Below are 223,968 nucleotides of genomic sequence, written 5' to 3'. Positions count from 1 at the left end.
ACCGGCGCGGGGGAGGCGATGGCGACGTCGGGTAACGTGGCACCTGCACGTGCGGCGCGTGGGGCGGCGCGATGTGAAGGCATACGTCCACGTTAGGCACTGCCGTTCATTCAGTAAATTCGAATGAATCAACCGATGTGATAGGCGCAGGCTATTTCGCGTCTCGCCCTCAGCGCTTGCCGAACAGCCCGCCACCGAGCTTGAGCAGATCGCCGACGCCCAGCTGGCCGTCGCCGTCCTGGTCCAGCACGGAGGTCAGCAGGCCACCGCTGTTGGCGCTCTGCGCTTCCTGGCCGAGGGCCTGGCTGAGCTGACCTGGGCTGGCGTTGCCGCCGCTGGCGAAGCGCTGGGCCAGATAGGACATGACGATGGGGGCGAGGATGGCGAGCAGCTGGCTGGTCTTGCTGCTGTCCAGCCCGGTGGCCTGGCTCAGACCCTGGGTGGCGCGGTCGGTATTGCCACCGAAGACGTGGCCAAGGATGCCGGCGCCGTTGGTCGCATTGCCGCCGCCACCGCCGAGCACGCTGCCTAGCAGCCCGCCCAGATCGAAGCCGCCGCCGCTGGCCGGCGCGTGGTCGCGCTGCAGGGCGCCGAGCAGGGCCTGCGCGCCCTGGGGTTCCTGGGCATTGCGGCCCATCGCGCCCAGCAAGAGGGGCAGCGCCGCCCCGATGGCGCCACTGGCCTGGTTCTGATCGATGCCCAACTGCTGGGATACCTGCTGCAGGCCTTGGCCCTGCTGCAGTTGCTGGAACAGGGACGCGGCAAGCGATTCGGTATTCACGGCGGACTCCAGGGCAGGGATGGGTACCGCCCGAGCATAGCGCCGCGTTCACTACGGGAATGCGAAGAATTCACGCGGGCCCGCGCGCGCACCCGACCAACGGTCGGGTGCTACCGGCTCTGCGGGGAGCCGGCCAGCGGCCGGCACTACCGGATCGTCAGAGCAGTGTCTTCAACCGGTACAGCGCTTCCAGTGCCTGCTTCGGGGTCAGCTCGTCCGGATCGATCGCGGCCAGCGCGTCCTGGGCAGCGGTGTTGGGCGCGTTGAACAGCCCGAACTGCTGCGGTGCATCCAGCGCCTGCGCGTCCACCACGGCGGACTGCGTCTCGTGGCTGCGCTGCTCCAGCTCGGCCAAGCGACGTCGCGCCTGGGCGACGGTCGATTTCGGCAGGCCAGCCAGTGCGGCCACCTGCAGGCCGAAGCTGCGGTTGGCCGGGCCATCCTTCACGGCGTGCATGAACACCAGCGCGTCGCCGTGCTCCACCGCATCCAGGTGCACGTTGGCGATGCTGCTGGCGCCGCCTTGGTGCTGTTCGTCGGCCAGGGCGGTCAGTTCGAAATAGTGCGTGGCGAACAGCGTGTAGCAGCGGTTCTGGTAAGCCAGATGGCGTGCGACCGCATCAGCCAGCGCCAGGCCGTCGTACGTGGACGTGCCGCGGCCGATCTCGTCCATCAGCACCAGCGACTGTGCGCTGGCGTGGTGCAGGATGTAGCTGGTCTCGGCCATCTCGACCATGAAGGTCGATTGCCCGCGGGCCAGATCGTCGCCGGCGCCGATGCGGGTCAGGATGCGGTCGATCGGGCCGATCACCGCGCGGCTGGCCGGCACGAAGCTGCCGATGTGGGCCAGCAGCACGATCAGTGCGTTCTGGCGCATGTAGGTGGATTTACCGCCCATGTTCGGGCCGGTGATCACCAGCATGCGGCGGTCCGGATGCAGGTCCAGGTCGTTCGGTTCAAACGGCTGCTCGCGTACTGCTTCGACCACCGGATGGCGCCCGCGCTCGATCTTCAGGCAGGGCGCGGTCTCCAGTTCCGGGCGCGCCCAGTCCAGCGCCTGCGCACGCTCGGCGAAACCGGCCAGCACGTCCAGTTCGCTCAATGCCGCCGCGCACTGCTTGAGCGGCTCCAGCCCGCTGGCGAGGATGTCCAGCAACTGCTCGTACAGGAACTTCTCGCGGCTCAGCGAGCGCTCGCGCGCGGACAGCACCTTGTCCTCGAAGGACTTCAGTTCCTCGGTGATGTAACGCTCGGCATTGGTCAGCGTCTGGCGGCGCGTGTAATGCACCGGTGCCTTCTCCGACTGGCCCTTGCTGATTTCGATGTAGTAGCCGTGCACGCGGTTGTAGCCGACCTTGAGCGTGGCGATGCCGCTGCTGATGCGCTCGCGCTGTTCCAGGTCGATCAGGAACTGGTCCGCATGCGTGGAGAGGCGGCGCAGCTCATCGAGCTCGGCGTCGTAGCCTTCGGCGATGACGCCGCCATCGCTGAGCTTCAGCGGCGGGGTCGGGGCGATCGCGCTGGCCAGCAGGTGCGCGCATTCGTCATGCGAGCCCAGCGCATCGTGCAGGGCGATCAGGCGCGGCGAGTCCAGCGGGGCGAGCACCGCGCGCACGTCCGGCAGCAGGCCCAGGCCATCACGCAACGTGGAGAAATCGCGCGGGCGCGCCGAGCGCAGGGCCACGCGGGTAAGAATGCGTTCCAGATCGCCCAGGGCGCGGAAGGCATCGCGTACGTCGCTGTCGGCGCCGCGGTCGATCAGCGTGGCGACCGCATCGTGGCGATGCACCAGCACCTCGCGCATGCGCAACGGGCGGTGCAGCCAGCGCCGCAGCAGGCGACCGCCCATCGGTGTCACCGTGGTGTCAAGGACACCGAGCAGGGTGTTGCGGGTATCGCCATCGACGCGCGTATCCAGCTCCAGATGGCGGCGCGTGGCCGCGTTCATGGCGATGGCTTCGCTCGCGGTTTCGGTGGCGATCGCAGTCAGGTGCGGCAGGCGCTGTTTCTGGGTTTCTTCGACATAGCCGAGCAGGGCACCGGCGGCGGCGGTGGCGCGCGGCTTGTCGTCGATGCCGAACCCGGTCAGGTCGTGCAGCTTGAAGAAATTCAGCAGCTGGCGGCGGCCGCTGTCGGCATCGAACAACCAGGGCGCACGGCGCCGGATGCCGCTGCGGTACTGCAGGAAGGCCGGCCAGTTTTCTTCATCGGGCACCAGCAGCTCGGCCGGTTCCAAACGCGCGAGCTCGGCTTCCAGCGCATCGTCCGAATCGACTTCGTTGACCAAAAAGCGGCCGCCGGCCAGATCGGCCCAGGCCAGGCCGTAGCCGTGCTTGCCGCGCGACAGCGCCATCAGCAGCGTATCGCGGCGCTCGTCCAGCAGCGCTTCATCGGTCACGGTGCCGGGGGTGACGATGCGCACCACCTTGCGTTCCACCAGGCCCTTGGCCAGCGCCGGGTCGCCGATCTGCTCGCAGATCGCCACCGACTCGCCCAGGGCGACCAGACGCGCCAGATAGCCTTCGTAGGCGTGGACCGGGACGCCGGCCATCGGGATCGGCGCGCCCCCGGAGCTGCCGCGCTGGGTCAGGGTGATGTCCAGCAGCCGCGCCGCCTTGCGGGCGTCGTCGTAGAACAGCTCATAGAAGTCGCCCATCCGGAAGAAGAGCAGCAGGTCCGGGTAATCGGACTTGGCGGCGAAGAACTGCTTCATGAGTGGCGTATGCTCTGACGAGACCGTTGATTTTTTGGATTGTTCTTTTTTATCAGTCATTTAGAGCGTATTCGCACGAGACGGAAGTGGTGGTGAGTAGGTGCTAGTGGAAGGGTTTGGAGGCTATTGTAGTAGCCAAAGGTAGCCAAATCCCTGCAGGGGCCGATTCATGCCAGAATTTGGCTACCCGGCACCGGGCAGCGTGCCGCGACATTCACCCAAAGGACAGTGGTCGCCATGGCATTCCGACTGAAGCTCACCCCTGAACAGCTGAGACAGCTTCGCAGCACCCTGCGCCCGAAGCTAGACAAGAGCGGTGCGGTCGTCACCAACGCCAAGGGGTATGCGGTGCTCGAGCCCAACCCCGACGGCAAGCAATGGCGGTTCCTCGATGGATCCCCAGGCGCGCCCATTGGGTTTGGGGTGTTCGTGGGCAAGCTCAAATCCACTTATGAAGTTCAGCGCAAGATCGGTGGCAAGGTCATGCGAATCAGCGTGGGGGACACCAGCGAACTGGCCCTCAAGGACGCCCACGACCTGGCCGGGGTGAAGGTGGCCGGGGCCAAGAAGGAGGGGCAGCACCCCAAGGCACTGGCGGAGAAGGAACTGTCGATCCAAGCCACCAAGGCGCTGACCGTTAACCAAGCGATCCAGCTCTACCACGACATGCTGGCCCGCCGGACCCGTCCGGCGACCGCGGGCACCCTCAAGACGTTGACCAATTCCATGGCCCGTTTGGAGCGGCCGGAGGTGGGCATCGGCCACACCCCGATCATGGAACTGGACGAAGACAAGGTCAGCAAAGCCTTCGAGGCCACCCGCCTGTCGGCCGCCTTGCATTCCAACCGGTTGTCCCAGGCCATCAAGGACGTCATGGCGCGGACCGGGCGGGTGGAGCTCACCGACGAAGAGCTGGCCAGGGTGGGCGTTGACAGTGAGGCCATGCGCACCCGCATCCGGGCGGCGGGGGTGTCGGCGGCCGAACAGACCTTCTCCACCGCGTTTCGGGCGATCAACTACGCGGTGGACAAAGAGGCCCGCGCTGCCAAGAAGGCCGAGCGCAAGGCGGTGCTGTTCGGAAACGACTTTGGCGTGCTGTGGGAGGAGGGGCGGATGCGCGACGCCGCGGGCCTTCACGTCTACTACGAGAAGGCCCGCGTCCGAAACCCGCTCGGGAGCGAAGACAACACGCTGGGTCGGGCCATCGACTACCTGTGGAGCCGGCGAGAAGCCCAGCGGGGGCAGAACGAAAGCGGGGTTTACTACCTGCTCACCACCTTGTTCCTGGGCGCGCGGCGCAACGAGACGGCGAAGCTGGCGTGGTTCGACCGGCTCACCCCGGTCGAACGGGAAACCCAGTCCTGGGTGTGGCTGGATGAGATGGACCCCAAGGCCCGGCGAGAGGGGCGCGTGTCGGTGAACCCGCTCACCAAGAAACCTGGCCCGCAGGTTTATTTTGCAAAAACGAAGAACAAGCGCGACCACAGCATGCCGTTGGGCCCGTTCTCGCTCCAGCTCATCAAGCGTCGGTTTGATCAACGCCTGCCGGTCGACGAACCTCGGGGGCGGTGGGTGTATCCGGCGCGCAGCTCGCGGGCGGCAGAAGGGCACTACAAAGACAGCAAGGCCATCATGAAAGGCTTGGGGGAAAAGCTGTCGGTGGAATTTGGGCCCACCCCGCACGACCTGCGGCGGACCTTGGGGCGCTATGCAACGCGCGTTGGGATCTCCAACCGCATCACCAGCCGGCTGTTCAATCACCTTCCGCAAAAGAAGGACGGCGAGGACGAGGGTTCCAAGTCCTCGGTGCGCTACCAGGAACCGGAATGGTTTGAACTCCAGGATGCACTGCAGCGGGTGGAGCAGTTGATGGCGTCGAGTTCGCCCGCGTTCTACAACATGCTCAAACCGGTGGACTGGCCGCTGCTCCCTCCGCGCAACGACACGGCTACTCCGCAACAATAGCCACCGATAGAATGGGGCCATGGATGGCTCTTTCCCCTTACAACGTGATCCCGATCTCGCCTCGCCGGTCACCGACGCCAATAAATGGCGCCAGGAGATTGCCGAGGCCAAACAAGGGTTGCGAGCCAAGATCAGCACCAAAGCGGCTGCGCACTACGTCGGCGTGCACCACACAACCTTGAGGGAGTGGGTGCGCGAAGGCCAAGGGCCCCAGCCCATGCAGAACCCGGCAAAGGCCGGCACGATGGCTCGAAACCAGCACCTGGGTTTCAGCTTGGACGCGCTGGACGCGTTCTTGGCCAGCCGCAGCGGTGAACCCATCACGCGCGGCAAACGCACCGACGCGGACGACGTGGTCCGCAAAGCCGAACGCATCGAAGCCTTGATCGCGCTGAAAGAGGCTGAGGACCGGTTGGCCAAGGCCCGGGCCCGGGCGCGGCGGTTGGGCGTGGTGGCTTACGCCTCGCTGGCCGACGTGCTGGAGATCCAGCCTTGGGTCACCCTGGGTGGGCGCATCGCAGGCCACGCATGGGCGGTGGACGACACCACGTTCAACGCCGCCGATGAGGACCAGTGGGAAGGAACCTTGGAAGAAGCGTTGGCCCAGCCTTGGGCAAGCACGGAGGCACGTCAGGCTTACCAGGATGCGTTTGTGGCCGTGCTCACCAGCACACAGCACCTGATCGAGGCCGCACGGTCGCGGCAGCTTGCCAATGATCTGGAAGAGCGGTGGGACAGCGCGAACCACGAGCCAAAGCCCGTGCGGCCGTTCGAAAAAACAAGGGGGCGGCTTTGAGCCCGCGCGATCCGGACATTCTGGGCGGGCGTCCTGGCCGGCCACCGAAGGATCCCAAGTCCTTGGCGTTGACAGCGGCTGAAGATAAAGAGTTGTCCAAGGCAAAGTCGGGCAAGCTGGAATGGGTCGGCCCTGGCGTGGCTGCCTACATGCTGGGCATCTCGAAGGACGCGCTGAAGAAGCGCCGGCAACGAAACGAAGGGCTGATCCCGGAATACAGGCCCGTCAAAAGCAACCGCCAAGGGGCGCAATACCGGTGGTCATCGGTGGAGCGTTGCGGCGGTGCCGAACGCATGACCCGGTCCACGTTGCCGCTGGTTCAAGCCGTGGAGCCTTACGCCGGTGCCGAATGCATTCCGCCCAACGTCTTGGCGCAACGCCTCGACGACGTCGTGGCCTTGCTGAAGAAGCTCGGCGTTGAAGGCCTGAAAAAGGACCTTGCCTGGGCTTACAACGACGCCGATCGCCTGGTGGGGTTTGCTTCGCTTCATCCACAACTGCCCGCGCGTGCGCTCACGCTGCTTGAAGCGCTGGACGCCCCGTGGGTGAGCAGCGAAGCGCGTCAGCCCTTCCACGACTGGGCCATGGGCGTGCTCCACTCCGCCGCCGAGAGCGCCGCGAAAGCCGCCGACTAAACCCCATTCCCGACTTTTTGTCGGGAAACGCATGAGTAAGGCGCACCAACGCTTCTAGGCCGTTGTCGGGACAGTTGTCCCGATAAAGCGGCGTTTTCGCATGGGTGGCCTACAGGGCCAGAACTGCAATCTCGTGTCCGTTCCGATTGGGAACGATATGCGAATACAGCAATGAAGAAATTCACTTTCGAGGTGGTCAAGGCTGCAGAAGTCTTGATGATTGGCGAGATCAGTGTCGAGTCCGAAGACGAAGCTGGTGCGAAGGATCTCGTTCTTGAGTCGGATTGGGAAAATAAGGTGTTTTGGGACTTCGGACCCGGCATGCATTTCGTGGGTGATCTTGATGAAGACGACCTCGAACTGCTGCGCATGGAAGAGATGGTGGATGGGGAGGGGGTCGCATGAGCGCGACGGCCAACACTCGTCCGCAGAAGCTTCAGCAATCTGGCCATGGCTCAAAAAAGCGTTTGAGCCCTGCACGCGTGATGTGCATCGACGCGAGGAGGCGCGCGTGAGCACGTCGCAATAGCAGACCACGGGGCATCCCTCTTCTCGGGGCCGTTCGAGCCCAACTCCCAAAACCCAATCCTTCGACGCGGCCATCCGGCCGTGTTGGCGGAGCTTTGCCTGGAGATTTCTCATGCAACCCAAAACCAATGTTGTGCCGTTCAAGACTGCCAACCGCCCCAACCGCCTCGCAGCGGCTAAACCCACTCGGCTCACCTCCGTTTGCTACAAGGCCAGCGACAAGGCCCACACGAGCGTCGATTGGTATACCCCGCCTGCCATCGTCAGGGCGCTGGGGGGAAGGCGGGGCTTTGACCTCGATCCTTGCACGCCCGAAGACCCGTCGCGGCTGCCGGCGCCCACGGCCCGCCGAATGATCCCGCCGAGCCAGGACGGCCTGCTCACGCCTTGGCCCCCGCAAGCGTTCGTGTGGACGAACCCGCCCTACGGCAAGGGGATGGAGAAGTGGCTGAGCAAGCTGGCAAACCACCCCGGCGGCGGTATCGCCCTGGTGCCGGTCAACATGGAGACGGGATGGATGCACGACTGCGTGCTTTCCCACCCCAACGCGACGGCGATCCTGTTCACCCGTGGGAGGCTGAGGTTTGTGCGTCCCGACGGAACCACCGGCGCGGCAGCGCCGTCGGGATCGTTGGTGGTGGCTTACGGCAAGCGCGCGGCCGGTCACCTTCAGCAAGCGCAGGCAAGCGGTGTGCTGCGCGGGAAGTTCTTTGCCATCCAGCGCGTGGCGCAGGTGGCCACTGCGAACCAGGGGAGCTCCAATGGCTGATCACTGGAGCGTTGTTGTCTTGGGCCGCGCGACGGCCGAATTGGAAATCCGAATCGACGCGGACTCAGAGGCGGCAGCCTTGGAGATTCTGAACTCGATGGGAGTGGCTGACATTCATGCCGGTGGTTGGCGTACCGAGTTGGAGGAGGTCTACGGATTTGTGGAGGTCATCAGCCCCGATGGTTCCGATCGCGAAGATCTCAACTGGCCGTGTCCACCCATGCGCCACCACCTCAACTATTAGGAGAAGCCGATGGGAACTTACGAATTCGTCGTCCGGGGTGACTACTTGGTGAGCAAGGTGATTGAGGTCTCCGCCCAGACCCAGTCCGAGGCAATGGAGGCATTCGCGCGACTGTCCTTGGCGGAGTTGGATGCCATCGATTGGCACCATGGCGCCCTTACGATTGATGAAGAGGTGGTGGTGACGGAGGTGGAAACCGGGAGGGAGTTTCAGCATCCGTTCTTGACCGATTGCAAGCGCGAGCAACTGGAGTGCTTGGCCGAAGATGATTAGGAACTTCCGGCTGCTGGTCTTCCATTAGCCAGCAGCGATCGAAGGCCAGCAGGAAGACCAGCAGTGCAAGGTCGTTGAATCCCAAGGGATTTCTGCGACTAAAAAGTGCGCTGCTGGCTTGCTGGCTTTCGATTCAACTCCCCTGTGCAAATGCGTCCAAAGAGCACGGAAAGCGTTGGTATCTCAAATTTCAAAACCGATTCTTTTTTGACCCAGCAGACCAGTGGAACGGTTTTCTATGAATGCAAAGCTTTTGGAATCAAGGGTTTGTAGCTGCTGGTCTTCCTGCTGGTCTTCTCTTTCTGCTGGCTAATGGAAGACCAGCAGGGAAGGGAAAGCCAGCAGAACAGGGCTTCCGGAAAAAGTGCGAGAGATTCCGCAGTTTTCGTGTTTAGTCAAAAACCGTGGGTTGCGGAAAGCTCCTGGAGTGGTTGAGTGGAAGTGTCCCCCATGTGGGACACACCAAACCTTTCACCTTCGGAGTTGCCACCGTGAACGCCGCCACCCATCCCTCATCGCCGCCGACTTACAGCATCCGCGCCAGCGTGAAAAAGCACGTTCGGATCAAACGCCCCTTGGCGGAACGCCTTCGTCTCGCCGCGGCCGAAAACGAGATGACAGAGAGCGAGTTCATTCGCCGCGCCTTGGAAACCGCTCTCCCACGCGCTGCCTGAGCAAGCCTGTCCCCCCACAACGACAAACCCCCACCGGCCAGGGCGAGGGTTTGAGAGGAGCCAACAACAATGTCTACAACAAATGTGTCCCCAAAAGGGAAGGCTGTCAACCCGACGACGGAAGAGCCGAGCAACATCGTGCCATTCGAAGCGTCGCGTTTCCTGGGTGCGGAAGCCTCCGCGCGCAAGATCAACCTGGAGGCAGAGGAGCACAAGCAAATCTACCGCCACTCGGTTGATCGAGAGGGCCAGCGCAAGCCGCCCTCGCTCCCCATCCTGTTTGCCCGCCGCACCACCGAATGCGTCGACCGCTTGTGGGCGTGCCAAGCCACCAGCGGCACCGGCGAGATCGTACACCATTGGAACGGTACCTATTGGCAAGCGATCAGCGACGCGGAAGGTGTGGGTGTGGCATCCGATTGGATCGACCGCAACGCCGACTTCGCGGGCAGCCCCAAGCTCGCTAAGGACTGCTGGGACATGGCTTCCCTTCGGCTGCGCCAGAAAAACCCCATGCCGACCCAAGCCAAGCGGGCCATCGTGCCGGTGGCAGACGGCTACGTGGAAATCCTTCCCACCGGTTTCCATGTGCTAGCCCCTGATCCCGCCTTGGGCATGACCCACGCGGTCAGGGTGGCCTGTGGTGGCAGGCAGGGCCACGCATACAAGCCCCAGCCCTTGCCGGCGGACTCGCGCTTCGCCAAGTTCCTCCGCCAAGCCCACGACGACCCGCGCGTCATCGACCTGCTCCAGGAGCAGTGCGGCATGACCCTGTTGCCGGGCGTTTACAGCCAGGCCGCCTGGTGGCACGGCGTCGCAGGCTCCGGCAAATCCACCTTGGCGGAAATCGTGGAAGCCATGCACCGCCAGGTGGCCCGCTGCAACCTTGAAACCTTGGGCGACCGCTTCAGCTTGGAACCCATGATCGGCGCCAGCCTGATCCTGGTGGACGAAGTGGAGTGCGAGAAGTGGGCCGAAGGTCGGTTCAAGACGATGGTCTCCGGCAATGGCATTGGCATCGACCGCAAGAACCAGAAGCAGCTGGCGAGCTACCATTCCACGGCCAAGTGGATCATCACGTCCAACTCGGCGCCCTTCATCCGCGACAAGAGCAACGGGGTGTGGCGCCGCCTCACCGTCGTGCATTGGAAGAAAGCAGTGCCGGTGAACCAGCACGACCCTGATCTGGTCAAGAACATCCTGGGAGAGGAAGGCCAGCTTGTGCTGGACTGGATGCTCGAAGGCGCCCGACGCATCGTGGCCCGTGGTAGGGCGTTGTCCGACGCAGACGCCGACATGCCCGAAGCCGTGCGCGCGGCGAAGCTGGCCGCCCGCCATGGCAGCGACCAGGTCATGGCTTGGGCTCAGGCCGAGCGCGTGGTGCGTGTTGAGACGGATGAGTGCACGCTTTCCATGCGGCAGGTCTACGAGAACTACAAAAACTGGGGCTACCGACAAGGGCTGGCGGACATCGATCTCCTCACCGGTCGCCAGTTCTGGCGAGGCTTGAAAGAGATGGGCCTGGACGACGGCGCTCGCTCGAACCGCCGCATCAACGGCAAACAGGAAGAATGCGTGCGCCTGCGAATCAATGGAGCAGCCACCGTAGGCGAGGCCTGTAGCGATGTGCCGTTGAGGTCATCGGCGACCGTGACAGCACTGCCCGTGGCGCAGGAGCGCTCTCAGTCTTTGGAGCCTTGGGAAACCGATGTAGCGCCCTCCCTCGAACAGCAAGGGGCTCGGCAGGAAGAGATGGAGCGTCGATTCGACCGCTTGAGCGCTCAGCAGCAGGCGGCTGAGATGGGAGCTCTCCATGCCGATGCGTTGAGGGAGGAGGCAGGGCGCGCCAGAGCCCAGGCAATCCAACTCCAGCTGCAGGAACGTATCAATGAACTGGAGATTCGTGCGCTGTTCGGTGAGCCGTTGGCGGGCCGAGAAAGCAGCGAAACCCAAGGTGGTGGAAAGGTGGGAGATGGGGATGCGCGCCAACGGCGGTCGTAAAGGCGGGGCCAAATCCGCGTTCCCATCTTCCGTATCAGCTCGAGCCAATGGATTGGTCGGTGACGCTAACGGTCCAGCCCGGGCTTGCCAAATCCTTATCCCGTCGCATGCTGAAGCCATGACTCCTTCCGACGCCTTCGTAGACGACAGCATGGGCCGCCAAGACGCTTTGGCGGCCTCCCCCCGTTTCACCGTGCAACGAACGCCGGATGGCGTCCGTGTGCAGCTCCAGGAGGGCGACGGAGAACCTGGCGCCGGTTTGACCATCGACCGGGCCTTGGCGTTGCTGGAGAACCTATTGGAGCAGGGACGCGCCGTCACCATTCGCGATTGAAGTTTCCAGCCTAACCCCCTTGGCGTTGCCGACAGGCGCCTTTCCTTGCCTTCCAGGAGAGCCTGCCCGTGTCCGATGCCACCCCCAACGAAAGCTTCCTTCAGCGCCATTCCCGCGACGTCGTCGAACGCCTGATCCGCCAAATGGAGGAGGGCACCGGTCCCTTCCTCAAACGCTGGGACGCCCGCGTGGACCTCGGGTTGCCCATGAACCCCACGACGGGCAAGAGCTACCGGGGCGGAAACCTTCTCCACCTGTGGGCCCTGCAGAGCGCTTGGGACTGCCAGGACAACCGGTGGATGACTTACAAGCAAGCTGCGGCCGTGGGCGCTCAGGTTCGCAAAGGCGAGAAAGCCAGCGTCATCGAATACTGGGATTGGTCACCGGTGGAGGAGGCCAAGAAGAGCGGGGACCCCGAGCTCATCGCCAAGGCCCACCCCAAGGTCTTCTTCCCCCGGGTGTTCAACGCGATGCAGATCGATGGGTTGCCGGCACTGATGCTGCCAGCCCCGCGCCCAGAGCCCGACGTCCATCAGGCCTGCGAAGCGGTGCTCAAGGAGAGCGGGGCCGAGATCCACCACGACGGGGGCAACCAGGCGTTCTACCGGCCGATGACGGACAGCATCCACTTGCCCCAGCGCAACAGCTTCCACTCGGCCAGCGGCTACTACGCCACCGCGTTGCACGAACTGGGCCACTGGACGGGCTTTCCCACCCGCCTCAACCGCGATCAGAAGGGGGCTTTTGGGAGCATCGACTACGCCAAAGAGGAACTGGTCGCGGAGGTGTCATCCATGCTGATGGGCGAACGCCTGGGCATTGGCCACGATCCCACCCAGCACGCGGCTTACGTGAAGTCCTGGATCCAAATTCTCCGGGACGATCCCCGGGAGCTCTTTCGAGCCGCTGCGGCGGCCGAGCGGGTGGTGGAGTTCCTGAAGGTGCCCGAGTTGGTTCGCGAGCCGCTCCCGAAGGTTGAGCAGGAGCGGCAGCCTGTGGCGGCCAATCAGCAGGAGCTTGAAAAACCTAAGGGCACGAAGGCCCGCACGAAAGCGCGTGAGAAGGCCAGGCAGAGGAGCCACGTGATGGTGGCCTGATACCCATTGCGCGTTTGCGAATCTGCGCTATGAGTGGATAGAACAACTCGTACTGGAGGTGACATGAACATTGCGCAAAGATTGAAAGAATTCGTGCGACTGACCCAAGAGGGGCCAGTCCTCTCAGGCCTCGCGCAGCTCATAGGGAGGTCAGCCGATACGGCCAATTCGGACCAGGAAGCGATGGGCATTGCGGACCTTGGCCCGGTGCCAAATCGTGAGGGCACACGTGATCTCCAACATGGCGTTCCGCTGCATGATCAGGTCGAAGCGGTGCCTGTCGTGCGACTTCATGCCGATACGTTCAATTCGGGCCAGGACGCGATGGGCATTGCAGACCCGGACCCGGCGCCAAACCGTGAGAGCACTCGTGACCTTCAAGGTGCTGTTCCGCCGCGTGAGCGGATGGAAGCGGCGCCTGTCGCGCTACTTCATGCCGGCGCGGTTGATTCGGACCAAGAAGCAATGGGAATTGCGGACCCAGACCAGGTCCCAAATCGCGAGAGCATTGTAGACCTTCAAGCTGCTGTTCCGCTGCATGAGCGGGTCGTAGCGGAGCCGGTCACGCTATTTCATGCCGCGACGTCCGAGGCGGTTGCCGCAGCACTGGCGCGAGGCGAGAGTGTAAGCGACACCGATGAGCAAGGCCGCACTGCTCTTCACCATGCTAGAAATGGGGAGGTGGTGCGGGCATTGGTGGAGGCAGGGGCCGATCTTGAAGCAAGGGATCTGGAAGGGAACATTCCTGCTCACACCGCGCACGATGATGCGATGGAGGAGCTGATCGCGGGTGTGGGTAGGAGCATCATCCAAGAAGGCGTTAAAAACAACCGTGGCGAGTGCGCATGGGATACCCGAGACTACTTTGAGGGGCGTCGCCGTGAGCAGGCCTACTACGAGCAGTTGGAAGAAGAGGAGGCAGCGAAACGAGCGGAGAGCGATAGGAGTGAACAAGCCTTCGTATTTAAGGTCGTTGCTCTCATTGAGGCCGGCGACTCGAAGGCGCTTCTTGAGCTGGTGGAGGACCCCGACACAGCGCTGGTCAGTAGGAGCCGTTCTTACAACATCGATGGTGACGAAGGATGGGCCTACAACGAGTATGCCGGCTACAGCGTCCTTCATGAGGCTGCGAGCGTTGGGAATGCCCAGCTGTGCCGCGAGTTAGTTTTCGCTGGGGCCGATTGGAACAAGAAGTGCTATTTGGTAGGCGAATCGGGCTTCGATGACTACGTCAACGGCTTTCGAGACGAGGGCCTGAAGCCCGTCGACTTTGCGGGGAACAAGGAAACGCGCACCTTCCTGGAAAATGCGGCGCATGAATTGCGTGCTCATAACCTTTCCAAGCGATTGGAGGAGATTTATCCCTCCGCCGACTCCTGGAAGCCACCTGCAGGAGGCTTTGCCGCCGAGGCTCAGCGGCAAGCGACTGCCGCCTTGAGGGCAAATGGGCAGGACACCCAAGTTCAAGAGGCACCGCGCATGCGGGCCCGGCTCTGAACCTATGGAAAGGCAGCTAAAACCGCCTTTCCTTTTTCCGCCCCCCTTGCGCATTTCCAGAATCGATCTATGCATAGGTGAACCTACTCACGAAATGGAGGTGCACCTTGAAACCCATCGTTCTGGCGCTTGCATTGGCGTTGGTCGCTCCGGCCGCCTCTGCCGCCGATTCCACCTCCGCCCGCCGTTACGGCTCGTCCGAAGCCCTGTCCGTCCAAGACGCCCGACTGGGCGAGGTCCTGATGGTCCGCACGGTTCAACTGAAGTCCGACCAGCGTCTGAACGCCGGCTCCGCCATCGGGGCGGCCGTTGGTTATGGGGCTGCTAACCAGGTCAAGAACCGGGACTACCGCAATGCAGCCCGGGTGGCCGGTGGCGTCATCGGTGCGGTTGCCGGAACCGCGGTTCAAAAGGGCCTCAGCGGCCGGCGTGCGGTGGAGATCTACGTGCGCGATCTGTCCGATCGCCGCCAGCGCATCCTCGCGGTGGTCCAAGACGCCGACGTGGACGTGCGCGAAGGTGATCGGGTCTTCTTGGTGGGGAAGGGTAAGAAGACCCGGGTGGTGCCGCTTGATGCTTCGCCGGTGCGCATTGGCGATTATTCCCGGGCGGTGCCGCTTGATGCTTCGCCGGTGCTCCTTGGCGACTATTCGTGCGGAAGCCCTTGTGCCATTGGCATCAATGCCCGGTCGGACAACAACAGCGCTCGCGTGCGCGTGGGGCCGTAAGGATGCACGAAAGCGAACACCTTGGTGGAGGCGTGTATTGCGAAGGCACGGCTTGCGGGCTTGTGGTTGGGCTCATGAAGCGGCCATCCGTTGCCCACCGCCGCTCTGAGGTCGCCCGGATGTTCCGAGAGGGACACCGCCGGGCCGTCATCGCCCAAGCCCTGGGCGTTCCATCGCCCGTGGTGAGCGCCGATCTGGCCCACCTGGGGTTGCGTCAGAAGCCCCGGCGCCCACTGGCTGACCAACACGCCCTGGTGGTGCGCCTCCTGGAGCAGGGGAGCAACGGCCCTGCAATTGCCAAGCGCCTCGGCGTGACCCGACAGGCAGTCCACGCTTACCTGCAGGCCCATGGCCTGCTCCGAACCCAGAGGAGGATCCCATGACCGTTTTTCTGGTGGTCGTGCTGTTTGAGCTCGCCATGTTTGCGATCACCTTCGGAATCGCGTGGCTGTGCGCCTCCAAAGCCCGCAGCGCACGCAGGGGCTGGGAGGCGTTCCAAGCCGGCCGACAGGACGCCCCATCCGTGGCTGCGTTGTTGTGGCGCCTGGCCCTGTTCTACGCGTGCTTGGCGTTGCTGGCCTACCAACTTCAGCACGTGGTGACCGGGGTCTGGTTGGATCCTTCCAACCCATACCTGCCATCCTCGCTGGCTCTTGTCGTCTATTCGATCACGTGTGGGCTGCTTCACGGCAGCGGGCTGGCGCGGAGGCGGGCATGAGAAGCAGCCATGGCCGGGTGCGCCCAGACCCCGTCGACGCCCGCCCTCGCGACGACGGGCTGTTCCAGGGCGAAGGCACGGGCGAAGAAGCTCATCAAGAACGTGACTCATTGCTTCAAGCGCTTTACACCGAATCGCTCCATGCCCGCGGGGACGTGGACGCGATTGATCGCTTGCTCGACGCCCACCGAGAGGCGTTTGGGGATCCCGATCAAGTCGCCTATGCCCGTCAGCGAGACGGACGCCATGATCGGGCGTTGCCATTGCCGAGCGGTGGCCTGCCGTTTGGGCCGTCCATGGAGCGCTACCTGGAGGAGCATCGGTCATGGAACCCGCCGACCGCCAAAGAGGTCGCCATCGCACGTTCCAGGGGCCCTTCCTTGGTGCTAGAAGGGAAGGCGTGGCGTGCTGCAGACGACGTTGCCGAGGTTGCCGTGGAGGCGCCCAAGGACGCCCCACGGCAGCGGATGCGATGACCGCCCTATGGGGCTTGAAGCGGTGTCTTGCCCAAGCCTTTGGCGGTGCGCTTGTTATGCAGGAAACACGCGAAGAAAACTGTGTGTGTTCTTTCCAATGGCAGGATTCGGTAGGACCTTCTCTCCACCCAAAATCTTGCGGGCGATCTTCAGCGACGCGTCGTTGCCTTCGTCAACCACCGCCTCAATGACGTATCCACTCTTAAGCTTGCCCTGCATGCCGTTGGTGAACTCCATCAATGACTTCAACGCCACGGCGATGCCAAAGCCTTGCCCTCTGTAGCTTTCAAGAACCGCCCAGTCCATTTGAAACACCGGCGTGTTTGCTTCGACGCGATCGAGCAGCATGACGCAGCGGGCGATAACTTCGTTCTCGACGGTGGGGCTGATCATGACGTAAGTCAGCCTCATCATTCCAGCAGGTTGATCAGCGTGCGCAAAGATGTCTTCGTGAACCCGCCCGCGCTGGAAATCGATGTCCCCGTTCTTGGCGGCGATGGCCACCTGCCGAAGGCCTTCTTCCGCCAGCTCCGCCCCGGTCATAGGCTTGCTTGCCTGCTTTTTGAACTTGCCGAACATTCCTGTGTCCCCTGTTTGCGGTCCTTGATCACTCAATGTATCGGATCGTTTGCATCCAGGCACGTGTTTGACCACTGATTGCTCTCCTTGATTGCAATCCCCAACCGGACAGTGGCCTCTTCGACGGGGATCCTGGCTCCGCTGACGCAGCCGCAAGGGCAGGCCTCCTCCACGGTGTTCCGGCCCTTTGCTGCGCGCCTGGCAGTGCTCTCTCCCGGGTGCGGATTCGTCCAACGCTTCGCCCACCGGTCCCCACGAGGCGCATCCCGCGCCGGTGGAGAAAGCAAATGAAGCGAGCCAACGACATTCGGGCCCAATATCAGCTGGCCATGGACGAAGAGGGCATCCTCCTGGCCGCCTCGCACATCCTGGAGCGTCGCCTCCACCGCCAAGGGGCCATCACCGACCCTGCCAGCGCCAGTAGCTACCTCACCGCCCGCTGCGCGCACCTGGATCACGAAGTGTTTGGCACGGTGTTTCTAGACACCCGCCACCGCATCCTTGCCACCGAGCACCTCTTTCAAGGCACCATCGACGGGTGCGAAGTCCATCCCCGCATCGTCGCCAAGAAAGCGCTGGACCACAGCGCCGCCGCGGTCATCTTCTTTCACAACCACCCCAGCGGAAACCCCGAGCCCAGCGCGGCCGACCGCGCCATCACCGACCGCCTCAAGCAGGCCCTTGCCCTTCTCGACATCCGAGTGCTGGATCACCTGGTGATCGCGGGCACCTCGCACGTGTCGATGGCCTCACGGGGGTGGGTGTGACCACCCCCGTGGGAGAAAAAGCCTGTGCCGGAAGCCGCCGCCGGCCGCTGCGCGCCGGCATCTGAAATAGCATCCGCATGGATGAAAAGCACCAACGCCTTCGGCGCGATAAGTGATGTTAGGAAAAACTGCGGCCTTAGCTCCGCAGTTTTTGCTTTTAGTCAAAGTTTTGTCCGCTACAGCCGTGGACAAATTTTCAGGGCGATCTACCTTGAATTCAGTGGTAGGCACTGCCGCCGACCAAGACAAGAGGTGTCAAATGAGCGGAACCTTCACAGTCCACGAAACCAAGATCATCGCGTTGGGATTGAATCCCGGCTTGATTGAAGATTATGCAGCGGTCTCCTTGGAGCCCGTGAGCTTTGAAGAAGAGGACAGCCTAGGCTGGGCGACCACTTGGACCGCGGTTCATGCCGTCGAGCTCCACAACGGCGGGAAGGTCTACGTTAACGGCCGATCCTTCCACGTCACCCAAGCCAAGCCCGGTTACAAGCACTTGCTCAAGTGCTGGCGAGAAGAGCAGGGGCGGCGCGCGGACTTGCCTTATTGGGAGGCTCGGGATGGGCACTGACCTTGGCTCCTTTTCTCACCCAGGCCAAAGATGCGCCGGTTGTGATGGGTGACTCGATCCCCCGGATGAACGGACATTGGGGGGAGGGAGAGCTCGGAAAGAGTGAGAGGGCAACCGTGCTTCACGGCATCCATTTCATCAGTCCCTCGGTGGGTGGCCCGCTGTTCAATACGGTGTGGCTTCCCACGCTGGCCGACTTGCGGGCGCTGCTCGCTGACGCCGATCTCTGCAAAGCAGCCGAAACCGAGGTGGGCGCGTTCATTGACACGCGCGTTGATCCGTTGCCTCCTGAGCTCGATGAGGCCATTTACCAGCGATCGATAAGGCAGATTTCCAGCCTGCCGGATAACTATGGGATCGGCGTGGGCGTTTTTGTGACTGACGCGTTTGCGTTCGTCCTTCAGCGCATGATTCAGGAGGCAATGGCTCAGCACCGGGCGCGTGAGCTGGATCGGGTATGGGAACAGTCAGCCACCGGTGGCAAGCGCCCCAGGCTCTAACGGCTGGCTGGGTGGCCCCCTTGCGCGTTTTCAGATTCGAGGTATCGGTAAGGGGATGGCCCATTAAGGGTTACTCATCCCCACTCAATCCCTCTCAAGGAGACGATACCCATGACACGCAAGACCTTCCTTCGCGCCCTGCTGCCCGTCGCCCTGGCTTCGCTGGCCCTGCCTGCGTTCGCCGCCGACACCACCGCAGACCTGACTATTCAGGGCACCCTGACCAACACCTGCAACTTGTCCGTTTCTCCGGTCACGGACATGGATTGGTCGGGCACTTCTGACAACTCCACCCGAACCTCTGCGTTGAGCATCGTGTGCAACCAGGGAACCACTTACTCCATTTCCCCAGGACAGGGACAGAACTTCGGAGCGTTGGCGGGTTACGAGACCTACCGCGCCGTGAGCAACGGTTCGGGTGCCTTCATTCCGTATGGGTTGTTCAAGGACATTCCCGGCACCCAGGCATGGGGCGATGATGCCGATGCGTTCGCGGGCACGGGTAACGGTGCTGTGCAAACCCACGAATTCGCGTTGAAGTTCTTCGCCCTCAAGCAGGCCGTGGGTGGCAACTACACCGATACGGTCACCGTCACCGCCACTTACAACTGATTACAACTGATCCCCATCGGTTGTCCCGAAGCCCCCGGTTCGCGCTGGGGGCTTTTTGTTGTCGAAAAGATGAGTAGGTATGGGTTGACGTAATAGCATTCTGATCTAGCTTGAAAGGAGACCCCCAAAGGAGATCCCATGACCCATTCCCAACGCTCCCTGGCCGCGGTCGCTGCGTCCTTGCTGTCCTTTTCGGTGTCCGCCGGTTCCATCTCCGTGGGCCCCACCACCCTGATGGCCGATACCTCGGCCAAGCACGTCGCCGTGACGCTGCACAACAGCGGCGACGCGTCGGTGCGTTACCAGGTGAAAGCCGTGGGGTGGGATCAGGCCACAGGGCAGAACGTGTTTTCACCCACCACGGAGATCGTGGGGGCGCCCACCTTTGTGAACGTCCCGCCCCAATCCAAGCGCACCGTTCGGTTGATGCGGGTGGGCGCGCTGGGCGAGCGGCGCTACTACCGCGTGCTGCTGATGCAGCTCAAAGACCCCAACGCCCAGGGCGTCCAGTTGCTGGTCAACCAGGACTTGCCCGTGGCCTTTGAAGCCGCCAACGCGCCCGTCCCCAAGGTGACCGTCCAAGCGGTGCCCAATGGATACCGCTTGACGAATCACGGCCAGACCGCCGCCCGCGTTTCGTCCATCGGCCCGGCCGGTGGCAAGCCGTGGCGCGAGGGTGCATTGGGCTGGACGCTGCCGGGGGCTTCGATGACCTACGAGACCCAACCCGGCCAGCGCGCTGAAAACCTTTCAATCACCGTCAACGGCCAGCCCGTCACCGTCCCTGTGGGGCGGTGATCCATGCGTGGCCGGGCCCTGGCCTTGGTGTTGCTGGCTGCATCGTCGGCCAGCGCAGCGGTGCCCGACGGCGTGGCGCCCGCGTTCCTGGTGCCGGTCATCGGCGGCAAGGCCAAGGCGGAACCGCTCACGTTCTGGCAGCAAGGCGGTCAGTGGTTCGCCGAGCCGGCCACGTGGCGCGAGGTCGGGCTCCAACTTCCCCCGGGTCAAACGGAGCCGATGAGCGCCCAAGCGTTGGGTGTGGGCTTTGTTGTGGACGAGGCCACCGCGACGGTCGCCCTGGATCTGCCGGCCGATCGGCTCAAGGCCCAACGCGTGGCCCGTGATCGCACCGAGCGCGGACCCATCGCGCCGCCCGCTCCTGGGGTGCTGGTGAACTACAGCGTGGCCGGCATGGTGTCCGAGCAACAGCAGGCGTTCTCGCTGGGCCACGAGGTCCGCAAGGCGGGGCGTTGGGGCGTGATCAGCACCAGCGGGCAGGTCAACACCGACACGGCCGGCACCGGCTACGTTCGCGGCGTGACGCGCTGGCAGAAAGATGATCCCAACCGCTTGGTGACCTACCAAGCCGGCGATGTGTTCGCTGGTCCGTCCTCCTCGCCGGTCAACCTGGGCGGGGTGCGCGTGGCCAAGGACCCGCGGGCGTTGGACCCGTTGACGCCCACGTATCCGGTCCCGATGCTCGGCGGCGTGGCGCTCGATCCGGCCACGGTCGAGGTCTTGGCCAACCGCGCCCGCGTGCTGCAAGGCCGGGTGGGGAAAGGGCCGTTCACCGCCGATGGCAGCGCCTTGGGCACCGGAGCACAGCAAACCCAAGTGGTCGTGCGAGACCCTTACGGCCGCGAAACGGTGGTGAGCGATCAGCGCTTCTACGTCGCCCCCACGTTGCTCCGCAAAGGGCTCACCACTTGGGAGGTCGCGGCCGGCCGGGTGCGGCAAGGGGAGAGCGATTACGGGACGTTGGGCGCGACCGGGTCGGTGGCTTGGGGCCTCAACGACCGGTGGACCCTGCGCGGCACCGCCCAAACCTCAACGGACGGGAAGGCCAACGTGGCGTTGGGGGCCACGACGGTGCTCGGCACCTATGGCACGCTGGACATGGAACTAGGCACCTCCACGCGAGGCGGCCAACGGCAGGCCGTGGCCTACGACTACCGCGGCCCGAGGTTTGGCGTGCGCCTGGAGCACGAGCGCCAGCAGGACTATTGGCGCCTGCGCGCCCCCGGTGCGGTGGAGGTGGAGCAGCGCACCCGGGGTTCGGTGTTCTGGCGGCCCACGCCCCAGTGGTCCCTTCGGGCCAGCTATTCGGACGTGCGCACGCCACGCTTTCGCACCGCTTACGCCGACGCCGGGCTGACCTGGCGTGGCAACGGGCACACCGTGGCCGTCTCCGCCTTGCGCGATCTGGAGCGCAAGGAAACCCGGGTGGAGGTGGGCTACAGCTACGATTTCGGCCGGGGCAAGGGCGTGAGCGTTAGGGCCCGGCAAGCCCCGGATGCCACGGCCTGGGCCGTCCAAGGACGCGCCCGCCCCACGGTCTTTGGAACCCCGGTGGGCTTGTCCTTGTCGGTAGACGAGGGAGCGGCTGGCCAGACGGCCCGGGCCAACGCCAACTGGACCACCCGGGCAGGGTGGGCTCAGATCAACGCCGAGCACGGGCCCAGCGGCACCTGGACTTCCGGTTCGATGGCCGGTGCCGTTCACCTGGACCGCCAGGGCGTGACGTTCCTGGGTCCGGCCGAATCCTTCGCCGTGGTGGACGTGCCCGGCCAAGCCAGGGTGCCGGTGAGGGTGGGCGGCCGATTGGTGGGGAAGACCAACGCCCAGGGCCGCCTGGTGGTGGGCGAGGTGACACCAATGGTGCCCACCGAGGTCCGCGTAGACGATCGGGCGCTGCCACTGGGCACCCAGTTGGCCGAGATCGAGCAAACCGCCACCGCTGGCCGCCAAGCCGGCATGCACCTCACCTTCCCGGTCCTGACCGAGACCGCACGCACCTTCCGCCTCACGGGCCCGGCCATCGAAGCGGGCACGGTGGCCAAGACGGCGACCGAGACCACCCAGGTGGGCTACGACGGCGTGCTCTACCTGGAGCAGCCGCGCCCCAGCCAGACGGTGGACGTGGAAGGGGTCTGCAAGGCCCAGCTGCCTGCGGACCTTGGGGCTGCGCAAACGGTGGCTGAGGTGGCTTGCCGGTGAGTGGGAAAAGCGCTGTCTGCGCAGTGCGAGTTGGATGGCACAGATGGTCCCCTAGCGCCTTCGTTGCAGCTCAACGGTTTGCGGGTCCTACATCCATGCGCGGAGGGGCTAACTTGCTGATTGTATTGGTCGAGGCGAAAATGGCGAAGGGGATGAGTTGCGACCTTTCGGAGGCGCAACGGCTGTGCGGCGGCGCAGCCCATGAGACGGAGTTCGGGTATGTTCCGAAGCGTCGTCCTAGGGCTTTTTCAGCGCATAGGCTTCCCATGGCCCTAAGGGGCCATTTTTGCGGCTGGTCCGCGATCGAAGAACACAAGGTAATCAGATGAAATACGAAGAGCTGTCCAGGGCAGCGCTCATCAAGCTGCTGCAAGAGCACGATGCCGAACGCGCTGAAGCAGGGAGAGATGGCATCGTCTTGAACTACAGTGGGCGCACAGCTCCTTGGCAGATCGTTCGTCAGGTCAAGCCTCGGATGTTTGACTTCAACAAGCGCGCTTCCGTGGGCAGCGCTGAGGAGGAGTGCGTTAACGAACTCTGGGATGGCGAGAATCTCGCCACCATGGTCACGCTTTACAAGTATCGTGGCCAAGTAGATCTGGTGCTGACGGACCCGCCATACAACACCGGCGAGGACTTCCGTTACAACGACAAGTGGGACAAAGATCCCAACGACCCGGATATGGGCGATTTGGTGGCCAAAGACGATGGTTCGCGCCACAGCAAGTGGCTGCGATTCATGACGCCTCGTCTTTGGATGATGCGAGAAATGCTCAAGCCTGGTGGCGTCATCGCCATCTGTATCGATCATCGAGAACTCTACAGGCTGGGGATGCTGATGGATGAGATTTTCCACGAGGAGAATCGCATTGGCATCATCAATTGGCAGAAGAGCTACTCTCCAAAGAATAATGTTGGCAAGAAGTCCCATGTGTCCACTTCCACAGAATATGTGTTGGTGTATGCCAAGGATATTGATCGCGCCAAGACCACCTTGATGGAGCGCAGCGAATCAATGAACTCGCGCTATGGTTCCCCCGACGGGGACCCCGAGTTGTGGACACCTGGTGACCTGACGGGGCGTGGAGCGGACACTCACTGGGGGCAGGTGTATGCAGTTCAATCGCCTTTTACAGGCGAATTGATGTCTCCATCGGAGGGGCGGTGCTGGGCGCTCGAAAGGTCGAAGCTTAAGGCGCTGCTTGAGCAATGGGGTTGTGAATACCGGAACGAGGACCAACACGATGGCCGAGCTCCAGCTCTGGTCATCAAGGGGTCTTTGAGCGCAGCAAAGAAAGCCGCTGAAAAAGTGCTCAAGGCTGGGAACTGGCCCCGCGGATATTGGCGCGACCAAGGAAAGGGCCATTTCCGTGCGAAGGTCTACCTCAATGAGGTCAAGAAGGGCGTTGTGCCAATGACCTACTGGGCAGATGAGTCATTCGACTCCATCGATGATCTGGGTAGCACGTCTTGGGATCATGAGCAGAGCGGGCATAGCCAGAGCGGGCTGAAGGAGCTCGGTGCTGTCGTTGGGAAAGATCACGGATTCACGACCGTAAAGCCGCTCAAACTGTTCAAAAAAATTATTCAAATCTGGTGTCGAAAGGATGGAATCGTATTGGATCCGTTCGCTGGGTCCGGGACAACGGGGCACGCGGTTTTGGAGCTGAATAAAGAGGTGGCTGCCACTCGTCGCTTCATCATGATTGAGCAGGGGAACGACGAGAAAGGGGATCACTACGCCAAGACCTTGACGGCTGACCGCATTAAGCGCGCCATCACGGGGAAGTGGAAGTCAGGTGAGCGGGAGGGCTTGGGCGGAGGCTTTCGATACTTCTCTCTCAAACGAGAGAAAGTGGATGCCAACGCAGTGAATGCTCTCGCTCGCGAAGAGATGATGGACCTGCTGTTGGTCAGCTACTGGGATCGCAATGACAAGGCCAAGTCCTATCTTCGGAGATTGGCTGCCGGGGATCATAAGCACCTGTTTGCTGTGAACAGCCGCAACGAGGGCTTCTTCTTGGTGTGGAGCGCTCCTGACCAACCTTCGGCGCTGACGCGGGCCGTATTCAAGGAAATCGCGCAGGAAGCAAAGGGAGCTGGCTTGGCGGGGCGTTATCACGTCTACGCTGCACTGGCGCCTTACACCGGCAGCGACATTGAGTTCTATCAAATTCCGGACAAGGTGTTGGAGCACATTGGCTTCAACGCCCGTGCAGACGCTTACAACAACGATGGTGGCATGGATGCAGATTGAGCTCAAACCCTTCCAGGTGCGTGCAGCCCAGCAGATCGCTGGGCGATACGCTTTTTTTGCTGGACACCCCTACAGGCCGACCTACAAGGGCAAGCTCCCGCGTCCGTTTTATCAGGCGCTGTCCGCCATCACGGGCGCCGGTAAAACACCGGTGCTGGCCGAGGCCGTCACGTTGATGCGCATGCACATGGCCGTTGAGCCCATCGTGTTCTGGATGAGCAAAGCCAAGTCGGTTGTCCAGCAGACCTATACAAATTTTTCCGGTGGCGGAAAGTATGCCGAGATCGTTGACGATTTCCGTGTCATCCGGGCGGCGCAACTGGAACCCAACCTGATCTCGGATGGGAGCTCCCCCCTCATCGTGATGGCCACGACCGGGCTCTTTAACAACAAAGAGCAAGCCGACGGCGCGCTGAACATCTACAAGAAGGATCAAGACCTGTTCGGTGACCAATCGCCCTGGGAGCGATTGATCGCCCGTGACGCCGGTGGGGTTCGGCGGCCGTTGATCGTCGTCTACGATGAAGGCCACAACCTGTCCGAACAGCAGACCCAGATCTTGGCCGAGCTGGAGCCGGAGGCCTACCTCTTGGCCAGCGCGACGCTCAAGCTTCCCGCGAATTTTGCCAAAACGGTGCTTGCGCCCCAGGAAAGCTGGGTCGATGAGGCGGGCGAGGATGAAGCCAGTCTTGAGCGTTTTGCGCTGTTGGCAGCGGTTGACGGGAAGGGCGCTGCCGACGCCACTGCATTTGCCATCACCGCGGTGGACAGCAACGCGGTCATCAAGGCTGAGCTGATCAAGACTTCCATTCAGTTCGACGGCACCACTGCGCCGATGGAACGTTGCTTGGACGATCTCCACGATCGGCTTCAGTTGATTGAGCAAGAAATTCAGGGCCGGGCGCTGGGGTTCACACCGAAGGCCATCTATGTGTGCAAGACCAACATCACCGACGACGGTGATAAGGACGATCACACCAAGCCCTTTGAACACCGCAATGCGCCGCCGATCCGCATCTGGCGCTATCTGGTTGAGCAGAAAAAGGTGGACCCGGCCAAGGTGGCCATTTACGCCGACCTGAAATTTGCCGATGGCAACAAGCCCGACGCAGTGAATTTGTTCTCGAAGGGCGAGAGCGATTTTGACGAATTTCAGGCCGGCGACTTTCAGCACATCATTTTCAACCAAGGCTTGCAGGAAGGGTGGGACGATCCCGCTTGCTACCTTGGCTACATCGATAAGTCGATGGGTTCTCAGATCAAGGTTGAGCAGATCATTGGCCGCGTTCTACGCCAATACGACGCCAAGCATTACGATTCACCGTTGCTCAACAGCGCCCATTTCTTCTTGCGTGTGGACAAGAAGAACGTGTTCACCGAATCGATCGAGGCCGTGCGGGCCAAGCTCCAAGAATCTGGAGCAGCCATTGAGATCGTTCATACCTATGGCGGTGGGGATGGCGGTTCAGAAGATCTCGCCCCCAAAGAGGGGGTTTCAGTGCTCCTTCACCAGGTCCATGCGGACGCCGACGACGCAGTGGGTGCCATTGCCCAGTTGGTAGCGCAGTTCCCCACCTTCAAGGAAGGAGAGATCGATACTCAGGGCGACGCGCACAGCAAGACCGAGACGGTGGACATCTCTGACTTGGCTAAGGAAATCGGCCACGACTGGACGGTCAGTGGGCACGCGAACCGGGTGCGCCTGCGTTGGCTGGTGAGCAACGCCATCCGTGGGCGCTCTAGGGCCGCATTGGCCGTGGTAGACCTAAAGGCTTCCAAGTTTGACGTGAGGGTGGAAGCCGGTAGCAACGCCGCAGCTGCAGCTGACACCCTGGCTAGGGAGATCGTGTCCACCTACTACCAGCTGACCTCGCTGGTGTATGAATCTGAGCTGGAGTTCACGTTCTCGACCATGCGCGTGCCGAAGAAGGCGCAGGCCTTCGAGAACGGCCTCTATCCGCGATACGCAGGCCTCAACAAGTTTGAAGCCCCGTTCGCCGCCGCCTTGGACAAGGCCGGACACACATGGCACCGGAACCCGAGCAATGGGGGCTTCCGTATTCCGCTGTTGTCGGAGGGGGACAGTGCCTCCTTCTCACCGGACTTCCTAGTCTGGAAGGGCAAGTATGTGTTCTGCCTGGACACCAAGGGCTCGCACCTGCTCACCGATGCCGTGGCTCGCAAGCTGTTCGATATCCAAGATGAGGGGGCGACCAAACTGTTGACCCGCTTTATTTCCGAGGGCAAGCAAACCGCGATCGGTGGCAAGGCAACAAAGGATGGCTACACCGTATGGAAGATGAAGAACGGGTCGCCCACTCCGATCCATGTGTCTAATCTCGATCAAGCCGTGAAGGAATGTTTGAAGGCTTGACAGACTGACTCTAGACATCTCCCGTGGCTAGGGAATGCTGTCTCACATTGGAGAATGCTGGATGAGTGAAGCGGATCTCGTATGCGAAAGCGTCGAGTGGGTGAGGTGCGAACTGCGTGACCTCATGGGTAAGCAAAAGAAGGAACGTCCGTGGCTAAAGTGCCCCAATGAGCGGGAGTGGGCCATTGCCAAGCTCTGGGACCCGGACATGTCTGACACGGAGTGGGCATACGTTCTTAAGCTCCTGCGCCCGATCATTGCCGAACGACAGCGCCGGCGCATCTTGGAGGTGATCGGCGGTGCCGCAGCGAATCCAAAAAAGAAGCCTCGTCGGAAAATGTAGACCCTGCATGCGGCCGTTGTTTCCTGCTCCGGCGATCTGAAAGATGAAGATGGCAGCCAAATTCAACCAAATTCTCATCGTGGATTCCCTCCCGGAAGGCCAACTCAACACCGCAGCCCGCCTGTTCGCGGATGCCCAAGACTGGGCGCGGGTGATCGGCGACGTTCCTCACATCGCCAGCGTTCGTGTTCCTTCCAGCGGGGCTTTTCTCGATCTGTTGGCCCAGCTTGCTCAGCAAGCATCCAGGGAGCCCTACGTGCCGTTGCTTCACATCGAGTGCCACGGTGGAGAGGGCGGGCTGGAGTTCGCTGACGGGTCTTGGTTGACGTGGGATGACATGAAGCCGGCGTTCGTAAACCTCAACGTGGCCACGCGCTTGAACCTCATCACGGTGGTGGCCGCATGCCATGGGGGCGCCATCGCCAATTTTGTTCGTGCTGAGCATCGGGCGCCGTTCTGGGCATTCTTGGCCCCCAAACGGCAGCTATCGGCAGGAGATCTGGAAACAGCGCTGTCTGCGTTCTATCAAGCCCTGCTGATGACCCGGTCCTCGGAGCGGGCCATGAGTGCCCTTCGGGCAACGCAAGCTGGCGACGAGTTCTGGCAGTTGAGCGCGCAGACCATCTACCGCTTGATTGTCGAAGGCTACGCGGAACACCACCTTACGGACGAGGCCGTGGGACAGCAGGCCGAGCGTCTCCGGGCCCACGCTGCGGAACATGGCGCTGTTTGGACGCAGGCGCAAATCGAGGCCATGATCCGTGACCCAGGAATCTTTGAAGGGTTTCGCCGGGAGTTCTTCATGATCGACCTGTATCCGGAACACGAAGAGCGTTTCCCGCCCGTCGCGCTCTAGTCATCCCCTCGATTCTCCAGTGCCTACGTCCGTCCCCCGGAGGCGGCATATCCCTTCACGGGCCCTATCCCGATCCGAGCGTTCCATGGTTCAGCAGGTGAAGCAGGCACTCGGCCACGTCCAGTGCGGCGGCGGCCCACTCGTCATCATCGCCCAAATGCGGCTCCTCCTTGCCCCCGTGGAAGAGGTTGTTGCGCACGCGGCGTGCGGCTTCGACCAATGCACTGGCATTGGATTGCTGAAGGGGCAGGCGCTGAAAGACGGCGCGGTTGAGGCCGTTGACCACCGCCACCTCTTGGACCATCGGGCGATCACGTGGAGGTGTGAGGATTTGCTCGTGCGTGCTGTCCGACACCTGATCGAAGAAGAGTGAATCTTCCAGCCGTGACACCGCTTCATCCACCGCGGGCCAGTTCACCTGGGCCATTCGGTAGGGACCGGCGCGAAGAAAGCCTGGATCGTTCTTGAGGCGAAACTCCAACTGCGCGAACGCCCGCAGCAGGTCGAACGCGAGGGGATCAGAGACGGGCATGGGCGCCTTCAAGGTCGGTGGAGGACGTGGGCTTTTGAATCTGTCGGCCAGAGGCCGCAGATTCTGAGTTTAGCCGTCCCGAAGCACTGGACACCGCGCCGCTCTCTGTTTGCATGGGGGAGAAGGAATACAAACGTATTCCATGGGAGATGGGTATGGGATTCGAAGGAAGCGGGCTTCTTTCTCGAAAGGACGTCCTCCTCTACACCCTAACGGCCCCTATCTGGCTTCCTCGAAATTGGGTTGTGGGCAAGGTCCGGCGATGGCGGGACGACTTGCGGACGCCGCCGATCATTAGGTTGCTTGAAAGCTGGGAACGCGAACCTGCTCTGGATGCCTTGAGGCATTTGATCGCAGAAGGCGCCGACGTGAACGCTCGGCGCAAGGAAGATCAGGAGACTCCGCTGCTCATGGCTGCGAGGCGTGGATGGGTCGAGGCCTGCCGCGTGCTGTGTGCAGCGGGGGCTGATCCGAATTCTCAACGGCACGATGGGTGGGGGGCTCTCTACTCGGCTGATCTCTACAGACATGTTCCATTGCTCACTGTGTTGCTCGAAGCTGGGGCAGACCCGGATGCCTTGGCAAGCACTGGGTCGCCAGAGATCAGAAATGGCATCGACGAATGGAAGGCGAAGCGGGCCGCCGCACATTTAAAAGTATCCCTCCCTGGCACTGAGGAGCCCGTTCGGACGAGCAAGCCGCGGCTATGAGGCTGATCCCATGAACCTGCAACTCACATGCATCTGCCGGGAGGACGTGTTCGCCGATGGGTTTTCCTTCGCAGAACTGCTGGACGCGCCCTTGGCTGCGTTGCGCTGGGGTGGTGCGTGGTTGACCCAGTTGAAGCCCGGTGGGCCGGTGACCGAGGACGCCATGCGGCGCTTTGCTATGGGCCAGGAGCTCGATGGGCAACAGCGGTTGTGGGAAGGCGAAGACCACCACACCTGTGCGGCGGGCTACCGAGTCTCGTTGCGCCTGCCCAAAGGGTTCGCGGCGTTACTGGACACCGACGGCGAGGAGAGGGCACGGCTACAGGCTGCCCACCGCCACGCCGTTGACCATGCGCTGTCGTCCCTGCCGTTCCAGCGTGATCACCGGGTGCTCTTCGTTGCATCCGATCGGTTGGAGGATGACTGGACGCACCACTGGTTGTTCGCCATCGCATGCGCACCGAACGGAAAGTGGGAACGGCTTGCGCTGAGCTTGCGGTTGGCGGCCAGCGAGGACGCTTACACCCACGCCATGGGTGCCTTCATGGAAGCGTTGCTGGAGACCAAACGATTGGAGCGCTTCTTCCGCCCAGCCCCCGTGGGCCGACCGAGGCAGAGGCTGTGACGCTGACGTCCAAGCCTCCCTTGACGGCCGTGCTGCCGAAAGTGTCCCTTTCTTCAACCTTGCGCCAGGCATTGGCCGCACGCGCTAGAGCAGCCGGGGTGAGCGAGAGCGAAGCCGTGCGCCAATGGCTCACCGCCTACCTGGCGCGCCCCCAGCTGCTGCGCTCTCCCGTTGCCGGCCCCAGGGACGACCGCCTGCCGCCTATCCGGGCTTCCCGAGACCTGGCCGACCGCGTCCGCCGCGAGGCGCAGCGGCAGCACGTGAGCGTGGCGGAACTCATCCGTCGGGTGGTTGCGTTCCACGCGTTCTGAGGCGCAACTTGGCCACGCTCGGCGGGTGCCACTTGCCCTTCGCCAAGCGTTTCTGCACGAACGCGCGGTAAGCCTCGGGGGAGGGCGGCGATTTGCGTTTGTGCCGGCGTGTGTTGCAGAGCCAGCAGGCGGCAGCGATGTTGCCTACCACGTCCTTGCCGCCTTCTTGTTGGGCGACCAGGTGCTCGGCGGTGCAACGGAGCGGCGTGGCCGTTTTGGCGCGCAGGCCGAACGGCTTTAGTTCATCGGGAGAGGCGTTCCACATCGGCACGCTGCAATAGCAGCACCGGCCCTTCTGGGCGAGGAAAGCCTCGGTTCTCAACCGTTGGAGTTTGGGCATGCTTAGATCTCAAAAGACAGGAAAAACCATCCCGTCGTCGCTTGTGCGATCGAATCGGGACCTGTTGCCTTGAGCTAAGCAGGCAATACGCCGGGGGCATTTCCCCTCGCGGCAAGGGAGTTATCGCGCCCCAGGCTGGTGGGTGTCAAGATGGGGCCCATTCGGGTGGCCATGCCCGGAGCGATGGGCTATAACCGTTGGATTCCCGACCGGAGTGCTCCTTTGGCCCTGACTACCCTGAAATCCCTTAACGCCGAAATCAAACAGCTCGAAGCCCAGAAGAAGCTGGTGGAGAAGCGCGACGGCGAGGTGCCCAAAGCCCTGGCGGTCCTGCAGAAGTATGCGAAGGTCCTCAGTCCGGCCCAGCGGCGGCAGGTGGCCAAGCTCATCGGGGAAACGATCGACGCCAAGCCGGCGCGTGCCGCCAAGGCTGCCCCGGGACCCCGAAAGGGCCGCAAGCTTGGCAAGGTGGCGCCGAAGTATCGCCTCCCAACCGGTGAGACGTGGGCCGGTCGGGGTTTGGCCCCCAAGGTCTTCACCGCGTGGGCCAAGTCCACCGAGGGCAAGGCGTGGGCTCAGGCCAACCCCGGAGCGAAGTTCCCGTCGGCTGATGGGACGGTGAAGAAAGCTCCCGCCAGGGTGGCCAAGAAGACGGGCAAGCCGGTGAAGAAGGCCGCCCAGAAGGCCGTCAAGAAACTTGCGAAGAATGCCGTCGCCAAGAAGGCCAGCAAGAAGGCCTGATCATGCGCGGCCTGTTCCCCAAGAAGAAGAGCCGGCTCTCGCCCCAAGGCAAAGCCATTGCGGCCGCCCACGTGCTGCTGGACAGTGCCGAGGGCCGATTGGACGAGAAGGCCGCCGGCAGGCGCTTGCGCGAGGAAGTGGGCCTTCAATGGTCCTACCTGACCTGCATCCAATGCCTGTCAGGGCAAGAAGCCTTGGCGGCCATTGAATCGCTGCCCAAAGGGTGGCAGGACAACGGGCGCACCCAGGTGCACCTGTTGGGGGCTGCCGTCATGGCGGCGCACACGGGAGCCAACCTGCGTTCGGACGGCAGCTCGCTATGCGCCAGCTACTTGCGATCGCCACACGACTTTCACGCCACTGTCACGCGGTTGTGGTGATCTCACCCCAAGCGAACAGGAGATTGCTGAGCGCCAATGGCCCGGGCGCCTTGACTTGCTGCCAACCCGCGGGCCTGTAGGATCCCATCATGGAGCTACTTTTGCCTCTTGCTATGGTTATCTTGGCCTGCGCAACTGGTCTGGCGCTGCTCCAACTTGTAATCGCGCTCTTCAAGGCGCTGTCCTGCCGGGAATGGTTGCGCCGCAGGAGAGCGAAATGATACGTTCGTTTCGCCACGCCTGCCAGAGGACTCGCGCTTGGCACAGCCCCACAGCGACATCGATTTGGGCCGGAGTCCGCTATTCGTTGACGGGCGACACCGGCTATTTCAGGTCGCACGTGGATGGCGTTTGTCTCGCGTGCACCGGGGGGGGATGAATCGGCGGAGCAATGAGCGCTTCGGCTGAGCCTGGCGGGCCGCCAAAGGATTTAAGCCCTACACAGCCCGCTCGGTTTGTTTCGCTTACAGATCGGCCGTTTGTGGTGCGGTGAGCCCATCTACCCGGACGGCCGAAATGAAGGGCGGCGCGCAGGCGTTGCCCTCACCTCTGCCGCTGTCGGATACTGATCCTGTCCATCGTTCGTAGCTCGCAATTCGCGCCGCCCACGGAGCCACAAGAGGGGCGAATCGATCAATCAGGCCAACAACGAGCAGCCCGATGATACGTAGCAAGCTTGCTCACAAACGCGTTCTCGCCGAGGGCGGACCGATTCTGGTGTGGTTGACCTCGTTTAAAGATCATTACGTATTTACCGCCAGTGGCATCGGATTGTCTGGAAAATACGGTGTGGCGCTACGGCAGGACACGAAAGCAAGTCGGAGAGCCCTCGAAGCGCGCTTTGCGGGGTCGAAGTTTCACGAAGTGTTCGTGAGCGATGTGCCAGCTTCGGTGATCAGTGTCAACCGGTCTCTGACGTCGGCTGGGCCGCGAGACGGGATATTCTTCCTCTGCAACACAGAGGTCGTCCAAGCCGCGGTTCTCGCGCACCTCGGGGCCGTGATCCCTAGCGAGGTCATCGCTCTTGCAGCCAACTTGAGTCGGGGACGGGGCTAGCCATGGTGCACTCTTAAAGGTTCAGGAATAGCGCAACTGAAAACTGAAATTCAAGCTGGCCTGCGTTTTGTACACAGCTGATCCACGTTGGCCGGCTTGCACTGGTGCCGAGTGAAAGGTAGCCCGTAATGTCTAAGTGTGCGGTGGTGTTCGTAAGCGCGGCTGTGGAAGAGATCGGTGAGGAGCGCTTGCCCGAAGTCATGCGTGCAGGCCGAGAGTTCAATGCCAAGTGCGGCTCGCGTGCAGTTGTATGCTTCGACGGCAGCAGGTTTTTAACATATTTGGAAGGCACAGCGAGTGCGGTGGCTGCGAGCTCCGTTTACACCCAGTCCTTCACCCTGCATACCGAAATCGTTGAGCTGGCGCGGGGATCCATCCAGCAGTTGCGGTTCCCTGCGCATGCATTGCTCTTCCTGCGGATTTCAGAAGCCGAGCTCAAAGCACTGATGAGGTCGAACTGGGTGAATTTCTCCCAACGCTTCGGAGGGAAATTCATCCCAGAAACGGGGATGGAGCGGCTTGCCGCATTGGTCGGCAATCGTCTCGATGACGTTCCGCAGTGATGGGTAACGGATTTCCTCTGTAGGCCGCCCGATTCACGTTGCACAGTGGAAGCAGGGGAGTCATGAATTTGAGGCATTCGACAGGGGCATGCCATGCGGTTGGAATTTACTCACAGCCACATCTACCCAGGGGCCACCGCGTCCCTGACAGGCGAGCAGGCTGAACTGGGCGAGAGAGCCACCTGCTTGGTCGAGCTCAGTGACGGCGTGGTCCTCTCGACCAGCTGTCTGATTCAAGGGGGGGAGATCATGCTATTCATGCCGGACTACCTGACCGCCCGTGGGGCAAAGATTCCGGCGAAGGACTGGGTGCTGCGGAAGGATCTGGAAACAGGCGCCTGGAAGGCAAAATCAAAGGTTGCCGTGTAGCACTTGTTGCTCTTCCCGACCCGTCAGGTTGTTGGGTCTGAAGCAATCTTAGGAGCGTGTCATGCCAAACCGTGCGGTGGTTTTTGTGAGTGAGGCCAGCCCCTACCTTAGCCTTGGGCGGCTGGTTGAGTTGATAGCCGACGCGGAGCGGTTCAACAGACAGGCCGGCGTGACCGGGGTGACCTTGTACGACGGGGCCCGGTTCCTGTCCTACCTGGAGGGTCCACCGGATGGCCTTCGCGTTGCCTACGCCAGGGCATCCGAAGCGCGCAGCCACCTGAACTTCATCGAGTTGGCACGCGGGCGTGTCTCGCAACGTCGGCTGCCGCGGTGGCCTATGCGGCTGTTTTTGGCCAAGGAGGGCCAGCTGCAGAGCATCGCGATGGCAGACTGGGCCAGCTTCTCTCAGCGGGGCGATGCGGACGCAATGAATGCAACGGCGATGGATCTCCTTGTGCGCTTCACGGGAGGGCCGTCTGCCTCAGTCTACGTGGGGCCCCTCTCGAAACCACTCAGCGAAGGGGAGGCGAAATGAACATCGTGGCGACTGGTCTGTCACCCGGCGGAAGGATGCTGGGAGCTCCTCTCGCGCTCCCGATGAAGCGTTGGCAAAGCTGAGCAGATTCCGTCTGCCGAAAGCAGAAGTCGTCCCAACTAGCTTGAACCAGCTGCTGACCGTGTGGAAAATTTGACCCGACCTTGTGGAACGGCAATCCACATGAACGTTCTCTTCGTGGACATTGAAACCTCCATCTGTGAGGTGGTTGGAGTCGAACTAAGAGAGCTCGGCTATGACGTCGAATGCTTGGAATTCAGCTCAGGAGCCTTGCGCGCAGCGCAAGCGGGGCACGTCGACGTCGTCATTCTGGATGTGCCCGCCAGCCCTGACGCCCGGCGCAGTGCATACAAGTTGGCAGACGAACTTCGGCGCGATGGCATCGCTGTCTTCTTTACCTCCACGCTTCATCCGAACGATGTGATCAGCCGGCACCGGGATCGGGGTGTTTTGTCCAAGCCCTACGGCGTCAAACAGATCGCTTCCTGGATCGAGGCGCTTGGCAAAGATTGCAGAGGCGAACCGGCAGGCGCGCACGTGCGCTAGCTGACTGGCAACATGCATCCGCCCTTTGGAGTGCATTGGACCGCAAGCCTTCCTCTTTACAGTGGATACGCTGGAAGCGAACGTCGCTGCTGCCCATCAATGCGCGCTACTTGCATCATCAGAAGCACTGTCGTTCAGCACCGTCACTTTCAAGACGGCGACCAGATCGTTGTCCTGCAGACAGCGTTCAAGAACTGGCTCCTGAATACGTCGTTCGCCATTGGATTTCCCGACTCCAGCAATCGGCCGCTTTCTGATCGAGCGGAGCAGGCCAAGCGCGCTGTTGGCCACGGCGAGCGAGATCAAAGGCCACAGTTACCAGGAGGCCTTCGTCAGGTCTCCTTTCGCCGCGCTTATCTCCATTCATAGCGCGTTGAGTGCTTCAAGCCACGGCGACGCCGTGTTCTTCCTGTGCGCCGAAGAAGCCACGTCGGAAGCATCTCCAAAAAACTGATGCTGGCATTCGCCATAACGACCAGCATGACCTTGGCGTTGGGCATCTTCACTATTGTCCGCGCGTCACATTCGAAGCAGGAGTTGTCCAGGATTGAGTCCGTCTGGGCGCCTGGCAGCTATGCCATCGGAGAGATGCGTGCGCAGTTCGGCGATCTCCGCATCTACGAAACCTCCCAGGTCAGCGAAGCCACTTCCGCTGAGGCCGTCAAGCAATACGAACAGCGGATCGTGGCGGGCAAGGCCAAGATCAACGAGCTGGTGAAGCAATACCTGCGGTCCTTCGCCGATGGCGAAGATGCCGCGTTGTTCAAGCCGGTCAGCGCTGCGTTGAGCGATTACTTTGTCATCCACGATCAGCTTCACGCTGCGCTCCTCGCTGGCGATGCCGAGGCCGCGCAGACGATCTCGGTGACAGAATCCAGGGCAAAGCGCGTGGCGCTGTTCGACGCCATGGAGAAAGTCAGCGAATACAACCTTCGCGGCATGAAGGCTGAACTCGCAACCAACGCAGCAAGCCTCAACAACCTGATGTCGATCACAGGCTTGGTCTTGGCGGTGCTGTACTTGGTCGCAAGCGTGCTGGGGTGGGCGATCAGCCGTTCGGTCACCCGGCCCATTGGTGAGGCGTTGCCCGCTATCCGCAGCGTGGCCAATGGCGACCTCAACGTGCGAACCGACTACCAGAGCCGCGATGAGGCGCGCCAGATGCTGCTCTCCCTCCGTCAAATGGTTGCCACCTTGGAGCGTTTTTCGAACGACACCAAGGTCATGGTCAAGCTTCACGAGGCCGAAGACATCTCGCACCGGATTCCGGAGGACCTGCCCGGTGTCTACGGCGAGCTGGCCAAGGGCATGAACACAATGGTGTTCGAGCACCTTGAGGCCATCCTGGATGCCATCCAAGTGCTCAACGAGTATGCGGCCGGTGACCTGCGGCGTGACGCGCGACGCCTGCCCGGCTCCCGGGCGTGCTCCACGAATCGATGGACGCTGCCAAAGCAAGTCTGCTGGCGATCAACACGGAGATCAAGCGGTTGGCAGTGTCGGCTGCCGACGGCGACTTCTCCGCCCGCGGTAACACGTCTGCGTTCCAGCACGACTTTGAATTGATGGTTTCGGACCTCAACCGTCTGATGGAGACAGCTGACCACAGCCTCAGCGCCGTCTCCACCTTGCTTCAGGCCATTGCCTCTGGCGACTTGACCCACCGCATGGAAGGCGACTTCCGCGGCGTCTTTGCGACGATGAGCGAAGACGCTAACGCGACCGTGGCTCAGCTGACCGATATCGTCTCCCGCATCCAGCAGGCATCCACGGCAATCAATACCGCGTCGACGGAAATTGCCGCGGGCAATGGCGACTTGTCGCGACGCACCGAACAACAAGCGGCCAACTTGGAAGAGACGGCGGCGTCCATGGAGGAGCTTACCTCCACCGTGCGCCAAAACGCCGAGCATGCACGCCAGGCCAGCGAGTTGGCCAGAGTGGGGCCTCGCGCGTGGCCGGGCAGGGCGGTGGAGTGGTCGGGAAAGTAGTGGAGACGATGGGGGGTATCGAAGCCTCGTCGCGCCGCATCGGGGACATCATCTCCGTGATCGATGGCATTGCTTTCCAGACCAACATCCTCGCACTCAATGCGGCCGTGGAGGCGGCTCGAGCCGGGGACCAGGGTCGAGGGTTCGCCGTGGTGGCCTCCGAGGTGCGCACGTTGGCACAGTGCTCTGCCTCTGCAGCCAAGGAGATCAAGGGGCTAATCGAGGACTCTGTGGCCAAGGTCGCTCAAGGATCGGCGCTGGTTGACCAGGCTGGCCAGACGATGTCTGAGATTGTCAGCTCGGTTGAGCGCGTGTCCAACGTCATTGGTGAGATATCTGCCGCCTCTCAGGAGCAGGCGTCGGGCATCGAGCAAGTGAACCAGGCTGTTTCTCAGATGGACGAAACGACCCAGCAGAACGCCGCGTTGGTGGAAGAAGCGACCGCCGCTGCCCGATCCATGGAAGACCAGTCGGTACAGCTGGCAACCGCCGTCGCGGTCTTCAAGGTGAATGAACGCGCGCAGGGAAAGACGCCAGCCACGGCCAGTGCAAGCTTGACCAAGCCAGGTGCTGTGGACGGCTCCCGCCTTTCTCAAACCGCCTACGCGGGCAAGCCAACCCCGCCGAAGGCATTGCCAGCTCGTCCCGCACGGCAGGTATCTGCGGACGCAGCGCACTGGCAGGAGTTCTAACCGCCCTTCCAAGGCCAGTGCGAACGCATGGTCGCTCGCAGGGCATGGTTGACCGAAGTTGCCGCTGAAGTCACCGTGGGTGAGGCCGCCTGGATGGCGGCCTCAGACCCGCAAGCGCGCCGAAAGCTCGGCGCCTTGCGCCGTGAGGCGGCGAGGCGGCAATGGCATTGGCCGAGGTTACGGCCGCCCGATGGCCGCTCCGCTTTGGCAGTTCAGCGGCTCGGAGACGGGGGAATGCCAGCCAATGGTTCCCTCAGGATGCCCAGCCATGGCTCGACGATCTCCTCGAACGCGAAGACATGGTCCCGGTGCTGGTCCATCCCTTGGAGGTAGTGCCGAATGCTGCGCTCAAACTCGTCTGCGACGTTGGCGTTGCCGGCGTTCGTGCGAAGCAGGAGCACTGTGGCCGCTTCCAGCGCCGCAACACGTATATGCATGCGATTCATTGCTTCTTGAAGACGCAAAAATGCGTCCCTGACCTCGTCGTTCACCAAGCCCTCCGCGAGCAGGCACATCAACACAGAAGAGGATCAGTGGCTGCTGCTTGAGCCCGGGATCGTCAGGCGAGCACGGTTGGCGGCGATCAAAAGGGCATTGCCAGTTCGCTCCGCTTGCGTCGGAGTCATCGTCGAGCCGCACATGGTCGAGTCACCGGCCGCGTTGCGAACTTGGTAAAGCCCGAGTGCAACCACTGCTGTTTCGGCGTCAATGCCGACTTCAAACCTGTCCAGTGGGAACCACGTTGCTCCGTCGAATTTCTCCATCGAGCGCCTCATGCACGGAATCGCGGTGTCAGCCAGAGATTACCGCAAAGCGTGGAACTTGGAACGCGCGCGAATCGGTTGCAACTGAAAGCGGCAGCACCGTGCAGCATTGGGCAATCAACCTGAATCGATCTCCAGCCGTTGCTGAATGGATAGGGCACGACCAGGGTCAATGACGGCGACGCGTTTGCCGTTTCCCAGCTGCACGCCCTGCGGGCAGAGCTCAGCGAATCGGTCGCTGTGAGCGGCAGGCTCGGCACGCCAGGCAGACAGGCTCTCGATGACCAAGACTTCGTCCACTGCAAGGGCGAACAGCTGAACCGCGGATTGAACCAACAGCATTGCTGGACAACCCGTCCCGACTGCATCGCCTCCGGTGATCAAGCCCAGATCAACCACAGGGACGTCTTGCCCTCTGATCGAGACTACAAACTGGCGGTCCCGGGTTCGGGTCAGCGTCTCTGGTCCGCGTATTTCCACGGCCGACTCGACATCCACACCGAACAAATCGCAGCCCACACGCACAATCACCAGCTCCAGCAATGGCTCTGATGAGGCCTGCAGAAATGGATCATAAGGCAGGGGAACGGTCATGGTTTCTGTGGGCAAAGACCAAAGGGCGATCGCATCATGCCCTTAATGTGTCCACCGTGGCAATTCATGCCCTAAGAAATCCGAGGCGTTCAGATTGGCAGGCCAAGGGCCTCACTCTGACAAGACCTGCCCGTCGTCCGAAGACGATGGGTTAGCGGTGGCTGTAGCGTTCGTGCCGGCCATTCGCTTCATGAACTCTTCCAACCTCATCCGGCTCACCGCTTGGTGGTTCTGGCAGTGTGGGCACACCATCACACCGGCGCCTTCCAAGTCCGTCAGGCCCTCGCCCGGTGCTAGCAGCGAGGTGAGACCACAGCTGCTACAAGTGGCCTCAACAGCATGCAGACGCGCCAGAGCGCCGTCGGAGGTCAGTTCTCCATTGACAAAGCGAAGCAAAATAAAAGCCGGTATTAGCCACGGGTAGGGTCCTGAAATAGGCCAGAGGCAGTCAGCGGCCTCAGCGATCTCGCAGACTTCCTGAAAGCGATACGCACGCTGCAGGATCCTTCCGCGTGCTTCCATCCGGGACGGTTCGTCGGCTGGAAGACCGAGTATCAAACTCCCTCGGGTCAGGGCGCAAGGAGCTCGGCCAACTCAATGGCGCTGATGGGTCTGGAAAGCGCGAAACCTTGAATTTCGTCACACCCAAGGCCTTGGAGCTTGGCGACCTGACCGTTCGTCTCGGCTCCTTCAGCGACGGTCGAGTAGCCCAGATCATGGGCCAGACCGACGATCGCTTGGACCTTGAGCAATGCGCGTTGGTCTTCGGAAATATCGTCTATCAGCGACTTGTCGAGCTTGAGCGTGTGAATGGGCAACTCGGTCAGGTACCCGAAATTGCTGTAGCCGCTGCCGAAGTCATCCACCCCGAGCCGAATGCCTGACGAGGCCATCCGCTTGAGTTGCTCGCCCGGCAGCGAGTTGACCCGCAGCCATTCTCCCTCGGTGATCTCGACCTCCACGTCCTGGCAATCCAACCCCTGCGCGTGGATTTTGGCCACGAGTTCATCGGCCATTCCTTGCCGCGCGACATTCCGAGCGGAGAGGTTGATGGAAAGGCTCAACGCAAGGCCAGCACGCTTCCATTGCGCCAATTGTGCCAATCCTAGGCGCAAGCGAGCGGCCCCTGGGGGCATTTGTGGCCGCGGCCACCCAGTCGCGTTACTCAATCTCCCCCGATTGGCAGCAGGAGCAGATTTATCGCCAAGGGGACATGGCCGAGCTCAAGGCCACTGGGGGCAACTGGCGTCAACAGCTGATCCACCCCGAGGACAGGCCCGCGGTGGAATTGGCCATTGCTCATGCCGCGGAGTTGGCGTCGCCGTTGGAGGTAGAACACCGCGCCTTGTTGCCAGACGGCTCCGTCCGCTGGATACAGTTGCGGGCAGTCCCGTTGATGGACAGCGAAGGCAACGTGAGCGAGTGGTTCGGTGCAGCCTCCGGCATCACCGATCGCCGCGTGGCTCAAGAGCGTTTGCAGCAGTTGACCGCAACGCTTGAAGAGCGGGTGCAGGCCGGCACTGACGAACTGATGGCGATGGAGGAACGGCTGAGACAGGGCCAGAAGATGGAGTCCCCCGGCCAACTGGCCAGCGGCATTGCCCACGACTTCAACAACATGCTCACCGGGGTCTCCATGGGCTTGGAGCTGTTGGAGATGCGCGTTGGCCAAGGCCGTTTGGAGGACCTGGGTCGCTACGTGGAGATGGCTCGAACGGGGGCCGACCGAGCTGCAGCGTTAACCCAACGACTGTTGGCGTTCTTTCGCCGGCAGACGTTGGCACCGTCGGCCATCCACGTGTCGGCCATGGTGAACAGGACGCTCCACATCCTGGCCCGCTCCATCGGGCCCTCCATTGAGATCGAGACGCGGTCGGATCAAGTGGAGGACGTCGTGCGGGTGGATGCTCCGCAGCTGGAAAACGCCCTTCTCAACCTTTGCATCAACGAGCGCGATGCGACGCCGGATGGAGGGCGCATCTCGATTGAGGCCGAGCTCTCACACGTCGATGGCGGACTGGCGGAGCGTTTGGTGCTGACGCCTGGACCCTATGTTCGCTTGTCGGTCCGAGACACGGGAACCGGCATGGACGCGAGCGTTGTTGAAAAGGTGTTCGAGCCCTTCTTCACGACCAAGCCGATCGGGTAGGGCACGGGGTGGGGCTTGCCGATCTACGTATTCACGCGCCAATCCGGCGGTCAGGTGGCGGTTGACTCCATCCCTGGGGTGGGAACCACGATGCACCTTTATTTGCCGCAAAGCACGGCTGATACCGATGACCGAATCCAGGAAACGCCCGCGCTTCCCCCAGCCACGTCGCCTGGTCGCTCGGTCCTTCTGGTAGAAGACGAGACCGCCATGCGCACGCTGGTGAAAGAGGTGCTGAGCAGTTTGGGCCACCGCGTGAAGGCGGCTGCAAACGGCAGCGACGCCCTCACTGTGCATGCCAGCGAAAAGCACTTTGATTTGCTGATTACGGACGTGGGCCTGACGGGCTCGCTCAATGGGCGGCAGGTGGCGGACGCGGGCCGGCAGCGCCGTCCGACACGCCGGTGTTATTCATCACCGGCTATGCAGCAAGCGTCGCGGTAGGAGCCGGCCAGCTTGAGTCTGGCATGGAGATACTCACCAAGCCGTTCGCCGCGGGGGAGTTGGAAAGAAGAGTGACCGAGTTGTTGCTGGAAGCCGTCAAAGCGTCGAACGAACCGTTCCCAGCAACTCCAGCAGCGTGAAAGCTCCTTGAGCAGCATAACGTCGTTTTCGAGGAAGTGTGGGTCTGCGCCGGGAACGCCCCCGTGACCGGTGACCAGCAGGACCGTCACGGAAGGGTGGCGTGCCATGGCGTGCTTGGCGAGATCGTGCCCGTTCATCCCCGGCAGGCCCACGTCGGAGATGAGGAGATCGAAGGCGGGTTGCTGCGCCAAGCGCTCCACAGCCGCTTCAGCGTCTCCGACCGCAGTGATGTCATAGCCGCTGTCTTTGAGAACGTCCTGCATCGATTCGCGGATGGCGACGTCGTGCTCTACAAGAAGGATGCGAGGGTACGAGAGGCAGTCATAGCAAACCTGGTTGATCAAAAATTCGAGGAATCATGCAGGACTGGGAGTAAAGCGCTGGTGCATCCCTGTGATGACGGCAATCACGGGAAGGCGAGGGCGCCGTCGCGCCTTGACGCGGTTTTGCCGCGAGGGCTGGATACTCAATCCCCACCCCTCCCGCCTGGACACTCCCACTATGGCCCGATCCGCCCCCGATTTGCCGGCAGCGTCGCCCCACGCCCTTCGCGTCGAAATCATGCCGCTGGAGTGCGGTGATACCGCGGTGATCGTCGAATTTGAATCCGAACCGCCCGCGTCGTGGCGAGCTCTTCTGACGAAGAAGTTGGCAGACGTGGAGGGGCTTGAGCTGGTATCCGCCCAGTTTGAGGGGCGGGTTCTCTACGTGCTGGGTGCGGAGGGGGGTAGGGGAGGAAGCGTCCACAGGGTGAGTCAATTGTTGCGGTCTCTTCCCGGACGTCCTGGGGGCTCAAACCTGCTGGATGAGCCTGTGAGCCGGGGCGTCCCGGGGCCGGAGCAGGCTCTAGCGACGCACGCCTGAGCGCGTTGTTCAAAAGACGAGTTAAACGCCCGGCCGGAAGATAGGCCGAGCTCGGTTCGATCGCGCTAGCATCGCAGATTGATCACGCAAGGCAGCTATGTACGTTGAGGTATACCACCGGGTGGGATTTTGGGCCGGGATCACCGGGGCGGAAGGTTGGCGCTGGCGGCTGGTGGCGCCACGCGGGCATGTTTTGATGGCTCCCCGGGAGACGTTCGCCAGTCGGCAGGCGTGCTTGGCGGCCTTGGCTCTGCTGCAGATCGGGCCCATTTCAGCGGTGGAGTCGGCCGGAGATGCCCCGAACGCGGTGGGCGCGGCCCCCTCACTATGTCCCGCCCTTTCAACGCCATGACGGCCACCCCAGGTTGGGCAGGTCACGGTCACATCGCCGGCATCCAATGAGGACTGGGTCTGATCCATCGGGGGGCATTTCGCTTGAGTGTGACTCCCCGCGTCGCAGGAAGGCGATCAGTTGAGGCCAGCGGCGTTCGCGTGCACACTGCTTTTGAACAGTCAGGGTTCGAGGGCCATGGGTACTTCCAAGCCGGGCAAAGATTTAGAACGGGTCACCTTGTCGGTGGGAGAGCACGTTTACACCTCCGAGATCTGGCGGCTCAGTGAAAGCCGTTGGGTTCTTCTCGCTGTCGAGGTCCACGGCGTGGGAGGGCGCTCGGATTTGAGCATCAAAGCGTCGTCGTGCCTCCATGCGTTGGACGCGGGAGAGCGGATTGCGTCTGAGATTCTCAACAACCCCTATGGCTGAATTGGCGTTGGAAGGTTCAATCGACGGAATGGATCCCAAGGACGGCAGATGAGCATTTTGAACGTGTTGCTGAGTGCCGATCACTTGGCTGTGACCGTCGATACCCTTGCGCAAGATGCTCAAACCGGGGTGCACTCAGAGGGCGCCAAGTTGCTTCTGCTGCCTCAGCACAACGCCGTCTTGGCCACGCGTGGGTCGGCCCAGTTCTTCCTAAGAATCTACGAGCTCTGTCTCCAAGCCAGTTTTCGAGCAGACTTCACGATAGAGCGGCTGTCCGGCGAGCTTGGCGGCGTGATTGATCGCCTCTGGCCAAACTACGTGAGCGCGGCGGCAGCCGCTGGCATACCCATCAGCGCTATGCACACCGAGTTGGTTTTGGGCGGCTGGTCGGCGCACGCCCAGCGCATGGTTGCCACCGCTTATGCAAAGTCCGAAGATGGCCGTCCCGCCGTGGTCCAAGCGCTGGTGGGAGGCTTGGCGTCGCCAGGAGAGCCCTTGCGGAATCAGCCAGCAGGCATGGGACGGGCGGAGTTGATGGCAGCAGGACGCTTGCAAGCCGCTTACCTCAACGGCGACAGCGAGCGGCCATTAGCGGGCGGTCGTCTGTTGGCAGCAATTCTCTCAAAGGGCCAAGCAACCGTTCTCGATCTGGGAGGTCTCTAGGGGGCAGGGCAAAGCGTCGATTTGCTCGGCCACGGACCTCAGTCCATGACGCAAGCCAAGCAGAAAGTCCGCATTGGAGCGTTGGCTGGGGAGGCACATGGATGTCGACGATCATGGGCATCAGGTGGGCCCATGCAAGGCGCACCGCGGTGGGATTGGCAGAACTGGCCACCAAAGCCCTGACCGCATACTCCAAGGCATTGGTTTCGCCCTCAGCGTTGGGCAGGCGCCTCTCGCACTCGCTCAGGCGGAGCTCCAACTTGACCAACGCCTCCGTCTCAGCCTTGTGCATACCCCTCCTCCATTGGCTGGCCACCGAATCGCGGTCTGGCAGCAGGGTGGCCCCAAGCTCAAGCGTTGGAAACCGGTGAGCGTTCCGCTTGACTGCACCGTCAATCGGCCCTTTCGGGCCAGCACACAGCGGTCCACTCTTCAATCAAGACTCGCCATGCGCGGGTGGTTAGGTTGGGGGCAAAGCTTTTCCAACCTCGCGCGTGCCACCGCCTAGCGGTTGTCACAGAGCGGGCAAGTGAGCACGGCGGCGCCGTCCAAGTCCAGCAGGCCATGCCCTGGAACCAATCGCAGTTGGCGGCCGCATTCCAGACAAGCGCAACTGATCCGCGTGACCTGCAAGAGCGAGCCGTCGGCCCGCCGCACACCCTCAACCTGATCGATGAAGAAACGTCCAATGTTGGGCATGAAGATGAACAAAAAGCTGAACAGAGCGGAATGCATATGATGCACCGCGACAACCCCACCGGAACCAGATGAGACAATTGGATTCTGAAGAATTCATCTACGGGGTCGTCCGCGCAGTCCGCACGCCAGATACCGCTGTCCGATCCCTCTATTGCCGTCGCAGGAGCATGATAAAGAGGCGGGCTGCACGGCGACAGCCTTAGGCACAGGGAAGTAACCGAGCGGCGCTGTTGGAAAGCGCTGAGCCAGTTCGTTAACCAGCAAAAGGCCAGACCGGCGGCCAGTCGGTTGCGGACCACTGCTGAGGGTGTGTGTCGCGCGTTGCCCTAAAGAGGCCGCCTGCTAGGGGGGCCGATCACGACGATGCCCTGAACTGCCGGGGCGTCACCTAGGGGAGGGGGAGTCACCCCGTTGGGTTCGGCGGCGCCAACTGGGGTCAGCGCCATAGCGGAGATTTTCACGATTGTCGCGTCCATCGGACGCACGGACATCTTGCTAGGGCGAACGTCAAGCGCCAGTGAACGCGCTCGGGTCGACCCGTGCGCGAGGGCTACCCAACTTGGATGGCGGCAAGCGCGTCTTTGGTTGAGAGAGGGCAGCCATAGTGCCACCCTTGGCCAATAGCCTCTGGAGCAATCCGGTAGAGCAGCAAATCTTGCGCCTCTGATTCGACGCCTTCTGCGATGACATCCAGCCCAAGCTCACGTGCGATGCGATACATCCCTGGCAAAACGGGCCGCAGGGGGGAGTCCTCGTTGATAGCGGCCACGAACATGCGATCGATCTTGATTCCTCGAAACGGCGATTGGGCGAGGCGGGAGAAGTTGGCGCTGCCGGTCCCGAAGTCGTCGATCAAGAACCGGTATCCCAGAACTGAGAGGGCCTGCATGTTGCTCTTTGCGGCAGCGGACACGAGTTCTTCCCGCTCGGTGATCTCGATGCGAATTTGCTCTGGCAACACGCCAAAATCGTTGGTGACGCTGCCGATGTAGCGAACGACGCACTCTTGGGCCATGTCCACGGGCTCGGCATTGATGCTTACGTAGAGGTTCCTATGCTCCCTCAGCGCGGGGGCGAGATCATTCATGGCACGGGCCAGCACGTATCGAAAAAGATCAGGACTCAGGCCGAATCGGTGGGCGATGGGCACGAAGATGGCCGGCGGGATTTCATCGTCTCCCGGCGGGCGCCAGCGGCTGAGCGCTTCAAATCCCACGAGCTCCCGCGTGCCAATTCGACGCAGTGGCTGGTAGGCCAGTTCGATCTCGCTGCGCTTCAGTGCAAGCACCAACCGTTGCTGGATGGTTTGCCGAGCCGTGATTTGGTGTTTGATCAGCAAGAACGCGAGCAAAAGCCCTACCGAGGCACCCGCTGACAGGATGGTGGTGAGCAACGCCGAGGGCAGTTCGGACACCACGTGCCTAGGGCTGGTAACGAACGCGCAAACGTCGGCCACCCGGCTGCAATGTTGAGCTTGGACGAGAGACGGGGTGCCGACGCGGCTGGTCGGGGACAAGGTGCGGAATGTAAACGATCGGTCCTTCGTTTCGATGCTGATGGAGATGCTGCGCGCAGGGTCCAAGCTCTCGAAGGCAGACGGGGAGGACACGGTGAATGTGTCGCCTTGGGCGATCAGATTGGACCCGGTGTAGGGGGAGCCAACGAGATCCGATGCGTGCCAAAGCCGGACAGCGCCGCTGGAGAAGCGTGGGGCGGGGAGGGTGTAGGGGCGCGAGCGCCCCCAGAGAGCGCTGCAGACAAGGCGTCCGTCTCGGATGCGACCGATGTCGTTCATGTAGCTGGAGCGGAACGCGATCTCTTTCAGTGAGTCAATGTCGGTGGCGGAGCAAGGCGGCTGTCCAATGCGAGAGGCTTGTTCGGCCGCGACGCGCCTTGCAAGGGATAAAGCCTCCGAGCGCGTCACCGCGGCTTCCGCCACTGCCTCCGCCCCTTCCTTGTCACGCACGTAGAGGATGGCTTGGGCGACCGCGAGCATCGCCAAGACGCACGCCGCCGTGGCTCCTATTACGGTCAAGACGTAGCGAAGCCGATTTTCTCGAACGCTCAAAGCAACCCCCGATCTGAAACGCGCCATCGCTTCGCTTGGCTTCTCGCCTCATTTACCTTGTTACAGGTTTATCGGCAAGCTTTCCATGAACTTCAGCCCCAGCTCCACTGGCTTGCAAGCCTTGATCGAACAACCATGCATCTGCGTCTGAACTGTACAGCAGCAGGCCGTGAGCCCGGCGATCGCCAGCATGGCCACCCAGGACCTGCTGGTGGCAGCGCAGCTCCAGGCTCGATACCTCAACGCCAGCATGGGGCGGACCGTCGCCGGCGGACGGTTGCTATTGGGCTTTTTGAAGCCTGGCCAGGCGGTGGTCAAAGACTTGGGCCCGATTTAGCCCTGCCAATTTGGTCACTCGGACCGTTCAACGCAATGCCCCAGTCGAGCGCCGGCTGACGGGCAAGTGCAGCCGCGCCTGCAGCGTGATTGGGCTTTTCTCCCAATTTTTAGCTTTAGTCAAAATAACCCCCTTGTGGGTTTCGCGTGCCGGTGTATCCCAAACGTATGGCGTTCGCGATGCGTGCGTCTGACACCGACCAACGAAACGAAAGGGGGGAAGATGTTCATTGGATTCAGACTGACGACGCGGCTTGTCGTCAACGCCGTGGTTGTCCTGGTGCTGGCGCGATTGCTTTTCATGGGCATGGACGGCTTGGACCGGTTTTCCGATACGTGGAACCGCACCTTTGGGGCGAGCATGCCCAACGCCAGCGGGTTGCGCGGCGCCGTCAACGGCGCACGCCAAGTGTTCCCGTCTGGGCTGGACGAGTATGCGCGCCAAGCCGAACGGGACGCGGCCCAAAGCACCTCGCTCAAGGACGTGTTTGCCAGCGTGTTCGGACGCGTGAAAAACGAGGAGGTCATGTTGCCCTCCACCATCAATTCCGCTGGAGGGGAGGGCTCGATCTATGACCGCTACGACCATTGACTTTGAGTGGCTGTCCATCCTCTCCGGGTGGTCCTTGCTCAACGACAGCGCGGCCTTGCTGCGCACCCCGGGCCAGCGCTGGGCGGGCTTGGAGGGATTGCTCGTCGGCTACGGCCTCATCGCTGGACAGTGGTTCGTCCTGGCCACCATGGCAGGGGCGCTGGCATGACCACCGTGGGCGCGGTGTTGGCCGCCGTCCTGGCTGCAGCGTTCCTGGCCACCGTGTTGGGCCTGGCTGGCATCTTCTGGGTCAATGCACGGCACGCCAGCGGGGCGCTTCGTGTGCGTTACCGCTTGCGTGCCCAAATCCTGGCTGGGCTAGTGCTGGCGTGGGTGCTCACCCTGGCGAGGCTGTCCACGTGAGCCGGCCACCTTACGTGCAGATGGCCGTTCGCGTGCCACAGGAGCTGAAAGACCGGCTGGAACAGGCGGCAGCCCGGGAGGGGCTGCATGTCAGCGAGATGGTTCGCTTGTTGCTTTGTGAGGGATTGGCGCGCCGTGCGGCGATCAACGGGCAGGGGTCTTCACGATCCGGTGGTTTCGCAGCGGCCGAATAAAGTTGGCCGGTGTGGACTTGTCCAACGGTTGGGCGCGCACTTGGTATTGCCCGCTCTCGCACAAGCGCAACAGCTCAGCTTCGTCGTGGATCTCGCGCTGGCCATCCTTGGTGTTGCCCATTTTGGCCACCCGGAACGCCACGTTTCCCGTGTCTCGGTCCCTCATCCGCACCGGGACGATCACCCTCCCATCGTGGCGAACCAGGTGGAAGGCTCGGGCAAAACGGTCGCCGTTGGACGCCCTAGCTGGTGAAATCGGGTCAGGCGGCGTGGCACGCTGGATCGGTGCCGGTGCCGGTGCCGGTGCCGGTGCCGGGCGAGGCGGAGCTGAGAGGGGCTGCGCTGGGGCCTTGTGACCCAACGCTTGGCGCGCCAGCTGCTTCTTGCGGCCCGGTTCGGTGGCGGTGTCACCGTCGATCCAGGCTTGAAAGGTCCCGTTGGCCGGGCTGGGGTGCGACGCAAACACCCATGTCCGGCGTTGGGCGCTGAAGGCTACCTCGTTGATTTCTCGGAAGTCGTTGAATTGCTGGCGCATGAGCGCCTTGACCCCCTTCATGTAGGCATCGGTGGTCCCCAACAAGACCACGCGCTCCACACTGTCAGGCAACGGGTCCAGGTGGCGTGCCACGCATGTTTTCATGGCTTCCAAAGGCAACGACGAACGAATGGCCTTGGGCATGATGGTGCCACTGCTGACCAGCTTGCCGTTGTCCATCACCGACAACCCGCAGCGCACCAAGGAGGCGGCGCCCATGTGGCGGCTTTCGGCGGTCAGGGCGTCGTTGATCGTTTGCCCACCCAGATCGATCCCAAGCTCGTGCAACACGGCTGCGAGGCGAGGGCGCATAGCACCCGCGAATGCGACCCCATCGAAGCTCCCGTGTTGGGCGGCGGCAATTTGGGTGGCCCCCTTGGAAAACCCCAGGACCAAGGTTTTAGGGACGCTGGTTCCCCAGTAGCCGGGATTGGCACGGAGGTGCCAGCCTCCCTCTACACGCACATCAAGTCCTGGTGCATGGCATGCGCGGCACGCCTGCCAGCCGTGGTGAGTTGTCATGGGGCCTCCGCATGATCCTTGAAGGCCCATACAGTTAAAGCACGTGCGAGCGGTATGCAAGAGCTTTCTGTCGGCTAAATGTGGCGGAAAAATGGGATGGCATGGGATGGCGTGCAATAGCTGCATGGCAGCACGGTGTGGAGTAGCCTGACACCATCATACGAAGGTCAATGGCATGGATGATCCGGCTGAGTTGAACATGGAAGCGTGGCCGGCTGAGGTGGCCTTCGTGCCCTACGTCGGCCGCGGCTACTGGAAGGGAGTTGAAGGGCGCCGCGTCTTGCTACTGGGCGAGTCCCACTACCGGGAGGCTGGGTGGACCGACGATCCCGTCGTCACTCGTCCTTTCACCCGTGAAACGTTTGGCGACATGCAGACTTGCAACAGGAAAGGCGGTGGCAAGTTCTTTGATGAGCTGGATCGCCTGCTGACTGATCAAAGCAGCCCAAATGTTGTGGATGCCGCCCACGCCTGGCAGCACGTTGCATTTTGCAACTTGTCCCAGCGCTTTGCCGGCACGAGAGCTGGACACCGTCCGTCAGGAACCGACTTCAGTCAAGGCGGGAAGTGGTTAGTAGAGGTGATCCTCCCTCTGCTCCGGCCAGAGGTGATCCTGGTGCTCGGCCGCACCGCTTGGCGAATGTTCGATCACGGGAAGCGGTCGGACCAGCCTACCTTCCATGCTCGCCATGCGAACTCAGAGGGCAGGAGGCGGCGCTATCTGGAGGAGCGCCACGTATGGTCTCTCGATTATGGCAACGGGGGGCGTGGATGACTTGGGTCTACCATCCATCTTGGAACGTAGATTGCTGGGAAGATCGTGCCGCAGCTCTGAGGCATCTTTTGAAATACGCGAATGAAGGGCAAAGGATATGACGCACAATTCGTTGAAGGATGCGATCCGCGATGCGCTGGAGCCGCGTGCTGCCACGCGGCAGCCCACGGCGTTGGACATCGCACAGGAGGCCAGAGAGGCCAAGGCCAGCCTGGAATCGAACATGTCCTGCATGGCCCGCATCACTGTTCCCGCCGGCAGCGAGCGCCACCGGGTGACCTTCCAGCTGTTGAGGGCCTCGATGGACTACGGGCGTGCGTTGCTGTTCCTCCTGGAAACCCATCCCATCGATCTTCCAGCGGTGGCCTTGGCAATGCACCGCTCCCAGATTGAGCAATTCCTGCGGGCGGTGTTTGTCCAGTTCCTTGCCGACGACGAACAGCTGGAGGACTTTCTCCAGGAAGATCGCGGCCCCCGAAAGAAGAACGAGAAAGGAAAGTGGGTGACTATTGCCCTCAAAGACCTGGCCGCGGACGTGGAGCAGGCCATTGCACGCATCGGGCAGGACGATGAGCCTCAGAAGCTGGCTCGGACGGTGACCAATTCGTGGGACCCTCTTTGCGGACTGGTCCATGGCGGGAAGGCCATTCGGGTGATGTATCAAGATCCCAATGGGAAGATCGGGGCGCACGTGCCGGCAGCCATTCTTTTTCAGACCACCGTCAACGCGGTGGCCACCACCAACTTGTGCGTCATTGCAGCACTGACAGCGGTTGGGGTTGGGGCCTTTGAGGAAAGCCCCGTTGTTGAGCAGTGCGCCAGCGGGATGTTGCACTACATGCAACGGAGGAAAGCTCGCATGGAAGAGCTGGCCTGGCCGCCTTAAAGGATCGGACGCGCATTGTCGCGCGGCTCTCTATCCCCACCAACGATCGCTGGCGGGGAGAGTTGCAATCGGAGGTCTGCGAATCCTCGGTTTAGGCGGCGTGCCTTCTGACCAAGGGATTCCCAGGTTGAGTCTGCTGCGTCGGACGGAGGCTTTTCGTTGAGGACAAGCTGGGCCGATGCCTTGAATCTCTCAAGGAGTGCTGCTTCATGCCCCGGTGGGTCCAGTGCAGCGCGGCTGCTGGCCTCCGCTGCGTTGAGCTCCAGCATGTTCAGTTCGATCAGCGTCGTCATGGCAACAGGGGACCGGGTGGGCTCCGTCCGCTTGCCGCGCCAAAGGTTGGTGATCCATGTCCACATGGGGTCGATTCGTCCTTGTTCGCCGATGCCCTAGTCCTTGGTGGGCGACAACACTTTTTCGATGAGTGCGTTGCGCTTCTTCGCCGACAGCTCACCCAAAACGCCCAGCAGTTCGGCAAACCGTTCCTGCTGAGCCGCGCTCTGCTCGCCCAAAGCCAAGATCGCATCGGCCATCGCTGGGCTGGTCGCCAAAAGATAGGCTGGGGGCACCTCCAAGGCCTGGGCCAGCTCGAAGAGGGCTTCCAGGCTGATCGACATGCCCTCGGATTCATACCGAGAGATGCGGGCCGACGCTGCGTCCTTGTCCATCCCCATCCGCACTCCGACCTCGCGTTGGCTAAGGCCCCGCAGGACGCGGGCTTGGCGCAAACGCGCGGCCACCACGGCTCGGGGAGCGGGCGGGGCAGAGGTCACTGGCTGAACGGATGCAATGCAGGCATGCGGACAGGATGACCCAGAGGCTACGCCCCGGGTAGACTCTACGTGGCACGTAAGTTGGCTGCAAGGTCCCAAATCAATCGGTGGGAACAGGGGGTTCCATGAAGGGAGTTAGAAGGGCCGTGCTGACCGGGGCGTTTGCCCTGACTGCGGCGGCTGGAGCGCAGGCGCAATCGGGGGCCGGATCGGATCTGCTTCGCCAGATCGGCCGAGCCATCCAAGGCTCGCCCAAGGTGGTCGGCGATAGGACGCGGAGCCCTTACCTCGAGCCGGCCGGGACTTACTGGGATCTGGACCAGGATGGCTTGGAAGGGATTCAGCACCTGCGGGCCGGGGTGACGGCTGTCGGGGGTGGGGGCGTGGACACCTGCGACATGCAGTTGCTCGCCATGGCCCATTCGACCTATCGCATCGACGCCGACAAACGCCAATGGTGCCTGAGGCAGTGGTGGCTGATGGACACGAAGGCCCAGGGCGCCAACGGCGTCTCGGGCAATGATCCGGCCGCCATCGAGCGCCGTTATGGGCCGGCTTTCGACGCGCGCCTGCAGCGCTTCAAGGGCATCCGGCGGTTCGCCCTTCGTCCCACGTTCCAAGCCCTGGGCGATGTCACCTATCGGGCCGACCGTGGCGTGCTGGAAGGGTTCATCCCGATGCCTCAGGTGTCCGCGGCGGGACAAAGCGTCACCGGCAAGGGCTTTGTGCCGTGGGTTCACCGCACCTCCACGGGGGTGTCCAGCCCACCCAACGCCGGCCGCTTCCACCTGCTGGTCCGAATGGACACCCAAGAGGCCGCCAATCTCGCACGACAAGGTCGCAGCTACCGAGACGATCTGGTGGTGTTCTCCGTCAACCGGGTCTGGGTGGACGGCACGGTGCCAAAAATGGACGTGACAATAGAGAGGGTTCGGCTCGGATACCGCGACGAAACCATCGACGTTGATTTAACCCATACGCAAGGAGCTCCGGCATGAAAGCAACCCTCGTTTCCCTCGCCCTGATCACCGCAGGGTTGGCCGCCTGCAGCAGCAAGGCGGATTTTCCCACCATCGAACAAGTCGCCCACGCTTACGAGGCGCATGCCAACGCCAACCTTTCCAGCGAAATGGGCCAACGAATCGAGGTTCGGGGTTGGAAAGACCTCACCGCGGATTGCACCTCCAGTAGTCCCCAGCGGGCCACGTGCGTGACCGGTGGAACGCTGGACGTGGTCGGGTTCCAGGGCGGGCAGCAGTTGAAGCCCGATCCCGTTCCCGTGCCGTCGGCTTACGACTTCGTCTTTGAGAAGCAGCCCACCGGCTGGGTGCCGGTCGGAGCCCAGAAGAAGGGCTGACCTTGCCAAGGCGCGGAATCGCGCTATGCATTGAGGGAACACCACTTCAAGGAGGTCCCATGTCTTACAACGCTCACCACACCCCCGGCGGTCACATGCAGTGGGGCTTGCTGGCACCGGCCACCGTCATCCTCGGTGGTGCAGGCCTGCTGTTTCTTGCCGGGGCCCAAGAGATCGGCCAGAACGTGGGCTACGGCTGGCAGGCCGGCCTGGCAGTCGCTGGTGGGACAGCCATGCTGCTCTTGCTGCTCCTGCTCTACGTGTTGAACTGGCGCGCGGCCCGCGTGCGCGCGGCAAGGGCCAGCGGGCTCCCGGTTTCGCCGGGTAAAGGTGGCTTTGGAAAGGGAGCCCTGGTGGGCTTGCTCTTCGTCGTTGCCCTGCAGCTGGCCAGCGTTGCCGTGGGCCTGCTCTACCCGGGGTTGGAGGAGGGTGAGCGAAACTTCTTCACCTCTGTGCCCCCGATGGTTCTGACGGCGCTTATGCCCGTGGCGCTGATCGTGGGTGGCATCGCAGGCAAGCTCTGGCGCTCCACCAGCCTGTAAGATCAATCCATGTTCTTTGGGGTCCCCGCGAGGGGGCCTTTTTTTTGTGCCAGGAAAAGCTCAGTGCCATCGCCGGTCGCTTCGCGCCGGCTTCTGTAAAAGCGGCGATGGGAAAAGAGCAGATGACGCCTTCGGCGCGAGAAGTGATGTTAGGAATAACTGCGGCCTTAGCTCCGCAGTTTTTGCTTTTAGTCAAGATTTTGTCCGCTACAGTCGTGGACAAAACTCCAGGGCGATCTACCTTGAATTCGTGGATGGGCAATTGCGCCTTCCGAAAACCATCAAGGAAATCGACATGAAAATTCATCACCTCGTCAGCGACGGAAACCAAGCGGTCGCCATCACGCAATCGGCATCGAGTGGTGGTGGTTACGCGCACCCGGTGAAGCTCTCCGCCATTCGCTTCAACGTGCAAGACGCTGAAGCGGCGCTTGGCGAGCTCAACAGGTCTGGCCACCGTCATGAGAAGGCGTTCGAAGTGATCGAGCGTTGGGACGTCGATGCTCGCAACCAGGGGCCAAAGTCCAAGTTCGGTCGAACCCTTGCCGCCCTTGTGGACGAAGCGCAGGGTCACTTGAAGGGGCCGGTGATCTACGAAGCCAAAAGCATGGAGGAGGGCACCGCGCGTGCGCTCAACGCCGCAGCGAAGCAAGCCAGGCTTTCGCAGGTCCTTCCTGCTGCAGGTGCTCCGAGCATGATCATCGGTGGGCAGGTGTGGAACCCACGCCGGGAGTCGCAGAGCGAAGCTCCGGCGGCTGTTCTCGAAGCTCCCCGTCAGCGCGTGCGCCTGTAACCGCCGATCACCCACCAGCAAAAATCAGGAGATTCGACATGAACGTTCAAATTGCGGAAGCCATGAACAAAGCCAAAGACGACGCGGACCGCTACGGAATCCTTGCAGGGTTCGCCTCCTGCAACCGGGCCCTGCTTGAGAAGGGGGCCGCGCAAGAACTGGTGGACGCCTTGTATTTCGCCGGCGCTGCGATCAACCGTTGGCGTGCCATCGCGGTGGTCCGAGAGGCGGCTGCCAAGCCGTTGGACGCGGCGTCCTAAGTCGGAGCGCGCTGTGCTTCAACCTGTCCCTTCCCCAAAACTTGTCACCCTTCCGTCCTCCCGGGGCTACTCCCGTGATCTGGAGCGCTTGCAGGCGGCCGCCGCGCGCGTGCAGGTCACGCGAAACGAAGCCGTGCGCCAAGTGCTCGCCATGTATGCCGCCAAACCTTACCCACTGAGCATGCGTCGGCTGGGTGGGGAACGGGACGTGCGGCTGGCCTACCTTCCGCTGCAGCGCAGCGTCTTGGAGGCGGTGGAGCAGGGCGCGGTGAACGCGGGGATTTCCACCGCAGAAGCGGTGCGCCAGATCATCCGAGACTACGTCCAAGGACATCTCATTCGGAACCAGGTTCGGGGCAGCCGCCATGGCTGACCGCCGCCCACCACCGCCAGGAAGTCCGAGCGCTGAACTGATTCACGCGTGCGTCGAGGGAAGCCTTTTCGGCGCTCTACAGGCCCTGCGGCAGGGCGCCAACCCCAACGCGTGGCGCCTCAACGAAGGCCCAGCGCTTCATGCCGCACTTGCCTGGCCCCGCATCGTCGAAGCCCTCCTGCAAGCCGGGGCGCACCCTCAAGAAAGGAACCACTGGTGCGAGCGCCCGCTGGAAAAGCTGGCGGCGGACTACCAGCTGAGCGACGACCCCGACGAGCGCAGCGGACTTGAACAGACGGCGTTGGTGCTGTTGCGGTTGGGGGGCAACCCTCACCGGGGAAGCCCGTTCTGGAACACGCCATCGCTGAAGGCGGCGATGCCGCACGTGGTGGCCACGGTGGAAGCCGAACAACGCGCGGTCCACCTGGAGCAGGCATGGGCTGCCCGGGAAAGTGTCAGTGCAAAGCGGGCAAGGCTGTAGAGCCAAGGGCCCAACGCCGCCACCGGTCGCTGCGCGCCGGTTTCTGTAAAAGCAGGGGCGGAAAAGAGCAGGTGACGCCTTCGGCGCGAGAAGCGATGTTAGGAACAACTGCGGCCTTAGCTCCGCAGTTTTTGCTTTTAGTCAAGATTTTGTCCACTACACCCGTGGACAAATTTCCAGGGCGATCTACCTTGGGGTCAGGAAGAGCGCAACGCTTTTCCCACCGACTGGAACCGCCGACATGACCCTTTCTCTTCTCGCCATCGCTGCCCCCATCGCCCTTCCTTTCAGCCTTTGGTTGGCCCAGCGCCTTGAACGCTGCATCGATCGTGCCCTTTGGGCGCACTGAGGGAAACGCCATGACCACGCGTGCCGCCCGCCACCGCTATTACGCATACGAGCGCCGCGATGGCTCTGTGTGTTACCTGCCAAAGCTGTTACACGAGGGGATTCAGCGTTACCCACGAACGATTGCGCACTACCACCTGGTGCAGTGGCTGGGAGTGTCCAAGTTGCTCAGCAAAGACGAATACAAGCAAATGGCGTGGCTGGGTTCACAGCGGGGCACGCTCCGAAACACCCATGATTCAACGCAGGCTCGTCTCACCGGCTGACATTCTGGTAGGGAAAAATGGATTCATGACCCACGCTGCTGCTCCATCCACCGTTCAAGCCCCGGCCTACGGCCTGCTGCTCGGCCACACCGAGTGCCATTTCTGCCACGCGCCGACGCCCACCGCCGCGATCTGGGTGCCCTCGTTCGAGGAGCACGACGACGAGGACCTGGTGGATCAGGGGGAGGGTGCCGTGTTGCGCTACATCGAGCGTTTGGACGAGAACACTGCCGCTTTCGTGGCGGGCCACGCGCCTTGGCTTCGCTTCGATACGCCCCGGACGTCAGGGCAAACCTACTTGGCCCACCATTGCACCACCTGCGGGGCCCTGCAGGGCGATCACTTCGTGTTCTCGCCGGATGGCCCGTATTGGCCCCAAGACGACGTCCAACTTGCGTCTCTTCGCTTCATCCGAGGTTGGGGCCCGCTCACCGCTCAAGCCTCCGCGGGGCAGAGTGCCTGGATGGACCGGGTGGCTCTGATCTGCACCCAGGGCTGACGGCATCTCCAGTTCCGACCGTGTGTCGGTGTGCCGAACGCGGCACGCTCTCAAAGCTTTGTGCGCTGCGCGCGGCCCCATCGCCCAGCTTCTCCGGTCAAGGGACATTCCAGGGCCCGTGTCCTCGCTTCGCTGCGGGCCGCGCCAGCCCTTCCATTTCCTCCCCTGACCGCGCCGAGCGGTGGGGCGGTGGGTTTTCCATTCCAGGACATCCGGACCGGATGCCCTGGACCGGGCCATTACTCACCAGCGAGGTGCCTCCATGTTTGACGAATTCGACCTTATCCATTCCTACACCCGCGCCCAGGCGATCGAGGACGGCGTCCTGGTGGACGTGTCCGACGTGGCCAAAGAAGCCGTTTTCAAGTTGCCCGTGGCCATCACCCACGCTGCGTGGGCACGCTACGTCGAAGTGCCCAGAGGGTTGGAACTGCGCGGCCAGTCGGTGGACGGCCGGCTCTGGGATGTGCTTTTCATGCTCCACGTGGCCATCAAGCGGCAACAGGGCGAGGGTTCGGAGATCCACTATCAGCTCCACGTGGCTCTGCCCGATGCCGGCGACTGGTTGTCGAACGAAGCCCACCCGGAGGCCGGGTCTGGCCTGACGCGGTCGACCCATCGCCTTGTCACCTTGAAAGCACTGTGTGGGCCCGGGGACGCCCTGGAGCCGGTGGTCACCATCATGCTGCCCGACGAGGATTGAGAAAGGGGGGCCGGGAAACCGGCCCTCATCGTTTTCCCGTGCTGGTCCCGCCGCTACCATGGCGGGACGACAAGGGAGGGGTAGGGATGGAAAAGTTCGATTGGTCGAAGGTGGAGTTTGCACGCACACCCTGGCGCAGCCGGGTTATCCCTGACGCGCTGCCCATCCTCATCCGGTGGGCGCAGGAGGGCGAAGCTCATTCCTACAGCGACCTGGCCCAAGAGCTGCACGACACCTTCGGGCACGAGATCAAACCCCGCAAAGACCTCTACGGCACCGTCGCCGGGGGAGTGGCCCAGGCCCTGCAGTGGCTCAGCGAGCAGTGGAAGGAGCCCATCCCACCCCTCCATGCAATCGTCGTCAACAAGAACACGAAACACCCTGGCGAGGGTGCCATAACGATTTCGCCGGCCTACTTCGCGGGCAAGAAGTTGGACACCGAGGAAGAGCGCCGCGCGCACTTGCGAGAGGCGATGGAAGACGTTTTCACCTATCCCAATTGGGACCGGGTCGCCCGCGCTCTGGGAGCCACCATGCTGACCCCGTCCGCCGGGGCGGTTGAAGAGGTGGCAGCGGATGCGCCTCTTCCCCTTCCTAAAGTCCAGGAGGGTGGCAGGCCAGAAAGCGATGAGCACAAAGCGTTGAAGGCGTGGGTGGCCAGCCATCCCGAAGAGTTCGTGGACTTTGGGAGCTTCCCCACGGGGAGCAACGAGAAGTTGTTGAGCTCGGGTGACCGACTGGACGCGCATTTCGATAACGGAAGACATCGCCTGGCGGTGGAAGTTAAAACCAGCAAGTGCTCGGAGGACGAGCTCCAGCGCGGCGTCTACCAAGCGGTGAAATACCGCGCCGTTCTCCGGGCCGAGCAGAAGGCGATCCGCCACGTGCCCAACGGGGAGGCGGTGCTGGTGTGCACGCGCGCTCCGAACGCGGAAACCCGTGCGCTCATCAAGCGGCTGCAGGTGCGGTTCCAGCAGGTGCCGCTGGAGGCGGAGCAAGAATGAAGCCTGAGGAACTGGAACAACGTATTCGCCAAATCGATGGATTCGTTCGGGTGCTCACGCAGGAGTGCCACATCCTCGACGAGCGCCGGCACATTTTGTCCCCACTCATTCAAGACCCCGCGATCCAGGCAGGGCTCAAAGCCAAGCTGGACAAGACGCCGGGTGCCAATGCTTGGAACCACCTGGCGCCGCTTCTTGGACAAGACCTGGTGCGCGATCAGTCACGGCTTTTTCTGGATAACGATTCGCGGTCCGGTAGCCTGACCAACCTCTGGCGAAAGCTTCAAGCAGATCCCGCGATCAAGGAGCACTACCGGGAGCGCTACGGTCGCATCTTCGATCACTTCCACGACGAACCGATCAGTGACCTGCCGCCCGAAAGCTCGGCTGTTTTCCAGGAGAAGTTCAGACAGAGCGATCGGGACGAGAACTACTCGCGCTTCGATAGTGGCTGGGAAAAGGTCTCCGCTGCTATGGCGCTCTTGATGGCCGACCCAGTGGCTGAGAAGATCAAAACGCTCCGGGACAAGCACCACGCCCACCTGGAAATGCGCAAGCTGGACGAGGAGCCTGGCGCGTTTGACATCAACACGCTTGGGTTGACCTTCAATGAGGTCTTGGCTTTTGGCGATCGCTGTCAGGCCATCGTGGCAGAGCTGGGGCTGCTGCTGACCGGGACCAGCTGGGATCCACAGCAATACGCATCGGTTCACGAAGCCCAGGGCAAGGCGATGTGGAAAACCTTGGCTGGGGTTTGACTTCGAGGCACAACAGCGAAGAGCCCAGAAGCCGCCGCAGGTGGCCAAGCCACCTGCCTTCTGAAAAGCACGCTTGGTGCGAGGGCATTGCCTCCGGTCGGTTTTGGAAATCCGAAGCTTTGCCACTTCGAACGTGAGGGATGCCCTCCGCCTTCTTTGCCGTCAGGGGCACTTGAATTCAAAGCCCACCCAGTCGCTCGCTCCCAGGTCTTGCCAGTAGAACCGCGCGCCTGGACCCACGACGCTGCACGAGCAAGCCGCAGGCCAAACCGCGGTGCCAGGGTGGTTGACGAAGCCGTAACCTGGCATCGGAGTTAAGTTGGCGCGCAGCGCGTAGACACAGGCTTCCAAAGCCGGTGTTGGGCGGGTCACGCCAGGTGGCTCTGGCGTAAACGTGGGGGTGTCGTTCGTTTCGTATTGCCAAGTGCATGCCAACGAGGTGGCTTGAAGCTCGGCCAGGGTCCGGGGAGCGTTGCAGAAGATCGCCCAGCCGTAGTGCCCTCCGTCTCCCCACGAATGCCAAGATCGCCCGGTGTATTCGGGAAACGTCGGAGGTGGTGCGTTGGGGGTGCATGTATTGGCCTCGTTGCGACGAACCCCAGTCTCCGCCCAATTTGTCCAAGTGGTGAACGTCGGGCTGGGCAGCGACCACGTGGTGGCTGGGCAGCTGTATGTCCCAGTCCTCGTCCGCCGCTGCTCGGCCTGCCACGTGTGCGATCCATTTTGGCCCGCCGGGCAAGCGGCCGCCGTGGTGACCCACTGGGTTTCGGCTTGTGGGAAAGGCGCTGGGCACGCCGCGCAGGTGGTGTTGGCCTGCGTCCAGGCGTCCCACGAACCGGTGCCCGTGCATGAGAAGGTCCGCCGCTGGCCGATCGAGCCAAACTGACCTGCAGGGCATCCCACGTTGCGGGTCTCGGGAGCAGGGCACGGCGTGCAGGTGCTGTTGGTCGTGGTCCAACTGCCGGCCGTCGTGGAGCCAGCCCACGCCTCGTAAACGCTCGGATCGGTTCCGCAGTGGTGACGGCGGTTCTGGAACACCTGGCCCACTTGGCCCAATGGGCAGTTGATGGTTCGGTTCTCGCTCCACTCCTGACACGGCGGCACCGTGCTTGTCGGCGGCGGCGTGACCGGCGGTGACGTGGGCGGGGCCGGAGGCGTCACGCTCACCGGAGGAGCGGGCGGAGTGACTGGTGGGGGCGTCATGGGAGGAACGCTTGGTGGCGGGGCGGTTGGGGGCGACACCGGCGGGGAAGGCGCGACCGGTCCCACGGGTCCTACGGGGCTTCCCACGGGTGGAGAAACGGGAGGCGTGACCGAGGGGGTGACGGGGGGCAACACCAGCGGCGATCCGGTCCACTCGCCTCCCAACAATCCGCTGTGGTAAACGAACACGACGCGTGATTTGTCCGCACACGTGCTACCCAGCAACCCCACGTCGAGCTGGCCGCCGGTGTTTCGAATCACCGACACGTCCGACACCTGCGCGTCCCACACCCCGCCCGCGTTGGCCGCGACCAGGTCCACGCACGCTTGGCGAGGAAGGCCGGCGTAGCTGACGGAGAACGAATCCCCGAAGCGTTCGACGGTGTAGGACTGGACGTTCACTGCGCCGCCCCACGCGTTGGTCAAGACGCTTTCCCCGACGCCGAGTTGGGATTCGGGGGCCAGGCCATCGACCACCACGGCGGTGGTGCTCACCCCGCGGAACGTTCCCACCACCCCAAAGCTGCTCTCGATACGACGGGACAGCTCGCGCAGGTTGCGCGTCTCGCTGGCCACCTTGGCCTTTGCATCGACCTGGCCAAAGAACAGGAACATCGCGCCCGTGGCGGCGGTCACGGTCCCTAGTGCAAGCAAGGCCTCGGTGAGGGTGAAGCCCAGCGCGCAGCGCACGCCTTTGGAAAGGCGGGTGAGGGTGGGCGAACAGCGGGGGCGGGTCGTGTGCGTCATGCATTCAGCATGCGATGCACCTTGGATTCCGCAAGCCCCTGTTTTTAGTCAAAAAAAGTTGGATTTTTCATCTTGACATTGCGTGGTGGTCTGGTTGCATGGGGTTAAGGGAGTGGGGCGACCTACTCACGAAGACCGCTTTAAATAACCCAAGAGACCGTCGCCATGATTGAAAGCCCCACCCGCTCGGCCCGCCCCATCGCTGGCCTTCCTTTCGCGCACATCCCTCCCACGGTTCCCGCGTTCCTGCCCGAAGGCAAGCTTCGCCGGCAAGCCCGCCTGGCGCGCGAGCAACGCCACTTCGAGCGCCAGCTGCGCAAGGAGCTGAAATGGAAATGACCACCGACCGGCGTGCTCAGCGGCTTCTGGATGCCATCGAGCACCGCAACACACAGGCTTTGAAGAGAACCATTGCGGCCATCCGCGAGGCACGTCTGAAGGCGTGGAGGGGCCTGACGGCTTTCCCGTCCTTGGACCACCCGGTGGGGCCCAACGGAATCACCGCTTTCCACGTCGCTTGCATGGCGTGGCACGTGAACCAGGATGACCCGGCCAAGCGGCAGTGCTACGACAAGATGGCCGGATTGCTGGCCGAAGCAGGGGCGGACGTGTTCGCGGAGTTCGGTCCGGCAAAACAACGCTGGACGATCATCGAAGCACTGCATGGCGCTGCGCCACCGTCTGTCAAAGCATGGATGGCCTCTCAGCCGTTCGATCTGCATTGCTCGGCGTCAAACACCGCCCACACGCTGCGGTGGGACTGCCGTCGTCCAGCCGCCTTGTCGGAAGGATAGAAAAGAATCCAAGGGCTGAACGGCCCGAAAGGGTTGCAAAAACATACACTTGCGCAATGGCAGCGTCGGGTTAGATTCGATAGGAACCCCTATCTACTCACGAAAGGATGTCCTATGCGACTGTGCAACTTCTCACTCAAGGGTGGCGTCGGCCGCACGACGCTGGCCCTGAATCTAGCCGGGTGCTATGCCCGTGACCCCAGCCTGCGTGTGTTGGTCAACGACCGGGACCCCCAAGGCGGAGCCTGTGCGTTTGCCTCACTGTCGGACGAAACACCGTTCAGTGTCGGGCGCTCGCGCTCCCCTGGCTTCGACGTGGAGATCACCGACACTCCACCACGCCTGCCGGACAACGAAGTGATCCCCGAGGCTGATCTCTACCTGGTGCCCACGTTGCTCGATGGGGCCAGCTTTCTCATCTTCCTGCGAACCGTGGATGTTCTTGAAAAGAAGGGAAAGCGTTACCTGCCCATCGCCAACCGGGCCAACGAGAAGCGGGCAGCCCATCGCCGCCGCCTGGAGCACCCCAAGATGTCGGGCGCCGTCCTGGTGCGGGACCGAGCGTTGTTTGCGGACTGCTACGAGGAGGGAAAGACCGTGTTCGACGCCAACGGCCGCTGGGCCCGGGTGGCCCAGGAGGAGATTCACGCCCTGGCTGTCCGGGTGCGCGATACCTTGGCCGCTGGTGCAGGCCGGAGGGCTGCGGCATGATGGAGCTTCCCTTGGTTTCCCTCCCAGACCTACCCATGGCCACTCGCAAAGCTCCTGCCAAGAAGGCTGCCACGAAGAAGGCCGTCAAGCGCACCTTGGATGACGTCAAAGACGTGACCCATGCCAAGCCCCGCAGGGCCAGCAAAGCGGCAAGCCTTCCGATCGCCCGCATCCCCGAGCACCTGTTGCTGGGGCCGGGCGACTACCCGGAGCGCAAGTCCTATTTTGACTACGACGACAGCCAGAAGGCGGGAAGCGTGGGAGGCAAGCGGGTTCACATGGTCATGCCCCGATCGGTCACCCTGCACGACTACCGCCGTAGGGAGGACGGGCTGCGCCACCACCGGGCCATGGTGACGATCCCGCCAAAGCTCCGCGAGAACATCGCCAAGCTGTTCGGCTTTGACGATTCGGAGGACGCCGGCAGCGAAGTCGCGTTGACCACCGCGATGGTGGCGCTGGCAGACTACGCGGCGGCCTCGCTCATTAAGGACAAGACGCTGTTGATCGTGAGCTCGCCCGAGGACGAACACGCGGAGGACCGCAAGGCCGCCAGGGTGGCGGTGCGGAATCTGGGGATGAGCAAGAACGGAAAGATCTACTGACCCTCACAAACAGGGGAACGAAGAAAGCGGCCATAGCCGCTTTCTTGTAGCTGTGGATCATCCCGTGGGTAGAGCAAAAGCAGCTAAAAAAGCGTCCCCTGGCGGGAGCAGGCATACGCCTACGGCGCGAAGAACCGTTGATTGAACTTCCGGATCCACGCGGAGGGCGTTTCTATCATGAGCAATGGTTCGATTTGTCCGATCAGCCGGAGTTTTGGGTCGGCTCATTGGGGAAGGCTGGCAACCTCCAGTTCGGACGATTCATTGCCCGCCAGTCGCCGCCGCAGGGCCTCTTTGGACATCTTGGGCGGAGCGTCCAGCGAGAGCTCCTTTCCGTCCAGCGAACGGTAGAACGGATCGTCCACCCCCGCGCTGACGTAAACGACCAGGTCCGGCCCGATGGTTAACAGGCCTGCATCGAACAACGCGTGGATGTCCTTCCGTAGCAGTAAGCCATTGCTCAAAGCATTGGTGGCTGCCCCGTTGTAGGGGACGATGTGAGCGGCGTCGATGACGCTTGCCAAGGCGGTCCCGGTGACCATGCACACGGCTCCGTAGTGAGCGACTAGGCGTTTACGAAACTCGGCTTGGCCCTCTCGGATCACCCGAAGGACTTGTTCCACCCGCTTGCCCTCGGCCACGACGGCTTCCGCCGCCGGGGGCAGTGCCTGTTCCACTGCCAACCGCCCGCTCTCTTCCAGCACTCCCAGGAGTGCTTGGATGGCGTCGTATCCAAGCAGCTCTGCCGCCGGGCGCAGCTGTGGGTCAATGCCGGATCGGTGTCGGATGTGGGTCAACAGGAGGGCGGCGTCTTCGAGGTAAGTGAGCTTCTCTCGGCGCATGCTCCAAAGCTGGTTCAGTTCGTCCAAGCCCCAGGTGTTCAGCGCCAACTGGACCTCACCGCTGCTCATCCGGCGGGCGAGGTTGCCCTTGGCTAGGTTCTGCCGGACCAAGTATTCCTTAAGCTCGGGCGGATCGGTCAGCTCATCGTCATCGATGGCAAACAGGCTTCTGTAGGTCCGCGTGGCGGCTTGGCTCTTCTCTTCGTGGCGTCGTCGTTGTTTCTCCGCCCGCCACTTGGCGATGCGTTCCTTTTCGCTTTCCATGCCGGATGGTGTTCGAAGTTGGGTGCGAAGCTAATGGTAGTGGATCACGGCCGCTGAGAGCGGCCTTGCACTTTCCGCTGGCGGGCCTCCAACCACGACGACGCTAGATCGTCCACATCGGCCTGCATGGCTGCCCGCTCCCCGGGCAACCATGCCCTCAGCGTCCCACTTGCCACGCCCGCGTCTCGCTTCGCCAAACGCCGCCTTGCTTCCAACCACTGGGCCTTCGTTTCCCCCTCACGTGTGGCTTGACGCTGGGTCCGCATGCGAACCGCGTTGGGCCTGTCGCTGTAAGCCGGGATGTGGTCTTTGGCCTGGCTAGGCCACGGTGCTTCGTGCGTGCCCTGTCGCCGCAGTCGGATCTGGCGCAGGCTTGGATACCGGGCCATCCACCGGTTCTCAAAGGAGCGGTCGGGAGGGAGAGCAGTCCCCAAAGGCAGGGGAATGACCAACGCGTGGAGGGCGATCAGCTGCCACACCGCCGCTTGAAAAACATCCTCGGTTAACCGGAAGGCCACCACGTCGGGGTGTTCCAGCCATTGGCCTTGGTGCATATTGCGCAAGAGCGCGGCCAAGTCGTTTCGCGTCAGATGGGCACGGTGGGCCAGTGGCCACCCCACTATCCAGCCGTCCGAATGCCTCTGGGCGTGAACGACGAACCGGGGGTGTATCCAGCGCTCTTGGAGCTGGGCAAGGACGGTGGCTGGCTTGGCAAAGCGCCCCACCTCGACCAGGTGGTTGTCGGAGCGCTGGAGGACAAACAGCCGGTCGGCCAGCAGGGCGTCCAAGGGTTCTGGTGGCAGCCGCTGGCTCAACTCGGGCCAGGCCAACAGGTCACGGGTGCCCCGCTCGGTGATGCAGCGCTTGCAAGCCATGCGCAGGTTCTCGGTGTCCCTTGGGCCGGCTAGGCTCAACGGAACGAGGGGTGAGAGCCCCCACGAATGGCTACGGTCCAAGTCCAAGGGGGCGGTGCAGAAAGCGCACACAGGGCTTTCGGAACGGCGGGCCACGTCCAGCGCCCAGCGTGGGGTGGCAGGCGCACGGACGGCATGGAAGGCCAGCACGCGACGGGCAAACGCGTCCAGGTCAGCGGTGTTCATGAGAGCACTCCTGAAACGACAGCAGGTGGATCATTCATGGGCCAATGGCGGTGAATGGAGGCCATGGCGCGCACCCTCGTTTGACTAAAACGAATTGGTGCGAGGGATTTGCGGGTTCCTTCCAGTGGTTCTTTGGCTGCCCACGGAAGATTCGGAAAGCACGGTGTCGGTGCATCCAATGGCACTGCACACGTTTGACTAAAACCAACGTGGCTTGGGTGTCGTGGGGCGGTGCAGCGGGTGGGCGAGGGCAACCTGTCCTGGGGATCCGGGGCAATGCGAAACGGTGGGCTGAAAAACTTTGCACGGATTCCCGGGGTGGGGCATCGGTGGGCGTGAGGGGTGGAAGAGCGGGAGCGTTGCGTGGGCATGGCGTGGGCGGCGGTCCTGTGGGGCGAGGGGCGTAGACCACCAATAGCGCACCTGGGGCAACACGCAAGGGGCCGCCGAAAAGCAACTGCAAGAGCTCAGCGTGGGTGGAAGCAGTGTCGGCAGTGGCAGAGAAGCAGGAGCCCGGACGGTTCCCTAGAGTCGTCATACACATGACGCACTGAAGTGGGAGTGCGTTTTTCGCCCAAGAATCGCTGTAACGCCAGCCGAAACCTCAATGCAATCAAGGCCTGACCATGTCACCACCGAATGGAGACAGTGTCAGTGCTTGTTAGCTCGTTTGGCCCATGTTTTTCAGGCTCCTGACGTGGGGCCTTGCCAACTCCGAGATTCGCGGTATCGGTGGAGTAATCCCGAAACGGAGTTACTCGACCGATGGCGTTCGTTCGTCAAAACGTAAACCTCGACCCTCGGCAACTGAAACTTGCTCAGCGGCTCGCCCGTGAATCGGGCAGCGCGTTCAGCGCCTACGTGCGAGAGGCGCTGGAGCGACACAACACCGCCACGTCAGTGGTGAGCGTGTTGGAGAACGCCAACGCTCAGCTGGAGCGCCTCATCGACGATCTGCGGGAAGAGAACGCGCTGTTCCGGAGTGCGCTCCAAGAAGACCTGCGGCGGTTGCGAGACGAAACGAAGGCGGAGCAGGACAGCGCCATTCAGCGCTACGAAGAAGCGCTTCGCAAGGTCGTGACGGCGGCCCTCTCGCAACCCTCTCCAAAAGGTCCTGGTGCGGCCAAGGTGCCCGCAACCGGACCCATGACTGCTCCACGCACCTAACTTTCCCCCACAGCAGGAGATCCATCCCATGAAACGTTTTTCCCTTCCTCTCACTCTCTGCCTGGCGGCGTTCATGCCGCTTCAGGTTTCCGCCCAGGCCGCCCCTGATGCGGTCCATGCCGCGGAGGACGATGGCAAGCCCAAGGCCGACAAGAAGCGTCTGTTCAAAGCCGGTGGCATCGGTTGCGTGGCCGGCGGAGCCATCGCCTTGCTCACGGGCAAGAAAGACAAGGCCTTGGGCGCTTGCGCCGCCGGTGCTGCCGTGGGTGCTTCGGCGTCTTACGTGACGCAGCAGCGGGAGCACGCCGAGCAGGCCGCCGACGCCGCCCGTGCGGCTGGCATGAAGGCCGAAGTGGTCACCAAGACCGAAACCGTGGAAGGCAAGCAGGAAGCCGTCCTAGATTCGTTGCGTTTGAACTACAACCCCGCCGACATGAAGCGGTTGGACAGCGACACCCGGGCCTTCCTCGACAAGTTCGCGGGTCTGTTGAACAAGTCCAGCAACGGGTTGACGGTGGTGTTCCAAGGCGCCGACAAGGCCGCCTGCCAGGTGCCCATCGTTGAGCTGGCCAAGCGTGGCGCGCTGTCCAAGGTCACGGTGGACGACCGCTGCGGCAGCGGTGAGCCCGTGATCGTCGTTACCCCGGTGCCTGACGTCCGGTGATCTCAGTGCCCGGGTGTCGATCGATGCTCGGGCTTCCTTCCCCCTTCCGAGGAGCCCACATGACCCCAGAAGAAAAGAACCAAAGAATCCTTCAGCGCAAGCGCAAGGAACTGCTTGAGCGTGCCAAGGCAACCCCAACCGCTTCGCCCACGCAGGAAGAGCGGCTGGTTTCCGATGGCGTGAAAGAAAACCTGAAAGCTGCCGGTCACTGGGCCGGGGTGATCAGCAAGCGCACTGCCGAGTTGACCCAGAAGGGCGTTGTTGCCGCTGCAGAGAAGGCGAAGCAAGCCAAGGCGCAACTGGACGCAAAGCGCACCCGAGAAGCCCAGGAACATAGTGCTGTCGAAGAGAAGCCTCAAGACGCTCCGCTCACCGTGGAGCAGGAAATGTTGGTCAGGCAACTGACGTCCGATGCAGCTGCACCGGTTCTCGTAGGAGCGGGTGATAAGGGAATGTGCACCGTTTGGGAACTGGTTGATGAATTTGGAGAGCCTGGCGCACAGGTTGCAGATGGACTGGGCGGTGCGAACAATCTCGTGCCAGACCCTGGAGCTGTTACCTCGTTAACGAAATTAGAGCTCGGCAGTGAGCAGTTTCTGTTTGGTGAGACAGGGGCTGGCATGACCAGCAACGACCTGCTCGCTTCTGGCGGGGTCGTATCCGATGGAATGGATGGACTTCGTGGGGCTGCGAAAGAAGCGCTGGATGCGAATTCGACCATTCATGTGCCAGCGGCACTTGCTGGTGAAGGTGCGGCACCCTTGGCCGACCTGTCTCAGCAGGACGTGGTGGATACCCTGTCCGTTTCTGCGGTGCCTGAAGGGTCCAGCCAGCCGCCACATGCCGCGTCAGTAGAGCAGCCGGTAACTCCAATCCAACCCAGCCCCCGCTCTCGTTTGCCTTGGGTCTTGGCCGGTGTGGTGGCGGTAGCATTGGTCGCGGGGGCGATCTACTTCTTGCTTGGGAAGAACAACCAGGTGCCTCCAAGCACACCCGCTCCCGCGTCGCCGGTGGCCACTCCAGCCGCTCCCGAGCAGTTGCCGGAGGTGGTGGAAGTCCCCGTGGTCGCGCCCGCTCCAGCAGTGCTTTCAGAACAGGCCAAGCCAGAAGCCACGATCGAGAGACCCGCACCTGTCGCCGCTCCCCCGGTAACGACGACAGCGCCGATTGCGTCCCAGCCAATGCCTTCGCCGAAACGTGCGACCGCCCCGTTGCCGAAGAAGGCCCCCGCACCAGCCGCCGAGCCGAGGCACGACTGGCAGCAAGAAGCCAACGCAGACCTGGACGCCTGGGCGAAGAAGTCGGGGATCGATTGATCCCCCTTGCGCATCTGCGGATTCGATCTAGAAAGAAGTGACCTACTCATGAATAAGGGGGAGACATGTTTAAGTGGTTTTTCACGCAATATCGGGAACCCGGAAAACTTCACTTCGGCTCAAAGTGGCTGAACCTGCACGGGCGCTTGTTCCTCGGCAGCCCTGAATCGTTTGGCATGGGCCACCTGAGCGAAGGCGTCCGCCGCACCTTCTACTACTTGCGCGCCGATCGCAGGCCTCCGGTCAGAGACGACGCCGCGTATGACGCATGGACCAAGGATCGGCTCTACGCGAGCAAGGTTGAGCAGGTCGCAGAGCGCTGGGTGGCCAAAGCGGGCTTTCTGGCGTGCGCGCCGCTTTGCTTGGTGCTTGCCGTCTTGGCGCATTGGCTTCGTTGATCTGACAGGGGAGGGAGACAGAGATGGCAGCAATCAGTTTGTTCAACGTGCTTGACTGGACGAGCGGCCTGGGGCGCAAGTTCCGCCGGAAGAGCGGCGAGCCTTCGAACGTGAAGGAAGAAATCATCGTCAAATCCGCCGAGGAGTATGAAAACCTGGTGGGGCGCTTTGACGTGACTGATCGCGTCCGTAGTCGAGAGCTCGATGTGCCAGAGGCTGACCGGGATTTCGCGCTGGAGTGCGGCGCCGTCTGGGACGAGAAAGCCCAGGTGTTCAAGGTGCCCGACGGACGCAGCGAGGACGAATTCCAGGAGTGGTGGCCCAAGGTTCCGGAAGATTTGCGGGACACCCAATCGCGGATCATCACGACGAAGCTTGGACGGCGTGCCGAGGGCTTCCTGCAGGGCAACGACATGGGGCAGGGCGGCGACAGCCTGGCCACTCCCTTGATGTATCTCGCCTTCCCCGTGATCGGCGTTCTGGCAACCTTCCTGGTGAGCCTCATCGGCTGGGCAGGCTGGGCCGCTCTACTGCTGACCATTCCATACTTCATCGCCCTCAAGCAAGGCGAGGGCATGAAGGAGGCCCTGAAAGCCCTGGTGCTGCTGCAATGGGTTCCGATGGCGCTTCAGTTCGTGGTCGGCGACAGCGATGGCAGCACCGAGGTGGCAATGCAAGCCGGCGGCATGGCTGTGTATGCCCAGATGGCTAAGACCTACCTGTGGTGGGCCTTTGGCTTGGTGGGCATCCTGTTTGTGGTTTGCTTTGTGTCGGCGGCCTCGCACCCGCACCGGGGCGTCATTGGCGGGACAGCCGCGCGCTTCATTCAAGCGATGAAGTGGGTGGGGCTCATCTTTGCCACACTGGTGGTCGCCAAGGTCCTGCCATTTGGCTTGGGCGAGGCGGCGCCTTACGTGCTGGCATGCATGTATGCGATGCAATACGCCGAAGGCAACTTTGTCCAAAACGCCGCCCGGCTTTACCTGCAGAACAACGACAACAACCTGGCCACCCAGGGGGCGCTGATCAACGCGCACGTCAAGGCGCGTGAACAGCAAGCTGAGGCGGCACTGCGGGACAAGACCCCGCTGATCACCATTGGGCGCGCCACGGGACACCTTTCCGACAAGGGCTATGGCTACTCGCCCGACCTGGGCACCGTGATGATGTTCTCGTGGAGGGATTGTCAGCAGGGCCTGCTCGTATTTGGAGCCATTGGATCTGGCAAATCCTTCGCTGCGCTGAGACCCATCGCTCGTCGGTTCCGTAGAGCCGCGTTGGCGATGGCATGTGTGGCGCCAGGCCACGCAGATGCAAGGGATCGCTTGAAGCAGCAGAAGCTTGCCGGCGGTGGCGCGCTCATCGCCGACGGCAAAGACGGGGCGATCATCTCGGACTTGGAAGGATTGTTCGATATCGTCGTCAAACCCGGCATGCGGGTGGCGCCATACGAAGGGTTGGCGCCGGATCAGATCGTGCGGGCATTGCGCGGTGCAGCCGGTGGGCGAGTGGACGAGAAATCCAAGCTTTGGACGGACGGCGGTGACGCGTTTCTCTACCACACCGGCATCATCCTTCGTGCGCTCGTGGATCACGAGATGGCTTACAGGTCTTGGTGCTCGGCCAAGCTGGAAGGGCTGGAGCGTGCACAGTTGGATGCGGAGCTTGAGCTGGTCAAACAGCGCAAGCTGGGCGAGGACGTGGCCGAGACTGAGGCGTTGATCGAGCGGATCGCCGAGCAGATCGCCATCCATCGAATCCCGGTGAGCGATGACAGGCAATGGCATTACACGCCATTCCACCACATCAAGTTGTTGTCCATTGTGGAACACGTGATTCCCGCCAGCCCAGCGCCTCGTGCCAATCCGAGGCTGATGGAGGTGGTGAAATATTTGGGCCTGGAAGAGGCGGACACGAGCCATGACGAAGAGGGGCGGCTGGCCTATGCGGCTTACCTGCAGCAGCACCGCCTTCGTCAGGACAACGCTCCCGAAACCATCCACCCAGACCTCTTCCGTCCCATGTCTCAGCTGCAGAGCTCGCTGAACTGGGCGCTGAAGGAGGTTCCCGATATGCATCCGGAACAGAGGCAGTCGTTCACGCTCAACTCACGAGGGCTGCTGGAGAAGCTCTTGCGAGGCGAAAAGCTGCGTGACAGCAAAACGGACATGCCTTGGCATTCGATCGAGAAGGGCGAGGTGGACGTGTCCGATGCGCTCTATGGAGCCATGGTAGGCCTCTTCTTGCCGCCGACGCAGTTCGGTGAGGCAGGTGAAATGATGATGCGCCTGCTCAAGCAGCGGGTCATGAACGGAATCAAGGCGCGTGGTGCATTCGGCGACAAGTGGCGCGAAGCGTTGCCTGGGCAAACTGAAGTGATGTTGATGATGGACGAGGCCCACCTGCTGTTGACGGCCGATGACATCAACCTGTTCTCCGTTTCGCGCTCGCTGGGGTTGATGCCCGTGCTTGCAACGCAAGGGTTTGAAAGCTTGGTCAACGCCTTTGGTTCGGTCAACGAGGCGGATCTCATGGCCAATACGATGCAGTCGGTGATCGCGCTGAAGTGCTCGCACAACACCCACGAATACCTGGAAAAGCGGTTCGGACAGGCAACGTTGACCACGTTCAAACAGCGCACCCGGGGCATCGACTACCAAGGCGGCATGAACAATTGGCGCCACTCCGTGCTCAACGACCCGGACCATGCCTACGCGTCCGCCTACGACAAGATGCGCATGGAAGGGGCCGGGCGGTTGACGGCCTCGCGCATCGACGCCGTGACGGGCCGCCGCTGGCGGATTGGATCGGAGGACACGCTGGGCCAAGACGAGATCGCGCGCGACATTGACATGCCCACCGGGGGCAAGCGCGAGGTGCAGCCGCTCTTCCTGCAGGAAGAATACTCCGCCCTTCTTGAGCCCCGTGGTCACGCCATCGTGGCGCTGAACCGTGCCGGCATCAAGCGAATCGACTTGGCGGAGCTGCTGCCCGATGCGGATTGATGCGGATAGGCAAGGGGGCTCGCCCCCCCTTGCCAAACCCACGGATTGATCAACGATGAACCCATTCACCCCAGCGGAGGAAACAAACATGAGCGACACCCTTTCCCAACCCATCGAAGAAATGACCGAGCTGCGAGCACTCCAGGCGCAGCGCAACGAGCGGCTTCTGGGCGATCGCCCACCGCCCCAGAAGGACAGCGCGGCACGGGCGGACTTCGAGCAGAACGTGGTCCAAGACCAAGACGCCATCGAGCAACGCCGACAGCGCGTTCTGGAGTGGGCAGAGAAGGCCTCGCCCGATCAGATCGCCGCGCTCCAGGCAAAGATCCAGGAGGCCGACAAAGCCGTTCGTGATGCAAAGCCGGACGACAAGCACGAGCAGGTGGTTCATGCGACCGTTGCGCAGTGGCGGCAGCAACGCGGGGCCCAGCGGGAGGAGACCCCTCCCATGTTGACCCGTGAGCAGCGGATGGAGAACGGACCTGGGCGCCTGGGATACGCCGATTACGCCCGCAGTTCGTTGAAGGAGGCGGCTTTCATGAAGGACTACGCTGCCAATTACGATTGGGAGAAGCACCAGAAGCAGGCCCAACCGAACGTCTTCCGACAGTAATTTTTCACCGATGTTCAAATCTGCCCGGTTCTTCGCAGAATCGGGCATTTTTGCGTCTTGACGTCCAGTTTGATGGTGCTTTACTGGTTTTGTAAAGAGTAGGTAGACCTACTCATAAAACCAAAAGGAAAGCCACCATGTCCACGTTGTTCAATGCCCTCAAAGACTTCGCTTTCGAAAACGCGGTTCCACTGCTGACCAGCTTGTTCCTGCTGACCGCGGCCTTCGCAGCGGCTGTTCTCGTCTACCCCCCGGCCGTTCCGGTTCTGCTCAAAGTGGTGGCCATGGCGGTGGCGGGCTTTGTGACCATCGGGGTGGTGGTCCAGAGTTCCTTCCGGTGAGCAGCCGGCGCTGGCTCAAGCTGCGTGCAAGGTGCAGGAAGCGTTGGCGCCGGTTTGACTGGGATGGGTTTGATTTCTGGTTCTACCCCGCGCTGATTTTCTACATGTTGGGTTGGATCGTCTTTGGCCCACCCGACAGCGTTTAGCGTTCGGGTCAGTAGTCCGGTAACGAAGCCGGGGCAGTCTGTAAAACTGCTGGTTCACTCCCCTGCAGGTTCAAGTCCTTCCTGACCCACCATTTCTGCGTGTTGGCTTGACGGCCAGCGATTCAACGCTACAACCATGGAGATGGACACTCAAGAATCCCTGTTGCGCCTTTTGCGTCCCCTGGACCTCCAACGAGCGGAGGCCTTGGCGGCCGCGCTCGCTCGCGAAGCCGGCGCATCCAAAGGCCTTCACGATTCGCAAGTGTTGGCGCGCGCCCACGCCCTGAGCGTTGCCCCTGTTGAGGGTCGGTTGGGCGGTCTGGTTTGGCAGGTGCGCCAGCGGGAGCACGATGATGTGCCCCAAGTGGACCTGCGCTGGGGCTTGCATCGCCTGGGGTTCGACGCGCCCACGCGGGCCTCCACCCGGGACCTGGTGCGTGCTTACGGGAGGCGCTTGGCAGACCGTGACGAGCCGATGGTATACAGCACCTTGGCAGAGAGGGTGGCTGGGTTGTCCATGGCAGAGCACGTCTCGCTCTTCCAAGGCATGGCGATGGCGGTGGAGGAAGCGCGGGCACGGAAGTCCGATGCAAACCGGTTGCGGGAGAACGCACCGTGGCAGGGCTGGCTCGTGGGGGCGTCCCGGGCGGGCCACGAAGCAGCACTGCTGGCCTGCATCGGCATGGGCGCGGACGCCCGGTTGCCCGATGTGAGCGGCAACACGCCCCTGCACCACGCGGCCCGGTTTGGTCACGCCTCGCTGGTCACGCCTCTGGTTGAAGCGGGCTCCGACGTGGCGGCCCTCAACGCCCACGGGTGGGCACCGCTCCACCTTGCCGCCCTTCACAAGCACGCCCGGGCCTGCCTCCACCTGATGGCCCACGGCGCCAATCCAGAGCAGCCAGGGTGGCGAGGGCGGACCCCGACGCGCATGCACCGACATGAGCAAACCCAAGCCCTTTGATGCCCTGGGCGACGTGCCCGGCAGCGTTGCGCCTTCCCAGCCGGTCCGATACTGGCACCGCGCCGTTCTTGCCTGTGCATTCGTCTTTGGCTTGGTCTACGTGGGGAGCATGGGCGTTGCCTGGCTCATCCCGAATCCCGATGGCTCGCTCATCCGTTTCGCCGATGCCGTGAAAGGCGGTCTGGTCACCGCCTATCACTTCCTGACCGTCGGCATCTCGGCTCGCGCTCCGGCACGGGAGTTCATCGAACTGGTGGCCTATCACCACCCAGTGGCGACGTGGACCCGCATCGGGGCGTCGCTTCTGCTGGCGGCGGGCCTTGGCCTTCGCATGTTCCTCAAGGCAGCTGAGCCAGTGAGCAACACCTGGCACCTGGCCGGACCGCGGCTATTGGAAGGAAAGGAGGCCGTGGACGAAGCCCGGCGCCGCTCGGTAACTCCTAAAGACGCCGAGGCGGATCCCTTCGCCCTGTCCCTCCATCCGGATCTGTTGTTGCCAAAAAAGCATTGGGCGCGCCATGTCCTGATCACCGGCTCGGTGGGTTCGGGCAAGAGCGTCATCCTCAAGCACATCCTGGAACAACTGACGCGAAAGAGGGACGCAAAGCTGTTCCTTTACGACATCAAGGGTGATTTCACGTCGATTTTCAAAAGGCCCATCATCGTGTCGCCCTTCGATGCGCGCTCCCACGTGTGGGACGTCGCCGCCGACGTGCGGACCCCGACCCAGGCGGCGGCGTTCGCCGCCTCTCTCATCCCAGAGGGCGACGGGAACGCCAAATTTTGGAGCATGGCCGCCCAGGACCTGTTGATCGGGTGCGTGCGCGAACTCCAGAACACCCGGCCTGGCCAGTGGGGGTGGCCCGATCTGGCGGCCTTGGTGCGCCGCCCGGCTGCAGAGATGGCCGCAGGCATGCGCCCGCATTACCCCCGCGGCGCCGCACTGGTGCGTGATCCGGAGAGCCAAACCACGTCCAGCGTGCTGTCTTCCCTCGGGGGCTTCACCCGCCTCATCGACGACCTGGCCACCGCATGGCCCAAGGTTGGCAAGCGCCGTTTCTCGATGACCGAGTGGATACGGGACGACTACACCGGGCGCAAGCAGGTCATCGTTCAATCCGGACCCGACCCAACCCTGACGAAGGCCTACATCGCCGCCATGATCAACGTGGCCGTGCCAGATCTCATTGGGCCAGGTTTGCCGGACAACGAGGGCGGGCGTGGGCTCTACTTCGTGTTCGACGAGCTGACCAGCGCCGGGCGCTTGAACATCGATCCCTTGTTGGCGTTGGGACGCAGCAAAGGCGTGGTGGCCATCATGGCGGTCCAGGATCACTCCCAGATTGAGTTGGTTTATGGGGACAAGACCGCCCAGGCCTTCTCATCGCTGGTGGGCACCCACGTGGTGTGCCAAGTGCAGATGGGGGCGACCCGGGACAAGCTGGCCAGCCAGCTCGGCAAGCGGAGAATCGCCTGGCGTGGGCACGAAGACAAGGCCCAGATTCACGAAGAGAGCCGCGCGTTGGTTTCCAGCGGTGAGCTCACCGACCGGTTGGGTTTCCGCAAAGGCAATCGCTACGGTTCCGAGAAGTGGGGCATCGAGGCGATCGTCCAAATGGGCGGGGACGTGCTGTTGCTGACGTGGCCCGGCAGGAGCCATCCAACGGTTCGCGAAGGGCAGGTGGCCGCCGCGTGGACCACCAAGCCGGCCGGTGTGGTGGGAGAAGCTGAATTGCCCCCTTTGACCGGTGACGCGTTGGCCTTCCCAACCACCGCAGAAGGCATCGACACGGTCCAGCGGGTGCTGACCATGACACCCGAGGAAATCGACGCGCTTTTCAAGCGGTGATCGGCCTTGCCAACTCTCCGTTTTCTGGGACCTTGGATCCATCAACGTTCCAGGAGGTCCCCGTGATCAATTGCACCCGCATCGATGCCCGCGGCCACAACAAGCGCAACGGCAACATGTTCGACTACATGCTGGCCACCGAGCGCCTGTCCATCGATAGCGCCGTGGCTTACTACGCCGGCAGCGGTCCTGATCCGCGGCAGACGCTCAATTGGGGCGGCAAGCTCGCCGCCGAACTCGACCTGGAAGATCAACCGGTCACCCGAAGGGTGATGGAGTTGCTGGGCAAGGGCTTTTCACCCACCGGAAGGCCGTTGTGCAAAAACGCGGGAGAGGAGCCCCAATTGGTCATCAAGACGGATCGCATGGGCAACGTGCGACTGGACGACGATGGCAAGCCAATGGAGAAGTGGGAGGGCGGCCATCGGGTCGGGTTTGATCTGACCATCTCCGCCCCGGGGGACGTGAGCGTGGCGTTTGCGCTGGCGGATGATCGCGAGAAGCTGGCCATCCTGGAGGCCCACCGCCAGGCCTGCTCCGTGGCCATGCGCTACATCGAAAGCAAAGTGGAGACCCGGCGCGGACAAGGAGGCGTAGACGTTATAGGCACGGCGGGATTGGTATGGACAGCCGCCGATCATGTCAGCAACCGGAACGTGGAACCCGACCTGCACACCCATCACCTGGTCTACGGGATCTCGATGGGCGAGGACGGTCAGTGGGGCACGTTCGATGCCATCGAGATCTACCGCCACCGTCACGCCGCGGATCACCTTTACAAAGTGGAGCTCTACGCCGCGATGAAAGCGCTGGGCTATGGGATTCAGCGGGAGCGCGAGGTGGACGTGATGGGGCGCGAGACCGGCCAGATTCTCACGACGATTGCCGGCATCGACCGGGAGCTGGTGCTTCAGACGAAGACCCGCCGCCAAGAAATCCTGGACTACGTCAAGGAACACCCCAACGCCAGCCACGACGAGGCCTGCAAGGCCACCCGCAAAAAAAAGGAAGAACCGCCCTTCGAGCAGGTGGTCAAGGACTGGCAGCAAACCTTCGCCAACATCGCTAAAGAGCACCCGGAGCTGGTTCCCACCACCCAGTCGCTCAAGCAGACGAAAGGCCAACACCTGGACCCGCATACGTTTGACGAGGTTTTGCAGCGCATGCACGAAAACGAGGCGATGTTCTGCGAGCATGACCTGGTCCGGGAGTTGGGGATGGAGTTCGCAGGACAAAAAAATTCAGAAGAAATCCTCAGGATGGTGAATGAGTTCACCGAGCAGGACGATCTGGTGCGCGTGAAAGCCGAATACCTCCACGAAGACGACCGGGGCGTTCGGTTGGCGCGCAAGCACCGGGAGGATCGCTTCTGCGCCACCTGGATGGTCGAATGGGAGGCCGAGATCATCCGCCGCTCGAAGGAGCGGGAGAACGAGACGGATCTCAAGCTGTTCCGCTCCACAGTAGACCGGGTGATCGCCGCGTATGAGAAGCGAAAGGGGTTCACCCTCACAGAGGAGCAGAACGCCGCCATCGGTCACCTCACCCACGGCACGGCCGGCGTGGGGGTCATGTCGGGGTTGGCCGGCACCGGCAAGACCACCGTGGCCGAGGTTTACAAGCAGTGCTTCGAAGCCGAAGGAAAGCAGTTGATGGGCTTGGCCGTGTCGGGTAAAGCCGCGGCCAAGCTGGAAGAAGAGTCCGGCATGCCCTGCATGTCGGTTGCAAAGTTCTTTTCCCAGCTCCGGCAGGGCAAGGCTGCACTGACGAAGAACGTTGTGGTGGTGCTCGATGAAGCCGGGATGATTGCCACCGGCGATACCTTGAAGTTGATGACCTACTGCCAAGGGGTGGGCGCCAAGCTGATCTTGCAAGGGGACAGTGACCAGCTTCAGCCCATCGCCGCGGGCAACGGCTTTGAACTGGCGAAGATGGCCCTAGGCGACACGAAGCTGACCGAGATCCGCCGGCAGAAGAACGCCGGTGACCTGATCACTGCCAACAGCTTCTACGAGCGGGACCAGTAGGGGAAGGTCAAGGACATGCGCCGCGGGCACCGCAGCCGCCGAGGCACCTTTGATATGGGCACAGAAATCCTGAACAACCTCAAGCAGCGCAACTGCATCGACGACTTCGGAACGGAAAGACAGGCCATCAAGGCGCTGGTGGACGATTACCTGAAAGACGAAACGCCGATGGACGAGAAGCTGGTCTTGGCCCACACGCGCTCTGAAGTCAAAGCCCTCACCACGGGCATCCGAAAGGGGCTCCAGGAGCAAGGCGTGCTGGACAGAGAGGAATTCACCTTCCGCTCGATCGTGAAAGGGCAGTGGGAGGATCTGACGCTCTCACGCCGCGACCGTGTGATGTTCACGGCGACCAACAACGACTTGGGTGTCATCAACGGCACCGAGGGCACGGTGGAGAGCATTCGAAAGGACAAGTCCGGCGGCTACGACGTGGTGGTGCGCATCCAGGGCTCGAATCCGAAGGAGAATGGGCGCATCGTGCAATTCAACACGAGCGAGCACAACGCCTTGGCCCACCGGTATGCCATGACCGTCCACAAGGCGCAAGGACAAGGGAAATCCGAGGTTTACCACTTGGCCACGAACATGGGCATGCTCGACCAGCAGTCGGCCTTGGTGGCGTTCACCCGCCTCACCAAGGGCAGCTACCGCATGTATACGACGGACGACGTGATGGAGCGCATGGCCGAACGCTTGGGCACCGAGCGACACAAAGAAATGGCGCTGAGCGTCGGCTTGTCCGAGACCCAGGCTGCTCCGGTGCGCAACCTGGTCCAGGACGTGGAAGAGCTGCTGGCAGGATTGAAACCGCAACCCCGGGTGCCAATCACAAACGCGGAGTTGCGCGAGATGAGGCTTACCCGGTGACGCATCGGGCCAGCGCCAACACGCTGATCACCACCGCTGCCCATGGCCACCACCCCACGCGTTCGGAGGGGGCTTTCACCGGTGTTCCCAGCTGCCACCGCCGTTGGTGGGCCAACCCGCGCACGTGGGCCGTGGCCCGCCGGTGGGGGTTGACCACGATCCCCGGTGGCTTGGCGTAGATGCGCCACCCCTCCCGGGAGGCCCTCACCCGCCACGCCTGCTCATACACTTCGGCTTCCGCCCTGGTGGCGGTCACCACTTCCAGCGCATGGAACCGGAAGGGACGGTGCCAGCCGCCTTTGGGGGAGCGGTGCTGCTTCTCCCGCTGCTGCGGGTTCGAGCTTTGGCCAACGTAGCATCCCCCGTCGTCGAACAACAGGGCGTAAAGGGTGCGGGGCAGGGCGTGATACTTCTCGCTGCGTCCCAGGTTGTGGTGCTGGGTCATGGTCTCTCCGTGAGTAAGACGACCCACTCACGAATAGATCAGAATTTGAAGTTGGCAAGCCTGCTGCGAAGGACGTGAGAGGCCACACGTCGCTTGCGTGTAATCTCTTCGCAGTTCATGGCGAGCATGGGGCGGGCGAGTGACCTTTAAGTTCCCGGTTGGACCTTCCAAGGGACGTTGCAACATATGCGGGCAGGAAACCGACCTGACCGAAAACCACGTGCCGCCCAAGGCGTGGGCTCAAGGCATCGCTCTGAGGGTGTCCAGCGTCGCCGATGCAATCAGTGGAGAGAAGAAGCCGCGGTCGCACAAGATGCCCAATGGTGTTTGCTTCAGGAGTATCTGCAGGACCTGCAACGGCTCGGTGCTTTCTCGATACGACAAGGCGCTTGTATCGATGAGTCGACAGGTGACGGAGATCTTGCGTGATCGAAGCAAGGTCACCTACTACCAGAGCATCCGCATCCAGCCGCAGCTTGTGGCAAGGGGAGTTCTGGGCCACATGTCATCGGTGGGCTTGAATCGCTACGACGAACGCCACAGCCAGCATCTGTTCGATGACCGGTCAGATCTTCTACGCCAGGTTCGGCTTCACTACTGGGTGTATCCCTACAGCGGTCGAACGGTTCTTCGCGACTTCGGGCTGGGCATCTTGGGCGGGAAAGGCAGTTCGGCGATCTATGTCCTGAAGGCCTATCCGCTGGCCTTTGCAATGGTCTGGAACAGGGACTTTCAGTTCGAGGACTGGCAGCCGCAGAGCTTTGACCCGTTCGCTGGGTTCGAACCAGACCAAGAGGCCAACCTTCCGCTGGAGTTCGTGGGCCTGCCAGGACAGGTTTGGCCAGAGCACGTCCAGGGGAATACGTTCGCGGTCCTTCATTCCGATGGCGCGTTTGTGGCAACGGAGAAAGGACGGGGCTAGGTTTGGGCGGTTTCGGCTCTTCCGGAGCGGAGGCGCTGCGGATAGCAGCAGCGTTCCAAAGAAAAAGCCCGGGCTGGGCCCGGGCTTTTCATATCGGTCAACGGGGAGCGTGGCTCAACGCGCGTTCACCGGGTGTGCGGTGGGCAGCTGGCTAGCCGCTACCGCAATGGTCGTCTGATACACCACTTCGTGTGCCACGCCGATAGCGACACCAAGCGGATGCTTCTTCAAGCGATAAATCGTGCTCTTAAAGCGTTCAATTGTCTTTCTTACAACATTCTTCTTTTTCATTTTTGGTTCCTTGTAATTGTTTTTATCAACACATTTGACTTCTTCCTTTGCCTTTAGGTTAACCACCCATCGTCTGAGGGCTTTCAGAGCGATGGCAAACGACGTTACGACCATTGCGACAACCCAGGACTCGCACCCGGAACTGTCCACAAATTCGGATGAGGCGATTATACGGCGAAAGAGGAAGCTTTTCAACGAAAACAATTGTATTTGAATTGTTTTTGTGCTTGGAGTTCGCGAACAAGGGCCCCGAAGGGCTAGCTGCCCTCGTTGGATGCTCACCGGGGCCGTCCTGGATGCCCAATCTAAAGGGCTGGATTGGGATAGCATTCCAACGTTTGTTAACTTTTACCTAGATCCGCGCTACGTTCTGGGATCATGAGAAGCCCACGACCCTGCTGCCCAAATGCCGAGTGCGCCTACCACCAGGTGCCGCCGGCGGGGTTTTACCGGAAGCGTGGTTACTACAGGCCGCGGCACAACCGCCAACCCGTGCCTCGTTACGAGTGCCGAGGATGTGGGGCGTGGTTTTCTTCTTCGCAGGCCAAGCCCACGCGGGGCCAGCACCGGCCGGAGTTGAATCGAAAGGTCCTGGAGCTGGCCGTGTCAGGCGTAACCATGCGTCGGATGGCTGAGGTGCTGGGGTGCAGCCAAAGCACGGTGGAACGCAAGGTGGCCCATTTGGCCGCCCAGGCCAAAGCCCATCACACAAAGCACCTGACCACTCTAAGCACTCGTTACGCCATGTTCGATGAGCTGGAGACCTTCATTCATGCCCGCTGGAAGCAGGTTTCCGTGTCGGTGGTGGTTCGCGTCAAGACGGGAGAGGTGCTGGCGTTCGGGGTGGCTCGTAAGCCTTCCAGCATGCGGCAAGGCATTGAAGGCAATCGCTGGGTCATCAATGACCGCCCCCAGGTGATTCCCCGAGTGCTCTCCGAAGCGGCCATTGGAATGAAGGCTGGCGCGACGCTGGCCAGCGATGGGGATGCCAATTATGGAAAGTGGGTAGCGCAAACGCTGCCAGGGATCACCCACGCCAAGCTCCGGTCTCCGACCGTGCCCGAATACGACCCCTTGTTCGCCATCAACTTGGCGTTCGCGAAAATGCGCAATGACCTGGCCCGATTGGGGCGGAAGACCTGGACGACCACCAAGACCCTTAAGGGGCTGGAGAATCACTTGTGGTTGTGGGTGGCTTGGACGAATGATTATCAACTTCGCTGATAAGGGCAACTCTTTCTACCCATCGCCCAAACTTCGTGTCTTTGTTTGCCTTCCACATAATTGCGCAAAAAAATATGAGAACAAATCCAAGGCATGCGATTAAGAAAGAGCTCAAAGCCTGCCCCCAGAAGGCCCCACGAAAAGAGAGCCTTTTTCGCAATGCGGAGAAGTGACCATTGTTCTCATCCTGCGCCTCAGCGATCACCTCCCTAACTGCGCTCGCAAAATCCTTAATACACAGGTCTTCGATTCGCGTTTCGATATGTTTTTCGATTCTTTTGTCAATCGAAAGGTCGGCAGCAATTTTGAGTGCGTCATCCGCAGTGTATCCGGCATCAAGCAAATCAGACATCAGCTTATCAGCATACTGTTCTTTAATTGCCCAGCGCAGAAGATCCTCTGTTTCAGAGGAAAGCTTTGTCCTTCGTCCCTGCTTGATACGACCCATCCATCAGTCCCCGTGATGGATGGGCCCGTTCTGGTCAATTTTGGGCTTGATGCCCAGCCTCTTGGCAGACTTCAAAGCCGCATCCAGCAACTCATCAACCACCGACTTTTCAGTCATGTCTGGAACGTCTTGCTTCCACATCTTCAAAGAAAAATCTTGGCAAATGTCTCGATGGATACGCTCATTCGCGTTAGCAGTGGCAAAATTTTTCATTTCAGTTCCCCTGATATGCCAGCTGTCGGTCTGGCTTCTGTGTGGGGTCCACGATTTCAGGTTGCCTGCGTGGTCAGTCGAGTCAAGTGGGGAAATCGCGCGCAATTCAGGATCTGAGGCCGTGAGGCCACAGTTTCGGCATTTGCTTGTTAGGCAATGCCAGATCTTTCGAAACATTTGGGGCATCGTTTGTCTCCGGGTTGGGTAGCTGTGTGCGCACTAAACAAGGGCAGCTAGCCCGAAGGGCCCTTGCCGAGACACGATCACCTCCTTTTCGCTGCTGACATTCGTTACCAACCGATGGCCCAGGCTGCGCCCACGGCCGTGTCCTGTCCGCTGCGGGAAACCCCGATCGAGAAAGCCGATGGGGATCCGCGTGGGGTGGTCACGTCCCGGGTGTAGCCAATGGAAATGGCGGCTTGGCCGCTGCAGCCACCGACACCTACGGCCAAGCGGTTGCGGTTCTCACCGTGGATCGCCGACGTTGAGGTGGCCATTTGGGCGTTTGCTTGGGCCATGGCGCACACACCGCTCACCCGTTTGTCGAGCTGGCGGAAACGGCGGTCCGTCAGGTTCCAGCGGTCGTCTTGCTGCCGCTGGTAGTCCCACAATTGGCCACCGTTGATCGCGTCCGTGGACCCAGGAGCGATCGCCCCTGCAGCCACCCCAGTTACCCGCTGGTTGCCGGCGTTGATCCCGGATCGGGTGACCGATGGGCCGCCTTGGACAGTGAAGCCGTCGCTGTTGTGGATGGCCTTGGCCACTTGGACCGAGCCCTGCTCGGAAAGCTCAATGGTGTCTTTCAAGGCAACGGTTTGGGTGCCGTCCCCGTTGTCCGTGACCTCGATGTTGGCCCCGGCCACCGCAGAGCTGCCACCGCCATCCTTGCCGTCCTCTCCATCTTGTCCAGCCGGACCTTGGGGGCCTGCTGGCCCTGGTGTTCCGCTTTGTCCGTCCGATCCTGCCGGGCCTGGCTCGCCTTTATCTCCCTTCAGCGACGCCAACCATTCGCGCTCATTGCCCTGGTAGCCATTGTTCACGGCCACTTGGTAGGCACTGGCACCATCGGAGCCTGCTGGACCTTGGCCGCCGCCGGGGTTGTTCTCAATGGTGTGAAGTCGTCCGTCGATGTCGTAGAGCGCGTCAGCAACCGTGTGGTAAGTGTTGCCGCTCTGCATAACATACGTCGGAGCGATGAATTGTCCATTGACGTAACGTGCACCGGCCCCCAGTGCACCAGCCATAGGATTTAATTGCCCGACTGTCGCAGCGTCTGTGTCGTAGAGGCCGTCGGCCACGTTGGACACACGGCGCTTAAGCGTAGCGTTACCCACGGAGACGGTGTTGGCTTCGCGGCCGCAGTCGCTGGTAGCGCCGAGGGCTACGCAGCCATCAGCGTCGGCGTTGGTGAAGGCTCCCAGCGCGGTTGTCGCGGTCTTGGCCCCCAAATGATTGGAATTGAGAGCTCGGCCGCCATCGCCCACTACCACAGTGCCTGCGCCAGTAGCTCGAATGTTCTTGCCCACGCCAACCCCTCCTTCATTGCTATTGGAGGGGTTGCCGTTGACTTGGCTGTTGCTGCCAATGATGGTTGCGTTGTCTCCGTTGCTGTTGTGGCCAACGACGACCGTGCCGCTCACCGCGCCAGCAGGCGCGAACGCGTCGTTTCCAATAACAATGACGCCGCCGGCGAGGGCTCGAACCCGAGTTCCGAAGCCAATCGAACCAGTTCCAACGACACTGTCCGCTCCCACTGCGATGCAGTCGCCGAATGCTGCATTGGGACTTCCAGCGAGGGAGCCCTTTCCCACTGCGACGCAATTGTTGTAGGCGGTCGAGTCGTCACCGACGGAGGTGCCTTCAGAGTCTGTGGCAGTGGCGTTGTTGCCAACTTGGGTTTGAGCATTTGCTAGACCCGCTACAAGGACTGCCAACCAAGCGCAGTGGATGAGGGAGCGTTTCATGGGGTGGCCTCCTGGGTCTGAAATGAGTGAGCGTGTGCACTCACGAATAGATCAGATCCTGGAATGCGCAAGCCCCCCCAACGAAACTTCCCGGCGCAACGGCAGGAGGGGCCGTTGCGCCAGGAAGCGGTGGGGCCGACTTTTCCCCACCCCTGTTCTTCTACGACAGGGAAAAAATTCCGCAAGCCCCCTTGCGCGTTTTCGATTCTCCGCTTGCATGGGTGTATCGCTCATGTGAGTAAGGAGGCCTACTCATGTTTCAACGCTTGTTGCTCGCGCTCGCATTGGCCAGCGCCCCCATCTTGGTCCACGCTCACGCGCCAGCCGCAGATTCCGCCGAGGTCCACGGGAAGAAGCCAGGGTTTTTCAAACGCCTGTTCCACCGTCACAAAGACGCCCCGCAGTGGGACGGTGTCCAGCCCGAGCTTCGCTCAACACTGGAACGGATCGCTTTGCAAATGAAGGGCGAGGGCTACGACCTGCGCCTGATGGAGGGCTACCGCTCTGAACAGCGCCAGGCCGCGTTGCTCGCCAGCCAGAAGGGCGTGACCCAGGTGGGGCCAGGCAGCAGCTGCCACAACCACGGCTGGGCGGCGGATATGGTCATCTACAAGCGTGGGCGCCCTTCTTGGGACCTGAGGGACGAGCAGGTGCGGCAGGGCTACCAACGCTTCGGTGAACTGGCCCAGCAGGCGGGATTGAGGTGGGGTGGGGCTTGGAAGAGCTTCCAGGACATGCCCCACGTCGAGATGCGCAGCGAGTGCCTGGTGGCGATCCGGTCCTACCGCGCCGGCCAGCCCATGTTGGTGGCCGAGGTGGTGCCCGAACCGGTGGTCCCCTTGGCGCCGATGTGGCCCGGGCTGATGCCGCTGGCGATCACGCCGGCCACGCCCTGCGAAGGCTGGATGTGCGCCCGGCGGTGGGACTGGAACCTGTCCGTGGCGAGCGCTCCGATGGGGGGATTGGTGGGCGTGCAAAGCACGCGGTCGGAAGCGTCGTTTCAGTGCCCGGCAAGCGACATTTTTTTGGGCCGTCATAGCGCATGAGTGGCTTCCTCCGCTCATGGCTCCGAGGCTGCCGCAGTCGGCGTTAGGGGCTGCGCAAAAAGTCCTTCAATAGGGGGTTGAGCAGGTCGCCAAGGGGTAGCCAAATCCGCGAACGATCCGATGAGGCTCTGGCAATCTGTTGTAAATCAATAAATTGATTCTGCCAATGAGTCGCACGCCGCTACTGCTTCATGAGCGGGGTGTGCTCTGGCGCGCTTCCGGATTTCTGCTGCTTCTCGATTTTTGACATATCAATCAATGCTTTAAGTAATCTGTGTGGCGACGACTGTGGACGAGTAGGGACATCTATTCCCGTCTTTGGACAGTCACCTTTAGCGCCAAAGTAGCGCCCTAGGATAACGTCCAGCGAAACAGGGTCCACCCGGAGCTACACGATGGAAAACAAGGCCTCTCGACGTCTGGCGCTTACGGCGACCATGGTCAAAGAGCAGCTGTCCTTCACGCGCGTGCCGGAGGTCAACGCCGAGGGCAAGATCGTCAAGTTTGCCCCGAATACGGATCAGAAGCGCTATGTGGTGTTCGATAGCCACCGAGACGCGCCGGTTGGCTTTGGGGTGGCGGTGAACAAAACCGGGATGAGCTACATCTTGCAGCGCCGCATTGGTGCCCGTGTGCTCAAAGCGACACTGGGGAATTGCCGGGACATCACCCTTGCCAAGGCCCGTGAAGACGCCAAGGTTGCTCTGGCTTCCATGCAAGCCAGTGGGAAGACGCCCGCCCAGGCCAGGCAAATCGACAAGGACGAGATCCGGGTAAGCCTGATGACGGTTGAGGCGTGCTTTGCGCTCTATCGCCGTCATTTGATTGAGCGTGCAAGGCCTGCCAAGGACAGCAGCCTCGGGGGCTGGAATACGCCGAGAAGCGGCTTGGCCGGGCTGAGGTGGATCTATTGGGTCTGCCTATCGGTGACTTGGTCAACGAACAGCGGATCCTGGATGCGTTTGACGAAATCGCCAAGGGCAAGCGCCATCTGGCCGAGGGGACCAAGCGGGCGAATGCCACAACCACGGCGTTTGATAAGCCAACCGTCACCACCGCAGAACTGACTTTCCGTTGGGCCAGTCGCGCGGTGGGCTACTGCATGGATCGGGAAAAGCGCATTGCCGCCAACGCGGGCCGGTCGCCTTCGTTGCAGATCAATCCGTTTACGGTGCTTCACCAAGAAGGCCGCTACCGAACGCGCGAGCAGTTGGAGGCGGACTATGAAGCAAGCCAAGCCCGTAACCCGATGCAGCTTCGCGACGGTTCACTGGGTCGCTTCTTGGCGGCGCTTTGGGAGCGGCGAAAGGTTGATAACTACCGCACGGCGTGTGACTACCTGCTTTTGACGCTCCTCTGGGGAACCAGGCGGGGTGAGGCAGCCCCGTTGAAATGGCGCCTGAATCGCCCAGGGTTTTCTAGACAGTCGTCAGCCGTTTAGTGCGTACTGCTTCTCGAACTCTACCGGGGACAGCCCGTCGTTGGAACTGTGCCGCCGTTTTGGGTTGTAGAACATCTCGATGTACTGGAAGACGTCGGCCCGTGCCTCGTCGTGATTGCTGTAGATCCTCCGCTTAATACGCTCCCGCTTCAGTAGCTGGAAGAAGCTCTCCATCGCTGCGTTGTCATGGCAGTTTCCTCGTCGACTCATGCTGCACACGATGTCGTGCTCGCGCAGGAAGCTCTGCCAGTCTTCGCTGGTGAACTGGGTTCCCTGGTCGGAGTGAAGCAGAAGCCCGGGGCTTGGCTTGCGCCGCCACACTGCAGCCAATAGCGCCTGCAAAACCAGGTCCGTATGTTGAGTTGGTCGGGTTGCCCATCCAACGACCTGACGCGAAAACAGATCAAGCACTACCGCCAAGTACAGGAAGCCGTCGTACGTGCGGATGTAGGTGATGTCCGTGACCCACGCGCGATTTGGCTCACTGACTTTGAAGCCGCGAGCCAGAACGTTCTTGGCGACTGATCCAACAGGGCCGCTCAATGGGCGTGGTCGCCGACCGTAGCCGACCATTGCCCGCAGCCCCTCGCTCTTCATCAAGCGTGCCACGCGATGACGACTACACGTCTCGCCAAGCTCGCGCAGATCTGTGGTCACTTTGCGGTGGCCATACACAGAGCCGCTTTCCAGCCAGCTGTGCTTGATTAGGCCGAGCAACCGCTGATCGTCCTTGTCGCGAGCGCTTGCCGGCTCTTTTAGCCAGGCGTAGTAGCCACTGCGATGGACGCCAAGCATCCGACACATCGCCGCGAGGCCGAACTCATCTGCGTGTTGCTTCATGAAGGCGTACTTTGCTCTTACCCCTTTGCAAAGTACGCGGCGGCTTTTTTTAGGATGTCTCGCTCTTCAGTGACCCTGCGTAGCTCAGCCTTGAGGCGGCGCACTTCCGCGTTCTGGTCCTGCTCGACACGCCGGCCAACATCGCCTTTGCCTTGTTGCCGCTTCCAGCCGTAAAGACTATGGATCGACACGCCCAGTCGCTCGGCAACCTCCGCTACCGGACGGCCGTACTCAACGATCTGTCGGACCGCCTCGATCTTGAACTCATCGGTGTACCGCTTCGTGCTCATAACCACCTCCGCCTAAGCCATAGTTTATGGCTGCGAGGTGTCTACGGAACCCTGGGCGATTCACCATCGGATCGATAAGCGAGATCTTTCGATTAGCTCTTGGGTGGATTTGGAGGCCGGGTGGGTGTCTTTTGCCAATACGAAAAACGGCTCTACCCATACGCTCCCGCTTGCGCCGGGCGCTAAGCGGATTTTGACCCTGCGCGAGGAGGCGTCTCGGAAGAGCCAGTCTCCTTGGGTTTTTCCGGCTCGGAGCAGCAGGGCGGTGCAAGGCCACTATTTGGACAGTAAGGCAATCTTGCAGGGCTTGAAGAAAGCTGGCGAGATCGAGGCGCTTAGGACCCACGACCTGCGTCGGACCTTTGCTACAGTGGCCGAGGAAGTGGCTTCGTATGCGGTCGTGAAACGGCTTCTCAATCACCGCAACAGCCGAGACGTTACCGGCCGCTACACTAAAGTGGACGATGCGCGGCTGCTGGAAGAGATGACGCGAATTGAGCGAGTTATGCTCGCCTCGGATCCGCTGCTGTTGACCGTTCTGACCTAAGTCGTTTGGCTGCCAATAACAAGGAGGATTACATGGGCATCAAGTATGTGCTCGCGAAGCTGGAAGATGTCACCAGCATCTCGGAAGGTCCAGCCGAGCAGAAGGGAGATGAGGAATTTGCCGAACTCCAAGTGACATGGGATTACGGCACCGAGCAGGGCGACGACTGTAGCTTTGAATTCGTCGAAGCAAGGAGAGGGGAGCTTGTCTGGCTGACGTCTGCTCAGGTCAAAGAATCAAAGAGGCTTGATCCATTTGATGCTGTGACGAAAAAGGCCTGGGATACCCTGTCGCGGAAATACGAAAAAGAAGCTGAGGTAACGACCTATCACTCTAGCTCGAGCGATGGGAGCTTCGTCGTTAGGCGTGTCAGCTTCTTCCTTAACGGGAAATGGATTGAACCCAAGACTCACTTTGTCGTGATGCCTCGTCAAGGAGGCCGGATCTTTGGCGTTTATGGTAGTGCAACGAAAGCACTGGGCGTGGCTCAGGTCAGGATGAGGGCTAACGCAGAGTTTGAGGCAGCCAACAAAGATAGAGCCAACGACATTAAGCCGGGTAGTCCTTAAAGGTTGTCAGGCAGCGTTTGGCCGGGTGGCTGGCTGGGTAAAGCCGAGGTGACATCTTGATCTTTCCACATCGTTGAATAGCCCGGTTCCCAATGGCGCCGATGTGAGCGCCAGTGCTCAATGCACAGTTCAGTGGCAAGGTCTGCCTCGCGGCGGGCGTCTCTTGCTGGCAAGCGAGTGAGTGCGGCAATGTATGCACTGTTCCAAAATTCTTCGATATTCATAGGTAGTTGGGAAATTGAAGTCTTCCTTGTCTAAGGCAAAGCGCGCACCTGTCAAGTGTGAATGCTTGGCAGGAGTAGAGGCCCCGATGAATGACAGCAGTGACATCCCATTCCGATTGACCCAAGTTGCGCAAAAGCGCCTGACCGCTGATCAGCTCGCGGAAGTGCGCCGCCGTTTGGAAGAGCGCCCCGAAGACGCCGACTTCAATGCTGTAGAAGCGGCGATCTATGTGGGCAGAAGCACCAAGACCTTGAAGCGCGCGATCGATGCAGGTGTGGGACCGGCCCGGGCGAAGAACCCTGATGTCAGCGGTCTCTACGCCACTAATCGCCATACGCGCTACCGCAAGGGCGACCTCGATGCGTGGCGGTCGAGCCTGATTGGCTTTGCGGTCGAGTTCAAGCGATTCGACGACCTGACCTTTGACGCGCCTTGGATCGTCACAAGCGCGGGAAAGATCTGGGGACACATCTTGGATGCCGAGAGCATTGATGCCGTCTTGCGTGCGCTGAGCGACGACGAGGTTGTCTTCGCCACTCTCAATGAGGCGCTGAGAGAGGCGTGGTCGGACATGTCTGCGCGTCGGGCCTACGAGGCGGTCTTTGATGACCTTGTGGGGCATGAACGTGCTGCCATTAAAGCGGCAGGTGAGCGTGACGCCCTTCATTCGGAGTTTGGCATGTAACCGAAAATTAGCCAGGGACAGTGATTGTGCCTGGCTTCAATCGCGGGTGACTGCTTATGCCCGCACCGCAGTAAATGGAACTTACAGGGGGTTGTGGTGACGATTTTGAACGAGATCTTTGAATGGTCTAAGGGCCTGCCACCTTGGCAAAGTGATGCCATCTCTCGACTGCTAGCAAAAAATGCTCTCGATGAACAAGACGAGGCGGACCTGCTGGCGCTGCTGAAATCTGCGAACGGCATTGCCGATCCGAAGGGGCGGGTAGCCAAGCCGCTTGCGGCGGGACAAGTCCCACTGCCACCTGCGGGTGGGAGCACCATCGTGCTGCAAGCCGTGAAGGATTTGCAGCACGTCAATGCTATCGCGCCGCACCAAAGCCTGGGGATGGGTGCAACTGGCTTAACAATCATCTACGGCAGTAACGGGTCGGGGAAGTCTGGTTACTCGCGAGTTCTCAAGCGCGCATGTCGTGCTCGTGATCAACAAGAGGACATTCATCCAGACGCCAACCTCGCTGCTTCCAAGTCCACCACGCCGCAGGCGACCTTTGTCGTGTCGCAAAACGGTGTGGTCAGCGAGCTTACTTGGCAGCAGGGCGTCACACCGCCAGAGGAGCTTTCATCCATTGCGGTTTTTGACGCGCGCTGCGCTAAGGCATATCTCGACCAAGAGGGAGACTTTGCCTATGTGCCTTACGGCTTAGAAGTGTTCGCAGCGCTCGCAACGCTATGTCAGCGTCTGGAGGCCAAGGTTTCGGACGAACTTCTCAGGGCACAGGTCGACACTACAGCTTTCGCGCCTCTCCTCGGTGAGACGCAAGTTGGGAAACAAATTGCTGTGTTGTCTGCCAAGACCAAGCCTGAGGTGATCGAAAGCTTGGCGACCTTGAGCGAGAAAGAGCTTGCGCGGCACGCCGAAGTGGAAGCCAGTCTGAAGGAAGGCAACCCCAAAGAGAAGGCACAACAAGTTCGTCTTCGGGCCCAGCGGTTTAGTGCACTTGCAGCGAAGGTGGCAGTCGAAGAGGAGCGCCTGAGCGAAGCGGCGGTGACGGTCGTCCATCAAGCAGCTGATGCCTATCGCAATGCGCAGGTCGCAGCCAAGATCGCCGCTCAGTTGCATACAGAGGGCGGCAAACTCTTGCCAGGCACCGGTGGCGAGGTGTGGCGAGATCTCTATGAGGCGGCAAAGAAGTTTGCCGTCAGTGCGTATCCGGACAAGAGCTTCGATGAACTCTCGTCGGATGACGCTTGCTTGCTTTGCCAGCAGCCACTGCAAGCGGGCGCCGAGCGAATGCGGCGCTTCGAGGCCTTTGTAGAGGCTGAGGCAGAGAAGGCGCGCGATGCCAGGCGAGAGGATTTTCGTGCGGTCTTTGTGCCGATGACGAAGGAGGTCGTCGCCCTCGGGTTGGATGAGGCCATTCGGGTCGAGCTTCGCGCGGAAAACGAGCAGCTGGCCAGCGACGTGGAGGCGTATGAAGAGGCGTTGATTGCGCGCCAGAAATCCGTCAAAGATGCTGCCACTGCCGATGATTGGAGTGTGGTGATCAATGCCGGGGGGAGTCCGAAAGCAGCACTTTCGCTTCTTGCTGAGCAATTGCACAGCGCAGCCAAAGCGCTTGATGACGCTTCGGATGAAAAGGCGCGCAATGCTTTGCAGAGCGAGTTCAATGAGCTCAAGGCCCGCATGCAGTTGGCGGTGGTCAAAGACTCGGTGCTTAGCGCCATTAACAAATTTTCAGTGCAATCCAAACTGAAAGGCTGCCTGCCCCATCTCCGGACGCGGTCGATCTCCACCAAGGCTACCGAGGTTGCCGCACAGGTGGTCTCGAAGGAACTGGGTGAAGCGCTCAATCGTGAGTTCAAGTCACTCGGGGTCTCTTCACTGAGCGTGTCTTCGCAGAGTCGATCCGCTCGTGGAAAGACGCTCCACCGACTTCGTCTAGAGTTGCCTCAGTCATTGTCACCCTCTGAGATCCTCAGTGAAGGTGAGCAGCGCGCCATCGCTATCGGTTCGTTCCTGGCCGAGGTTTCACTGAGTGGCCAAACGGGAGCAATTATATTCGACGACCCGGTTTGCTCTTTAGATCACCGTCGTCGTGAGCGCGTTGCCAAGCGTCTTGTTGAAGAGGCAGAAAAGCGGCAGGTGATCATCTTTACGCACGACATCTATTTTTTGAACCTACTGACTGAAGCTGCCGTGCGCGCGGGCAGGCCCGTCGTGACCCAAAGCTTGGTTCGTCAGGCTCAAGGTTACGGCGTTGCAAGTCCCAATCTTCCATTCGAAGGATTGAGCAGTTCAAAGCGTGTGGGGTTCCTCAAAACCGTTCACGTTGAAGCAGCGAAGGCGCACAAGCTTGGGGAGGAGCAGAAACACTACGACCTCACCGTAGGGGCTTACTCCAACTTGCGCTTGGCTTGGGAGCGAGCAGTGGAGGAGGTGCTGCTCCGAAACGTCGTTCTCCGGTTCCGCAAGGGCGTGGAGACGCAGCGTCTATCAGGTGTAACGGTGACGGATGCTGATTACGCGCGCATCGAAGCAGGTATGGCTAAGTGCTCTAACTACGCGCACGACAAGGCCCAGTTCGGTGGGATCGCGGTTCCTGAGCCGGACGAGCTCATGGAAGACATCGCTGACTTCGATGCCTTCATCAAGGAGGTGAATGCGCGCTCGGAGAAGACGGTGGCATCGCGAAAGAAGGGGGCACCGGCAGCAGCAGCCCCCGCATGAGCTGCTGATAGAAGGCTGTGGTGCTCCTCTTAGGAGGGGCGCCACGGTCAAAGATGGTGTCTTAATCTGGCTGGCACGACCGGGATGACTTGCGCCCACATCCTTAGTCTCGCTCGCGCCGCATTCCGAGCTTTGGATGTTCATCGGGCGACGAACAGAACGAGGGGGCGACCAGCCCGGATCCGGCTTGACTGATCGTAGATCTGCCTTAGCTTCAACCTCTTTGAGGAGCTGAGCGCAGTGAAAGAGCGGGAGAAGTTAGAAGCAGCGGTGAAGGCTGGTGACGTGTCGCGTGTATTAAAGATCGTGGCTGCGTCTCCGATCAATTCTCGGCTGGCTTGGGAGGCCGTTCAAGAAGCCGTTGAAGCGAACAACGAAGACATCATTGATGCACTGCTACCGTCGCTTCTGCCGACGCAAAGTGCCTTCCCGCTCGCCGTTGCGGCCTCAGGAGGGCAGGTGTCAATCCTGCGCAAGTTGATCCCGGTGTCTAACCCCAGGGCCGACGAGTCGTTGGCGCTATCTTGGGCTGCACGAAGTGGATCTGTTGAAGCCGTAGAAGCACTTCTTCCTTTCACTGATCCCTTGGCAAGCGACTCAAACGCATTAGTTCACGCTGCAAGGGAGGGTCATGCAGAGATCGTTGCGCTTCTCATTCCGCTGAGCGATCCCAAGGCGAATGGCAACCGTGCACTCTGGGAGGCTGCAACCCACGGACACCTCAACATCGTGAAGCTCCTTCTTCCCGTCTCGTCGGCCATCGTTTGCGCGATGAGTATCCTGCCCGATGCAGCTGCGCGCGGCGCGACGGATTTCATCAAAATCTTGCTCAAGGCCAAGCTGCCCGATGCGGGCGATACCTATGCAACGGGATTGGATGCAGCGGCGACGAACGGGCATCTGGACACGGTCAATGTTCTGATCCCTGCGATCATCAAAGCCGGCGCACCACGCGGGTTTGGCAACAAGGCCATCTATGAGGCGGCGAGAGCTGGGCACACGAGCATCGTTGAGCGTCTGATTGGGGTGGTGAGTCAGTCGGCGTGTTCCCACGCTCTAGCGGCAGCCATCGAGGGAGGCAAGCGGGAAACTGCGATTGCACTGTTGGACAACGCCGATCACATTGAGACCGAGCGATCGCTCTACGGAATTGAACGAAAGTCGTGTCTTGCTGAGCTCATCGCTGAGCGTCAGGCCTCCCAAGCGCGGAAGCACCTAGACGATCATACGAGCGTTCCCGCATTGAAGCGGCATCGGCCTGCGCGGATCTAGGATCTCACCATGATTGCATGCCCGTGCTGGCTAGGTTTCCATGGCGCGGTGTTTGGCGCCTCGATGGTCCACTGCCCACGCCAATCCCGGTCGTCTCCTTCTGGTCAGCTACTCGTGCGTATGTCAGCGATGGGGTGGGGTTTGTTCTTTGCGTGCGCTGGCAGGGGAGACGCTCTACCGTGAGTGGCATTGCCTACCCCGCGTTTCGCCATCTTCCCGCTAGGCCCTCCAGCATGTGTCGACGAGGACGAGTGACGTTGGAAGTCAGAGCTTTTGGAGGCGCCAGATAAATCTGCCAGCCATTGCTTAGGCCGTCACAGGTCTGGTAGTTCGCTCTCAGACAGTGCTGAGGCAAAACTGGCGCAAGTGCGCTCACTTGCCAGTAAGTGGCGCTTTCCCTGATCGGATCTCATACCCAGTGCGTTCGAGCGTGCGAACCAAGTCAAGATCTTGGTCATAGATGGCAACCAGCGCCTCAGATGAGGCGATGATCTTGCCGCTGACCTCCTTCCTTCCATCTCGCCAGAGCTCAGCAGAAGGAAGCTTGGCGCCGTCCTCACTCTTGATCGCTTTGCGCTCTTTCAAAGCTTGATGATGCCCGGCCCGTTCACCAAGCCACCCAGGGATGAGGGCGAGAAGTGTGCCGATCAAAGTCATCGTTAGCGCCACATAGAGCACGGCGGCGGATCCCACCATCGCTTTGACCGGCTCGCGGACCCAGAATGGTCGTGCTGCAAACCAATCGTGAAAAGCTGTGCGTTGAACGGTGGGTAGGTTTGCGACAAAGATGGCTATGGTCATGCCACAGAACGCGTAGAAGACAAGGAGCCAAGGGATATCAGAGATCAGCTGGCTGCCTTGGAGCACGATGGCGTAATAGCCCCGAACGACCTTCCAATCCGCTGTTTGCGGGAACAAGCCCTCCTGCACGCCCCAGTCATTGAGGTAAGTGCTGTATGCCACATGGCCGCAGCCATGAAGAACAAATCCAAGCAGCGTGGCCAATGCCACCAAGCCGCCGGCGATGGTGGCCAGTGTCATCAATGCGCTGGGGCCTGGCTTCTCAGTGGGGGCAGATGGCTGAGCGGTAGGTGTCGCGGTAGTTTTCATTGGCATCCTTCCATGGAATAGGGAAACAGCAGTAGGGAGGTTCACAGCGTGTCGCTTCCAATTAAACATGGAGCGCTGATCAGCACCACATCCTAATGCGAGCAACTATGGGTTGGTGTTGCGCTCAACATAGCCAATGTTAAGGGAATCTCCAATGACCTCGATGGTGAGGTCCTCCAGCGAGGCTATGTCGATGACGCGAGCGCTTTGCTCGGGATGTCGCGGACCAACGTTCAAGACGATGGCTCCTGCGGCAAGGCCAGCCTCGATCCCAGCACGAGCGTCTTCAATGACCACACAGTCCTTGGCGTCGAGTCCGAGCCGCTTTGCGCCGAGTTGATAGCAAAACGGGTTGGGCTTGCCAGGATTGGCATCCTCAGCGAAGACCGCTGTCGTCGGCAGTTGGAGCCCTGCTGCGTTCATTCGATTTCGCGCAAGCTTTTGGCCGGCCGAGGTCACCAAGGCGACTTGATGCGGTGGAAGCGAGCGGAGCAGTGCAGCAGCGCCAGGCGTAGCGACGATGCCTTCGACGTGTTCTTCCTCATAGCGCTCCAACATCTTGGCTTCTTGCCGCGCCGCGTCGGTGTCGCCCAGGTAGTGCCTGACAAGATCAATGGTCTGCATGCCATGAGCCCTTGCCCTTACTTCCTCATAGTCCAAGCCGTGCTTGGTCGAGAACAAGCCAAGGACGTGCTCGACAAGGACCAGCGAGTCGATGAGCGTTCCGTCCATGTCTAGGAGGAGGGCTTTGCAGTGCAGGGTTGGCATAAAACGATCCAGGAATCGGGGGCGTTAGGATAAGTGCTGACAGGCCTCCCGGTTAGCGCTTACCTGGCTGCGCCTGACCTTTGGTGACGAGCAAGCAAGGGAAGCGCTGGTTCCCGTGGGGCCTGCGGTATTGGGGGGGAGACGGAACCAAGTCCCCGGTTCTGCCATGTCAACGGCTGGGCATCCTTGAAAGCGAAGGTTGAACTGGCGTTAGGGCCGGGCCTTCATGGGGGAGGGGATGCATGGGGGTTGCCGGGGAGGCGCTTCCTTTGCGGCAGGGCGCTTTCAGAAAAACCCTACGGCGCGTGGCGCTGTTGGCCTACAGACACGAGGTCATCAGGGTATGAACGTAGGCGACCGTTTGCCTACAACGAGGTGCTTGAATGAACGTGCAAATTCTCGCTGTCCATGGACAGGGGGACTACCAGACTGAGTATGTGACGCTGCGTGTGCTCGATGACTGTGACCTGGGCAAATATCAGCTCTGTGACAGCACTTACACCGCCGAGAATACCGTTTCGAACCGGCTTCGCCATGTCTATTGGTTCCCGGATAAGCAAGTCGTCAAGGGTGATCTGATTGCGCTTTGGACTAAGCCCGGTAAGGAAACCACGGGAAAGACCCGAGACGGGCATACCATTCACCACTTCTACTGGGATCTGAAAACGGCCGTGTGGAACAACGACGGCGATGCGGCCGTTCTTCAGCGCTTGGCCAATTGGTCGCTCTTTCCCGCCAAGCGCTAAGGCATCGAGAACCCGCGCCGAGTGTCGCGCGGGATTCTTGATCAGTTAGGCTGGGTGGCCGGACTTGGGGCAAGTAAGGGCTGATCAAAAAGAGGGCGTCTGCCGCGCGGCCACTTCGTCGGCCAGGTCAAGCTGAGCCTGGTTACCGTCACGCTCCTTTCCACTCAATCCAAGGCGGCTTACCCTAACTTAGCCAAGGCACGGTGCAGGGCGGTCAACGTGGGGCGTCGGCGAGCCGCCTCAGCTCGGGGCGGGGTCCTGCGCTGTCTATCAGACGCCCATAAAAAACCCCGGAACAAGTCCGGGGCGAGTGTTCTGGGCATAGTGCGAAAGGACGTGAGCATTTCTGCTCAGTGGAAGCTCCCGCCAACCCTTGAAATAAAGCCTACCAGCGGAGGCCCTGTATGTCAACATACATCTTTGCAAACCAACCATGGAAGGCTGGGAAATGCCCAGAACACTGACACTTAATCCCGATGTTCTTAACAATTTGTTCACATCGGAGCGACTCAACAGCTACACGGCTGTTTTCGCCCCAAGGGACGAATTCGAACTCGTTGGTGCTTATTTGTGGAACTCGCGCGTTTGCGGTGCGTTGCACCCTATCCTGGGAGCGGCGGAAATTACGCTACGCAACTCCATCGATGGAGCCGTCAGCAGTGGCCCACTAGGGCGATTTTGGTGGAGCTCTTCGAAGCTGCAATGGAAGTCGCGTGGTCAAGGGCTTATCCCTTATCCCGTGGCTAAGCTGCGCGAGAATTTCTCAAAAGCTTCTTCTCAGGTCATCCGCGAGAAGAAGGAGCGATATCAGATCAGGGGACACATTAAGCCCACCCATCACGAGATCATCTCTAAGACGGATTTCTCAACTTGGGAGTTCGCATTGGACGGAGAGTTCATGGGGCGCGGCTTGCTTTGGAACCTCTATCTTTCCTCAGTGTTTAGTGGGGATTGGGGCGGGCGGCGTCCAAGTGTATTGCTGACGCACGCTCGCAACCTTGTCAACGCTGTGCGCCACTTTAGAAATCGTGTTTCCCACCATGAGCCGGTATGGAAGGGAGCTGGCATTGCAAATCCAGAAGATGCGACGCGACATTTGGCGCGCAAGCTTTTGCAGGTGGTCCAGCTCATTGAGCTGATCGAACCCGTCCAGGTGCAGATTTTGCGGAAGAACGGATTGCTTGGCGAGGCGGAGCGCGCTTGTTCGGCGTCTGAGCTCCGGCGCTACCAGCTCATGACTCGAGAGCGCACGATCACATCCAGGCGCGGTCTAGCCCTCGTGATGAAGCAATGCGAGTCGTCAAACGCCTCCTTCTATGTGAGACGCAGTGTCAGTTCTTCGCGTTTCTTGCTTACCCCTGTGACCTAGCATGGGGTGGGGGCGTCCTGGGCGAAACGGCCGCTCTGGTGGCCCGCTGCAACCGGTGACCTAACGCATGCTAGCGGGGAAATGGTGTCAATTCGTTCGGTAAGACGGGGAGGCGCTGGGGAAGTCTTTTCCAGTGCCTATGCGCAGCGGTGGCTTCCCAGGCAAGCTCAGGCTCGCCTTCTGCGGACCATTGTGGCGGGCTTGAGGCTGCGCTGGACTAAAATTGTGGCGTAACTGGGGCCTTGCGGTCGCCTACAGGCGCTGATACGGGGCGACCGCTAAGTCGATAACTCAAAGGCTGTGTTTTGGATCGTCAAGTCAAGCAAGTAGAGCCTAAGCTGGAAGGTGTTGAAGGGGCACCTTTTAGCGCGTTCCAGCAATTCAAGAATATTGTCGTGCTCGGAGATCCAGGAGCCGGGAAGAGTGAGCTCTTCCGCTCGCAAGCCGTGGAGACGGGCGGAGTATTCCTCACAGTCCGGGAGCTGCTCAATACGCCTATTGATGACCTTCCATCTGATCAAATGCTTTGGATTGACGCGCTAGATGAGACGCAGGGAGGGCGTGGAGACCGATCACCCGTTGACGAGCTCACGCGGAAGTTGGCTGAGATATCGCCCTGCGGAGTGCGCTTGTCCTGTCGCGCGGCAGATTGGTTGCAGACCACCGACCTAGAAGCGTTGAAGCCTTACCTCCGAAAAGGTGGGGCGACAGTCGTGGTGCAGTTGCTAGCGCTCAACAGGTCCGAGCAAGCTCAGATCCTTACAAGCAAGGGCTTTGCGAACCCAGGCAGTTTTCTCGATGAAGCTGAGCGTCGAGAGCACGGCGAACTCCTTGGGAATGCGCAGACGTTGCTTATGCTCGCAGCTGTCTCAGGTCAGGGCGATTGGCCCGCCACTCGCACCGAGCTATTTCGACAAGCCGCGTTGGCGTTGCTGGATGAGGCCAACGAACAACACGCTGATCGCGATCAGGGCGTTGCTCATATTCCTGGGACTCAGCTACTCGATGCGGCAGGTGCACTCTGTGCAATGCGTTTGACTTCTAACTGCTCGGGGCTTACTTGGAAAGCAAGGTCTGTTGGGAAGGATATTCCGAGCTACAAGGAGCTAACGCTAGCGCCGCAAGGTCATCTTTTGGCCTGCCTCAAAAGACGGGTGTTTGTGGCGACCGGCGTGGACAGGGTGGACTACGTTCATCGCACCGTTGCCGAATACTTGGCAGCGCGATGGATTGCTGATCGTGTCCAGTCAGGACTGCCCATCGGCCGTGTATTGGCTCTGATGGGTGTTCAGGAGCGTCCACCGACAGCGCTTAGAGGACTGGTTGCCTGGCTTACGTCTCAACTCCCCGACCCATCCCCCATGCTCCATTTGGACTTGGTTGGACTGCTGATGTATGGAGACTTGTCTACATGGTCCTCTTTCATGAAGATGCGCCTGCTCAACGCGTTGATTACCGAGAGCAGGAACAATCCCCTTTTCTTCCGCGAGATGCACCTGCCCACCGGTGCCCATGCGCTGGCCGACCCGGCGTTGCTGGCCATCTATCAAGAGTTGTTGGCTAGCCCAAGTGCTGAAGTCTCTGCCAAGCTGCTGGCCATTGTGGTCCAGAAGTCGGGGAGGATGACGCTTGGGATTGAGGGCGCGTTGGAACGCCTCATCTTAGATGAGACGCAGGTAATTGTGCTCCGTATGGAAGCGATCCACGCGTTGCTAGAGGGCAGCTCAGCGCACCGACAATTGCTCGTCGCTGCCTACCAGCGACTGGGAACAAGCGCTGATGACACGCAGCTTCGCTTTCTTCTGGTGCGGGCTCTCTATGACAGCGGCTTGGGCAAGGAGGAAATTGTTGTCCTCCTCCTACATTTTCTCCGCATGAACGAGCGCATCCCCATCGGAGCAAGTTGGGGGTTGACGGATGTTGTGACGCCAGTTGATGCCGCCGAAATCCTTCGCTCAGTCGATCTGCCAGTGCCAAGTGGGCCGCTGCTGGTCGGGCCCAATACGAGGGAGTTTGCGCGTATTTATGGCGAGCTCTTTGCCAAGGCGCTGGCTGTTGAAAGCGCGGGGCGCCTGATCTTCGATTGGTATCTGATCTACTGCCATTATCTGAGCGGTGAAAATCCGGGCAAGTCGCTGCTTCTTGCACTCTCAGGAGGTGAGGGCCAAGATTTAAAGCTGCTTCGGAGCGTGTTGCGGCACATCGATTTCGGTGTTGGTGTCAATCTGCCGTGGGATCGTTTTATGCGCCTGTTCGGTTCCGTCCTGGATCCGCAAGTGGTGCTTGATGAGATGGAGTCTGCTCTGCTGCAAAGTTGCGATCCGCGTCGTGGCCAGATCTACGCAGTGTGCCTTCGGCAGGCCATACGGGGTGATGTGTCACCTTATCCTGTTTTTTGGCGTCTCTACGCGCTGGCAGACAATGACGTAGAGCTAAGCGAAATCAGGTCGTTCCATTCAGTTGCCTACCTGGAAGTGGCGCCCGTCCTGGACATTGAAGAGCTGCACAGGCAAGACAGCGAAGCCGAGGCTGAGCGGTGGTTGCGCGAGCTCGGTGCTGAGTTCACAGCTAGGCGGGAGGAAGTTGTCGCGGGCAAGGCGGCCGCTTTCCTGGATAGCTTGGCAAGAGTCTATTTCGGCCAATGGCTGCCCATTCGATTCGCCGCATCGCTTACGCCGCTCGCCCGGCTGGAACAAGTTTTGGGTGCGAACGATGCTCTGACAACCTTGCGTGGCTTCGAGGTATTGCTCTCCAGCGGCGAGCTACCAAGCATTGGCGCGCTGCTTTCAAAGCGACGACGTCAAGAGGAATTTCGCTGGACAGCACTGTTGGCAGCACTTGATGATCATTGGCGCAGTAACGCTCGGATCGCTGATCTTCCGGAGGCCGTTTTGTCTGCGGGGTTGGCGGTTGCTTTGCTTTGTCCGGTGTATGTCGAAGTAGATTCGCATCCCCGCGTTCTGGAGCACGTCTGGTTTAGCCCGCTCTTAGAAGCCAAGCCCAAGCTCGCCATCCAGACATATGAGACTGTTCTTGCTGCTGAGCTCGCGCTTGGTGGTCACGAGCTTCGAGCGCTCAGCGCTCTGGAAAACGTTGAGCTTGCAGGTCAAGATCGGGGCAAGGCCATTGTCCGAGTGCTCCAAGCGCACCCAAGAATGGCTGAGTATGACCTGCTTCGGATGCTTCGCTTGTGCAAGGCCGAGGGCTGCTGGAGCGACCTCCCGGCCTTAGCAAGAGCCCAGGTGGATCAGCTTTTGAGTGAGCAGGACAACGATGCCGAGCATCTAAGGGGCGGCTTGAGGGGCGGTTTGGCTGCGTGGCTTTGGTGTGGCTTCTCGCTCAGTCCAGAAGCTTACTTTAATGTGCTGCAAGGACTCAGTGGTGATCGAGAAGAGTCGGCGATGTGGGCTCTGCTTGAAGACGGCGGTGAAGCATCATGGGGATCTCAGAAGACGTGGACGTATAGCCTCACTCAAATTGAGTTCATCGTGACCTGGGTGGCATCACGCTATCCCCATATGTCGCATCCAACTGGATCATCGGTGGGAACACGAAATCCTTGGGACGCTGCTTCCATGGTTAACACGATGCTTGCGCAGCTTGGCAGCGATCCGGGTAGGGCGGCAGGAAATGCTCTGGCGCGGATGGCGGGTTTGCCGGGCTTGATGAGTTATAGAAAATACATTTTGCACCAGCTTGCAAACCACAAGACGGTTGTTGCTGATACGGAATACGAAATACCGACCTGGAAAAAGGCGATGGGAACCTTGGAGAACGGAGCCCCCAGTAGTGCGAAGGATCTTCATGAACTTGTGTGCTGCCACTTGGAGCAAATTGCCAAGTCACTTTCCACACGCAACGATGACCCGTTTAAGCAATTTTGGAATACAGGGTCGCATGGTGAGATCGTTGAGCCGAAAGTGGAGGAAGTTGCCCGGGATTGCCTGCTCGGTATGCTGAAGCCGTTGCTAGCCCCGCACGGCGTTCGCGCTGAGCCCGAGGGGCATATGAGCGCGGATAAGCGCGTCGATATCGTCGTGTATGGCGATAAGATCAAGAGCGTCATTGAGATCAAGCGGGACTTTCATAGCCAAGTGTGGACGGCGGCATCAGAGCAGCTTCATGGTCTTTATTCCGTAGATCCGGAGGCCAGTGACTTCGGCATATATCTGGTCTTTTGGTATGGAGAGAAGCGAAAAGCCACTCAACCTCTGCCGCCCAATAGAGGAGTTCGACCAGCCACCGCTAAAGAGATGCAAGCAATGCTTGAAGACGATCTTCCTGCGCATCTGCGAGCGACAACGCGAATAGTGGTGATGGATGTGACTGGCGCGCGGGACGATGCTTAGTTGCCCTAAGTCAACTGCCCGCAAAAGGCTTGGCCGCGCGGGTTCTGTTGGTAAGTGAGCCACGGTTCTAGCTGGCTCCCTGGCCCGTTATTCCGATAGGTGTTGGCGGCAAGAGATCAGGCTCGGTCGTGACTCACTTAACGAACAATGAGCCTGCCCTAATCTAAGATTCTTTGGGAGATGGCGTGTGACTCTTGGCCGCAGCTTGATCGGAGACATCCAAACAGCGGATGTCAGCGCCATCATGAAGGTTGTCTCTGAGTCAACTGATAGTGGGCGCTTGGCATGGGAAGTGGTTCATGACGCCATCAATGCCAATCGTGAGGCGGTGATTGAAGCGTTGATTCCCATGTTGTCCTCCAACGACAGAGTCTTTGCCTTGGCGTTGGCGGCCGAGGAGGGGCTTGCCAATGTTGTTCGTAAGCTTGTTCCGCTGACTAAGCCAAGGGCAAGAAACTCGCTAGCGCTGGTGTGTGCAGCTCGGGCAGGGCACAAAGAGGTCGTGGAGCTACTGTTGCCCGTTAGTGACGCGCTAGCGGAACACTCCGCTGCACTATACGAAGCAAGCGCCTGCGGGCATGCGGACGTGGTGAAGCTACTAATTCCGCACAGCGATCCTCACGATAAGGATAGTCGAGCTCTTGCTCAGGCTGCTCACGAGGGCCATCTTCGTGTGGTCAAACTGCTGCTTCCAGTGTCGTCATCCATCACATGCGCCACTCAGATCTTTCCAACGGTAGCCGGCCACGGGGGAGCAGAGGTCGTCAAACTCATGCTTAAAGCTAAGCTCCCAGACGCTGCGCACACGTATGCAGCTGCTTTTGACGTTGCGGCGAGCAAAGGTCAACTTGAGGTCGTTCAGCTTATCCTGGGTGCAATTGATCAGCTAGGACGCCCGCGTCGTTTCGGCGAGAAGGCGATCTACGATGCAGCCAGCAACGGCCACCGAGAGATCGCGGAGTTGCTGGCACCGACCGTAGGTCAAAGCGCGTGTAATGCGGCGTTGGTCGGAGCAGTCGGTCACGCGCAGCGAGAGACAGCCCGAGTTCTCATTAGCCATGCAAGCTTGGATGAGGTCAGGGCGAGGCTGTTCGGTCCTGAGCACCACACGCTACTGGACGAGCTTGTGGCTGAGGTAACTGCACAGCGGGACCGTGAGGCCTTGAACAAGCAGACCCGGCTGCCAATGGGGTCGCGATCAAAAGCGGTGCGGCTCTGATAGGTTCGTCGTGCTCTCCGAAGATCCAGCTTGCGATTGCAGCTTGGCGCTGAGGCAGGCTGGAGCGCAGCTTTCGTTTCGGAGTTACGGATACATCTTCGCCTCTTTCCCTAGCTTTTCTTTGAACTGTCCGCGTTGATACACCGGGAGCACTACGGACGGGTTGTATTTCGCCAATGCCGCGATTTGACGCTCGCGCACCAGCTTCGGCGAGCGGTGGATGTAGTTGCTATGCAGCACGGGAACCTTCTTAGAGATGGAGTGCCCCGTGATGAGAGCAATGTCCTCCTCATTGACGCCAGCAGCTTCCAACTCTGTGGCAAGCGTGTGGCGGAAGCCATGGAAGCCAACACCCTTGGGGAAGCCCAAGTCCTTAAAATAGTTGCTGAGCTGGATGACAAGGGCCTGGCTGTATCTGGCGTTGGTCTTGCCCGTTGACTTGTTCAGGCCTGCCGAAAGCTGCGGGAACAGGCGAGGGTGCCCGCATGCTCGCACGTCTGCAACCAAGTCGAGAAGGCCTGCGTTGAGCAAGGCAGGGTGCACCGGGATCGTGCGGATCGCGCTTTTTCCTTTAAGCCGCTGCCTGGTTTGCTGCCCGTCGCTCTTAGCAAGATCAGCATCTTTGGTCATCCGAATTGCAATGCACCAGGTGCCTTGGTCTTGGATGATGTCTGCAACTTTAAGCTGTGCGACTTCGTTGACCCGTGCCCCAGTGAAGAGGCCAATCATCGTTGCCCACCAGCGATGTGGGAACTTGGATGCCCACGGTGTGAACGTGTCTGGATTGAAGATCCTCTGCACGTCTGCGGTGCTCAGTAGCCGCTCTGCGCTCTTGCCGCTTTCTAAAAGACTTGCTTTGACCGGGCGGAACGCGGCCATCGGCGAGTGGGGGATGGCTTTGGTGTTGACGAGAGCTTGGAAGAATGTTGTGAGCATTCGGCGATGAAGCTCTAAGGTCGCTACGGCGGGGGCAGGCACGGTGAGCCTCTTGCCCAGGGCAATCAGTGCATCAACCGTCATGCATTGAAGCGTAGGGTCAGTGGTCAAGTTCGGCGGCGATGAGCGCAGCAGGTTCCACATCTGATGTATGTGGCGATGGTCAATCATCGACACCGGGATGTCGCCACACGTCATTTGTAAGATCTTCAACGAGCGCGCAGCTGCTTTGATCGTTGTGTCTTGCAACGCGCGGCGCGTCATGTCGGCTAAGTAGTCCGCAACTTCTTCTGATAGCCGCCGGGAAGGGCTCGCGATTGGAAGCGTGTCCGGGAAGCGCGTGCTATTGCGACGGCGTCGAGAGTTTTCGATCTGCTGGATCGTAAGCTGCAAGATCTCGTAAAGCTGGATGCCAGCCTGGCGACTGTTGACGACGACATCTCTCAGTTCGAGCTTGCCGAGCTTGATGCTGCTGATTTGAAGTGAGTCTTTGGCGCTGAGCGGTGTTTCGGGGTTGAAGTGGGGTAAATCAGAGGGCATCTACGATCCGTATTTATGAGGGTAGACTGTTGATAAGAGATAAACATTTTCTGTCAATTGGCAATTCTGAACTATTTTCTCGTGGATGGTTGACGCCCGGGCGTTGAGAAATCGCCTTGCAATCGACGTAAATTTTTAAAGAATATTATTGCTAAGAATTGCCGTAGAACATTTGGGGCGTATAGCCTCTAGAGTTTATCTACGCAGCGTTATGAAAGAACTTGCCATAGTGTTTGGTTATGCATATGTGCCAAAAATAATGGACATATAATATGAACGCCAGGTAAATTAGTCGGGTTGGGCGCGATGCCGTTAATATCTAAAGAGGGCCTTTAGGCATTCTATGGCCCAGCCGGCTGGATCCAGTCAGTGCGCGCTGACCGAAAAGTGGAAATTAGGAATAACTGGTGTTGACGGCGTTTCGCCTGTCTGATTTGCGTATCCGTATGGGCTCTCATTTGACTTGCGGGCAGGCCGTGGCCGCTGCGAAAGCCAATTGGCCGCAGAGCCGCATCAATGGGTGCTACTACTGCGCCAACGCATGTCATACCAGCTGAGGCGTCATCCAAGGTGCCGGCCTATGCAGGCGCCCTTTCTATTGCATGTCGAAAGCGCGGCAGTCGAATCCAAGGCTCATGCCCTTCAACAGGGTCAATTTTTTCTGAGGAATGTGCGTGGCGTTTGGCTCCGGCTGGCCGCAATGCTGAACGTAAGAAAACGATGAAACGGCTCGCCAAATTCCATGGCCTTTAGGCGTCAGAAAAGGGGCGATCAGCTCGTTTAAATACGCCTTGCTCTATTGCCAAGTTGCCTCATAGCTGGATGCTCAATCAACGAACGGAGCATTCATGGCCATTTATCACACTCGCGTCAAAACGTTCAGTCGTGCCAAACAGCACTCAGCCGTCGCGGCCGCAGCCTATCGCGGTGCGTTGTGCCTTACAGACACACGCACAGGGATCGTGCACAACTATCAGACTCGTTCGGGCGTCCAGCGCGTTACCTGCATTAGTCCCATCGGCGCGCCTGAGTGGACCGAAGATCCTCAGCAGTTGTGGAGCGCAGTCGAAGCTGCTGAGAGGCGCAAAGACAGCACCGTGGCTCGCGCGTTCGAGATTGCACTACCTCACGAACTTGACGACGATCAGCGGTGGGCTTTGACGTTGGATGTGGCCAGGAAGCTGGTGCTTCGCTTCCAGTTCGCTATCCAAGTGAGCATGCACGAGCCGCCTAAGAATGCAGATGCGCGCCACTACTACGCCCACCTCCTGGCAACGACACGCAAGGTGGATGCGCAGGGACTCGCTCAGAAGACGCGTGAGCTCGATGGCGTCATCAATGGCAAGCCGCAAGTGGAATGGATTCGCGCAACCATCTTGCAATCCATCACTGCCCATCTTCGACAAGCATCAGATGCAGAGCGAGCGGCGCTGCGTGTGGAGCAACCAAAAGTTCAACCCACATCCCCGGGGCATGTATTGTCGAAACTCGTCAAAGATTTCGAGCGCGCAATGCTGGTTCACCAGAGAAAGGACATAACTCAGGCTTGGTCTGCTTCTGACGATTCCGTTGTCTTGAACAACAACGATGCAGTGCTAGCGGCATGGCAAAAAGCGAACAACGCACCATCGCAGCGCTGGTCGTAGGAAGTTGGCACCCAGAGTCCTACAACACGTGGTCTGCCTGGTGCCTCGCGCACCACGCACGCTGTCACCGCGCGATCTGGCTGGGCCCAGCACTCAGTCCAGCGTTAAGCGCCTGGTTGTTAGCGGTTGGCCAACCGTCAGTGCAGGTAGGGCTTGATGACTGCTTGGCTGAGCGTGTGGAGATCATAGCTGCCATCCACATAGCGATCTAAAGCGGCATGTATGCGGGCGTCGGGTTGCTCCCCTTGATCAGCTAAGCATCGAAGCCAGAGATGCACATGCTCTTGGCGCGATTCCGCTGTGTTTGGCTCGTCGAAGTCGGGAAAGTCTGAGGTATGTGGATTGCAGGGGAGTGTGTTCATGCCTGATTCCTAACAAGAATCAGAGTGTTGTCAACTCTCTCGTCGGCGTATGAATGCTCAGATCGGTAGTTGTAACGCGTGATGAGGAGGGTCGTGCAGGCGCGCCCAACCAGCGCTAGGCTAAAGTTTACTTCTCACCTGGCGGATACTCAGGTCGACGATTAATCGTTGCACTAAACCGGCCTTTGTAACCCGTCCGGGACATCGAGAACTGCTGCCTCCCCAGCGGACGCATCTGCAAAGGCCGGCAGTTGGTTCCGCACGGCGAGGTCTTTTGGCTTGCTGTGTGCCCTATCTGTTGGTGGCGGGGCCTCGGGTAACGGGCTCGGCCTTGGGAAGGCGAACCCGCTGTGGCGTGCACCCTGTCCGCCACGCCGCGACGCTTTGGGTTGTCTTCATCTGCTGCTGCTTGCGTGCGCTCAGATCGGCAAGGAGTAGGCTGGTTGAAAGTAGGAAAAGGCCTACCTTTACACGCGGATGATTCCGACTGGACAACGGCGGGGTGTGGAGAGAACGTGAGGCGCCTCACACTTCGAGGCGCGGAAGGGGATTGGCAATGGCAGACGATCTGAGCAAGCGCGGTCCGCCCGATGGCATTCGCATCAACGTAAATGAAGAGTGGGAGCTGCGGGATTGGTCCAAGCACTTCAACGTCACACCGGCAAAGCTGAAAGAGGCTGTGGCGGCAGTGGGCGTGATGACCAAGGATGTAAAGCGCCACCTGGGCAAGTGAGGGCGAAGAGGGCGGGATCATCCTGCCCTCTTCTTTGATCCGCTCAGTTGTCGTTGATTGCTTGGTCTAGAAGCTCATACCAGCGATTCATCTCCGCTTCGTTGCCGAACTTGATCGTCCAAACAGGCTGGTCGAGGTCGCGCACACTCACCGTCAGCGTGCCTTCGCGTTTAGTGTTGTGCCAGTGCTTTTCCCAGGCTCGCACGTCAGCAAAAGGGTAGATCTTGGTCTGGTTGCGGTCACGAAGCTTGATCCTCGCTTGCTCAGGGGACAGCGCGATGGCGCCCGGGCGGGAGAAGTAGCTTCGCGCGTAGTCCTGCTCAAAGTTGCCGCGCTCGCTCCGCAGTTTGAAACTGCGGCCCAAGCCAATAAGCACAAGCGCGGTGGCGCCGAGGACGAGCAGGAGGAAGAACGTGCCGACGGTCATGGGAATTCCTGATTGGCTCTGGGGTGATAAGCGCGGGCTGCCGTGCGAAGTGCGTCGGGGTCAATCAAAGGGTGCGACTGACGACGCCGACGACTCGGTAGTTGCCGTCCACCTCGGCGAACGTAAAGACGCCATTGAAGTCTTCGTCAAAGCGACCATTCATGGCCAAGACGCGGGCCTGGACGGGGCAGTTGTAGCCACCGTCGCCTTTCTCGCACTTGCCGATAGCAAACTTGGTCAAGCGAGCGTCGTCAGATCCGTTGGCCTTCACAAAGACAAGCATCGCGTCCTCCGCCTTGTTTGCAGACGGTCCAGCAGAGCACGCAGTCAGCAGCAAGGCGGTGGCAAGTGAAGCCAGAAGGGTCTTGGGCATGGTCATTCCTTTGAGGTCTGAAAGCGGATGGGTGAGGGCAGGGAGTGCGGACAGAGCTTTAGGCAGGTCCCGGGACTCGGCCGGAGACCGTAGGGGCCGATTGGACGAGCGCGCTTGAGCGAGCATCAGGCGATGGAGGGGTGCCGATCCGGAGCGGGCTTGCCAAAAAGGTTACGTCAAACGTATGGTGCGTTCAACGTAACTGTGCGTTGGGCGTAACTGACGTTCATCATTCCCAGATGAACGCGCTCGCCCTCTCGATCCAGACCCTTATCGCGACCCGCATGAAGGAGGTCCGCAAAGCGTCTGGCGTCTCACAGCGGGCCCTGGGGAAGAGCGTGGGGTTAGATGACAAGCGGGCAGGACCCTACATCAGCCGCTATGAGAGCGGCGTCCATGCGACCGACTGGGAAACGACCTGGAAGATCGCCCAGTCCTTGGGCGTGTCCGTGGCGTATTTGGTTGCCGAGACGGCGGAACTCGCCGAGCTGATTAAAGCCGTCCAGGACTACGAACCGGAAGAGCTTAGGGCGCTCGCGGAGGAGATCCGGGTTCGACAAGCTCAGAGCGCGCCTCAAGCTCAGGATTGACGGTGCGTTTTTCTGGTGCGGAGGGCTAAATCCCGCCGCATACTGGCCGAGGACACTAGGCGCCCCTAAGATGGCTCGACTTATCCAGCGAGCCGCCCGATGACCTCAGACCGAGAAGATCTGCGAAAAGCAGACGCAACGATGCGCTCTCGCGTCGTGGATCGAAGTGACGCCGCGCGCTTCGCAGAGACTCAAGTTCGCAATGATCCGTGGCAAATCGTTCATCGCCTTGAGGAGCACTCGATCCTGAAAGCAATGCAGGCGCTTGAAACACCTGGCTTGAAGCAGGCTCGCGAGTGGGCGGCTAAAGAACACCAGCTGTTGGACTTCGCAAAGAACCAGAACCAACTTGCCGTGGAAGCCTTGCGCCAAACAAGTCGGCTCGAGAGCTACGCGGCAGCGGCATTGGACAAGACGCTTGCGGGATGGTCGCTGTCCGTCAGTGAGGCAGCCAAGGCTGCTTACGACAGCATTACTAACATCCGGGCTTGGCAGGATCACTTGGGATACGATGCCGCTCGCCGCGCCGTCCAGGAAGCTGAGGAAACCCAGAACTTCATCCGACGAATGGGGCAGCAATTCACTGAGCGAATGGATCTCGCAAGTCAGCTGACGCAAACCGACTCGTATAGAGCATGGGCGTCGCTTGTCACAGATGAGCGAGCGCGGGAGGGTATTCGACGCATATTGGAGGATAGCGAAGAAACAGGTCTGTCCGCAGCGGTTGAACTGGATAAAGGGCGGAGCCAGGACTCGGAAGTCGCTGAAATAGACCCGGTCAGTGAGGCGTGGCTGAGTTCTTGGATCGCGTGGTGTCTAAGCGCTGCGCGCGTAGCAGGGTTAAATCCATCGCAGCGCCTCGAAGTCTTCTTGATGGCGTTGCAGTTGGCTTGTTTCATATACAGCGAAGCTAGCAGCGGCCGAGACCATGCTGAAATCGTCGCTCGGATGCAGCAACAACACCAAGCCCAGATGGCCGTTCTGCAAGCACAAGACGACAAAGCCGCGCGGCAGCTCACGCTCACTGAGGAGCTGAGAGACCTGGGTATCATTGAGAACAGCTACGAAGTGGTCGTCGATGTGGCACCCCTCCGCCCAGTGCTGCGTCAAAAACCAACCCTCGTGCTACATCGTGCCGATGAGGTTCAGGTGCTAAAAGCAGCTGGCAAGTGGCGTTATGTTCAGACTGTCGACGATGACGGGATGATAATTTTTGGCTGGGTCATGAATAAACACTTGGAACGAGTGAAAGAAAAAGACTAGGCGTTCCACTTCTGGATGGTGCTAACGAGCGCCTTCATGCGCTCGGACCAGTCGAAGCGTGTCGCCATGTTCACTGATGTGGTGTGCTCGCGTGAGGCCAGAGCAAGCTCAACCTTATCGATGCTAGCCCGATTGAGCTTGGCTTCAACGTAAGAGTCCCCCTTCTTCGACTTCGATGCGCTTGGAAAGAAGAGCTCGAACTGCGCAGGATCAACGGGATCAACTTTCATGCCAAGCGCCTTGCCAACCACTGAGCCAGGCAGGTAACTCTCAATTTCCTTGCCGGCAGTCACCCACATGTAGCCATCCGGAAGCTTTGCGATCTCCTCCTGTGCTTTGATAACCCGACGCTTTAGTGCAGCGCCCTTGGAAGATCGATCACTGTCACAGACCAAGGCGGCATTCCGATTGAGCCGGAGAAGCTGGATGAGTTCTTCGGGATTGGGTCCGGTTGGCTCCCCGAAGCTTGTGCGCGCCAGAAGCGATCCGCCGTAGAAGGCGCAGGCGTAATCGCGGCCTTCCAAGAGACTCCCTTCGGAGAAGGTCTTGATCCAATGGTTTAGGTAGATAGCATCTGAGGGACCTTCAACCCAGATGATTCCGTTCGCTTGCAAGATGTCTGACGCGCGTGCGCCTAGGTCACCGACCACTTGGGAATGATCGAAGTGTGCCGAAATCGTCTGGGTCGATGCAGCGGTCCCATCATGCGAAACCCGCACGAATTGGGCGTGACCCGAACGACTGAACTGGTCCAGGGTTGCACTGGAATGAGTGGTGAGGAAGATGGTGCAGCCGTTCTCGACGGCAAACTCGTCAATGAATTTCAGCAGACGCCGGAGCAGTGATGGATGAAGGTTGTTCTCAAGCTCCTCAAACGCAAATACGTAGTCACTCGCGCTTTTGCTTTCGAGCACGGGGACGATCAGAAGATTGAGAAGCACCAAGATAACGGTCTTTAAGCCACTGCCGGAACTGCTGAGCGGGATGAGCCCCTTGAGAGCCTCTTCCAAGAAGATCTCCCATTCGCCACTTGCCTGTTCATGAACCGAAATTGCTGAGAAGGAACCGTCCGGACCGAAGATATGGTTGAGCGCTGCTCGCAGTTCGCTTTGAATGAGGCGCCGCGTCACCATGATGTTGTCCGCCCGGATGAGGTGGTCACGGATGATGTTCGTCGCGCCTTGCCCGTCTGAGCGAAGCGCAAGCTTCGCGGCGGCAGGCTCATTACGTATGTCGCGATCAGCCAGCATGTGGCGGAAAACTTTGTCGGCAAATGGGCCCCGGAGTCGGCTTACTGCCTTGCTAAGCTCCATCTCTGTCGCTTCGTTAACTTCATGAGGGAGAATTCTGCCCCAGGCATCAGGCCTTTCCTTCGCCCGATGTGACAGCTCACTCACGAGCTCGTGGGCGTTCTCGATCCAACTCACTGGTGTGTCGACGAACCGCAGTCCGTGATGCGTCCAGTTGCTTTGGGTGTTTGGAACGCCGAGGGCACCAGAGCGCTGAGAATTGGAAAAAATTCCTTGCAGCGTCCCTTCGTCGAAGGTGCCCGTGAATCGATACGAGGCAGGAAGGCGCGACTTGGTGCGATCCGGCGAGCAAAGACTCTGGACCACTTTCAGCAGCTGCGATTTGCCGGTGTTGTTGCGCCCGATGATGACATTGATCAGCTTGAACTCGTCAAAGCCGCAGAACTCTGTGGTGAAACAGCTCAGACCCTTGATCTTGACCCCGGTGATGGGCATAGCATTCCTTGCAAATTTGGACTGGGACGAAGCGCCGCATGACGGGGCCCTCTCTGTGACCCGCATCTCAGTCTAGCGCGAGAGCAAACGGCGCCAGTGGTAACCACTGTTTAGCCATATTCATATTTCGTTCACCAAAAGATACGCACAGCGTAAGTTGTTTCGCGATTTGGCGGCGGCAACGAAGACACAATTTAGAGCGTGGAAGACCCCTAAAAATCAAAGTAAAAACCGCACTTATGGTTTCCGCTTCGCGTAAACCGTGCGGCCTGCCGGGGTTTGGCCGAGCGCGGACGCGCTCGCATTTGACCCGGTCAAATGGCCAAGCCGACAGAGCAGCCTAGAGAGCTAGGAAAGTGTGAGCTAGCGCTCGCTTACGCAGTTGCCCGACAGCACTAGACGAAGACAAGTCGCGCCTTTAATTGGGTGCTCCATTCACAGGAGCCCTACTTAAATGGCCATTTATCACGCAACACTGAAATCGTTCTCTCGCGGAAAAGGCGAGTCGTCTGTCGCCGCCGCTGCTTACCGTGCCGGGTTTGATCTTGTCGATACCGCAACAGGTCTTTACCACCGCTACTCTCATCGTCATGGCGTCGCCCATCATCAGATGCTCGCCCCCATTGGATCGCCAAATTGGTGCTATGACGCTCAGAGGTTTTGGGACGCTAACGAAGCAGCCGAAACACGTGCTAACGCCCGCGTTTGCCGTGAGGTCGAGGTCGCTTTACCCCACAGCCTCTCAGACACCCAGCGCAAAGCCCTAGCTCTGGATCTGGGGCAGCTCATGGTCGACCGCTATCAAGTGGCGGTCCTGGTTGCTATTCACGCACCTTCGAAAGAAGGCGATCAGCGTAATCACCATGTGCACTTACTGATGTCGGCACGAAAGGTCGACTCTAGAGGACTCGGCGAGCGCGCCGGATTGGCGTTCGATTCGCGGCAAGGCGGGGGTGCTAAGGCTATTCGGGAGCTTCGAAAAGCCATTGAAGGGGTCATCAACGCGCATCTAGAACGCGCTGGTGGCACTGATCGTGTGGATCATCGGACTTTGAGGGCTCAAGCGCGGGAAGCGGCGTCGCTGCAAGATTTTGCCCGAGCCAAAGAGCTCAGTCGCCAGCCAACCAAGCATCTAGGGAAAGTTCGCACTGCGATGATGCGTCAAGCCAAAAGGATGGGTGCTGAAGGCGCGACGCCATCGGGAAGCTTTGTAGAGCGAATCGTCAGTCGGCGCTTGCAAGCCGCCGTCCTGACGCATGGCGTCCCTGAGGGGCATTCCCATCAAGCCGCGTTGGCAGACCGGGCCAGGGAACAGGTCGGGTTAGCGCATAGGTCTGGAGAGCGCACCACGGCCGCCGCATCAACTTACCCAAGCGGCGAGCGCATCATGCCAACGGCTGTGCCGGTTGGGATCACCCGAAGGATTAGTCGTGTGGTGCGCCTAGCACGCTCTACGGGCCGCGACGCTGACATTCTTAACGCAGAGTCCGAACTCATCGAGCAATGGTTGGAAAGCCAGCGCCAAGCAGCCCAGGACTCGCTAGACATGCTTCGAAGTGTCGGCGGTATACAAATCGAACCTCAGTTCCAGAAGGCCTACACGACGCTCATGTGTCGTCGTGTCGATTCCTACGCGGCCAACGCATTCTTGTATGAAGACACCGAGCGCCTGGCCCAAGCCGTGATGAGCTATGCGCACGCTGTCGTAAGGCCGCAACGTGCGCGTCTCGCCTATTTCTCAGCTCGGGCAAAACTGTCTGAGCATGAAGTTACGTCGAAGTCGCGCGAAGCAGCTCGCGCAAAGCAACGCTACTTCCGAGCCAAAGCGCACATCACCAAACGCGCGGCGGCATTGCAGGTGGCCGCCATTGATCAGGCGCGGTCAGAGATGGTGGAAGCCAGCGTGCATCTGGACAGGACATTCAAGATCGAGGCATCCCCTGCTGTCACATCTCCGTCAATGCTAGAGGATGGTGATCTTGTCCAAACCGAGAAGCATGCTAGCGGTGAATTGGAACTGCGACCTCGCGCCCCACGGCCGCGTATTTGAAGCAAGGGTTTGGCGGGCGAGGAAACATCACCCGCCCATGCTCTCCCAGGATGAGATGGGAAAACTGGAATGCTTAAAGGCTAACGGATTTGACGAGCTTACGTCGCTCGCTATGGTCGTTCGGGGGTAGTCCGATGCTGTTTTCATTTGCGACAGCTTCAAGAAGCCTGTCCACTTCACAAGATAGGGTCAGTAGGGAGCTCCATTTGGCTGGGCCATCAAAGATGGCTCGCGTCCCGTCCGGCACGAGCAGAAGCTTCGCGTAGTCAGGATGGTGATAGAGGTGATCGAGATGGCGCTGCGTCTCAGCCAAGATGGCAAGTTCATACCAATGTCCATTCCGCAAAGCATTCATGTCGGCGTGGAACATGATGGCGGCAAGGTCAAAGCTTGGAAGCGCAATCTCCCGATCCGCGTCCGCTTTTATGTTCTTGATAAGTCGAATGGCCTTCTTTAGGGAGCCCATCGCGACCAGGTCACGATCTGAAACTTCCCTGATGTGCTTGAACGGGTAGTTGGTCATCGTGGCGTTGTTTCTCTTGTCCAAGATGATGACCCCGCGATCATGCAACGCCCCACTGCGTTGGTAATCGGCAGAGTCATACCAATGGGAAGGCACTACATCAACTGATCGGGCAAGGGAGCCGCCTGAAATCTTGATCGCCTTGCTTCCTCGCGTCTCTACCGTGGCTGCGGGAAATGCGTTCTTAAGTGCCGGTTCTTCCTCCGTGCGTAAGTCTTTGAGCTGCTGCAATGAGGTCAGGGCTGTGGGGTAGTAAGCGCCTGATGTTGCACGCAGGCCGCCCGGGTCGTAGCTCAGAAATTGCGGTGAAATCAGGGTTAGGAGATCCACATCGCTAACGCCTCGAATATGCACATTGAGTGGCACAGAGCCTTGCAGGTGAAATTCAAGCTTAAACCCTGCGATGCGGTTTTCCAGCTGCTTTGCCACGCGGAGAGCAGTCTCTGTGCTGATGCGGGTGTAGTCCGCATCCACTTCCTGCATAGCGCCCAACGCGTAGCGCGTATTGGGCTTGTTAGCTGCCTTTGTTTCCCACGCCTCCTGCTGTCCAATTTTCTCAAAATACTTAGCCGCAGCAGCGCTGTCTTCCGCCATCAGGCTTGCTCGATCTTCGCCACGGCGGCGCGCTCTCAGAGCAGAAATGCGCTCATCAACAGTCCTTGCCATCACTGCCTCCGAAGTGTGAGGGTGCCCGACGAGTGACGACCGTCACCATTGAAATAGTCGCCCTTGCCAGTCTTCAAATCCTTGGCAAAGATCAGTTTTGCAAAGCCACGATGGGCGCTGAGCTCTGTCTGGCCAGGCTTGGGCTCATTGCGATAGCTGTAAAGGAGAACAAAGCCTTCGATGGGGTCAGACAGCAGTCCGGCAACATCACTGTTGGACCTGGACGAATCGGCATCAAGGTGGATGCGCACCTTGTCCCAATCTTGGGTGATCGTCATCGTTCCCTGCCAATCAACGGCGAGCGAATCAGCTCGTGGAAAAGGATGGCCCTCGCAGATCCAGATGCCCGAAAGATCGGCAACCTTCAACCAGTTGGCGACAAGGGGCATACGCCAGATCCAGCGACGGAAGATCAGATAGAGAACGGCATAGACGGTGCCGGCACCAATCAGAGAGAGAGCAACGGGCGGCAGGTTCGTGCTGAGCCCAAACTGCTTTGCAAGGTCGACTGCTTGAAGGAGCACCCAGACCAAGAGACCTGAAACGACCGAAGCCGTTCGCGTCAGATACTTGCCAATATCCGCCCGATTAACCCCGCCCCGCACCACATACTCATGATCCATTTGAGTCCCCCGACTGTGCATAGGCGCACGATATCGGGAAATTGTCGCAAGAGGTGCGACCGAGCGCTTTCTAAGCGAGGCCGATAGGCCGGGCAAGGGAATGCGCTTTGACTGAGTGGAAGCCCCCGGATGAGGCCAGCGACGGCCAACAGGCTCCGCACCAAGAGCTAGCGACCGGGGACTGGCGGGGACTCTCGCGAAGGAGCGACTTGGTCGGGGCAGGCGCTGACGAACGTGGACCCACCTGATGTAGCGGCGGTGTAGCGCCAGCCTTAAATGGAGCGTCGTTTGCTGCGCAATTTATAGCAAATACAAGGTCTTGCTGAGCTAACGTGCTTAATGCTTCATCAGCGGGGTGTGTTCGGGCTGCTTCTCTGTCACGCGGGGTCCATCACAGTCGGGGGCAGCCCGGAAGGCCGCCTGGCCGGCCATTGTAGGGGAGGGGGCAGGCAGGGCGAAGCGCGCCCGGCGCAAGCGGCCTGGGCAGCGGCATCAACGCCCGTGCGTAACGCGCAGGCGGTCAGTCCGTGCGCAGCTGCAAGGTGGGATGGGCGGCGAATACCTCCATGATGATGTCGAAATAGGTCTGGCCGACGCCGCGTTCCAGCGCGTCTAGCTGGGTGGCGATTCCCGCGGCATTGAACATGCCGGGGTGCGCCTGTTTTTCCTGCAGCCAGGCACGGGTGGCCGCCACTCCGAGCGCGGCGCGGCTGTGTGCGATGTGCGTCCAGTGCACGGTGGCGGATGCGTGCCCGGCCAGTGCGCCATAACCGCCGTAGAGCAGGTCATCCAACGCATCCAGGCTGGGGCCAAGTTCCCAGTCCTCGTTGGCCATGAACACGCGGTTGATCTCGGCGTAGAAGCCGGCGATGTCGTCGATGGCGCTTCCGTCCAGCACCAGGGTGGGTCCGGTCATGCCCGGGTCCGTGCGTGCAGGGGCCGCGTGCACCGGGCGATGGTTGTCGAGGGCAGGGCGGTGTCATGCATCGGCAGCAGTCCTCATGATGCGTTGGGTGGGTGATCGTCCGGGACGCGACATCGTCGGTCACCCTGGCGGGTTCCAGTGATCGATTGTGTGCGCAACAGGGTGAGGCACGGCGCTTTGCCATCCAATGAATGCCCGGGTATCCACTTCGGCGTCCCGTTCGATGCGTCAGACGACCTGCACACGGCGGCAAGCTCCGTCGGGTGGATGGCTGCGGCCTGAACGCCCCCACGTGCCTTGACGCAGTGTCGACGCGAATTCACCCGGGCTTGCCGCAGGCAGGCAGACACTCGGCCCATGTTCCATAAACAGGGATCGACCATGAAGACGAGCATCCGCGTGTTGTGCCTGGGCAGTTTGCTGGCGGTGTCGGCAGTGGCTGGCGCGCAGACCTACGGCCCCAAGGACGAAGGACGCCGCTTCAACGACGGCAGCAAGGTCGTCTGCCACAACGTCGAGGTCCAGCGTAATTCCAAGGATCCCAATCGCATCACCGGTACGGCGACCGGTGCGGTGGTCGGTGGCCTGCTTGGCAACCAGGTGGGCGGCGGCAACGGCAAGAAGCTGGCCACCGTTGCCGGTGCCGTGGCAGGCGGCGCGGCCGGGCGCCAGATCCAGGGCAACCAGCAGTCCAAGAACGGTGACCGCGTGGTCGAGCGTCGCTGTGAGCGTCAGTACCGTTGATCGATCGTAGTCGCTGCAGCCTTGGCTGTCGCGCCCGTGGTGATGAAATCAGATGGCGGCCTCCGGGCCGCCATTTTCATGGGCCGTGATGCGGCGCAGCGCTGAATGCCTTGGTTCGCACGCAGCCGGGCTGGCCGTTCAAGGGCGTGATCACCGCAGCGGCGGACTGCCTGCCAATGTGCGCGCGCCGGTGATGATCATCCGCAGCATCTGGGTCAGCTGCTCGATCAGTTCCGGATCTTTCTCCGGCGGCAGGTCAACCGCCGTCGCACCCATCGCAAACACCAGCCGGGTGATCGCCTTGGAGGCCAGCGCCGGTTCGTGCAGGCGCGCGCCGTCGGCGGCGGCCAGGCGGATCAGATCCACCCGCAACTCGTCTTCGAAGTAGTTCAGTTCGCGGTCGACCGCGTGCTTGAACGCATCCGAACCCGCGGTGCCCTCTCGCAGCAGCACGTGCAGCAGCCGATCATCGGCGCGCAGCTGTTCCATGAAGGTCTCCACCGAGAGGCGGATCACGCTGCGGTCGGAGGAGGCTGCCCGCTGGCGGGCCTCGCCGATGATCGTGCGCAGCGAGCGCCCGGCCAGGTCGATCAGGGCCACGGTCAACTCGTCCATGTCGCGGAACTGGCGGTAGAACGAGTTCGGGGCGATCCCGGCTTCACGCGCGACCTCGCGCAGGCTCAGCGTGGAGACGCTGCGGTGCGGCCCGATCAGGGCCAACGCGGCGGCCAGCAGATCCTCGCGCGAGATCGAGGCTTTGCGCGCGGGATGGGCGTCGTCGGAGGCGGGCAGGGGCAGGTCTGGGGAGGTCATCAGGGGCAGCGCGGTCAAGTCCCTGAATCATAGCCCGTCCCGGCAATATACAACTGTATACACAGTCGTATGCTCGGCCGTATAGTGCACAGCATGAGCACCGTCCCGCGCATTGCCGCCCGCCGTCACGCCGCCAGCCCCCGCCGCTGGGTCTCCGAGGAGCTGTTCGACTTCTGGGGAACCCGCCTGCATCCGCTGTGGACCTTGCGCCGCCCGTTGGCCCGGCTGGTGTCGCGCACGGCCGAGAGCGCGGATGCGGTGACCCTGGTGCTCACGCCCAACCGCCATTTCCGCGGCCTGCTGCCGGGCCAGCACGTGACCCTCGGCGTGGAGGTCGACGGGCGCCGCCTGTCGCGCAGCTACAGCCCGACCGTGTTGGCCGATGGGCGGCTGGCCATTACCGTCAAAGCGATTGCCGGCGGCGCGGTCAGCCAGCATCTGGCCGGTGCCGCGGCGATCGGTGAGGTGTTCGAACTCGGCCAGGCGTTCGGTGAGATGACCTTGCCGACGCCTTCCAGCGAACGCCTGCTGCTGTTGGCCGCCGGCAGCGGCATCACCCCGATGCGCGCGCTGCTGCGCCAGCTTGATGGCGCCGGCATGCCCGGCCAGGTGGACCTGGTGTACTGGGCACGCCGCCGCGAGGAACTGTGTTTTGCCGATGAGCTGGCCGCCCTCGCGGCACGCCATCCGTCGTTCACGCTGCACATCGCGTTGACCCGCGACCCGGCGGCGCCCGCTTCGCGTGTCGATGCGTTCGCGTTCGACGCACTGGGCGATCTGAGCAGCGCCCGTGCGCTGGTATGCGGCCCGGGTGGCTTCGTCGATGCAGCGCAGGCGCGCCTGCAGGGCCAGGTCGCCTCGCTGCAGTCCGAAGCGTTTACCCCGCCGGTCCTGCCCGAGGCCGAGAGCGGCACGGTGCAGGTCGAGCTGCGCCGCAGCGGGCGCACGCTCTCCTTGCCGCGCGGCACCTCGCTGCTGCAGGCGCTGGAAGCCGAAGGGCTGCGCCCGGCCAGTGGCTGCCGGATGGGCATCTGCAATACCTGCGTCTGCGGCAAGGTGTCCGGCGTTACCCGCCACACCCTCACCGGTGAACACGCGGCCGAACCGGCCACGCAAGTGAAGCTGTGCGTGAACAGCGCCAGCACCGACCTGATCCTGGAGCTGTGACCATGTCTTCCGTGCACAACCGCGCGCTGTCCCCGGCCGAACTGCAGGCCTTCGGCGATGAACTCGATGCCCTGCGGGCGCGCCATCTGGCCACGCTGGGTGCGCGCGATGCGCGCTATATCCGCCGCGTCGTGGCGGCGGTGCGCTGGACCGGCGTGGCTGGCCGCGCGCTGCTGTTCCTGGGGGCGTTCGTACACAGCGTGCTGATTCCGGCATGGATCGCCGGCGTGGTGATGCTGGCGCTGTCCAAGATCCTGGAAAACATGGAGCTGGCGCACAACGTCATCCATGGCCAGTACGACTGGATGGGCGATCCGCAGCTGCAGGGCAGCACCTATGAGTGGGACATCGTCGGCACCGCCGACAACTGGCGCAAGACCCACAACTTCCGCCACCACACCTACACCAACGTGCGCGGGCTGGACGACGATATCGGCTACGGCCTGCTGCGGATCTTCCCCGAGCAGCGCTGGCGCCCGTTCTACCTGATGCAGCCGGTGGTGGCGGTGGTGTTCGCGCTGCTGTTCGAATGGGGCATCGCGATACAGGACCTGCGCCTGGGTCGCGTGTTCGCCGGCAAGATGACGCTGCGTCAGCTGGGCGCGCAGTTCCGTCCAGTCGGCCGCAAGATGGGCAAGCAGATGTTCAAGGACTACCTGCTGTTCCCGGCGCTGGCCGGCCCGTTCTTCCTGCCGGTGCTGCTGGGCAACGTGGTGGCCAACCTGATCCGCAACGTGTGGACCTACGTGATCATCTTCTGCGGCCACTTCACCGCCAACGCGGAGACCTTCCCGAAGGAATGCGTGCGCGATGAAAGCCGCGGCCACTGGTACCTGCGCCAGCTGCGCGGCTCGTCCAACCTCACCGGCGGCAAGCTGATGAATGTCATGTCGGGCAACCTCAGCCACCAGATCGAGCATCACTTCTACCCGGACATCCCGGCCAACCGCTATGCCGCGATCGCCGTGGAAGTGAAGGACATCTGCGCGCGCTACGGCCAGCACTACAACACCGGTTCGCTGCCGCGGCAGTTCGGCCAGGTGATGTGGCGGATCGTGCGCCATGCCTTCCCGAGCAAGCCCGGCCGCGCACGGGCACTGCCGGCGGTGGGTGAGGCCAGCCGACAGCCCGGCTGAGCCGGGCTAGAGCGGCAGTTCCAGCTGAAGGCGCAGCAGTGGCGATGCCCTGCGCTGGCGCCGCAGCTGCTCGGTACCGTCTTCGCTGACCCGCTCCTGCCCCGTGTGCAGCGCCCGGTGCAGCGCGTTGTTGAGGCTCAGCCGCAGCTTGCTGCCTGCGCGCAGCGACCACAGCGAGTACAGGTCCAACTCGCGCCCGTACGCACTGATCTCGAACTGGCCGGGGCTGACCTGCACCGTGCCGCCAGTGCGGTAGGTGTAACTGCCGCCGACCGTCCAGCCGGTGCGGATCTCGTAGTCCGCGCCCAGGGTGCCGCTGAAGCGCACCTGCTCATCAAGACGGTTGTCCGGACCGGGCACATCATCCACGCGCGAATCGTTGGCGGTCGCATTGAAACGCACCGCCACGGCCGGCGCGCCTGCGATCAACTGCGGCAGACGGAATGCCGTATCCATCTCCAGCCCCCAGGTCATCGCGGTGCCGCCGTTGACCGGCGTGGCCACCCAGCGCCCGTCCTGCAGATGCGTTTCAGTGCGGATCACCTCACTGATCCGGCGCGCATAACCGCCGATGCTGAGCTGCGCGCCGTCGTTGCCGTAGGTTTCGTAGGACAGGTCCACGCCGGTCGCCAGTTCGGGCCGCAGCGCCGGGTTGCCGCGTTCGTCGGGGTTGAGCGGGCGGTTGTTGGTCGAGGTGTACGGGCGCGGAATCAGCGAGGCCAGCGTAGGCGATCGATAGGTGCGGGTCAGCGCGACGCGCAGCTGGTCGCCCCGGGTGCCGGGCATTTTCCAGAGTGACTGCAACACCGGTGAGAGCACCTGGTCACGGCGCTGGATGCCGCTGAAGCTGCTGCCGTCACTGCGGGTATCGATCTGTTCCCAGCGTGCGCCGGCATAGAGGGACCAGCGCTCGCTCAGCGAGATGTCATCCTGCACGTACAGCGCCAGGCGACGGATGCGCGCGTCGAAAGCCAGGTCGCTGATCGCCACCAGGCCGCCCTCGTGGACAGGCAACAGCTGCTGCACGCGTGCTTCATCGCGGCGATCCTCGCTGCCCTCCCAGCCGAGCTGCAGCGCATGCCGCCCGCGGGCGGGCAGCGTGTACTTGCCACTGCTGTTCAGATCGCCCACGGTCAACCGCGCGTCGGTGTGGTCCTCCAGGTTCTGCCGCCCATCCGCTGCCTGGCCCTGTTCCCGATAGGTGTAGCGCTCGCGGTTGCCGCCCAGGCGCAGTTTGGTGGTGAACGTGCCGCCCCGTTCGAACGCCCGCGTCCACGTCACGCTGCCATTGGCCTGCGCCACGTCGATGCGCGTGCGTTGTTGATAGCGGGTGGTCTGCAGTGGGGCGCCGAGCGTGGTGGCCCAGTCGATGTCGGTGATGCGGTTGAACCGGCTCGCATCGGCGAAGCCCTGCAGCGCGAAGGTATCCCCGTTCTCCAGCGTCGCTTCAAAGCTGGGGGCCAGTGAGAGCACATCGCGGTTTCCGCTGGCGCGCAGGGAGGTGTCACGCAGGGTGGTCGGTGTTCCCTGCCGATTCCATGCACGCTCGGTACCGGTTTCCTCGACCAGGAACTCGCGGCGCGATGCGGTCGCCGTGATCGCGCTGCTGCGGTGGTCGGCGCGCCGGTTGCGCTGCCAGCTGACCGAGGGCGTGTTCCGGCCATTGCTGTTGCCCCAGGCCACCGACAGCTGCCCGCTGTCCTTTCGCGCGCCTGCGGCCAGCACGATGTTGATCGAGCCGGCGATCGCTTCGGCGCGCTGGTCGGCGGTGGGTGCGCGGATGATCTCCACGCGCTCGACCATCTCCGGCGTGAGCGAGTCCAGGTCGAACCCGGCGGGCGCTTTCTGGCCGTTGAGCAGGATCTGGATATAGCCCGCACCCAACCCCCGCAGTGACAGCGTGCCGCTGCGGCCGGGCGCACCCGTGCCGACGGTAATGCCGGGCAGGCGTTTGAGCGCATCCACCAGACCGATGTCGCCGTACTGGCGCAGCGCTTCAGCGCCGACCACGATCCGGGTGGCGGTGTCCTCGCGGCGTGCGTCGTACACGGTGCCCTGCACCTGCACGGTCTCCAGTTCGGTGGGCGGCGGCGCCTGCGGTGCGGGCAGTGACTGTGCAGCGCTGGAGAACGCGGCACACAGCGGGGTCAGGGCAAGTACGGTGCGGAACGTCGGTGACATGGGGCGGTCCGTGCAGGAGGGCAGGGGCATTTCGCGGGGCAACACGCGCCCCTCCTGTGGCCAGGAAAACGAAATGCAGCGGAGGGGCGGATGTGTGGGGGGAGCGGTCAGCCGGTCATGGCAGATGCGCCTGCGGGTCGACGCGCTCGCCGTTGCGGAGCATTTCCAGGTGCAGGTGCGGACCGGTCACGCGTCCGGTGCTGCCGACGCGGGCGATCTGCTCGCCGGCCTGCACCTGCTGCCCGACCACGACATCGGTGCCCTGCAGGTGCGCATACAGCGTCTGCCAGCCTTGGCCGTGATCGATCACCACCACCGTGCCGTACTGGGGACCGTCCGGGTAGGCAGTCGTGGCCGCGACGACGCGCCCGTCGGCGGGGGCCAGCACGGGCGTGCCGGAGCGTGCACCGAAATCGGTGCCGCGGTGCGGCCGCTGCCGGATGCTGCCGGTGTCGCCGAAGTGACCGGTGACCCGCGGTGTCGCCAGTGGCGCCTGGAAACGTATCTCGCTGGAACGCTGGCGCAACGGTGGCAATGGCAGGGGCAGTACGGCATGCGTCATCGAGGCCGCAGGCGGCGCATTGCCGGCGGCAGGATCCGGCAGCGGCCGCGCCGTACTCGCCTGCATCACCATCAGCAGACTCCCGACCAGCAGCGCGCTGCCCAGCAGCATCACACGCCGTGATCGTGCCAGCGGCCGCGCGGCATCGCCATGCAGCATGTGGCGGATGCGGATTTCATGGCCGGCCAGATCGCGGTGGGTCAGTGCCTGGGCAGGCGTGTGGGCGGCGGCGGACAGGCGCAGCGTGCGCACATAGGCGGTGGCGAACTCGCGTCCGCCCTGGGCATCTTCGGCGAGTGCCCGCGCATCGCAGCGCAGTTCTGCCGCCAGCTGTACGCGTGCGGTGAGGCGGGGCAGGAACGGGTTGAACCACAGCAGGGCGTTGATCACCGCCATCAGACCCGCGCGCTGCGGATCGCGGCGCACCAGGTGCGCTGCTTCATGGCCGAGGATCAGGCTCAACGCACGGTCCTCCAGGTGTGCCAGGGCCGACCGGGGCAGCACGATCATCGGTCGTGGCCAGCGCACTGCGAACGGGCTCACCGGCATTGCGCTGACGCGACAGACAACGCCGGCCGACATCAGCCGCTGCGCGCAGGCACGGCTGCGCGGTCCCGGCCAGTCTGCGGGCGCGATCGGGGTCGTGGCGCGGCACAGCCGGGCCGTGGCCCGCATGCCGTAGGCCACGCGCAGCAAGGCGACACCCAGGCCGGCGAAATACAGCGCCGCCAGCAGCATGGCGGTGTAAGGACGCACCCAGGGGGAGGTCGCCGCAACGCCGCCGGCGGTGCCGGCGTCTCCCAGGTCCAACGCGACCGGCAGCGGCATCGTCAGCACGGGCGGCAGCGCGACAAGCGGTGCGGGCACCCACAGCGCCACCAGCGTCGACAGCAGCACGGGCATCACCGCCAGCAACCACAGCCCCAGCCAGTAGCCATAGGCCGCGTGGGACAGGCCCAGGTGGCGGTGGAGGCGTTGGCCGGCAACCCAGGCCAGACCGCCAGCGGCGAGGGCGCCCGCGGCCTGCACCGCCCAGAATCCCAGCGTCAGGCTCATGCCTGGTCGTCCTTGGCAGGTGCACGCAGCAGCGCGTCGAGCTGCTGCAGCTCCTGTTCGCTGAGCAGGCGGCTGTCGGCGAACGCCTGGGCCGGCAACGCGCCATCGATTTCCAGCACCCGGCGCGCGAAGTCGGTGCTGAGGGCGGCCAGCGTGGCGACCTTGCCGACCCGGGCGCGGTACATGTTCAACCCGTGCTCGACGGTTTCTTCGACCAGTCCCTTGTCGACCATCCGTTCCAGCGTCTTGCGCGTGGAGGAATAGGACCAGTCGAGCGCGGCCACGGCGCCGTTGTGGACTTCGCGCGCGCTGCAGGCGCCCTGGCGCCACAGTGCCTTGAGCAGTTCGAGCTCGGCGTTGGAGGGGGTAGGCAGCGCGGACATGGGAATCCCGGTTTGGCGGAGTGTCGCAAGTGTGCGACATATGTCGCACGGAATGCAACCGCAAGGGCATTGATGCGGATCAATGCCGTCACAGGTGGGGTGCGTACCATCGCGGTGTGCAGCGCGGTGTGCAGCGCGGTGCCAGGAGGGGGCCGCGAGCGGTAGGGAAGCCGTGCTGCCGGGCGCCGGGTCATCCGGTGCCTCCCGTGGGTCCATCGAATAAGGAGTGGAGATATGGCTGCCGAGGAAAAGAACGTGCACACCGCGACGGTGATCGACAAGGAGCCCTACGCAACGGGTGGCTACTGGTCCAACCGGCCGGAGAACACGCTGCCGCCGCCGGACATGATGGGCGCCTACATGCGCAACCGCCCGGTGGCACCGGAGGGCGTGGCGACACGCAAGGCGTGGATCATCGGCACCGGCATCGCCGGCCTGGCCGCCGCGTTCTACCTCATCCGCGATGGGGGCATGCCCGCAGGCAACATCACCCTGATCGACAGCCTGGACATCGAAGGCGGCTCGCTCGATGGCGCCGGCGACCCCGAGCAGGGTTATCTCGTTCGCGGCGGGCGCGAAATGAACTGGAACTACGACAACTTCTGGGATCTGTTCCAGGATGTGCCGGCGCTGGAGCTGCCCGCCGGCTACAGCGTGCTCGACGAGTACCGGGCGGTGAACGACAACGACCCGAACTACTCCAAGGCCCGGCTGATGCACCAGCAGGGGAAGATCCAGGATTTCTCCACGTTCGGGCTGAGCAAGCCGCAGCAGTGGGAACTGGTCAAGCTCATGCTCAAGCGCAAGGAAGACCTCGACGATGTGACCATCGAGGACTACTTCAGCGGCGGCTTCCTGCAGAGCAATTTCTGGTTCTTCTGGCGCTCGATGTTCGCCTTCGAGAACTGGCAGAGTCTGCTGGAGATGAAGCTCTACATGCACCGGTTCCTGGATGCCATCGACGGATTGAACGATATGTCCGCGCTGGTGTTCCCGAAGTACAACCAGTACGAAAGCTTCGTCAAACCGCTGGTGAAGATGCTGCGCGAGCAGGGTGTGCAGGTCACCTTCGGCACCGGGGTATATGACCTGGACATGCGCGTGGAGGGGGAGACGCGTACCGTCATCGGCCTGCGCTGCCGCGTGGAGGGCAACGACACCCTGTTGCCGGTTGCGCAGGGCGATCTGGTGTTCGCGCTGACCGGCTCGATGACCGAGGGCACCGCCTACGGCGACATGGACACGGTGCCGGTGCTGAAGCGCCCCCGCGAAACACCCGGGCAGGACAGTGACTGGGCGCTGTGGCACAACCTCGCCGCGCAGTCGCCGATCTTCGGCAAGCCGGCGAAATTCCATGGCGATATCGACCGCTCGATGTGGGAGTCGGCCACGCTGACCTGCCGGCCCTCGCCGCTGGTGGACAAGATCAAGGCGCTCTCGGTCAACGACCCATACTCGGGCAGGACCGTGACCGGCGGTGTGATCACCTTCACCGACTCCAACTGGGTGCTGAGCTTCACCGTGAACCGCCAGCCGCACTTCGTCGATCAGCCCAAGGACGTGCTGGTGGTGTGGGTGTATGCGCTGCTGATGGACCAGAACGGCAACCACGTGGCCAAGCCGATGCCGGCCTGTACCGGCCGCGAGATCCTGGCCGAGCTGTGCTACCACCTGGGCATCGTCGACCAGCTTGACGAGATCGCTGCCAACACCAAGGTGCGCACCGCGCTGATGCCGTACATCACCGCGCAGTTCATGCCGCGCGCTGCCGGTGATCGCCCACACGTCGTGCCCAGGGGCTGCACCAACCTGGGCCTGCTCGGCCAGTTCGTGGAGACCCGCAACGATGTGGTGTTCACCATGGAAAGCTCGGTGCGTACCGCGCGCGTGGCGGTGTATACGCTGCTGGACCTGCCCAAGCAGGTGCCGGACCTGAGCCCGACCCAGTACGACATCCGCAACCTGGTCAAAGCCGCGCGTGCGCTCAACAACAACGAGCCCTTCCCCGGTGAGCGGCTGCTCCGGCGCGTGCTGGACAAGACCTACTTCGCGCACATCCTGCCGCCGCTGCCGGACACCGAACGCAGCCGTAGTGGTTTCGTCGAAGAGGAAGTGTCCTGGCTGGTCGGCAAGGGCAGCAGCGCGCTGAAGGATCTCTCCACGCGGCTGGAAACGCTGCGGGAGACTCTGTCCAAGCGCGGGAAGTAGGCCGGTTCCGGTGCCGCGGTGACCGGGGATCACCGCGGCCCCCTCTCCATGCGGAGGGGGATCGGCGATACTGCAGGCTGATCGCCTGCTGTGATGCACGGACCCGCCCCACATGCCTTTTGATGCGACACCGCCTGCGGCCGAACGCCAGGATGTCACCCGCCTGCTGCGCCGCTGGAGCGAGCAGCAGGACATCGCCGCCCGCGATCAGCTGCTTGCACTGCTGTATACGCAGCTGCGTGGCATGGCCGTGGCGCGCTTGGGCACGTCCCAGGATGGCGTGCTGCAGCCGACGGTGCTGGTGCACGAAGCACTGATGCGGATGATTGATGGCGAGGTCGGCTACCGCGACCGTGTCCACTTTCTTTCCCTGGCGGCCCTGAAGATGCGCAGCGTCCTGGTCGACCACGCGCGCGCGATGGCGGCCTCCAAACGCGGCGGTGGCGTGGTCAACCTGACCCTGTCCCATGTCGATCGGGAAGCCAGCACGGACCATGACGCCTTGGAGGTGTTGGCGCTCAATCGCGCGCTGGAAGCACTCGCCCGACTGGATGAACGTGCCGCCCGTACGGTGGAATGGATGTATTTCGGCGGGATGGGCCGCGAAGAGATCGCCCTGGCGCTGGATGTCTCGGTACCCACGGTCGATCGCGACCTGCGGTTCGCCAAGGCGTGGTTGAACCGCCACTTGGCCGGACCGGCCACGCGCGCATGAGTGAGGCCGGTCGCTGGCAGAGCGTGCGCGGGCTGTTCGACGCGGTCTGTGACCTGCCCGAGGCGCGTTGGCGTCCGGCCCTGCATGAGCTCTGTGACGACCCGGCCACGATCGACGAAACCCTGCAACTGCTGCGTGCGCAGACGGCAGACCTGGGCGGTATCGAGCAGGCGCTGGCGGCGGTGATGGCCGCGATGGACGATCCGGCCGCACTGGTCGGGCAGCGGCTGGGGCCGTGGCGGTTGAGCCGCCTGCTCGCCGTTGGCGGGATGGGCGTGGTGTTCCTGGCCGAGCGCGCCGATGCGCTGTACCGGCGCGAAGTGGCGATCAAGTTGATGCGCCGGGCCTACGATCCGCTGTTGGCCACCCGGCTGGCCAGTGAAAGCCAGATCCTGGCCGATCTGCAGCATCCGCATATCGCCCGGCTCTACGACGTTGGCGTGGCCGAGGGCGGGCAGCCTTTTCTGGTGATGGAATACGTACCGGGCGAGCCGCTGGACCGGGCCTGCGGCTCGCTGGACCTGGCCGCCCGCCTGCGGCTGTTCGTGCAGATCTGCCGCGCGGTGCAGGCCGCGCATTCGCAATCGGTGGTGCACTGCGACCTCAAGCCCGGCAATGTGCTGGTGCGGGCCGACGGCCAGCCGGTGTTGCTGGATTTCGGCATCGCGCATCTGCTGGGTGACGCCGAAGATACCGCGCCATTCCTTACTCCGGCCTATGCCAGCCCCGAGCGGCTGGCGGGGCGCCCGGCCAGCGTGGTGGGCGATGTCTACAGTCTTGGCGTGATGCTGGAGCAGCTGCTGCAGCCCACACCGCCACCGGTGCGCAGGGTGCCTGCCGACCTGCTGGCGGTGGCCACCAAGGCCCGTGCCACGGATCCGGCCGAACGTTATGCCTCCGCCGAAGCGCTGGCCGAGGATGTTGAACGGCATCTGGCCCATCGGCCGGTGCGTGCGCGGCGGCCAGGCCGCTGGCATCGCGCGCGCCTGCTGCTGCGGCGGCAATGGCGCGCCAGTGTGATCGTCGCGCTGGTGGCAGTGATGGTGCTGGCCTTCGTGCTGCGGCTGAGCGAGGCGCGCCACCAGGCCGAACAGAATGCGGCCGCCGCGGCAGGCATCGCCGATGTGCTGGTGGCCGCGTTCGACGCAGCCGATCCCGGCCTGCGCAACGGCACGCCGATGACCGCGCGCGAGGTTCTCGATCTGGGTGCACGCCGGCTCGCGCATGACCGTACCGTGTCGCCGGCGCTGCGCGCACGCATGCAGGCCGCGCTGGGGCGCGCCTACCAGAATCTTGGTCAACCCCTCGATGCGCAGACCCTGCTGCGCGACAGTGTCGATGGCCTGGTGCGCACCGGCGCCGCGCCGCACGAGATCGCCGACGCGCGCGCCAGCCTGGCTGTGCAGCTGCTCAGCGCGGGGCAGGAAAAGGAGGCGCTGGCCAGTGCCGGGCACGCACTGGCGCTGCTGGAGCAGGACGATGATCCGGTGGTACGACTGAAGGCCTTGAACGCCCGCGGCCTGGCCCAGGCGCGGCTGGAGCAGCCGACTGCCGCAGAGCAGTCCTTCCGCGCCGCACTGGCGTTGAGCCGGGGCGGCAACCGTGCACCGCTGCAGCGCGGCGCCCTGGCCACGATGGCCAACCTGGGCGATCTGTACCGCAGCCAGGGCGAGCTGGACAAGGCCGAAGCGATCCTGCGCCAGGCCATGGCCGAGGCATCCCGCGAACAGGGTGTGCAGGGGGCGGAGTACCAGCGGGTCCTCCGCGCGCTGTCCTCGACCCTGCTCAACCAGGGTCGTATCGATGAAGCGCTGGCACTGGCCGAGCGCGGCTTCGCGCTGACCCGGCAGATGTTCGGCGCAGGCAGCAGCTACACCGCCTCGGCGGAAGCCGCGCTGGCGGGCCAGTACCTGGACCTGGGCCGTTACCAAGCCGCAGATCAGCACTTTCGCAACAGCCTGCAGACCAGCGCCGCCGTCGATGGCGTGGACAGCCGCGCCTACGCGGTCAAGCAATACGCGCATGGGCTGATGGAGGAAGCGCGCGGCGACTATGCGCGGGCCGAGCGGAACTACCGCGCCGCGCTGGCGCGCTATCGGGCGCTGCTCGGGCCCGGGCACGCCGACACACTCGACGTGGAGATGGTGCTGGCCCGGTTGCTGTTGCGCACCGATCGCACGGCCGAGGCGCAGGCACCGCTGCAGCAGGTGGCCGCCCTGTGGCGACGCGAGCTGCCGCCCGAGTCGCCCCAGCTGCTGGTACTGCGCCTGGTCGAGATCGAATGGCTGACCCGTGCCGGGCAACTGGCCGAGGCCGCCCGTGCCCTTGCCGCATTCGGCCAGGACCATCCCGGCCTGCCACCGTGGCTGCAACTGCGCCTGCAGATGCAGCAGGCGCTGCTGGCCCAGCGCCGTGGCGATCCTGCGGCGGTACCGCTGTCGGCGCAACTCGTCGAGACGTTCACCGGCTTCTACGGCGCCGATTCCACCGCCACCGCCAAATGGCGCATCCCGCTGGCCGAGGCCATGTACGCCAACGGCGATGCCGCCGGGGCCCGCGCCCAGATCGCCCGGGCCCGGCCGCACCTGCAGGAACTGGCGCCGACGTCGGAGTTCCTCGGCCGCATCACCGTGCTGGAACAACGCCTCGACGGCGGCCATGCGCAGGATCTGGCCGGGACGCGATAGGTTTGTGATGGTTTTCACGGTTTATCGATCAGGGGGCCGATTCCGGGCCTCGTTGATCGAAGGGAAGCCATGTCAGACCATCTCCATCCCGATGCCAGCTGCACTGCCGCGCCTCCACCGGCAGCCCCGGCCGACGCCATGGACCTCCATGACGCCGAGCTGGACATCACGCAGGCACGCGGCCCGTTCCGTGCTTTCCGCAAGGCCTACGGCAAAGCGCGCGACTGGCATTGTTCGCGGGGGCGCGCCGCGGTGGTCGCGCTTCGCTTCGCCCTGACCGGCGACAGCGGCCGCTTCCGCAGCCACGGTGGCTGGATGGTCTCGCGCATCTACAAGCCGCGCTGACGCGGACGGGCTGACCGGCAGGCAACGCCCGGTCAGTCGCTCTCGCCCATCCTGCCTTCGGCCAGCGGCACCCGCGAGCCATCGAGCAGGCCGCGGCTCAGCGCGCCGTTCTCGATGAACAGCAGTTCGCCGTTCTCACCGTTCTTGATGCTGCTGTCGATGGCGATGATGCGGTCGCCGTGGAAGCTGCTGACATGCGGCATCGAGGTGTGGCCGACCACGATGCGGGTGAGATCGAGCTGTTTGAGCAGGGCCGCGACCTGGGCGGTGTCCATGCGGCCATCGAAGTAGCCGCGGTACCAGATCGGGCTGGTCTTGCCATCGAACAGGCGAGCGGTGTCCGGTGCAGCCTTGACCTGCTCCTTCGGCAGACCGACCGCCGCCTGGTAGCCGGCATTGGTGGCTTCCATGTTGCGCACCAGGTCCAGGTTCTCCGGGGCGATGCCGCCGTGCAGGAACAGGGTATCGCCGACGCGCAGCAGCACCGGGCGGGTGCGCAGCCACTGGCCGATGGTCGAATCCGGCCCATACAGCGCGGGATAGGAACGGCCCAGCAGCTGCGCGCTCTTGAGGTACTTCGGATTGACATAGCGCAGGTCGTTGTAGAGCACCATCGTCTCGTGATTGCCGAGCACGAAGTGCACCGCACCGCCGGCCGCTGCGGCCTGCTGCTGCAGGCTGTACAGCAGCCAGAACGCCTCGGTGACCTCCGGGCCGCGATCGAAGACATCCCCGGCCACCACCAGCGTGGCATCACCCAGCGACCAGCGGTCGTCGTTGTCGATCACGTGATGGGCCCGCAGCAGTTTCACCAGCAGGCCGTACTGGCCATGGATGTCCGACAGCGCGACGATCCGCGGCGTGGCCGGGAAGCGCGCGACCTCCGCCGTGCGCGGTGGCAGCACGCTCAGCGGGTGCGGATAGCCGCATTCGGGCGCGACCATCGTGGCCTGTTCGCCCGCCGGCAGCTCGCGGCGGATCACATGGTCCTTGCACACCCAGGCTGCCTCCAGCCCCGTGGCGGTACGGAACACATAGGGACCATCGGCATCGACGTGCTCGGCTGGCGCCGCCACCTCGCGTGCGGTGGCCAGCATCGGTGTAATCAGCAGCGCCGACTGGAGCAGCAGCAGCGCAGGGCGGGTCAGGGCGCGGCGGATCGACATCGGGAGGTTCCTGTAGCGGACGGCAGTATCGCGATGCTACGCCGCACCGGGCACGCCAGGCATGCGCCATTGGTCAGCCACCCTTGCCGCAACAGGCGGATGAGGGGGGGCGGCATCCGCCCCGGGGGATCACCCGCGCTGCAGGGCCTGCCGGCCCGGGGCGTCGGGCAGTGCGTCGGTAGCCACTACCACCTGGTCACGGCCCCGCTTCTTGGCCTGGTACATCGCTGCATCGGCGCGCGCCATCAGCCGCTCGTAATCGGGGTGGCCATCGTGTGCGGCCACGCCGATGCTGGTGGTCAACGACAAGCTGTGGCCGTTGGCCAGCTGCACCGGGCTCTGCGCGATGTGCTTGCGCAGGTTCTCGGCGATCACCTCGGCCTGCGCGGCAGTCGCGGCGACCAGCACCACCACGAACTCCTCCCCGCCATAGCGGAACAGGTAGTCGCTGCCGCGGGTGAGCTGGCCGAGCAGGGCGGCCACGTGCTGCAGGGCGCGGTCGCCCCCATCGTGTCCGTGCGCGTCGTTGATCGCCTTGAAGTGATCCAGATCCAGCAGCAACACCGAGAACGGTGTCTGCGTGGAATTGGCCAGTTCGATCTCCCGGCGCAGCACGGTTGGCAGGAAGCGGCGGTTGAGCAGATTGGTCAGGGCATCGCTGCCGGCATCGAGCTCACCGATCCGTTCGAACAACATGCCCATCAGCGTGCGGATCTGCGCCAGCCGCTCGCGGATCCCCTGCAATGCGCCGAAGCGCGCCGCGAAATCAGCATGCGCCAAGGCTTCCTGCAGCTGTGTATCGACCGCGGCCACCAGCGCGCCGACCTGGCCGGTTTCGCTGCTTTCGCCGAAGCTGGGAATGCCCTTGTGGGTAAACCACAGGCCGAACTCGGACTGGGCCAGCCCGGTGAGCTCGGCCTCGGCATTCTGGCTGGCCATCGCATAGAGCAGGGCGTTTTCCCAATCCAGCAGCAGGGCACGCTGCCGTTCGCGCTCGGTGCTGACGTTCTGCACCAGCGAGAACAGGCGGTAAGCCGCATCCGTTCGCGAGGAACGCTCGCGTGCATGCGTATACGCCAGCGTCATGCCTTCCAGCGCGATGTCCATCGAGGCGCTGAGGCAGTGGATCGCCGCGAAGGCGGTCGCACTTTCGTCGGCCTGCGCGATGATGCGGTCGAACAGGCGATGCTTGAGTACACGCGCACCGCGGGCCACCAGATCCACCGGAATGCCCACGCGGGCATGCACGTCACCGATCACGCGCTGGGCGGCGACCAGCGCGTTGATGCTGTCCGGGGTAGCGGTGAGAATCTGCTGCAGCCAGCGCTGCATCGCCGGTTTCAGGCGCAGCCGCACCTGGTCGTGCGAGAGGAAGCGGCTGGCGCGCGGGTCTTCGAGCAGCACGTCGTAGAAATGGTGGGCCAGCCCGGGCGGGCTCTCCGCCGACAGGCCAGCCAGCAGTGTCGCCGCCGCCGCCGGCGTCCGCGCCAGCGTATCGGCCCAGGCCAGCGCCAGCGGTTGGCTGGCCTCATCAAGATTTGGAACGTTATGCACGATTGTCTTCCCGCCACACAGGCCGTCGAGAGGTAGCGGCCGAGCGCTGTTGTTATTGAATTGCAAACTGAACGCTGCGGTAAGTGTAATAGTCTCCGCGCGAGGCGCTGCTTAACCTGCCGGCATTGTCCAGGAGAGCTTTCATGGGTCACGACCACGACCATCTGCCCAGCGAGATCCGCCACGAGAAGCCGCTGTGGTGGGCGCTGGGCCTGACCACCACCTTCCTGCTGGTGGAGGTGGCCGGCGCGTTCTGGACCAACAGCCTGGCCCTGCTGTCCGATGCCGCGCACATGGCCACCGACACCCTCGCGCTGATGATCGCGCTGGTCGCGGTCCGGCTCAGCCGACGCCCGCCCGATGCCAAGCGCACCTATGGCTATGCGCGGCTGGAGGCCATCGGCGCGATGATCAACGGCGGCATGCTGTTCGTGGTCGCTGGCTACATTCTCTGGGAGGCGGTGCAGCGTTTCCGCGCGCCGCAGGAGATCGCCTCCACCGGCATGCTGGTGATCGCGGTGTTCGGGCTGGTCATCAACCTGATTTCGATGCGCCTGCTGCGTGCTGGCAGCGGCGAGAGCCTCAACGTCAAGGGGGCCTACCTGGAAGTCTGGGCGGACATGCTGGGCTCGGTCGCGGTGATTCTCGGCGCGCTGCTCATCCGCTGGACCGGCTGGAAACCGATCGATCCGATCCTGGCCGTGCTGATCGGCCTGTGGGTGCTGCCGCGCACCTGGGTGTTGATGCGCGAGGCGATCAACGTGCTGCTCGAAGGCGTGCCCAAGGGCATGGATGTCGCTGAGGTGCGCAGCACCCTGTGTACGCACGATGGGGTGGTGGATGTGCACGACCTGCACGTCTGGGCGCTGGCCTCCAGTACCCCGGCACTGACCGCGCATGTGGTGATGGGGGCCGGTGTGGATGCGGACCGTCTGCGCCGCGAGCTGGGCACCCGGCTGCACGAGCAGCACGGCATCGACCACGTGACCCTGCAGATCGAGACGGACCACTGCGGCGACCCCTGCAGCGTCGGCACCCCGCGTGACCCGCATGCCGATGACCATGCCGGGCATGACCACGCCACGCACGATCATGCCGGCCATGCACACGGCAGCCACGCACACGGCGGCAACGACAGCCGCCGCGCCGCATCGGACGCGCAGGGCCACCACGGGCATCCGCATCCCTGAGCGCCACGGGCGGCCCGACGGCGGACGGGCAGGGCAGGGTTGCCGCTACAATGCGGGTCTGCCTTGCCATCTGTCGGAGATACTGCAGTGACCCGGAAACTCGTACTGTTGCGCCACGGCCAGAGCCAGTGGAACCTGGACAACCGCTTCACCGGCTGGGTGGACGTGGAACTGACTGAACAGGGCCGCCGCGAGGCAGCCGCCGCCGGCCGCCTGATGCGTGAAGAAGGCCTGCAGTTCGATGTCGCGCACACCTCGGTGCTCAAGCGCGCCATCCACACCCTGCAGGGCGCCCTGGCCGAGCTGGACCAGGACTGGCTGCCGGTCAGCAAGAGCTGGCGCTTGAACGAGCGCCATTACGGCGGCCTGCAGGGCCTGGACAAGGCCGAGACTGCGGCCAAGCACGGCGAGGACCAGGTCAAGATCTGGCGCCGTTCCTATGACATCCCGCCGCCGGCGATGGACATCGAAGACCCGGGTCACCCGATCCATGACCGTCGTTATGCCGGCCTGGACCGCAATGCGCTGCCCGGCACCGAATCGCTGGCCACCACGCTGGACCGCGTGCTGCCGTACTGGTTCGATTCCATCGCCCCGCAGCTGAAGGATGGCAAGACCGTACTGGTCACGGCCCACGGCAATTCGCTACGCGCGCTGTACAAGTACCTCAACAACGTCTCGCAGGAAGCCATCCTGGAGCTCAACATCCCGACCGGCATCCCGCTGCTGTTCGAACTCAACGACGACCTGACCGTGCAGTCGTTCCGCTACCTGGGCGACCCGGAAGCGGCGCGCAAGGCGGCTGAGGCCGTGGCGAACCAGGGCAAGGCGAAATAACAACGAAAGGCCGGCGCAAGCCGGCCTTTCTTTACCCCCCCGGGTAGGGCCACCCCATGGGGGGCTGCACGCGACGCCGGCTTCCTGCAGCCACCCATGGGGTGGCTCTACCGCTGCGCGATGGTGTGACCTTTGGCCGGTCCGTCCCGGCCCCTCCCGCGCTACGCTGCCCGATTGCCCGTGATCCGGGCGATGCATCCATCTGTAGCCGGAGAGTCGAATGAAGTTTTTCAAGCTGGTCCCGCTGGGCCTGACCGCCGCCATCGCCGTGTCGCTGGCGTCCTGTGGCAAGACCGATACCGCGCCTGCCGCCCCTGCCGATGCCAAGCCGGCATTCGATCAGTCGCAGATCAAGACCGCGCTGATCTCGCTCAACAATGCCGATCTGGACACCGCCATCGCCGCCTGTACCGACCTCAACGGGTTCGTGAACAGCAAGTGGCTCAAGGCCAACCCGGTCCCGAACGACCAGACCACCTGGGGCAGCTTCGAAATCCTGCGCGAGCGCTCGCTGGAAGTGCAGCACGCGCTGGTCCAGCAGGCCGCCGCCAGCCAGGCCAAGGCCGGCACGGTGGAAGCCAAGATCGGCGACATCTGGAAGACCGGTTCGGACGAAGCCAAGATCGAGGCCGCCGGCATCACCCCGTTGCAGCCGCAGCTGGACAAGATCGCCGCGCTGAACGACACCGCCGCCATCACCCAGTACCTGCGCGACAGCCAGGCGGTGGGCCAGGGCGTGCTGTTCTCGCTGTTCGCCAACGCCGATTACAAGGACTCGGCCAACGTCATCGCCTATGTCGGCCAGGGCGGCCTCGGCCTGCCGGAGAAGGGCTATTACTTCGACGATTCGCAGGCCAAGATCCGCGATGCGTACGTTGCCTACATCGCCCAGGTGCTGACCCTGTCCGGCGTCGATGCCGAGCAGGCCAAGACCCAGGCCAAGGCCGTGATGGACTTCGAGACGCGCCTGGCCAAGGCCTCGATGTCGCGCATCGAAATGCGTGACCCCGCCAAGCGCTACAACCCGGTCAGCGCCGCGGACGCAGACAAGCTCACCCCGAACTTCAGCTGGACCGCGCTGTTCGACACCCTGAAGGTGCCGGCCGCGCAGAAGTTCTCGATGGCCCAGCCGGGCTTCTTCGGTGAAGTGGACAAGATGCTGGCCGACGTGCCGGCGGCCACCTGGCAGGCCTACCTGCGCTTCCACACCATCGATGACGCTGCGCCGTACCTGAGCAGCGCCTTCGAAAAGGCCAACTTCGATTTCTACAGCACCACCCTGCGTGGCCAGAAGGAAATGCAGCCGCGCTGGAAGCGCGTGCTGGAGTCGGTCAACGGCGCCATCGGCGAAGGCCTGGGCCAGATGTATGTCGACGCCGTGTTCCCGGCCGACTCCAAGGTGCAGATGCAGCACCTGGTGGAGAACCTCTCGGTGGCGCTGAAGGCGCGCTTGGAGAAGCTGGAGTGGATGAGCGAAGACACCCGCAAGAAGGCGCTGGAGAAGTGGGCCAGCTTCACCCCGAAGATCGGCTACCCGGACAAGTGGCGTGACTGGTCGGGCCTGGAAACCAACGGCGACAGCTACCTGGGCAACATGCAGGCCGCGCGCACGTTCAACTACCGCTACATGCTCAACAAGATCGGCAAGCCGGTGGACAAGACCGAGTGGGGCATGACCCCGCAGACCGTCAACGCCTACTACAACGCCACCAAGAACGAGATCGTGTTCCCGGCGGCGATCCTGCAGGCGCCGTTCTTCGACGCCAAGGCCGATCCGGCGCTGAACTACGGCGGCATCGGTGCGGTCATCGGCCACGAGATGATGCACGGCTACGACGATTCGGGCAGCCAGTTCGCCGCCAACGGCAACTTCGACAACTGGTGGACCGACAGCGACCGTGCCGCCTTCACCCAGCGCACCGACCAGCTGGTGGCGCAGTTCGACGGCTATGAGTCGCTGCCGGGCGTGAACGTGAAGGGCAAGCTGACCCTGGGCGAGAACATCGGCGACCTGGGTGGCCTGACCGTGGCGTACGACGCGCTGCAGATGGCGCTGAAGGAAGACCCGAAGGCCAACGTCGAGGTCGACGGCTATTCGCAGGACCAGCGCTTCTTCATGAACTGGGCCACCGTGTGGCGCCGCAACTTCAATGAAGGCGAGCTGCGCGTGCGCCTGAACACCGACCCGCACGCCCCGGCCAACTTCCGCGCCAACGGTGCGCCGTCGAACATGCCGGCGTACGCGCAGGCGTTCGAGTGCAAGGCCGGCGATGCGATGGTGCGGGCCGACGACAAGCGCGTTGTGATCTGGTAAGCGCACCGGATTGACTGAAACGAAAAACCCGGCGAAAGCCGGGTTTTTTTCGCCTTCCAATGGCTGCCGGTCCTGACCTATCGAAGGTGGTTAGGAATCGATGCAATCATCATTGCTGCTTGCTGCCTTTTTTCAGGATTTCTTTCGAGAAACCCGCGGAGATAGGTCGCGATACTGCTCCTGTCGTGATGCTGATTCAGCAACTCTCCATAAAGTTGAAGATCCGGGCGAGAGTTCATGATGCGATACGTGATGACATCGAGCCAATCCGGGGCACGGTTTGCAAGCGTGCTGTTTGAATCGAGAACAGCCGAAAGGTAGCAATGCGCATCGAACGATTCCGCCAGTCCAATCAGGTCCTTCATCAAATCAATGTGCTCGGAATCGTCATCGAGTGCAAGAAGTATGCGTGGAAGGAAGGTGGCATCTTTCCTTGTCGCTGCGTCCTGCAACAGGAGGTACTCCTGATTGATATCGCTCTGTTCGCTCAGTGATTGCATGGTAGAAGACCGCCCCACGATTGGCCGCAGGTCGAGCATGGCGCGACCGTGCATTCAGATCAATCGAATCCGGCGGGAAGTGCCGTTCGGTGTGTTCATCAGGCCAGCGCCGGCTCGTTCCTGAGCATGCCGTGGAAACGCTGCAGCACGTAGGGATCGATCAGACCACCGGCCTGCTCATCGAGGATCCGCAGCACCGTCTCGTGCTCCATCGCCGCGCGGTAAGGGCGCACGCTGGTCATCGCATCGTAGGCATCGACGATGGTGACGATGCGGGCGCCGAGCGGAATGGCCTCGCCTTGCAGGCCATCGGGATAGCCGCTGCCGTCGAACGCTTCATGGTGCGCGCGGATCAGGCGAGCGACCGGTGCCGCATCGCTGCGACCGGTGGCCAGGAAAATGTGCTCGCCGCGCACCGGGTGCTCGCGCATGATCGCGCGCTCTTCGTCGCTGTGCCGGCGCGGGCTCAGCAGTACCTCGTCGGGGATGCCGATCTTGCCGATGTCGTGGAAGCGCGCGGCCAGGCCGACCTGCGCACAGGCGTCCTCATCCAGGTCGCAGTGCAGGGCAAGGTGCTGCGCAAGAAGGCCCACGCGGTCACAGTGGTGGCGGGTATAGGCATCACGCATCTGCAGCGACACCGACAGGGCGTCGATCAGGCAGGCCTGCGCGTGCAGGAGGTCGGGAGGTCTGGGCTTGGGCATCGGAACTGGCGGCGCGGCGAAGCTGCGCAGGAAACGGAAAGGCCCGCGAGAGCGGGCCGGGGCGGCGGCGCATAGGGTACCCGCATCAGTGTCACGCGGGGGGCATCGACGGTCCCGCGTGGGGCTGTGCGTTCAGTCGCATGCAGCATTTGGCCCCGGCCGTATCGGCAACCGGGGCGGCGTGGCTCAGCCGGTGGTCTGCAGGTGGATGCGATGGGCTTTGGCGAAGGCGTCCTGCGCGTCGCTCAGGGTCTGCATGTCCTCGTCCATTCTGGTCACGGCCTCATCCAGCGTCTGCAGCAGCGGGGTGACCTGTTCTTCGCTGTAGCCACCGGGCAGGGCGGCCAGCTGTTCCATTACGGCGAGCATGTGTTCGGTGCTCTTCAGGGAATCGAGCAGGTTCTGGTGCAGTGCATCGGCGTCCTTACCATGGGTGAACTGCTGGACGAAGACCAGCCGGTCGGCGATTTCCTTGTGCGCGTTCTTCAGGCCGAAGCGATGCTGCTGCATGCTCTTGCCGTCCTGCAGCGACGCATGGAAGGACTCGCCGTTCGGGCCGTTGGTCCATTGCTCGACCATGCTGACCGTGCCGTTCCAGCTGGCGACATTCTCATGCAGGCAATCGCGGTTGCTCATGCCGCTGTGGCAGGCCGCAAGCAGGCCCAGGCTGGTGGCGAGCAGAAGGGGGCCGAAACGATTCACGGCAACACTCCTTGTCGCGGGCGCAGGAAACGGAAAGGGTGCCGGTCTGCCGCCCGCGGCGGACCGGCACCCTGCAGATCAATCAGCGCGGGGACAGGGTCAGCAGCAATGCCTTGGCGGCACTGAAGCGGTCTTCAGGCAGCGGCAACGGGTGCTTGATGCGCAGCTTGTCCGGCCCATCCATCGTATACAGCTTGGGCTGCTTCTGGATCAGCTGGATCACCGCCATCGGGTCGATCTCCGGCTTGGGATTGAACACGATGCGTCCACCGTTCTCGCCCAGTTCCAGCTTGCGGATACCCAGCACGTTGGCCTGCAGCTTGAGCTCGGCGATGGCGAAGAGGTGCTTGGCCGGGTCCGGCAGCAGGCCGAAGCGGTCGATCATCTCCACCTGCAGTTCGCGCAGCTCACCGCCGTCGCGAGCGCTGCTGATGCGCTTGTACAGGGTCAGTCGGGTGTGCACGTCGGGCAGGTAGTCGTCCGGGATCAACGCCGGCACATGCAGTTCGACCTCGGCACCGCGCGCTTCTTCGCCCGCATCCAGGTCCGGCAGTTTGCCCAGGCGGATGCTGCGCACCGCCCGTTCGAGCAGTTCGGTGTACAGGCTGAAACCGACCTCGGCCATCTGCCCGCTCTGGTCTTCGCCGAGCAGTTCGCCCGCACCGCGGATCTCAAGATCGTGCGTGGCCAGGGTAAAGCCGGCGCCAAGTTCGTCCATCGAGGCGATCGCCTCCAGGCGTTTTTCGGCATCGGGCGTCATCGCGCGCTTGTCCGGCACCACCAGGTAGGCATAGGCACGGTGGTGCGAGCGACCGACACGGCCGCGCAGCTGGTGCAGCTGGGCCAGGCCGAAGCGGTCGGCGCGGTTGATGATGATGGTGTTGGCGTTGGGGATGTCGATGCCCGATTCGATGATCGTGGTCGACAGCAGCACGTTGAAGCGCTGCTTCTGGAAGTCGAGCATCACCCGCTCCAGCTCGCGCTCGGGCATCTGCCCGTGCGCGATGCCGATGCGGGCCTCGGGCACCAGCTCGGCTAGCTCGCGCTGCATGCGGCCGATGCTCTCCACGTCGTTGTGCAGGAAGTACAGCTGGCCACCACGGGCCAGCTCGCGCTGGAACGCCTCGCGCAGCAGCGCGTTGTCCCAGGCGGTAATGAAGGTCTTGACCGCCAGGCGGTTCGGCGGCGGCGTGGCGATGATGGACAGATCGCGCAGCCCGGCCATGGCCATGTTGAGCGTGCGCGGGATCGGCGTGGCGGTCAGCGTGAGCAGGTGCACGTTGGCGCGCATCGCTTTGAGCGCTTCCTTCTGGCGCACACCGAAGCGCTGCTCTTCATCGACGATGACCAGGCCCAGATCCTTGAACTTCACGTCCGGCTGCAGCAGCCGGTGCGTACCGACGATCACATCGATGGTGCCGGCCGCGACCTTCTCCAGTTCGGCCTTGATCTCCTTGGTGGATTTGAAGCGCGACAGCACCTCCACCTTGAGCGGCCAATCGGCGAAACGATCGCGGAAGTTGCGGTAATGCTGTTCGGCCAGGAGCGTGGTCGGCACCAGCACGGCCACCTGCTTGCCTGCACTGGCCGCGGCGAACGCGGCGCGTACGGCGACTTCGGTCTTGCCGAAGCCGACGTCGCCGCAGACCACGCGGTCCATCGGCTGGCTGCTGGCCAGATCGCGCAGCGTCGCGTCGATCGCGGCGAGCTGGTCGGGCGTCTCCTCGAACGGGAAGCCGGCCGCGAACGGCTCGTACATCGCGCGGTCCACGTGCAGCGCCAGGCCGGCACGGGCACGGCGACGCGCCTGGATTTCCAGCAGTTCGGCGGCGACGTCGCGGACCTTTTCGGCCGCCTTGCGCTTGGCCTTGGTCCACTGCTCGCCACCGAGAGAATGCAGCGGAGCGGTTTCCGGCGAGGCACCGGAATAGCGGCTGATCAGGTGCAGCTGGGCGACCGGCACGTACAGGCGGTCGCCCTTGGCGTATTCGATTTCCAGGAACTCGCCCGGCATGCCGCCGGCATCGAGCACGATCAGTCCGCGGTAGCGGCCAACACCGTGGTCTTCGTGCACGATCGGCGAGCCTTCGCTGAGCTCGCCTAGGTCGCGGATGATGGCTTCCGGCTCACGCCCGGCACGGCGGCTGCGGCGTTGCTGGCCGGCCCGTTCCGGGAACAGCTGGCGCTCGGTGAGCACCGCGATCGGCGGGTTCTCCAGCGCGAAGCCGTCTTCAAGCGGCGCCACGGTGATGCCGAAGCGCACGCTGTCATCGGCCAGGAAGCCGGGCAGGTCGGCGACCACCGGCGGCTTCAGCTCCGCGGCGAGCAGCACTTCCAGCAGCGCTTCGCGGCGGCCGGCGGAATCGGCGGCGATCAGCACCCGGCCCGGGTAATGCCCGATGAAGGATTTGAGCGCTTCCCCGGCCGGCGCATCGCGCGCGGCGACCGGCAGCGGAGGCAGGGGCTGGTCGCCCAGCGGCTGTGCATCGCCGATGCGGTCGTGATCCGGCGGCCAGACTTCAACGCGGGCCAGGCCGTTGAGCGTGGCGCGCAGTTGCTCGGGGCTGGCATACAGCTCTTCCGGCGCCAGCAGCGGGCGCTCCACATCGTGCCGCCGCTGCTCGTAGCGGTTCTGCGTTTGCGCCCAGAAGGCGGCCGCAGCATCGAACACGTTCGGCGCCAGTACCGGCAGCACGTTGGGCTGGAGGTAATCGAGCAGGGTCGCGGTCTTGTCGAAGAACAGCGGCAGGTAATACTCGATGCCGGCCGGCGCGATGCCGGCCTTGAGATCCTGGTACAGCGCGCTGCGCCGGGTATCCACGTCGAAGCGTTCGCGCAGCGTGTTGAGCACGCGCGAGACGCTGAGATCATCCAGCGGTACTTCACGGCCGGGCAGCATGTGCACCGCCTCGACCTTGTCCAGCGAGCGCTGCGATTCCGGATCGAAGGCGCGGATCGAATCAATGTCTTCGTCGAGCAGCTCCACCCGCAGCGGCGCCTCGGCGCCCATCGGGTAGACATCGAGCAGACCGCCACGCACCGCGAAATCACCCGGGTCCATCACCTGCGGCACGTTGCGGTAACCGGCCGATTCCAGGCGGCGCTTCTCCGCGTCCAGATCCAAGCGCTGGCCGACGGTGAGGTCGAAGCTGCCGCCGATGACGTACTTGAGCGGGGCCAACTGCTGCAGCAGCGTCTGCACCGGCACCACCACAATGCCGCGCTTCAGCGCAGGCAGGGCGTGCAGTGCGGCCAGACGTTGGGAAATGATGTCCGGGTGCGGGCTGAAGGCGTCGTAGGGCAGGGTTTCCCAATCCGGGAAGGCCCCGATCGGCACATCGCCGGCACTGCCCAGCAGGGTGTGCAGATCCGCTTCGATCTGGTTCGCGCCGTGGTTGTCGCGTGCGACCACCAGCAACGGCCCGTCGTGCGACTGTGCCGCGCGGGCGATGTACCACGCCAGCGCTGTCGCCGAAGCGGGAGCGCGCCACCAGGCGCGGAGCTGTCCAGGACGTGGCAGCGGCGGAGCGGGATAGGAGGTGCGTGACATGAACCGTCGATTTTAGCAGACCGCAACGTGGCGGCCGCGTCATCCAGCGGCGGCAAGCGCAGGGACGATCCCGTTGCCGGTCGTGCCGATCGTGCCGGTGTCGTGCCGGTCGTGCTGGTAGTACCGGGAGTGCCGGTAGTACCGGTCGTGCCGGTAGTGCGGTAGTGCCGGGAGTGCGGTAGTGCCGGGAGTGCGGTAGTGCCGGCCGCTGGCCGGCTCCAGGCGATGCATGATGTCCGCGAGCCGGCCAGCGGCCGGCTCTACGGATCAGGATCAGGGCGCGGACACGCGCCCCCGTTTCAGCTGTCCAGTTCCAGCACCATGCGCACCAGGCCCGGGGTGCCGTTCGGGTGCGGGATCGGCTGGAAGCCCAGCGAGGCGGCCAGCTGCTTCATCGGCTCGTTCTCTTCGGCGACATCGCCGTACAGACGATCCAGGTACTTGCCGCGCGCCCATTTGACCAGTTTGCGCATCAGCTGGCGGCCCAGGCCCTGGCCGACCAGGAAGCGGCTGACCAGGATCGCGTACTCGGCTTCGCGGGTGCCGGGAATGATCGAGGCGCGCGCAACCGCACCCACCACGGCTTCACCGGCGGGCAGGGACTCGGCCGCGACCAGGGTGATTTCGCTCTTGGGATTCGGGTGGGTCAGGCGCTGCGTCGTTTCCGGCGACAGTTCGGTCACCGACTGCAGGAAACGGTCGCGAATCTCTTCGGGACCGAACAGACTGAACGCGGCATGCAGCGGCGGGCCGTCTTCGGGCCGGATGGGGCGGATCAGCAGCTCGTGGCCACTGGGTGCCTTGAAAATCTCGTGCCAGGGCGGCATGCGGTTACGGGTAGCCATACCGGTGATTCCTTGGTGGTCTTCGGATTCTCGCATCCCGGGGGCAGCGTTCCGTGAACGGATCACTCACGCCGTGTCGGCCGGGAGGCGCCGGCCAGGCCGGGGTGCCGGCCTGGGATTCAGGGGGTCATTCGGCCTGCTTGAGCCACTGCAGGCGGGTCGAGGCGCCTGCCTCGCCCAGGTGCTGCTTGAGCGCCGGCATCGCCGGGGCCAGCACCTGGTCGAACTGCCACGGCGGGTTGAGCAGCAGCATGCCGCTGCCGTTGAGCCGCAGCGGGGAGTCGTCCGGGCGGATCAGCAGCTCGGCGGTCAGCACCGATTTCACCGGCAGGGCGCAGGCCTTGCGCAGGAAATGCAGGATGGTCCGGCGCTGCTTGATCGGGAACCAGATCGCGAAGCTGGCCTGCGGCCAGCGCCCCAGGATCTCGGTCACCGAGGCCAGGATGGCCTGGTACTCGGCGTCCTGCCCTTCGTAAGGCGGGTCGATCAGGACCAGCCCGCGGCCGATCTTCACACCGTTGGCCTTGGGCGGCAGCAGTTTCTTGTTCTGGGCATAGCCATCGGCGTGGTATACGCCGACCCGGCTGTCATGGGCGAACAGTGCCTTCAGCGCCGCGGCCTCGGCGTCCTGCACTTCGCAGACGGCCATGCGGTCCTGCTCGCGCAGGGTCTGGGCGGTCAACAGGGGCGAGCCGGGATAGCTGATCATCGCCCCGACCGGGTTGTCGGCCTGGACCGCCTTGAGGTAGCGCTCGACCACGGCCGGCAGCTGGGGCTGGGCCATCAGGCGCATCACGCCGTCTTCGGCCTCCAGCGTCTTGCGGCTTTCCTCGCTGGCCAGCAGGTAGCGGCCAGCGCCGCCGTGGGTGTCCAGCACGAAGAACGGGCTGTCCTTGCGCTTGAAGGTGTCGAGCAGGGCAAGCTGCACGATGTGCTTGAGCACATCGGCATGGTTGCCGGCATGGAAGGCGTGGCGGTAATTCATCGGCGCAGTGTACGGGGCGGCGGGCCCAGCGGCTATGCTGCGCGCATGAGCCACCCCCTGCACAACGTCCTGGTGGTCGAGGACGAAACCGCCATCGCCGACACCGTCCTGTATGCGCTGCGCAGCGAAGGCTACGGCGCCGAGCACTGCCTGCTCGGCGGGCAGGCGCTGGCCCGCCTGCGCCAGCACGCCTTCGACGTGGTGGTGCTGGATGTCGGCCTGCCGGACATGAGTGGCTTCGAGGTCTGCCGCACCCTGCGTACCTTCAGCGAGGTGCCGGTGATCTTCCTGACCGCCCGCAACGACGAGTTCGATCGCGTGCTCGGCCTGGAACTGGGTGCGGATGACTACATGGCCAAGCCCTTCTCGCCACGCGAGCTGGTGGCACGGGTGCGCGCGCGCCTGCGCCGTGCCGTGGCCCCCGCTGAGACGTCGGGCTGGCAGCAGCACGGCCGCTTTGCGATCGACCGCGAGGGCAGCCGGATCCGGTTCGGCGACCAGTCGCTGGACCTGACCCGCTACGAATACGCGCTGATGGCCGCCCTGCTGCAGCGACCCGGCGCGATCCTCAGCCGCGCCCAGTTGATGGACCGTGGCTGGGACAGCGACGCCGACAGTGCCGACCGGACCGTCGATACCCACGTCAAGACCCTGCGCGCCAAGCTGCGTGCCGCCGGTGCCGAGACCGACCCGATCCGCACCCACCGTGGCCTGGGCTACGCATTGGAGGTGTAGGCATGCGGCTGGGCCTGAAACTGTTCCTGGGCTTCTTCCTGATCGTGGGCATCGCCGCGTTCTTCGTGATGCGCATCTTCGTCAACGAAGTGAAGCCGGGCGTGCGCCAGGCGATGGAATCGACCCTGGTCGATGCGGCCAACGTGCTGGCGGAAATGGCGGCGGCCGATCTCAAGGCCGGGCACATCCGCGACGGCCGCTTCGTCGCCGACCTGGCGCGTGCGCAGCGACGCGACCCCAAGGCGATGGTATGGCGCTTTCCCAAGCGCACGCTGGATTACCAGGTCACCATCACCGATGCCAAGGGCATCGTCGTGTATGACTCGACCGGCCGCGATGTCGGCCGCGACAACTCGCGCTGGAACGATGTCTATCGCACCCTGCGCGGCGAGTATGGTGCGCGGTCCAGCCCGGAAACCCCCGGCGACGATACCCACTCGGTGATGCACGTGGCCGCGCCGATCTTCGATCCCGCCGATGGCCGCCGCTTGATCGGCGTCCTCAGCCTGGCCCAGCCGAACCGCAGCATCGATCCCTTCATCGCGGCCAGCCAGCGCGCCATCATGAAGCGTGGTGCGTGGTTGATCGGCTTGTCAGCGCTGATCGGCCTGCTGATGACGGCGTGGCTGATGCACGGGGTGAACCGGCTCAACCGCTATGCCAAGGCCGTCAGCGCCGGGGAGCCGGTCCCGCCGCCGAAGCCGCGCCGCGATGAGATCGGCGATCTGGGCCAGGCCCTGGAAACCATGCGCCGCAAGCTGGAAGGCAAGGCCTACGTCGAGCAGTACGTGCAGTCGTTGACGCATGAGATGAAGAGCCCGCTGGCGGCCATCCGCGGCGCGGCCGAGCTGCTGCAGGAGCCGCTGCCGGATGCCGACCGCGCGCATTTCGCCCGCAGCATCGAAAGCCAGGCACAGCGCCTCACCGAAACCATCGACAAGCTGCTGGCGCTGGCCGAGGTCGAGCAGTATGGCTGGCTGCAGAAGCATGAGCGCCTTGCGTTGGCGCCCTTGTTGCAGGCCGCGGCCGATGCGGTGGCGGTGCGTGCGCAGGCGGCCGGCGTAGCGATCCGGGTGGAAGCCGGCGCCGAGAGCATCCAGGGCGATGGCTATCTGCTGCGCCAGGCACTGAACAATCTGCTGGAGAACGCGGTGGCCTTCTCACCGGCCGGCACGGTCATCACGGTTGGCGCCCATGCAGAAGACGATGGCCTCGCCCTGACCGTGGCCGACCACGGCAGTGGCGTGCCCGACTATGCGCTGGACCGCGTGTTCGAGCGCTTCTATTCGCTGGCGCGCCCGGGCACCGGCCAGCGCAGCTCCGGCCTCGGCCTGTCCTTCGTGCAGGAAGTGGCGCGCCTGCACGGCGGGCGCATCAGCCTGCGCAACCGCGAGCAGGGCGGCGCGCAGGCGGTGCTGTGGCTGCCGTCGCGGCTGCCCTCGGTACCGCCGCGGCGCTGACCGCGCCACTTCACACAGACTTCAACCTCGGCACAAACCCCGCACACCGGCACGCGGGAAGCTGGCCCCCTCCCAACCGAGGACGGGTCATGAAATCCCTGAAGATGCTGTTGCGGTTCGCCATCGTGGGCGGACTGATCCTGTTGCTGCTGATTCCGCTGAGCCTGATCAAGGGCGTGATCCGCGAGCGCGAGGCCTACCGCGACGAGGCTTACCAGCGCGTGGCGCAGAGCCGTGCCGGCGCGCAGATCCTGACCGGCCCGATCCGGGTGGTGCCGTGGACCGAAACCCGCGAGGTCGAGGTGGTGGATGCGGCAGGCACCAAGAAGAAGGAGAAGCAGGTCGAGCAGGGGCAGTGGCTGCAGATGCCGGCCACGCTCAAGGTGGACGGCGTGATGCAGCCGGACGAGCGCCGCGTCGGCCTGTTCCGCGTGCCGGTCTACAGCTGGAAGGCGACGATCAGCGCCGAATTCGCCGATGACGACTATCCCGTGAAGGCCGGCCGCGTGTATGGCGCCCCGTTCCTGACCGTGGGCATCGCCGACGTGCGCGGTCTGGTCGGCTCGCCGAACCTGCGTGTGGATGGCTCGGCCTTGGCGCTGCTGCCCGACGCTGGCGGCGTCAGTGGCATCGGCACTGGCCTGCACGTGGGCCTGCCGGGCCTGGAGGATGAGCGCGGTGGCGTGCTCAAGGGCAGCAAGGTCGAGCTGGAGCTGGTGCTGGATGGCACGCGCTCGCTGTCGGTGGTGCCGGTGGGCGATGACAGCCGCATCGCGCTGCGCTCGCCGTGGCCGCATCCGCTGTTCGGTGGCAGCTTCCTGCCCAACGAGCGCAAGGTCGATGCACAGGGCTTCGATGCACAGTGGGCGGTGTCCTCGCTGGCGTCGCGCGCCCAGCACCAGCTGCGCAACCGCCCGGACATCGATGCCGAGGCCGTGAGCGTTGAGCTGGTCAATCCGGTCGACGTGTATACCCAGGCTGATCGTGCCAGCAAGTACGGCATCCTCTTCATCCTGCTCACCTTCGTCGGCTTCATCCTGTTCGAGCTGATCAAGCAGCTGCGCATCCACCCGCTGCAGTACCTGATGGTGGGCCTGGCGCTGGCGATCTTCTTCCTGCTGCTGCTCAGCCTCTCCGAGCACATCGCGTTCTGGCAGGCCTACGCGCTCTCGGCCCTGGCATGCATCGGCATCCAGACCGTGTATCTGTCCGGCGTACTGAAGAGCTGGCAACGCGGCCTGGGTTTCGCGGTGATGCTCAGCGCCCTGTACGGCGCGCTGTATGGCCTGCTGATCTCGGAGAACAACGCGCTGCTGATGGGCTCGCTGCTGTTGTTCGGCGTGCTGGCCGCGGTGATGTGGGTGACCCGCCGGGTGGATTGGTACGAACTCGGCGCACGCCTGAGCTGAGCAACGATGATGAGCCTGCATCGCTGTCTGCACGAACGTGTGCGCCGGGCGCTCCCTGCCCGGCTGGAGGTGGCCTCACTCCTGGAGGGGGAGGCTTCGGGCTGGCCCTCACCGTTGATGGCGCTGCCCGGCGTGCAGGGAGCGCCGGGGCTGGTGCGCTTCGGCCTGGCGCCGGCCACCTGCGCGGCCATCGCCGCACACGGGCTTGGCTTCCTGGAACAGGCGCGGCAGGCGCGTGGGCGCCTGCCGATCCCGCACTGGTGTGGCGCGTACCGGCCGTGGCGCGAAGGCGCGCAGGCCCTGCGCGAGATCGGCATCCGCGGGCTGCCGGGTGACTGGCCGGTGCATGCGCCGGTCTACGCCAGCGCCTCGGTGGACCGCAGCCGCTGGCTGCTGGTGCTGCCCACCCGCAGCCAGCTCTGGTACGGCTGGATGGAATGACCATGACTCTTGGCCCGGGGGCACCGGCCCCGTGCTGGATAGACTCGGGGATTGTTCGTGGTCTGGCCGAGAGGCGGGGGTAATCGTGTTCAAGTGGGGCATGTTGAGCGTGGCATTGGCACTGAGCGGCGTCGCCGGTGCACAGACGAAGGAATCGGTGGACCTGGACATGGTCAGCCGCATCCGCCAGGAAGCCTTCCACCGGTCGCAGGTGATGGCGACCTTCAGCCATCTGACCGAGCAGATCGGTCCGCGCCTGACCAATTCCCCGGCCATGGGCGAGGCCAACACCTGGACCCGCAGCAAGTTCAACGAGTGGGGCCTGGTCAATGTGCATGACGAGGCCTTCGATGCATTCGGCCGCGGCTGGGAGTTCAGCAACGCCAGCGTGGAGCTGCTGAGCCCGCGCGTGGCGCCGCTGTATGCGCTGCCGAAGGCCTGGACCCCGGGCACCAACGGCCCCGTGGAAGGCGAGGTGATCAAGGTCGAGATCAAGAAGCTGGCCGACCTGGATCAGTACAAGGGCAAGCTCGCCGGCAAGATCCTGCTGCTCAACGATGCACGCGATTACGAGCGGGCCACCACGTCCGATTCGCACCGCCACGACGACGCCGGCCTGGCCGAGCTGCAGGTCTTCGCGGTGCCCAAGGACGTCGCCGATGCCAAGGCCGACCGTGCCAAGAAGGCCAAGGAATACCTTGAAAAGCAGGAGCTGACCCGCGCCACCAATGCGTTCTTCGCCGAGCAGGGCGTGCTGGCCACGATCAGCATCAGCGGCTGGGACAACGGCATCATCCGTGTCGGTGGCGGCGGCTCGCGCAAGGCCGGTGAACCGGTCGGCGTGCCCGAGCTGGCGATGATGGCCGAGCACTACAACCAGCTGGTGCGCGCGGTGGACCAGAAGCAGGCGGTCAAGCTGCGCGTGAATGTCGAGGCCCGCTTCACCGACGAGCAGGACAAGCCCGGCTACAACACGCTGGCCGAAATCCGCGGCAGCGGCAAGGCGGACGAGATCGTCATGCTGGGCGCGCACATGGATTCCTGGCACACCGGCACCGGCGCAGCCGACAATGCCGCCGGCGTGGCGGTGATGATGGAAGCCATGCGCATCCTCAAGGCGGTGGGCGCCAAGCCCAGGCGCACCATCCGCGTGGCGCTGTGGAGTGGCGAGGAGCAGGGCCTGATCGGCTCGCAGGATTACGTGTCCAGGCACTTCGCGCGCTACCCCGAGCCGACCGACCCGGCGCAGCTCAAGTTGCCGGCCTCGATGCGTGAACCCACCGGCGCCCTGCAGCGCCAGCGCGATTACGACAAGTTCTCGGCGTACTTCAACATGGACAACGGCTCGGGCCGCTTCCGCGGCATCTACGCGCAGGAGAACCTGGCCGCGGTGCCGATCTTCGAAGCGTGGCTGGCCCCGTTCCATGACGTGGCCGCGACCACCGTGGCGACCCGCAATACCGGCAGCACCGACCACATCGCGTTCGATCGCGTCGGCCTGCCCGGGTTCCAGTTCATCCAGGACCGGCTGGACTACTTCACCAACGTCCACCACAGCAACCTGGATACCTGGGACCACGCCGAGCCGGAGGACCTGAAGCAGGCCGCCGCGATCGTGGCTTCGTTCGTCTACAACGCGGCGATGCGCGATGAAAAGCTGCCGCGCAAGCCGTTGCTGACCCCCTGAGGGCCAACGCGTGGACCGCCTGGAACGGGCGGTCCACGCCATCCCGGGCGAGGAGTGCCCGGTTTGCGGCCGGGGCGGGGTAAAATTGCCCGGATTCCGTTTCCCGCCCTGAGCCCCCCATGACCTGCCGCACCCGTTTTGCCCCCAGTCCCACCGGCTACCTGCACATCGGTGGCGCCCGCACTGCGCTGTACTGCTGGCTGGAGGCCCGTCACCGTGGCGGCGAATTCGTGCTGCGCATCGAAGACACTGACCGCGAGCGCAGCACCCAGGGCGCGATCGACGCGATCCTGGAGGCGATGGAATGGCTGGGCCTGGGCTACGACGAAGGCCCGATCTACCAGACCCAGCGCGTGGCCCGTTACCAGGAAGTGGCCGAGCAGCTGGTCGCGCAGGGCAAGGCGTATTACGCCTACGAGACCAAGGAAGAACTGGACGCGATGCGCGAGGCCGCCATGGCCAAGCAGGAAAAGCCGCGTTACAACGGCGCCGCGCGCGATCTGGGCCTGCCGTACAAGGACGACCCGAACCGCGTGATCCGCTTCAAGAATCCGCTGGAGGGCACGGTGGTGTTCGACGACCTGATCAAGGGCCGTATCGAGATCGCCAACAGCGAACTGGACGACATGGTGATCTTCCGTCCGGACGGGTTCCCCACCTACAACTTCGCGGTGGTGGTGGATGATTGGGACATGCGCATCAGCGAGGTCATCCGCGGCGACGACCACATCAACAACACCCCCCGCCAGATCAATCTGTACGAGGGCATTGGTGCGCCCGTGCCGAAGTTCGGCCATATGCCGATGATCCTGGACGAGCAGGGCGCCAAGCTGTCCAAGCGCACCGGCGCGGCCGATGTGATGCAGTACAAGGACGCCGGCTACCTGCCCGACGCGCTGCTGAGCTACCTGGCCCGACTGGGCTGGTCGCACGGTGACCAGGAGCTGTTCAGCCGCCAGGAGCTGATCGATCTGTTCGACGTGACCAACTGCAACTCCAAGGCCGCGCGCCTGGACATGGCCAAGCTGGGCTGGGTCAACCAGCACTTCCTGAAGACCGAAACGCCGGAGAGCATTGCCCCGCACCTGGTCTACCAGCTGAACAAGCTGGGCCTGGACCTGAACGCCGGTCCGGCGCCGGCGGATGTGGTAGTGGCGCTGCGCGACCGCGTGCAGACGCTGAAGGAAATGGCCGAGAAGGCGGTGGTCTGGTACCAGCCGCTGACCGAGTACGACGAAGCGGCGGTGGCCAAGCACTTCAAGCCGGGTGCGGAACTGGCGCTGGGTAAGGCCCGCGAGCTGTTGGGCGCGGCCGGCGAGTGGACGGTGGAGAGCGTTTCGGCGGCACTGCACGACGTTGCCACGGCGCTGGAGATCGGCATGGGCAAGGTGGCGCAGCCGCTGCGCGTGGCCATCACCGGCACCCAGGTCAGCCCCGACATTTCGCAGACGGTGTTCCTGGCCGGGCGTGAAGAGGCCTTGAAACGCATCGAGGTCGCACTCACTAAAGTACCGACGGCCTGACCACAGGAGACCGCGCATGTCCGCCAAGACCGCTTGTACCGCTCCGCACCATCACGTTCACGACGCCTCCGACTTCGTGAAGGTGGTCGAACGCGTGTGCTCGGAACGCGGGCTGCGGCTGACGCCGATCCGCGCGAACGTGCTGCGCCTGATCGCCGAGGCCGGGAAACCGGTCAAGGCGTATGAGTTGCTGGAGTGGGTGCGCAATGGCAAGGGCGTCGGTGCCGACGCCCCGCCGACGGTGTACCGCGCGCTGGATTTCCTGATGGCCAATGGCTTCGTGCACAAGCTGGAATCGGTGAATGCCTTCGTGGCCTGCCACCATCCGAGCAGTGCCCAGCATTCGGTGCCGTTCCTGATCTGCAACAGCTGCCACAGCGCGGTGGAGCTGGAGGACAAGGAAATTGTCAGTCAGCTGGAAAAGCGGGCCAAGGAGCTCGGGTTCCAGCCGCAGGCGCAGACGCTGGAAGTGCATGGCCTGTGCGCGCGGTGTGCTGGGTAAGGCAGGCACCGACCGCATGGTGCTGCATCCGCCGGTAGGTACCGACCGTTGGTCGGTACGCTGTTGATGTTGAAACGCCGCGCATCTGCGCGGCGTTTTCGTTTCTGCACGAGAGCGGATGTAACGCAGCCTGGGGCGAGGAAAGGCTGCAAGCGCGTCACCGCTTCGCACCGGCCGGCTCATTTACTTCTGCGGCGGTATCCACCTTGACGATCACCGACATGCCGGGGCGCAGGCGCGGGGCCAGCGGTTGGTCGGGGTCGATGGCGATGCGGATCGGCAGGCGCTGGACCACCTTGGTGAAGTTGCCGCTGGCGTTGTCCGGACGCAGGACGCTGAATTCCGAGCCCGTCGCCGGCGCGATCTGTTCGATGTGGCCATGCAGTTTCTGACCGTCGAAGGCATCCACGGAGAAGGTGGCCGGTTGCCCGATGCGCATCTTCCAGGTCTGGCCTTCCTTGAAGTTGGCCACCACCCACAGGGCGTCGGGGACCAGGAACAGCAGCTGCGAGCCGGCCGTGACGTACTGGCCCAGGCGCACCGAGGCCTCGCTGACCTGGCCGTCGCGCGGCGCCTGGATCACGGTGTTGGCGAGGTCGATCTTCGCCAGCTCAAGCTGGGCCTGGGCGGTTTCGACGCGGGCTTCCAGGCCTTTGCGGGCAACCTGGGTGGAGGTCAGGGTTTCTTCGGCGATGCGGATCTGCGCCTGCGACTGCAGCACGCTGGCCTGCGCGGACTGGGTGGTGGTGCGGAACTTGTCGCGGTCGTTGAGGGCGACCAGCTGCTGGGCGGCAAGCTCTTCGTAGCGCTTGAGTTCGGTGCGCGAGCGCGAGAGCTCGGCCTGGCCGGCGGAGAGGTTGGCCTGCGCCGCCTGGATCTGCGCCCGGTTCTGCGCCTGCGACTGATCGGAGTTGGCCAGTGCCGCCTTGGCGCTGTCCAGATCGGCTTCGGCCTGGACGACTTTCTCGCGGTAGATACGGTCGTCGATGCGCAGCAGTGGCTCGCCCTGTTTGACGTGCTGGAAGTCCTTCACCAGCACCTCGGTGACGTAGCCGCTGACCTGTGGTGCCAGCACGGTGATCTGGCCGCGCACATAGGCATTGTCGGTGGTCACCCGCGAGGTTTCGAACGGCCACAGCGACCACGCGCGCAGGATCAGTGCGATGCCGATCAGCGCGATCACGATCATGATGATGACACTCCGCAGGCTCGGCTTGAGGTACTTGGGCACGCCGGAGGGCGCGGCCGCCGGTGGCGGCGCGGGAGCGGGCGCGGCGTCGGTCGGTGGCGGCGGATTGACGTTTTCCGGGGCGTTATCGTCGTGCGGAGGTTGGGTCGACATGGGCGGGCTCATCGGGGCGCGACGCTGCCAGGCGTCGGCGCGGAAAGGGGAGGTGTCGGCGCGTGGCGTTTGCGCCATTGCTTGAGCACGGCGGTGCGGACCGCCAGCAGCAGCAACCAGCCAAGGAAGACCAGCGCGACGCGCCCGCTGAGCGCGAACACGTCATTGAACGCGCGAACGTTGGCTTCGCGGCGGGTGATCTGGGCCAGCTGCGCGGTGCCCTGCGCGCTGCGCTGCACCGGATCGGTGATCAGCCTGGCGTAAACCTGTTGTTGCTGCTTCAGGCGCTGGGCGACCACGTTGTCGGCCGGATCCAGCTGGCTGACCAGCGCGCCGGAATACACCTGTTCGCGGTGCAGCTGATAGGTGCCCAGCACGGCCGAGCCGGCCAGACCGCCCAGGGTCTGGGTAATGGAGAGCGTGACCAGGAAGGTGATCATGTGGTCCACGCCCTGTTTCAGCGCCTGGGTGATGCCGAGCATGATCAGCGGTCCCATGAACATGCCGGCGCCGACCGAGGCCAGGAACTGGCTGGCGAAAAAGTCGTGGGGACGGTCCTGGCTGGTGCGGCTCTGGTCGAGCAGGGCGGCGCTGCCGAGCAGCAGGATCGCCATCAGCAGCTGCGGGATCAGCCGCTTCGGCCCGAAGGTCAGCGAGCTGGCGGCGATGCCGGTGATCACGCCGGCCAGGATCACCGCGAACAACGGGCGCATCTGGTCCGGGCCCATGCCCAGCGTGCGCATCAGGCCGACCACGCCGTAGGACTGCTCGGTGGTCAGGAAGCGGATCAGGAACGCGCCGATGATGAAGTGGATCACCGGCAGGCTGGCCAACCACCGTGTCTGCAGCAGCGGATTGCGGCGGTAGTGTTCGATGATGAAAGCGGTGGTGGACAGCGCGATCGAGGCGACCAGCGCCCAGCCCAGCCATGGCGTGTCCAGCCACCAGCGCGTGTAGCCCTGCGCGAGCACCACCACGAGCAAGCCGACCGCGGGAGCAAGCAGGGCAAAGGTGAGGAAGTCCAGCGGCTCGAAGGCCTTGATCTGCGCACCGGGCGGCAGCTTGAGCACCACCACGGCGGCGAATGCGCACAGCGCCAGGCCGGCCTCGAACAGATACAGGTTGTGCCACTGCCCGGTATCGACCAGGCCCGGCGAGACCAGCCAGGCGATCGGCACGGCCAACTGCGCGATACCGACGCCGACCACCAGCAGGTTGCCGGTGTATTTGCGCGGCAGCGACTGCAGCATGTACAGCGTGCCCAGGGTGCTGCAGGCCGCGCCGGCGAAGCCGCTGGCCGCGCGCATCAGCACGGTGGTTTCAAAGGTGCCGACAAACAGGTGCAGTACCGCAAGCGCGGCATACAGGCCCAGCCCGATCTCGGCGAACAGGCGGATGCCGTACTGCTGGCGGAACTTGAAGGCGAGCAAGTTGGCGGTGACATTGACCATTGCATAGGCGGCCACCAGCCAGCTGCCCTGCGCCGGGGTCAGCCCGAGCTGGCCCTGCAGGAACGGCAGGTTGGCGCTGACCAGGGCGTTGCCCAGGCCGCCGGTGATGCCGACCAGCAGCGCAACCAGGGCGTAGGCGAGGCGGCGGTGCGGCGGATGCCACGGCATCGAAGCCGAGCCCGGCAGGGTCGGTTTTTCGTGCTCCTCCCAGTCCGGAACCGGCTTGAGGTACTGCGGCATCATCCCTCCCCGTCGGCAGGCCCCCGCAATCCGCCACGCAGCAATTGCAGGGCGCGCGTGGCCAGCCGGGCGCGTTCGTCACGCGTCTTGCCACGCAGCGCGGCTCCCAGCATGCCTGAGATGAGTGAAATGTCCGTCGTTTCCAGGTCCGGGCGGCACAGGCCGGCGGCGACCGCGCGGGCGATCGGTTCGCGCAGCAGTTCGTAGATGGTCTCGCGCGCGGCCCGGATCGGTATCTGATCGGGATCCACCGCGCGCCAGTAGTCCGACAGCGCGGGCGACTGGACGATTCGGTTGGCCATGCCTTCGAGCACCTCGAACAGCGCGTCGTCGCGATCGCCCAGGCTCTGTACCTGGCGCGCGATGCGGTTGACGGTGCGCTGGAGCAGCGCCTCGACCAGTGCGGTGCGGTCGGGGAAGTTGCGGTACAGCGTGGCCCGGCCGACCTGGGCACGTTCGACCACCAGGTCCAGCGGTGCGTTCACGCCATGCTGGCCGAACACGGCATCGGCAGCGTCGAGGATCTGGGCGCGGCGGGCCGCCGCATCGGCACGTTGGGTAGGCATGTACGCATCATCGGACAGAACTGTCCGGCGCGGAAGGGGGCGTGTCGGGTTCGGCGCGTCCTGGTTGGCGCGCGCTGGGCAATGTCGATGGCGGGTGAGTCAGCGCGGCGCAGGGAGGCCGTGGCAGCCGAGGCGGGCTTCGCGGATCGGCAGGTTGATCAGCGCGGCGATCACGGCCAGGCCCATGTCCGCATACCACATCCATAGATAGTTGCCGGTGTGGGCCAGCGCCAGGCCGCCGAGCCACGCCCCGAAGAAGCCGCCCAACTGGTGCGAAAGCAGGGTCAGGCCGAACAACGTACCCAGATAGCGCGGGCCGAACAGCTTGCCGACCAGGCCGGCGGTGGGCGGCACCGTGGCCAGCCAGGTGAAGCCGAGCGCGGCGGAGAAGAGGTAGAAGGTCAGCGCGGTCGGCGGCGAGACGAGATAGATGCCGATCATCACGGCGCGGCTGGCGTACATCCAGAACAGCAGGTACTTCATGCGGTAGCGCTGGCCGAGGGCGCCGACGATCAGGCTGCCGGCAACGTTGAACAGCCCGATCAGGGCGATCGACGACGAGGCGACGGTCGGCGACAGGCCGCACAGGGCGATCTCGCCTGGCAGATGGGTGACGAGGAAGGCAATGTGCAGGCCGCAGGTGAAAAAGCCCAGGTGCAGGTACCAGTAGCTGCGGTCGCGGGCGGCGATGCGAAGCTGCGCGCCCAGGCCGTCATCGTCGGCCGCCCCGGCAATGGGCGCATGGTCGCCTGCGCGGCGGCGCAGCGGCCAGGCCAGTGGCAGCGAGAGCAGGGTGATGACGGCCATGGTGATCATGGCGCGCGCCCAGCCGGCGGTGCCGATGATCCATTGGACCAGCGGCGCGAACACGAACTGGCCCAGCGAGCCGCCCGCATTGATGAGACCGGCGGCGAACGATCGCTTTTCGGCCGGAAGACGGTGGGCAGTGGCGCCGATCAGGACCGAGAAGCTGCCGGCTCCGGCACCGGCGGCCATCAGCAGGCCAAGGGTGAAGGTCATCCCCAGCGGGCTGGTCAGCAGCGGGGCGAGCAGCAGCCCGGCCGCCAGCAGCAGGGCGCCGACGATGAGCACGGGCAATGCGCCGCGCTGGTCGGCAACGGCGCCAAAGACGGGTTGCACCGCGCCCCAGACAAACTGGCCGATGGCCAGCGCAAAGCTGATCTCGACGATGCTGACGCCGGTGCCGCGGTGGATGGGATCGACATACAGGCCGGAGGTCTGGCGTACGCCCATGGTGACCATCAGGATCGCCGAGGCGGCGACCAACAGTCCCCAGTGCATGGAGGGGGCACGCGTGGCGGCGGTGGACGTACTCATGCGTCGGCTCCGGCAGGCAGGGCGTGGGCGAACGGCACGCTCGGTGTGCACGTTGCCACAGTGTGCGGGCAGGGCAAAGCACGCCGATGGCCGCGCACAAAAAAGGGGGCCTTTCGGCCCCCTCGGGTAACACAACCACCCAATGAATCGATCAGAAGTACGCGCGGATGCCGAACGCGACGCCGAGGATCCGCGGAAACACCGCGTCCTGCTGAGTCAAGGCGCGGACGGACCGGCAGGTTTTCGTTAGCGTCGGTGTCGGCCAGGTGGATGAAGTCCGTGAATTTGGTCTGGTAGTCGCAGAGAAGTCCAGGCGCTCGCTGTGGAGGCGGATGCCAAGTTCCACGCGCTGGGCGCTTATCCTGTCTTCTTTCTGCTCTTGATAAAATCGATGAACTCCTTCTTATGGCCCTCAAAGACGCGACGGCCGTACTTCCGATACTGAGGCTCGAACAGGGCGAAGGCCGCATCCAGGTTTCCCGATTCGAACTCGATGGTGGCGGCAAGCTCATCCATGTACTCGGTCGAGGCTTCGCCTTCTCCATAAGTGTTTCTGGCCATCGCTGCCCACTCCTTGGCCTTCTCAAACTGGGCGGTGTCGCGATAGAAGACCGCAATGCCATACGATGACATCTGCCCGTAGTCATACGCAGATTTCGGCTCAGGGATCATTCCCCAGCCTTCAAGGAAATGATGCTCCGCCTCAGCAATATCTCCCGTCAGCCACGCGGTTCTCCCGCGCTTGGCTATGGCAAGGAAGCGCTCTTCCAGATCCGCGCCGAGGCTCAGAGCCATGTGGATGTCTCCTACAGTTGAACATTGAATCGCATTCTGGATAAGTCTAGCTGAGGCGCCGATGGGGATCTGGTGGAGGCGCACCACTCCTTGAAGTTCGTGCCATTTGCGACAAAAGGAGGGGCCATTCGGCCCCCCCTTTAGCGATACAGAAATCCCGCAAGTCGATCAGAAGTACGCGCGGATGCCGAAGGCGACGCCGCGGCCCGGCAGGGGGGAGTAGTCGCGCAGCAGCGAGGTGTGCGGGCGCACTTCCTGGTTGGTCAGGTTGCTGCCGTCCAGGAAGATCTCGTAACTGTTGCTGTCGTTGCGGTCCCAGCGGTAGGCCAGGTGTGCGTCCACCAGCGTGTAGCCCTTGCTCGGATCCTCGTTCTGCGCCACATCCTTCTGGCTGCTGTAACGCACCGCGCCCACCGATGCCCGCCAGCCGTCACGCGACCAGCGCAGGTCCGCGCCCACCCGGCCCGGCGCGATCCGCGGCAGGTAACCGGTGTTGGCCAACTCTACGGTGTAATTGTGGTTGTGGTCGCCGTGCGGCACGGCGATGTCCACGTTGCGGCTGCCACTGCCGTCCAGCTCCGCCTTCACATAGTCGCCGAACACCCGCAGATCCCAATCGCCCGCGTTGCCCTCGAACAGATGGAACAGCGCTTCGGCCTCGGCGCCCTTGAAGGTTGCGTCCTGCTGCGTCCACAGACGCACCGGCAGCGATTCCACCACCCCCGTCTCCGCCAGATAGATGAAGTCCTTGAACTTGGTCTGGTAGATCGAGGCGGAGAAGTCGACGCGGTCGCTGTGGGTATGGATGCCCAGTTCGACCCGCTGCCCGCGTTCGGTCTTCAGGTTCGCATCGCCGATCTCCAGCGAACGCGTCGCGATGTGCGCACCGGCCGCATACAGCTCTTCGTTGGTCGGCGCGCGCTCGGAGCTGTCGATGCCGAAGCGCAGATCCACGGCATCGTTGAGCGTCCAGATGCCGGCCGCGGACAGGTTCGTGGCATCGAATTTGCGCGCGCGGTAGTCGCCGGTCGGGTCCAGCTTCACCTGGTCATGGCGACCGCCCAATTCCAGCTTGAACGGACCGAACTGCTTCTCCTGCAGCACGAACAGACCGATGTTCTTCGTCCCCGTATCCGGCACGAACGCTTCCTCGCCCTTCGCGGCGAAGTCGCTGTTGCCGAACTGCAGGCCGAAGGCGCCGTCCCAGCCGCCCATCTGCTGCTGCACGGCTTCCAGCCGGCCCTCGATCCCGCGGTTGGTGAAGCGCGTGGACGGCGTGCCGGCCTCCAGCTCCACATGCTCGTAATCGGTATAGGCCGTGCGCAGGTTGATGTTCTTCAGGAACGAGACCGGGTTGTAAATGCCTGCCTTGGTCTCGAAGCGGTTCTGCACCATGTCGATGCGGACGTCATGCTCGTCGCCTTCTTCCTCGTCGCCATGGTCGTGATCATGATCGTGGTCATGACCGTGGTCGTCCTCGGCATGCACGTGCGCGCCGTTGGGAATGCCGTAGTTGGTGCGGTAGGTGCTGGCCGAGACGCCGAAGTAGCCGTCATCGCCCAGCCACGTGGCACCGACGCCGCCGGCGCGGGTGCGGACCGAGCTGTTGTCCAGGCGGCCGCGGCGCGGCTCGTCCGAATCGCCTTCCTCGTGGTCGTGGCCGCTGTGGTCTTCCAGGCCATCGATCACGGCATAGCCGGGAATCCGGTAGTCATCGCCATTGCGGACCAGGCCATCGACATGCAGCACGACGTTGCCACTGACACCATCCAGCCGGAACATGCCGCTGCGCTCGTCGTTGACCGAGTTGCCACGCAGTTCGGCGCGGCCGCTGAGCGGACGGTCCGGCAATTCGCGGGCGATGCGGCCATCGACCACGTTCACCGCGCCGCCGATTGCGCCGCTGCCGAACAGCAGGGTGGCCGGGCCTTTGAGCACTTCGATCTGATCGGCCAGGAAGGGTTCGATGCTAGTGGCATGGTCGGCGCTCACGGTGGAGGCATCCATGTTGCCCATGCCGTTGGACAGCACCGCCACGCGCGGGCCTTCCTGGCCCCGGATGATCGGGCGGCCGACACCGGGGCCGAAGAACGTGCTCTGCACGCCGGGCAGCTTGGCCACGGTGTCGCCAAGGGTGCCGGCCTTCTGCTCGTCCAGGCGCTCACCGGCCAGCACGTCGACCGGGCGGGCCAGCGATTCGGCATCGCCCTGCAGCGGCGAGGCGGTGACCTTCACGGTGGACAGTTCGGTCAGGTGACGGTCACGGTGGCTGCTGGCGTCATCGGCGGCAAGCGCCAGCGAAGGCAGTATCGCCGCGGCAAGGGCCAGGGAGAGGGCATGGGGTTTGAGCAGGAGGGAGCTGGAGCGCATAGGGCAAGGGCCTTCGGTCAATTGTTACAATGTATCAATGGTGGGGCGCGCGAATCCCGTCATGGGACGGGTAGAGGGCAAGTCAGGGGGAGGCAGGGTGCGCGTCGGGATTGATGTTATATTATTCCATAACGCTTCGCCGACCCTGCTGGAAGTCATGCCCCTGTTCGCTCGAGTTCGCCATCTGCTGGATCGTTTCGGTGCCACCGGCTCGCTGCTGTGTGCCGTGCACTGCGCTGTGCTTCCGGTGCTATTGGCCGCTGCGCCATCGCTCGGCCTGTCCGTGTGGATGAGCGACGGGGTGGAGCTGGCCCTGGTCAGCTTCGTGACCCTGCTGGGCCTGTTCAGCCTGGTCTGGGGCTGGCGCCGTCATGGCGCATTGCGCGCGCTGGGCTTCCTGATTCCAGGCCTGAGCGCCCTCTGGGCGGGGCTGTTGTACGACCCGCTGCACCACTCGGCGGTGCCGCATGCGGTGGTGATGACCCTGGGCGGCGTGCTGGTCGGTGTGGCCCATCTGGTGAATCTGCGGCTGAACCACGGCCACGTCCACGACGCCAGCTGTGCTCATTGAGAGCGCGCATGGTAGGCTTTCCGATCGTGCGCGGGGGCGCCTGAGAGGGCGGCCCCGCCGAACCCGTGTCAGTACGGGGTAATCAGATTTCGCAGCATTCAGACTAAGGAGTTACGACATGGGTAAGGGTGACCGCAAGACCGCCAAGGGCAAGCGCTTCAATGCCAGCTACGGCAATTCGCGTTCGCACGTCGTGAGCAAGGCGGCCGTGGGCGCAGCTGCGCCGGTTGCCAAGAAGACCGTGACGAAGGCGCCGGCCAAGAAGGCCGTTGCCAAGAAAGCGGTGGCCAAGGCCGGCTGATCCAGCCAGGCGGGTCCATGAAAAACGCGGCGCTTGCGCCGCGTTTTTTTTTGCCTGCGCGCCGGGATCGCCTCAGCGCAGGGCGGGCAGCAGGCGTTCGGGGTTGCCGTCATTGGGTGCGGCCGGAATGCCGAGCAGGCGGGTCAGCAGCGGATACACATCCACGTTGTCGAAGGCAGGCAGCGACTGCCCCTGCTTGAATGCCGGACCGCGCGCGACGAACACCGCGCGCATCGACGGCAGGGCGTTGTCATAGCCGTGCGAACCCCGGTCACCTGGGCCGCGTTTGGCCATCCGCTCCCGGGTCAGGGCATCCCAGCCCTCATGCATCTGGCAGATGATCGGTGGAATGCGCGGGTTGCTGCCGTACTTCCAACGCGCCGGCAGGGTTTCACGCGTCCAGCAATCGTAGTTCGCATGCGCGCCCAGCAGGATCTGCTCGGCCTGGGCCTGCTTGCCTGGCAAGGGCGCGAACCCGATCGACTGCCCTACCGAAATGTCGCGGGCAATCGTCGGATCGATCATGTCTTCGGTCGCCACCACGTGGCCAGCCGGTACGCTGGCCATCCCGTGATCGGACACCAGGATCACGTTGGTGGTATCGGCCAGTCCATCGGCCTGCAGACCATCGAGCAGGCGACCCAGCGCGCTGTCGGCCAATGCCACCGCGGCGGCGTACGCCGGAGATTCCGGGCCGTGATTGTGGCCGGCCTTGTCGACCTGCTCCATGTACAACGTGACCAGGCGCGGCGCCTGCGGGCCCTGCTGGCCCAGCCAGCCCAGCACCTGGTCAACGCGATCGGGCAGGGCCACGGCTTCATCGTAACCATGCAGCTGGCTGGGGCGGATGCCTTGGATCGCGGCTTCGCTGCCAGGCCAGGACCACACGGCAGTACGTAGGCCGGCCTTTTCCGCACCGACCCAGATCGGCTCACCGCCCCACCAGCGCGAGTCGGCCACCGAATCGCGCATGTGCAGCTGGAACTGGCCCAGTCCGTCCTCGTGCATGCTGTTGTGGATGATGCCGTGGTGATCCGGGCGCAGTCCGGTCACGATCGTGTAGTGATTGGGAAAGGTCAGTGCCGGATACGACGGTGTCATCCATTGCGCCCGCACACCCTCGTGGACAAGCCGGCTGATGTTCGGGGTGATGCCCCGATCGAGCATGTCCGCCCGCAGGCCATCGATGGAGATCAACAGCACTTTCTGCTGCGCGGCCGGGACACTCGGCGCTGCGCTGGCGACAGGCGCGACAGGCGAGGTGGATGATGTCGTGGCGCAGGCGGCCAACGAAAGAGCGGCGGCAAGCGCCAGGGAAAGGCGAGCGGAAATCATCGCGCCATGATAGTGCGTGGCGGTGACGCGTCGAAGACAACCAATGGCACACGCCACGCATGACGCATGACCTGCAGCTACGCGAACAATGAATCGCGCCGGGCTTCCAGCTGCAGCAGGGCCGCCTTGGTTTCCAGTCCGCCGCCGAAACCGGTCAATGCGCCCCCGGCGCCGATCACGCGGTGGCAGGGCAGCACGATCGGCAGCGGATTGCGGCCATTTGCGGCACCGACTGCGCGGCTGGCGGTGGGGTGATCGATGTGACGCGCCAGTTCGACGTAGCTCCAGGTCTGGCCGAAGGGAATATCGGCCAGCGCTTTCCACACGCGCAGCTGGAACGGCGTTCCGTGCGGGGCGAGTGGCAGATCGAAGCGCATGCGTTCGCCGCGCAGGTACTCCAGCAGCTGCCCGCGTGCGCCGCGCAGGGCGTGGGCGTCGCGCTGCCAGTGCTCGCGGCCTTTGGCGTCGTAACGGTTGTTCTCGAACAGGATGTGGTGGATGCCCTGGCTGTCGCCGGCCACGGTGAGGGCGCCGATCGGGCTGTCGAAGGTGTCGTAGAGCAGGGTCATGAGGGAACTCCCGGAGCAGGGGTGGCCAGGTGCCACAGGTGCAGAACGGCGTAGGCGCGCCAGGGGCGCCACGATTGCGAACGTGCCTCGGTGGCGCGCTCGCTCAAGCGCGTGCCATCGCCGAGCACCTGTTGCAGGACCAGATCGCCGGCGGGGAACGCATCGGGCAGGGCCAAGGCGCGCAGCGCGATGTAATGCGCGGTCCATGGGCCGATCCCGGGCAGGGCGACGCAGCGTTCGACAAAGCCGGCCAACGACTGGCCGGCGCCAAAATCGAGCCGGCCCTCGACCACCGCCTGGGCGACACCGCGCACGGTGGCGGCCCGGGTACGCGGCAGGCCGATCGTTTCCAGCGGCGCCTGGGCCAGCACCGCGGGCGAGGGGAACTGGCGGTCCAGTCCTGCCGGCATGCCTTCCAGGGTGGCCCCGAAGCGGTCCACCACGCGGCGTGCCAGCGTCGCGGCGGCGGCCACGCTGACCTGTTGGCCGAGCACGGCGCGCACGGCCACTTCAAAGCCATCCCAACCGCCGGGCACGCGCAGCCCCGGGCGCTGCGCGATGCCCGCAGCGAGCAGCGGCTCCTGCATCAGCGTGGCGTGCACCCTGAGCAGATCTGCATCCAGATCGAAGATGCGCCGCACGCGCCGGACGATGCCCGGAATCGCGCGCGGATCGACCTGGCCCAGCTGCAGCAGCAGTTCGGGGCGCCGTGGATCGGCGGTCACGCTCAGCAGTGAGGGGCGCTCGGGCGGCCCGATCACGCGCTGGTAGCTGTCCGTGCCGATCTGCTCGATGCCGGGAATCGCGCGGCGGCGCAGGAAACCGAGCATCGCGGTGAAATCGAGCGGCGGCCGATAGCCCAGGCGCAGCGTGAGCGCGCCATCGGTCAGCGCGCCACGCTGGCGGCGGATCGCGGTCGGGGGCATGCCGCAGCCATCCAGGAAGGCCGCGTTGAAACGGCGCAGGCTGTTGTAGCCCGATGCCATCGCGACATCGGTCACGGGGAGCGCGGTTTCGGTCAGCAATTGCTTGGCCAGCAGCAGCCGCCGCGTGGCGTGGATCTGCGCTGGCGCGGCGCCGAGGCGGGCGACGAACAGGCGCTGCAGCTGGCGGGCACTCAGGCCGACGTGCGCGGCCAGATCGGCGACCGGTTGATCCTGCAGATAACCCTCATGGATCAGCGCCAACGCGCGCTGCAGGGTTTCATTGTCCAGCGCGTCCTGGGCCTCGGGCGCCAGCTCGGGACGGCAGCGCAGGCAGGGGCGGTAACCGGCTGCCGCTGCGGCGGCCGCGGTCGGGTAGTAGGTGACATTGGAAGGCTTCGGCGCCGGTGCCGGGCAGACCGGACGGCAGTAGATGCCGGTACTGCGCACGGCGGTGAAGAACACCCCGTCAAAGCGCGCGTCGCGGGCCAGGCGGGCACGTTCGCAGGCGGTGTGGTCCAGGGGCAGGGCGGTCTCCATGGGGGCCAGTCTATGCCCGCCGCCCGGGCCTGGCTCGCCATTTTCGGACAGCAATGCCACGCCGGGGTCGCCCGGTTCAGGACAGGTTGCCGCGATGCGCCGGCCGCGCACTAGACTGTGCGTGCGCGCTCATTTTGCCGCGCATTCCCCCCTTGCAAGGATTCCGGGTTGTCCATGTTGCTCAAGTCGTGGTGGTTGCCGTTGTTGTACCTGGGCCTGGCCGGTTGCAGCCAGCTGGAGAACCCGGGCAATGTCACCGCCGCCGACAAGGCCGTGCGGGCGCAGACGGCCGATGGCGATCACATGGTGTCCATCAATGCAGCCGATGCGCCGCCACCGCCGCCGCCCGCGCCCAAGCGGGGCGACCTGAGCTGGCCGCAGGCCGCGCTGGAAAACGGCAAGGCGTGGATCAGCTGCGATACCGACTACGCCGGTGACGCCGGCGATGGCGCCCCGCTGGAGGCGCTGGACCGGGCCAGCATCGAGGCCGCGCTGCAGCCCTGCGCCGAGCGCGGCCTGCTGCGCGTGCGCTATGTGGGCAAGATCAATCCGGGCTTCTCCGAGCTGGTCGCCCGGCTGGCGGTGGTCGCCGATGCGCAGCGGATTTCGCGGCGCATCCTGGATTTGGATTCCAGTGGTGGCCAGGTCGAAGCCGCCATCGTGGCCGGCGACCGCATCGGTGAATCCAACTGGACGATCTGGGTGCGCGAAGGCTCGGTCTGCCACAGTGCCTGCGTGTTCGTGCTCGCCGCCGGCGACAACCGGCTGGTCTCGGGCAAGGTCGGCATCCATCGCATGATGCGGATCAGTTCCAAGGCGACCTCGCGCGCTGAACTCAACCGCGAACTCCACGAGGTCTATGACAACGTGAAGGATTACCTGCAGCGCAACGGCGTGGCGGTGGGCGTGGCCGACCTGATGATGACCGTGCCCAACCGCAGCCTGCGCCTGTTGACCGCCGAGGAGCTGCGTCAGTTCGGGCTGGACGGCACCAACGCCGTGCAGGACGATCTGGAGCGGATCAAGCAGATGCGCAAATGCGGCGATGCGTTCGTGCGCCGCAAGGATGCCTTCCTGGTCGCCTTCGATCAGGAGTGCAAGCGCGAGGGCAGCGAGCTGGAGGCCGTCAACAGCTGCGGGCAGGCGCTTAAGCAGCGCTTCGGTTTCCCCGACGAGACGTGTCCGGACGAGAGTCCGCTGTCGGAAATCGATGTCTCCACTCTGCTGCCGACCACCGTGGCCCCGGACCAGCCGGAGACCGCCGAGCGGACCCTCGGTGACGCCCGTCCGGCATCGGCCGAGGCCGCCGAACGCAACTGACGGAGGACTCACGTGCTTCCCGTAGACTGGGCCCGTTCCTTCCAGCCAACGGTGTCCTGATGCGTGTTCCGCTGCTGCTGTTGTCCGCTCTGCTGCCTTTCGCCACGCTGGCCCAGGCGCCACCACCGGCCACCCCTGCACCCGCGCCGGCACGCTCCGCGCCTGCGGCCGCGCCCGCAGCGCGTCCGGCACTGAGCCCGGCGCAGCAGGCGCAGGTGCAGAAGCAGGATGCGGAAATGACCGCCGCCGCGTTGCAGGTGGCCAAGCTGGTCGATGCCAACCGCGCCGGCGAGGCGTGGAAAGGCGCTTCGGCCGTGGCGAAGAAGTCGGTGACCGAGCAGGCGTTCGTCAGCCAGCTCACCGCTGATCGCCAACGCCTTGGCGCACTGGCCTCGCGCGGCCAACCGGTGGTGACCCGGGTCAAGTACGCCGCCGGGGCAACCGTTCCCGAAGGGCTCTACATCAACGTCAGTTTCCCCACACGCTTTGCCAACAGTGCCCAGCCGGTGCGCGAACTGGTCTCCTTCCGGTTCGACGAAGACCGCATCTGGCGCCTGGCCGGTTACAGCGTGCGTGCCGCCACCCCCTGATTGCCGGAGCCTGCGCAGATGAGTATCGAGATCCAGATGCTGGTGTGGTCGATGGTGCTCGGCCTGGTGCACGTGTTCGCGCCCTCCACGCTGATCACCCGCGAGCGCGGCATCGGCTGGAACGCCTCCGCGCGCGATCAGCCCATGCCACCCCCGGGCCCGCTGGCCGGCCGCCTGCAGCGCGCGCAGAGCAACTTCATGGAAACCTTCCCGTTCTTCGCGGCCGCAGTGCTGGCGGTGGTGCTGACCCAGCGCCAGGATGGGATGACTGCCGTGGCCGTGCAGCTGTATTTCTGGGCGCGCCTGATCTACCTGCCGCTGTACGCCGCCGGCGTGCCTTATGTGCGCAGCCTGGTGTGGCTGGTCTCGCTGCTGGGCATCGTGATGCTGCTGTGGGCGTTGCTGTGAACGGGTGCTGGCGCGCCTGATCCAGATCAAGGACGCCACTGGGGGTGCGGCGCTAAGCTGCACCTGACACGTAACGGCAGGATGGGATCATGCAGTCTGTGGATGTGGTGGTGGTGGGTGCCGGCCCGACCGGGCTGTGCTTCGCACGCGCGCTGGCCGATACCGGCCTGAGCGTGACGCTGATCGAACAGCAGCCGCGCGCGGCGCTGGCCGCCCCGACCTTTGATGGCCGCGAGATCGCGCTGACCCACGCCTCGCGCCAGATCCTGGAATCGTTGGGCCTGTGGGAGCGGCTGGGCCCGGCCGAGATTTCCCCGCTGCGCGATGCCAAGGTGATGGACGGCGGCTCGCCGTTCGCGCTGACCTTCGCTGCGCACGAGCGTACCGGCGATGACCTGGGCTGGCTGGTGCCGAATCATCTGATCCGCCGCGCCGCGTGGCAGAGCGTGCAGGCCCAGGCCGGGCTGGACATCGTGGACCAGGCCAGCGTGACGGCCGTCGCCCCCGGCCCCACCCACAGCACGGTCACCCTGGCCGATGGCCGTCAGTTGGCCGCGCGCCTGGTGGTCGCCGCGGACAGCCGCTTCTCCGCGACCCGGCGCCTGCTGGGGATCGGGGCGCAGATGCGCGACTTCGGCAAATCGATGCTGGTGTGCCGGATGCAGATCGAGGTGCCGCACCGGCACACGGCCTGGGAGTGGTTCGGCTATGGCCGCACGATGGCGCTGCTGCCGCTCAACGGCGACCAGGCCTCGGCGGTGATCACCCTGCCGCCGCGCCAGATCGCAGGCTTGATCGCCCAGGACGAAGGCGACTTCGGCCGCAGCATCAGCGCGTTCTTCGAGCATCGACTGGGCGCGATGCGGCCGCTGGCCAGGCCGGTCGCGTATCCGCTGGTGGGCGTTTACGCGCACGCGTTCGCTGGCGACCGCTGCGCGTTGATCGGCGATGCCGCGGTCGGCATGCATCCGGTGACGGCCCATGGCTTCAATCTGGGCCTGCAGAGCCAGCATCGACTGGCCGGGATCGTGCGCAGGGCGGCGGGGCAGGGGCGCGACATCGCCGCGCCGTCCGGGCTGGCCGCGTACGAGCGCGGCCACCGGTTGGCCTCGCGGCCGCTCTACGAGGCGACCAATGCGATCGCCTCGCTGTATACCGATGACCGCCTGCCGGCGCGGCTCCTGCGCCGGGCCGGGCTGCGGCTGGCGCACGGCGTGGCCCCGTTTCGCCAGTTGATCGCCGCCCACCTCACCGGCAGGTGACGACCGTTGGTCGTCACACAGGGTCAGGGCGCGTCGCTGTCGGCGATCACGTGGATGACGGTGTCGGCGAACTGCACCTGCTGGCCCGCGCGGATCTTGCAGGCCTTGCGCAGCTCCACTTCACCATCCACCAGGACCTGGCCGTCGCCGATCACGGTCTTGGCTTCGCCCCCGCTGGTGACCAGGTCGGCCAGCTTGAGCAGCTGTTTGAGCTCGACGTAGTCGCGGTCCAGTTCAAATTCGAGGGTCTGCATGAAAACGGGTATCCTGGGAAGGGGCGCGGGCGTTGGGCCCGGCCGGAAAAGGGCGCGTATTGTGCGCCAGCACGCGGCAGAACGGCATCCACGTGGCAATCTGTACACGTTGTTCAGGAACGATGCGGTATCATCGCCCCCTGAGTGAGTGAATTCTCCTCCGACCGAGCAGCGCCAGGGCACGCGATAAGAAAGGGCGCCCAAAGCGCGGACCATCCCCCTTTTTTATCTCACTGCCGCGTAAAACGGCGGTGTTTCGGAGTTCCCCATGTCCCAAGATTCCACCACGCCGCTGCTGTTCGCAGATCTCGGCCTGTCCGACGCTGTCATGCAGGCCGTCGCCACCGTCGGTTACGAAACCCCCTCGCCGATCCAGGCCGCCACCATTCCGGCGATGCTGGAAGGCCGTGACGTGCTGGGCCAGGCCCAGACCGGTACCGGCAAGACCGCCGCCTTCGCGCTGCCGGTGCTGTCCAACCTCGATTTCAACCAGACCAAGCCGCAGGTGCTGGTGCTGGCACCGACCCGCGAACTGGCCATCCAGGTCGCCGAGGCGTTCCAGACCTATTCCTCCGGCATCCCCGGCTTCCGCGTGCTGCCGGTGTACGGCGGCCAGCCGTATGGCCAGCAGCTGCAGGCCCTGCGCCGTGGCGTGCACGTCATCGTCGGTACCCCGGGCCGTGTGATCGATCACCTCGAGCGCGGCACCCTGGACCTGTCCGAGCTGAAGACGCTGGTGCTGGACGAAGCCGATGAAATGCTGCGCATGGGCTTCATCGACGACGTCGAAGCCGTGCTGAAGAAGCTGCCGGAGACCCGCCAGGTCGCCCTGTTCTCGGCCACCATGCCGTCGCAGATCCGCCGCATCGCGCAGACCTACCTGAAGAACCCGGCTGAAGTCACCATCGTCAGCAAGACGACGACCTCGGCCAACATCCGCCAGCGCTACTGGTGGGTGAGCGGCATGCACAAGCTGGACGCGCTGACCCGCATCCTGGAAGTGGAACCCTTCGACGCGATGATCATCTTCTCGCGTACCAAGGCGGCCACCGAAGAGCTGGCCGAGAAGCTGCAGGCACGTGGCCTGGCCGCGGCCGCCATCAACGGCGACATGCAGCAGGCCCAGCGCGAACGCACCATCGGCATGCTCAAGGAAGGCAAGCTGGACATCCTGGTGGCTACCGACGTGGCCGCCCGTGGCCTGGACGTGGAGCGCATCAGCCACGTGCTGAACTACGATATCCCGTACGACACCGAAAGCTATGTGCACCGCATCGGCCGTACCGGTCGTGCCGGCCGCACCGGTGACGCGATCCTGTTCGCCACCCCGCGCGAAAAGGGCATGCTGCGTGCGATCGAGCGCGCCACCCGCCAGCCGATCGAAGAAATGCAGCTGCCGAGCGTGGATGCGGTCAACGATACCCGCATCACCAAGTTCATGAGCCGCATCAGCGATGCCCTGGACGCCGGTGGTACCGAGTTCTACCGCGACCTGCTGCAGAAGCTGGAAGGCGAGAAGAACGTGCCGGCGATCGACATCGCCGCCGCGCTGGCCAAGCTGCTGCAGGGCGATTCGCCGTTCCTGCTGACCCCGCCGGTGCGTGGTGCCCGTGAAGAGCGTGCGCCGCACCAGCGCAACGAGCGCAGCAACGACCGTGGCGAGCGCCCGGCCCGTTTCGAGCCGCGCTTCGAGCGTGGCCCGCGTCGTGAAGACGACCGCGGCCCGCGCCCGCCGCGTCCGGAAGGCGACTTCGGCAACAGCGAGGGCGGCTTCGAGCGTGCCCCGCGCCGTGACATCGCCCCGCGCGGTGCCGCCGAGCCGGGCATGGAAACCTTCCGCATCGAAGTGGGCCACGTGCACGGCGTGAAGCCGGGCAACATCGTCGGCGCGATCGCCAACGAAGCCGGGCTGGAAAGCCGCTTCATCGGCCGCATCGACATCCACGACGACTTCTCGGTGCTGGACCTGCCGGCCGAAATGCCGCAGGACCTGCTGACCCACCTGAAGAAGGTGTGGGTTTCGGGCCAGCAGCTTCAGATGCGCAAGGTCGAGCCGGGTGAAGACCTGACCCCGTCGCCGCGTCCGGCGTTCAAGCCGAAGTTCGGCCAGGGCAAGCCGCGTGGTCCGGGTGGCCCGCGCAGCGGTCCCGGCGGCAACGACCGTCCGCCGCGCCGTGATGGCTTCAAGCCGCGCGGTCCGCGCAACTTCTGATCCCCCTCGGGTGATCGACGCGACGCCAGCCTCCGGGCTGGCGTCGTCGTTTCCGGCCCCCACGTCCCTGGCCGCCGGTTTCGCGCCGTCTCAACAACACTGGCCCTAGCCTGCGGGTTGGACCATGCTCCAATGGAATGAGTTTCCACATCCGCAGCCCCGGGGGGATCGGCGATGTATGGAGGTCGCAGGGAGAGTGGCGGCACCGCGATACCGTATTCCATGCGGGGCCTGACCCTGCGCTTCGTGCTGTTGACCGGCATGGCCATCGGCCTGGTCGGCATTTCCGCCCTGATCCAGGAGCTGCAGGCGGCCTCCACCGCATGGATCATGGGCCAGAGCCACTGGTCGCGCGGCCAGCAGCAGGCCACCCACGCGCTGTCGCGGTACATCACCTCGGCCAATCCGGCCGATCTTGCGCTGACCCGGCAGGCGCTGCGGGTGCCGCTGGGCGACCTGACCGCCCGCCGTGCACTGGAACAGGCCGCCCCGGACATCGCTGCCGCACGCCGGGGCTTCATCGAAGGCGGCAACGCCCGCGGCGACATCAACCGGTTGATCCTGTCGTATCGCTACCTGCGCGATCAGCCGTATTTCCGCGACGCGGTGCGCCTGTGGCGCGACACTGACGACGATCTGCTGCAGCTGGTGGCCATCACCGACCGGGTCCAGGCCGGACATGCCGCCGGCAGCCTGACCCCGGTGGTACAGCAGGCACTGCTGCGCCGGGTGCAGGCGCTGGACGTGGACATGCAGAACCAGGCGCGGGCGTTCTCCAGCGCGTTGCTGCATACCGCGGCGATGGTGCGCATGACCACCTTCATCGTCGGGGGGCTGTCGGTGCTGGCGATCACGCTGATCGCGGTGCTGCTCGCGCGGCGCGTGCGCAACGACCTGACCGAGCAGGAAAGCCGGTTCCGCGCGGCGTTCTACCAGGCCACGGTCGGCATGCTCAAGCTCGACGAGGAGGGCGGCATCATGGAGGCCAACCAGGCCATGGCCGATATCCTCGACCATCGCCGTGAGGCGCTGCTCAGCCTGTCGCTGGCCGATCTGCTGGTGGAGGGGGAACTGGTCCTGGACGAGCGCGGCCGGATCGACTGGCCACGCCAGCTGCGCCCGGGCGAGCTGCGCTTCCTGCGCGCCGATGGCAGCCTGATGTGGGGACGCTGGAGCGGGACGGTGGTGCATACCCGGGGGCGCGCGCCGGCGGTGTTCGCGCTGGTGGAGGATGTCTCGCAGAACCATGCGCTGGCGCGGGAAGTGGAACACCACGCCAGTCATGACCCGCTGACCGGGCTGATCAACCGCCGCGAGATCGAGCGGCTGCTCGATCAGGCGCTGGTGGCGGTACGCGCCGAGGGCGGGATCCACTCGCTGTGCTACATCGATCTGGATTACTTCAAGCTGGTCAACGACGGGCTCGGCCATGCCGCGGGCGACTTTGCCCTGTTCCTGGCCAACGCCGGCCAGGACGAGGCCAAGCAGGTGCTGCAACGGGTAATCCGCACGCTGGGCCAGGTCAGCCTGCATCACGGCGACGGCGCCCCCCGGGTGAGCTGCAGCGTCGGCGTGGTGGAAGTGACCGCCGAGGCACCGGATGTGAACTGGCTGATGAGCGCGGCCGACAGCGCCTGCTATGCCGCCAAGGAGGCCGGTCGCAACCGTGTGCATTGCTACAACGAAAGCCGCATGGCGCTGGACGAACGTCGGCGCGAAGCCGAGCGCCTGGCCAATGTCTCCAGTGCGATGGCCGAGAACCGCATGCTGCTGTATGCCCAGCGCATCGAGCGGGTCGGCGATCCGGAGTTCCTGCATTACGAAGTGCTGGTGCGCATGCGCAGCCCGGAGGGTGCCCTGCAGGGGCCGGCCGAGTTCATGGGCGCGGTGGAACGTTACGGCATGGGCATGGCGCTGGATCGGCACGTGTTGTCGCTGCTCTTCCGGCACCTGCAGGTGTGCCCGAGCCACGTGCAGCAACTGGGCCTGTGCAACGTCAACGTGTCGGCGCAGTCGATCGCCGAGCCCAGCTTCCTGGCCTTCGTCACCGATCTGCTGGAACGCAACCGCGGCCTGGCCCGCAAGCTCTGCTTTGAAATCACCGAAACCGCCGCGGTCAGCAACCTGGCCCAGGCGCGTGCCTTCATCGACGCGGTCAAGGCGCGCGGCTGCCGCATGGCGCTGGATGATTTCGGCTCGGGGTTGTCCTCGTTCGGCTATCTGCGCCAGTTGCCGGCAGACATGCTCAAGATCGATGGCGTGTTCGTGCGCGACATGAACGTGGATCCGGTCAACCGCGCCGCCGTGCGCGCGATCACCGAGGTGGGCCGCGAGCTGCACATGATGGTCGTCGCCGAGTGGGTCGAATCGGCGGTGGTGGCCGACCAGCTGGCGCAGATGGGCGTGGAGGGCTTGCAGGGGTATGCGATCGAGCGTCCGATCCCGCTGGAGCGGATGACCCAGCTGGCGATACGGCCGGTGCGCGCGGGCCTGTCCTCCGACGCCTGGCGGGGCATGCCATGATGCGATAATCGCCGCCGACGGTTCCGGACACGGTGTGCGCGGACGAACACGGGCGGGCAGGACGCAGGTGTGAGCAACGGGGGCGGTGACTCAATCGGGTGGATGGCGTTCGCGCTGGTGCTGCTGTGGCTGTTGCCTTGGAGCCTGCAGGCGGCGCCGCGCGTGGGGCAGGACTTCCTGTTGCTGGGCGGGGCCACCGATGAGGTGACGCCGCAGCGCGCCTGCGCGCCGGATGTACTGGCACGCCACCAGGAAGTGCTCTCGATCCCGGCGCCCGCCGCCGGCTGGTCGGGCAAGCCACAGGCCGTGGACGTATTCGGGGTCCTCACCGGCGAGGTCCGCATCAGCCATGGCGACCGCGAGATCTGCGGCAGCATGCACGATGCCCGCACGCGCGATTCGCGCTTCCGGGCCGGGGTCGGGTTGGTGGTGGTGCCCAAGGCCGGCGATCACGAGCCGATCGTGGTGTCCTGGACCCGGCCGCTGAAGCCGCGCTGGGTACCGACCATCCAACTTGGCGCGCCCAGTCCGGTACAGCAGAACGACACCGCCCGGCTGCTGGTGCGCGCAGCCTGCATCGCCGTGGCGATCGCCCTGGCGCTGTCTGCGCTGATGGGCTGGGCCACCACCCGCGACCGGTCTTTCCTGGTGTATGTCGGCGCCTGCATTGTGTTCGTGCTCTGGCAGGCGGTGCTTGGCGGGCTGAGCGGCTATCCCGAGCCGTGGTTGCCGGTGCACGACCGCGCCTCCTGGTGGCTGATCGCGCTCACCGCGTTCAGCCAGGCCTTGCTGCTGCCGATCCTGTGGCGCCTCACCGGCGGTGACCGGTGCTGGCCGCGCTCGCGTCCGGCCCAGCACCTCGTGCTGTGGGGCCTGATCGCGCTCGGGCTGAGCGTGCCGCTCTGGGGGCTGGACGGGCTGAGCGCCGGGGCGGCAGCGCTGGAAGGCAGTTTCCTGGTCGTCTGCACGCTGTGCCTCGGTGCGGGGCTGTGGGGGCTGTGGCGGGGCGATGCGCATGCGCTGCCGGGGCTGGCCGCGCTGGCCCCCTGGTGGATCATGATCGGGGCCGACGCGCTGGACGCGCGCTGGCTGGTGGCCTATCGGATCGAAGCGCTGCAGTTGTCGGCCACCTGGTTCTTGATGATGGCCGCCTACGCCCTGAATCTCCGGCTGGGCAGGCTGCGCCGCCAGCGCGATGAAATGCGCCAGTTGGCCGACACCGACGTGCTCACCGGCCTGCCCAACCGGCGCGCCGGCCTGCGGCTGCTCGCGCAGTACCTGGAACGCGCGCGCCAGCAGCCGCATGCGCTGGCGATCGGCTTCCTGGACATCGATCTGTTCAAGGACATCAACGACCAGTTCGGGCATGAGGTGGGCGACCAGGTGCTGGTCGCGGTGGCGCGCGCGCTGCGCGGCTCGGTGCGCAACCATGACGATGTGATCCGGATGGGCGGTGAGGAATTCCTGGTGCTGCTGCCCGGTGCCGGCCATGCCGCAGCCGTGGCCCGGCTGGAGACGGTCCGTCAGCAGGTGGCGGCGGTGACCCAGACGCTGGGCATCCCGGGCCTGACCGTCTCGGCCAGCATCGGCCTGGCGGTACTCCAGCCGGGCAGCGACGATCTGGCCGGGTTGCTGCGCCGGGCCGACCACGCCATGTACTGCGCCAAGCGCAACGGCCGCAACCAGATCCACGACGGCGAACGCACCACGACCGCCGGCGATCCATTGCCGGCCTGAACCACCGGCACGCGGAAAAACGCAGCGGCGGCCACCTTTTGCCCGATAATGGGCCGATGACAACCCGACTCAACAAGCATATCGCCGATACCGGCTTCTGTTCCCGCCGCGAAGCCGACCGCCTGATCGGCGAGCGCCGCGTCACCGTCAACGGCCATCCGGCCGGTACCGGTGCGGTGGTGGGCGAACAGGACGTGGTGCTGGTGGACGGCCAGCCGCTGCGCGCCCGTGAAGCCAAGAAGGCCGGTGGCCGCAAGCACGTCTACATCGCGCTGAACAAGCCGGTGGGGATCACCTGCACCACCGAAAGCTCGGTCAAGGGCAACATCGTGGAGTTCGTCGGCCACGAGCAGCGCATCTTCCCGATCGGCCGCCTGGACAAGGATTCCGAAGGCCTGATCCTGCTCACCAGCAACGGCAACATCGTCAATCAGATCCTGCGCGCCGAAAATGGCCACCAGAAGGAATACATGGTCGCGGTCAACAAGGCCGTCACCGATGAGTTCCTGCGTGGCATGGCCCGCGGCGTGCGCATCCGTGACGAAGTCACATTGCCGTGCCGGACCAGCAAGCTGGCCAAGTTCGGGTTCCGGATCACCCTGCAGCAGGGCCTGAACCGCCAGATCCGCCTGATGGCCGCCGCGTTCGGCTTCCGGGTCACCCAGCTGCGCCGCGTGCGCATCGACAACATCAAGCTCGGGGCGCTCAAGCCGGGCCAGTGGCGCAACCTCACCGACGCCGAGCTCAAGGGCCTGCTGCCCAAGCAGCTGGACTGGTGATGCTGTGCGTCACGTGATGGCGCGATACTCGGGCTAGACTGCGCAGGCACACGCTACTGCCTGCCACGATGATCAAGCCGTCCAAGCCGGACAACGAAGCGCAGCGCCTGCTGGCGCTGCAGCGCTACCAGATCCTGGATTCCCCCCGCGAGCGGTCGTTCGACGATCTGGTCACGATCGCCACGGCGTTGTGCGGCACGCGCATGGGCGCGGTCACCCTGGTCGACCAGGACCGCCAGTGGTTCAAGGCGCGCCAGCTGCTGGAGGCCGCCGAAACCAGTCGCGACATCTCCTTCTGCGGCCACGCCATCCTGCAGCCGGACCAGGTGATGGTGGTCGAGGATGCGCGCAACGATCCGCGCTTCTTCGACAACCCGGTGGTGGTCGATGACCCGCACGTCCGCTTCTACGCCGGTGCGCCGCTGCTGAGCAGCGAGGGGCTGCCCCTGGGCACTCTGTGCGTGTTCGATGCGGCGCCCCGGCAGCTCAGCCCGGGCCAGCGCGACGCGTTGTCCGCGTTGTCCCGGCAGGTCTCGCTGGTGATGGAGCTGCGCCGCTACGCGCACGAGATACAGCAGCACATGACCGACCGCGCCTGGTACGAGCAGCGCCTGGCCGAGTACAACGAACTGCTGGAACAGCAGAACGCCGACCTGGCCGAACAGAGCCGCACCGACCCGCTCACCGGCCTGCCGAACCGCCGTGCGATGAGCACTGCGCTGGAAGCGGCGGTGGTGGACGCCGACGGCCAGCCACGCGCCACGGCCGTCGCCCTGCTGGACATCGATCACTTCAAGACTGTCAACGATCTTTACGGCCATGCCACCGGCGATCACGTGCTGGCCGAACTGGCCCGGCTGCTGCGTGCGCATTTCGCCGGGCACGGCCTGGCCGCGCGGTACGGTGGCGAAGAATTCGTGGTGCTGATGCCCGATACGCCGCTGGCCACCGCTGAGCTGCAGTGTGATTTCCTGCGCATGGCGGTGGCCGACCTGCCACTGGGCCTGCCGTTGACGATCAGCATCGGGGTGGCCGCGCACCGCCACGGCGATGCGATCGAGCAGACCCTGGCACGGGCCGACGCGGCGTTGTACCGGGCCAAGGGCGAGGGCCGCAACCGGGTCCTGCGCGCCGACTGAAGCGCACGGCCCTGTCCGTGGCGTGCCGGGTGTTGGCCGGTACGCGCGCTCAATCGGCGATGTTGCGCGCTTCCGAGGTTGCCAGGATTTCCGGGTGCTGCACCTTCCGGCGGCGGTTGAGCAGCGGGTGCAGGAACACCGCCCCGACGATGATCGCCACGCCGGCGTAGAACAGCGGCGTCAGCTCACGCTGCTCGCTGAGCAGCACCATCGCCAGCAGGATCGCGTAGACCGGTTCCAGATTGGTCACCAGCTGGGAGGTGTAGGCGCTGATGTGGCGCAGCGCGACCAGGGCCAGCGCAAACGGCAGCAGCGTGCAGAGACCGGCCAGGGCCAACAGCAGCAGGCCGTCGTGCAGGTCCGGGATCACCCACAGGTCGCTGGCCAGCGCCGGCAGCAGGAAGGGCAGCACCGGCGCCAGCAGGGTCAGGGTGAGCGTGCCCGCGCCGAGTTCCAGCGCGGTCACGGTGAGCGGGTCGGCATGGCTGACCAGGCGCTTGTTGAGCGAGCCGAACACGGCCACCAGCAATGCCGACAGTGCGCCGATCAGCACGCCCAGGCGCATGCCATCGGGAACGCCCCCCACCACCAGTGCGACGCCGGGCAGCACCAGGATGCCGAAGGCCAGCTCGCGGAACTGGAAGGGTCGCTTGGCCACCCACGGTTCGATCACCGCCGTGAACACCGGCGCCAGCGCGATGCAGGTCGCGGCTACCGAGGCATTGGCCAGTTTCACCGCGCCATAGAAGGTGAGCCAATGCAGCGCGACCAGCGCGCCGACGCCGCAGTACCCGGCGACCAATCGCGGCGAGAGTTGCCGCAGCCCGCGCCACACCCGTGGCACCAGCGCCAGCATGGCCACCACCAGCAGCATGCGCCACCACACCAGGGGCAGGGCGGGCAGGGTGATCAGCTTGCCGAGGATGGCGGTGACGCCCCACAGCAGCACACAGAAATGGATTTGCAGCAGGGCTCTGCGGGTATCGGTCATCGGCATCGGCGTATTGTGCGACAAGCCGCGACGTGGCGGACGCCTTCCACGTGATCTTTTCCGGGCCGTGGCATCCTGCGCCCATGACACCTCTGCAAAGCGATTCCCTTGCCCCCTCAACGCCACCCGCGCTGCGCGCCTGGGCCGGCCTCACCGCCGTGGTCGCAGTTGCCTCGCTGCTGCTGCAGTATCACCTGCTGCTGCGCATCCCCGGCACGGGTGCAGCGGAGGCGACGCTGCGCTACCTGGGCTACTTCACCATCCTCAGCAACATCGGGGTGGCCGTGGTCTGCGTTGCCCTGGCCTGCGGCCGTCGCACTGGCCTGGCCGCGCCGGTCCCGCGCGTGGCAGTGGCGCTGTTCATCGGCATCACCGGGTTGATCTACGTGATCATCCTGCGTCCGCTGTGGCACCCGCAGGGCGCGCAATGGTGGGCCGATGCCGGCCTGCATTACGCGGTGCCCGTGATGTATCTGCTGGGCTGGCTGGCCGGGCCGCACGGCCGGCTGCCTCGGCGCGGGCTGGCCGGCGTTCTGGCGATTCCGATCGTTTACCTGGGCTGGGCGCTGCTGGTCGGGCGGCTCAGCGGACAGTACCCGTACCCGTTCCTGGACCTGGGCGCGCTGGGCATCGGCTTGGTCGCGCGCAATGTGCTGGCCGTGGCGGTGGTGTTCATTGTGGCCGGTGCCCTGCTGTGGTGGCTGGATGCGGCGCTCGCGGCGCGCCGCCGGCAGCGGTGACCGGTCAGCCGCCGCCGAGCTGCCGCAGCTGGTCGCGCAGGGCCATCGCCGCGCCGGGATTGCGCTGCTTGGCGGCGCCAATGAACAGCACATACACCTCGCGCGGCGACTGCGCGGGCACGTCGGCGGCGAGGTGGGGCAGGTCTGCATTGTCCTCGCCGCGCGCCCAGCGCATCGCACGCAGGCACCACTGCTCCATGGCCCGCGCTGGATAGCCGGCACGCAGGTTGGCGCGTGAGCGCATCAGCCGCGCATAGATGAACTCCGCGGTCGGGTCGGCGAAGCTGGGGTAATCGTCCGAGCCGCTGAACACCAGCGCGGCGCCGTGGGCCCGGGCAGCAGCCAGCAGGTCCGGTGTCCACGCAGCCGGGTTGCGCACCTCCAGCGCGTGCTGCAGGCGCTCGCCGCCAACCTTGCGCGGAAGCATGCCCAGGAACGCATCGAACTCGGCCGCGGCGGCCGGATGGTTCTCACCGAACTGCCAGATCAGCGGCCCCAGCCGGTCCTCCAGCGCGCTGATGCCCTCGATGAAGCGCTCGGCACGTTCGCCGACGGTGGTCAGGTCATGGGTCTGGGTGATCGTGCGCGGCGCCTTGGCCGAGAAGCGGAAACCCTCGGGCGTCTGTTCGCGCCACTGTGCATAGATGGCCGGCTTCTGCGCGCGATAGAAGGTGCTGTTGATTTCAATGCAGCCGAGCTGCTCGCTGGCATAGGCCAGCTCTTCGCGCTGCGGCAACCCGGCCGGATAGAAGGTGCCACCACGCCACGCCGGGAAGACCCAGCCGCCGATACCGGTGCGGATGATGCCGGGCGGTGCGCTCATGCGCCGCCCGCGTGGCCGGCCCACGGGTCGTAGCTGCCGAACCACCACAGGTAGCCCTCCGGATCGCGGCAGGCATAGCCACGGCCGCCATAGGGCTGGTCGGCGATGTCGATCACGATCCGGGCGCCGGCGGCAACCGCGCGCGCATGATGCGCATCCGGATCGGCCACGATCACGCAGGCAGTCTGGGTCTGGCGGCCGCCGACCTCATCGGGGTGCACGCTGTAGCGGCCCCATTCGCTGGCGTTGTCGACCGAGCCGAGCATGATCATGCCGTGGCCATACACCAGCTGGGCGTGGTGCACGATATCGCCCTCGGCGTACACCGCCTGTTGCTGGAACCCGAACGCGCGCTGCAGCCAGGCAATGGCGGCGTGTGCATCGCGGTAGCGCAGGCAGGGAATGATCGTAGCGGTGGTCTGCGCGGGCGCGGTCATGGCGGGCCTCCTTCTGGCACAGGCGAGCCTGATCCGGCCCGCGTTACCATCGTGCGAAACCGGGGCATCGGCACCTTCGACGCCCCCGCCACACGCAACCGGAGACACTGCTTGAACACATCCTGGATCGGAGGCGCCGTGCTGCTCGCATGCGCACCCTTGGCATCGGCCGCCGTGCCGGCCGAACTGCAGCGGCTGGACGCCACCATCGAACGGGCCCGCGCCGAGTTCGACATCCCCGGCATCGCCGTGGCGGTGGTCAAGGACGGCAAGGTCGTGATGGAACGCGGTTACGGTGTGCGCGAGCTGGGCAAGCCGGCGCCGGTCCAGGCCGACACGCTGTTCGCGATTGCCTCCAACACCAAGGCGTTCACCGCGACCTCGCTGAACCTGCTGGCCGAGCAGGGCAAGCTGAAGATGGACGATCGCGTGATCGATCATCTGCCGGGCTTCCGCATGTCCGATCCGTATGTGACCGGTGAAATGCGGATCCGCGATCTGCTCTCGCATCGCAGTGGCTTGAGCCTGGGCGCGGGTGACCTGCTGTTCTGGCCGACCACCTCCTACAGCAACAAAGAGGTGGTGCAGCGTCTGGGCAAGGTGCCGCTCAAGGCCGGGTTCCGCGATCGCTACGCCTACGACAACATTCTCTACGCGGTCGCCCAGCAGGTGATCGAACAGGTGTCCGGGCAGACCTATGCGGACTTCCTGCAGCAGCACATCTTCACCCCGGTGGGGATGCGCGGCACACGTTACAACGCTGATCACCTGCAGCCCGGCGACAACGCCGCGGTCGGTCATGCCAAGTACGATTTCAGCCAGCTGCGCACCGTCGCACCGCTGACCTGGTCCAACAATGCCGGCGCCGGCGGCATCTATTCCAGCGTGCATGACATGGCGCGCTGGATGAACGTGCAATTGGCCCAGGGCACGCTGGAGAACGGCCAGCCGCTGTTCACCGCCAAGACCCAGCAGGCGATGTGGCAGATGATCACCCCGCAGGTCGTGCCCGAGCCGAGCGTGCCGCAGCTTGCGGCGGCACGGCCGAATTTCGCCGGTTATGGCGAGGGCTGGAGCCTGAGTGATTACCGTGGCCAGAAGCTGGTCTGGCACACCGGCGGCTGGCCCGGCATGGTCTCGCGCGTGACCCTGGTGCCCGAGCACAAGCTCGGCATCGTGGTGCTGACCAACCAGGAAGTGGGTGCCGCCTTCAACGCAATCACCATGGAAGCGCTGGACGCCTACCTGCAGGCGCCGGCCACCGACTGGGTCGCCGCCTATGCGGCCGCCGTGGCCAAGTCGCAGGAGAAGGCGGACGAGGGCTGGGCCAGGCACCAGGCGGCGCGCGATGCGAAGTCCACGCCGTCGCTGCCGCTGGCACGCTACGCGGGCGGTTACCGCGACGCGTGGTACGGCGACGTATTCGTTGAACAGCAGGGCGGCAAACTGCGCCTGCGCTTCGGCAGGACCGCGCAGTTGATCGGCACGCTGGAACATTGGCAGCACGACACCTTCCTGGTGCGCTGGGACGACCGCTCTCTCAATGCCGATGCCTTCGTGAATTTCAGCCTGGATCCGGACGGCAAGGTCCGCGAGGTGCGCATGCAGGCGGTGTCGTCGCTGACCGATTTCAGCTTCGATTTCCAGGACCTGCTGCTGACCCCGATCGCGCCGGAGACCAAGGGCTGAACCCCGTCGCCGGCGTGTGATGGAGGTGAGAGTAAAAGGGCAGGCCGCGGTGGGATAATCGCGGCCTGTTTTGTTTTCGGTGCACTGCGATGTTCCGCTGGTTCGAATCGCTGATTCCGGTTTTCCCGCCGATCGATGGGCGCATGCCGCCGCGCAAGGTGGTGCCGTTCTACATCCACTATCTGCGTCCGGTGTGGCCGGTGCTGCTGGCCACGTTGATCGCCGGGCTGCTGCTGGCGCTGGTGGAAGTGGCGATGTTCGATTTCCTGGGCCGCATCGTCGACATGGTCGCCGAGCAGCCCGGCAGCGACTTCTTCGCCCGGCATGCCAACACGTTGATGTGGATGGCCGGCATCACCCTGATTGCGCGGCCGCTGCTGGTCTCGCTGCACAGCCTGCTGGTCAACCAGGCGATCGTGCCGGGGTTGAGCAACCGCTCGCGCTGGCTGATGCACAACTACGTGGTGCGGCAGAGCCTGAGCTTCTTCCAGAACGATTTCGCCGGCAGCATGGCCAACCGGGTCATGCAGACCGGTACCTCGCTGCGCGAATCGGCCGTGCAGATGGTCGATTCGCTCTGGTACATCATCGTCTACACCGGCACCGCGCTGTACCTGTTCGCGCAGGCCGACTGGCGGCTGATGCTTCCGCTGGGGCTGTGGATGGCCGGCTATGCGGTGATCATGTGGTACTTCGTGCCGCGGGCCAAAGAGCGCGCGTGGATCGCCTCGGAGGCGCGCTCCAAGGCGATGGGCCGCATCGTGGATGGCTACACCAACGTGCCCACGCTGAAGCTGTTCGCCCATGGCGGCCGCGAGCAGGCCTACGTGGCCGAGGCGATCGACGAACTGGCGGTCAAGCACCGCGGCCAGACCCGGGTCACCACCGGGCTGGAAGTCACCATCGCCATCGTCAACGGCTTCCTCATCGTGGGCACCTGCGGCCTGGCGCTGTGGTTGTGGAACGGCGGGCACATCACGGTCGGTGCGATCACCCTGGCCACCGGCCTGGTGATACGCATCCACAACATGTCCGGCTGGATCATGTGGACGATCAACGGCATCTTCGAGGATATCGGCACGGTGCAGGACGGCATCACCACCATCTCCCAGCCGCTCACCGTGCAGGACCGCGCCGATGCCGTGCCGCTGGTGGTCAGCCAGGGCGCCGTGCATTTCGATCACATCCATTTCCACTACGGCAAAAGCGGTGGCGTCATCGCCGGGCTGGACCTGCAGGTGAAGCCCGGTGAAAAGATCGGTCTGGTCGGCCCCTCCGGTGCCGGCAAGTCGACCCTGGTCAATGTGCTGCTGCGGCTGTACGACCTGGAGAGCGGGCAGATCCGCATCGACGGCCAGGACATCGCCGGCGTGACCCAGGAGAGCCTGCGCCGGCAGATCGGCGTGGTCACCCAGGACACCTCGCTGCTGCACCGCTCGATCCGCGACAACCTGCTTTACGGCCGCCCGGACGCCACCGAGGAACAGCTGCATGCCGCGGTGGCCAAGGCACGGGCGTCGGCCTTCATCGACACCCTGCGTGATGGCGAAGGACGGCAGGGTTACGATGCGCACGTCGGCGAGCGCGGGGTGAAGCTGTCCGGTGGCCAGCGCCAGCGCATCGCGATCGCGCGGGTGCTGCTCAAGGACGCGCCGATTCTTGTGCTGGACGAGGCGACCTCGGCGCTGGATTCGGAAGTGGAAGCGGCGATCCAGGACAACCTGGACGAACTGATGACCGGCAAGACAGTGATCGCGATCGCGCACCGGTTGTCCACGATCGCGCGCATGGACCGGCTGGTGGTGATGGACCAGGGCCGCATTGTGGAGACCGGCACGCACGCCGAACTGATCGCGGCCGGCGGCTTGTATGCCCGTCTGTGGGCGCGGCAGACCGGTGGATTCGTGGCGTCAGACGAGGCGCCCGTGTGGTAGATCGCCTAAAGCTGCCGATTTCGAGTGGTAAGAGCTACTCGGTAAACTCTAGATTGACGCGCCTTGGCGCATACGCAGCGCTTGATAGTGGTCGTGGCCCTTGCGCGTGATGATAGTCCGCTGATCCCTTCAGATATCTGGAGGTCTTGCCGATACTGTTCAGGTAGTAACTGTACCGAATTTGATGCTCAAGAGTGCTCGTCATATCAAGGAAGAAATGAGACATGGCCGCAAGAATTGTACGTAGCACTAGCACTGCGCTGATGGGGGTGCTGCGTGAAATAGGCACGGAAGGAGCAGACGAAAGCCAGTTGGTCGAGCGGATGATGGAACTGGCGTCAGATGTAAGCGATCGATGGGGTGGGCTCCGATACCGCCCCAACCAGCTTGGCCGGTTGCTTGACGACAAAGCCAGGTTCGGCAGCCACGTCAGAGTACAGCTGGGGCAACTGGAGCTGATGGGCTTGGTCGAGAAAGAAGAGGGAAGGTGGAGGTTGCCTCCCGTATTACTCACGTCGCTTGTGTCAGGCCCTGGTGGAGTGATGAGGGAGGAAGACGGCTTGCAAGTACCGTCAAGTGCTCGCGGAGGCCTGGGTCAAGTGCTGTCGCACCCGTCATTGTTCTCAGTTCAGTCAGCTGAGTTCGAGCGCATCGTTGAACGAGCTATCTGGGGTGAGAGTTGAACAGTCAGGTGACAGTCGTAGACTGCCTGGGACTGCTGGCTAGCAAAGTCGCTGCCGACGTTTTTGACGTTTCCAGCGGCCAATACCATGTGAGTCTGAGGGATCAAATCGTTCGTGGCAGGTTGCTCGTGAGAGACCTCAATGCCCTCGATCCGGACTTTAGATCATTACTTGTCATTGGAGCAGGCGCAGCAGGTATCGCAGTGGCTACGGACGCGGCGATGCGGGGTAAACGGGTTGTTCTGCTGGAAGCTAATGACGCGCCGATGTCTCTGCAATCGTCGGTAACTAAGCGATATGTTGGACCGTTCATGTACGAATGGCCCTGGAGCTTCAGTGGTGACCAGACTTATCCACCCAGTGATGCGGATGTCTGGCAGGATTTCACTGGTTGCCCGGTTTTTACGAGCCGCGTGCCACTGCCGGCGAGTGAATTCGCTCAAGAAATGGTGGACTGGCTCAGGCAGCAGGTACTTTCCTTGGGAAACCTGCACGTCGCGACCGGAGTCAAGTCCTTAGCTGGACTCTGTTTGAAGGACTACGTTCTTGACTTCGCTCGTGCCGCGTCTTCGCCATCGGCTGGGCAGAATTCAATTGGGAGGAAGCCGACTCTGGACATTTCAGAGATGAACTGGTGGGCGGGAAAGCCGGCCGAGGTATCCCTTAGCCCGAACTACATCGTGCTGGCTGCCGGTATGGGCACCGAAAATGTGAGCTTGCCTTCTCATGATGGTAGCGGCCCTACGAAAGGTGATCCGTTCATGGGCGTTCCTTTCTGGAAAGATGACGAATTGCAGGCGCTAGCAGATGAAGGCGGACGTATCGTCATTATTGGCGGTGGCGACGGCGCTCTTCAGGATGCTTTGCGCTCGCTCACTCGTTTCAATCTTCCGCTCGAGTTCGTGGATGAGGTTTTCAAGGATGCGGTGGATCGTGAACTCTTGGCTGCCCAACGGGAGAGGCTTCAAGCCATCGAAGCTCAGGGCAGACTGATGGCAAGTTGGACACTGGACGCAAGGGTGTGGAGCGCGCTGGATGAGAAGTGTCGAGCGGTTGCGCTCAGTCTTGCTAGCGAGCAAAGCGTAAGGTCTGCAGTGCTCGCTTGCTTCAGGCAGCCCCAAAGCAGCTTGGAAGTGACCCTGCTTGCAAAGCACGGTCACTTTGACAAGGCCTATCTTCTCAATAGGTTTGTGGTCCACCTTCTCAATTGCGTGTTCGATCATGTAGCGACAGATCGAGACCGGATGTTTGTTCGATTCATGGTCAAATTTGAGGTCGCTGTAACCGGGGTTGAGTCATTTTCAAGTTCTAATCATATAGTCCATTATCAAGATGTCGGGGCAGGGAGGCATGAAAAATTAAGTGCGAATCATGTCGTCGTGCGCTTTGGCGTGGACAAGGAAAATGCGCCGGGATTTCAGATGATTCAACTTGGATCAGAGGATAGTGGTCAGCGCACTACCTTCAGTCATATCCCGCTGCCTTTCGCTGTATAAAAGAACGGCCCGGTAATAACCGGGCCGTCCGCTTTTTAACACTAAGGCTCGATCACTCGATCGGCTGGTCCAGCATCAGCTGGCGCGCGAAACGCACCGGCGGCGCGCCATAGGACAGCATCTGGTCGTGGTAGGCCTTCAGGTTGAACTTGGCCCCCTGCTTGTCCTGCACGGCCTTGCGCGTGTCGAAGTGCTCCTGCGCACCGACGAAGTAGGTGGGCAGCTGCGCGGAGGTCAGCTGCGCACGCACCCACTTGCCCGAGGCTTCGCTTTCCTGCTGGAAGGCGTCGTGGGTCATCAGGTGCATCGCCTGCTCGCGCGTCCAGTTGTCCACGTGCACGCCCTGGTCCAGGATCGCGTTGGAGATGGTGCGCAGGTAGAACTTCAGCTGCACCAGGTGGAACAGCGGATCGTTGTCCAGGTAACCCTGCTCCTGCATCATCCGCTCGGTGTAGACCGCCCAGCCTTCGGCAAACAGGCCCGAACGCAGCACCGCGCGCAGCGTGGAGGGGAACTTGCCCGAGTGCCAGCCTTCCAGGTAATGGCCCGGCGTGCCTTCGTGGATGCTCAGCAGGTGGATCATGCGGCTGTTGTATTCGCGCAGGAACGAATCGACCTGCTTGTCGGTCCAGTCGTCCGGAATCGGCGAGACCGCGTAGAAGGTCTTCAGGTTCTTGTCGAGCGGGCCCGGCGAATCGCAGTAGGCCACGGCCACGCCGCGCTGGAATTCCGGCATCAGGATGATGTCCACCGGTGAATCCGGCAGCGTCATCAGGTCGTGCTTGCGCACGAATTCGGTGGACTGTTCCAGCGCGGCCTTGGCGTCGTCGACGACCTTGTCGCGGGCCGGCTTGTCGGCATAGGCCAGCTCCAGCGCGGCTTCGATCGCCGCCTGCTGCTGCTCGTCACTCGGGTTGGCCGGCAGCGCCGGGGCGCCCGGCTTGTCCTTGAGCACGGTCTGCGCGATGCCGTACATATCCTGGCGCACGCGCTTGAGTTCGGCACGCGCGCGCTCGCCGATCTCGGCACGCGACAGCGAGGAGTTCAGCGCGAACTTGAGCTTCTGGTCATACAGGTCCGCGCCGATGCGGAAATCGCCCTTGGCATTCGGCACCAGGGTCTTGTCCAGCCAGGTCTGCTGCTCCTCGACGGCCTTCTTCAGGCCCTCGATCGCGGCCTGCAGGCGCTTCTGGTCCTCGGCGGGGAGTTCGCCGATGTGCGGGGTGATGAAGGTATCGACGATGCTCAGGATGCCGCGGTTCTGCTTGGCCACGGTTTCGGCGTGGATCTTCGGCACGCGGGCCGGGTCCAGGTTCTCACGGGCCTGGGCGAAGATCTGCGGCAGTTTCTCCATGCGCGCGGTGGCCGACTTCAGGCGCTCGGGCAGCGGCGCGAACTCACGCGCCATCAGGCCGTACAGCGCGCTGCCGGCCATGCCGTTGTACATCTGCGGGTCCCACTTCGGCGACTGCAGCACTTCGGCGGTCCAGACTTCGGACTGCAGCTGGTTGCGCAGGATCGCCGCGTCCACCTGGTTCTCGCGCGAGAGCTTGCTCACGTCGATCTTGTCCAGGTCGGCGAGCAGGGCCTTGTACGCGGTCAGCACCTTCTGCTGGCCGGCGGCGCTCAGGTCATCGATCTCGCTGTCATAGCGGTGGTCGCCGATCTGCGTGGCGCTGATCGGGGACAGCTGCATCCAGGTGTCCAGGGCGCGCTTGGACAGATCGGCGAAGGCCGTATCGACCGCGGCATCGCCGGCGGGGGCAGCCGCTTCGGTGCCGGTGGCGGGCGCAGGGGAGTCGGCCTGCTGGCAGCCACCAAGGGCGGCGATCAGGGCGAGGGCAAGCAGATGCTGGCGCATCGGTGTTCCTGTACTGGGGACAATCCCCGAGCATAGGGCCGATGGCCCCCGTTGTCCCCGTGCCATTGGATTACCATGCGCCGTGAAGATCACCGCATTGACTGGAGCTGCACTGTGACTGGATGGACACGACGGGCCCGCGCCGGGCTGGCAGGGATGCTGTTGTTGGGCCTGGTGGCCTGTGGCCGCGGCGGACAGGATTACGCGGCCGATGCGGCCGCCGGGGCGGTCGCCTCGCCGGAGGGTGCGTTCCTGGCCTATGAACATGACCTCCGCATCCAGCTGGATGCCAAGCGCATCAGCGAGCGGGTCAAGGCCGTGTCCGAGGCCTGCCAGAGCAACCGGTTTGGCGACTGCGCCGTGCTGCAGGTGGGCGAAGAGGGCGGTGAGACCCGCTCCGGCTCGATCCGCGTGCGCATCGCGCCCAAGGGTGTCGAGCCGATCATCGCCCTGGCCGGTGAAGGCGGCGATGTGGCCTCGCGCAATACCCATGCCGAAGATCTTGCCCAGCAGGTGGCCGATACCGCGCTGACCCAGGCGCGGCTGCAGAAGGAGCATGCCCAGTTGCAGGCGTACCAGCAGCGCAGCGACATGAAGGTTGCCGATCTGTTGGCGGTCTCACAGCGCATGGCCGAGATTGAAGCGGGGCTGGAGCAGGCCAACAAGGACGCCGCGCAGCAGCGTCGCCGGATCGATACCCAGCTGGTCACGATGCGTTTCGAAGGCCCGGCCGGGCAGCGCAGCCGCAGCGAGATCGGCAAGGCGGTCAGTGAGTTCGGCTCGATCGTCACCACCAGCATCGCGTTCGTGATCCGCGCGGTTGCCGCGCTGCTGCCGGTTGGTGTGGTGGCCTGGGCAGTCGGTGCCGTGGTCGTGGCGCTGTGGCGTCGCCGCAAGCGACGCAAGGCCGCGGCGGCCGCACGCTGAGCCTGCCTGTCGTGCCGCGCGTGACAGCGCGGCACGACGGTCGAGTCAGCCTTCGTCCTGCTCGTATTCCACGAAGACGTCCAGCTCCAGCGCCAGTTCCTGCACGGCGTCGCGCACGCGCTGGGCGCCGAGCGCATTGCCGACTTCCACTTCCAGTTCATGGGTGCCCGGGCCGATGTCATCGGACAGGCCGGCCGAGCTGGAGTCGTCGTCGTCCATGTGCGGCATCAGGTCGTCGGTTTCTTCGACGTGTTCGATCCCCTCGATGCTCTGCAGCAGGTCGGTGATGGCACGTGCATCGTCTTCGGTGCCGGTGATTCGCAGTCGCAACAGGGCCATGGGGTGAGCCTCGGGGAAAGGGACTCCAGCCTAGCCAGCGGTCGGAAAAGGTCGGGTGAGGATGCGCGCTGGGCCGTGGTGTCCGGTTCAGTCGCGCGCCGGGTCGGCGGGTGGCAGGCCCAGCAGTTCGTCAGGCAGGGCCGGCAGCGGGGTGCGCTCATCCAGCGCTTCGCGCTTGAGCCAATCCATGAAGGCCTGCGCGGTCGGGCTGAGTGCTCGGTGGTCGGCGTGCACCACGTAGTAAGCGTAGCGCGCCTTGAGCGCAGGGCCAGGCAGGCGCACCAGTTCGTAACGCTGCAGATAGGGTTGCGCGATGTGCTTGCGCGCCAGCACCGCGCCGATGCCGTACACCGCCGCGCGCATCGCATCGGTGCTGTCGCTGAAGGTGTGCAGCGAGGGCAGGTCCAGGCCGCGGACACCGGCAGCGCGGAACCAGTCGCGCCAGCCCTGCGGGGACATGTCGCTGAGCAGGGGCAGCGCGGCGATCTGCGCGGCGTCGCGCAGCGCCGAAACCCCCGCCAATGCCGGCGAGGCGACCGGGCAGAGTTCGTCGTCCATCAGGTGGTGCGCGGTCATTCCCGGCCACTGGCCCAGGCCGTAACGGATGCCCAGCTCCGGGCCGCTCTCGTCGAAGCGCACCAGCTCCGTGCTGGTCTGCAGCTCGATGCGCATGCGTGGATGCTGTCGGGTGAAGCGCGGCAACCGCGGGATCAGCCAGCAGTACGACAGCGAGCGGATGGTGGTGACCCGCAGCGGCACGATGTCCGCCTGCGGGTGGAGGTTGCCGGCCACGGCATTGAGATCGCTCAGCGCGGCGGCCGCCGCATCGGCCAATTGGCGTCCCTCGGCGGTCAGCCGCACGCCGCGCGCGTGGCGCTGGAACAGGACCGTGCCCAGCAGCTCTTCCAGCCGGCGCACATGGTGGCTGACCGCGCTGGCGGTCAGGTGCAGCTCCTGGGCGGCACGGGCGAAATTCTGATGGCGCGCAGCCACCGCGAACACCCCCAGCGCGGGCAGCAGGGCAGGGCGAAGGATCATGGTCGAGACCCAAATCATATTTGTGGCTTGCACGGATACTACGCGCTTGTGGGCGCGCGACGGCAGGCGGATGCTGTCGCCCTTCCTCTCCGGATCCACGCGCATGTTGCCGTCCTTTACCGCTACTCCAGCATGTAAGCGTCCTTGCGGAGACCCGGCGTGAGCGGGGCGCCGCTGGCGGCGGGCAGCGTGGATCGTGATTGGCGCACGCCGCTGGAGTTGACCGTGCTCGGCGCGATCTGGGGCTGCTCGTTCCTGTTCATGCGCGTGGCCGTGCCCGCCTTTGGGCCCTACGCACTGGTGGAGGTACGGCTGCTGCTTGGTGCCTTGGTGCTGCTGCCGTTCCTGTGGCAGGCGCGGGCGCAGTTCCCGGCGCACCGCTGGCTGTGGCTGGCGCCGATCGGCCTGATCAATTCGGCGGTTCCGTTCGTGCTGTTCGCCTGGGCCGCGCAGCGCGCCCCCGCCGCGATCGGGGCGATCTGCAACGCGATGACGGTGCTGTTTGCCGCCCTGATCGCCTTCCTGTTCTTCGGCGAAAAGATCGGCGTGCGCCGCGCGATCGCCCTGCTGGTCGGCTTTGCCGGCGTGGTCGTGCTGGCCACGGCCAAGGTTGCCGGGCTGAGCATCGGCGCAGCGGTGGTCGCCGGTGCGCTGGCCGCGTTGCTGTACGGGCTGGGTGTCAACCTGGTGAAGCGCCACATGACCGGCCTGCCGCCGGCCGCCTCCGCCGGTGCCACGCTGGGCTGCGCGGCGATCCTGCTGCTGCCGATGGCGCTGACCCACTGGCCGGCCGCACCGATCCCGATGCTGTCCTGGGCCTGCGCGATCGCGCTGGGCGTGGTCTGCACCGGCCTGGCGTTCCTGATGTTCTACCGCCTGATCGCCCGCATCGGCCCGGCCCGCGCTTCGACCGTGACCTACCTGGTGCCGATGTTCGGCGCCCTGTTCGCCTGGCTGTTCCTGGGCGAACCGGTGACCGGCGCGATGGTCATCGCGGGCGTGTTGATTCTTGGGAGCGTGGCGGTGTCGCAGCGATAGGCCGTCGGGTCCGCGTGCGCCACCCATGAGGTGGCTCTACCGAGGCATCCGGACGCTGACGCGTCGGTTATCTCATCCTCAGCGCACCGGCACCGGGATGTTGCACAGGTCGATGTGGCCGGCCGGGCGCTTGTAGAAATCGTCGACACGGTTGCGGCGCGCTTCGGTCGCCTCGGCGAAGGTCCTGGAGTCGGTGCGCAGCACCTGCAGTCTGGGTCGCTGCGCAGCCGGGACATCGCTGGCGCGCTGGATCGACTGGATCGCGGTGCGCTGTGCCGGGTCGGTGTAGAAGCCCATCGGTGCCGGTCCACGCGGCAGCGCGCTGAGCAGCTCCATGCCCTGCAGCACGCGGCCGACCAGGGTGATGTTGCGGTCCAGCTGGCGCGGTGACTGCCCGGTCACGACGTACAGCTCGGCACCGATGCTGCTGTCTTCCTCGTTGTTGCGACCAGCGCCCAGCGCGCCATAGCAATGCGCCAGCCAGGTCTTGCCGTCCTTGCGGTCCTGTCCCACCGGGAAGCCATCGACAAAGCCGGTCTGGTCGGCCCAGCCGTCACGATCGGGCAGGAGGCTGACCGTGAGCCCCTTGCTGTCGCGCTGGAACTCGGCGGGGAGCTTGCGTTTGGCGCTGCCGAGCGGCTTTGCCTTGGCGGCATCATCAGCGTCGGCATCGCCGAACTGCACCACGAAGTTGTCCTGTGCACGGTAGATGCTTTCGCCATCCCAGAAGTGCTCGTGGGCCAGCGTCTGGATGTTGGCCACATGCTGCGGCGCGAATGCCGGGGCCAGCTCGATGATGACCCGGCCAGTGGGCAGGTTCATGTACAGCAGGTTGGCCGGGTCCGGTGTACGCCAGTCGCTGTCCGGCGAGGCGTCCAGAATCTGCTGCGGGCTGCGGTAGGGCGTGGCCGCACTGGCCCCGGGGGGCAGCAGGCATGCCAGGGCGAGGGCAAGCAGGGCAGGACGACGTGGCGACATGGCAGACCCGTTCAGGAAGGTGTTCCCCGATTGTGCGCGAACCACGTCGGCCACCGCCACCCGGCCCTGCCCAACCGGCACGGTGACTAACGACACATCCGCTATAGCGAACTTCGGACTAGTGTGGACTCCACGCTAGCGGAGACCGCCATGAGCGACCACGAGGTCCATCTCAAGAAGTTCCAGAAAGAGCTCAGCTCCGGCACGGTCTCCCTGGCCTTGCTGGCGGTGCTGGCCAGGGCGGGCGAGCCGCTGTACGGCTACCTGATCGCCAAGGAGCTGGAGCGGGTCGGCGAGGGGGTGCTGAGCGGCAAGCAGAGCGCGCTGTACCCGGTGCTGCGCAACCTGGAAGGGGCCGGGTTGCTGGAAAGCCATGTTGAACCGTCGGTGGCCGGTCCGCCGCGTCGCTATTACCGCATCAATGACACGGGGCGCGAAGTGCTCCGGCACTGGACCGCCGCGTGGCGTGCCACCCGTGATTCCGTCGATTCCGTCCTGGAAGGGGTAACCGAATGAACATCGAATCCGTGGCCGGTCGGGCCTTGCCGACCACCATTCCCGCGTATCTGGCGCAGCTGCGTGCGGCACTGCACGACGCCGATCCGGCGATGGTGCAGGACGCGCTCTACGACGCCGAGGAATACCTGCGCTCGGAACTGGCCGCACAGCCGGGCCGCAGCGAGGCCGAGGTGATCGCCGATGTCGCCGGCAGCTACGGGGCGCCGGAAGAGGTGGCCGAGATCTACCGCGAAACCGAGATCACGGTGAACCGCGCGCTGCGCACGCCGAGCGCCGGCGCGGCACCCCTGCGCCAGGCCGCGCCCAGCGGCCCCGGCATGGGCGCCGTACCGCCCCCGCATGCCCCGCCCAGGCCGCGCTCTGCGCTGGCCAGCTTCTTCGGTGTCGCACTGGAGGCCCGCACCTACGGCGCGCTGTTCTACATGCTGCTGTCGCTGGCCACCGGCACGTTCTTCTTCACCTGGGTGGTGACCGGGCTGTCGCTGTCGCTGGGCCTGATGGTGCTGATCATCGGCATCCCGGTGGCGGTGTTGTTCTTCGGCTCGGTGCGCGGCCTGTCCCTGCTGGAAGGGCGCCTAGTGGAAGCGCTGCTGGGCGAGCGCATGCCGCGCCGGCCGACGTACTCCGACCGCAGCCGCACTTGGCTGCAGCGCATCGGCGACATGTTCACTGACGGGCGGACCTGGCTGACCCTGCTGTACTTCGTGCTGATGCTGCCGCTGGGCATCGTCTACTTCACGATCGCCACCACGCTGCTGTCGACCTCGATCGGCTTCATCTGGGCACCGGTGGCGGCGCTGTTCTCCAGCGACTACGTGGGCATCCACATCGACGGCATCCAGATGCTGCCGGTCTGGGTCACGCCCCTGCTGGCCGTGGTCGGCGTGCTGCTGCTGTTCGCCACGCTGCACCTGGCCCGCGGCATCGGCCGCCTGCACGGGATGATGGCCAAGCATCTGCTGGTGCGGTTGTAAACGGGACACGAGGATGGCGAGGGTGACGACCAACGGTCGTCACCTACCGGCGCTGCAGAACCCGAGGATCCGGTAGTGCCGGCCGCTGGCCGGCTCCCCAGGCTGCTGGATGAAAGCGCAGCCGGCCAGCGGCCGGCACTACCTGGTTTTCGTTCTGCAGCGCGTGGAGCCGGCCAGCGGCCGGCACTACCGCATATCCGTGGCGTCAGCCGGCTTTACGCCGCAGCGGCGTCACGTTGCTCGCGATCTTCGCGGCCTTCTTCGGCTTGCTGGCCACGGTCTGCGCATGGGCGGCGAAGAAATCACGCACCTTCGGGTAGACGGTTTCGCGCCAGCGGCGGCCGCTGAAAATGCCGTAATGGCCGGCGCCTTCCACGATGAAATGCTCGCGGTGCGCAGCCGGAATGCCGGTGCACAGTTCCTGCGCCGCTTCGGTCTGGCCAAGGCCGGCGATATCGTCCAGCTCGCCTTCGATGCTCAGCAGCGCGGTGCCGGTGATCGCGCTGGGATCCACGCGTTCCCCCTGCACGTACCACTCGCCGCGCGGCAGCAGGAACTCCTGGAAGACCACGCGGATGGTATCGAGGTAGTACTTGGCCGGCATGTCGAGCACAGCGTTGTACTCGTCGTAGAAACGTCGGTGCGCGTCGGCATCTTCCATGTCGCCCTTGACCAGGTCGGCATAGAAATCCCAGTGCGAACTGAAATGGCGGCTCGGGTTCATCGACAGGAAACCGGCATGCTGCAGGAAGCCGGGATACACGCGGCGGCCTGCACCCGGGAAGGTGGCCGGCACGGTGTGGATGACGTTGTTTTCGAACCACGACATCGGGTTCTGCGTGGCCAGGTTGTTGACCGCGGTCGGGCTGCAACGCGCATCGATCGGGCCGCCCATCATCACCAGCGAACGCGGCGTGGCTTCACCACGGCTGGCCATCAGCGAGACGGCGGCGAGCACCGGCACGGTCGGCTGGCAGACGCTGACCACGTGCAGTTTTTCCGCGCCGAGGTGGCGGATGAATTCCTGCACATAGGCGATGTAGTCATCCAGCCCGAACTCGCCTTCGCTGCCGGGCACCATGCGCGCATCGACCCAGTCGGTCACGTACACGCGGTGGTCGCGCAGCAGGGTGCGCACGGTATCGCGCAACAGCGTGGCGTGGTGGCCGGACAGCGGCGCCACCACCAGCACGAACGGCTGGTTGAGCATGGTGTGCAGCTGGTCGGCTTCATTGCTGTGGCGCTTGAAGCGCAGCAGCTTGCAGAACGGCTTGCTGACCTCTTCGTGGACGACGATCGGCACGCGCTCGCCCTCGACGTCGATCTCGTTGATGCCCCATTCGGGCTTCTCGTAATCCTTGCCGATGCGGTGGAACAGCTCGTTCACAGCGGCCAGGCGATCCGCGCCGGGCATCTGCGACCACCAATGACCTTGATTGGCGAAGAACTTCGCGTTGGCCTGGGCCTGGTGCACCCACGGGGCGAGCAGGTTGCGGGTCAACTCATGCAGCTGATATAGCATGACGTCCGATATGTATGGTCTTATGTTGCCGCGCAGCATAGCGCACCCGTCGCGCGGGCGCGTTAATGCGGGTCCTGTCTCAATTGTTATCGAGACTCAGGGCGCGCCGCGCTCCAGTGCCGCCGCCTGCCCGGACAGTGCGGGTGACAGCCAGCAATGCGAGCCCAACGCGGTGAATCCGACCCGCTTGAGCTGGCTGCGGTACCAGCGCGCCGGACGGGCCTGAAAGCCTTCATGGTCGCCATCGAAGTCATCCTCGGCGGTGAACGCCTCCAGGAACGCGACGCCGGCGGTGAGTTCGGCGAAGCCTTCCAAGGCCGGGCGCAGTTCGCGGCTGGGCACGTAGTGCATCACATCCGAACAGATCAGCAGATCGACCGGCGCGCACGGACGCAGCCAGGCGAAATCGCCGACCCTGGCCGGGTGCAGGTTGCGGCTGCGGCCGTAGCGATGCACCGCGTAATCGCTGCTGTCGAACCCCAGGTACTGCACGCGCGGGCGCAGCTTGAGCAGCGGCGCACGCCAGGCGCCTTCGCCGCAGCCGATATCCAGCACGCTGCGGATCGGGCGTTCCAGGTAGTACTCGGCACTGGCCACGGCGAGTGCCACCTTGCGCGCCAGGCGCGCGGCGCCACCGGTCTGGTCAGGCTGGTACCAGCGCTGGAAGTAGGCGGCGTCGTAGGTTTTGTCCATGGGGATCTGCACGTGGGCGAAAGCGGCGCCTATCGTACGGTGTGACGCCCGCGGATGCGCAGCCGGGGTGCGGCGAAGGGTCGCGTCGGCCACCCGTGGGGCGGCGCAACCGGGCATGCGAGAATGGCGGCCAACCTACGCCAGCCGCGGGAGCAAGCGCATGCAGTCCTATTACTGGGTCAAGACCTTCCACCTGCTGTTCGTGGTGGCATGGATGGCGGCGGTGTTCTATCTGCCCCGGATCCTGGTCAACCTCAGCGAGACCGCCGGCCAGTTGCCGGTGACCGAGCGGCTGCAGCTGATGGGCCTGCGCCTGTACAGGTTCGGGCACATGATGTTCGGCCTTGCGCTGATCCTGGGCGTGGTGCTGTGGCTGGGCTATCGCGTGATTCCGGACTTCCCGACCATGGTCGCCCCCGGTGCGGCAGGCTGGCTGCATGCCAAGCTCGGCCTGGTGGTGCTGCTGCTGGTGTACTACTCGTGGACCGGCCGGCTGTTGAAAGGCGCGGTGAAGGGCAGGGTGCTGCCGTCCTCGCGCGCGCTGCGCTGGTTCAACGAACTGCCGCTGGTACTGTTCATCGGCGTGGTGTGGCTGGTGATCGCCAAGCCGTTCTAAGCGATCCGCAGCGGTGGTGCCGGCCGCAGGCCAATTACCTCGGACCCGCGTGCGAAACCGGGTAGTGCCGGCCGCTGGCCGGCTCACGGTGATGCCGGGGATGCCGGATAACGGAGGAGCCGGCCAGCGGCCGGCACTACCGCCGAGCCAGGCCGCCGGCGTGCAGCACAAAAAAAGCCGGGCGCTCGCGCGTCCGGCTTTTTCGTTTCCGCCGCAGCCCGGTCAGGCTACTTCGTAGGTTCCGTAGCTGCGCAGGCGCTCGTAACGCTTCTGCAGCAGCTCATCCACGGGCAGCTTCTCCAGCACGTCCAGCTCGTTGAGCAGCACAGCCTTCAGGCGCTTGGCCATCTGGTTCGGGTTGCGGTGGGCGCCGCCGGTGGGCTCACGCACGACCTTGTCCACCAGGCCCAGGCTCTTCAGGCGCGGGGCGGTCAGGCCGAGCTGTTCGGCGGCATCCTTGGCCTTGGCCGGGTCCTTCCACAGGATCGAGGCGCAGCCTTCCGGGCTGATGGTCGAGTAGACGCTGTATTCCAGCATCACGGTGCGGTCGCCCACGCCCAGCGCCAGTGCGCCACCGGAGCCGCCTTCACCGATCACGGTGCAGACCACCGGCACCTTCAGTTCGGCCATTTCCATCAGGTTGCGTGCGATCGCTTCGGACTGGCCGCGCGATTCGGCGTCGATGCCCGGCCAGGCACCGGCGGTGTCGATCAGGGTCAGCACCGGCAGGCCGAAGCGTTCGGCCATCTTCATCAGGCGCAGCGCCTTGCGGTAGCCCTCCGGCTTGGGCATGCCGAAGTTGCGCTTGATCTTTTCCTTGGTGTCGCGGCCCTTCTGATGGCCGATCAGCATCACCGAGCGGCCGCCGATACGGGCCAGGCCGCCGATGATCGCCTTGTCGTCGGCGAAGGCGCGGTCGCCGGCCAGTTCCTGGAACTCATCGCAGATGATGCGGATGTAGTCCTCGGTGTACGGGCGGGACGGATGCCGGGCCAGCTGCAGGACCTGCCAGGAGGTCAGGTTGCGGAAGATCTGCGCGGTGCGCACCCGCAGCTTGTCCTGCAGGGCATTGACCTCGGCCTCGACATTGACCGCAGGTCCGGCGCTGGCGCTGCGCAGTTCCTGGATCTTCGCCTCCAGATCAGCGATGGGTTGCTCGAAGTCGAGGTAGTTCGGATTCATCGGAAACCGTCGTGAAGAAAAGAGGGAAAGTGTAGCCGAATGCGCCGAAAAGCCCCGTACGCCGTCGTCTGGAAACCGACGGTAGCGCAGCGGGGCCAAGGGCGCCAGTGAGGTCAGGGCACGACCAACGCCGCGCTGCCCATCAGCCTGCTGCGGGTCTGCACGAAGGTGTTGTAGCCCTCGTTGGCCTCCTTGGGCAGGCCCGAGCCCAGCGTGGCGGTCGCGGCGGTGAAGGCCATCTGCGCCTGGAAGGCCTCCTGTTGGAGCTGCAGCTGCGCATCGGCGGTGGTGGCATGCAGGTAGCGGGTGTACAGCTCGCGCAGCGGGCCGGCATGGGCCTCGAAGGCCGGGTCCAGCGCAGGCAGGGCGGTCGGAGCGGCTTCCAGCGTGTAGGTGGGCGCGACATAGCCCTTGGGCTGGTGGCGCACATAGACGCCGGGGTCGCCCAGGTTGTCTTCGACATAGTCGATGAAGGCCGGGGCGGTGAAGATCTTGGCGTTGATCCGGCCGCCGCTGGCGTCCACGTGCATCACGGTCTGCTCTTCGGGGAACGGCTCGTGGACGCCGAAGTTCCACGTCTTGTCGATGAACAGCGCGTGGGTACTCTGGTACGGCCCCTCGAAGTTGACGCCGCCCAGCTCGATCTGGTTGTTCAGGTCGCCGAAGTTCCTCAGCTTGTCTTCGCCGGTGACGTAGATCTCGTTGGCGATCACGTACTCGGCCAGGGTCGGGTTGATCAGGCCACCCTTGCCCTTGGCGTAGACGATGAAGCGCACGTCGCCGAGGCGTTCGGTCTGCAGATGATGTTCACCGGGCTTGAGCTTGACCGGGCGCGAGGCGTGCGCGGCGATCGGCAGTTCGTTGCCATCGATGCGCAGGGTCAGCGGGGTATCGCCCGGGTTGTCGATCTCGAACGTCTGGGCGGGGCTGGAACAGCCGGTGAGGGCAGCGGCTGCGATCAGCAGCCCGGTAAAACGCTTGATCAAAACAAAACACCTGTGTTGCAACAGAAAAAAAAGAATCAGTTCGCCCAGGGCGGGCTGTAGCGCACTTTCACCGTGCGTACCGCAGGGTCGGCGCGCAGCGCTTCGACCAGCTGGCTGTCCACGCGCACGGCGATCTCACCGGCCACATCGAGCATGCCGGCCACCGGGCCCTGCGCCGAGCCGAGCAGCAGGTCCAGGCGCAGCGGCGTGCGGCCCGGGCGATGGCGGTCGAGCAAAGCGTTGATGCGGTTCCACACGGCGCCGTCCTGGCGCAGGTCCAGCCGCAGCGACAGGCGCGTGGCGTAGTTGGCGCAGATGTCTTCGTAATCCCAGACCTGGCGGATGCGCAGCGCGTAGCCACCGTTGAACTCGTCTTCGCGCAGGCCGCCCTTGACCACCAGGATGCGGTCCTTGGTCATCAGGTGGCCGAACTCGGCCAGGCCATCGGTGAAGGCGCTGCACTCCACGCGGCCCTTGCCGTCTTCGAGCTGCATGAAGATCTGGCTCTCGCCCTTGCGGCGCACCCCGACCACCAGGCCGGCGAGGATCACCGGGGTTTCCTGGCGCCAGGCACGCTTCTCGCCATCCTTGCTCGGGCGTGCCGGCGGGATCAGCTTCTCGAGCATGCCCAGGTCGGTGCCGACCAGATCCTTGACGTCATCGGCGTAGGGATCGAACGGGTGGCCGCTGAGATAGAAACCCAGCGTTTCGCGTTCGCCTTCCAGCAGCTGGCCCAGCGCCCACTCTTTGGCTTCGGGCAGTTCCAGCTGCATCGCGGTGGTGACCGGATCGGGCGCACCGAACAACGAGTTCTGGCCGGAGGCCTTCTCGCGTGCCATCTGGTCGGTGGCCTTGAGCACTTCGGGCAGCTGCAGCATCAGCGAAGCGCGGTTCTTGCCGAGCCCGTCCATCGCGCCGCAGTTGATCATCGCTTCCAGCGTGCGGCGGTTGAGCTTGCCGGACTCGGCGCGCATGCAGAAATCCAGCAGCGATGCATAGCGGCCGCCACGCTGGCGTTCCTCCACGATCGCTTCGCAGGCACCCTGGCCGACGCCCTTGATCGCGCCCAAGCCATACACGATGGTGTCGGCGCTGGAGGCTTCGAACATGTAGGCCGATTCGTTCACGCGCGGCGGCAGCACGGTCAGACCGAGGTTGCGCACTTCGGCGAGGAAGCCGACCACCTTGTCGGTGTTGTCCATGTCCGAGGATAGCGTCGCGGCCATGAACTCGGCCGGGTAATGGCGCTTGAGCCAGGCGGTCTGGTAGCTGACCAGCGCGTAGGCGGCGGCGTGCGACTTGTTGAAGCCGTAGCCGGCGAACTTCTCCATCAGGTCGAAGATCGCGTCGGCCTTGGCTTCGACGACGCCATCCTTGGCCGCACCTTCGCGGAAGATCTCGCGGTGCTTGGCCATTTCGGCCGGCACTTTCTTGCCCATCGCACGGCGCAGCAGGTCGGCGCCGCCGAGCGAGTAACCGCCCACGATCTGCGCCATCTGCATCACCTGCTCCTGGTACACCATGATGCCGTAGGTGTCTTTCAGGATCGCTTCGGTGCGCGGATCGGGATAGATGATCTCTTCCTGCCCGTGCTTACGCGCGTTGAAGGAAGGAATCAGGTCCATCGGGCCGGGGCGGTACAGCGACACCAGCGCGATGAGATCTTCGAAGCGGTCAGGGCGCGCGTCTTTCAGCAGGCGGCGCATGCCCGAGGATTCGAACTGGAACACCGCGCCGGTATTTCCGTTGGCGAAGATGTCCTTGTAGGTGGGCACGTCATCCAGCGGCAGCGCGGTGATGTCCACCGGCGGGATGCCGGCGCGTTCATGGCGCTTGTTGATCGCCTTGACCGCCCAGTCGATGATGGTCAGCGTGCGCAGGCCGAGGAAGTCGAACTTCACCAGGCCGATTTCTTCGACGTCGTTCTTGTCGAACTGGGTGACCGGGTTGCGGCCGCGGCCGCCTTCGTCATGTTCGGCGAACAGCGGGCAGAATTCGGCCAGCGGCTCGGGTGCGATCACCACGCCGCCGGCGTGCTTGCCGGCGTTGCGGGTGAGGTCTTCGAGCTGGCGTGCCAGGTCGATCAGGTCGCGGACATCATCTTCGTTCTGGTAGCGCTGGATCAGCTCCGGCGAGGCCATTTCCGAATCCTTGCCTTCGCCCATCGCATCCTTGAGCGAGATGCCCAGGATGTTCGGAATCAGCTTGGAAACGCCGTCGACCAGGCCGTACGGGAAGCCGAGCACGCGGCCGGAGTCGCGCACCACGGCCTTGGCCGCCATGGTGCCGTAGGTGATGATCTGGCTGACCCGGTCGCGCCCGTATTTACGCGCGACGTAGTCGATGACCTCGTCGCGGCGGTCCATGCAGAAGTCGATGTCGAAGTCGGGCATCGACACGCGTTCGGGGTTGAGGAAGCGCTCGAACAGCAGGTTGTACGGGATCGGATCCAGATCGGTGATCTGCAGCGCCCAGGCGACCAGCGAGCCGGCACCGGAACCGCGGCCGGGGCCGATCGGAATGCCCTGGTTCTTTCCCCACTGGATGAAGTCGGCCACGATCAGGAAGTAGCCGGGGAAGCCCATCTTGATGATGGTGGCCAGTTCGAACTCGAGGCGCTCGAAATAATCGGCGCGGGTCTTGCCCGGCGCCAGCGGATTCTTTTCGAGGCGCGCTTCCAGGCCCTTGCGCGATTCGCTGCAGATCCAGCTGTCGAGGGTTTCGTCCTCGGGCACCGGGTAGTTGGGCAGGAAGTAGGTGCCCAGGCGCATTTCGATGTTGCAGCGCTCGGCCAGCGCGAGCGTGTTGTCGATCGCGTCGGGGATGTCGGCGAACAGCGCGCACATGTCCTCGGCGGACTTGAGGTACTGCTGGTCGCTGTAGTCGCGCGGGCGCTTGGGGTCGTCCAGCACGCGGCCGGAGGAGATGCACACGCGGGCTTCGTGGGCGTTGAAGTCTTCCGGCTGCAGGAAGCGCACATCGTTGCTGGCGATCACCGGCAGGCCGCGCTGGCCGGCGGCCTGCAGGGCGAACTGGTTGAAGGCTTCTTCGCCGTCGCGGCCGGTACGGGTCAGCTCCAGGTGCAGGCCATCGCCGAACACGCGCTGCCAGTCGGCCAGTTGCTGCTCGGCCAGGTCATGGCGGCCATCGCCGGCCAGGCGGCCGGCAAGGCTGTCGCGGCCGGCCAGTGCAAACAGGTTGTGGCAGCCGGCTTTGAGCCACTCCGGGTGCACAGCGACGCCGCCTTCGGGGCGGTGGCCTTCCATCCAGGCGCGGGTGAGCAGCCTGGAGAGGCTGAGGTAGCCTTCGCGGTCGCGGCAGAGCAGGGTCATGCGCCAGGGCGTCATGCCTTCTTCGGCGATCATGATGTCCGCGCCGGCGATGGGCTTGATGCCCACGGTTTCGGCGGCTTTGTAGAACTTGACCAGCGCGAACAGGTTGTTGAGATCCGTCACTGCCAGTGCAGGCAGCTTCAGTTCGACCGCGCGGCTGAGCAGGTTGGCCTGCTTGGCTTTTTTCGGGTCAGCCTGATCCGGCTTCGCCGGGACACGGATGGTCGAATCCGCCAGCGAAAATTCGGTGTGGACGTGGAGATGTACGAAACGGGAAGTGGACATGCCGAACCAATGTGATGCCCGGTCAGGGTAGCGGTGGTGGTGGACGCTAACAAGGCTTGACAGGGGTGTTGCGGGGGCGCGGGCGGGCGCTGGGGTTCAGGTTTGCCAGGGCATCCGACGCCACCGCTGGCCGATGCGCAGTGGCGGGCAACCCCCGTATGTCCAGCGCTGTGGTGCCGGGTGCCGTCCGGCCATGGCAGCGCTCAGGCGGGGAGGCTGCTCAGCGCAGGTTCCAGGCACGCGCGCACGGGGGCGAAGCTGCGCCGGTGCTGGGGGCAGGGGCCGTGGTTGCGCAGGGCGGCGAGGTGAGCGGGGGTGCCGTAGCCCTTGTGCTGGTCGAAGCCGTACTCGGGATGGGCGTCGTGCAGGCGCTGCATGAAGCGGTCGCGGCTGACTTTGGCCAGGATCGAGGCGGCCATGATGGCGCGGTCCAGGGCATCGCCGCCGATCAACGCCTGGGCCGGGCAGGGCAGGCCCTTGGGGACGACGTTGCCGTCGATGCGGGCGAACTGGGCGACGTGGGCGACGCCTTCGACGGCGCGGCGCATGCCGAGCATCGTGGCCTGGTAGATGTTGAGCGCGTCGATTTCGCTGACGTCCACCATCACCACGTGCCAGGCCAGGGCGCGGTCGAGGATCCTGTCGTAGAGCTGGTCGCGGCGGGCAGCGGTGAGCTGCTTGGAGTCGTCCAGGCCGTTCAGGCGTGGGCGGTCCGGGCAGAACACGACGGCGGCGACGGCGACCGGACCGGCCAGGGGGCCGCGGCCGGCTTCATCCACGCCGGCCACGTAGCGCGGGGCCACGGTGGCCAGGGCGGCGCCGTCGAACAGGGCCAGCGAGGCGGCAGCGGCGTGGCGACGGCTCATGCGGCGCGACCGCCGTTGGGGCCGCGTTCGAGCAGGTCGGTCACCGCGTCGGCGGCGCGTGCGGAGGCATCGCGGCGCAGTTGCAGGTGCAGGCGTTCGTAGGTGTCGTGCAGGTCGATCACGCGCTGGGGGTGGTCGAACCACTGCAGGATCGCGGCGGCCAGTTTGTCCGGCGTGCAGTCGTGCTGCATCAGTTCCGGGGCAAGGTCCTTGCCGGCCAGGATGTTGGGCAGGGCGAAGCGGTCGACCTTGAGCAGGCCCAGCGCTTTGACGATGCGGTAGGTGAGTTCGGCAACGCGGTAGCCGACCACCATCGGGCGCTTGACCAGCATCGTCTCCAGGGTGGCGGTACCGGACGCGAGCACGACCACGTCGGCGGCGATCATCGCAGTGCGCGCGTTGCCGTCGAGCAGGTGCGAATGGGCGACCGGCAGGGCCGAGGCGGAGAGCTGCTCGCTGATCAGCTGGCGGCAGGCGGCGTTGGCCGCCGGCACCACCACGTGCAGGCCCGGAATGCGTTCGGAGACCTGCCAGGCGGCTTCGAAGAACGGCTCGCCGAGCTTGCCGATCTCGCCCAGGCGGCTGCCCGGCAGGACCGCCAGCACCTTGGCATTGGAGGGCAGGCCGAGCTCGGCACGCGCCTGTTCGCGATCATTGTGCAGCGGGATGTCATCGGCCATCGGGTGGCCCACGAAGCGGGCGTCGATGCCGTGCCTGGCGTAGATCGGCGGTTCCATCGGGAACAGGCACAGCACCAGGTCGGCGCTGGCCCCGATCTTCTCGGCCCGCTTCTCACGCCAGGCCCAGACGGAAGGGCTGACGTAATGAACGGTGCGGATGCCGCGGTCCTTCAGCCAGCGCTCGACGCCGAGGTTGAAGTCCGGTGCGTCGATGCCGATGAACACGTCCGGCTGCCACTCCAGCGCACGCGCGCGGAACTCCCGGCGCAGTTTGAGCAGACGCGGCAGGTGGCGCAGGATTTCGGTCAGCCCCATCACCGCCAGTTCGCTGGCATCGAACCAGGTCTGGCAGCCGGCGCTGCGCATGGCATCGCCGCCGATGCCGGCGAACTCGGCGTTCGGGAAGCGCAGGCGCAGCTCGCGGACCAGGCCGGCACCGAGCAGGTCACCGGAGGCTTCGCCGGCGACCAGGGCGATCCGCACCGGGCGGTCGGAGGTGCGCACGGCCAGCGTCTGTTCGACGCTGGTCGCCATCGCAGCGAGCGGAATGATCTCGGCGGTGGTGATGCCCGGGGTGTGCCCGCCTGGACCCGTCATCGCAGCAAGGGCCTCTCGGCGCTTTCGATGAAGTCCAGCAGGTCCTTCACATCGGCGCTGTGGCTGGCCTGTTCGGCCAGCTGCACCTTGGCTTCGGCCAGCGGCAGGCCGGCCACGTACAGCGTGCGGTAGGCGCGCTTGATGCTGGCGATGCGTTCGGCGTCGAACCCACGGCGCTTGAGGCCTTCGCTGTTGATGCCGCGCGGGCGGCCCAGGCTGTCGCTGCCGACCATGGTGAACGGCGGCACGTCGCCGTTGGTCAGCGCACCCATGCCGAGGAAGGCGTGGGCGCCGATGCGGCAGAACTGGTGGGCACCGGCGAAGCCGCTGATGATCACGTAGTCGCCCACGGTGACGTGGCCGGCCAGCGTGGTGTTGTTGGAGAACACGCAGTGGTCGCCAACGTGGCAGTCATGCGCCACGTGGGTATAGGCCAGCATCCAGTTGTCGTTGCCGACCGTGGTGATGCCGCCGCCACCGGCGGTGCCACGGTTGATGGTGACGAATTCGCGGATGACGTTGTCATCGCCGATCACCAGTTCGGTGCGCTCGCCTTTGTACTTCTTGTCCTGCGGCTCGCCACCGATCGCGGCATGGCCGATGAAGCGGTTGTTGCGGCCGATCCGGGTCGGGCCATGGATCGAGCAGTGCGGACCGATCTCGGTACCGGCACCGATCTCCACGTCCGCACCGATCAGGCAGAACGCACCCACGCGCACATCCGCAGCCAGCGTCGCCGACGGGTCGATGACCGCGGTGGGGTGGATGAGAGGGGCGTTGTCACTCATTGCAGTTCTCCTGCCAGGATCATTCGCGGGTGCCGGCGCACAGCACTTCGGCGCAGGCGACGATCTCGCCATCGACCTTGGCCACGCAGTCGTACACCGCCATGTTGCGGATCACGCGCTTGATCTCCACGTGCATTTCCAGCACATCGCCGGGCACGACCTGCTTGCTGAAACGGGCCTTGTCCACCTTGACCATGTAGAACAATTTGGACTGCGCATCGCGGCCCAGGGTGAGCTGGGTGAGCACGCCGCCGGCCTGGGCCATGGCTTCGATGATCAGCACGCCGGGCATGATCGGCTGGCCCGGGAAGTGGCCCTGGAAGAACGGCTCGTTGATGCTGACGTTCTTGGTGGCGACGATCTTCCGGTTCTCGAAATCGAGCGAGATCACCTTGTCCACCAGCAGGAACGGATAGCGGTGCGGGATCAACTGCTGGATCTGGTTGATGTCCGGCAGATTCTGGTTGTTGCTCATTCCTTCTCCTTGCTCACAGACAGGATGCGCCGGGCGAGCGCATCGAGCTGCTTGAAGCGCGCGGCATTCTTGCGCCACGTGCGGTTGTCGGTCAGTGGGGTGCCGGAGGAGTACTCGCCCGGCTCATGAATGGAGTTGCGCACCACCGATTTGCCGGTGATGACGACCTTGTCGCAGATTTCGAGGTGACCGACGACGCCGACGGCGCCGCCCAGCAGGCAGTAACGGCCGATCTTGGCGCTGCCGGCGATGCCGGTGCAGCCGGCGATGGCCGAGTGGGCGCCGATCTGGACGTTGTGGGCGATCTGGACGAGGTTGTCCAGGCGCACGTCGTTTTCCAGCACGGTGTCTTCCAGCGCGCCGCGGTCGACGCAGGTGTTGGCGCCGATCTCGCAGTCGTCGCCGATGCGTACGCCACCCAGCTGGGGCACCTTGATCCAGTGGCCGGCATCCATGGCCAGGCCGAACCCGTCGGCACCGAGCACGGCGCCGGGATGGATGCGCACGCGCTTGCCGAGCTTCACGCGGGTGACCAGGGTCACGCGGGCGATCAGCTCGCAGCCGGTCTCCAGGGTGCAGTCTTCGCCGATGACGCTGCCGGGGCCGACGATGCAGTTCTCACCGACCACGCTGCGGGCACCGATGGTGACGAACGGGCCGATGTGGGCGCTGGCGGCGACCTGGGCGTCCGGATCGATGCAGGCGCTGGGGTGGATGCCCGGCGCGCGCGGCGGTGCGATGTCGAACAGCGCGGCGATCTTGGCGAAGGTGGTGTACGGGTCCTTGGCGACCAGGGCGGCGCCGGGCGCGGCCTCGGCATCCTCGGCACGCAGCACGACGATGGCGGCCTGGCTGTCGGCCAGCTGCGCGCGGTAGCGCGGGTTGGCCAGGAAGGTGAGCTGGCCGGGGCCGGCATGGGCGAGCGTAGCCACGCCATGGATGGCAGTGCTGCCATCACCATGGACCTGCAGGCCAAACTGCTCGGCGAGTTGCTGGGCGGTATAGGTAGGAGTGTTCACCGGGGGAGTTTACCGTGTGATGCCGAAACGGTCATGCGGGGCGGGGGTTCCGGGGTGTGGTGGGCGGTTTGTTGCGGCCCGGCGCATCCGGGGTGATCGCGCGGCTCCGTGGCGGGCAGCCCCCACGGACCCCGATGGTTCAACCCGCGCGCGGCAGGGTAGTGCCGGCCGCTGGCCGGCTCGCATTGATCCCGGACGTTCGTGCCGACCAACGGTCGGCACCTGCCCAGAGCGGCATCGAACGACCAGTGCCACCCCAAAGCGGCATCGAACGATCAATCCCAACCCAAAGCGCCCCGACCCATGATTGGTTCGAACCCCGATCGGCACGGAGCCATGATCGCTCCCAGCGCCCAAACGAAAACGCCGGGCAAAGCCCGGCGAATGCGTACCGCGTCTGGTGGAGAGGCCCCCTTCTGTCAAGGGGGCCGCGCCGACGGCGCGGGTATAGGAGGAATCGTTGGGCCCCAAGGTTTGCTGCGCAAACCTTGGGCAATTCACGTTAGGCGGTCAGAACTGACCGCCGAACGTGAATTGCAGACGCTCGACTTCGTCGCCGTCTTCCTTCTTGAGCGGGAAGGCGTAGCTGATCGAGATCGGGCCGACCGGGGCGCGCCACAGCAGGGCCACACCGGTGGAGACGCGCAGTTCGTTGGCCTTGAAGTTGTCCACGCCGTTGTAGACGTTGCCGAAGTCCACGAAGGCCGAGATGCGGGCCGAGGGGCTGTCGAACAGGCGCGGGAAGTAGGCTTCGACCGAACCGACGGTCTTCAGCGAGCCACCCAGCGGCTGGCCGCGGTTGTAGCTCAGGGTCGGTTCCGAACGCGGGCCGAGGGTGTTGTCCTCGAAGCCGCGCACCGAGTTGGTACCACCAGCGTAGAAGTTCTCGTAGAACGGCAGGCCCGAGGCGGTCACGACGCGGGTGCTGCCATCCGGGTTGGTGATCACGCGGGTGGTGTCATTGCCGTAGCTGTCGCCGTAGCCGACTTCGGCGCGGGTGTTGATGACCAGCTGCGGGATGATCGGCCAGTACTTGGAGAACTGGTAGTTCAGCTTGTAGTACTCGACGGTCGAGCCCGGCAGCGTGGTTTCCAGGCCCACGCGCTGGTAGGTACCGCGGGTCGGCATGAAGTAGTCGTTGCGGGTATCGCGCGCCCAGCCCAGCTCGGTGCGCCAGGAATGGAACGTGCGCTGGCCGATGGCGTCGATGTAATCGATGATCGCCTGCGGGGTCGAGCCCTGGTAGGTGGTGATCTGGTTGCTGTCGATGCCCACCATCAGCGAGACGGTGTCGTTCTCGGTGATCGGCACGCCGAACACCACCTGCGCGGCACCGTTGGTGCTGTTGTACTGCGCGGTGTTGAAGTCGGAGTAATCCAGTTCGCGCCAGGACAGGTTGTAGCCCAGCGAGACGCCGTCATCGGTGAAGTACGGGTTGGTGTAGCTGAAGCCGTAGCGCTGCAGGTAGCTGCTGCGCGAGGCTTCGACCGACACGCGGTTGCCGCCGCCGAGGAAGTTGTTCTGCGACAGCTGCACCGAGGTGGTCATGCCGTAGGACTGGGAATAGCCCAGGCCGAACACGAAGCTGCCCGAGGTGGTTTCCTTGACGTTGTAGACCACGTCGACCTGGTCGTTGCTGCCGGTGACCGGCGGCGTTTCCACGTCCACCGATTCGAAGTAGCCCAGGCGCTGCAGGCGGATCTTGGAGCGGTCGATCGCAGCCTGGGAGTACCAGCTGTTCTCGAACTGGCGCATTTCACGACGCAGCACTTCGTCGGAGGTGCGGGTGTTGCCCTTGAAGGTGATGCGGCGCACCGACACGCGCGGGCCGGGAACGACCTGCATGTTGATGGCCACCGTGCGGTCGGCACGGTTGCTGGTCGGGATCGGGTTCACCTTGGCGAAGGCGTAGCCGATGTTGGACAGCGAATTGGTGATCTGGTCCGAGCTGAATTCCAGCAGCGCACGCGAGAACGTGTCGCCGGACTTCTGGATCACCATGCGCTCGACATCTTCCTGCGGCAGGATGGTGTCGCCGGTGACCTTGATCTCGGAGATCTTGTACTGCTCACCCTCGGTCACGCCGGCGGTGATGAACATGTCGCGCTTGTCCGGGCTGATCGAGACCTGGGTGGAATCGATGCTGAAATCCACGTAGCCGCGGTCCAGGTACCAGCCGTTGAGCTTTTCCAGGTCGCCGGACAGCTTTTCCTTGGAGTACTGGTCATCGCGGCGGTACCACGAGGCCCAGTTGTGCTCCTTGGATTCCCAGGTTTCCAGGATGTCCTTGGCCGGGAACTTCTCGGTGCCGACCAGGTTGACGTGCTGGATCTTGGCGGCCTTGCCTTCCTTGATCGCGATGGCGATGTCCACGCGGTTGCGGTCCAGCGGGCTCACCGTCGGGGTGATGTCCACGTTGTACTTGCCACGGTCGTTGTACTGGCGGCGCAGTTCCTGGGTCACGCGGTCCAGGCTCAGGCGGTCGAAGGTGCCGCCCTCGGTCAGGCCGATGTCGCTCAGGCCCTTGAGCAGCTGGTCGCTCTTGATGTCCTTGTTGCCGGTGACGGTCAACTTGTTGATCGCCGGGCGTTCCTTGACCGTGACCACGAGGATGTCGCCCTGGCGGTTGAGCTGGACGTCTTCGAAGAAGCCGGTCTTGTACAGCGCACGGATGGTTTCACCGACCTTGTTGTCGGTGATGGTGTCGCCACGTTCCACCGGCAGGTAGGTGAACACGGTACCGGAGGTGATGCGCTGCAGACCATCCACGCGGATGTCGCTGACGGTGAAGGGCTCGGCTGCCTGCGCCAGGGCGGGCGCGCCGAAACCGGCAACGAGTGCGAGGGCCAGCAGGCGGCGATTGGGGAGTCGCGTCATGTCACGTCCGGTTGGAGTCGATTTCAACATTGCGGGATGCCGGCGCATAAGACGACGACAAAAGGAAAAAAGTTCATCGCGGGACCAGGCCGAGGATGTCGTTGTAGAACGCCAATCCCATCAGCCCGGCCAGCAGCGCCAGGCCCACATACTGCCCGGCAGCCATGGCGCGCTCGCTCAGCGGGCTGCCCTTGACCAACTCGATAAGGTAATACAGCAGGTGCCCGCCGTCCAAGATGGGGATGGGCAACAGGTTGATGATGCACAGGCTCAGCGACAGCAGGGCCAGGAAATACAGGAACCAGTCCAGGCCACGTTTGGCCGAGACATTGGCGACCCGGGCAATGGTGACCGGGCCGGAGATGTTCTGCAGCGAGGCATTGCCGGTGACGATGCGGCGCATCATCCCCAGTGAATCCCCCGCCATCCGGGCGGTTTCACGCAGGGCGACCGGCACTGCCGCAAACGGCCCGAACTTGAGCTCAGCGTCGTATGCCGGGGCATGGGTCTCGGGGAAACCGATCCCGATCTGCCAGGTCGGCTGGCCGCGGCCGTCCACGCCCTGGCGGGGGGTGATCTCCAGCGCCAGCCGCTCGCCGCCGCGCAGGACGTCGATCATGCCGGGCCCACCGCGCTGGCCGAGCGCGGCGATCTGCGCCGGGACCTGGTCGGCACCTTCGATGCGCTGGCCGTCCACGGCCACGATCAGGTCGCCCGGCAGCAGCACGCCCTGGGCAGCCGCATCGGGCAGGACCTTGTCCACCAGCGCCGGCTGCAGCCAGAACTGCCAGCTCAGCCCGGTCAACTGGGGAACGCGGCGCTCATCGAAGCCGGCCGGCAGCTGGGACAGGGGCAGGGTGCGGGTGCGTACCTGGTCCAGGCCATCGAGGACCTCGACCTGGGCATCGTGACGATCCATCGCCGCGGTGGTCAGCGCCATGCTGGCCTCGCCGGCGGTGGCCACGCTGCGGCCATCGACCTTGACCACACGGTCCCCGGCCTGCAGCCCCGCAGTCTGGGCCATGCCGGTGGTGCGGCCGATGGTGGCCGAGTAATCCTGTTTGCCGATCACGAACATCGCCCACAGCAGGGCGATGCACAGGATCAGGTTGGCCGCCGGACCGGCGGCGACCACCGCGATCCGCTGCCACACGGTCTTGTGGTTGAAGGCCTGGCCGCGCTCGGCGGGATGTACCTCGACCTCGCGCTCGTCCAGCATCTTCACGTAGCCGCCCAGTGGAATGGCGGCGATCGCGAATTCGGTGCCCGCGCGGTTGCGGCGCGACCACAGCGGCTTGCCGAAACCGACAGAGAAGCGCAGCACCTTGATCCCGCAGCGGCGGGCGACCCAGTAGTGACCGAACTCGTGGAACGTCACCAGCAGGCCAAGGCTGACGATCATCCACCAGACGGATCCGATGAAATCACCCATGGTGATCAGCACTGTAAGGGGGCGTGTGGGGCATTCAGGCGTGGTCGATGGCGGCTTGGGTGATCTGGCGGGCGCGCTGATCGGCGGTCAGCAGGCCCTCCAGTGTATCGGCGGACTCGCTGGACAGTGTTGACAGAGCGTTAGCGACCAGCGCTGGAATGGCAAGGAAAGCTGCCCGCCCCTGAAGAAACGCTGAAACCGCGACTTCGTTGGCGGCATTGAGGATCGCCGGGGCGGTCCCGCCGGCGGCCATGGCCTGCCAGGCGAGCTTCAGGCAGGGGAACGCCTCGGTGTCCGGGGCTTCGAAATCCAGCCGGCCCTGGGTCAGCAGGTCCAGCCCGCCGACCCCGGATTCGATCCGCTGCGGCCAGCCCAGGCCGACGGCCAGGGTGGTGCGCATGTCCGGCAGGCCCAGCTGGGCCAGGGTCGAGCCGTCGACGAACTCGACCAGCGAATGCACCAGGCTCTGCGGGTGGACCAGGACGTCAATACGCTCGCCCGGCACGCCGAACAGGTGGTGGGCTTCGATGACTTCCAGCCCTTTGTTCATCAACGTCGCCGAATCGACCGAGATCTTCGGGCCCATCGACCACTTCGGGTGCGCCACGGCCTGGGCCGGGGTGACCTGGGCCAGCTGTTCGCGGGTACGGCCACGGAACGGGCCCCCGGAGGCGGTCAGGATGATCCGGCGCACGCCGGCACCGTCCAGACTGGCATCGCGCGAACGCAGGCACTGGAAGATGGCGCTGTGCTCGCTGTCGATCGGGATGATCTCGGCCCCGGCGGCAGCGGCCTGGCGCATCAGCAGCTCGCCGGCCAGCACCAGCGATTCCTTGTTGGCCAGCAGGATCCGCTTGCCGGCCGCGGCGGCGGCCAGGGTCGAGGACAGTCCGGCCGCGCCGACGATCGCCGCGACCAGCGTGTCGCAGACATCGCTGGCGGCCAGCTGGTCCAGCGCCCCGGCGCCGGCATGGGCCTGGGTGGCCAGGCCGGCGTCACGCAGGCCGTCGCGCAGGGCGGCGTACCGCGATTCATCGGCGATCACGGCATGGGCCGGGCGATGCAGGGCGCACAGGGCAACCAGCGCATCGACCTGGCGGCCGGCGGCGAGCACGGTGACCTGGTAGCGGTCCGGATGGCGTGCGATCACGTCCAGCGCGGATGCGCCGATCGAACCGGTGGCGCCGAACACGGCGACCTGGCGGGGGGCGGAGGCGCTGGCCATGGTTAGAACCCGAAGATTTCCTTGCCGAGTGCGAACACCGGCAGGGCGGCGAGGACGCCGTCGATACGATCGAGCACGCCGCCATGCCCCGGGATGATATGGCCCGAGTCCTTGGCACCGGCGTGGCGCTTGATCAGGCTTTCGTACAGGTCGCCCAGCACCGAGGCGAACACGGTCACCACGGCGGTGATGACCAGGCCGATCAGGTGGCCGCTGTCGATCCCGGCCAGCCAGCCGAAGCCCAGGGCCACGATCAGGCCGGCGACCATGCCGCCGCCGAGACCTTCCCAGGTCTTGTTGGGGCTGATCCGCGGGGCGAGCTTGGTGCGGCCGAAGGTGCGGCCGGCGAAATAGGCGCCCGAATCGGCGGCCCAGACCACGGCCAGCGCGGTCAGCAGCCACAGGTGGCCGTTCTCGCCACTGGCATGGATCAGCACCAGCGATGCCCAGGCGGGCACGATCGCCAGGGTGCCGGCGAGCAGCTTGAGGGCACGCGCCGGGCTGCTGGGGCTGGCGCCGAAGTTGAAGAAGCGCAGCCACAGCAGGGCCAGCAACCACCACCCGATGCCGACCAGCGCGGCGATCTGGTACAGCACCAGCGAGCCGGCATCGGCCCACACGATCAGCACCATCAGCACCAGGTTCAGCACCAGCAGGATGGTGCGGGCCAGGGTGTCTTCCACGTCGGCCAGCTTCAGCCATTCCCACAGGCCGATCAGGAACACCGCGGCAGCGGCAGCGGCCAGCCACTGGGTCGGCAGCATCAGGATGGCGAGGATGGCGACCGGCGCCATGATCAGCGCGGCGATGACTCGGGTCTTGGTCATGGGGAAGAGGTCTCGGTGGCCAAGGCGGCGATCTGGGCGCTGGTCAGGCCGAAACGGCGTTCACGCGAAGCATAGGCGTCGATCGCCTGCTGCAGGACGGCGGCGTCGAACTCGGGCCACAGTACGTCGGTGAACCACAGTTCGGTGTAAGCCAGCTGCCAGAGCAGGAAATTGCTGATGCGGGTGTCGCCACCGGTGCGGATGAACAGGTCCGGCGGCGGCAGGTCTGCCAGGGCCACGCGGCTGCTCAGCATCGCTTCGTCGATCTGCTCGGGCAGCAGGCGGCCGGCCGCGACCTCGGCGGCCAGTTCGCGTGCGGCGCGGGCAATGTCCTGGCGGCCACCATAGCTGGCGGCGATGCTCAGGGTCATCGCACGGTTGTCGGCGGTGCGTTGTTCGGCCAGCTGCATGCGGCTGACCAGCCCGGCGCCGAAGCGCTCGCGCTCGCCGATGAAACGCACGCGCACGCCACGGCGATGCAGCTCGTCCACTTCGCGGTCGAGCGCATTGAGGAACAGCTTCATCAACGCATCGACCTCATCGGTCGGCCGGCCCCAGTTTTCACTGGAGAAGGCGAACAGGGTCAATGCGGCGATGCCGTTGTCGAGGCAGAAATCGATGGTGCGGTTGACCGCGCGCGCGCCGGCACGATGGCCGATCACGCGCGGGCGACGACGCTTCTGTGCCCAACGCCCGTTGCCATCCATGATGATGGCGACGTGGCGCGGCATGGGCGCGGCAGTGCCGCTGGTCGGGGCCTGGGACATGGGGCTCAGACCGCCATCAGTTCCTTTTCTTTCTCGGCGACCACACTGTCGACGTCCTTGATGGACTTGTCGGTCAGCTTCTGGATGTCATCTTCGCCGCGCTTCTTGTCGTCTTCGCTGATCGCCTTGTCCTTGAGCAGGTTGGCGATCGCCTTGTTGGCGTCCTGGCGGATGTTGCGGATGGCGATCTTGGCGCCTTCGCCTTCCTTCTGCACCTGCTTGCCCAGCTCCTTGCGGCGCTCTTCGGTCGGCGGCGGCAGGTTCAGGCGGATGACGGTGCCGGCCACGTTCGGGGTCAGACCCAGATCGGAGGCGTAGATCGCCTTCTCGACGTCCTTGATCATGCCCTTGTCGAACAGCGTGATGACCAGCGAGTGGCCCTCGGAAACGCTGATCGAGGCGACCTGGTTAAGGGGGGTGTCGGTGCCGTAGGCCTTGACGGTGATGCGGTCCAGCAGGGCCGGGGAAGCACGGCCGGTGCGGATGGAGGTGAGGGTGTGCTTCAGAGCATCGATGCTCTTTGCCATGCGCGTCTGCGCGTCCTGCTTGATTTCGTTGAGCATCGCCCGAATCCTGGATGTAACTGGGAATCGGGCGATTATAGGCGAATACCGACCCTTTCCGGGCCGTTCAGGGCGCCCGGCGTCGGGCGCCGCTCAGGCTCAGGCGTTGTCGCGGCCCTGGACCAGGGTGCCGATGTTGTCGCCGTGCAGGATCTTGAGCAGCTCGCCCGGCTGGCCCATGTCGAACACGCGCAGCGGCAGGTCGCTGTCGCGGGCCAGCGCGAAGGCGGCGGTATCCATGACTTCAAGGCCCCGGCGGATCACTTCGTCGTAGGTCAGGCTGTCGAAACGGACCGCGTCGCTGTACTTGTTCGGGTCCTTGTCGTACACGCCGTCGACCTTGGTAGCCTTCAGCAGCAGGTCCGCGCCGATCTCGATCGCGCGCAGGGCAGCGCCGGAATCGGTGGTGAAGAACGGGCTGCCGACGCCGGCGGCGAAGATCACCAGGCGGCCCTTTTCCAGGTGGCGGATGGCGCGGCGGCGGATGTAATCCTCGCAGACGTCATTGATCTTGATCGCGCTCATCACGCGGGCCTTGGCGCCCAGCTTTTCCAGGGCGTCCTGCATGGCCAGCGCGTTGATGACGGTGGCGAGCATGCCCATCTGGTCGCCGGTGACCCGGTCCATGCCGCCTGCGGCCAGGCCGGCGCCGCGGAAGATGTTGCCGCCGCCGATCACCAGGGCCACTTCGGCGCCGGCCGCCTGGGCTTCCATCACCTCACGGGCGAGGCGGTGGATCACCTTGGGGTCGATGCCGTAGTCCTCGTCTCCCATCAGCGCCTCCCCGGAAACTTTCAACAGGATGCGGCGATAGGCGAGCTTTGACATGGCGATCTCTGGGTGCGTGGAAAACGCCCGGATTCTACTGGAAGCCGGGCCATCGGGCAGCATAAATTTGCTGCGGTGCGGCGCATGGGGGCGCTGTGGGGGCCGTGATGACGGCCCCGCGCGGGGCTAACGCTCAGGCCGGTGCGGTGCTGGGCGAGCGCGCGATGACCCGGTTGCGGCCTAGGTTCTTGGAGCGGTACAGCACGTCGTCGGCGGCCTTGAGCAGATCCTGGACATCGGCGAAACGCTCATAGCCCCCCTGGGTCGCCACGCCTGCCGAGAAGGTCACGAACAGCGGGCCGCTGGCGACTTCGGCCATCGGCGTGTTGACGATGCTGGCCAGGACCCGGCGCACCACTTCCAGCGCGACCGGCTCGGTGGTGTTGGGCAGCAGCGCGATGAATTCCTCGCCGCCGAAGCGGGCCACCGTGTCGCTGTTGCGCAGCTGCTCCTGCAGCTTGGTGGCGAACATGCGCAGCACCTGGTCACCCATCAGGTGGCCATGGGCGTCGTTGATCTTCTTGAAGTCGTCCAGGTCGATGAAGGCGACCGAAAGCGGCCAGCCATGCCGGGTGGCGCGCAGGAATTCCTGCTCGAGCACGGCTTCCAGCTGGCGGCGGTTGAGCACGCCGGTGAGGGCGTCACGGTGCGCCTGCTCGGCCAGCCGGTTGGCGCGCGCTTCGAATTCATCCGCCCGCTTGCGGGCCAGGGCGGCGTCCTGCATCTCGCGCAGGTTGCGCAGGGTGGCCAGCTCCTGGGCATGGTCGATCAGCTGCTGCACGCGCGAGGGCGAGAACAGCGGGGTCTCGAACAGGGTGCTGATGTCCGGGAGCGATTCACCGATGCGGGCCAGCACCTGGTCGAACTGGGCGCTGTCCAGGCCGAGCGTGTCATGTACCTGCTGCAGGGCGTGCTCGCGCGCGGCATCGGCATCGGTGCCGAGCCAGATATCGGCCACCGCGCCGGACAGGGCGACGCAGTTCTGGAAATTGTCATCGCCGGTGGCGGGCGATTCGCTGTGCGCGATGCTGTCCACCAGGTAGCGCGGCAGGCCCCATTCTTCGGCGACCCACGCGCCGACGTCGGCGTGGCTGCACTGCAGGTGTTCGCGCTCCAGGGCGACCAGCGCGTCGTTGTCGGTGGCCTGGCGCAGCAGCGGCAGGTAGGTGTCCGGTTGCGCCTGGGCCAGGGCCAGCACGCCGATATCCTGCAGCAGGCCGGCCAGCATCAGCTCTTCGGCTTTGCGCAGGCCGCGCGCCTGCCCCAGCAGGCTGGCGGCCAGGGCGCTGAGGATGCTGCGGCGCCACGCGCGCTCGCGCAGGTCCTGGCCGTCGCCGGCGGCGGTCAGGTTCTGGGTCACGGTGAAGCCGAGGGCCAGGCTGACCGTGGCATTCAGACCGAGCATCGTCAGCGCCTGACCGAGATTCTCGATCCGGCGGCGGCTGGCATACAGCGGCGAATTGGCGATGCGCAGCATGCGGGCACTCAGCGCCATGTCGATGGCGATGATGTCGGCGGCGGTGGTGATGTCCGCTTCCGGATCCTGCGCCAGTTCGATGATGCGCAGGGCAATACCGGGCGGGGAGGGCAGGTTGCGGCAGAGCGCCAGGGCGGCTGTCAGCTCGGGAGGCATGGCGGGGTTGTCAGTATGTTGGGGCAAGAATACCTGAGGTGCATCACAGTTTCGTCCTTGATTTCTTGCGTTGACGCGGCAGATCGGTTTGGGAGTATTGCCCTGATCCGGCACACAAAGCAAAGCCAGTGGACAAAAAAAAGAAGCCGCGGAGTCCGCGGCTTCTTTCGTAACACATTCGAGCGGTGAAGATCAGGCCAGGCCGGCCTGCTTCATCACTTCGGCGGCGTAGTCTTCCACCACCTTCTCGATGCCTTCGCCGACCGCCAGACGCTGGAAGCCGACCACGTCGGCACCGGCGGCCTTGAGGACCTGCTCGACCGACTGGTTGGTGTCCAGCACGTACGGCTGGCCGTACAGGGTCACTTCGTTGACGATCTTGGCGATCTTGCCGCTGATGATCTTTTCCAGGATATCGGCCGGCTTGGACTTGTCCTTGTCGGACATCTTGGCCAGTTCGATTTCCTTTTCCTTGGCAACGAACTCGGCCGGCACATCGGCGGCCTTGTTGTGCGGCGGGTTCATGGCAGCCACGTGCATGGCCAGGCCACGGGCCAGCTCTTCGTTGCCACCGGCCAGCTCGACCAGCACGCCGATGCGGCCGCCGTGCACGTAGGCAGCGACGTTGTTGGTGGATTCCAGGCGCACGATGCGACGCACGTCGACCTTCTCGCCAACCTTGGCGATGACGGCGGCGCGGGCTTCTTCGATCGTCTCGCCGGACGGCAGCTTGGCGGCCTTCAGGGTGTCGATGTCGGCAGCGCCCGAGCTCAGCGCGGTGGCAGCAACAGCCTTGGTGAAGTCCAGGAAGTTGCTGTCCTTGGCGACGAAGTCGGTTTCCGAGTTGACTTCGACCAGCACGGCCTTGCCGCCGTCCTGGGCCGCCACGATGATGCCTTCGGCAGCCACGCGGTCAGCCTTCTTGTCGGCCTTGGCCAGGCCGGACTTGCGCAGCCATTCGGCCGAGGCGTCGATGTCGCCGCCGTTTTCGACGAGTGCCTTCTTGCACTCCATCATGCCGGCGCCAGTGCGCTCGCGCAGTTCCTTGACCAGGGAAGCAGTGATTTCCACGGGATTTCCTCACGAAAGAAAGGGGTTGGGCCGGCATGGTGGCCGGCCCGTATGACAGTGTCCTGTCGTCGCGCCATCGGCAGCGGACAGGAGCGGTGGGCGCGCTGCGCCCACCGCGGGCCTGGATCAGGCCTGGGCTTCGCCAGCAGCCGGCGCGTCGGCGGCCGGAGCAGCAGCAGCCTTCTTGGCCGGAGCGCGGCGGGCCGGCTTGGCTTCTTCGCCAGCAGCGGCTTCGCTGAACTCTTCTTCACGGACGGTGGCGGCGTGCGGCGCAGCAGCCTTGCCTTCCAGCACGGCGTCGGCAGCGGCGCGGGCGTACAGCTGCACGGCACGGATGGCGTCGTCGTTGCCCGGGATCGCGTAGTCGACCAGTTCCGGGTTGTAGTTGGTATCGACCACAGCGATCACCGGGATGCCGAGCTTCTTGGCTTCCTTGATGGCGATGTCTTCATGGCCGATATCGATGACGAAGATCGCGTCCGGCAGACGGTTCATGTCCTTGATGCCGCCCAGCGAAGCTTCCAGCTTGTCGCGCTCGCGACGCAGGCCCAGCACTTCGTGCTTGACCAGCTTGTCGAAGCTGCCGTCGGTCTCACCGGCTTCCAGTTCCTTCAGGCGGGCAACCGACTGCTTCACGGTACGGAAGTTGGTCAGGGTGCCGCCCAGCCAACGCTGGTTCATGAACGGCATGCCGCAACGCTCGGCTTCTTCACGGATCGACTCGCGGGCGCTGCGCTTGGTGCCCAGGAACAGGATGGTGCCGCGCTTCTGCGCAACGCTGGAAATGAAGTTCATCGCGTCATTGAAGAGCGGAACGGTCTTTTCCAGGTTGATGATGTGGATCTTGCCGCGGGCGCCGAAGATGTACTGGCCCATCTTGGGGTTCCAGTAACGGGTCTGGTGGCCGAAATGGACGCCGGCTTCCAGCATCTGACGCATGGTGACCTGGGGCATTGCAGTAACTCCTGATAGGGAACCGGCCGCCACGGGTAATAGTTGGGCGGTCCGCCGCAAGGCGGGTGGTTCCGGGGTTTGGCTTCCCTGTCGCTTCCGTGACCGAACTCCTTGCGGAGCACCCCGGCACGGATATGGGCGGCAGGTGTGGATTCACCGGTGACGTCCGGTGTTGACGTGTTCCTGCTTCGATGAGGCAGGAGATCCGGTCGATTATAGCCCGGCCCCGGCCCGCGCCGCAATCTCGGCGGGCGGGGCGGCCAGGATCGCTTCGGCGGCATGGTCCAGGCGGGCAAGGAAACGGCCGTCGGCATAGCCGTCAGGGCGGGGCGGCAGGGCCCAGCTGCGGGTACTGTGCGGCAGGACGTACCCGGCCAGTCCATCGATCAGGGGCTGGCGTCGGCCGCGCGCATCCACGTACACCAGATCGGCAAGGTGGGCATGGGCCGCGCCTTCATTATAGAGGCGCAACACCGGTGCGGCGGGGCTGCCGGCCGCCGCCACGCGCAGGCGCGAGCCGGTGGCAGGGATGCTGGGTTCGAAGAAGACCGGCAGGGAATAGCGCGCGGCGCCGGCGGCGGCCTCCGGCCCGGGGCTGAGCACCAGCCGGTATGCCTGTTCAACGGCCGCCGGCGCCGTCCCCAGCCGGACCACGCGCACGCGCTGGCCGCCGCCCGGGGCGATGGCCAGATGGGTCGGGCTCACGGCCACGTCGTCGGCGGGGAGCAGGCGTTCCTGGTCGCCCGCCTGCTCCCATCGGTACAGCCGGGCCTGGCCGCGCCAGGCGGTGCTTCCGGGGTTGTCCAGCCACAGGTCGGCCTGTGCCGCATCGGCCGGCACCGAGACACGGACCGGACGGATTTCCAGTGCCTGCGCGGGCAGGGCGGTCACGGCGATCAGCAGGGCAGCCGGCAGCCACTGCATCAGTAGGTCACGGTGACCGGCGCGGTGCGCCCGGTATCCGCGATGGCCGGACTCAATGCGGCCACCTGCGCGGGCACCGGATGCAGCGCGTCGCCTCGCTGGCGCGCGGGCCGGCAGGTGGGCAGCGCCTCCGCCCCGGGGCTGCCGCAATCGGCAACGATCCTTACCGCCACCTGCAACGTGGCCGCGCTGCCTGCGCCGGGCCGCGCGGCGGCCGGTACGGCGGCGTACACAGCGGCGTATACGGCCAGCAGCCAGGCGAGGACGAAGGAGGGTGGTCGCGCGGGCATCGTGCATCGCACTGCGGAGGGATGCGAGCGTTAGCGGCCGCGACGGCCACGGCTTGAGGGCCTGGCCGGCGCTGCTCAGTAGGTGATCGTGACCGTGATGACGTCGCTGTAGCTGCCCTGGGCGGGCACCGCGCCGACGCTCGGCGGGGCACGCCCATACACGGTGAGGGTCTGCGCGGCGCCAGTGCCGGTGCCGGCCAGGGTGTCGGTGTTGAGCGTGTTGCCCCAGCGCTGGGAGCGCGCAGCGTTCCGGTACAGCTCGTAGGGGATGTAGTAGACGCTGCCGTCCAGTGCAGTGAAGCGCATGCGGCGCACGTTGCCCGATGCGTTCTGCCCGTTGTTCAGGCCGATGCTGTAGGCGGTGCGGTTGATGCAGGTCAGGCCGATCGTCGAGGTGCGGTCCAGGTTGGCGGTGATCGCCCCCGCGTTGCTGCCGAAATCCATGTCGGTGGTGACGTAGGTACTGCACTGCGGCAGGACGTTGGCGCTGACCGTGAACGGGAAGGCGCCATCGGCTGTTTTGTGGCCGCTGACCCCGCTGGTGCTGGTGCACAGCGCCGGCGGCTGGGCGGTGCCGATGATGCTCTCGTTGTAGGCATACTCCAGGCTGACGTTGGCGGCGGTGAAGCTGCTGGCAAAGGCGCCGGCCGACAGCACCTGCGCGGCGGGCACCTGCCCGTAGAGCGTGACCGATTGGGCGCCGCTGCCGCCGGTGATCAATGGCACGCTGTAGCCGAGGGTCACGATGGCTGCCGGCGGCGAACCCCCCGGCACCGCGCCCCACACCGTGGTGCGGCCACCGTTGGTATAGAGCTGGAATGCCATCGGATCGGCGGTGGTGTTGCTCATGCTTCGGCTCGGCAGCAGCGTGCTGCCGGTGCTGCCGGTGCCGATCTTCAGGCAGGCGCGCACGCTGGCGCTGCCCAGCACGCTCAGCGCGGTGGTGTTGCAGGTGATGGTGAAGCTGGTCATGGCATCGGTCGCGCTGGCCGCGCCATTGGTGATGGTGCCGAACGCCAACGCGCCTGGCGCCGTGGCCGTGCAGGTCGTATCCGCACGTGCCCCGGGTGCCCAGCACAGGGCCATCAGCATCAGCACGACCATGAGCGTACGCGCGCCGGTCATGGTCGGGAGGTCGGCACGCAGCGCAGCGGCCCGACTCGGGGTACGCCGGGGGAGGTGGCGGTGACGGGCGGGTCCAGGCGTACGCTGCAGTGCCCTTCGGGCAACTCGACCTGCAACTGGGCCGGCAGCACGACATCTTCCAGATAGGTCTCCCCGTCGTAGCCCACCGTGGCAGTGCCGCCAGCGGGCAGGCGCACGCTGCTGCCGACCGGCAGCGGGGCCCCGGCGTCATCGTGCAGGATCACGCGAATGGCCCGGGTGCGGCGCAGGCCGAAGTCGACGCCCAGCCCGGCGCTCTGTCGCGGCGTCACCCAGGTGTCCACCCGGTCGGCGCGCATGTCCGCCGGCAGGTCCAGCGTATCGATGGAGAGCCGGTTGCGCTGCCACGACAGCAGCGGGGTCACCAGCAGCAGGCCGTTCCTGTCGGTACTGCCGATCAGCCGGTTTTCCAGCCGCACCGGGATGCCCGGGTAGCCGTCGGTGGCGACCACGGCGAAGGCGTCGGGCACCTCGCGCGCGGCGAATACATGTCCGCCCATCCACACCACGCTGCCACTGGCGCTGGCGTAGCCGTAGTCAAGATCGCCCTGGCGCGCGTAGCCCATCGAGTAGCGCCCGACCCGGTTGAGCCAGCCGAGTTCGGCCAGGCCGCCGCCGCCATCGTCGCCGCCGCGCGCCTGCACCCGCCACCCGTAGCCGCCCTGGCTGCCATCGCCGGGCACGGGCTGGGACAGATCGGCGACATAGGTCATCCGTTCGCCGTTGCGTTGTGCCGACAGGCTGCTCTGGCGGTTGCGTCCCAGCGCAGCGGAGACCGACAGATAGGCACTGCGGTCATCGCTGTCGGCCAGGTTCTGGTTGAACGAGAGATAGGCCGACCAGCGATCGCCGAAGCTGCGCGACCAGAACACGCTGGCGTAGCGGTTGTCGTCGCCGTCGGGGTAACGCAGCCGGAGGTAGCTGGCGCTGAGCGAGCCGGCGCGCTGCAGGTTGATGCCCAGGGTAGCCTGTTCGCTGATATCCGGGGGCAGGGTGTCCTGCAGCGCGCCCAGGTCGCGGTAGTGGCCGTGGGTTCGCCGGGTCAGCAGGTTGACGTTGAACCGGCGGTTGTTCCAGCTGTAGCCCAGCGCGTATTGCCCTCCCTGGAGAGCGTCGTGGCGGCTGTGTGCGTAGGCGGCGTTGACCACGCCGGCACCGCCCAGCAGCCACCAGCCGCCAGCGCCGCCATTGACCACGCCGCCGCCCCCTTCCACGTGCGCTTCGGCCGTGAAGCGATCGCTGGCGCCGTAGCGCCAGGTGGCGCTGCCGATCACGGGCGTTTCATAGGCGAACGAACGGATGCCGTAGTCCTTCCGCATCCTGCCCACGCCGGCCGACCAGTCGGACAGGCCCTTGGCGAGCAGTTGCTGCGTGCCATAGAAGGCGAAGTCCAGGGTCTGCATCCGGCCGAACGCATCGGTGATCACGACCTGGGCATTGCCGGTCCCGTTGATGCCCGGCTGGGCCGCCAGCTGGAAGGGCCCGACCGGGACCTCGCCGTTGTACTGGCGCAGGCCATCCACATACAGCTCCACGTTGGACGGAACCACGGCTTCCCCCAGGAACGTGGGGGTGGGGCTCAGCACGCGATAGGGCTGGAGGCCATAGTTGCGGCCGATCTGCACACCGCCCATGCGCACCGGCCGGCTCCAGTCGACGAAGCCGCTGTAGAAATCGCCCACCGTCAGCGACACGGCCGCGTCCGGGAAGTCCAGGCGCCACGCCGTATCCAGCCGCACGCTTTCGCCCCGCCACCGACGATCGGCCGGATCCTGCCAGGTGCGCTGCAATGCACTCGTTTCCAGTACGCCGTGGCCCACCCCGAACAGGCGCAGTTCGGTGGTCAGGGCCAGGTTGCCGCCGCCCTCGTTGTGGCTGCCGTAAAGGTCGTAGTTGATCAGCATGCCAAGCGAGGACGCCGCAGGCGGCGCAGTATCGGCTGCACGCTCCAGCCGCGTGGTAGGCAACGACAGCTGTTCCAGCGGGACGTCCAGGGCCAGCGTCTGCAGCGCTGCGTCGTAGCGCACGACAACCCCGCTGAGCTGGTCCAGCGCGACCTGCTCTTCGCCCCGTGCGGAAAACCCGAGCTGGCGCAGCGTCGCGCCCGAGGCCATCAGCCTGCCCTGCAGCTCGGTGAATGGCAGCAGGCCACGCGGTGCCTGGTTGAGGGTCACATCCAGGTACAGCGTCTGTGCGGCCGTCAACGGCGTCGGCGGCGGCAACAGGGTGTCGGCCGATGCGTCGATGCCCGCGTCGGCGTCCGCTGCCATCGCGGCGCACGGGGCCAGCGTCGCGGTAAGCAGCATCCGCATGCAGGCCTCAGCGAGCCGGCGGCGCGGCGGGCAGTGGCGTCTGGGCCGACTCGCCATTGATCTTTGCCGAGACTGTGGCGCCCGCCAGGCGGGCGGCCGGGACATCCAGCGGCCAGCGCATGGTCTGTCCACCGAGTACGTAACCGAGCAGGCCAGGATGGACGATCTGCGGTCGGTCGACGG

At 63.9% G+C, this 223,968-nt stretch carries 213 protein-coding genes and 2 pseudogenes (1 of these 215 cut by a window edge); 127 read left to right on the top strand and 88 right to left on the bottom strand.

The window, feature by feature from the left end:
* Positions 1 to 169: 169 nt before the first annotated feature.
* Together POS15_RS11870 and mutS are read right to left on the bottom strand one after the other, a co-directional pair.
* On the bottom strand, positions 170 to 781 hold the full coding sequence (locus POS15_RS11870) for a DUF937 domain-containing protein (protein ID WP_019184480.1): 612 nt from the start codon (positions 779 to 781) through the stop codon (positions 170 to 172).
* A gap of 157 nt (positions 782 to 938) precedes the next feature.
* Entirely contained in the window at positions 939 to 3,494 is a 2,556-nt protein-coding gene (gene mutS, locus POS15_RS11865; protein WP_051010520.1) for a DNA mismatch repair protein MutS, read from the bottom strand.
* Between the two features lie 237 nt (positions 3,495 to 3,731).
* Between mutS and POS15_RS11860 the strand changes: the two genes are divergently transcribed.
* The 15 genes from POS15_RS11860 to POS15_RS11790 all read left to right on the top strand — a co-directional run bounded on the left by POS15_RS11860 (position 3,732) and on the right by POS15_RS11790 (position 16,229).
* Positions 3,732 to 5,459 carry a tyrosine-type recombinase/integrase gene (locus tag POS15_RS11860; protein WP_046272156.1) on the top strand — a complete coding sequence of 576 codons (1,728 nt, stop codon included), beginning with the start codon at positions 3,732 to 3,734 and terminating at the stop codon, positions 5,457 to 5,459.
* A 19-nt stretch (positions 5,460 to 5,478) separates the two neighbouring features.
* Complete coding sequence (locus POS15_RS11855) at positions 5,479 to 6,255, top strand: helix-turn-helix domain-containing protein (RefSeq protein ID WP_185812488.1); 777 nt, start codon at positions 5,479 to 5,481, stop codon at positions 6,253 to 6,255.
* Positions 6,252 to 6,890 carry a hypothetical protein gene (locus POS15_RS11850; protein ID WP_155760582.1) on the top strand — a complete coding sequence of 213 codons (639 nt, stop codon included), beginning with the start codon at positions 6,252 to 6,254 and terminating at the stop codon, positions 6,888 to 6,890. Before POS15_RS11855 ends, POS15_RS11850 begins: the two co-directional genes overlap by 4 nt.
* A 171-nt stretch (positions 6,891 to 7,061) precedes the next feature.
* Positions 7,062 to 7,295 (top strand): hypothetical protein, encoded by a 234-nt coding sequence (locus POS15_RS11845; RefSeq protein WP_024956736.1) that lies wholly within the window; start codon positions 7,062 to 7,064, stop codon positions 7,293 to 7,295.
* A 235-nt stretch (positions 7,296 to 7,530) separates the two neighbouring features.
* A complete protein-coding gene (locus POS15_RS11840) occupies positions 7,531 to 8,187 on the top strand; it encodes a DNA N-6-adenine-methyltransferase (protein ID WP_088475641.1) in 657 nt (218 codons plus the stop codon).
* A complete protein-coding gene (locus POS15_RS11835) occupies positions 8,180 to 8,431 on the top strand; it encodes a hypothetical protein (RefSeq protein ID WP_088475640.1) in 252 nt (83 codons plus the stop codon). Before POS15_RS11840 ends, POS15_RS11835 begins: the two co-directional genes overlap by 8 nt.
* Before the next feature lie 9 nt (positions 8,432 to 8,440).
* On the top strand, positions 8,441 to 8,704 hold the full coding sequence (locus POS15_RS11830) for a hypothetical protein (RefSeq protein ID WP_183153834.1): 264 nt from the start codon (positions 8,441 to 8,443) through the stop codon (positions 8,702 to 8,704).
* Between the two features lie 491 nt (positions 8,705 to 9,195).
* The gene (locus POS15_RS11825; RefSeq protein ID WP_141098938.1) at positions 9,196 to 9,378 is read left to right on the top strand and encodes a ribbon-helix-helix protein, CopG family; all 183 of its coding nucleotides are present in this window, start codon (positions 9,196 to 9,198) and stop codon (positions 9,376 to 9,378) included.
* 69 nt (positions 9,379 to 9,447) lie between these two features.
* Complete coding sequence (locus POS15_RS11820) at positions 9,448 to 11,379, top strand: DUF5906 domain-containing protein (protein ID WP_183153835.1); 1,932 nt, start codon at positions 9,448 to 9,450, stop codon at positions 11,377 to 11,379.
* 118 nt (positions 11,380 to 11,497) lie between these two features.
* A complete protein-coding gene (locus POS15_RS11815) occupies positions 11,498 to 11,713 on the top strand; it encodes a hypothetical protein (RefSeq protein WP_088475512.1) in 216 nt (71 codons plus the stop codon).
* A gap of 68 nt (positions 11,714 to 11,781) precedes the next feature.
* Complete coding sequence (locus tag POS15_RS11810; RefSeq protein WP_088475511.1) at positions 11,782 to 12,810, top strand: zincin-like metallopeptidase domain-containing protein; 1,029 nt, start codon at positions 11,782 to 11,784, stop codon at positions 12,808 to 12,810.
* A 63-nt stretch (positions 12,811 to 12,873) separates the two neighbouring features.
* On the top strand, positions 12,874 to 14,307 hold the full coding sequence (locus POS15_RS11805) for a hypothetical protein (protein ID WP_088475510.1): 1,434 nt from the start codon (positions 12,874 to 12,876) through the stop codon (positions 14,305 to 14,307).
* A 107-nt stretch (positions 14,308 to 14,414) separates the two neighbouring features.
* On the top strand, positions 14,415 to 15,035 hold the full coding sequence (locus tag POS15_RS11800; RefSeq protein WP_088475509.1) for a glycine zipper 2TM domain-containing protein: 621 nt from the start codon (positions 14,415 to 14,417) through the stop codon (positions 15,033 to 15,035).
* Positions 15,036 to 15,414: 379 nt separating this feature from the next.
* On the top strand, positions 15,415 to 15,753 hold the full coding sequence (locus POS15_RS11795) for a hypothetical protein (RefSeq protein WP_197614971.1): 339 nt from the start codon (positions 15,415 to 15,417) through the stop codon (positions 15,751 to 15,753).
* Positions 15,750 to 16,229: a hypothetical protein gene (locus POS15_RS11790; RefSeq protein ID WP_133120044.1), complete on the top strand. Its 480-nt coding sequence runs from the start codon at positions 15,750 to 15,752 to the stop codon at positions 16,227 to 16,229. The genes POS15_RS11795 and POS15_RS11790 overlap by 4 nt, the downstream gene beginning before the upstream one ends.
* A gap of 54 nt (positions 16,230 to 16,283) precedes the next feature.
* Here the strand turns inward: POS15_RS11790 and POS15_RS11785 are convergent, their stop codons facing one another.
* Positions 16,284 to 16,808, bottom strand: a complete 525-nt coding sequence (locus POS15_RS11785; RefSeq protein ID WP_088475505.1) for a GNAT family N-acetyltransferase — start codon at positions 16,806 to 16,808, stop codon at positions 16,284 to 16,286.
* 287 nt (positions 16,809 to 17,095) lie between these two features.
* On the opposite strand from POS15_RS11785, the gene radC reads away from it, so the two are divergent.
* From radC to POS15_RS11735, 10 genes are all read left to right on the top strand, one after another.
* Positions 17,096 to 17,575, top strand: a complete 480-nt coding sequence (gene radC, locus POS15_RS11780; protein WP_088475504.1) for a DNA repair protein RadC — start codon at positions 17,096 to 17,098, stop codon at positions 17,573 to 17,575.
* Between the two features lie 259 nt (positions 17,576 to 17,834).
* The gene (locus POS15_RS11775) at positions 17,835 to 18,146 is read left to right on the top strand and encodes a hypothetical protein (protein WP_100551899.1); all 312 of its coding nucleotides are present in this window, start codon (positions 17,835 to 17,837) and stop codon (positions 18,144 to 18,146) included.
* A 2-nt stretch (positions 18,147 to 18,148) separates the two neighbouring features.
* Complete coding sequence (locus POS15_RS11770) at positions 18,149 to 18,646, top strand: hypothetical protein (protein ID WP_133120045.1); 498 nt, start codon at positions 18,149 to 18,151, stop codon at positions 18,644 to 18,646.
* Positions 18,647 to 18,757: 111 nt separating this feature from the next.
* Entirely contained in the window at positions 18,758 to 19,258 is a 501-nt protein-coding gene (locus tag POS15_RS11765; protein ID WP_088475686.1) for a spore coat protein U domain-containing protein, read from the top strand.
* Between the two features lie 138 nt (positions 19,259 to 19,396).
* Positions 19,397 to 20,056, top strand: a complete 660-nt coding sequence (locus POS15_RS11760; RefSeq protein WP_088475685.1) for a fimbria/pilus periplasmic chaperone — start codon at positions 19,397 to 19,399, stop codon at positions 20,054 to 20,056.
* 3 nt (positions 20,057 to 20,059) lie between these two features.
* Positions 20,060 to 22,255, top strand: coding sequence for a fimbria/pilus outer membrane usher protein (locus POS15_RS11755; protein WP_284128204.1), 2,196 nt, complete (start codon positions 20,060 to 20,062; stop codon positions 22,253 to 22,255).
* Positions 22,256 to 22,580: 325 nt separating this feature from the next.
* Complete coding sequence (locus POS15_RS11750) at positions 22,581 to 24,512, top strand: site-specific DNA-methyltransferase (protein WP_088475683.1); 1,932 nt, start codon at positions 22,581 to 22,583, stop codon at positions 24,510 to 24,512.
* Positions 24,502 to 26,886, top strand: a complete 2,385-nt coding sequence (locus POS15_RS11745) for a DEAD/DEAH box helicase family protein (RefSeq protein ID WP_185812528.1) — start codon at positions 24,502 to 24,504, stop codon at positions 26,884 to 26,886. The genes POS15_RS11750 and POS15_RS11745 overlap by 11 nt, the downstream gene beginning before the upstream one ends.
* A 61-nt stretch (positions 26,887 to 26,947) precedes the next feature.
* Complete coding sequence (locus tag POS15_RS11740) at positions 26,948 to 27,229, top strand: hypothetical protein (RefSeq protein WP_180854965.1); 282 nt, start codon at positions 26,948 to 26,950, stop codon at positions 27,227 to 27,229.
* Positions 27,230 to 27,278: 49 nt separating this feature from the next.
* Complete coding sequence (locus POS15_RS11735; protein ID WP_180854966.1) at positions 27,279 to 28,085, top strand: hypothetical protein; 807 nt, start codon at positions 27,279 to 27,281, stop codon at positions 28,083 to 28,085.
* Between the two features lie 64 nt (positions 28,086 to 28,149).
* On the opposite strand, the gene POS15_RS11730 is transcribed toward POS15_RS11735, so the two are convergent.
* Positions 28,150 to 28,617 (bottom strand): hypothetical protein, encoded by a 468-nt coding sequence (locus tag POS15_RS11730; protein ID WP_185812529.1) that lies wholly within the window; start codon positions 28,615 to 28,617, stop codon positions 28,150 to 28,152.
* Positions 28,618 to 29,337: 720 nt separating this feature from the next.
* Here POS15_RS11730 and POS15_RS11725 point away from each other — a divergent pair.
* The gene (locus POS15_RS11725; protein ID WP_185812531.1) at positions 29,338 to 29,952 is read left to right on the top strand and encodes a relaxase domain-containing protein; all 615 of its coding nucleotides are present in this window, start codon (positions 29,338 to 29,340) and stop codon (positions 29,950 to 29,952) included.
* Positions 29,953 to 30,228: 276 nt separating this feature from the next.
* On the opposite strand, the gene POS15_RS11720 is transcribed toward POS15_RS11725, so the two are convergent.
* Positions 30,229 to 30,603 (bottom strand): HNH endonuclease, encoded by a 375-nt coding sequence (locus POS15_RS11720; protein WP_099490556.1) that lies wholly within the window; start codon positions 30,601 to 30,603, stop codon positions 30,229 to 30,231.
* Between the two features lie 222 nt (positions 30,604 to 30,825).
* On the opposite strand from POS15_RS11720, the gene POS15_RS11715 reads away from it, so the two are divergent.
* From POS15_RS11715 to POS15_RS11690, 6 genes are all read left to right on the top strand, one after another.
* Positions 30,826 to 31,344: an H-NS family nucleoid-associated regulatory protein gene (locus POS15_RS11715; protein WP_032971149.1), complete on the top strand. Its 519-nt coding sequence runs from the start codon at positions 30,826 to 30,828 to the stop codon at positions 31,342 to 31,344.
* 2 nt (positions 31,345 to 31,346) lie between these two features.
* Positions 31,347 to 31,724: a hypothetical protein gene (locus POS15_RS11710; protein WP_006375651.1), complete on the top strand. Its 378-nt coding sequence runs from the start codon at positions 31,347 to 31,349 to the stop codon at positions 31,722 to 31,724.
* A gap of 1,184 nt (positions 31,725 to 32,908) precedes the next feature.
* Positions 32,909 to 33,343, top strand: a complete 435-nt coding sequence (locus tag POS15_RS11705) for a BLUF domain-containing protein (RefSeq protein WP_006375649.1) — start codon at positions 32,909 to 32,911, stop codon at positions 33,341 to 33,343.
* Positions 33,344 to 33,436: 93 nt separating this feature from the next.
* On the top strand, positions 33,437 to 33,712 hold the full coding sequence (locus tag POS15_RS11700) for a hypothetical protein (RefSeq protein ID WP_032971143.1): 276 nt from the start codon (positions 33,437 to 33,439) through the stop codon (positions 33,710 to 33,712).
* A gap of 61 nt (positions 33,713 to 33,773) precedes the next feature.
* Complete coding sequence (locus POS15_RS11695; RefSeq protein ID WP_006375647.1) at positions 33,774 to 34,247, top strand: BLUF domain-containing protein; 474 nt, start codon at positions 33,774 to 33,776, stop codon at positions 34,245 to 34,247.
* Between the two features lie 183 nt (positions 34,248 to 34,430).
* The gene (locus POS15_RS11690) at positions 34,431 to 34,814 is read left to right on the top strand and encodes a response regulator (RefSeq protein ID WP_032971140.1); all 384 of its coding nucleotides are present in this window, start codon (positions 34,431 to 34,433) and stop codon (positions 34,812 to 34,814) included.
* Between the two features lie 96 nt (positions 34,815 to 34,910).
* Here POS15_RS11690 and POS15_RS11685 read toward each other — a convergent pair whose 3' ends face one another.
* Positions 34,911 to 35,120, bottom strand: a complete 210-nt coding sequence (locus tag POS15_RS11685) for a hypothetical protein (RefSeq protein WP_139338727.1) — start codon at positions 35,118 to 35,120, stop codon at positions 34,911 to 34,913.
* Positions 35,121 to 35,267: 147 nt separating this feature from the next.
* On the opposite strand from POS15_RS11685, the pseudogene POS15_RS11680 reads away from it, so the two are divergent.
* Positions 35,268 to 37,497: pseudogene (locus tag POS15_RS11680) on the top strand (methyl-accepting chemotaxis protein).
* A gap of 212 nt (positions 37,498 to 37,709) precedes the next feature.
* On the opposite strand, the gene POS15_RS11675 reads toward POS15_RS11680, so the two are convergent.
* The 4 genes from POS15_RS11675 to POS15_RS11660 form a co-directional block, all read right to left on the bottom strand.
* Positions 37,710 to 37,988 (bottom strand): hypothetical protein, encoded by a 279-nt coding sequence (locus POS15_RS11675; protein ID WP_125892001.1) that lies wholly within the window; start codon positions 37,986 to 37,988, stop codon positions 37,710 to 37,712.
* Between the two features lie 39 nt (positions 37,989 to 38,027).
* Positions 38,028 to 38,261: a hypothetical protein gene (locus POS15_RS11670; protein WP_032971135.1), complete on the bottom strand. Its 234-nt coding sequence runs from the start codon at positions 38,259 to 38,261 to the stop codon at positions 38,028 to 38,030.
* 117 nt (positions 38,262 to 38,378) lie between these two features.
* Entirely contained in the window at positions 38,379 to 38,855 is a 477-nt protein-coding gene (locus tag POS15_RS11665) for a chemotaxis protein CheW (RefSeq protein ID WP_046272126.1), read from the bottom strand.
* 569 nt (positions 38,856 to 39,424) lie between these two features.
* Complete coding sequence (locus tag POS15_RS11660; protein WP_032971133.1) at positions 39,425 to 39,949, bottom strand: EAL domain-containing protein; 525 nt, start codon at positions 39,947 to 39,949, stop codon at positions 39,425 to 39,427.
* A gap of 119 nt (positions 39,950 to 40,068) precedes the next feature.
* Here POS15_RS11660 and POS15_RS11655 point away from each other — a divergent pair, with 119 nt between their 5' ends.
* The gene (locus POS15_RS11655; protein ID WP_139338728.1) at positions 40,069 to 41,004 is read left to right on the top strand and encodes a PAS domain-containing protein; all 936 of its coding nucleotides are present in this window, start codon (positions 40,069 to 40,071) and stop codon (positions 41,002 to 41,004) included.
* A 15-nt stretch (positions 41,005 to 41,019) separates the two neighbouring features.
* The gene (locus POS15_RS11650; RefSeq protein ID WP_065427813.1) at positions 41,020 to 41,448 is read left to right on the top strand and encodes a response regulator; all 429 of its coding nucleotides are present in this window, start codon (positions 41,020 to 41,022) and stop codon (positions 41,446 to 41,448) included.
* On the opposite strand, the gene POS15_RS11645 is transcribed toward POS15_RS11650, so the two are convergent.
* On the bottom strand, positions 41,412 to 41,933 hold the full coding sequence (locus POS15_RS11645; RefSeq protein WP_050559897.1) for a response regulator: 522 nt from the start codon (positions 41,931 to 41,933) through the stop codon (positions 41,412 to 41,414). The genes POS15_RS11650 and POS15_RS11645 overlap by 37 nt on opposite strands.
* A 1,049-nt stretch (positions 41,934 to 42,982) precedes the next feature.
* On the opposite strand from POS15_RS11645, the gene POS15_RS11640 reads away from it, so the two are divergent.
* From POS15_RS11640 to POS15_RS11630, 3 genes are all read left to right on the top strand, one after another.
* Entirely contained in the window at positions 42,983 to 43,216 is a 234-nt protein-coding gene (locus POS15_RS11640) for a hypothetical protein (protein WP_106468504.1), read from the top strand.
* Positions 43,217 to 43,264: 48 nt separating this feature from the next.
* The gene (locus POS15_RS11635) at positions 43,265 to 43,879 is read left to right on the top strand and encodes a hypothetical protein (protein WP_284128203.1); all 615 of its coding nucleotides are present in this window, start codon (positions 43,265 to 43,267) and stop codon (positions 43,877 to 43,879) included.
* 564 nt (positions 43,880 to 44,443) lie between these two features.
* Positions 44,444 to 44,650 (top strand): hypothetical protein, encoded by a 207-nt coding sequence (locus POS15_RS11630; protein WP_153643642.1) that lies wholly within the window; start codon positions 44,444 to 44,446, stop codon positions 44,648 to 44,650.
* A 478-nt stretch (positions 44,651 to 45,128) separates the two neighbouring features.
* Here the strand turns inward: POS15_RS11630 and POS15_RS11625 are convergent, their stop codons facing one another.
* Entirely contained in the window at positions 45,129 to 46,574 is a 1,446-nt protein-coding gene (locus tag POS15_RS11625) for an EAL domain-containing protein (protein WP_260620358.1), read from the bottom strand.
* A 241-nt stretch (positions 46,575 to 46,815) separates the two neighbouring features.
* On the opposite strand from POS15_RS11625, the gene POS15_RS11620 reads away from it, so the two are divergent.
* The 4 genes from POS15_RS11620 (at position 46,816) to POS15_RS11605 (ending at position 47,937) form a co-directional block, all read left to right on the top strand.
* Positions 46,816 to 46,983, top strand: coding sequence for a hypothetical protein (locus POS15_RS11620; RefSeq protein WP_153643641.1), 168 nt, complete (start codon positions 46,816 to 46,818; stop codon positions 46,981 to 46,983).
* A gap of 222 nt (positions 46,984 to 47,205) precedes the next feature.
* Positions 47,206 to 47,574 carry a hypothetical protein gene (locus POS15_RS11615; protein ID WP_197614969.1) on the top strand — a complete coding sequence of 123 codons (369 nt, stop codon included), beginning with the start codon at positions 47,206 to 47,208 and terminating at the stop codon, positions 47,572 to 47,574.
* Positions 47,555 to 47,743: a hypothetical protein gene (locus POS15_RS11610; RefSeq protein WP_180852960.1), complete on the top strand. Its 189-nt coding sequence runs from the start codon at positions 47,555 to 47,557 to the stop codon at positions 47,741 to 47,743. Before POS15_RS11615 ends, POS15_RS11610 begins: the two co-directional genes overlap by 20 nt.
* Positions 47,740 to 47,937: a hypothetical protein gene (locus POS15_RS11605; RefSeq protein ID WP_046272122.1), complete on the top strand. Its 198-nt coding sequence runs from the start codon at positions 47,740 to 47,742 to the stop codon at positions 47,935 to 47,937. The genes POS15_RS11610 and POS15_RS11605 overlap by 4 nt, the downstream gene beginning before the upstream one ends.
* Positions 47,938 to 48,081: 144 nt before the next feature.
* Here POS15_RS11605 and POS15_RS11600 read toward each other — a convergent pair whose 3' ends face one another.
* Entirely contained in the window at positions 48,082 to 49,188 is a 1,107-nt protein-coding gene (locus tag POS15_RS11600) for a hypothetical protein (RefSeq protein WP_139338754.1), read from the bottom strand.
* 175 nt (positions 49,189 to 49,363) lie between these two features.
* Between POS15_RS11600 and POS15_RS11595 the strand changes: the two genes are divergently transcribed.
* Positions 49,364 to 49,963: a uracil-DNA glycosylase family protein gene (locus tag POS15_RS11595; RefSeq protein WP_223224643.1), complete on the top strand. Its 600-nt coding sequence runs from the start codon at positions 49,364 to 49,366 to the stop codon at positions 49,961 to 49,963.
* 97 nt (positions 49,964 to 50,060) lie between these two features.
* Entirely contained in the window at positions 50,061 to 50,849 is a 789-nt protein-coding gene (locus POS15_RS11590; protein ID WP_149908579.1) for a hypothetical protein, read from the top strand.
* Here POS15_RS11590 and POS15_RS11585 read toward each other — a convergent pair.
* Both POS15_RS11585 and POS15_RS11580 read right to left on the bottom strand, forming a co-directional pair.
* A complete protein-coding gene (locus tag POS15_RS11585; RefSeq protein WP_141098928.1) occupies positions 50,846 to 51,142 on the bottom strand; it encodes a hypothetical protein in 297 nt (98 codons plus the stop codon). The genes POS15_RS11590 and POS15_RS11585 overlap by 4 nt on opposite strands.
* A 96-nt stretch (positions 51,143 to 51,238) precedes the next feature.
* Positions 51,239 to 51,589: a helix-turn-helix transcriptional regulator gene (locus POS15_RS11580; protein ID WP_345782469.1), complete on the bottom strand. Its 351-nt coding sequence runs from the start codon at positions 51,587 to 51,589 to the stop codon at positions 51,239 to 51,241.
* A 158-nt stretch (positions 51,590 to 51,747) separates the two neighbouring features.
* Between POS15_RS11580 and POS15_RS11575 the strand changes: the two genes are divergently transcribed.
* The 12 genes from POS15_RS11575 to POS15_RS11520 all read left to right on the top strand — a co-directional run bounded on the left by POS15_RS11575 (position 51,748) and on the right by POS15_RS11520 (position 59,006).
* Positions 51,748 to 52,620, top strand: a complete 873-nt coding sequence (locus tag POS15_RS11575; protein WP_185812537.1) for a hypothetical protein — start codon at positions 51,748 to 51,750, stop codon at positions 52,618 to 52,620.
* On the top strand, positions 52,617 to 52,979 hold the full coding sequence (locus POS15_RS11570) for a hypothetical protein (protein ID WP_185812536.1): 363 nt from the start codon (positions 52,617 to 52,619) through the stop codon (positions 52,977 to 52,979). The genes POS15_RS11575 and POS15_RS11570 overlap by 4 nt, the downstream gene beginning before the upstream one ends.
* 59 nt (positions 52,980 to 53,038) lie before the next feature.
* Positions 53,039 to 53,521, top strand: coding sequence for a hypothetical protein (locus tag POS15_RS11565; protein WP_049419579.1), 483 nt, complete (start codon positions 53,039 to 53,041; stop codon positions 53,519 to 53,521).
* 295 nt (positions 53,522 to 53,816) lie between these two features.
* The gene (locus POS15_RS11560; protein WP_049419580.1) at positions 53,817 to 54,314 is read left to right on the top strand and encodes a hypothetical protein; all 498 of its coding nucleotides are present in this window, start codon (positions 53,817 to 53,819) and stop codon (positions 54,312 to 54,314) included.
* A 38-nt stretch (positions 54,315 to 54,352) separates the two neighbouring features.
* Complete coding sequence (locus POS15_RS11555) at positions 54,353 to 54,574, top strand: hypothetical protein (RefSeq protein WP_024956690.1); 222 nt, start codon at positions 54,353 to 54,355, stop codon at positions 54,572 to 54,574.
* Between the two features lie 13 nt (positions 54,575 to 54,587).
* Entirely contained in the window at positions 54,588 to 54,947 is a 360-nt protein-coding gene (locus POS15_RS11550) for a hypothetical protein (protein ID WP_284128202.1), read from the top strand.
* Positions 54,940 to 55,428: a hypothetical protein gene (locus POS15_RS11545; RefSeq protein WP_049419582.1), complete on the top strand. Its 489-nt coding sequence runs from the start codon at positions 54,940 to 54,942 to the stop codon at positions 55,426 to 55,428. Before POS15_RS11550 ends, POS15_RS11545 begins: the two co-directional genes overlap by 8 nt.
* Before the next feature lie 359 nt (positions 55,429 to 55,787).
* Entirely contained in the window at positions 55,788 to 56,042 is a 255-nt protein-coding gene (locus tag POS15_RS11540) for a hypothetical protein (protein ID WP_024956687.1), read from the top strand.
* A 25-nt stretch (positions 56,043 to 56,067) separates the two neighbouring features.
* Positions 56,068 to 56,541 carry a hypothetical protein gene (locus tag POS15_RS11535; RefSeq protein ID WP_065427889.1) on the top strand — a complete coding sequence of 158 codons (474 nt, stop codon included), beginning with the start codon at positions 56,068 to 56,070 and terminating at the stop codon, positions 56,539 to 56,541.
* A 262-nt stretch (positions 56,542 to 56,803) separates the two neighbouring features.
* A complete protein-coding gene (locus tag POS15_RS11530; RefSeq protein WP_099533698.1) occupies positions 56,804 to 57,244 on the top strand; it encodes a DUF6573 family protein in 441 nt (146 codons plus the stop codon).
* A gap of 86 nt (positions 57,245 to 57,330) precedes the next feature.
* Complete coding sequence (locus tag POS15_RS11525; protein ID WP_099533696.1) at positions 57,331 to 58,248, top strand: hypothetical protein; 918 nt, start codon at positions 57,331 to 57,333, stop codon at positions 58,246 to 58,248.
* Positions 58,245 to 59,006, top strand: a complete 762-nt coding sequence (locus POS15_RS11520; RefSeq protein ID WP_185812535.1) for a hypothetical protein — start codon at positions 58,245 to 58,247, stop codon at positions 59,004 to 59,006. Before POS15_RS11525 ends, POS15_RS11520 begins: the two co-directional genes overlap by 4 nt.
* Before the next feature lie 162 nt (positions 59,007 to 59,168).
* Here the strand turns inward: POS15_RS11520 and POS15_RS11515 are convergent, their stop codons facing one another.
* On the bottom strand, positions 59,169 to 60,956 hold the full coding sequence (locus tag POS15_RS11515) for a type 4 pilus major pilin (RefSeq protein ID WP_197614967.1): 1,788 nt from the start codon (positions 60,954 to 60,956) through the stop codon (positions 59,169 to 59,171).
* Between the two features lie 165 nt (positions 60,957 to 61,121).
* Here POS15_RS11515 and POS15_RS11510 point away from each other — a divergent pair, with 165 nt between their 5' ends.
* From POS15_RS11510 to POS15_RS11495, 4 genes are all read left to right on the top strand, one after another.
* Positions 61,122 to 61,295, top strand: coding sequence for a hypothetical protein (locus tag POS15_RS11510; RefSeq protein ID WP_158229327.1), 174 nt, complete (start codon positions 61,122 to 61,124; stop codon positions 61,293 to 61,295).
* Positions 61,286 to 61,750 (top strand): hypothetical protein, encoded by a 465-nt coding sequence (locus POS15_RS11505; protein ID WP_049419586.1) that lies wholly within the window; start codon positions 61,286 to 61,288, stop codon positions 61,748 to 61,750. Before POS15_RS11510 ends, POS15_RS11505 begins: the two co-directional genes overlap by 10 nt.
* A gap of 114 nt (positions 61,751 to 61,864) precedes the next feature.
* A complete protein-coding gene (locus POS15_RS11500) occupies positions 61,865 to 62,461 on the top strand; it encodes a ParA family protein (protein WP_024958779.1) in 597 nt (198 codons plus the stop codon).
* Between the two features lie 35 nt (positions 62,462 to 62,496).
* Positions 62,497 to 63,066, top strand: a complete 570-nt coding sequence (locus tag POS15_RS11495) for a hypothetical protein (protein ID WP_260620246.1) — start codon at positions 62,497 to 62,499, stop codon at positions 63,064 to 63,066.
* Positions 63,067 to 63,290: 224 nt separating this feature from the next.
* On the opposite strand, the gene POS15_RS11490 is transcribed toward POS15_RS11495, so the two are convergent.
* Both POS15_RS11490 and POS15_RS11485 read right to left on the bottom strand, forming a co-directional pair.
* Positions 63,291 to 64,172 (bottom strand): HNH endonuclease signature motif containing protein, encoded by an 882-nt coding sequence (locus POS15_RS11490; RefSeq protein WP_185812587.1) that lies wholly within the window; start codon positions 64,170 to 64,172, stop codon positions 63,291 to 63,293.
* Between the two features lie 44 nt (positions 64,173 to 64,216).
* Entirely contained in the window at positions 64,217 to 65,272 is a 1,056-nt protein-coding gene (locus POS15_RS11485; RefSeq protein ID WP_260620247.1) for a hypothetical protein, read from the bottom strand.
* Between the two features lie 765 nt (positions 65,273 to 66,037).
* Here POS15_RS11485 and POS15_RS11480 point away from each other — a divergent pair.
* The 11 genes from POS15_RS11480 to POS15_RS11430 all read left to right on the top strand — a co-directional run bounded on the left by POS15_RS11480 (position 66,038) and on the right by POS15_RS11430 (position 78,632).
* The gene (locus POS15_RS11480) at positions 66,038 to 66,439 is read left to right on the top strand and encodes a hypothetical protein (RefSeq protein WP_111207076.1); all 402 of its coding nucleotides are present in this window, start codon (positions 66,038 to 66,040) and stop codon (positions 66,437 to 66,439) included.
* 28 nt (positions 66,440 to 66,467) lie between these two features.
* The gene (locus POS15_RS11475; protein ID WP_088475701.1) at positions 66,468 to 67,103 is read left to right on the top strand and encodes a hypothetical protein; all 636 of its coding nucleotides are present in this window, start codon (positions 66,468 to 66,470) and stop codon (positions 67,101 to 67,103) included.
* Between the two features lie 59 nt (positions 67,104 to 67,162).
* Positions 67,163 to 68,419, top strand: coding sequence for a hypothetical protein (locus POS15_RS11470; protein WP_088475700.1), 1,257 nt, complete (start codon positions 67,163 to 67,165; stop codon positions 68,417 to 68,419).
* A 65-nt stretch (positions 68,420 to 68,484) separates the two neighbouring features.
* Positions 68,485 to 68,817 (top strand): hypothetical protein, encoded by a 333-nt coding sequence (locus POS15_RS11465; RefSeq protein WP_088475699.1) that lies wholly within the window; start codon positions 68,485 to 68,487, stop codon positions 68,815 to 68,817.
* A 23-nt stretch (positions 68,818 to 68,840) separates the two neighbouring features.
* The gene (locus POS15_RS11460; RefSeq protein ID WP_111207075.1) at positions 68,841 to 71,822 is read left to right on the top strand and encodes a TraM recognition domain-containing protein; all 2,982 of its coding nucleotides are present in this window, start codon (positions 68,841 to 68,843) and stop codon (positions 71,820 to 71,822) included.
* An 88-nt stretch (positions 71,823 to 71,910) separates the two neighbouring features.
* The gene (locus tag POS15_RS11455) at positions 71,911 to 72,435 is read left to right on the top strand and encodes a hypothetical protein (RefSeq protein WP_046272099.1); all 525 of its coding nucleotides are present in this window, start codon (positions 71,911 to 71,913) and stop codon (positions 72,433 to 72,435) included.
* Between the two features lie 137 nt (positions 72,436 to 72,572).
* Positions 72,573 to 72,776, top strand: a complete 204-nt coding sequence (locus POS15_RS11450; protein ID WP_005410159.1) for a hypothetical protein — start codon at positions 72,573 to 72,575, stop codon at positions 72,774 to 72,776.
* A gap of 282 nt (positions 72,777 to 73,058) precedes the next feature.
* Complete coding sequence (locus tag POS15_RS11445; RefSeq protein WP_049419593.1) at positions 73,059 to 73,886, top strand: ankyrin repeat domain-containing protein; 828 nt, start codon at positions 73,059 to 73,061, stop codon at positions 73,884 to 73,886.
* Positions 73,864 to 75,735 (top strand): helicase HerA-like domain-containing protein, encoded by a 1,872-nt coding sequence (locus tag POS15_RS11440; RefSeq protein WP_049419594.1) that lies wholly within the window; start codon positions 73,864 to 73,866, stop codon positions 75,733 to 75,735. Before POS15_RS11445 ends, POS15_RS11440 begins: the two co-directional genes overlap by 23 nt.
* A 62-nt stretch (positions 75,736 to 75,797) precedes the next feature.
* Positions 75,798 to 77,762, top strand: a complete 1,965-nt coding sequence (gene mobF / locus POS15_RS11435; RefSeq protein WP_284128201.1) for a MobF family relaxase — start codon at positions 75,798 to 75,800, stop codon at positions 77,760 to 77,762.
* 15 nt (positions 77,763 to 77,777) lie between these two features.
* Positions 77,778 to 78,632 (top strand): hypothetical protein, encoded by an 855-nt coding sequence (locus POS15_RS11430; protein ID WP_284128200.1) that lies wholly within the window; start codon positions 77,778 to 77,780, stop codon positions 78,630 to 78,632.
* On the opposite strand, the gene POS15_RS11425 is transcribed toward POS15_RS11430, so the two are convergent.
* Complete coding sequence (locus POS15_RS11425) at positions 78,622 to 79,077, bottom strand: GIY-YIG nuclease family protein (RefSeq protein ID WP_197614966.1); 456 nt, start codon at positions 79,075 to 79,077, stop codon at positions 78,622 to 78,624. The genes POS15_RS11430 and POS15_RS11425 overlap by 11 nt on opposite strands.
* A gap of 139 nt (positions 79,078 to 79,216) precedes the next feature.
* Between POS15_RS11425 and POS15_RS11420 the strand changes: the two genes are divergently transcribed.
* Complete coding sequence (locus POS15_RS11420; RefSeq protein ID WP_141098920.1) at positions 79,217 to 79,999, top strand: hypothetical protein; 783 nt, start codon at positions 79,217 to 79,219, stop codon at positions 79,997 to 79,999.
* Positions 80,000 to 80,113: 114 nt separating this feature from the next.
* On the opposite strand, the gene POS15_RS11415 is transcribed toward POS15_RS11420, so the two are convergent.
* Complete coding sequence (locus POS15_RS11415; RefSeq protein ID WP_005410152.1) at positions 80,114 to 80,290, bottom strand: hypothetical protein; 177 nt, start codon at positions 80,288 to 80,290, stop codon at positions 80,114 to 80,116.
* A 627-nt stretch (positions 80,291 to 80,917) separates the two neighbouring features.
* Here POS15_RS11415 and POS15_RS11410 point away from each other — a divergent pair.
* Positions 80,918 to 81,514, top strand: a complete 597-nt coding sequence (locus POS15_RS11410; protein ID WP_049400426.1) for a hypothetical protein — start codon at positions 80,918 to 80,920, stop codon at positions 81,512 to 81,514.
* Here POS15_RS11410 and POS15_RS11405 read toward each other — a convergent pair.
* From POS15_RS11405 to POS15_RS11395, 3 genes are all read right to left on the bottom strand, one after another.
* Positions 81,450 to 81,962 carry a hypothetical protein gene (locus tag POS15_RS11405; RefSeq protein ID WP_133120055.1) on the bottom strand — a complete coding sequence of 171 codons (513 nt, stop codon included), beginning with the start codon at positions 81,960 to 81,962 and terminating at the stop codon, positions 81,450 to 81,452. The two genes, POS15_RS11410 and POS15_RS11405, sit on opposite strands and share 65 nt — an antisense overlap.
* Before the next feature lie 3 nt (positions 81,963 to 81,965).
* Positions 81,966 to 82,175: a hypothetical protein gene (locus POS15_RS11400; RefSeq protein ID WP_049421744.1), complete on the bottom strand. Its 210-nt coding sequence runs from the start codon at positions 82,173 to 82,175 to the stop codon at positions 81,966 to 81,968.
* A gap of 290 nt (positions 82,176 to 82,465) precedes the next feature.
* The gene (locus tag POS15_RS11395; RefSeq protein ID WP_046272093.1) at positions 82,466 to 84,139 is read right to left on the bottom strand and encodes a hypothetical protein; all 1,674 of its coding nucleotides are present in this window, start codon (positions 84,137 to 84,139) and stop codon (positions 82,466 to 82,468) included.
* Between the two features lie 254 nt (positions 84,140 to 84,393).
* Between POS15_RS11395 and POS15_RS11390 the strand changes: the two genes are divergently transcribed.
* Both POS15_RS11390 and POS15_RS11385 read left to right on the top strand, forming a co-directional pair.
* Positions 84,394 to 85,185: a M15 family metallopeptidase gene (locus POS15_RS11390; RefSeq protein ID WP_232092451.1), complete on the top strand. Its 792-nt coding sequence runs from the start codon at positions 84,394 to 84,396 to the stop codon at positions 85,183 to 85,185.
* 395 nt (positions 85,186 to 85,580) lie between these two features.
* Complete coding sequence (locus tag POS15_RS11385) at positions 85,581 to 86,252, top strand: integrase arm-type DNA-binding domain-containing protein (protein WP_284128199.1); 672 nt, start codon at positions 85,581 to 85,583, stop codon at positions 86,250 to 86,252.
* 362 nt (positions 86,253 to 86,614) lie between these two features.
* Here the strand turns inward: POS15_RS11385 and POS15_RS11380 are convergent.
* Positions 86,615 to 87,756 (bottom strand): IS3-like element ISStma9 family transposase gene (locus POS15_RS11380; protein ID WP_087944428.1). Its coding sequence is split into 2 segments (ribosomal slippage): positions 86,615 to 87,519 and positions 87,519 to 87,756, totalling 1,143 coding nucleotides; the frame shifts between segments, so codons are not numbered across the junction.
* Between the two features lie 37 nt (positions 87,757 to 87,793).
* Between POS15_RS11380 and POS15_RS11375 the strand changes: the two genes are divergently transcribed.
* The 5 genes from POS15_RS11375 (at position 87,794) to POS15_RS11355 (ending at position 93,781) form a co-directional block, all read left to right on the top strand.
* A complete protein-coding gene (locus POS15_RS11375) occupies positions 87,794 to 88,303 on the top strand; it encodes a tyrosine-type recombinase/integrase (RefSeq protein ID WP_284128198.1) in 510 nt (169 codons plus the stop codon).
* A gap of 32 nt (positions 88,304 to 88,335) precedes the next feature.
* Positions 88,336 to 88,872 carry a hypothetical protein gene (locus POS15_RS11370; protein ID WP_284128197.1) on the top strand — a complete coding sequence of 179 codons (537 nt, stop codon included), beginning with the start codon at positions 88,336 to 88,338 and terminating at the stop codon, positions 88,870 to 88,872.
* 310 nt (positions 88,873 to 89,182) lie between these two features.
* Positions 89,183 to 89,782: a hypothetical protein gene (locus tag POS15_RS11365; protein ID WP_284128196.1), complete on the top strand. Its 600-nt coding sequence runs from the start codon at positions 89,183 to 89,185 to the stop codon at positions 89,780 to 89,782.
* Positions 89,783 to 89,878: 96 nt separating this feature from the next.
* Positions 89,879 to 92,509: an AAA family ATPase gene (locus POS15_RS11360; RefSeq protein ID WP_284128195.1), complete on the top strand. Its 2,631-nt coding sequence runs from the start codon at positions 89,879 to 89,881 to the stop codon at positions 92,507 to 92,509.
* A 240-nt stretch (positions 92,510 to 92,749) separates the two neighbouring features.
* On the top strand, positions 92,750 to 93,781 hold the full coding sequence (locus POS15_RS11355; protein WP_050483607.1) for an ankyrin repeat domain-containing protein: 1,032 nt from the start codon (positions 92,750 to 92,752) through the stop codon (positions 93,779 to 93,781).
* A 372-nt stretch (positions 93,782 to 94,153) separates the two neighbouring features.
* On the opposite strand, the gene POS15_RS11350 is transcribed toward POS15_RS11355, so the two are convergent.
* Together POS15_RS11350 and POS15_RS11345 are read right to left on the bottom strand one after the other, a co-directional pair.
* Positions 94,154 to 94,822 (bottom strand): hypothetical protein, encoded by a 669-nt coding sequence (locus tag POS15_RS11350; protein ID WP_204328295.1) that lies wholly within the window; start codon positions 94,820 to 94,822, stop codon positions 94,154 to 94,156.
* Positions 94,823 to 94,996: 174 nt separating this feature from the next.
* Positions 94,997 to 95,659 carry an HAD-IA family hydrolase gene (locus tag POS15_RS11345; RefSeq protein ID WP_284128194.1) on the bottom strand — a complete coding sequence of 221 codons (663 nt, stop codon included), beginning with the start codon at positions 95,657 to 95,659 and terminating at the stop codon, positions 94,997 to 94,999.
* 383 nt (positions 95,660 to 96,042) lie between these two features.
* Between POS15_RS11345 and POS15_RS11340 the strand changes: the two genes are divergently transcribed.
* The 4 genes from POS15_RS11340 (at position 96,043) to POS15_RS11325 (ending at position 103,342) form a co-directional block, all read left to right on the top strand.
* Positions 96,043 to 96,405: a hypothetical protein gene (locus tag POS15_RS11340; protein ID WP_032957932.1), complete on the top strand. Its 363-nt coding sequence runs from the start codon at positions 96,043 to 96,045 to the stop codon at positions 96,403 to 96,405.
* A gap of 433 nt (positions 96,406 to 96,838) precedes the next feature.
* Entirely contained in the window at positions 96,839 to 97,774 is a 936-nt protein-coding gene (locus tag POS15_RS11335; protein ID WP_164157941.1) for a CAAX protease, read from the top strand.
* A gap of 305 nt (positions 97,775 to 98,079) precedes the next feature.
* Entirely contained in the window at positions 98,080 to 102,123 is a 4,044-nt protein-coding gene (locus POS15_RS11330) for a hypothetical protein (RefSeq protein WP_284128193.1), read from the top strand.
* Between the two features lie 187 nt (positions 102,124 to 102,310).
* A complete protein-coding gene (locus POS15_RS11325) occupies positions 102,311 to 103,342 on the top strand; it encodes an ankyrin repeat domain-containing protein (protein ID WP_284128192.1) in 1,032 nt (343 codons plus the stop codon).
* Between the two features lie 84 nt (positions 103,343 to 103,426).
* On the opposite strand, the gene POS15_RS11320 is transcribed toward POS15_RS11325, so the two are convergent.
* On the bottom strand, positions 103,427 to 104,818 hold the full coding sequence (locus POS15_RS11320; RefSeq protein ID WP_284128191.1) for a site-specific integrase: 1,392 nt from the start codon (positions 104,816 to 104,818) through the stop codon (positions 103,427 to 103,429).
* 848 nt (positions 104,819 to 105,666) lie between these two features.
* Here POS15_RS11320 and POS15_RS11315 point away from each other — a divergent pair.
* On the top strand, positions 105,667 to 106,464 hold the full coding sequence (locus POS15_RS11315) for a MobA/MobL family protein (RefSeq protein WP_284128190.1): 798 nt from the start codon (positions 105,667 to 105,669) through the stop codon (positions 106,462 to 106,464).
* Positions 106,465 to 106,601: 137 nt separating this feature from the next.
* Here POS15_RS11315 and POS15_RS11310 read toward each other — a convergent pair whose 3' ends face one another.
* Positions 106,602 to 106,826 carry a hypothetical protein gene (locus tag POS15_RS11310; RefSeq protein ID WP_284128189.1) on the bottom strand — a complete coding sequence of 75 codons (225 nt, stop codon included), beginning with the start codon at positions 106,824 to 106,826 and terminating at the stop codon, positions 106,602 to 106,604.
* Positions 106,827 to 107,382: 556 nt separating this feature from the next.
* Here POS15_RS11310 and POS15_RS11305 point away from each other — a divergent pair.
* A complete protein-coding gene (locus POS15_RS11305) occupies positions 107,383 to 107,559 on the top strand; it encodes a DUF3606 domain-containing protein (protein ID WP_284128188.1) in 177 nt (58 codons plus the stop codon).
* 43 nt (positions 107,560 to 107,602) lie between these two features.
* Here the strand turns inward: POS15_RS11305 and POS15_RS11300 are convergent, their stop codons facing one another.
* Together POS15_RS11300 and POS15_RS11295 are read right to left on the bottom strand one after the other, a co-directional pair.
* Positions 107,603 to 107,986, bottom strand: coding sequence for a hypothetical protein (locus POS15_RS11300; protein ID WP_284128187.1), 384 nt, complete (start codon positions 107,984 to 107,986; stop codon positions 107,603 to 107,605).
* A gap of 64 nt (positions 107,987 to 108,050) precedes the next feature.
* Entirely contained in the window at positions 108,051 to 108,359 is a 309-nt protein-coding gene (locus POS15_RS11295) for a hypothetical protein (protein ID WP_284128186.1), read from the bottom strand.
* Between the two features lie 239 nt (positions 108,360 to 108,598).
* On the opposite strand from POS15_RS11295, the gene POS15_RS11290 reads away from it, so the two are divergent.
* Together POS15_RS11290 and POS15_RS11285 are read left to right on the top strand one after the other, a co-directional pair.
* A complete protein-coding gene (locus tag POS15_RS11290) occupies positions 108,599 to 108,949 on the top strand; it encodes a helix-turn-helix transcriptional regulator (RefSeq protein ID WP_284128185.1) in 351 nt (116 codons plus the stop codon).
* Between the two features lie 141 nt (positions 108,950 to 109,090).
* On the top strand, positions 109,091 to 110,212 hold the full coding sequence (locus tag POS15_RS11285; RefSeq protein WP_284128184.1) for a hypothetical protein: 1,122 nt from the start codon (positions 109,091 to 109,093) through the stop codon (positions 110,210 to 110,212).
* Here POS15_RS11285 and POS15_RS11280 read toward each other — a convergent pair.
* On the bottom strand, positions 110,209 to 111,957 hold the full coding sequence (locus tag POS15_RS11280; RefSeq protein WP_284128183.1) for an ATP-binding protein: 1,749 nt from the start codon (positions 111,955 to 111,957) through the stop codon (positions 110,209 to 110,211). The two genes, POS15_RS11285 and POS15_RS11280, sit on opposite strands and share 4 nt — an antisense overlap.
* 454 nt (positions 111,958 to 112,411) lie before the next feature.
* Between POS15_RS11280 and POS15_RS11275 the strand changes: the two genes are divergently transcribed.
* On the top strand, positions 112,412 to 114,007 hold the full coding sequence (locus POS15_RS11275; protein ID WP_050483479.1) for a MobA/MobL family protein: 1,596 nt from the start codon (positions 112,412 to 112,414) through the stop codon (positions 114,005 to 114,007).
* Between the two features lie 73 nt (positions 114,008 to 114,080).
* Here the strand turns inward: POS15_RS11275 and POS15_RS11270 are convergent, their stop codons facing one another.
* The 3 genes from POS15_RS11270 to POS15_RS11260 form a co-directional block, all read right to left on the bottom strand.
* A complete protein-coding gene (locus POS15_RS11270) occupies positions 114,081 to 115,196 on the bottom strand; it encodes a hypothetical protein (protein WP_284128182.1) in 1,116 nt (371 codons plus the stop codon).
* Positions 115,196 to 115,819, bottom strand: a complete 624-nt coding sequence (locus POS15_RS11265; protein WP_032956555.1) for a hypothetical protein — start codon at positions 115,817 to 115,819, stop codon at positions 115,196 to 115,198. The genes POS15_RS11270 and POS15_RS11265 overlap by 1 nt, the downstream gene beginning before the upstream one ends.
* Positions 115,820 to 116,339: 520 nt before the next feature.
* Complete coding sequence (locus tag POS15_RS11260; protein WP_284128181.1) at positions 116,340 to 116,735, bottom strand: barstar family protein; 396 nt, start codon at positions 116,733 to 116,735, stop codon at positions 116,340 to 116,342.
* Positions 116,736 to 117,125: 390 nt separating this feature from the next.
* Here POS15_RS11260 and POS15_RS11255 point away from each other — a divergent pair, with 390 nt between their 5' ends.
* A complete protein-coding gene (locus POS15_RS11255; protein ID WP_019184476.1) occupies positions 117,126 to 117,488 on the top strand; it encodes a glycine zipper 2TM domain-containing protein in 363 nt (120 codons plus the stop codon).
* Positions 117,489 to 117,638: 150 nt separating this feature from the next.
* Here the strand turns inward: POS15_RS11255 and fabR are convergent, their stop codons facing one another.
* Entirely contained in the window at positions 117,639 to 118,301 is a 663-nt protein-coding gene (fabR, locus tag POS15_RS11250; protein WP_026069985.1) for an HTH-type transcriptional repressor FabR, read from the bottom strand.
* Between the two features lie 93 nt (positions 118,302 to 118,394).
* Here fabR and POS15_RS11245 point away from each other — a divergent pair, with 93 nt between their 5' ends.
* On the top strand, positions 118,395 to 119,468 hold the full coding sequence (locus POS15_RS11245) for a ferredoxin reductase (RefSeq protein WP_284128180.1): 1,074 nt from the start codon (positions 118,395 to 118,397) through the stop codon (positions 119,466 to 119,468).
* 2 nt (positions 119,469 to 119,470) lie between these two features.
* On the top strand, positions 119,471 to 120,604 hold the full coding sequence (locus tag POS15_RS11240) for an acyl-CoA desaturase (protein ID WP_019184473.1): 1,134 nt from the start codon (positions 119,471 to 119,473) through the stop codon (positions 120,602 to 120,604).
* 6 nt (positions 120,605 to 120,610) lie between these two features.
* Here the strand turns inward: POS15_RS11240 and POS15_RS11235 are convergent, their stop codons facing one another.
* From POS15_RS11235 to POS15_RS11225, 3 genes are all read right to left on the bottom strand, one after another.
* A complete protein-coding gene (locus tag POS15_RS11235) occupies positions 120,611 to 122,785 on the bottom strand; it encodes a TonB-dependent receptor (protein WP_284128179.1) in 2,175 nt (724 codons plus the stop codon).
* A gap of 115 nt (positions 122,786 to 122,900) precedes the next feature.
* A complete protein-coding gene (locus POS15_RS11230; RefSeq protein WP_284128178.1) occupies positions 122,901 to 124,403 on the bottom strand; it encodes a M23/M56 family metallopeptidase in 1,503 nt (500 codons plus the stop codon).
* The gene (locus tag POS15_RS11225; protein WP_019184470.1) at positions 124,400 to 124,786 is read right to left on the bottom strand and encodes a BlaI/MecI/CopY family transcriptional regulator; all 387 of its coding nucleotides are present in this window, start codon (positions 124,784 to 124,786) and stop codon (positions 124,400 to 124,402) included. Before POS15_RS11225 ends, POS15_RS11230 begins: the two co-directional genes overlap by 4 nt.
* Positions 124,787 to 125,020: 234 nt before the next feature.
* Here POS15_RS11225 and POS15_RS11220 point away from each other — a divergent pair, with 234 nt between their 5' ends.
* The 4 genes from POS15_RS11220 to POS15_RS11205 all read left to right on the top strand — a co-directional run bounded on the left by POS15_RS11220 (position 125,021) and on the right by POS15_RS11205 (position 130,741).
* Entirely contained in the window at positions 125,021 to 126,994 is a 1,974-nt protein-coding gene (locus POS15_RS11220; protein WP_284128177.1) for an oleate hydratase, read from the top strand.
* A 112-nt stretch (positions 126,995 to 127,106) separates the two neighbouring features.
* Complete coding sequence (locus POS15_RS11215) at positions 127,107 to 127,709, top strand: ECF-type sigma factor (protein ID WP_102789156.1); 603 nt, start codon at positions 127,107 to 127,109, stop codon at positions 127,707 to 127,709.
* Positions 127,706 to 130,396: a serine/threonine-protein kinase gene (locus POS15_RS11210; protein WP_284128176.1), complete on the top strand. Its 2,691-nt coding sequence runs from the start codon at positions 127,706 to 127,708 to the stop codon at positions 130,394 to 130,396. The genes POS15_RS11215 and POS15_RS11210 overlap by 4 nt, the downstream gene beginning before the upstream one ends.
* Before the next feature lie 69 nt (positions 130,397 to 130,465).
* Positions 130,466 to 130,741: a hypothetical protein gene (locus POS15_RS11205; protein WP_157267092.1), complete on the top strand. Its 276-nt coding sequence runs from the start codon at positions 130,466 to 130,468 to the stop codon at positions 130,739 to 130,741.
* 32 nt (positions 130,742 to 130,773) lie between these two features.
* On the opposite strand, the gene POS15_RS11200 is transcribed toward POS15_RS11205, so the two are convergent.
* Both POS15_RS11200 and POS15_RS11195 read right to left on the bottom strand, forming a co-directional pair.
* Complete coding sequence (locus tag POS15_RS11200; RefSeq protein WP_284128175.1) at positions 130,774 to 131,907, bottom strand: metallophosphoesterase; 1,134 nt, start codon at positions 131,905 to 131,907, stop codon at positions 130,774 to 130,776.
* A 129-nt stretch (positions 131,908 to 132,036) separates the two neighbouring features.
* On the bottom strand, positions 132,037 to 133,461 hold the full coding sequence (locus POS15_RS11195) for a diguanylate cyclase (RefSeq protein WP_266084853.1): 1,425 nt from the start codon (positions 133,459 to 133,461) through the stop codon (positions 132,037 to 132,039).
* A 143-nt stretch (positions 133,462 to 133,604) separates the two neighbouring features.
* Between POS15_RS11195 and POS15_RS11190 the strand changes: the two genes are divergently transcribed.
* From POS15_RS11190 to POS15_RS11180, 3 genes are all read left to right on the top strand, one after another.
* A complete protein-coding gene (locus POS15_RS11190; protein ID WP_284128174.1) occupies positions 133,605 to 134,651 on the top strand; it encodes a cation diffusion facilitator family transporter in 1,047 nt (348 codons plus the stop codon).
* An 87-nt stretch (positions 134,652 to 134,738) separates the two neighbouring features.
* Complete coding sequence (gene gpmA, locus POS15_RS11185; protein ID WP_070426899.1) at positions 134,739 to 135,488, top strand: 2,3-diphosphoglycerate-dependent phosphoglycerate mutase; 750 nt, start codon at positions 134,739 to 134,741, stop codon at positions 135,486 to 135,488.
* Positions 135,489 to 135,708: 220 nt separating this feature from the next.
* Positions 135,709 to 137,802, top strand: coding sequence for a M13 family metallopeptidase (locus POS15_RS11180; protein WP_019184461.1), 2,094 nt, complete (start codon positions 135,709 to 135,711; stop codon positions 137,800 to 137,802).
* Between the two features lie 77 nt (positions 137,803 to 137,879).
* Here the strand turns inward: POS15_RS11180 and POS15_RS11175 are convergent, their stop codons facing one another.
* The 6 genes from POS15_RS11175 to rlmJ all read right to left on the bottom strand — a co-directional run bounded on the left by POS15_RS11175 (position 137,880) and on the right by rlmJ (position 145,088).
* On the bottom strand, positions 137,880 to 138,356 hold the full coding sequence (locus POS15_RS11175; RefSeq protein WP_284128173.1) for an Imm30 family immunity protein: 477 nt from the start codon (positions 138,354 to 138,356) through the stop codon (positions 137,880 to 137,882).
* 44 nt (positions 138,357 to 138,400) lie between these two features.
* The gene (locus tag POS15_RS11170) at positions 138,401 to 139,006 is read right to left on the bottom strand and encodes an HD domain-containing phosphohydrolase (RefSeq protein ID WP_284128172.1); all 606 of its coding nucleotides are present in this window, start codon (positions 139,004 to 139,006) and stop codon (positions 138,401 to 138,403) included.
* A gap of 186 nt (positions 139,007 to 139,192) precedes the next feature.
* On the bottom strand, positions 139,193 to 139,708 hold the full coding sequence (locus POS15_RS11165; RefSeq protein ID WP_284128171.1) for a hypothetical protein: 516 nt from the start codon (positions 139,706 to 139,708) through the stop codon (positions 139,193 to 139,195).
* A gap of 82 nt (positions 139,709 to 139,790) precedes the next feature.
* A complete protein-coding gene (gene mfd / locus POS15_RS11160) occupies positions 139,791 to 143,258 on the bottom strand; it encodes a transcription-repair coupling factor (protein WP_284128170.1) in 3,468 nt (1,155 codons plus the stop codon).
* A gap of 299 nt (positions 143,259 to 143,557) precedes the next feature.
* Entirely contained in the window at positions 143,558 to 144,103 is a 546-nt protein-coding gene (locus POS15_RS11155; RefSeq protein WP_019184458.1) for a GNAT family N-acetyltransferase, read from the bottom strand.
* A 127-nt stretch (positions 144,104 to 144,230) separates the two neighbouring features.
* Positions 144,231 to 145,088, bottom strand: a complete 858-nt coding sequence (gene rlmJ / locus POS15_RS11150; protein ID WP_019184457.1) for a 23S rRNA (adenine(2030)-N(6))-methyltransferase RlmJ — start codon at positions 145,086 to 145,088, stop codon at positions 144,231 to 144,233.
* A gap of 45 nt (positions 145,089 to 145,133) precedes the next feature.
* Here rlmJ and creB point away from each other — a divergent pair, with 45 nt between their 5' ends.
* The 7 genes from creB (at position 145,134) to POS15_RS11115 (ending at position 152,845) form a co-directional block, all read left to right on the top strand.
* Complete coding sequence (gene creB, locus POS15_RS11145) at positions 145,134 to 145,823, top strand: two-component system response regulator CreB (RefSeq protein WP_284128169.1); 690 nt, start codon at positions 145,134 to 145,136, stop codon at positions 145,821 to 145,823.
* 2 nt (positions 145,824 to 145,825) lie between these two features.
* A complete protein-coding gene (creC, locus tag POS15_RS11140) occupies positions 145,826 to 147,283 on the top strand; it encodes a two-component system sensor histidine kinase CreC (protein ID WP_284128168.1) in 1,458 nt (485 codons plus the stop codon).
* An 89-nt stretch (positions 147,284 to 147,372) separates the two neighbouring features.
* Positions 147,373 to 148,692 carry a cell envelope integrity protein CreD gene (gene creD, locus POS15_RS11135; protein ID WP_019184454.1) on the top strand — a complete coding sequence of 440 codons (1,320 nt, stop codon included), beginning with the start codon at positions 147,373 to 147,375 and terminating at the stop codon, positions 148,690 to 148,692.
* Positions 148,693 to 148,701: 9 nt separating this feature from the next.
* Positions 148,702 to 149,133: a hypothetical protein gene (locus tag POS15_RS11130; RefSeq protein WP_026069984.1), complete on the top strand. Its 432-nt coding sequence runs from the start codon at positions 148,702 to 148,704 to the stop codon at positions 149,131 to 149,133.
* Between the two features lie 100 nt (positions 149,134 to 149,233).
* The gene (locus tag POS15_RS11125; protein ID WP_284129636.1) at positions 149,234 to 150,820 is read left to right on the top strand and encodes a M20/M25/M40 family metallo-hydrolase; all 1,587 of its coding nucleotides are present in this window, start codon (positions 149,234 to 149,236) and stop codon (positions 150,818 to 150,820) included.
* A 119-nt stretch (positions 150,821 to 150,939) separates the two neighbouring features.
* Positions 150,940 to 152,343 carry a glutamate--tRNA ligase gene (gene gltX, locus POS15_RS11120; protein ID WP_070473343.1) on the top strand — a complete coding sequence of 468 codons (1,404 nt, stop codon included), beginning with the start codon at positions 150,940 to 150,942 and terminating at the stop codon, positions 152,341 to 152,343.
* A 16-nt stretch (positions 152,344 to 152,359) separates the two neighbouring features.
* Positions 152,360 to 152,845, top strand: coding sequence for a Fur family transcriptional regulator (locus POS15_RS11115; protein WP_019184450.1), 486 nt, complete (start codon positions 152,360 to 152,362; stop codon positions 152,843 to 152,845).
* A gap of 157 nt (positions 152,846 to 153,002) precedes the next feature.
* Here POS15_RS11115 and POS15_RS11110 read toward each other — a convergent pair whose 3' ends face one another.
* The 6 genes from POS15_RS11110 to POS15_RS11085 form a co-directional block, all read right to left on the bottom strand.
* Positions 153,003 to 154,187, bottom strand: coding sequence for an HlyD family secretion protein (locus POS15_RS11110; protein WP_284128167.1), 1,185 nt, complete (start codon positions 154,185 to 154,187; stop codon positions 153,003 to 153,005).
* An 8-nt stretch (positions 154,188 to 154,195) separates the two neighbouring features.
* The gene (locus POS15_RS11105) at positions 154,196 to 155,881 is read right to left on the bottom strand and encodes an MFS transporter (protein ID WP_345782468.1); all 1,686 of its coding nucleotides are present in this window, start codon (positions 155,879 to 155,881) and stop codon (positions 154,196 to 154,198) included.
* A complete protein-coding gene (locus POS15_RS11100) occupies positions 155,878 to 156,444 on the bottom strand; it encodes a TetR/AcrR family transcriptional regulator (protein WP_019184447.1) in 567 nt (188 codons plus the stop codon). The genes POS15_RS11105 and POS15_RS11100 overlap by 4 nt, the downstream gene beginning before the upstream one ends.
* A 99-nt stretch (positions 156,445 to 156,543) precedes the next feature.
* Positions 156,544 to 157,782 carry an MFS transporter gene (locus POS15_RS11095; protein ID WP_284128165.1) on the bottom strand — a complete coding sequence of 413 codons (1,239 nt, stop codon included), beginning with the start codon at positions 157,780 to 157,782 and terminating at the stop codon, positions 156,544 to 156,546.
* A 357-nt stretch (positions 157,783 to 158,139) separates the two neighbouring features.
* Positions 158,140 to 158,577 carry a hypothetical protein gene (locus POS15_RS11090; protein WP_266084844.1) on the bottom strand — a complete coding sequence of 146 codons (438 nt, stop codon included), beginning with the start codon at positions 158,575 to 158,577 and terminating at the stop codon, positions 158,140 to 158,142.
* 168 nt (positions 158,578 to 158,745) lie between these two features.
* Positions 158,746 to 160,947 (bottom strand): TonB-dependent receptor, encoded by a 2,202-nt coding sequence (locus POS15_RS11085; protein ID WP_284128164.1) that lies wholly within the window; start codon positions 160,945 to 160,947, stop codon positions 158,746 to 158,748.
* A 157-nt stretch (positions 160,948 to 161,104) separates the two neighbouring features.
* Between POS15_RS11085 and POS15_RS11080 the strand changes: the two genes are divergently transcribed.
* Both POS15_RS11080 and POS15_RS11075 read left to right on the top strand, forming a co-directional pair.
* Positions 161,105 to 161,518: a MerC domain-containing protein gene (locus POS15_RS11080; protein WP_019184444.1), complete on the top strand. Its 414-nt coding sequence runs from the start codon at positions 161,105 to 161,107 to the stop codon at positions 161,516 to 161,518.
* A gap of 118 nt (positions 161,519 to 161,636) precedes the next feature.
* Positions 161,637 to 161,819 (top strand): 30S ribosomal protein THX, encoded by a 183-nt coding sequence (locus POS15_RS11075; protein ID WP_019184443.1) that lies wholly within the window; start codon positions 161,637 to 161,639, stop codon positions 161,817 to 161,819.
* Positions 161,820 to 161,891: 72 nt separating this feature from the next.
* Here the strand turns inward: POS15_RS11075 and POS15_RS11070 are convergent, their stop codons facing one another.
* The gene (locus tag POS15_RS11070) at positions 161,892 to 163,016 is read right to left on the bottom strand and encodes an ectonucleotide pyrophosphatase/phosphodiesterase (protein WP_284128163.1); all 1,125 of its coding nucleotides are present in this window, start codon (positions 163,014 to 163,016) and stop codon (positions 161,892 to 161,894) included.
* Here POS15_RS11070 and POS15_RS11065 point away from each other — a divergent pair.
* Complete coding sequence (locus POS15_RS11065; protein ID WP_284128162.1) at positions 163,006 to 163,164, top strand: hypothetical protein; 159 nt, start codon at positions 163,006 to 163,008, stop codon at positions 163,162 to 163,164. The genes POS15_RS11070 and POS15_RS11065 overlap by 11 nt on opposite strands.
* 67 nt (positions 163,165 to 163,231) lie before the next feature.
* Here POS15_RS11065 and POS15_RS11060 read toward each other — a convergent pair whose 3' ends face one another.
* A complete protein-coding gene (locus POS15_RS11060; protein WP_284128161.1) occupies positions 163,232 to 163,723 on the bottom strand; it encodes a methylated-DNA--[protein]-cysteine S-methyltransferase in 492 nt (163 codons plus the stop codon).
* Complete coding sequence (locus POS15_RS11055; RefSeq protein ID WP_284128160.1) at positions 163,720 to 165,186, bottom strand: DNA-3-methyladenine glycosylase 2; 1,467 nt, start codon at positions 165,184 to 165,186, stop codon at positions 163,720 to 163,722. Before POS15_RS11055 ends, POS15_RS11060 begins: the two co-directional genes overlap by 4 nt.
* A 174-nt stretch (positions 165,187 to 165,360) precedes the next feature.
* On the opposite strand from POS15_RS11055, the pseudogene POS15_RS11050 reads away from it, so the two are divergent.
* From POS15_RS11050 to ubiM, 4 genes and pseudogenes are all read left to right on the top strand, one after another.
* Positions 165,361 to 166,392 (top strand): annotated as a pseudogene (locus tag POS15_RS11050) (hypothetical protein); the annotation flags it as partial.
* Between the two features lie 173 nt (positions 166,393 to 166,565).
* Entirely contained in the window at positions 166,566 to 167,096 is a 531-nt protein-coding gene (locus POS15_RS11045) for a DUF4019 domain-containing protein (protein ID WP_019184438.1), read from the top strand.
* Between the two features lie 18 nt (positions 167,097 to 167,114).
* Positions 167,115 to 167,504 (top strand): MAPEG family protein, encoded by a 390-nt coding sequence (locus tag POS15_RS11040; protein ID WP_019184437.1) that lies wholly within the window; start codon positions 167,115 to 167,117, stop codon positions 167,502 to 167,504.
* 89 nt (positions 167,505 to 167,593) lie between these two features.
* Positions 167,594 to 168,766 (top strand): 5-demethoxyubiquinol-8 5-hydroxylase UbiM, encoded by a 1,173-nt coding sequence (ubiM, locus tag POS15_RS11035; protein ID WP_046272066.1) that lies wholly within the window; start codon positions 167,594 to 167,596, stop codon positions 168,764 to 168,766.
* A gap of 23 nt (positions 168,767 to 168,789) precedes the next feature.
* Here the strand turns inward: ubiM and POS15_RS11030 are convergent, their stop codons facing one another.
* Positions 168,790 to 169,020, bottom strand: a complete 231-nt coding sequence (locus POS15_RS11030) for an RNA-binding S4 domain-containing protein (RefSeq protein ID WP_019184435.1) — start codon at positions 169,018 to 169,020, stop codon at positions 168,790 to 168,792.
* Positions 169,021 to 169,288: 268 nt separating this feature from the next.
* Here POS15_RS11030 and POS15_RS11025 point away from each other — a divergent pair, with 268 nt between their 5' ends.
* From POS15_RS11025 to POS15_RS11005, 5 genes are all read left to right on the top strand, one after another.
* The gene (locus tag POS15_RS11025; protein ID WP_019184434.1) at positions 169,289 to 171,232 is read left to right on the top strand and encodes a DEAD/DEAH box helicase; all 1,944 of its coding nucleotides are present in this window, start codon (positions 169,289 to 169,291) and stop codon (positions 171,230 to 171,232) included.
* 222 nt (positions 171,233 to 171,454) lie between these two features.
* Entirely contained in the window at positions 171,455 to 173,755 is a 2,301-nt protein-coding gene (locus tag POS15_RS11020; RefSeq protein WP_284128159.1) for an EAL domain-containing protein, read from the top strand.
* 102 nt (positions 173,756 to 173,857) lie between these two features.
* On the top strand, positions 173,858 to 175,492 hold the full coding sequence (locus tag POS15_RS11015; protein WP_284128158.1) for a diguanylate cyclase: 1,635 nt from the start codon (positions 173,858 to 173,860) through the stop codon (positions 175,490 to 175,492).
* Positions 175,493 to 175,548: 56 nt separating this feature from the next.
* The gene (locus POS15_RS11010; RefSeq protein WP_019184431.1) at positions 175,549 to 176,271 is read left to right on the top strand and encodes a pseudouridine synthase; all 723 of its coding nucleotides are present in this window, start codon (positions 175,549 to 175,551) and stop codon (positions 176,269 to 176,271) included.
* Between the two features lie 68 nt (positions 176,272 to 176,339).
* Positions 176,340 to 177,410: a sensor domain-containing diguanylate cyclase gene (locus POS15_RS11005; RefSeq protein WP_019184430.1), complete on the top strand. Its 1,071-nt coding sequence runs from the start codon at positions 176,340 to 176,342 to the stop codon at positions 177,408 to 177,410.
* A gap of 49 nt (positions 177,411 to 177,459) precedes the next feature.
* On the opposite strand, the gene POS15_RS11000 is transcribed toward POS15_RS11005, so the two are convergent.
* Positions 177,460 to 178,407 (bottom strand): DMT family transporter, encoded by a 948-nt coding sequence (locus POS15_RS11000; RefSeq protein WP_019184429.1) that lies wholly within the window; start codon positions 178,405 to 178,407, stop codon positions 177,460 to 177,462.
* Positions 178,408 to 178,484: 77 nt separating this feature from the next.
* On the opposite strand from POS15_RS11000, the gene POS15_RS10995 reads away from it, so the two are divergent.
* Complete coding sequence (locus POS15_RS10995) at positions 178,485 to 179,141, top strand: Pr6Pr family membrane protein (RefSeq protein ID WP_046272063.1); 657 nt, start codon at positions 178,485 to 178,487, stop codon at positions 179,139 to 179,141.
* Between the two features lie 4 nt (positions 179,142 to 179,145).
* Here POS15_RS10995 and POS15_RS10990 read toward each other — a convergent pair whose 3' ends face one another.
* Positions 179,146 to 179,964, bottom strand: a complete 819-nt coding sequence (locus tag POS15_RS10990; RefSeq protein ID WP_284128157.1) for a DUF72 domain-containing protein — start codon at positions 179,962 to 179,964, stop codon at positions 179,146 to 179,148.
* Complete coding sequence (locus tag POS15_RS10985; RefSeq protein ID WP_019184426.1) at positions 179,961 to 180,401, bottom strand: VOC family protein; 441 nt, start codon at positions 180,399 to 180,401, stop codon at positions 179,961 to 179,963. The genes POS15_RS10990 and POS15_RS10985 overlap by 4 nt, the downstream gene beginning before the upstream one ends.
* A 111-nt stretch (positions 180,402 to 180,512) precedes the next feature.
* Between POS15_RS10985 and POS15_RS10980 the strand changes: the two genes are divergently transcribed.
* The 3 genes from POS15_RS10980 (at position 180,513) to POS15_RS10970 (ending at position 186,203) form a co-directional block, all read left to right on the top strand.
* Positions 180,513 to 182,090 (top strand): serine hydrolase, encoded by a 1,578-nt coding sequence (locus tag POS15_RS10980; protein ID WP_284128156.1) that lies wholly within the window; start codon positions 180,513 to 180,515, stop codon positions 182,088 to 182,090.
* A gap of 89 nt (positions 182,091 to 182,179) precedes the next feature.
* Positions 182,180 to 184,024 carry a multidrug efflux ABC transporter SmrA gene (smrA, locus tag POS15_RS10975; RefSeq protein WP_284128155.1) on the top strand — a complete coding sequence of 615 codons (1,845 nt, stop codon included), beginning with the start codon at positions 182,180 to 182,182 and terminating at the stop codon, positions 184,022 to 184,024.
* Positions 184,025 to 184,835: 811 nt separating this feature from the next.
* Positions 184,836 to 186,203 (top strand): FAD-dependent oxidoreductase, encoded by a 1,368-nt coding sequence (locus POS15_RS10970; protein ID WP_284128154.1) that lies wholly within the window; start codon positions 184,836 to 184,838, stop codon positions 186,201 to 186,203.
* A gap of 52 nt (positions 186,204 to 186,255) precedes the next feature.
* On the opposite strand, the gene POS15_RS10965 is transcribed toward POS15_RS10970, so the two are convergent.
* The gene (locus POS15_RS10965; RefSeq protein ID WP_046272059.1) at positions 186,256 to 188,064 is read right to left on the bottom strand and encodes a DUF885 domain-containing protein; all 1,809 of its coding nucleotides are present in this window, start codon (positions 188,062 to 188,064) and stop codon (positions 186,256 to 186,258) included.
* 156 nt (positions 188,065 to 188,220) lie between these two features.
* Between POS15_RS10965 and POS15_RS10960 the strand changes: the two genes are divergently transcribed.
* The gene (locus POS15_RS10960; protein ID WP_083279873.1) at positions 188,221 to 188,991 is read left to right on the top strand and encodes a DUF4349 domain-containing protein; all 771 of its coding nucleotides are present in this window, start codon (positions 188,221 to 188,223) and stop codon (positions 188,989 to 188,991) included.
* A gap of 45 nt (positions 188,992 to 189,036) precedes the next feature.
* On the opposite strand, the gene POS15_RS10955 is transcribed toward POS15_RS10960, so the two are convergent.
* Together POS15_RS10955 and POS15_RS10950 are read right to left on the bottom strand one after the other, a co-directional pair.
* On the bottom strand, positions 189,037 to 189,330 hold the full coding sequence (locus POS15_RS10955) for a hypothetical protein (RefSeq protein WP_019184421.1): 294 nt from the start codon (positions 189,328 to 189,330) through the stop codon (positions 189,037 to 189,039).
* Positions 189,331 to 189,417: 87 nt separating this feature from the next.
* Positions 189,418 to 190,368 (bottom strand): LysR substrate-binding domain-containing protein, encoded by a 951-nt coding sequence (locus POS15_RS10950; protein ID WP_026069977.1) that lies wholly within the window; start codon positions 190,366 to 190,368, stop codon positions 189,418 to 189,420.
* A 159-nt stretch (positions 190,369 to 190,527) separates the two neighbouring features.
* On the opposite strand from POS15_RS10950, the gene POS15_RS10945 reads away from it, so the two are divergent.
* The gene (locus tag POS15_RS10945) at positions 190,528 to 191,406 is read left to right on the top strand and encodes a DMT family transporter (protein ID WP_284128153.1); all 879 of its coding nucleotides are present in this window, start codon (positions 190,528 to 190,530) and stop codon (positions 191,404 to 191,406) included.
* 78 nt (positions 191,407 to 191,484) lie between these two features.
* On the opposite strand, the gene POS15_RS10940 is transcribed toward POS15_RS10945, so the two are convergent.
* The gene (locus POS15_RS10940) at positions 191,485 to 192,384 is read right to left on the bottom strand and encodes a peptidylprolyl isomerase (protein WP_019184418.1); all 900 of its coding nucleotides are present in this window, start codon (positions 192,382 to 192,384) and stop codon (positions 191,485 to 191,487) included.
* A gap of 150 nt (positions 192,385 to 192,534) precedes the next feature.
* Between POS15_RS10940 and POS15_RS10935 the strand changes: the two genes are divergently transcribed.
* The gene (locus POS15_RS10935) at positions 192,535 to 192,900 is read left to right on the top strand and encodes a PadR family transcriptional regulator (protein ID WP_070473296.1); all 366 of its coding nucleotides are present in this window, start codon (positions 192,535 to 192,537) and stop codon (positions 192,898 to 192,900) included.
* Positions 192,897 to 193,877: a sensor domain-containing protein gene (locus POS15_RS10930; RefSeq protein ID WP_070426931.1), complete on the top strand. Its 981-nt coding sequence runs from the start codon at positions 192,897 to 192,899 to the stop codon at positions 193,875 to 193,877. Before POS15_RS10935 ends, POS15_RS10930 begins: the two co-directional genes overlap by 4 nt.
* 205 nt (positions 193,878 to 194,082) lie before the next feature.
* Here POS15_RS10930 and phaZ read toward each other — a convergent pair whose 3' ends face one another.
* Complete coding sequence (gene phaZ / locus POS15_RS10925; RefSeq protein ID WP_200899471.1) at positions 194,083 to 195,438, bottom strand: polyhydroxyalkanoate depolymerase; 1,356 nt, start codon at positions 195,436 to 195,438, stop codon at positions 194,083 to 194,085.
* A 57-nt stretch (positions 195,439 to 195,495) separates the two neighbouring features.
* The gene (locus POS15_RS10920) at positions 195,496 to 196,092 is read right to left on the bottom strand and encodes a class I SAM-dependent methyltransferase (protein ID WP_046272054.1); all 597 of its coding nucleotides are present in this window, start codon (positions 196,090 to 196,092) and stop codon (positions 195,496 to 195,498) included.
* A 160-nt stretch (positions 196,093 to 196,252) separates the two neighbouring features.
* Between POS15_RS10920 and POS15_RS10915 the strand changes: the two genes are divergently transcribed.
* Entirely contained in the window at positions 196,253 to 196,708 is a 456-nt protein-coding gene (locus POS15_RS10915) for a CopD family protein (RefSeq protein WP_019184413.1), read from the top strand.
* Between the two features lie 222 nt (positions 196,709 to 196,930).
* Here POS15_RS10915 and POS15_RS10910 read toward each other — a convergent pair whose 3' ends face one another.
* From POS15_RS10910 to POS15_RS10800, 23 genes are all read right to left on the bottom strand, one after another.
* The gene (locus tag POS15_RS10910) at positions 196,931 to 197,890 is read right to left on the bottom strand and encodes an acetyl-CoA carboxylase carboxyltransferase subunit alpha (protein WP_019184412.1); all 960 of its coding nucleotides are present in this window, start codon (positions 197,888 to 197,890) and stop codon (positions 196,931 to 196,933) included.
* 113 nt (positions 197,891 to 198,003) lie between these two features.
* Positions 198,004 to 198,855: a hypothetical protein gene (locus POS15_RS10905; RefSeq protein ID WP_284129635.1), complete on the bottom strand. Its 852-nt coding sequence runs from the start codon at positions 198,853 to 198,855 to the stop codon at positions 198,004 to 198,006.
* A 56-nt stretch (positions 198,856 to 198,911) separates the two neighbouring features.
* On the bottom strand, positions 198,912 to 202,493 hold the full coding sequence (gene dnaE / locus POS15_RS10900; protein ID WP_019184410.1) for a DNA polymerase III subunit alpha: 3,582 nt from the start codon (positions 202,491 to 202,493) through the stop codon (positions 198,912 to 198,914).
* Between the two features lie 203 nt (positions 202,494 to 202,696).
* The gene (locus POS15_RS10895; protein WP_019184409.1) at positions 202,697 to 203,359 is read right to left on the bottom strand and encodes a ribonuclease HII; all 663 of its coding nucleotides are present in this window, start codon (positions 203,357 to 203,359) and stop codon (positions 202,697 to 202,699) included.
* The gene (gene lpxB / locus POS15_RS10890) at positions 203,356 to 204,636 is read right to left on the bottom strand and encodes a lipid-A-disaccharide synthase (protein ID WP_284128152.1); all 1,281 of its coding nucleotides are present in this window, start codon (positions 204,634 to 204,636) and stop codon (positions 203,356 to 203,358) included. Before lpxB ends, POS15_RS10895 begins: the two co-directional genes overlap by 4 nt.
* Positions 204,633 to 205,424, bottom strand: coding sequence for an acyl-ACP--UDP-N-acetylglucosamine O-acyltransferase (lpxA, locus tag POS15_RS10885; protein ID WP_019184407.1), 792 nt, complete (start codon positions 205,422 to 205,424; stop codon positions 204,633 to 204,635). Before lpxA ends, lpxB begins: the two co-directional genes overlap by 4 nt.
* A gap of 19 nt (positions 205,425 to 205,443) precedes the next feature.
* Positions 205,444 to 205,899, bottom strand: a complete 456-nt coding sequence (gene fabZ, locus POS15_RS10880; protein WP_019184406.1) for a 3-hydroxyacyl-ACP dehydratase FabZ — start codon at positions 205,897 to 205,899, stop codon at positions 205,444 to 205,446.
* On the bottom strand, positions 205,896 to 206,918 hold the full coding sequence (gene lpxD / locus POS15_RS10875) for a UDP-3-O-(3-hydroxymyristoyl)glucosamine N-acyltransferase (RefSeq protein ID WP_046272048.1): 1,023 nt from the start codon (positions 206,916 to 206,918) through the stop codon (positions 205,896 to 205,898). Before lpxD ends, fabZ begins: the two co-directional genes overlap by 4 nt.
* A gap of 510 nt (positions 206,919 to 207,428) precedes the next feature.
* Positions 207,429 to 209,795, bottom strand: coding sequence for an outer membrane protein assembly factor BamA (bamA, locus tag POS15_RS10870; RefSeq protein ID WP_070426936.1), 2,367 nt, complete (start codon positions 209,793 to 209,795; stop codon positions 207,429 to 207,431).
* A 73-nt stretch (positions 209,796 to 209,868) separates the two neighbouring features.
* Positions 209,869 to 211,227 (bottom strand): RIP metalloprotease RseP, encoded by a 1,359-nt coding sequence (gene rseP, locus POS15_RS10865; RefSeq protein ID WP_026069974.1) that lies wholly within the window; start codon positions 211,225 to 211,227, stop codon positions 209,869 to 209,871.
* Positions 211,228 to 211,261: 34 nt separating this feature from the next.
* Complete coding sequence (locus POS15_RS10860) at positions 211,262 to 212,452, bottom strand: 1-deoxy-D-xylulose-5-phosphate reductoisomerase (protein ID WP_284128151.1); 1,191 nt, start codon at positions 212,450 to 212,452, stop codon at positions 211,262 to 211,264.
* Positions 212,453 to 212,454: 2 nt separating this feature from the next.
* Positions 212,455 to 213,279, bottom strand: a complete 825-nt coding sequence (locus POS15_RS10855) for a phosphatidate cytidylyltransferase (RefSeq protein WP_046272045.1) — start codon at positions 213,277 to 213,279, stop codon at positions 212,455 to 212,457.
* The gene (gene uppS, locus POS15_RS10850; protein ID WP_087947514.1) at positions 213,276 to 214,010 is read right to left on the bottom strand and encodes a polyprenyl diphosphate synthase; all 735 of its coding nucleotides are present in this window, start codon (positions 214,008 to 214,010) and stop codon (positions 213,276 to 213,278) included. The genes POS15_RS10855 and uppS overlap by 4 nt, the downstream gene beginning before the upstream one ends.
* Before the next feature lie 41 nt (positions 214,011 to 214,051).
* Entirely contained in the window at positions 214,052 to 214,609 is a 558-nt protein-coding gene (gene frr, locus POS15_RS10845; RefSeq protein WP_019184399.1) for a ribosome recycling factor, read from the bottom strand.
* A 99-nt stretch (positions 214,610 to 214,708) separates the two neighbouring features.
* A complete protein-coding gene (gene pyrH / locus POS15_RS10840; RefSeq protein ID WP_019184398.1) occupies positions 214,709 to 215,437 on the bottom strand; it encodes a UMP kinase in 729 nt (242 codons plus the stop codon).
* A 133-nt stretch (positions 215,438 to 215,570) separates the two neighbouring features.
* Positions 215,571 to 217,070, bottom strand: coding sequence for a GGDEF domain-containing protein (locus POS15_RS10835; RefSeq protein ID WP_046272043.1), 1,500 nt, complete (start codon positions 217,068 to 217,070; stop codon positions 215,571 to 215,573).
* Between the two features lie 192 nt (positions 217,071 to 217,262).
* On the bottom strand, positions 217,263 to 218,141 hold the full coding sequence (gene tsf, locus POS15_RS10830; RefSeq protein WP_019184396.1) for a translation elongation factor Ts: 879 nt from the start codon (positions 218,139 to 218,141) through the stop codon (positions 217,263 to 217,265).
* A gap of 126 nt (positions 218,142 to 218,267) precedes the next feature.
* Positions 218,268 to 219,095 carry a 30S ribosomal protein S2 gene (gene rpsB, locus POS15_RS10825; RefSeq protein WP_102789182.1) on the bottom strand — a complete coding sequence of 276 codons (828 nt, stop codon included), beginning with the start codon at positions 219,093 to 219,095 and terminating at the stop codon, positions 218,268 to 218,270.
* Positions 219,096 to 219,308: 213 nt separating this feature from the next.
* Complete coding sequence (locus POS15_RS10820) at positions 219,309 to 220,019, bottom strand: fimbria/pilus periplasmic chaperone (protein ID WP_284128150.1); 711 nt, start codon at positions 220,017 to 220,019, stop codon at positions 219,309 to 219,311.
* Positions 220,019 to 220,309, bottom strand: a complete 291-nt coding sequence (locus POS15_RS10815) for a hypothetical protein (protein ID WP_019184393.1) — start codon at positions 220,307 to 220,309, stop codon at positions 220,019 to 220,021. The genes POS15_RS10820 and POS15_RS10815 overlap by 1 nt, the downstream gene beginning before the upstream one ends.
* A gap of 75 nt (positions 220,310 to 220,384) precedes the next feature.
* Entirely contained in the window at positions 220,385 to 221,434 is a 1,050-nt protein-coding gene (locus POS15_RS10810; protein WP_284128149.1) for a spore coat U domain-containing protein, read from the bottom strand.
* Positions 221,431 to 223,785 carry a fimbria/pilus outer membrane usher protein gene (locus POS15_RS10805; RefSeq protein ID WP_284128148.1) on the bottom strand — a complete coding sequence of 785 codons (2,355 nt, stop codon included), beginning with the start codon at positions 223,783 to 223,785 and terminating at the stop codon, positions 221,431 to 221,433. The genes POS15_RS10810 and POS15_RS10805 overlap by 4 nt, the downstream gene beginning before the upstream one ends.
* Before the next feature lie 7 nt (positions 223,786 to 223,792).
* On the bottom strand, positions 223,793 to 223,968 hold the 3' end of the coding sequence (locus POS15_RS10800; protein ID WP_284128147.1) for a molecular chaperone. Its footprint extends 571 nt past the window's final position; the window shows 176 of its 747 coding nt (coding positions 572-747); its start codon lies beyond the right edge, outside the window; it ends in the stop codon at positions 223,793 to 223,795.

The organism is Stenotrophomonas sp. BIO128-Bstrain, from assembly GCF_030128875.1.
GTDB classification, from domain to species: Bacteria; Pseudomonadota; Gammaproteobacteria; order Xanthomonadales; family Xanthomonadaceae; genus Stenotrophomonas; species Stenotrophomonas bentonitica_A.
The sequence above is the reverse complement of the archived record's forward strand: the minus strand, read 5'-3'. Positions and strand labels throughout refer to the sequence as shown.

What these genes read in the sequence shown, in the direction of transcription:
- mutS (WP_051010520.1), bottom strand. Translation starts at nt 3,494, where the DNA reads ATGAAGCAGTTCTTCGCCGCCAAGTCCGATTACCCGGACCTGCTGCTC.
- POS15_RS11860 (WP_046272156.1), top strand. Translation starts at nt 3,732, where the DNA reads ATGGCATTCCGACTGAAGCTCACCCCTGAACAGCTGAGACAGCTTCGC.
- POS15_RS11855 (WP_185812488.1), top strand. Translation starts at nt 5,479, where the DNA reads ATGGATGGCTCTTTCCCCTTACAACGTGATCCCGATCTCGCCTCGCCG.
- POS15_RS11845 (WP_024956736.1), top strand. Translation starts at nt 7,062, where the DNA reads ATGAAGAAATTCACTTTCGAGGTGGTCAAGGCTGCAGAAGTCTTGATG.
- POS15_RS11840 (WP_088475641.1), top strand. Translation starts at nt 7,531, where the DNA reads ATGCAACCCAAAACCAATGTTGTGCCGTTCAAGACTGCCAACCGCCCC.
- POS15_RS11835 (WP_088475640.1), top strand. Translation starts at nt 8,180, where the DNA reads ATGGCTGATCACTGGAGCGTTGTTGTCTTGGGCCGCGCGACGGCCGAA.
- POS15_RS11830 (WP_183153834.1), top strand. Translation starts at nt 8,441, where the DNA reads ATGGGAACTTACGAATTCGTCGTCCGGGGTGACTACTTGGTGAGCAAG.
- POS15_RS11820 (WP_183153835.1), top strand. Translation starts at nt 9,448, where the DNA reads ATGTCTACAACAAATGTGTCCCCAAAAGGGAAGGCTGTCAACCCGACG.
- POS15_RS11815 (WP_088475512.1), top strand. Translation starts at nt 11,498, where the DNA reads ATGACTCCTTCCGACGCCTTCGTAGACGACAGCATGGGCCGCCAAGAC.
- POS15_RS11805 (WP_088475510.1), top strand. Translation starts at nt 12,874, where the DNA reads ATGAACATTGCGCAAAGATTGAAAGAATTCGTGCGACTGACCCAAGAG.
- POS15_RS11795 (WP_197614971.1), top strand. Translation starts at nt 15,415, where the DNA reads ATGACCGTTTTTCTGGTGGTCGTGCTGTTTGAGCTCGCCATGTTTGCG.
- POS15_RS11790 (WP_133120044.1), top strand. Translation starts at nt 15,750, where the DNA reads ATGAGAAGCAGCCATGGCCGGGTGCGCCCAGACCCCGTCGACGCCCGC.
- POS15_RS11785 (WP_088475505.1), bottom strand. Translation starts at nt 16,808, where the DNA reads ATGTTCGGCAAGTTCAAAAAGCAGGCAAGCAAGCCTATGACCGGGGCG.
- radC (WP_088475504.1), top strand. Translation starts at nt 17,096, where the DNA reads ATGAAGCGAGCCAACGACATTCGGGCCCAATATCAGCTGGCCATGGAC.
- POS15_RS11775 (WP_100551899.1), top strand. Translation starts at nt 17,835, where the DNA reads ATGAGCGGAACCTTCACAGTCCACGAAACCAAGATCATCGCGTTGGGA.
- POS15_RS11765 (WP_088475686.1), top strand. Translation starts at nt 18,758, where the DNA reads ATGACACGCAAGACCTTCCTTCGCGCCCTGCTGCCCGTCGCCCTGGCT.
- POS15_RS11760 (WP_088475685.1), top strand. Translation starts at nt 19,397, where the DNA reads ATGACCCATTCCCAACGCTCCCTGGCCGCGGTCGCTGCGTCCTTGCTG.
- POS15_RS11755 (WP_284128204.1), top strand. Translation starts at nt 20,060, where the DNA reads ATGCGTGGCCGGGCCCTGGCCTTGGTGTTGCTGGCTGCATCGTCGGCC.
- POS15_RS11750 (WP_088475683.1), top strand. Translation starts at nt 22,581, where the DNA reads ATGAAATACGAAGAGCTGTCCAGGGCAGCGCTCATCAAGCTGCTGCAA.
- POS15_RS11745 (WP_185812528.1), top strand. Translation starts at nt 24,502, where the DNA reads ATGCAGATTGAGCTCAAACCCTTCCAGGTGCGTGCAGCCCAGCAGATC.
- POS15_RS11740 (WP_180854965.1), top strand. Translation starts at nt 26,948, where the DNA reads ATGAGTGAAGCGGATCTCGTATGCGAAAGCGTCGAGTGGGTGAGGTGC.
- POS15_RS11735 (WP_180854966.1), top strand. Translation starts at nt 27,279, where the DNA reads ATGGCAGCCAAATTCAACCAAATTCTCATCGTGGATTCCCTCCCGGAA.
- POS15_RS11730 (WP_185812529.1), bottom strand. Translation starts at nt 28,617, where the DNA reads ATGCCCGTCTCTGATCCCCTCGCGTTCGACCTGCTGCGGGCGTTCGCG.
- POS15_RS11725 (WP_185812531.1), top strand. Translation starts at nt 29,338, where the DNA reads ATGAACCTGCAACTCACATGCATCTGCCGGGAGGACGTGTTCGCCGAT.
- POS15_RS11720 (WP_099490556.1), bottom strand. Translation starts at nt 30,603, where the DNA reads ATGCCCAAACTCCAACGGTTGAGAACCGAGGCTTTCCTCGCCCAGAAG.
- POS15_RS11710 (WP_006375651.1), top strand. Translation starts at nt 31,347, where the DNA reads ATGCGCGGCCTGTTCCCCAAGAAGAAGAGCCGGCTCTCGCCCCAAGGC.
- POS15_RS11705 (WP_006375649.1), top strand. Translation starts at nt 32,909, where the DNA reads ATGTCTAAGTGTGCGGTGGTGTTCGTAAGCGCGGCTGTGGAAGAGATC.
- POS15_RS11700 (WP_032971143.1), top strand. Translation starts at nt 33,437, where the DNA reads ATGCGGTTGGAATTTACTCACAGCCACATCTACCCAGGGGCCACCGCG.
- POS15_RS11695 (WP_006375647.1), top strand. Translation starts at nt 33,774, where the DNA reads ATGCCAAACCGTGCGGTGGTTTTTGTGAGTGAGGCCAGCCCCTACCTT.
- POS15_RS11690 (WP_032971140.1), top strand. Translation starts at nt 34,431, where the DNA reads ATGAACGTTCTCTTCGTGGACATTGAAACCTCCATCTGTGAGGTGGTT.
- POS15_RS11670 (WP_032971135.1), bottom strand. Translation starts at nt 38,261, where the DNA reads ATGGAGAAATTCGACGGAGCAACGTGGTTCCCACTGGACAGGTTTGAA.
- POS15_RS11665 (WP_046272126.1), bottom strand. Translation starts at nt 38,855, where the DNA reads ATGACCGTTCCCCTGCCTTATGATCCATTTCTGCAGGCCTCATCAGAG.
- POS15_RS11655 (WP_139338728.1), top strand. Translation starts at nt 40,069, where the DNA reads ATGGCCGAGCTCAAGGCCACTGGGGGCAACTGGCGTCAACAGCTGATC.
- POS15_RS11640 (WP_106468504.1), top strand. Translation starts at nt 42,983, where the DNA reads ATGGGTACTTCCAAGCCGGGCAAAGATTTAGAACGGGTCACCTTGTCG.
- POS15_RS11635 (WP_284128203.1), top strand. Translation starts at nt 43,265, where the DNA reads ATGAGCATTTTGAACGTGTTGCTGAGTGCCGATCACTTGGCTGTGACC.
- POS15_RS11630 (WP_153643642.1), top strand. Translation starts at nt 44,444, where the DNA reads ATGCCCTGGAACCAATCGCAGTTGGCGGCCGCATTCCAGACAAGCGCA.
- POS15_RS11625 (WP_260620358.1), bottom strand. Translation starts at nt 46,574, where the DNA reads ATGCTCGCGGTCGCCCAAGCCATCCTCTACGTGCGTGACAAGGAAGGG.
- POS15_RS11615 (WP_197614969.1), top strand. Translation starts at nt 47,206, where the DNA reads ATGTTCATTGGATTCAGACTGACGACGCGGCTTGTCGTCAACGCCGTG.
- POS15_RS11610 (WP_180852960.1), top strand. Translation starts at nt 47,555, where the DNA reads ATGACCGCTACGACCATTGACTTTGAGTGGCTGTCCATCCTCTCCGGG.
- POS15_RS11605 (WP_046272122.1), top strand. Translation starts at nt 47,740, where the DNA reads ATGACCACCGTGGGCGCGGTGTTGGCCGCCGTCCTGGCTGCAGCGTTC.
- POS15_RS11600 (WP_139338754.1), bottom strand. Translation starts at nt 49,188, where the DNA reads ATGACAACTCACCACGGCTGGCAGGCGTGCCGCGCATGCCATGCACCA.
- POS15_RS11595 (WP_223224643.1), top strand. Translation starts at nt 49,364, where the DNA reads ATGGATGATCCGGCTGAGTTGAACATGGAAGCGTGGCCGGCTGAGGTG.
- POS15_RS11590 (WP_149908579.1), top strand. Translation starts at nt 50,061, where the DNA reads ATGACGCACAATTCGTTGAAGGATGCGATCCGCGATGCGCTGGAGCCG.
- POS15_RS11585 (WP_141098928.1), bottom strand. Translation starts at nt 51,142, where the DNA reads ATGACGACGCTGATCGAACTGAACATGCTGGAGCTCAACGCAGCGGAG.
- POS15_RS11575 (WP_185812537.1), top strand. Translation starts at nt 51,748, where the DNA reads ATGAAGGGAGTTAGAAGGGCCGTGCTGACCGGGGCGTTTGCCCTGACT.
- POS15_RS11570 (WP_185812536.1), top strand. Translation starts at nt 52,617, where the DNA reads ATGAAAGCAACCCTCGTTTCCCTCGCCCTGATCACCGCAGGGTTGGCC.
- POS15_RS11565 (WP_049419579.1), top strand. Translation starts at nt 53,039, where the DNA reads ATGTCTTACAACGCTCACCACACCCCCGGCGGTCACATGCAGTGGGGC.
- POS15_RS11560 (WP_049419580.1), top strand. Translation starts at nt 53,817, where the DNA reads ATGAAAATTCATCACCTCGTCAGCGACGGAAACCAAGCGGTCGCCATC.
- POS15_RS11555 (WP_024956690.1), top strand. Translation starts at nt 54,353, where the DNA reads ATGAACGTTCAAATTGCGGAAGCCATGAACAAAGCCAAAGACGACGCG.
- POS15_RS11545 (WP_049419582.1), top strand. Translation starts at nt 54,940, where the DNA reads ATGGCTGACCGCCGCCCACCACCGCCAGGAAGTCCGAGCGCTGAACTG.
- POS15_RS11540 (WP_024956687.1), top strand. Translation starts at nt 55,788, where the DNA reads ATGACCACGCGTGCCGCCCGCCACCGCTATTACGCATACGAGCGCCGC.
- POS15_RS11535 (WP_065427889.1), top strand. Translation starts at nt 56,068, where the DNA reads ATGACCCACGCTGCTGCTCCATCCACCGTTCAAGCCCCGGCCTACGGC.
- POS15_RS11530 (WP_099533698.1), top strand. Translation starts at nt 56,804, where the DNA reads ATGTTTGACGAATTCGACCTTATCCATTCCTACACCCGCGCCCAGGCG.
- POS15_RS11525 (WP_099533696.1), top strand. Translation starts at nt 57,331, where the DNA reads ATGGAAAAGTTCGATTGGTCGAAGGTGGAGTTTGCACGCACACCCTGG.
- POS15_RS11520 (WP_185812535.1), top strand. Translation starts at nt 58,245, where the DNA reads ATGAAGCCTGAGGAACTGGAACAACGTATTCGCCAAATCGATGGATTC.
- POS15_RS11515 (WP_197614967.1), bottom strand. Translation starts at nt 60,956, where the DNA reads ATGACGCACACGACCCGCCCCCGCTGTTCGCCCACCCTCACCCGCCTT.
- POS15_RS11510 (WP_158229327.1), top strand. Translation starts at nt 61,122, where the DNA reads ATGATTGAAAGCCCCACCCGCTCGGCCCGCCCCATCGCTGGCCTTCCT.
- POS15_RS11505 (WP_049419586.1), top strand. Translation starts at nt 61,286, where the DNA reads ATGGAAATGACCACCGACCGGCGTGCTCAGCGGCTTCTGGATGCCATC.
- POS15_RS11500 (WP_024958779.1), top strand. Translation starts at nt 61,865, where the DNA reads ATGCGACTGTGCAACTTCTCACTCAAGGGTGGCGTCGGCCGCACGACG.
- POS15_RS11495 (WP_260620246.1), top strand. Translation starts at nt 62,497, where the DNA reads ATGGCCACTCGCAAAGCTCCTGCCAAGAAGGCTGCCACGAAGAAGGCC.
- POS15_RS11490 (WP_185812587.1), bottom strand. Translation starts at nt 64,172, where the DNA reads ATGGAAAGCGAAAAGGAACGCATCGCCAAGTGGCGGGCGGAGAAACAA.
- POS15_RS11485 (WP_260620247.1), bottom strand. Translation starts at nt 65,272, where the DNA reads ATGAACACCGCTGACCTGGACGCGTTTGCCCGTCGCGTGCTGGCCTTC.
- POS15_RS11480 (WP_111207076.1), top strand. Translation starts at nt 66,038, where the DNA reads ATGGCGTTCGTTCGTCAAAACGTAAACCTCGACCCTCGGCAACTGAAA.
- POS15_RS11475 (WP_088475701.1), top strand. Translation starts at nt 66,468, where the DNA reads ATGAAACGTTTTTCCCTTCCTCTCACTCTCTGCCTGGCGGCGTTCATG.
- POS15_RS11470 (WP_088475700.1), top strand. Translation starts at nt 67,163, where the DNA reads ATGACCCCAGAAGAAAAGAACCAAAGAATCCTTCAGCGCAAGCGCAAG.
- POS15_RS11465 (WP_088475699.1), top strand. Translation starts at nt 68,485, where the DNA reads ATGTTTAAGTGGTTTTTCACGCAATATCGGGAACCCGGAAAACTTCAC.
- POS15_RS11460 (WP_111207075.1), top strand. Translation starts at nt 68,841, where the DNA reads ATGGCAGCAATCAGTTTGTTCAACGTGCTTGACTGGACGAGCGGCCTG.
- POS15_RS11455 (WP_046272099.1), top strand. Translation starts at nt 71,911, where the DNA reads ATGAGCGACACCCTTTCCCAACCCATCGAAGAAATGACCGAGCTGCGA.
- POS15_RS11450 (WP_005410159.1), top strand. Translation starts at nt 72,573, where the DNA reads ATGTCCACGTTGTTCAATGCCCTCAAAGACTTCGCTTTCGAAAACGCG.
- POS15_RS11445 (WP_049419593.1), top strand. Translation starts at nt 73,059, where the DNA reads ATGGAGATGGACACTCAAGAATCCCTGTTGCGCCTTTTGCGTCCCCTG.
- POS15_RS11440 (WP_049419594.1), top strand. Translation starts at nt 73,864, where the DNA reads ATGAGCAAACCCAAGCCCTTTGATGCCCTGGGCGACGTGCCCGGCAGC.
- POS15_RS11430 (WP_284128200.1), top strand. Translation starts at nt 77,778, where the DNA reads ATGCGCCGCGGGCACCGCAGCCGCCGAGGCACCTTTGATATGGGCACA.
- POS15_RS11425 (WP_197614966.1), bottom strand. Translation starts at nt 79,077, where the DNA reads ATGACCCAGCACCACAACCTGGGACGCAGCGAGAAGTATCACGCCCTG.
- POS15_RS11415 (WP_005410152.1), bottom strand. Translation starts at nt 80,290, where the DNA reads ATGAAAAAGAAGAATGTTGTAAGAAAGACAATTGAACGCTTTAAGAGC.
- POS15_RS11410 (WP_049400426.1), top strand. Translation starts at nt 80,918, where the DNA reads ATGGCTGAGGTGCTGGGGTGCAGCCAAAGCACGGTGGAACGCAAGGTG.
- POS15_RS11405 (WP_133120055.1), bottom strand. Translation starts at nt 81,962, where the DNA reads ATGGGTCGTATCAAGCAGGGACGAAGGACAAAGCTTTCCTCTGAAACA.
- POS15_RS11400 (WP_049421744.1), bottom strand. Translation starts at nt 82,175, where the DNA reads ATGAAAAATTTTGCCACTGCTAACGCGAATGAGCGTATCCATCGAGAC.
- POS15_RS11395 (WP_046272093.1), bottom strand. Translation starts at nt 84,139, where the DNA reads ATGAAACGCTCCCTCATCCACTGCGCTTGGTTGGCAGTCCTTGTAGCG.
- POS15_RS11390 (WP_232092451.1), top strand. Translation starts at nt 84,394, where the DNA reads ATGTTTCAACGCTTGTTGCTCGCGCTCGCATTGGCCAGCGCCCCCATC.
- POS15_RS11385 (WP_284128199.1), top strand. Translation starts at nt 85,581, where the DNA reads ATGGAAAACAAGGCCTCTCGACGTCTGGCGCTTACGGCGACCATGGTC.
- POS15_RS11370 (WP_284128197.1), top strand. Translation starts at nt 88,336, where the DNA reads ATGGGCATCAAGTATGTGCTCGCGAAGCTGGAAGATGTCACCAGCATC.
- POS15_RS11365 (WP_284128196.1), top strand. Translation starts at nt 89,183, where the DNA reads ATGAATGACAGCAGTGACATCCCATTCCGATTGACCCAAGTTGCGCAA.
- POS15_RS11350 (WP_204328295.1), bottom strand. Translation starts at nt 94,822, where the DNA reads ATGACACTGGCCACCATCGCCGGCGGCTTGGTGGCATTGGCCACGCTG.
- POS15_RS11345 (WP_284128194.1), bottom strand. Translation starts at nt 95,659, where the DNA reads ATGCCAACCCTGCACTGCAAAGCCCTCCTCCTAGACATGGACGGAACG.
- POS15_RS11340 (WP_032957932.1), top strand. Translation starts at nt 96,043, where the DNA reads ATGAACGTGCAAATTCTCGCTGTCCATGGACAGGGGGACTACCAGACT.
- POS15_RS11335 (WP_164157941.1), top strand. Translation starts at nt 96,839, where the DNA reads ATGGAAGGCTGGGAAATGCCCAGAACACTGACACTTAATCCCGATGTT.
- POS15_RS11320 (WP_284128191.1), bottom strand. Translation starts at nt 104,818, where the DNA reads ATGCCCTCTGATTTACCCCACTTCAACCCCGAAACACCGCTCAGCGCC.
- POS15_RS11315 (WP_284128190.1), top strand. Translation starts at nt 105,667, where the DNA reads ATGGCCATTTATCACACTCGCGTCAAAACGTTCAGTCGTGCCAAACAG.
- POS15_RS11310 (WP_284128189.1), bottom strand. Translation starts at nt 106,826, where the DNA reads ATGAACACACTCCCCTGCAATCCACATACCTCAGACTTTCCCGACTTC.
- POS15_RS11305 (WP_284128188.1), top strand. Translation starts at nt 107,383, where the DNA reads ATGGCAGACGATCTGAGCAAGCGCGGTCCGCCCGATGGCATTCGCATC.
- POS15_RS11300 (WP_284128187.1), bottom strand. Translation starts at nt 107,986, where the DNA reads ATGACCGTCGGCACGTTCTTCCTCCTGCTCGTCCTCGGCGCCACCGCG.
- POS15_RS11295 (WP_284128186.1), bottom strand. Translation starts at nt 108,359, where the DNA reads ATGCCCAAGACCCTTCTGGCTTCACTTGCCACCGCCTTGCTGCTGACT.
- POS15_RS11290 (WP_284128185.1), top strand. Translation starts at nt 108,599, where the DNA reads ATGAACGCGCTCGCCCTCTCGATCCAGACCCTTATCGCGACCCGCATG.
- POS15_RS11285 (WP_284128184.1), top strand. Translation starts at nt 109,091, where the DNA reads ATGCGCTCTCGCGTCGTGGATCGAAGTGACGCCGCGCGCTTCGCAGAG.
- POS15_RS11280 (WP_284128183.1), bottom strand. Translation starts at nt 111,957, where the DNA reads ATGCCCATCACCGGGGTCAAGATCAAGGGTCTGAGCTGTTTCACCACA.
- POS15_RS11275 (WP_050483479.1), top strand. Translation starts at nt 112,412, where the DNA reads ATGGCCATTTATCACGCAACACTGAAATCGTTCTCTCGCGGAAAAGGC.
- POS15_RS11270 (WP_284128182.1), bottom strand. Translation starts at nt 115,196, where the DNA reads ATGGCAAGGACTGTTGATGAGCGCATTTCTGCTCTGAGAGCGCGCCGC.
- POS15_RS11265 (WP_032956555.1), bottom strand. Translation starts at nt 115,819, where the DNA reads ATGGATCATGAGTATGTGGTGCGGGGCGGGGTTAATCGGGCGGATATT.
- POS15_RS11260 (WP_284128181.1), bottom strand. Translation starts at nt 116,735, where the DNA reads ATGACCGGACCCACCCTGGTGCTGGACGGAAGCGCCATCGACGACATC.
- POS15_RS11255 (WP_019184476.1), top strand. Translation starts at nt 117,126, where the DNA reads ATGAAGACGAGCATCCGCGTGTTGTGCCTGGGCAGTTTGCTGGCGGTG.
- fabR (WP_026069985.1), bottom strand. Translation starts at nt 118,301, where the DNA reads ATGACCTCCCCAGACCTGCCCCTGCCCGCCTCCGACGACGCCCATCCC.
- POS15_RS11245 (WP_284128180.1), top strand. Translation starts at nt 118,395, where the DNA reads ATGAGCACCGTCCCGCGCATTGCCGCCCGCCGTCACGCCGCCAGCCCC.
- POS15_RS11240 (WP_019184473.1), top strand. Translation starts at nt 119,471, where the DNA reads ATGTCTTCCGTGCACAACCGCGCGCTGTCCCCGGCCGAACTGCAGGCC.
- POS15_RS11235 (WP_284128179.1), bottom strand. Translation starts at nt 122,785, where the DNA reads ATGTCACCGACGTTCCGCACCGTACTTGCCCTGACCCCGCTGTGTGCC.
- POS15_RS11230 (WP_284128178.1), bottom strand. Translation starts at nt 124,403, where the DNA reads ATGAGCCTGACGCTGGGATTCTGGGCGGTGCAGGCCGCGGGCGCCCTC.
- POS15_RS11225 (WP_019184470.1), bottom strand. Translation starts at nt 124,786, where the DNA reads ATGTCCGCGCTGCCTACCCCCTCCAACGCCGAGCTCGAACTGCTCAAG.
- POS15_RS11220 (WP_284128177.1), top strand. Translation starts at nt 125,021, where the DNA reads ATGGCTGCCGAGGAAAAGAACGTGCACACCGCGACGGTGATCGACAAG.
- POS15_RS11215 (WP_102789156.1), top strand. Translation starts at nt 127,107, where the DNA reads ATGCCTTTTGATGCGACACCGCCTGCGGCCGAACGCCAGGATGTCACC.
- POS15_RS11210 (WP_284128176.1), top strand. Translation starts at nt 127,706, where the DNA reads ATGAGTGAGGCCGGTCGCTGGCAGAGCGTGCGCGGGCTGTTCGACGCG.
- POS15_RS11205 (WP_157267092.1), top strand. Translation starts at nt 130,466, where the DNA reads ATGTCAGACCATCTCCATCCCGATGCCAGCTGCACTGCCGCGCCTCCA.
- POS15_RS11200 (WP_284128175.1), bottom strand. Translation starts at nt 131,907, where the DNA reads ATGTCGATCCGCCGCGCCCTGACCCGCCCTGCGCTGCTGCTGCTCCAG.
- POS15_RS11190 (WP_284128174.1), top strand. Translation starts at nt 133,605, where the DNA reads ATGGGTCACGACCACGACCATCTGCCCAGCGAGATCCGCCACGAGAAG.
- POS15_RS11180 (WP_019184461.1), top strand. Translation starts at nt 135,709, where the DNA reads ATGAAGTTTTTCAAGCTGGTCCCGCTGGGCCTGACCGCCGCCATCGCC.
- POS15_RS11175 (WP_284128173.1), bottom strand. Translation starts at nt 138,356, where the DNA reads ATGCACGGTCGCGCCATGCTCGACCTGCGGCCAATCGTGGGGCGGTCT.
- POS15_RS11170 (WP_284128172.1), bottom strand. Translation starts at nt 139,006, where the DNA reads ATGCCCAAGCCCAGACCTCCCGACCTCCTGCACGCGCAGGCCTGCCTG.
- mfd (WP_284128170.1), bottom strand. Translation starts at nt 143,258, where the DNA reads ATGTCACGCACCTCCTATCCCGCTCCGCCGCTGCCACGTCCTGGACAG.
- POS15_RS11155 (WP_019184458.1), bottom strand. Translation starts at nt 144,103, where the DNA reads ATGGCTACCCGTAACCGCATGCCGCCCTGGCACGAGATTTTCAAGGCA.
- rlmJ (WP_019184457.1), bottom strand. Translation starts at nt 145,088, where the DNA reads ATGAATTACCGCCACGCCTTCCATGCCGGCAACCATGCCGATGTGCTC.
- creB (WP_284128169.1), top strand. Translation starts at nt 145,134, where the DNA reads ATGAGCCACCCCCTGCACAACGTCCTGGTGGTCGAGGACGAAACCGCC.
- creC (WP_284128168.1), top strand. Translation starts at nt 145,826, where the DNA reads ATGCGGCTGGGCCTGAAACTGTTCCTGGGCTTCTTCCTGATCGTGGGC.
- creD (WP_019184454.1), top strand. Translation starts at nt 147,373, where the DNA reads ATGAAATCCCTGAAGATGCTGTTGCGGTTCGCCATCGTGGGCGGACTG.
- POS15_RS11130 (WP_026069984.1), top strand. Translation starts at nt 148,702, where the DNA reads ATGAGCCTGCATCGCTGTCTGCACGAACGTGTGCGCCGGGCGCTCCCT.
- POS15_RS11125 (WP_284129636.1), top strand. Translation starts at nt 149,234, where the DNA reads ATGTTGAGCGTGGCATTGGCACTGAGCGGCGTCGCCGGTGCACAGACG.
- gltX (WP_070473343.1), top strand. Translation starts at nt 150,940, where the DNA reads ATGACCTGCCGCACCCGTTTTGCCCCCAGTCCCACCGGCTACCTGCAC.
- POS15_RS11115 (WP_019184450.1), top strand. Translation starts at nt 152,360, where the DNA reads ATGTCCGCCAAGACCGCTTGTACCGCTCCGCACCATCACGTTCACGAC.
- POS15_RS11110 (WP_284128167.1), bottom strand. Translation starts at nt 154,187, where the DNA reads ATGTCGACCCAACCTCCGCACGACGATAACGCCCCGGAAAACGTCAAT.
- POS15_RS11105 (WP_345782468.1), bottom strand. Translation starts at nt 155,881, where the DNA reads ATGATGCCGCAGTACCTCAAGCCGGTTCCGGACTGGGAGGAGCACGAA.
- POS15_RS11100 (WP_019184447.1), bottom strand. Translation starts at nt 156,444, where the DNA reads ATGCCTACCCAACGTGCCGATGCGGCGGCCCGCCGCGCCCAGATCCTC.
- POS15_RS11095 (WP_284128165.1), bottom strand. Translation starts at nt 157,782, where the DNA reads ATGAGTACGTCCACCGCCGCCACGCGTGCCCCCTCCATGCACTGGGGA.
- POS15_RS11090 (WP_266084844.1), bottom strand. Translation starts at nt 158,577, where the DNA reads ATGGCTCTGAGCCTCGGCGCGGATCTGGAAGAGCGCTTCCTTGCCATA.
- POS15_RS11085 (WP_284128164.1), bottom strand. Translation starts at nt 160,947, where the DNA reads ATGCGCTCCAGCTCCCTCCTGCTCAAACCCCATGCCCTCTCCCTGGCC.
- POS15_RS11080 (WP_019184444.1), top strand. Translation starts at nt 161,105, where the DNA reads ATGCCCCTGTTCGCTCGAGTTCGCCATCTGCTGGATCGTTTCGGTGCC.
- POS15_RS11075 (WP_019184443.1), top strand. Translation starts at nt 161,637, where the DNA reads ATGGGTAAGGGTGACCGCAAGACCGCCAAGGGCAAGCGCTTCAATGCC.
- POS15_RS11065 (WP_284128162.1), top strand. Translation starts at nt 163,006, where the DNA reads ATGGAGATCAACAGCACTTTCTGCTGCGCGGCCGGGACACTCGGCGCT.
- POS15_RS11060 (WP_284128161.1), bottom strand. Translation starts at nt 163,723, where the DNA reads ATGACCCTGCTCTACGACACCTTCGACAGCCCGATCGGCGCCCTCACC.
- POS15_RS11055 (WP_284128160.1), bottom strand. Translation starts at nt 165,186, where the DNA reads ATGGAGACCGCCCTGCCCCTGGACCACACCGCCTGCGAACGTGCCCGC.
- POS15_RS11045 (WP_019184438.1), top strand. Translation starts at nt 166,566, where the DNA reads ATGCGTGTTCCGCTGCTGCTGTTGTCCGCTCTGCTGCCTTTCGCCACG.
- POS15_RS11040 (WP_019184437.1), top strand. Translation starts at nt 167,115, where the DNA reads ATGAGTATCGAGATCCAGATGCTGGTGTGGTCGATGGTGCTCGGCCTG.
- ubiM (WP_046272066.1), top strand. Translation starts at nt 167,594, where the DNA reads ATGCAGTCTGTGGATGTGGTGGTGGTGGGTGCCGGCCCGACCGGGCTG.
- POS15_RS11030 (WP_019184435.1), bottom strand. Translation starts at nt 169,020, where the DNA reads ATGCAGACCCTCGAATTTGAACTGGACCGCGACTACGTCGAGCTCAAA.
- POS15_RS11025 (WP_019184434.1), top strand. Translation starts at nt 169,289, where the DNA reads ATGTCCCAAGATTCCACCACGCCGCTGCTGTTCGCAGATCTCGGCCTG.
- POS15_RS11020 (WP_284128159.1), top strand. Translation starts at nt 171,455, where the DNA reads ATGCGGGGCCTGACCCTGCGCTTCGTGCTGTTGACCGGCATGGCCATC.
- POS15_RS11015 (WP_284128158.1), top strand. Translation starts at nt 173,858, where the DNA reads ATGGCGTTCGCGCTGGTGCTGCTGTGGCTGTTGCCTTGGAGCCTGCAG.
- POS15_RS11010 (WP_019184431.1), top strand. Translation starts at nt 175,549, where the DNA reads ATGACAACCCGACTCAACAAGCATATCGCCGATACCGGCTTCTGTTCC.
- POS15_RS11005 (WP_019184430.1), top strand. Translation starts at nt 176,340, where the DNA reads ATGATCAAGCCGTCCAAGCCGGACAACGAAGCGCAGCGCCTGCTGGCG.
- POS15_RS11000 (WP_019184429.1), bottom strand. Translation starts at nt 178,407, where the DNA reads ATGCCGATGACCGATACCCGCAGAGCCCTGCTGCAAATCCATTTCTGT.
- POS15_RS10995 (WP_046272063.1), top strand. Translation starts at nt 178,485, where the DNA reads ATGACACCTCTGCAAAGCGATTCCCTTGCCCCCTCAACGCCACCCGCG.
- POS15_RS10990 (WP_284128157.1), bottom strand. Translation starts at nt 179,964, where the DNA reads ATGAGCGCACCGCCCGGCATCATCCGCACCGGTATCGGCGGCTGGGTC.
- POS15_RS10985 (WP_019184426.1), bottom strand. Translation starts at nt 180,401, where the DNA reads ATGACCGCGCCCGCGCAGACCACCGCTACGATCATTCCCTGCCTGCGC.
- smrA (WP_284128155.1), top strand. Translation starts at nt 182,180, where the DNA reads ATGTTCCGCTGGTTCGAATCGCTGATTCCGGTTTTCCCGCCGATCGAT.
- POS15_RS10965 (WP_046272059.1), bottom strand. Translation starts at nt 188,064, where the DNA reads ATGCGCCAGCATCTGCTTGCCCTCGCCCTGATCGCCGCCCTTGGTGGC.
- POS15_RS10960 (WP_083279873.1), top strand. Translation starts at nt 188,221, where the DNA reads ATGCTGTTGTTGGGCCTGGTGGCCTGTGGCCGCGGCGGACAGGATTAC.
- POS15_RS10955 (WP_019184421.1), bottom strand. Translation starts at nt 189,330, where the DNA reads ATGGCCCTGTTGCGACTGCGAATCACCGGCACCGAAGACGATGCACGT.
- POS15_RS10950 (WP_026069977.1), bottom strand. Translation starts at nt 190,368, where the DNA reads ATGATCCTTCGCCCTGCCCTGCTGCCCGCGCTGGGGGTGTTCGCGGTG.
- POS15_RS10940 (WP_019184418.1), bottom strand. Translation starts at nt 192,384, where the DNA reads ATGTCGCCACGTCGTCCTGCCCTGCTTGCCCTCGCCCTGGCATGCCTG.
- POS15_RS10935 (WP_070473296.1), top strand. Translation starts at nt 192,535, where the DNA reads ATGAGCGACCACGAGGTCCATCTCAAGAAGTTCCAGAAAGAGCTCAGC.
- POS15_RS10930 (WP_070426931.1), top strand. Translation starts at nt 192,897, where the DNA reads ATGAACATCGAATCCGTGGCCGGTCGGGCCTTGCCGACCACCATTCCC.
- phaZ (WP_200899471.1), bottom strand. Translation starts at nt 195,438, where the DNA reads ATGCTGCGCGGCAACATAAGACCATACATATCGGACGTCATGCTATAT.
- POS15_RS10920 (WP_046272054.1), bottom strand. Translation starts at nt 196,092, where the DNA reads ATGGACAAAACCTACGACGCCGCCTACTTCCAGCGCTGGTACCAGCCT.
- POS15_RS10915 (WP_019184413.1), top strand. Translation starts at nt 196,253, where the DNA reads ATGCAGTCCTATTACTGGGTCAAGACCTTCCACCTGCTGTTCGTGGTG.
- POS15_RS10910 (WP_019184412.1), bottom strand. Translation starts at nt 197,890, where the DNA reads ATGAATCCGAACTACCTCGACTTCGAGCAACCCATCGCTGATCTGGAG.
- dnaE (WP_019184410.1), bottom strand. Translation starts at nt 202,493, where the DNA reads ATGTCCACTTCCCGTTTCGTACATCTCCACGTCCACACCGAATTTTCG.
- POS15_RS10895 (WP_019184409.1), bottom strand. Translation starts at nt 203,359, where the DNA reads ATGAGCCGTCGCCACGCCGCTGCCGCCTCGCTGGCCCTGTTCGACGGC.
- lpxB (WP_284128152.1), bottom strand. Translation starts at nt 204,636, where the DNA reads ATGACGGGTCCAGGCGGGCACACCCCGGGCATCACCACCGCCGAGATC.
- lpxA (WP_019184407.1), bottom strand. Translation starts at nt 205,424, where the DNA reads ATGAGTGACAACGCCCCTCTCATCCACCCCACCGCGGTCATCGACCCG.
- fabZ (WP_019184406.1), bottom strand. Translation starts at nt 205,899, where the DNA reads ATGAGCAACAACCAGAATCTGCCGGACATCAACCAGATCCAGCAGTTG.
- bamA (WP_070426936.1), bottom strand. Translation starts at nt 209,795, where the DNA reads ATGACGCGACTCCCCAATCGCCGCCTGCTGGCCCTCGCACTCGTTGCC.
- rseP (WP_026069974.1), bottom strand. Translation starts at nt 211,227, where the DNA reads ATGGGTGATTTCATCGGATCCGTCTGGTGGATGATCGTCAGCCTTGGC.
- POS15_RS10860 (WP_284128151.1), bottom strand. Translation starts at nt 212,452, where the DNA reads ATGGCCAGCGCCTCCGCCCCCCGCCAGGTCGCCGTGTTCGGCGCCACC.
- POS15_RS10855 (WP_046272045.1), bottom strand. Translation starts at nt 213,279, where the DNA reads ATGACCAAGACCCGAGTCATCGCCGCGCTGATCATGGCGCCGGTCGCC.
- uppS (WP_087947514.1), bottom strand. Translation starts at nt 214,010, where the DNA reads ATGCCGCGCCACGTCGCCATCATCATGGATGGCAACGGGCGTTGGGCA.
- frr (WP_019184399.1), bottom strand. Translation starts at nt 214,609, where the DNA reads ATGCTCAACGAAATCAAGCAGGACGCGCAGACGCGCATGGCAAAGAGC.
- pyrH (WP_019184398.1), bottom strand. Translation starts at nt 215,437, where the DNA reads ATGTCAAAGCTCGCCTATCGCCGCATCCTGTTGAAAGTTTCCGGGGAG.
- POS15_RS10835 (WP_046272043.1), bottom strand. Translation starts at nt 217,070, where the DNA reads ATGCCTCCCGAGCTGACAGCCGCCCTGGCGCTCTGCCGCAACCTGCCC.
- rpsB (WP_102789182.1), bottom strand. Translation starts at nt 219,095, where the DNA reads ATGCCCCAGGTCACCATGCGTCAGATGCTGGAAGCCGGCGTCCATTTC.
- POS15_RS10820 (WP_284128150.1), bottom strand. Translation starts at nt 220,019, where the DNA reads ATGCAGTGGCTGCCGGCTGCCCTGCTGATCGCCGTGACCGCCCTGCCC.
- POS15_RS10815 (WP_019184393.1), bottom strand. Translation starts at nt 220,309, where the DNA reads ATGCCCGCGCGACCACCCTCCTTCGTCCTCGCCTGGCTGCTGGCCGTA.
- POS15_RS10810 (WP_284128149.1), bottom strand. Translation starts at nt 221,434, where the DNA reads ATGACCGGCGCGCGTACGCTCATGGTCGTGCTGATGCTGATGGCCCTG.
- POS15_RS10805 (WP_284128148.1), bottom strand. Translation starts at nt 223,785, where the DNA reads ATGCGGATGCTGCTTACCGCGACGCTGGCCCCGTGCGCCGCGATGGCA.